Here is a 225,628-nt window from a genome sequence, read left to right on the forward strand (position 1 = left end):
TTTTTTTTCTCATGAACACGGCGCCAACGGCGTTCCCTCTCTATTCGGCGGCGGCGTGAGAGGTGTATAAGAAAGAGACGGGGGTGATGCGGTCGGGGTCGTCGCCGATGACGTCCCGGTTCGCGGCGTACCACCGGGGCCACTCACGGACGATGTCGTCGTCGGTGGCGGAGGGGCCCAGGTGGGCGGCGACGATGTCCCACAGGCAGTCGCCGCGGTGGACGACGACCTCGCCGCCGACGCTCTCCCGCGCCGGCCCCGTGACGAGCCGGGCGTCGGCCGGGCGGCGGACGGACGAGGCCGACGGAACCCAGCCCGGCCGCTCGTTGCGGACCGCGACCTCCGAGAGGGTGGGCACCACGGCCGTCCCCGCCGTCGGTGCGGTCGGCGTGGATGCGGACGAGGAGGGTGCGCGCGTCACGGTGGGCGCGAAGGCGGGGCTCGGGACGTCGTCGTCGACCGCGGCCGCGAGCACGGGTGCGGGCGCGGCCGTCGCGGGCGAGGCGGTGGTGGCGACCCCGGAACCGACGACGCCCACCCCGACCGCGATCGCCGCGAGCCGTCGGACCGCGACCGGCGCGATGCGCCGCGCGAGCGCACCCGACACCCGGCCGGGCAGACCCGGCAGGTGCGCGGCCGCCGACACGGCCAGTGCCAGCAACAGCCACAGGCTCAGGGCCAGGGAGAGCACAGCGGCGCCGAGGACGACGACCTCGTCCACCGACGGCGGGGTCGGGCCGAGCAGCGCTCCGACCCGGGTTCGAGCGAGGCGCGCCGCGGCGACCACGAGCCCGACGAGGCCGATCGTCGTCACCGCCGAGGCCACGGCGGGGCGTGCCACGGCCCCCTGCGTCGTCCGTTCCATCGATCCCCCTTGGGTGCTTTCAGCATCGTTTGATGTCGTTGGCTGCTGTTTGAAGCAAACCATGCCGGTTCGATGCACGCAAGTGGAGGCTGTGCGTACGCTGCCGACATGCGGTGGACCCGGTTGTTCGACGACCTCGAGACCCAGTGGGCGGCGCAGGAGCGCCTCGAGCTCGATGCGGAGGTCGCGGACCGCACCAGGCGTGAGCGGGCGACCATCGCTCTCGACGAGCGACTCGTCGGTCAGGGTGAGGAGGCCGTCACCGTGCACCTGGTCGCCGGGCCGCCGGTGACCGGCCGCGTGGACGACGTCGGCGACGGATGGGTTCTCCTTGCGCCCGCCGAGCGCCTGCGCGTGCTGCTGCCCCTCGTCGCGGTCGTCGGGGTCGTCGGCCTTGCGGCCCGGCCGACCGATGCCGCCCGGGCGCGCCGGTTCGGGCTGGGCTACGCGCTGCGGGGGCTGAGCCGCGATCGAGTGCCGGTGACGATCCTCGACCGCAGCGGGGGCCGGATCGAGGGGACGATCGACGGGGTCGGCGCGGACGCCTGCGACGTGAGCGAGCACGCCCTCGACGAGGCGCGCCGGGCCGGGGCGGTCCGGGCGCGACGGGTCGTGCCCTTCGGAGCGATCGTGTCCGTCGCGGCGCGCGACTGAGGCAGGGCGTTCGAGGACCACGTGCCGTTACCGGCCGGTAGCATCTACGCCACCGTGACCCCGTGGAGTGCCCCGTGAACCTCGACGCCCTGCCCCCCGCCCTGCTCGTGCTGCTTCCCCTTGCGGTCCTCGCCGAGGCGGTCTGGGCCCGTCGCAGCCGGAGGGCTGTCTACACGCCCGCCGAGACCCTCTCGACGATCGGGGTCGCCCTGCTCAACCGCCTCGGCGGTGTCCTCACGCTCGCCCTGAAGTACGCGATCTTCGCCGGGGTGGCCGCACTCGCCCCCTGGTCGCTGCCGGTCAACGCACTGACGATCGTCACGGGCTTCCTGCTCACCGAGATCGCCTACTACTGGTACCACCGGCTCAGCCACGAGTGGGCGCCGCTGTGGGCGATCCACCACGTCCATCACTCCAGCACCGAGTACAACCTGACGACCGCGGCCAGGCTCAACCTCATGGGCGGCGTGGTCGGCGCGGTGTGGTTCGCCCCGCTGGCGCTGCTGGGCCTGGACCCCGCGATCATCGTCGTCTCCCTCGCGGCGGGCCTCTTCTACCAGTTCTTCCTGCACACCCAGGCGGTCCCGGCGCTCGGGCCGGTCGAGGGGTGGATCAACACCCCGTCGGCGCACCGGGTGCACCACGGCAGCAACCCGGTGTACCTCGACCGCAACTACGCCGCATCGCTGCTCGTCCTCGACCGGGTGTTCGGCTCGTACCAGCCCGAGGTCGAGCCGGTCCGCTACGGCGTGACGACCGGCCACTACTCGAACAACCCGCTCACTCTGGTCTTCGGCCCTCTCGCCACCCTGCTTCGCCTCGGCCGGCAGCCCCGACGCACGTAGCGGGGGCGGCCCCATGGCCGGGGTCGGGGACCCTCAGTCGGCCGGTTGCTGGGTGCGCACGAAGTCGCGCGTCTGGGCGTACATCCGGGCGATGTACGCCTCGAGCTCGGTCACTTCGACGCGCCACTGTCCGCGCCCGCCGACCTTGATCGCCGGAAGGTCCCCGCTGCGCACGAGCGCGTACGCCTGCGCCGAGGAGATGTCGAGGATCTCGGAGACCTCGGCGAGCGGGATGAAGCGCTTGGACATGGGGCCTCCTTCCGGTCGGTGCGGCAACGACCTCCAACGATGCCACGTCGGACGGGGCGGAAGGTGTCGTGGTCCACACCTGTGGATTTCGCCGCGCGGCCTCCCGCCGTATCGGGTTCGATGGGTCCGGGCCGCGAGCGGCCCGCACGACCATCGATGACAAGGGGAGTCCCACCGTGCCCGACCAGCAGCTCGTCACCCCGCGTGCCGCGCGCCTGCGCCGCCCCTCGTGGAAGGACACGAGGCTCGTCGTCGGCGTCCTCCTCGTCCTCGGCTCGATCCTCCTCGGCTCCGCCGTCGTCTCCGCGGCCGACGACCGCGTCCCGGTGTACGCCGCGGCCCGCACGCTCGTGCCGGGGGAGAAGGTGACCGAGAAGGACCTCGTGCGCGTCGACGTCCAGCTCGCCGAGGGTGGTCCGGCGTACCTGGCCGCGGACGGGACGGTTCCGGGCGGCATGGTCGCGACCCGGACGGTCGCCAAGGGCGAGCTGCTGCCGCAGTCCGCGGTCGGCTCGGTGCGCGATGCCGACGTCGAGGTCGTCTCCGTCCCGGTCGACGCGGCGAGCGCGACCGGGCTCGCGGCCGGCGATGTCGTCACCGTGTGGGCGAGCCGCGGCGCGGGAGCCGGGTCCCGCCGACCGGGCGGTGCACCGACCCGGCTCGGTGAGATGGTCGTCGACGAGGTCGTCCAGGAGCAGGGCGGCATCGTCGGCGGGGGATCGGCGGTGACACCCGTCCGCCTCGTCGTCACCGGTGACGCCGTGGAGGAGCTCGAGGCCTTCATCCACGACGACGCGACGATCACCCTCACCCTGCCGCGCAACCCCGGCGGGACGCCGTGACGACGCGGGTCCTCACCGCGCTGGACCCGGGGGTGGAGGCGCAGGTCGCGACGGCCGTCGGCGGGGTGCGCGAGGCGACGATCGCCCGGCGGTGCGTCGACCTCGCCGACCTCCTCGCCTCCGCGGAGGCCGGGCTCGGCGACGTCGCGCTCGTCTCGGCCGGCTTGCGGGGCCTTGGCCGGGACGACGTCGCCCGGCTCGCGGCGAGCGGGGCGCGCACGATCGCCCTCGTCACGGGCGAGGAGGACGAGGCCCGCGTCCGTCAGCTCGGCATCGCCGGGGTCGTGCGTGCCGACGCATCCGTCGCCGACCTGGAGGCGGCCCTCACGGCCGGCGGTGCCGAGTGGGCTGCCGAGCTCGGCCTCCTCGACGACGCCGCAGGGGCGGGCGTGCCGACGCCGCACGGCGCGCCCGTCGTCCCGCAGCAGCCACCCGCTCCGGAGCCGGTCGAGGGACGGATCACGGCCGTCTGGGGGCCGACCGGCGCCCCGGGCCGAACGACGATCGCCGTCAACCTCGCCGCGGAGCTCGCGGCGGCGGGCGCCTCGGTGATCCTCGTCGACGCGGACACCTACGGCGCGAGCATCGCCCAGGTCCTCGCGCTCCTCGACGAGGCACCGGGCGTGGCGGCCGCGGCCCGCGCCGGTGACCTCGGCACGCTCGACCTCCCCGCGCTGTCCCGACTGGCGCCCGAGGTGCTCCCGCGGCTGCGGGTCCTCACGGGCATCCCGCGACCGGACCGCTGGCCCGAGATCCGCGCCGCCTCGTTCGAGGAGGTCCTGCGCCTGTCGAAGCTGCTCGCCGAGCACGTGGTCGTCGACTGCGGCTTCTGCCTCGAGGACGACGAGGAGCTGAGCTACGACACGCGGGCGCCCCGGCGCAACGCGACCACCCTCATCACGCTCGAGTCCGCCGAGCAGGTGGTCGTCGTCGGCTCCGGTGACCCCGTCGGTCTGCAACGCCTCGTGCGCGCGAGCCAGGACCTCGGCGGGATCCCGAGCGGGCGTCCTCTCGTCGTCGTCAACCGCGTCCGTGCCAGCGCGGTCGGCGCCGACCCGCAGGCGCGGATCGTCGAGGCGCTCGGCCGCTTCGCCGGGATGGAGGACCTCCACCTCGTGCCGGAGGACCGCGAGACCCTCGACCGACTCCTCCTCCAGGGCCGGGTTCTCGCGGAGGGCGCGCCACGGTCACCCGCACGCGAGGCGATCCGGGCCCTCGCCGCCCGCGTCGCTCCGGAGCGCTTCGGCCAAGCCGAGACGCCGGCTCGTCGGCGGCGTCACCGGTGACCGCCGGGTCGGGCGTGGAACGATGACGGTCGTGAGCAACCGACTGACGCCGCTGGACACGTGGTTCCTCCGGAACGAGACGGCGACCTGCCCGATGCACGTCGGGTCGGTCATGGTGTTCGAGGCCCCGGACGACGAGCACGACCACGCCCGGCTCGTCGAGCACATCAGCGAGCGCATCGCTGGCTTCCCGCGTTACCGGCAGCGGGTCCGTGAGGTGCCCGGCGGCCTCGCCGACCCGGTGTGGATCGACGACCCCGCCTTCGACGTCACCTACCACGTGCGCCGTTCCGCCCTGCCGCAGCCGGGGTCGCTCGAGCAGCTCGAGGAGCTCGTCGCGCGGATCATGCCGCGTCTGCTCGACCGGGACCGCCCGCTGTGGGAGGTCTACCTCGTCGAGGGCCTGGCCGACGGCCGGTTCGCGATCATCACCAAGACCCACCAAGCGCTCGTCGACGGCGAGACCGCGCTCGACATCGCCCACCTCATCGTCGACGACTCGCGCCACGAGCCGCCCGCCGACACCGACCCCGCGCCGGACCCCGGCGCAGCCCGCCTCGTCCTCGACGCCCTCGTGGACACGACGCTGCACCCCTCGCGCGGGGTCGAGCTCGCCCGATCCGCCGTCTCGAGCGCGTTCGCCCCGGGCCTGCGCCTGGCCCGCGCGCTCACCCCGGCCCCGGCCGCGGGGACGCCCTCGCCGCTGCACACCACCGTCGGTCGGGCGCGCCGGTGGGCGGCCGTGCGGACCGACCTCGCCGACCACCGGCGGATCCGCGCCGGCATCGCCCGCGGGCGCGCGGTCGAGGTCGTGACCGTCAACGACGTCGTCCTCGCGGTGCTCGCCGGCGCGCTGCGGACGTGGCTGCTCGCCCGCGGCGGGTCGGTCCGCCCCGACGACCGCATCCGCGCCCTCGTCCCGGTGAGCGTCCGGGCCGACGACGGCACCAGCCCGGACGCGACGGTCCGCACCAGGCTCCAGGCGTGCTTCGTCGACCTGCCGATCGGGGAGCCGAGCCCGGCGATGCGGCTGCACCAGGTCGCCTTCGCCATGCGTCAGCAGCTCGAGGGTGGCGAGGTCGCGGCGTCCTCGCTCACGGGTGTCGCGGGCTTCGCCTCGCCGACCCTGCACTCGCTCGCGGCACGCCTGTCCGGTGCCCTCTCCCGGCGCCCGTTCGGCCTCGTCGTCGCCAACGTCCCCGGTCCGCAGCGGGTGCGGACGGCCGACGGCGCGTCGATGATCGGTACCTGCCCGGTCCTGCCGCTCCCGCCCGAGCACGCGCTCGCCGTCGGGCTCACCTCCTACGACGGGACGATCACGTACGGCCTGCACGCCGACCGGGACGCGGTGCCCGACCTCGACGTCCTCGCGCAGGCCGTGCACGACGCCATCGACGAGCTCGAGCACGCGACGCGCGGCTCGCGGCGGCGGTGACGCCGAGGCGCGGGCTCGTCCTCGGCGGCGGGGGAGTCCTCGGAGCGTCGTGGATGACCGGTGCACTCACGGCGATCGAGCGTGAGCTGCGCACCGATCTGCGCGAGTGGGACGCGGTCCTGGGCACGTCCGCCGGCGCGGTCATCGCTGGCCTGCTCGGCGCGGGCGTGCCGGTGAGCGAGGTCCGCTCGCGCGAGCTCATCGGCGCGGCGACCGGGCCCCGCCGGCTGCCTCGACCGAGCTACCTGCCGCACCTCGACATCTCCGACCACGACATCCCCTTCCTCGACACGCTCAGCCTCGACGTGCCGATCCCCGACGTCGTCGACACGGCGCACAACCCCGTCGACCCGAACGCGCTCTGGCCGCGCGGGGGCGTCGTCTCCTGGGAGCTGCTGCGCCGGGGCCCCCGGCACTGGCGGACCGTCCCGGTGAACTCCGTCGTCACGGCCGCGCTCCCGCCCGGGCGCAACCGGACCGAGCCCGTCGGCGACGTCGTGCGCGGGGACCAGCCGCGCGGCTGGCCGGCGCACCCGGGTCTCGGGCTCGTCGCCGTCGATGCCGGGACCGGCCGGCGGGTCGTCCTCGGCTGGGGGGAACCGGGCAGCCCACCCGTCCCCGACCGGCCGTTCACCGAGCCGGAGCCGCGCACCGGCATGGACCTCGCGGACGCGGTCGAGGCCTCGTGCGCCGTCCCGCTCTACTACCGGCCCAAGGAGATCGACGGGCGCCGCTACCTCGACGGCGGGGTGGCCTCCTCGACGAACCTCGACCTCCTCGCCGCCGCTGGGCTGGACGAGGTGTACGTCCTCGCGGCCCGTGTCGGCGAGGTCGTCGACCCCTCCCCGAAGCTGCCCAACCGGCTCATGCAGCGCCGGCGGACGTCGATGCGCCGCCGCTTCCTCGAGGAGGTCGCGGCGGTCGAGGCGGCGGGCACGCGGGTCGTCGTCATCTCGCCCCGCCCGGCCGACCTCGCGGTCATGGGAGTCAACGTGATGGACCCGACCAGGCGCGCGCAGACCCTGCACGTCGCCGAGCGGACGACCCTGCAGCAGCTGCGCTGAACAGCCCTCGGTGCGGGGGTGTCGTCTCTCACGCCGGGCAGGACTCGCCGCCCGCCCGGCCCGCTGCCAGACTCGGCACATGGCCACCAACGACCCGGCGTCGATCACGGACGCCCTCATCCACCCGTACCTCAACCACGCAGCGTCGATGTACGAGGAGAAGTACGCGACGCGGGAGGACATCGACAACGGCATGCGCTTCGGCTGCGGCCTGCCCGTCGGTCCGCTCGCGCTCGCCGACCGCATCGGCATCGACGTCCTGCGGGACGCGCTCGCCGAGCGCCACGCGCAGACGGGCGACCCGCTGCACGCCCCGAACCCGGTCCTCGAGCGTCTCGTCGCAGAGGGGCGGACGGGTCAGCAGGCCGGCCGCGGCTTCTACACGTACGCGGCCGCCGGCTCGGACGAGGTCGTCCCGGATGACGAGACCCCGACCGACGCGGCCGCGGGGGCGGACGTCCGCACCGTCGAGACGGTCGGCGTCGTCGGCTCGGGGACGATGGCCACGGGCATCGTCGAGGTCTTCGCCAAGGCCGGTTTCCCGGTCGTCGTCATCGCCCGCAGCCAGGAGAAGGTCGACGGCGTCCGCGCGAAGATCGAGAAGAACCTCGGCAAGGCCGTCGCGAAGGGCCGCATGGAGCAGGCCGCCGCCGACGAGACCCTCGCTCGTGTCACCGGCGCCACCGAGCGCGAGGCGCTGGCCGACGTCGACCTCGTCGTCGAGGCCATCGCCGAGCAGCTCGACCTCAAGACCGAGCTCTACCGCGACCTCGACCGGATCTGCAAGGACGGTGCGATCCTCGCGACGACCACCTCCTCGCTGCCGATCAAGGACCTCGCGGCCGTGACGCAGCGCCCGCAGGACGTCATCGGGATGCACTTCTTCAACCCCGCACCGGTGATGAAGCTCGTCGAGGTCATTCACACCGACGAGACCGGCGAGGACGTCAAGGCGACGGTCCACGACCTCTGCCGCCGGACGAAGAAGGTCGCCGTCTCCTGCGCGGACCGCTCGGGCTTCATCGTCAACGCCCTGCTCTTCCCGTACCTCAACGACGCGATCCTCCTCGTCGACTCGGGCGCGGCGACGCAGGACGAGGTCGACGAGGCGATCACCTCGACGTACGGCTACCCGATGGGGCCGTTCGCGCTGCTCGACGTCGTCGGCCTCGACGTCTCGCTCGCGATCCAGGAGGAGCTCAAGACCGAGTTCGAGTACGAGGGCTTCGAGCCCGCGCCGCGGCTGCGCGAGCTGGTCGCCGCCGGTCACCTCGGCCGGAAGACGGGCCAGGGCTTCAAGACCTACTGAGCCGCACCGACCCTCCCGCACGGGGTCCCTCGTCGCCCGCTCCGTCGGGCACGATGGGCCCCGTGCCGCGTTCCAACCGCCGTCGCCGTGACGACCGGCCCCTGCCCGTCGCCGCCCTCGAGGGGCGCATCGACACGAGCGTGACCTGGCGCGGGGCCCGCTGGGGCGTGCGGCGACTCACCGGCGCGAACGCGACCCGGCCCTACCGCTGCCCCGGCTGCGAGCACGAGATCGCCCCCGGCACCCCGCACGTGCTCGTCTGGCCCCTCGACGGGCTCGGCGGGATGGACGACCGCCGCCACTGGCACAGCCGGTGCTGGCAGTCGCGGGAGACGTGGCACCCGCGCGGTTCGCTCCGATGACACCGAAGGGCCCTGCACCACGGGAGGTGGTGCAGGGCCCCTCGGCGTGCTGTCCGGCCGTCGGCCGGGGACCGATCAGACGTTGCGGAAGGCGTTGATCTGCGTCTCGTACTTCGCGCGCTTCTCCTGGTCGGTGATGCCGAGCCCGGCCTCCGGGGCGAGCGTGAGGACGCCGACCTTGCCCTGGTGGAGGTTCTTGTGGACGTCGAGCGCGGCCTGGCCGACCTCGTCGAGCGAGTACGTCTTGCTCAGCGTCGGGTGGATGAGGCCGCGGTTGATGAGCTCGTTGGCCTCCCACGCCTCGCGGTAGTTCGCGAAGTGGCTCGAGAGGATGTCCTTGAGGTTCATCCACAGGTAGCGGTTGTCGTACTCGTGCATGTAGCCCGAGGTCGACGCGCAGGTGACGATCTTGCCGCCCTTGCGCGCGACGTACACCGAGGCGCCGAAGGTCTCGCGGCCCGGGTGCTCGAAGACGATGTCGACGTCGTGGCCGCCGGTGAGCTCACGGATCTTCTTGCCGAGGCGCTGCCACTCCTTCGGGTTCTGCTTGGTGTTGTCCTCGTTCCAGAACTTGTAGTCCTCGGCGCGGCGGTCGATGATCAGCTCGGCGCCCATCTTCCGGCAGATCTCGGCCTTCTCCGGCGAGGAGACGACGCAGATCGGCTCGGCGCCGGCGGCGAGCGCCATCTGCGTGGCGTAGGAGCCCAGGCCACCGCTGGCGCCCCAGATGAGGACGCGGTCACCGAGCTTGAGGGCGGCGCCGTTCTTGCTGATGAGCTGGCGGTAGGCCGTGGAGTTCACGAGACCGGGGCAGGCGGCCTCCTCCCACGAGAGGTGGGCCGGCTTCGGCATGAGCTGGTTCGCCTTGACGATCGCGAGCTCGGCCAGACCGCCGAAGTTCGTCTCGAAACCCCAGATCCGCTGCTGCGGGTCGAGCATCGTGTCGTCGTGGCCCTCGGCGTCCTCGAGCTCGACGGACAGGCAGTGGGCGACGACCTCGGTGCCGGCCTTCCACTTGCTCACGCCCGGGCCGACGCGCAGGACGACGCCGGCGAGGTCGGAGCCGACGACGTGGTACGGCAGGTCGTGACGCTTGGCGAACTCGCTCGTGCGCCCGTAGCGCTCGAGGAAGCCGAAGGTGGACACGGGCTCGAAGATCGACGTCCACACCGTGTTGTAGTTGATCGCCGAGGCCATGACGGCGACGAGCGCCTCGCCCGGCGCGAGCTCGGGCAGGTCGACGTCGTCGATGTGGAGGCTCTTGCGCGGGTCCTTGTCGCGCGAGGCCATCCCCTCGAACATGCCGACCTCGTCCTTGTGGACGGTCGCGCCGCGGTACGTCGTCGGGATCTCCAGGGCCTCGTAGGTCTCCTGGCTGCGGTCGCCGCTCATGATCGCGTCGCGGATCTGGTCCATGGACATCGGTGTCTGGCTCCTCGCCGTAGTGAATGGTCAGGAAGGGTCCGGGCGAGCCTAGGGTGCCCGTCGCGGAGAAACTAGTGACTGCCCACGGGCCGGGACCCGACGTGAGAGGCCGCTCACGGGTGACCTTGCTCACCGCGGCCACAGGCGGCGGCCGGGATCGTGGTGGGCCCCGGCGGCCCCGTCAGTGCGCGGCGCTGGCGGCGGGCTCGACGAGCTCCACGAGGATGCCGCGGGCGTCCTTCGGGTGGATGAAGTTGACACGGCTGTTGCTCGTGCCCCGCTTGGGGGTGTCGTACAGCAGACGCAGGCCGCGCTCGCGCAGCGTCGCACAGACGGCGTCGATGTCCTCGACGCGGTAGGCGAGCTGCTGGATCCCCTGGCCGTTGCGGTCGAGGAACTTGGCGATGGTCGACTCGGGGGACAGCGGCGCGAGCAGCTGGATGCACGAGCCGGAGTCACCGACCGCCATCATCGCCTCGCGCACGCCCTGCTCCTCGTTCGTCTCCTCGTGCAGCAGCGCCATGCCGAGCGTGTCTCGGTAGAACGCGATCGCGTCGTCGAGGTCGGGGACGGCGACACCGACGTGGTCGATGTGGGTGAAGAGGGCGTGGACGTCGTTCGGGGTCTGCGTCATGCGACCACCCTACGAGGGGTCGCCGCCGGGGGAGCGGCACGGCCGTGCGACCTCGCACGCGCATCGGTACCGTGGCGCTGCCGACACGGGACCGTCGGCGGAAACCGATCACCCAGGGGAGCAGAGCATGCCCGACGTCGAGTCCACCGGGAAGAAGGCCTTCCCGACCACGCAGATCATCGTCAACGCGTTCCTCGCCGCCTTCGGGGCGCTCATCATCTCGCTCATCGCGTTCACCGCGCTGACCGACAGGTCGGTCCCGGAGGCGTTGAAGGTCGCGCTGCAGATCGCCGCCGGGACGATCTTCGTCACCATCCTCGTCCAGACGGTGATCCACCTCATGATGGGTCGTGACTGAGGGCCGCTCGCCCCGCGAACGCCCCGGACGGGCCGCGGAGACCGTCGCTAGAGTGACGAGGACGCGTGTCGCCGGTCGTCCCGGGCCCACCGGGCGGGCGGCACCCCACCCATCGAGGTAGCTGGAGGCATCACATGTCCGACCGTCCCGTTTCCGTCATCGTCGCCGGTGCGCGTACGCCGATGGGCCGCATGAGCGGCTCGCTCAAGGGCTTCTCCGGCTCGGACCTCGGTGGCTTCGCCATCAAGGGCGCCCTGGAGAAGGCCGGCGTCAAGGGGGAGGACGTCGACTACGTCATCATGGGCCAGGTCCTCACGGCCGGCGAGGGTCAGATCCCGGCCCGCCAGGCGGCGATCAAGGGCGGCATCCCCATGAACGTCCCGGCCCTCACGGTGAACAAGGTCTGCCTGTCGGGTATCGACGCGATCGCCCTGGCCGACCAGCTCATCCGCGCCGGCGAGTACGACGTCGTCGTCGCCGGTGGCCAGGAGTCGATGACGAACGCCCCGCACCTGCTGCCCAAGAGCCGTGACGGCATCAAGTACGGCGACGCGACGCTGAAGGACTCGATGGCCTACGACGGCCTCCACGACACGATCACCGACCAGGCGATGGGCGCGCTCACCGAGCAGTGCAACGCCGGTGGCGAGCAGTTCAGCCGCGAGGAGCAGGACGCCTTCGCCGCCGGCTCGCACCAGAAGGCCGCGGCCGCGTGGGCCGAGGGCCGCATGGCCGACGAGGTCGTCCCCGTCGAGATCCCGCAGCGCAAGGGCGACCCGATCGTCTTCGCGCAGGACGAGGGCATCCGTGCCGAGACGACTGCCGAGTCGCTCGGCAAGCTCCGTCCCGCGTTCGACAAGAGCGGCACGATCACGGCCGGGTCCGCCTCCCAGATCTCCGACGGCGCCTGCGCCGTCGTCGTCATGAGCAAGGCCAAGGCGGAGGAGCTGGGCCTGACCTGGCTTGCCGAGATCGGTGCGCACGGCGTCGTCGCCGGCCCCGACAGCACCCTCCAGGCCCAGCCGGCCAACGCGATCGAGAAGGCGTGCGAGAAGGAGGGCATCACGCCCGCCGACCTCGACCTGGTCGAGATCAACGAGGCCTTCGCCGCCGTCGGCCTCGCCTCGACCAAGCAGCTCGGCCTGAGCGCGGACAAGGTCAACCCCAACGGTGGCGCGATCGCCATGGGTCACCCGCTCGGCATGTCCGGCGCGCGCGTCACCCTCACGATCGCCCACGAGCTCAAGCGCCGCGGTGGCGGCGTCGGTGCGGCCGCCCTCTGCGGCGGTGGCGGCCAGGGCGACGCGCTCATCATCCGGGTCCCGAAGGCCTGATCCTTTGGCACGTCCCGTCGACGTCCCCGCCCTGGTCGAGTCGGCCACGGCGGGGACGCCGCGTTCCGTCGCCCGTCTCGTCTCGCTCGTCGAGGACGGGAACCCGGCGCTGCCGCAGATCATGGCCGCCCTCGTGCCGCACACCGGGCGCGCCCATGTCGTCGGGCTGACGGGGGCGCCCGGCGTCGGGAAGTCGACGACGACGAACGCGCTCGTCGGTGCCCTTCGGGCGCAGGGGAAGCGGGTCGCCGTCCTCGCGGTCGACCCGAGCTCGCCCTTCTCCGGTGGCGCGCTCCTCGGCGACCGCATCCGGATGCAGGACCACACGACCGACCCGGGCGTCTTCATCCGTTCCGTCGCGAGCCGGGGGCACCTGGGGGGCCTGTCCGCCGCGACGCCCCAGGTCGTCCGCGTCCTCGACGCGGCGGGGTTCGACGTCGTCCTCGTCGAGACAGTCGGCGTCGGGCAGTCCGAGGTGGAGGTCGCTGGCGCCGCCGACACGACCCTCGTCCTCCTCGCACCCGGCATGGGCGACGGCATCCAGGCCGCGAAGGCGGGGATCCTCGAGATCGGCGACGTCTTCGTCGTCAACAAGGCCGACCGGGCCGACGCGGACGCGACCGTCCGGGACCTGCGGCACATGGTCGGGCTCGCCGACCGGCGCGCGCCGAACCTGTGGCGGCCGGTGGTGGTCAAGGCGAGCGCGGCGACCGGGGCGGGCATCGAGGAGGTCCTCGCGGCGATCGCCAAGCACCACGACTGGGCACGCTCGTCCGGCGAGCTGCGCGTCCGGCGGATCCGACGGGCCGCCGCAGAGGTCGAGGCGCTCGCGCTCACCCGGCTGCGCGCCCGCCTCGGCGACCTGCGCGCCGGGTCGGCGCTCGGCGAGGCTGCCGTCGCCGTCGTCGACGGTCGGCAGGACCCGTTCACCGCCGCCGACCGCCTGCTTGCCGCGATCCGCTGACGGACGGACCGCCCGGACGGGGCGGCGCGCGTCGTCGATCCGCGGCGTCAGTACGCCTCGGCGACCTTGATCGTGTCGTACGTCTGGCCCTCGGACAGGTGGCCCGCGCAGTTGAGCTGGCCGGACTCGCCCGGGGCGAGGACGGAGGCGGAGCAGGAGATCTCGTCGGAGAGCTTCGTCGAGCCCTCGTAGAACATGACGTCGATGTAGACCGACTCGGAGCTCGAGCCGTTGTTCGTCACCGTCATGCTCGGGATGCCCTTGCCCAGGTACTCCTCGGCCTTCAGCTGCCATCCGCTGGCGAACGAGAGGTCGCCGATGGTGAACGAGTCGCCCTCCGAGACCGTGAGCGGGTTGTTCACCCCGCCCGGCTTGTTCGCGCTCGCGGAGGACGACGAGGAGTAGGACTCGAGCCCGGAGCTCGCCGCGCTCGACGCGCCCACGATCCCCGCGCTGCAGGCGGCGAAGGTGCCGCCGCAGCACAGGAGCAGCAGGAGGAGGACGCCGAGGAGGATCCACAGCCACGTCTTGCCGCCGCCCTTCGCCGGCGGCGGGCCGCCCGCGTACCCCGTGGCGATCGGCTGCGCGGGGTACGGCTGCGCGGGGTACGGCTGGGCGGGGTATGGCGAGCCGGAGCTACCGGGGCTGGGCGGTGGCGGGTACGACATGTGGTTCCCCCTCGTGGATCGAACGCTGACGGCCCTCGGGCCGTCCGTGAGCCTATCGACCGGGGGTCGTTCCCGCGGCGGATGACGGGGCGGTGGGCCAGCGAGCCCGTGACCGATTTGTGACCATCTGCTCCGTGTGCCACCGTGGACGGCCGACCGCGCTCCGTCCCGAGGGGCGTCCGCTCCCGGAGGATCCCGTGCCCAGCCTGTACACCCGCCTCATCGGCGGACTCCTCGCGCTCACCGGCCTCGTTCTCACCCTGATGTCGTTTCCCCTCGCGGCCCATGTCGGGCCGTCCGGGCGAGCCGAGTTCGTCTCCCGGGTGGAGGGGAAGGGCCCTGTCGTGATCCGCCCCGACGTGCTCAACCGCGTCGACGCCCCCGTCACCATCGAGGCCGTGACCGAGGACGGGGCGCCGGTCTCCGTGCGCGCCGGGCGGCCCTCGCAGGCCGATGCGGTGCTCGGGACCGGGACGCTCCGGACCGTGACGGCCGTCGACCCCTCCGGGTGGTCGCTGCGCACGGGCAGCGACGGGTCGGGGTCACCGGCCACCGCCGGCCGCGCCGAGCTGTGGGACGAGGTCGCGGACGGGCGGGGCCGGGCCTCGGTCGAGCTCTCCCAGGCCGACGCCCCGCAGACGGTCGTCGTCGACCCCGGAGACCGGCCCGTGGAGCTCCGGCTCGCGTGGACGGATCACGGCTGGTGGTGGAAGGCCCTGGCCGGTGTCGTCATCGGTCTCGCCCTGCTCGCCCTCGGCCTGTTCATGATGATTCGCGGTCTGTTCCGCCGCCCGGGCCGCCGTCCCGCCGTGACGCACGACCACCGCGAGCAGCGCGGGGGGCCCGGCGCCCCCGCCGCGCCCGCCGCCCCCCCGGAGGAGCCCCGATGAGCCCCCGCCCCGCCCGCGCCCGTCGCACGCTCGCCGCGCTCGTCCTCGTGGCCACGACGGTGTCCGGCTGCGCGAGCGTCGAACGGTCCGTCGTCGGCATCCACGACGCGCCGACCGAGGAGGCCGAGGGCGCGCCGATGAGCCGGGCCGAGGCGTCCTCGACGGCACGCACGGCACTCGACGCCGCCGCGGCCGCTCCGAGGGGCAGGACGGCGGCGGACGGCCGCGAGCGGAGGGACGTCCTCACCGGCCCGGCCCTGCTCGCTGCCGACGCTGCCGCCGCCGTGCGCGCCGACGGAGCGAAGGTCGCCGCGCCCGAGAAGGTCGAGGACCCCACCGTCCTGGCGGTGTCGAGCGGGGCGCGGTGGCCGCGCGCGATCCTCGCGACGAGCCGCTCCGACCGCCGTCAAAAGCTCCACGTCCTCGTGTCCGACAGCCCGGACGCGCCGTTCCGGCTCCACTCCAGCGTGACGATGGAGCCGGGGGCGAGCGTCCCCTCGCTCGGCGCCTTCGAGGACGGTGCCGAGCTGGTCACCTCGACGGACCGGGGAGACGGATCCCCGTCGGCCGTCGGGGATCGGTTCGCGCGGGCCTGGCGATTCCCGGCGGCGTCGAAGGGTGCGCGCGGGGTGTCGACGGCCGATGCCTTCTCGACTGCGCGGCGGCAGAACGCCGAGCGGATCGCCCGGAAGAACAAGGGCCTGGCGACGTACGAGCAGACCCATCGGTCCCTGCCCGGCACGGCGATCGGCTTCCGCCTCGCCGACGGCGGGGTTCTGGGGATCACCTCCCTCGAGCGCATCGACCGGTTCTCGCTGAATGCCAAGGCACGCGGGTTCGTCCTGCCGTCCGACCTGCGCGCGCTGCTCGAGACGAGCGTCGTCAAGGAGGGGTTCCGGACCCGGACGATCGAGACCATCGCCTTCACGACCCGCGGCACGCCCACGCTCGTCGGGGCGTCGGAGCAGCTGCGCTCGGCGAGCGCGTCCTGACGGGCCGCTGCGCTGCTGCCCGTCGCGGCTGCGCCTGAGAGGATGAGGGCATGAGCGACCAGCCCGCCTCCCGTCCGGCCCTCCGGGGTGCTGTCGACCTCTCCGCCGTGTCGGCGCGGACCGCGCCCGGAGGGGCCACCCCGGCCTCGTCGTCGACGGTGCCCGAGGGCCTCGTCATCGAGGTCACGGACGCGACCTTCCAGCAGGTCGTCAACCGGTCGGTGCAGGTGCCGGTCGTCGTCGTCCTCCACACGGGGCCGACCGACGCGGCCTCGACCCAGCTGGTGGCGACCGTCACCGACGTCGCGGTGCGCCTCGACGGGCGGGTGCTCGTGGCGACCGCGGACGCCAGCGCCAACCCTGCCCTCGGTCAGGCGCTCGGGGCCCAGCAGCTGCCCGTCGCCCTGGGCATCCTCCAGGGCCAGCCGGTGCCGCTCTTCGCCGGTCCGACCCCCGTCGAGCAGGTGCAGGCCTACCTGGACCAGCTCCTGCAGCTCGCCGTCCAGCACGGCATCACCGGGCGGGTCGACCTGGGGCCCGTGCCGGACGCCGGTGCGGACGAGCTGCCCCCGCTGCACCAGGCGGCCTACGAGGCCATCGAGCGCGGCGACCTGCAGGCGGCCCGTGCGGCCTACGAGCAGGCGCTCGCCGAGAACCCGAAGGACGCGGACGCCGAGCTGGGCCTGGCGCAGATCGGGCTGCTCGCCCGGACGGAGGGCATCGACGCGACCGCCGTGCGCCAGGCGGCCGCGGCGGACCCGACCGACGTCGACGCCGCGCTCGCGGTGGCCGACCTCGACGTCCTCGGAGGGCACGTGTCCGACGCCTTCACCCGGCTCGTCGACCTCGTCAGGGCGACCCAGGGTGACGAGCGGGCGCGGGTGCGGGCGCACCTGCTCGAGCTGTTCGCGGTCGTCGGCAACCACGACGAGCGGGTCCGGCGCGGGCGCACCGCCCTCATGAGCGCCCTGTTCTGACCGCCCCCGACGCCCCGCCCGAGATCTCGCCGAGATCTCGGGTCGCGGGCGGCACGTGGTGATGTGATCTTCATCTACCCCGCAGATCCCCGGATTACCGGGGATCGGCGCCGTTCGTCACGGGACAGGACGACCCTGAGCGACCCTTCCTCCCACGTGCGGTTTGCATCCGCGTTACGGATCTGTGACCGTTCCTCCTCGTGCCACGGCCCCGGCGGGTCGATCCGGACGAGGGGCGATCCCTGACCCGGGTGGGCACCGTCCTGTCCCCGTCGAAGGCCACGTCTTGCTCTCCAGCTTCTCGAAGTCCTCCCGTCCCGCCCGCTCCGTCTCCTCCGTTTTCGCCTCGGCGGGCCTCGTCCTCGCCGGGACGAGCGCCCTCGGTACCGCCGAGGTCGCCCAGGCGCCGAAGGCCCACGCGGCCACCGGTGTCGCGCAGTGGCGCGTCGACGGAGCGACCAAGCTCGCCAAGTCCCGTATCGGCCGCACCCCGTACCGCTACGGCGGGACGAGCCTCTACACCGGCGCGGACTGCTCGGGCTTCACCAAGCGCGTCTACAGCAAGAAGGGCGTCTACCTGCCGCGGACGGCCGGGGCGCAGAAGAGCTACGCACGCCCCATCTCCGCGCGGTGGCGCAAGCCCGGCGACCTCGTCTTCTTCCAGTCGGGCGGGTACGTCTACCACCTCGGCATCTACGTCGGGTCCGGCTACATCGTCGACGCGCCGTCGTCCGGGCGCTACGTGAGCAAGCGGAAGATCTGGACGCGCAACGTCTCGTACGGGACCCTCCGCAAGGTCGGCTGACCCGGAACGGTCTCGCCGTGGGTCACGCGCCGAGCGCGGCGTCGACGACCTCCTTGGCCTCGCGCTGCACCTGCGCCAGGTGCTCGGGGCCGTCGAACGACTCGGCGTAGATCTTGTAGACGTCTTCCGTGCCGGACGGACGGGCCGCGAACCAGGCGCGATCGGTCGTCACCTTGAGCCCGCCGATCGGTGCCCCGTTGCCGGGCGCCTCGGTGAGCACGGCCGTGATCGGGTGCCCGGCGAGGTCGGTGGCCGTGACGTCCGCCGCGGTGAGGGCCGCGAGCCGGGCCTTCTGCTCCCGGTCCGCGGGGGCGTCGATCCGTGCGTAGGCGGGCTCGCCGTGGCGCGCGACGAGGTCGGCGTACCGCTCGCTGGGCGTCCGACCCGTCCGGGCCGTGATCTCCGCGGCGAGGAGCGCGAGGACGATGCCGTCCTTGTCGGTGGTCCACACCGTCCCGTCCGTGCGGAGGAACGAGGCGCCGGCGGACTCCTCGCCGCCGAAGCCGAACGAGCCGTCGACGAGCCCGGCCACGAACCACTTGAACCCGACGGGGACCTCGACGAGCTGGCCCCCGACCCCGGCGGCCACCCGGTCGATCATCGAGCTCGACACGAGCGTCTTGCCGATCGCCGCGTCCTTCGGCCACCCCGGCCGGGCCCCGCCGAAGAGGTACTCGATGGCGACGGCGAGGTAGTGGTTGGGGTTCATCAGGCCCGCATCGGGCGTGACGATCCCGTGGCGGTCGGCGTCGGCGTCGTTGCCCGTCGCGATGTCGTAGCGGTCGCGCTGCTCGACGAGCGAGGCCATCGCTGCGGGGGAGGAGCAGTCCATCCGGATCTGCCCGTCCTTGTCGAGCGTCATGAAGCGCCACGTCGGGTCGACCAGCGGGTTGACTACCTCGAGGCCGAGGTCGTACCGCGCCGCGATCTCGGACCAGTACGCGACGCTGGCCCCGCCGAGCGGGTCGGCGCCGATGCGCACCCCCGCGTCGCGGATGGCCTCGAGGTCTACGACGTCCGGCAGGTCGGCGACGTACGCCTCGAGGAAGTCGTACCGCCCTGCCCGGTCGATCGCCTCGTCCGCCCGGACGCGTCGGACGGAGGACAACCCCTCGGCAAGGATCTCGTTCGCGCGGTCGGCGATGGCTCCCGTCGCGTCCGAACCCGCCGGACCGCCGTGGGGCGGGTTGTACTTGAAGCCGCCGTCCCGGGGCGGGTTGTGCGAGGGCGTGACGACGATGCCGTCAGCGAGCCCCTCGCCGTCGGTCCGGCCACCGTTGGCCCGGAGGATCGCGTGGGAGACGGCGGGCGTGGGCGTGTACCCGTCGCGCTCGTCGATCCGGACGTCGACGCCGTTGGCGACCAGCACCTCGAGCGCGCTCGTCCACGCCGGCATCGACAGCGCGTGGGTGTCCCGCCCGAGGAAGAGCGGGCCGTCGATCCTCTGGTTCGCGCGGTACTCGCAGATCGACTGGGTCGTCGCCACGATGTGGTCCTCGGTGAACGCGGTCCGCAGCGAGCTGCCGCGGTGTCCCGAGGTGCCGAAGACGACCCGCTGGTCGGGGTCGCTCGGGTCGGGGTGGCGCGTGTAGTACGCCGTGACGAGCGCGGGCACGTCGACGAGGTCGGACGGCTGGGCAGGGGTTCCGGCTCGGGGATCGCTCATGACCCCATCCTTCCAACCGGGCGCCCGTCCCGCCACGGCTCGACCGGCCCCGGTCGGGCGAGCCACCTGCTCAGACGACGCCGAGGGCGACCATCGCGTCGGCGACCCGGATGTACCCCGCGAGGTTGGCGCCCATGACGTAGTTGCCCGGGTCCCCGTACTCCTCGGCGGTCTCGAGGCACTGCCGGTGGATGTCGACCATGATCTGCCGCAGGCGCTCCTGCGTCTCCTCGAAGCTCCACGAGTCCCGGCTCGCGTTCTGCTGCATCTCGAGGGCGGACGTCGCGACGCCGCCGGCGTTGCTCGCCTTGCCCGGGGCGTACAGCACCCCGGCCTCGCGCAGGATCGTCACGGCCTCGGCGGTGCACGGCATGTTCGCGCCCTCGGCGACGAGCCCGGTCCCGTGGGCGACGAGCGTGCGGGCGTGCTCCGCCTGCAGCTCGTTCTGCGTCGCGCACGGCAGGGCCACGTCGCACGGGACGTCCCACACCGCGCCGTCGGTGACGTGCCGGACGGCGCCGCCCCGGGCGTCGGCGTAGGCGCTCAGCCGCTCGCGCTGCCGCTCCTTGACCTCCTTGAGCAGCGACAGGTCGATCCCGGCCTCGTCGACGACGTAGCCCCCGGAGTCGGAGACGGCGACGACCGTTCCGCCGAGCTCCTGGACCTTCTCGACGGCGTAGATGGCGACGTTGCCCGACCCCGACACGACCACCCGTCGGCCGTCGAAGGACTCCCCGCGCGAGGCGAGCATCTCCTGCGCGAAGAAGACGGTGCCGTAGCCGGTGGCCTCGGTCCGCACCTGCGAGCCGCCCCACGTCAGTCCCTTGCCGGTGAGGACCCCCGACTCGTAGCGGTTGGTGATCCGCTTGAACTGGCCGAAGAGATACCCCAGCTCTCGGCCGCCGACACCGATGTCACCGGCCGGCACGTCGGTGTGCTCGCCGATGTGCCGGTGCAGCTCGGTCATGAACGACTGGCAGAACCGCATGACCTCCTGCTCCGAGCGCCCCTTGGGGTCGAAGTCCGAGCCGCCCTTGCCCCCGCCGATCGGCATGCCGGTGAGCGCGTTCTTGTAGACCTGCTCGAACCCGAGGAACTTGATGATCGACAGGTTGACGGTCGGGTGGAAGCGCAGCCCGCCCTTGAAGGGACCCAGGGTCGAGTTGAACTCGACGCGGTACCCCCGGTTGATCTGCACCTCGCCGGTGTCGGTCACCCACGGCACGCGGAAGATGAGCTGCCGCTCCGGCTCGCACATCCGCTTGAGGATCGACCACTGGGCGTAGTCCGGTCGCTTCCCCGCGATCGGCGCGAGGCTGACCATGAGCTCGTGGACGGCCTGGTGGAACTCGCTCTCGCCGGGGTTGCGTGCGACGACGGCGTCGAACTGCGGCTGGAGCTTCGGGTGGAGCGTCTCGGTCATGGGACTAGCCAACCACCGGTGCGTGCCGACGGAACACCGGGACGTCCGGCCGGGACTCGGCGGCCACGTAGCGGTACCCCGCACCGTCGAAGTCCTGCAGGGCCCGGACGGAGCGCACCCGGTGCTGCACGAGCCAGGCCGCCATCTCCCCGCGCGCCCGCTTGGCATGGAAGGACACGACCTGCCACGCGCCGGACCGGGCGCGATCCTCGAACCGTGGCGTGACGACCCGGGCGCCGAGCGCAACGAGGTCGACCGCGCCGGAGTACTCCGCCGAGGCGAGGTCGACGACGGCCGCAGGACCGGGGGAGTCGGCGAGGTCGGCGGCGACGGCCTGCGTGATCCGGTCGCCCCACCACACGTAGAGGGACCCGCCGCGCGGCGTCGTCAGGCGGGTGCCCATCTCGAGCCGGTAGGGCTGGATGAGGTCCAGCGGCCGGAGCAGCCCGTACAGGCCCGAGAGGATCCGGACCGTCTTCTGCGCCTCGGTGAGGTCGCGGGCGTCGAAGCGCTCACGGGCGGCCATCCCGCGGTAGACGTCGCCGTCGAAGGTCCACAGGGCCGGCCGGGCGTCGGCCGGGGTGAAGGGGGTCGTGAAGGAGGCCCACCGCTGCGCGTTGAGCTCGGCCAGGTCGGGCGAGATGCCCATGAGGTCGCCGATCTCCTCCGGCGCGAGGGTGCGCATGATGGCGGCCAGCTCGGCGGCCTCGTCGAGCATGCGCGGCTGGGTGTGTCGCCGAGAGGGCAGCGGCGAGTCGACGTCGAGGGACTTCGCGGGGGAGAGCAGGACGAGCACGGACCGGACGGTACCCGCCCGGCTACCCTGACCGCCGTGCCGACGCCGGACGATCCCCCACCCCAGCCCCTACGGGTCGCCTCCTTCAACGTCAACGGGATCCGGGCGGCCCAGCGCCGCGGGTTCCAAGAGTGGCTCGCCCGGCGGGACCCCGACGTCGTCACTCTGCAGGAGGTCCGCTGCCCCGTCGACGCCGTGCCCGAGGGCGTCTTCGGTCCCCTGCACGCGACGTACGAGCCGGGGCACCTCGCCGGGCGCAATGGCGTGGCCGTGCTCACCCGGGTGCCACCGACGGCCGTCCGCACGTGGGACGGCGCCGCGTGGCACCTCGCGCCCGGCGGGTGCGCGCCGGAGCCGGTGGAGGCCGCGCCCGGGCCGCTCGCGCGCGGGATCTCCCGCTACGCCACGGAAGGCCGGTACATCGAGGTCGACCTCGCCGACGTCCCGCTCACCGTCGCCTCCCTGTACCTGCCCAAGGGCGGGCTGCCCGCCGAGCTGCAGGTCCCGGGGCGGATGCGCGAGGCGCCCGACGGCGGGGCCCGCTTCGAGCGCAAGATGCACTTCCTCGACGCCTTCGGCCGCCAGCTCGCCCGGTCCCGCAAGGACGCGCTCCGGCGGGGCCGGGAGTTCCTGCTCACCGGGGACCTCAACATCGCCCACCAGCGGTGGGACGTCACCCACTGGCGCCGGGCGCACCGGTCCGAGGGCTTCCTCCCCGCCGAGCGGGAGTGGATCGACGCCCAGATCGGGCCGCGGACCCTCGTCGACGTCGTGCGCCGGCACGTCGGCGACGTCGACGGGCCCTACTCGTGGTGGTCGTGGATGGGGGAGGCCTTCGCGAAGGACGTCGGGTGGCGGATCGACTACCACCTCGCGACCCCGCGCCTGGCCCGCTCGGCCACCGCGGCGGCCGTCGACCGGGAGGCCAGCCGCGAGGCGCGGATCAGTGACCACGCCCCGGTCGTCGTCGACTACGACACGGGGGCCTGGCCGGCCTGACCCGGCTCTCGACGGCCCCGGGTCAGGCCGGGTGCGCCCGGCTCAGTCGATCGGGCGCAGGTAGACCGTGCTCAGGCGCGAGAGGCGGATCTCGGCCGACCACGGCTGCCGGTTCCACGGCACCTCCTGCGCGTCGAGCACCGTCCCGGCCGTGCTCGGGGAGCCCGCGGCGTCGTACCCGGCGGTGTCGAGGACGACCTCCCAGCGGCCCGGTCGCGGCAGCCCGATCCGCAGGCCGGACCGGTCGCCGCCGCCGAAGTTCACCGCGACCGCGAGCACCTCGTCACCCGAGCGGTCCTCGCGCCCGAACCGGACGAAGGTGAAGGTGTTGCCCGTGTTGTCGTCGGCGTCCAGCCACTCGAACCCGGCCGGCGTGCTGTCGAGCGCCCACATCGCGGGAGAGTCCGCGTAGACCCGGTTGAGCTCCTTGACGAGGTTGTGGACCCGGTAGTGCTCGGGGTGGTCCAGCAGCCACCAGTCGAGGGAGCGGCCGTCGGCCCACTCGGCCGTCTGCGCGAACTCGCACCCCATGAAGAGGAGCTGCTTGCCCGGGTGCGCCCACATGTAGGCGTAGTACGCGCGCAGCGTCGCGAGCTGGTCGGCGAACGAGCCGGGGATCTTCCGCGGCATCGAGCCCTTGCCGTGGACGACCTCGTCGTGGCTGATCGGCAGCAGGTAGTTCTCCGCGTAGGCGTACATCAGCGGGAACGTCAGCAGGTTGTGGTGGTACTGCCGGTGGATGGGGTCCTGCGCGATGTACCGCAGGGAGTCGTTCATCCACCCCATGTTCCACTTCATGCCGAAGCCGAGGCCGCCGTCGGACGTCGGGCGGGTGACCCCGGGCCACGCGGTCGACTCCTCGGCGACGATGACGACACCCGGGTGGCGCCGGTACGCCGTCGCGTTGACCTCCTGGAGGAGGGCCACCGCCTCGAGGTTCTCCCGCCCGCCGTGGCGGTTCGGCTCCCACTCGCCGTCCTTGCGCGAGTAGTCGAGGTAGAGCATCGATGCGACACCGTCGATCCGCAGCCCGTCGACGTGGAACTCCTCGAGCCAGTACAGGGCGTTGGCGACGAGGAAGTTGCGCACCTCGTTACGGCCGAAGTCGAAGATGTACGAGCCCCACTCCGGGTGCCAGCCCTTGCGCGGGTCGGGGTGCTCGTAGAGCGCTTGGCCGTCGAGCTGCGCCAGCGCCCACGGGTCCGTGGCGAAGTGCCCGGGGACCCAGTCGAGGATGACCCCGACGCCGGCCTGGTGGAGGCGGTCGACGAGGTAGCGGAAGTCGTCCGGGTCGCCGAAGCGCGCGTTCGGCGCGTAGTAGCTCGTCACGTGGTAGCCCCACGACGGCGGGTACGGGTGGTCCATGACGGGCAGGAGCTCGACGTGGGTGAACCCGAGGTCGCTCACGTAGTTGACGAGGTGCTCGGCGAGGTCGCGGTAGCTCGAGCCCTGGCGCCACGAACCGAGGTGGACCTCGTAGATGCTCGTCGGGCGGTGGTGGGGGTCGGTCGCCGCCCGGGCGGCGAGCCACTCGCCGTCGCCCCAGACGTAGTCGGTGCTCGTGACCCGGCTCGCCGTCGCGGGTGCGACCTCGGCGTGCCGGGCGAGCGGGTCCGCCTTCTCCAGCAGCCGCCCGTCGGGGGTGCGGATCGCGTACTTGTAGCAGGCGCCCGCCCCGACGCCGGGGATGAAGACCTCCCAGACGCCCGACGACCCGAGGGCTCGCATCGGGTGGGCCGTGGCGTCCCAGCCGTTGTGGTCGCCGATGACGTGGACGCTGCGGGCGCGTGGCGCCCAGACGGCGAACGACGTGCCCTCGACCCGTCCGAGCGGTCCCTCGAAGCTGCGCACGCGGGCACCGAGGACGGTCCACAGCTGCTCGTGCCGGCCCTCGTTCACCAGGTGCAGGTCGACCTCGCCGACGGTCGGGGCGAAACGGTAGGGGTCGTCCTGCTCGTGCTCGACGCCGTCACCCCACGTCGTGAGGACGCGGTAGTCCATCGTGCGGTCGATCTCCTCGCGCAGGACCGACCACGCGCCGGCGTGCTCGTGCGTCGCCTCGAGGATCTCCCCGTCCTCGAAGCGGATCCGCACGGCCTGGGCCATCGGGCGGCGGACCCGCACGCGCAGGCCGGCCGGCTCGAGGTGGTTGCCGAGCACGTCGTGCGGCACCGCGCACCAGCCGCCCGCGAGCTCGTCGAGGAGGGTGCGCTGCGCGTCGCTGAGACCGCCGGACGCGGCGACGGGGCCGCTGCCGTCCGGCGCGGGCGTGTCGGTCGGGACGGACGGCTCGGTCGGATGCTGCGTCGTGCGGTCCACGGGGACCTCCTGGGTGAGTCGGTCGAGCGCGGACACCGGGATCGGGACCCACGCCGGACGGTTGCGGGCCTCGTACACGACCTCGTAGAGGGCCTTGTCGAGGACGAGTGCGGCGAGGACGTCGCCGTCGTCGCGCGGGTCGCGCCCGGAGACCGAGGCGTACCCGGCGAGGAAGGCCTCCTCGACGTCGGGGACGGCGGCGCGGGCCCGCGCGGCGAGCGGGTGCCCCTCGTGCTCGAGGGTCGCGGCGACGTAGTCGAAGGAGCGGAGCATCCCGGCCACGTCCCGCAGGGGCGCGTCGGGCAGGACCCGCTCGGGCAGCGGCCGGAGCGGCTCGCCCTCGAAGTCGATGAGGACCCAGCCGCGGCCGGGGACGTCGAGGACCTGGCCGAGGTGGTAGTCGCCGTGCACGCGCTGGAGCGCAGGCCAGCTCGCCCGGCGGGCTGCCGTCAGGCGCTGCTCGAGCGCGTCGGCCCTGTCGGCGAGGGCGGGGACGTGGGTGATCGCCTCGGCGAGGCGCCCCCGGGCGCCGTCGACGAACCGGTCGACGTCCTCGGTCGTGCACGCCCTGGTCGGGGCGAGCCGGGCGAGGGCGGCGTGGACGCGCGCGGTCGCCGCACCGAGGTCACGGGCGCGGGGTCCGAGGGACTCGCCGCGACGGGCGAGCTCGAGGCACACCCGGAAGGCGTCCTGGGCGCCCGCGAGCAGCTCCTGCGCGACGGCGACGTCCCCGACGACGGGGGCGCCGTCCGCCGGCGCGGGCCAGGTCACGCTGACGCTGCCGAGCATCCGTGGGACGTCGGCGACCCCGGCGTCGGAGAGGAGGCCCTGGAGCTCGACGTCCGGGTTGCGGCCCGGGGCGAGGGTGCGGAAGAGCTTGCAGATGATCGGGGTCGCGCCCGGGGTCGTCGGCAGGTGCAGCATCGAGGTGTTGGACTGCTCCCCGACGAGGACCCGGCTCGTCGTCTCCGGCAGCTCCTCGGTCCACCCCGCGTGCCGGTCGCTCGTCACGCCCTCGTCGACCGCGTGGGAGGCGAACGACGAGGCGGCCGCGACGTCGCCGTGGCACAGCCGGAGCAGCTCGCGGGCGAACACCGGGTCGTGGCAGCCGTCGTGGACCCACCGGGCGCCGAGCATCGAGTGCTCCATCGTCCCGACGAGCGCGTGCTCGGCGTCGGGCAGCGCTGCCGACCGGTACGTCAGCGGCACCTGGTAGACGACGCCGTGGCCCGGGACGGGCTCGCCGCGATCGTCCACCGTCTCGTCGACGACGACGAGGATCTCGAGCCCGACCTCGCCGGCCGGGTCGTCCAGCCGCCAGCGGTGCAGCAGCCGCAGGGTCGGGACCTCGCTCAGGCCGACGAACCACCGCTGCCGCCCGATCCACGCGGTGACCATCTCGAGCTTGGAGGGGACGAGCGTCGCCTCCGGGTGCAGCTCAGCCATGGGCGGCCTCCTTCGCGGGGTCGGGAACGGCCTTCAGCCAGAAGAAGTCCCGCGACCCGAACGTGAGCCACACCGTCCCGTCCTCGGCGACCGGCGGGAAGCCCGAGCCGCCGAAGAGGTCCTTCAGGCGCCGCCCGGCGAACTCCGGCGGGAGCTGGATCTTCGCCGCCTGCGGCCGGGAGGCGAGGTTGTTCACGCACAGCACCGTCTCGCGGTCGTCCTCGTCGTCGAGGACCTCCTCGGGCCGGACGCTGCGGAGGTAGGCGAGGATGTGCGGGTTGTCGGCCTCGAGCGCCGTGAAGTCGCCGAGCCCGAAGACGGGGTGGGCCTTGCGGACGCGCAGCATCCCGCGCAGCCACTGCAGCAGCGAGGAGCTGCTCGCCATCTGCGCCTCGACGTTGACGTTGTTGTGGTGGTACACGAGCGAGGTGACGACCGGCAGGTAGAGCTTGCCGGGGTCGGCCGCGGAGAAGCCGGCGTTGCGGTCGGGCGTCCACTGCATCGGGGTGCGGACCGAGTCGCGGTCGTCGAGCCAGATGTTGTCGCCCATCCCGATCTCGTCGCCGTAGTACAGGCACGGCGAACCCGGCAGCGACAGCAGGAGCGCGTGGATCAGCTCGAGCTCGGAGCGGGAGTTGTCGAGCAGCGGCGCCAGGCGACGCCGGATGCCGACGTTGGCGCGCATCCGGGGGTCGGGCGCGTACCAGCCGTACATCGCGGCGCGCTCGTCCGGGCTGACCATCTCGAGCGTCAGCTCGTCGTGGTTGCGCAGGAAGGTGCCCCACTGGGTGCCCGGCGGGATCTCCGGGGTCGCCGCGAGGACGTCGAGGACGGGGGCGGCCGTCTCCTCGCGCAGCGCGTAGTACAGGCGCGGCATGACGGGGAAGTGGAAGCACATCTGGCACTCGGGCGCCTCGGGCGTGCCGAAGTAGTCGACGACCTCGTGCGGCATCTGGTTGGCCTCGGCCAGCAGGATCCGGCCGGGGTACTCCTCGTCGACCATCGCGCGCAGCCTGGACAGGAACTCGTGCGTCCTGGGGTGGTTCTCGCCGTTGTGCCCGTCCTCCTCGTAGAGGTAGGGCACGGCGTCGAGCCGAAAGCCGTCGATGCCCAGGTCCATCCAGAAGCGGACGATGTCGAACATCGCCTCGTGCACGGCCGGGTTCTCGAAGTTGAGGTCGGGCTGGTGGCTGAAGAAGCGGTGCCAGAAGAACTGGCGGCGGATCGGGTCGAAGGTCCAGTTGCTGACCTCGGTGTCGACGAAGATGATCCGCGCGTCCGGGTACTTCTCGTCCGTGTCGGACCACACGTAGTAGTCCCCGTAGGGGCCGTCGGGCTCGGACCGGCTGGCCTGGAACCACGGGTGCTGGTCGCTCGTGTGGTTCATCACGAGGTCGGTGATGATCCGGATGCCGCGCGCGTGCGCCTGGCTGACGAGCTCGGTGAACTCCGGCAGCGTGCCGAACTCCGGCAGGACGGCCGTGTAGTCCGAGATGTCGTACCCGCCGTCGCGCAGCGGCGAGGCGTAGAACGGCGGGAGCCAGATGCAGTCGACGCCGAGCCACTGGAGGTAGTCGAGACGGTTGATGACGCCCGTGAAGTCACCGGCACCCGAGGCGTTCGAGTCGCCGAAGGCCCGGACGAGCACCTCGTAGAAGACCGCCTTGCGGAACCACTGGGGGTCGCGGGTCAGGCCCGGCTGGTTGACGTTCAGACCTTGCACTCAGGTCACCTCCGGACGTGGACGATGTGGACGGGCTCGGTGTCTCGGCCCAGGCGCACGTAGTTCGCCCGACCCCATTCCCACGTCTGCCCGGTGACGAGGTCGTGCGCGGCGAAGGTGTCGTGACCGAGCATCCCCAGGGCACCCATGTCGAGCCGGATGGTCGTCTCCCGCGTCGCATGGGGGTCGAGGTTGACGGCGACGACGATCGTGTCGTCCGTGCCGTCGGGCAGCACCCGCCGCTTGGAGTACACGAGGACGTTCTCGTCGTCCGCCGAGTGGAGCGCGAGGTTGCGCAGCACGTGCAGGGCGGGGTGCTCACGGCGGATGCGGTTGAGCATCGTCAGCCAGCCGGCGAGAGAGCGCCCCTCGTCGATCCCGCCCGGCTCGTAGTTCCACCAGCGGCGGTCCTTGTACTGGTACTTCTCGTTGTCGATCTGCTCCTGAGCACCCGGTCGCGCGACCGACTCCATGAGCTCGTAGCCGGCGTAGATGCCGTACGTCGGGACCGACGTCGCCGCGATCGCGGCGCGCAGCTTCCACGCCGCCTCGCCGCCGAGCTGCATGTACGGCGTGAGGATGTCGTGGGTCGTGGGCCAGAACGACGGGCGCATGTATGCCCCGGCCTCGCCGCAGACCTCGGCGAGGTACTCCTCGAGCTCCCACCGCTCGTTACGCCACGCGTAGTACGTGTAGCTCTGCTGGAAGCCGATCTTGGCCAGGGTGTGCATCATCGCCGGCTTGGTGAACGCCTCGGACAGCCAGATGACGTCGGGGTGGTCGACGGCGACGTCCTGGATGAGCCACTGCCAGAACTCGACGGGCTTGGTGTGCGGGTTGTCGACGCGGAAGATCGTCACGCCGTGGTCGATCCACGTCTGGACGACGGCCCGGACGGCCGCGTAGATGCCCGCGGGATCGTTGTCGAAGTTCAGGGGGTAGATGTCCTGGTACTTCTTCGGCGGGTTCTCCGCGTAGGCGATCGTCCCGTCGGCGCGGGTGGTGAACCACTCGGGGTGCTCGCTGACCCACGGGTGGTCGGGGGAGCACTGGAGCGCGAGGTCCATCGCGACCTCGAGGCCGAGCTCGCCGGCCCGCGCGACGAACGCGTCGAAGTCCTCGAAGGTGCCCAGGTCGGGGTGGATCGCGTCGTGCCCGCCGTCGGGGGAGCCGATGGCGTAGGGACTGCCCGGGTCCTCCGGGCCGGCGTTCAGCGTGTTGTTCGGTCCCTTGCGCGCCGTCGTGCCGATCGGGTGGATCGGGGTGAGGTAGACGACGTCGAAGCCCATCCCGGCGATCGCCGGGAGGCGCTCGGCGGCGGTCCGCAGGGTGCCGCTGCGCCACCGGCCGATCGACTCGTCGTACCAGGCGCCCTCGGACCGAGGGAAGATCTCGTACCACGCGCCGTACAGCGCGCGCCCCCGCTCGACGATCAGGGGCAGGTCGGGGCTCGGGGTGACGAGGTCACGGTGCGGGCGGGCCCTCAGCTCGTCCTGCACGGCGCCGCTCGTCGCCGTGCGCAGGCGGGTCAGCGGGTCGACCGACGTGTCCCGCAGGGTGCGGATCGCGTCGATGAGGACCTGCTCCCCGTCGTGCGGGCGGTCGTGCTCGTCGGCGTCGAGGGCGTGCTCGAGGACACGGGCGCCCTCCTCGAGCATGAGCTCGACGTCGATCCCCGCCTCGACCTTGATCGTCGCGTCGTGCTCCCACGTGCCGTACGGGTCCGACCAGCCCTCGACGCGGTAGTGCCACAGTCCCTGACGGTCGGTGCTGACCATCGCCGACCACGCGCTGAGCCCGGCGTTGTCCAGGTGCATCGGGACGTGGTGCTCGTCGCCCGCGGGGTCGGTGAGGACGACGGTCGCGTTGACCGCGTCGTGCCCCTCGCGGAAGACGGTGGCGGAGACGAGGAACTCCTCCCCGGGCACGGCCTTCGCGGGGCGCGCTCCACCGTCGACCGACGGCTTCACGTCGAGGACGGGGATCCGGCCGAGGGGGATCTGCGGGGGAGCGGAGACGGGGGTGGCGCTCGTCGCGACGTGGTCGGCGTAGTCGCCCGTCGACGTGGCTGCGGCGTCGGGGGAGAGGTCGGTGGTGGCGGGCGGGGTGCGGTGATCGTCCGGCGTCATCACGTTCGCGACGCTACACGCCGGGTGAGACGGTCACGTCCGACGAGCGATCGATGGGACGCCCGCGGCCGGGAGGGTTGTCGGACCTCGGTGACATCGTGAAGGGGTCGGAGCAGGACGACGGAAAGGATGGTCGGCATGGGCGGGACCGAGACGAGGACGCGGCTGTTCGTGGACACGGTCTGCGATGACGACGAGGGGCACGACGAGGTGTGGGCGGTGCCGGTCGACGTCGAGGAGGGTGGCGGGACGTACCGGCTCGTGACCCTTGGCCTCGACGTGCCGCTCGTGCCGGACGACGTCGTCCGCGTGACCGACATCGGTGGCGGGGTCCTGGTGGTCACGGGTGTCGAGGCGCTCGCGGACCGGTGCACGGTCATCTTCCGCTTCGACCCGGAGGGCGACGAGGCGATCCGGGGCGGCGACCACGGCGGACTCCCGGGCGGTGATCTGGAGACCATGACGACGTCGTTCGCGCGAGCGCTGGAGGCGCGGGGCGTCGTCGTCGACGGGATGCCGGGCACCCTCCACACGGCATGGCCGCTCGGCTGGGGACCGCGCGAGGTCGGCGACGCGTCCCGGGCCTGCATGGCCGACCACCCGGGCTGGGAGCCGGTCGCGTGGGGCGACGCCGAGGAACGGGCCGAGGACATCGCTGCCCACCTCGTCGTGCCGAAGACGGGCCGACCTGAGCGTCGCCGCGCTGGAGTTCACGTGCCCGAAACCCGGGCTCGGTAGGGTCGTCCGGGTGAAGGCCATCCGCCGTTTCTCCGTCCGCACCGTCCTTCCCGAGCCCATCGCCGCTCTCGGCGCGCTGGCGAGCAACCTCCGCTGGTCCTGGCACGAGCCGACGCGGCGCCTGTTCTCGGACATCGACCCCGAGCGGTGGCTGAAGGTTCGTCAGGACCCCATCGCCCTGCTGTCGGACCTGACCCCCGACGAGCTCGCCCGCCTCGCCGACGACCACGCCTTCGTCGACCGGGTCCGCGGCGCCAAGGACGACCTCGACCGGTACCTGCGGGAGGACCGGTGGTACCAGGGCTGGGCGCGGGAGCAGCAGGACGGCGCGCCCGCTGCGGTCGCCTACTTCAGCCCCGAGTTCGGCATCACCGAGGTGCTCCCGCAGTACTCCGGCGGGCTGGGCATCCTCGCCGGCGACCACCTCAAGTCCGCCTCCGACCTCGGCGTCCCGATCGTCGGCGTCGGCCTGTTCTACAAGACCGGGTACTTCAAGCAGTCGCTCAACCGGGAGGGCTGGCAGCAGGAGGAGTACCCGGTCCTCGACCCGGACGACCTGCCGCTGGCGCTGCTGCGCGAGGAGGACGGCACCCCGTGCGTCGTCACCCTCGGCCTGCCGCACGGCCGAGAGCTGCGGGCCCACGTCTGGAAGGCGCAGGTCGGCCGCGTCCCGCTCCTCCTGCTCGACTCCGACGTGCCGGGCAACGACGACGGTGCGCGCCAGGTGACCGAGCGCCTCTACGGCGGCGGCGGCGAACAACGGCTCGAGCAGGAGATGCTCCTGGGCATCGGCGGCGTCCGGGCGTTGCGGCTGTGGTCGCGGCTGACCGGGGCCCCGGCGCCGGACGTCTTCCACACGAACGAGGGCCACGCCGGCTTCCTCGGTGTCGAGCGGATCAGCGAGCACGTCGCCGGGTTCGGCCTGAGCTTCGAGGAGGCGCGCGAGGCCGTGCGGTCCTCGACGGTCTTCACGACCCACACGCCCGTCCCGGCGGGCATCGACCGCTTCGCGTCCGACCTCGTCCGCTCCCACTTCGGCGGCCCGCTCGAGCCGGTCGGTGTCCCCCTGGACGAGCTCCTCGCCCTCGGCGCCGAGGACTACGACGGCGGCGACCCGAACGTCTTCAACATGGCCGTCATGGGCCTGCGGATGGCCCAGCGCGCCAACGGCGTCTCCCAGCTCCACGGCCACGTCTCGCGCGACATGTTCAACGGGCTGTGGCCGGGCTTCGACGAGGACGAGGTCCCGATCACGAGCATCACCAACGGCGTCCACAGCACGACGTGGGTCGACCCGTTGGTCTTCGACCTCGCTCGGGAGTTCCTCGGCACCGACGCCGTCGAGGACGACGATGCCTGGCAGCGCATCGGGGACGTGCCGCGCGACCGGGTCTGGGGGACGAAGAACGCCCTGCGCGCCCAGCTCGTCGACGAGGCCCGCCAGCGGGTGCGCCGGTCGTGGCTCAAGCGCGGCGCCTCCGAGGCCGAGCTGGGCTGGACCGAGTCGATCCTTGACCCGGACGTCCTGACGATCGGTTTCGCGCGCCGGGTGCCGACGTACAAGCGACTGACCCTCATGCTGCGCGACCCGGCCCGGCTCAAGCGGATCCTCCTCGACCCGCAGCGCCCCGTGCAGCTCGTCATCGCCGGTAAGTCCCACCCCGCGGACGAGACCGGCAAGCAGCTGATCCAGCAGATGGTCCGGTTCGCCGACGACCCGGAGGTCCGCCACCGGATCGTCTTCCTGCCGAACTACGACATCGCCATGGCGCGCCACCTCTACCCCGGCTGCGACGTGTGGTTGAACAACCCGCTGCGGCCGTTCGAGGCGTGCGGCACGTCGGGCATGAAGGCGGCGCTCAACGGCGGTCTCAACCTCTCGATCCTCGACGGCTGGTGGGACGAGTGGTTCGACGGCGAGAACGGCTGGGCGATCCCGACGGCCGACGGCGTCGAGGACCCGCAGCGTCGCGACGACCTCGAGGCCGCCGCCCTCTACGACCTCATCGAGAAGCAGATCGCCCCGCGGTTCTACGACCGGGGCGAGGACGGGCTGCCGCACAACTGGATCTCGATGATGGTCCACACCCTGGCCACCCTCGGGCCGAAGGTGCTCGCCTCCCGGATGGTGCGCGACTACGTGCAGCAGCTGTACGCCCCCGCGGCCCGCCACGGGTGGTGGGCGGCCCGCGACGGCTTCGCCGGCGCCAAGGACCTCGCGGGGTACCGCGGTCGGGTCCGGGAGGCGTGGGGCGGGGTCCGGGTCGAGCACGTCGAGTCCGCCGGGGTCAGCGACTCCCCGCAGGTCGGGGACGTCCTGCACGTATCGGCGTTCGTCGAGCTCGGCGGCCTGGCTCCGGCCGACGTCGACGCGCAGGTCGTCCACGGCCGGCCCGGCCGGGGGACGGACGAGCTGTCGGACGTCGCCTCGGTGTCGCTGACCCACCACGCGGCCCACGACGACGGCACCCACGAGTACTCCGGGGACATCCGCCTGCAGCGCACGGGGGACTTCGGCTACACCGTCCGTGTCCTGCCGACGCACGACGGGCTGGCCCACCAAGCCAGCCTGGGACTCGTCGCGAACGCCTGACGCCCGACGCGCGACCCGGCCCGGCCACCCGCCCAGGGGTGGCCGGGCCGGGTCGCTTGTCCACCCTGCGCGGATTGTCGCCTGCGGGCAACCGGATGTTGGTGGAGCGTTCACCCCGCTGGCGCCGGCGGCGGTTGCGGCGCGGGGGGGGGGGATTTCGAGAGGTTTGTCCCGAGCCCGACCAGGCTCATCACCTTGGGGAGGAATGCAATGAAGATCGGATCGATGCTTGCCGTTGTCGCTGTGGGAGCGTCGCTGGCCGCAGCGGGTTCGCCGTCCCTCGCGGGGAACCGCACGCTGTGCCCCGGCACGACCAGAGCGTGCGTCTACGTCAACCGGAACTTCCAAGGCCTGATCTCCCGCAAGACCGCTGGCCAGCCGGTGACGAACGTCGTCGCGCCGAACGACATGTCGTCATGGGAGAATCCGACATCACGGAACGGCGCGTGGTACGACGACCGAGACGGGCGGGGTGACTGCTACAACATGCTCGAGGGGCGAGAGGTGGCCTACGTCGGGGACCGCTACAACGACGACATGAAGTCGTGGCGCATGAACGGTGGCTGTTCCTGACCGGCATGGATCCGACGCCGTCGCAGGCTCTTGAGGTCCGCAGCGTCCGCAAGACCTACGGGGAGGGCGAGGCGCAGGTCGTCGCCGTCGACGGGGTGTCGTTGACGGTCGGCGCGGGTGAGTTCGTCGCGCTCATGGGGGCCAGCGGGTGCGGGAAGAGCACGCTGCTGCACGTCGTAGCGGGCCTGCTCGAGGGCGCCGAGGGCGAGGTCGAGGTGTTCGGGCAGCAGATGGTGGGTCGTTCCGAGCGGGAGCGGACCGCACTCCGGCTCAAGGACGTCGGTGTCGTCTTCCAGGACCATCTGCTCGTGCCGGAGCTGACGGCGGTCGAGAACGTCGAGCTGCCGCTGGTCATGGCCGGCACCCCCCGCGCGCAGGCGCGCGAGCAGGCGGTGGCGATGCTCGCCCGGGTCGGGCTCGAAGGGCTCGAGGACCGGGTCCCGGACCGGATGAGCGGGGGGCAGCGGCAGCGGGTCGGGATCGCGCGGGCGATGGTCGGTGGTCGGCGGGTGCTGCTCGCGGACGAGCCGACGGGCAACCTCGACACCGACTCCTCGCGGGCCGTCGTGGGCCTGGTGCGGCAGCTGTGCGCGGACGGGATCGCCGCGCTCGTCGTCACGCACGACCCGCGGGTGGCCGGCGCGGCCGACCGGGTGCTGCACATGGAGGACGGCCGGTTCGTCGAGCAGCCCTCGGCGTGGGGACAGTGGTGATCGGGCCCCTGTCCCGCAGCGGGCCGGTGCTGNCTCGTCGTCACGCACGACCCGCGGGTGGCCGGCGCGGCCGACCGGGTGCTGCACATGGAGGACGGCCGGTTCGTCGAGCAGCCCTCGGCGTGGGGACAGTGGTGATCGGGCCCCTGTCCCGCAGCGGCCCGGTGCTGCGCGCGTTCGCTCGGAGCGCGGCGCTGCGTCGGAGCGTCGGCCTCGTCGGCGTGGTCGTCGCGCTGCTCGCCTTCACATTCACCGCGAGCATGGCCTTCGTCCGCTCTGCGGACCAGCGGATCGCCTGGGACCTGGGTGAGGCGGAGGCGTCGACCCAGTCGTGGCGGGTCGTCCCCATCGGCCAAGGGCCGACAACGACCGAGAACAGGGCGCTGACCGTCAGGCGGGCTACGGGATGGATCGGCCTGCAGGGGATGTTCAACGACTCCTCCGGTCGGATGGTGTCGTACCAGGAGGGGCCGTGGGCGGACCACCCGTTCCCGCAGCGAGACACCCTCGTCGAGGGCCGGTGGCCGACCCGCCCCGGCGAGGTCGCGGTGACCGCGGCGCTTGGCGTGAGTCCGGGATGGCGCTTCGAGCTGGACAACAAGGTCGTCGGATTCGCGGTCGTCGGCGTGGTGCGCTCGGCTGCGGCGCACGACGGTCGGGTGCTGTACGCCGCACCGCGCACGTGGGCCTCCTTCGACCCGGCGATCATCAAGCGCTACCCCTCGATGACGACCGCCCCGGTCGCGTACTGGCACGGCGGTGGTGACCCGCACGACACGGCGGCCCGGATCGTCGCGGACGGGGTGGACGCAGGGGAGGGTATCGACCTCGTCACTCGTGATGCCCTTGTGGCAGGGCACGAGCAGACGCTCCTGACGAAGGAGCTCCTGCTCTACGTCGGGCCTTCCACGACGCTGCTTGTCGGTGCGGGTGCGCTGGTCGCGCTGCTCGCCGGGAGGTGGGTGCGCGCGCACGCGCCGGCGTTCACTGCTGTCGGGGCTCCACGATCGGCCATCGCCTTCGCCACCGTGCTGGCGGACGGAGTCGCAGCGCTTGCCAGTGGGACAATCGGCGCGGCAGTCGGCATCGGCGCTGGCCTCTTGGTGCGCCCGGGCGTACCGGGACTGACCGGCCGCGACCTCCCACCTGTCCACGTTCCGTGGGGCGAGGCGACCCGTCTCGTTCTCGTCCCCGTCCTGGCGGCACTCCTGGTGGGGGCACGGACCACACGCCTGGAGGCCATGGGCAGCCCGGACGTAGGCCGCCGCCAGCAGGGGAGCGGGCGGTTCTCGGCCGCGCTCCGACGGGCAGGGGCCGTGGCCCTGACGTGCGTAGCCATCCTGCTCGTCGGGCCATCAAGCGCGAGCAGCGACGCGCAGTCGGCGTTGGTCCTCACGGTCGCTGTGGCGTGGGCCCTGCTCGTGCCGGACGTCGTGACCCTCGGCGCGGGGCCGTTGGCGCGAACGGGCCCGTCGGCCGACCTGGCGGCCCGGAAGATCCGGCAGCCGGGCGGGATGATCCCGGCCGTCGCGCTCGGCGTCTGCGCGGCTGCCGTGGTCGCGCTCGCCCTTGCCACCTCGATCTACTCAGAGAAGGCGTACTCCGCTTCTCACCTCGTCGGGGACCTCCCGAACGACCGCGTCCTGCTCGAGCCCGTGTCGGAGAACGCGGTGCCGCCCTCGGTCCGCGCCGACTTCGAGGCCGCCTCGGGGTTGCGTGACCCGGTCCTTCTCAAGAGCGTCGGGCGGCGGCGGGAGGACGGGGGCGGGGCCCTTCGAGCAGTCCAATCAGTACGCGAGGCCGAACGCCTGCTCGGGCACCCGCTCGATCGAAAGGCCCGCCGGACGCTCGAGTCGGGTGGGGGGCTCACCCAGGACGATCAACCCACCACATTCACGCTGGATCCCGACGGGCGGACGTGGAAGCCGCCGACCGCCTCTGCCGCGATGGATCCTGGGTGGTCCAACCTGCTGGGTGGGCTGACCCTCGAGAAGAACCTGCCGCGGGGCACGACCGTCTCGATCACCCGCCTGGCCTACCTGGCACCCCGGCGCGAGGATGTCGAACGAGCCGACGCCGCCCCGGCCAAGGGCCGATTCGACCCCGGATACGTGACGACGCCACGCCTTCCCCCGCCGGTTGAGCTGCCCGTCTGGCTCACGGCAGCCTCCTGGTTGTTCGCCCTCGCGGTCGTCGCGGTGTCGTGGGCTGTCGCGCGGCGCATCGCAGGCGACCTGTCGAGGATCGCGGCCGGACTTCGGGCCGCCGGGGTCCCCGCCTCCTACACGCGGAGGGTCGCGGTGGCCTATGTCGGGTACCCCCTGCTCGTGGCCATCGGCTGGGCGGTCATCGGCGCGGTCGTCGCCGTCGGGGTCCCTGCGGTGCTGGTCGACGGAGCACAGCTCACCGTGACCGTTCCCTGGCCGCTCGTGCTCTCCGTGGTCGGGGCCGGTCTGCTGTCCACCCTTGCCTCGGCCGGGCTCGCTGCCCGACCCGAGCCGTCCTGAGAGGCGAGTCGCTGTTGCCGTCTGCCGGTCAGTCGTGGGTCGCGAGCCAGACCTGCAGGCTCGTCGCCGTCACCCGGTGCTCCTCGCCCGGTGCCCGGTGCGCGTGCTCACCGTCGGGGCGCTCCCACGCCGAGTCCCACGCGAGCCGCCAGCGGGCTGCCCCCGGGTGCTCGGGCAGGCGGACGGCGGCGTCGGACGCCGCCCCGTGGAGGACGATCAGCGTCGAGCCCGAGCCGTCGGGCTCGCCGTCGACGAGCATCTGCAGGGACCGGGTGGCCCGGTCGTCCCACGACGCGTCGTCCATCGGCTCGCCGTCGAGGCGCAGCCAGCTGACGTCGGGCGCGCCCGTTGGCGTGGGTTCCCCCGTGAAGAACCGCCGCCGCCGCAGCGCGGGCAGCGCGCGCCGGAGCGTCGTCAGGTGTCGGGTGGTCTCGAGCAGGTCGTCCTGCCACGGCTCGGTCCGGCCCCACGGCAGCCAGGTCAGCGCGTTGTCCTGGCAGTACGGGTTGTTGTTGCCGTCCGTGGAGCGCCCGATCTCGTCGCCCGAGCGGAGCATCGGCACGCCGGCGGACAGCAGCAGGGTGCCGAGCAGGTTGCGCATCGACCGTCGCCGGGCGGTGCGGATCCCCTCGTCGTCGGTCGGGCCCTCGACGCCGTGGTTCCACGACCGGTTGTTCGTCGTCCCGTCGCGGTTGTCCTCGCCGTTGACCTCGTTGTGCTTGACGTCGTAGGCGGTGAGGTCGGCCAGGGTGAAGCCGTCGTGCGCGGTGACGAAGTTGACCGATGCGGCCGGTCCTCGGTCGTACGCCCAGAACAGGTCGTCGCTGCCGGCGAGCCGGGTGACGATGTCGCGGATGCCGTGACCGACCGTGCTGCTGTCCCCGTCGGCGTCGAGCCGGACGTCGGTGAGCCAGAACGAGCGCACGCCGTCCCGGAACCGGTCGTTCCACTCGCTGAACGGCGGCGGGAACTGCCCGGTGCGCCAGCCGGCGTCGCCGAGGTCCCACGGCTCGGCGACGAGCTTGACGTGGGCCAGGACCGGGTCGGTCCGCAGCGCGACGAGGAACGGGTGGTTCGGGTCGTACCCGCCGCCCGCGCCACGACCGAGCGCGACGGCGAGGTCGAACCGGAAGCCGTCGACGCCCATGACGGTCACCCAGTACCGCAGGGAGTCCAGGACCATCCGCACGACGACGGGGTGGGTCAGGTCGAGGGTGTTCCCGCAGCCGGTGACGTCGACGTCCCGGCCGCGCTCGTCGAACCGGTAGTAGGCGCGCCCGTCGAGCCCGCGCCAGGACAGCGTCGGGCCGTCGACCGATTTCTCGGCCGTGTGGTTGTAGACGACGTCGAGGACGACCTCGATGCCCGCCTCGTGCAGGAGCTTGACCATCCCCTTGAACTCGTCGACGACGCCCTGCGGGTCGTCGGCGGCCGCGTAGTCCGCGTGGGGCGCGAAGAACCCGAGGGTGTTGTACCCCCAGTGGTTCGTCCGTCCGGCGAGCGCCAGGTGCGGCTCGTGGGTGAACGCGTGGACGGGCAGCAGCTCGACGGCGGTGACGCGCAGCGACTGCAGATGCTCGATGAAGGCCGGGTGGGCGAGCCCGGCGTAGGTGCCGCGCAGGTGCTCGGGCACGGCCTCGAGCAGGCGGGTCGCCTCCTTGACGTGGACCTCGTAGACGATCGAGTCGGCCGTCGCGGTGCGTGGGCGGCGGGCGTGCCCCCAGTCGAAGTCGTCCGAGACGACGACGCACCGGGGCATGTGGGGGGCGCTGTCGAGGTCCGAGGCGACGGTGTCGTCACCGCGCAGGTCGTCGCCGACCAGGTGCCCGAAGACGGCGGGGACCATGTCCACGTGGCCCTCGATCGCCCGGGCCCACGGGTCGAGGAGGAGCTTGGCGGGGTTGTGCCGCTGGGCTGCGTCCGGGTCCCACGGTCCGGCGACGCGCAGGGCGTACCGCTGGCCGGGCCGGACGTCGTCGACGTGCCCCCACCACCACCCGTGGAGACGCTCGGTGAGCGCGACGCGACGTTCCGCGTCCGGCCCCGTGGCGCCGTGCCCCGGGAACAGGCAGACCTCGACGCGATCGGCATGGCCGGCGTAGACGCAGAACGTCGCGCCGTCGGCGTCGAGGGTGACGCCGGGGGGCGGCGGGCTGCCGACGGAGTGGCCCAGGGGACCGTAGGGCACCGGGCCCGGGAGATCGTGGACGGACACGAGCGACAACCCTACGCAGTCTGTAGGTTGGCACCATGAGCGATCCGACCGCCCTGCCCAACGTCTCCGGTGGCTCGAACGGCGCCGCCCCGAACCAGCCCGGCGCCGTGCCGGTCGTCGACGAGGGCCCGCTGCGCGACCGCGTGGTGGCGGCGCTCGAGGCCCTCGGTTCCCCGACCGAGATCGACAGCGACGGCGATGTCACCTTCGAGTTCCAGGACCAGCGGCTGTTCGTCCGCTGCGGCGAGGACGACTCGCAGGTGCTCCGGGTCTTCGGCCAGTGGCAGCTGCAGGAGCCGGTCCCGGCCGACCACCTCACGCGTCTCGAGGTCTGCAACGACGTCAACGTCGCCTTCAACCTCGTCAAGGCGGCCATCGCCAACGACACCCTCCTCGTCACGAGCGAGCACATGCTCCCGCGCGGCGCGGACGTCCAGGGCCTGCTGTCCATCGCCGTCCCGCTGACCCTCCACGCCGTCCAGCTGTGGCACGAGCGCGCCACGGGCGAGTCGGTCATCGAGCCCGGCGACGCGGACCAGGCTCCGGGCGAGGCTCCCGCGGGCGAGCAGGCATGAGCGACCTCGTCCGCCTGGAGGTGGCCGAAAGCATCGGCACCATCCGGGTCGACCGCCCGCCGATGAACGCCCTGAACCTCGAGGTGCAGGCCGGTCTCAAGGCCGCCGCGCAGGAGGCGACCGAGCGCGCCGACGTCAGCGCCGTGATCGTGTGGGGCGGCGAGAAGGTGTTCGCCGCCGGCGCCGACATCAAGCAGATGCAGGCGATGTCCCACACCGAGATGATCGATGCCTCCTCGGGGCTCATCTCGTCGATCAGCGCGATCGCCGAGATCCCGAAGCCGACGCTCGCCGCGATCACCGGGTACGCCCTCGGCGGCGGGTGCGAGCTCGCGCTCGCCTGCGACTTCCGGTTCGTCGCCCGCAACGCGAAGCTCGGTCAGCCGGAGATCCTCCTCGGAGTCATCCCGGGGATGGGCGGCACGCAGCGGCTCGCCCGGCTCGTCGGCCCGTCGCGGGCCAAGGACCTCGTCTTCACGGGCCGCTTCGTCGCTGCCGACGAGGCTCTCGAGATCGGGCTCGTCGACAAGGTCGTCGAGGCCGACGAGGTCGAGTCCGCGGCACGCGAGTTCATGAGCCAGTTCGTCGGCGGCCCGGCCTACGCGCTTCGCGCGGCGAAGGAGGCCATCGACCGCGGGCTCGAGACCGACCTGCGGACCGGTCTGGAGATCGAGCGGATGCTGTTCGCCCAGCTCTTCGCCACGAAGGACCGCACGAACGGCATGACGAGCTTCCTCGAGAACGGCCCCGGCAAGGCCACCTTCGAGGGCGCGTGAGCGCCGAGCACGAGGGGGGCGTGACCCCCGCCTCCGAGGAGGACGTCCGCCGGGCGTACGAGGACAACAAGCTCGCCCAGGTGCTCTACCACGACTGGGAGTCGGGGACCTACGACGCGAAGTGGGCCATCGACTTCGACGAGCGGTGCGCCACCTACGCCAAGGACCGCTTCCTCGGGGTCGTCGGCGAGCCGCTGCCCGCGGGGGAGGCGCTGCCGTACCGGCGGGCCCTCGAGATCGGTGCGGGGACGGGATTCTTCTCGCTCAACCTGCGCGTCGCCGGGGTCGTCGACGAGGTCCACGTCACCGATCTCTCGCCGGGGATGGTCGAGGTGGCCAGGCGCAACGCTCAGGAGCTCGGGTTCGACGTCGAGGGTCGGGTCGCCGACGCCGAGCACCTGCCCTACGACGACGACACCTTCGACGTCGTCGTCGGGCACGCGGTGATCCACCACATCCCCGACGTCGAGCTCGCCTTCCGCGAGATGCTCCGCGTGCTCAAGCCCGGCGGCCGGTTCGTCATCGCCGGTGAGCCGACGCGGATCGGGCACGCCTACGCGCGCCGCCTGGGCCACGCCACGTGGATCGCGACGAAGGCGATCACCCACCTGCCCCCGCTGCGGGAGCGGTACGCCCGCCCCAAGGAAGAGCTCGACGAGTCCTCCCGGGCCGCAGCGCTCGAGGCGGTCGTCGACCTGCACACCTTCGACCCCGCCGAGCTCGCCGCGACGGCCCGCGCGGCCGGTGCGACCGAGGTCCGTACGCACACCGAGGAGCTGACCGCGGCGCTCCTGGGCTGGCCCGTGCGGACGATCGAGGCGGGGGTCAAGGAGGGCGCGCTCGGGATGCGCTGGGCGATGTTCGCGTTCTCCTCGTGGAAGCGCCTGTCCCTCATCGACGAGAAGGTGCTCTCGCGCGTCGTCCCGCAGAAGTTCTTCTACAACGTCGGCATCACCGGCGTGAAACCCCGCTGAGGACGACGGTGGCCTCGCTGCCCGAGGCGAGCTGGACCCGACCGGTGCAGCCCCGCCGGACCTGCCCGTGGCCGTGGTGGCGCTGGGTCGGGTGGGTCGTCGCCAACCGCGCGCTCACGCGCCACCACCTGCTGTCGTACCTGCGGATGGCGCGCGCCGTGCGGGGGACGCCGGGGCTGGTCTTCGAGGGGCCGTGCTTCGTCGGTCCCGACGTCGAGTTCGAGGTGAGCCCGGGATTCGGTCGCCTGTTCGTCGGCGCGTTCTGCCACTTCGGGCACGGCAGCCGGCTGCGGGCCCACGAGGGCACGCTGCGCATCGGGCGCAAGTCGGTCATCGGCATCCGCAACACCGTCAACTGCTGGATCGACGTCGAGATCGGCGAGGCCGCGCTGTTCGCCGACGACGTCTACGTCTGCGACTTCGACCACAAGTTCGACGACCTCGGGGTGCCGATCAAGGACCAGGGGATCGTCAAGTCGCCCGTGCGGATCGGTGGCGGGACGTGGGTCGGGACGAAGACGATCATCACCCGCGGGACGGACATCGGTCCGGGCTCGGTGGTGGCCGCCGGCGCCGTCGCGCGAGGGAGCTATCCGGCCGGTGCGGTCATCGCCGGGGTCCCCGGGCGGGTCGTGCGGATGCGGGGCGCCGATGAGTGAGCCGCGCGAGCCGCTCGACGTCCTTGTCGTCTACGTCCCCGTCGCGGCGACCGAGGACCTGCTCGAGGCGCTCTTCGCCGCGGGTGCCGGGGCGATCGGGGACTACGACCGGTGCGCCTTCGTCACCCGCGGTCGGGGCCGGTTCCGCCCGCTGTCCGGCGCGGACCCGACGATCGGGTCGGTCGGCGCGGACGAGCACGTCGAGGAGGACCGCGTCGAGGTGACCTTTCCGCGCTCGCTGCGCGTACAGGTCGTCGCCGCGCTGCGCGGTGCGCACCCGTACGAGGAGCCCGCCTTCCACGTCGTCGAGAACGCCGCGAGCTGACGCCAGGCGTCCGAGCGTCAGGCTCGGGTCGCGAGGACGACGAGGTCGAGGCAGTCCTCGAGCCCGTCCAGCGTGAGCACGAAGTCCTCGCACCTCACCGAGGCGACGAGTGCGCGCAGGTGCTCCGGCCAGGTCGCCGGGTCGGCTTGCAGCTGGGCGTCGACGAGGGGTCCGTGCTCCGCCTCCCAGGCGGCCAGGCGCTCCCCGTGCCGCAGCCCGAGGACGGTCACGTCGCTGACGTCCGCCCCGCCCCAGCGCGCCAGCTCCTCGGCGAGCTCCGCGGCGTCGTACTCGCGGCAGTGGAAGGGGTTCGTCGGCCGCTCCCGGCGGCCGAGCCCGGCGGAGAAGGTGATCCGGTTCGGCGTCGACACGACGAGCCGGCCGCCGGGTCGCAGGACCCGCAGCAGCTCGGCGACGTACTCGCCCGGCGTCCAGATGTGCTCGACCACCTGCAGCGACACGGCTGCGTCCACCGCCGCGTCCGGCAGCGGCAGCGCCGTGAGCAGCCCCCGGACGAAGCCCGTCCGTGCTCCGGCGTGCGCCGCCGCGGCGTGCGCGGCGGTGAGCGCGTCGTAGTCGAGCCCGACGACCCGCGCGCCGTCGACGAGCGAGGCCGTGAGGGCGACCCCGTACCCCTCGCCGCACCCGGCATCGAGGATGAGGGAGGTCTGCGGCGGCAGCCACGACGGCAACGCCTCGTAGACGACCTCGTGGCGGCGGAACCAGTAGTTCTCCTCGGGGATCCCGGGGACGGTGCGCTCGCCGGTCAGCGGCAGGGTGGCGGGCACGGGGGTCGTCATGGCCTCATTCTCACCGGCGCGACCCACCGGCCCGCGTCGTGTCGAGACTCACGCCCGACGGGGGTGCGCGCACGTGGGAGGGCAGTGCGAGTATGGGAGTCTCAGCGGCCGTTCGGGCCGCAGTCGATCGACCCCCCAACAGGAAGAGGACGATTCACCGATGAACATCGTCGTCTGCGTCAAGTACGTCCCGGACGCGCAGTCCGATCGGACGTTCAACGAGTCGGACAACACCACGGACCGCGAGGGCGTCGACGGCCTCCTCAGCGAGCTCGACGAGTACGCCGTCGAGGAGGCCCTGAAGATCGTCGAGGCCGGCGAGGGTGAGGTCACCGTCCTCACCGTCGGTCCCGACGCCGCCGCCGAGGCCGTGAAGAAGGCCCTCCAGATGGGCGCCCACAAGGGCGTCCACATCAACGACGAGGCCATCCACGGCTCGGACGCCCCGGCCACCTCGCTCGTCCTCGCCGAGGCCGTGAAGAAGATCGGTTCGCCCGACATCGTCATGACCGGCATGGCCTCGACGGACGGCACGATGAGCGTCATCCCCCCGATGCTCGCCGAGCGCCTGGGCCTCCCGCAGGTCACCTTCGCCTCCGAGCTCACCCTCGACGGCGGTTCGGTCACGATCCGCCGCGACGGCGACACCGCCTCGGAGACGATCGAGGCGTCGCTGCCGGCCCTCATCTCGGTCACCGACCAGATCAACGAGCCGCGCTACCCCTCGTTCAAGGGGATCATGGCCGCGAAGAAGAAGCCGGTCGAGGAGTGGACCCTCGCCGACCTCGGGCTCGACGCCGGTCAGGTCGGCCTCGAGGCCTCGTGGACGAAGGTCGAGTCCTTCACGAAGCGTCCGCCGCGCGAGCAGGGCGAGATCGTCACCGACGAGGGCGACGGCGGCACCAAGCTCGCGGCGTTCCTCTCCGCCCAGAAGTTCGTCTGATCCGGCCGACGCGAAAGAAAGAGGTAGAACCCCATGGCTGAAGTTCTCGTTCTCGTCGACCACGCGAACGGCGAGGTCCGCAAGACGACCGCCGAGCTGCTGACGATCGCCCGCCGCCTCGGTGAGCCGTCCGCCGTCTACATCGGTTCCGGCATCGAGGACGCCCAGGGCGTGCTCGGCCGGTTCGGATCGCACAAGGTCTACGTCGCCGACTCCCCGGAGGTGACCGAGTACCTCGTCGCCCCGCAGGTCGACATCCTCGCCGACCTCATCGAGAAGACGAGCCCCGCCGCCGTGCTCATCCCGAGCAACCCGGCCGGCAAGGAGCTCGCCGCCCGTCTGTCGATCCGCTGCGAGTCGGGTCTGATCACCGACGCGGTCGACGTCCAGGCCGGTCCGACGACGACGCAGTCCGTCTTCGCCGGGTCGTACACGACGACGTCCTCGGTCACCAAGGGCACGCCGATCATCACGGTCAAGCCGAACAGCGCCCCGATCGAGGGCTCGCCGGCGCCCGCCGAGATCGTCAAGGTCGACACGGCCGTCTCCGACGCCGCCAAGGCCGCGAAGATCACGGACTCGAAGCCGAAGGAGCAGTCGGGCCGCCCCGAGCTCACCGAGGCCGCCATCGTCGTCTCCGGCGGTCGTGGCACCGGCGGTGACTTCGCGCCGGTCGAGGAGTTCGCCGACGCGCTCGGCGCCGCCGTCGGTGCCTCGCGTGCCGCCGTCGACGCCGGCTGGTACCCGCACACGAGCCAGGTCGGCCAGACGGGCAAGCAGGTCAGCCCGCAGCTGTACGTCGCCGCCGGCATCTCCGGCGCGATCCAGCACCGTGCCGGTATGCAGACCTCGAAGACGATCGTCGCCATCAACAAGGACGAGGAGGCGCCGATCTTCGAGCTCGTCGACTTCGGTGTCGTCGGCGACCTCTTCCAGGTCCTCCCGCAGGCCACGGAGGCCGTGAAGAGAGGCTGACCCACGGGTCGTCACGACGAGCCCCCGGTGCCTCCTCGGCGCCGGGGGCTCGCCGTTACCCAAACGTGACAAAGGGGGTCTCGTCGGCTACCGTTGCCGTGCCGATGGACCCCTGTCCGGCACTCCAGCCCCTCGATGGAAGGCCACCGCCCCACCATGGGACGCCCCGCGTACAGCCCCCGTCATGCCCCTCGTCACGCCTCCGGCTCGGTCCGCCGTCTGCCGGTCGTGAACCTCAGCACCGGCCTCAAGGGCGTCGTCGGCCTGTCCCTCCTGGCGACGACCGCCACGGGCGTCACGGTCTCGGGCGGCGCCGCCTCCGCCGACGGCGCGGCTCCGAGCCAGAACGCGAGCGCGAAGGCCCGGACGAGCGCTGCGCTCCTCCGGGCGGACCGGCCGGCGTCCCGATCGTCGGTGCGCACGGCCGCCCCTGCAGTGACCGCGCCGACGGGCGCCGGCACCGACGTCAGCGACTTCGCCGAGGTGAACGTCGTCGCCCTGGCCAAGCCCAAGCCGAAGCCGAAGCCGAAGCCGGAGCCGGTCGCCCAGCCGACCGCCGACCAGCCGTCCGACGCCATGCCGGATGCGTCGGCCAGCGGTGCGGCCGCGAGTGGTGCGCCCGCCCCGAGCCAGCCTGCCGCTGGCACGCCGGCGCCCGCGGACACGGGGCAGTACACGGCGGCCGCCGCCGCGCTCGGTCTCTCGGCGAACGCCCAGCGTGTCTACGCCGCCGTCCGGGCGAACTTCCCGCAGATCACGACGATCGGCGGCATGCGTCCCGGGGACCCGGGCGACCACGGCAGCGGCCACGCCGTCGACGTCATGTGCGGTTCGGCCGACGGCGACGCGGTGGCGGCCTACCTCCAGGCGCACGCCGGCGAGCTCGGCATCACCTACATCATCTGGAAGCAGCGCATCTGGTTCCCCGGCAGCGCGGGCTGGCGGATGATGGAGGACCGCGGCAACCCGACCGAGAACCACTTCGACCACGTGCACATCTCGGTGGGCTGACCGCCCCCTAGGGTGGCCCGGTGACCACCCTGAACGAGGTCCTGACGTCGCGGACGACGCTCGACCCGATCGAACGCGAGTGGCTGCTCATGCTCACGGGGGACTGGCAGGTCCTGGCCGACCTGGGCTTCGCCGACCTCGTCGTCTGGGTGCGCACCGGCGACGGATGGCTCGCCGCGGCTCACGTGCGGCCGACGACCGGGCCGATGGTGTTCGTCGAGGACATCGTGGGGCGGAGCCCGTGGGACGGACTCGGGCGGGTCCTCGAGGAGGCGGCCCGGGGGGAACGGGCCGCAGGGGCTCGGCACGAGCGGCCCCATGCCGACGGTGACATCGTCGAGGACGGGGTGCCGATCGTGAGGGATGACGTCGTGCTGGGCGTGCTCACCCGACATGCGCACGACCGGTCCGCCGGTCCGTCCAGCCGGTTGGACGAGGGGTACCGCTCCCTGGGCGACGAGCTGTTCGGGATGGTCGCGACGGGCGACTGGCCCAACCCCGCAGCGCCGACGGCGTCCCGGCGCGGCTCGCCACGGGTGGGGGACGGCGTCGTCCGGCTCGACGCGGACGGGGTCGTGACGTTCGCGAGCCCGAACGCCCAGAGCGCCGTGCACCGGCTCGGGCACCACGGGGAGATCGAGGGCCAGACGCTGGCCGAGGCGATCGCCGTGCTGCTGCGGGACGGGGTCGAGGTCGACGAGTCGCTGCCCCTGGTCACGCTCGGGCGGGCGCCGTGGCGGTCGGACGTCACCGTCGGCGGGGCGACGGTCGCCATGCGCTCGATCCCGCTGACGACCGCCGGGCGTCGGTCCGGGGCGCTGCTGCTCCTGCGGGACGTCTCCGAGCTGCGGCGCTCGGAGCAGGAGGTGCTGAGCAAGGACGCGACCATCCGGGAGATCCACCACCGGGTGAAGAACAACCTCCAGACGGTCGCGGCGCTGCTGCGGCTGCAGGCGCGGCGCCTCGACGAGGGGCCCGGGCGGGTGGCGCTCACCGACGCCGTGCGCCGGGTGGGGACGATCGCCCTCGTCCACGAGACGCTCAGCTCGGGGTTCGACGAGACGGTGAACTTCGACGACATCGCCTGGCGGGGGCTGCGGGCGGTGGTCGAGGTGTCCTCGAGCGACCGGCCGATCGAGCCACGGCTCGTGGGGGCGTTCGGGCGCCTGCGGGCCGAGGACGCGACCCCGGTGGCGATGATCATCTCCGAGCTCGTCCAGAACGCCGCGGAGCACGGGCTGGGCGAGCGGGGCGGGTGCGTGCAGGTGCAGGCCGAGCGGCTCGTCGAGGACGGTCACGACCTGCTGCGGGTGACGATCGAGGACGACGGGCAGGGGCTGCCGGCCGGCTACCGTCCCTCCCGCGCCGGGCTGGGGACGCGGATCGTCACCTCGCTCGTCAGCGACCTGCGGGGGACGATCCGGTGGGAGGACGCGCAGCCGCGGGGCACGCGCGTGCAGTTCACGGTACGGCTGCGCCCGCTGACCCGAGGGGCCAGCGGGCGCGGATGAGGGGGAGGGGTTAGCCGGCGCGGCGGGCCCGGGCGTTGCGGCGCTTGAGGGCGCGACGCTCGTCCTCGGACAGGCCGCCCCAGACGCCGGCGTCCTGACCCGAGTCGAGGGCCCACTTCAAGCACGTGTCGGTGACCTCGCACCGTCGGCAGACGGCCTTGGCCTCCTCGATCTGCCGGATGGCCGGACCCGTGTTCCCGATGGGGAAGAACAGCTCGGGGTCCTCGTCCAGGCAGGCAGCGCGGTCGCGCCAGTCCATACTGATCGTGCTCCTTGTCGTGGCTCAGCTGGCCCGAGGTCGCGGTGGCGCTCGGGCAGGGACGCTCCGTCGCGTCGTCGGGGGGCGGCACCGCGGGTGCGCGGGCCGGTCGTCACGCCGGTAGGGGGTCAGGCAGACGTGCGACGTTCATTCTGACCGTTGGCGACGGCGTTGGGCAATGGTCAGGCGCAGAAAGATGCCGCGGTGTGACGCGATCGGTACACGGGGGCAACGGCCGGGGAGCTCCGACCATTCCCGTTCCGTACCGTGTGGCGGGTGAACGCTGAGCCAGCAGACCACCCCGACAGCGCCCGTCCGACCACCCATCTCGTGGCTGCCGTCGTCTCCCTGCTCGAGGCGCTCGGGCTGGTCGCGGCCGTCGTCTGGTACGTCCTCGAGCTGGTCATGGCTCGGTCGTCCTCGCCGCCGGTCGCGCTCGGTAGCGCCGCGCTGCTGCTCGTCTTCGCCGTCGCGCTGGTCGTCGGGGCGAAGCTGTGGTGGACAGGGTCGAGCAGCCCGAAGGTGCCGACCTTCGTGTGGAACCTCCTGCTGCTGCCCGTGGCCTGGACCTTTCTGCGCACAGGTGAGCCGCTCCTGGGCTCGGTCGTCGGGCTGCTCGCCCTGGCCGGTGCCGCCGCCTCGGCGGTCGCGGCAGCGTCGGAGGACGAGGACGGGGCCTGAACGACGACCGGATCCGCCGGCCGCTCCCGCCGCTTACTCGTAGTGGAATCGGGCCTGCAGGACGACGAGGTCGTCGCCGTCCACGAGGTACACCACGCGGTGCTCCTCTGTGATCCGGCGGGACCATGCGCCTGCGAGCATGTGGCGCAACGGTTCCGGCTTGCCGATCCCGGAGGTCGGATCGCGCAGCGCGTCGTCGATCAGGCGGTTGATGCGTCGAAGCGTCTGTCGGTCGGCGGCGAGCCAGTGGGTGTAGTCGTCCCACCCGTTCGGGGTGAAGACGAGTCTCATCGCTGCAGGTCGTGCTCGGTCCGTTCTCCGGACCGGGCCTGGCGCAGGCTCTCCACCAGGTGCGCGGCGTTGGCGGGAACGCGCAGGAGGTGCGCGGTCTCCTCGAGGGCGTCGTAGTCGGCCTTGGATATGAGGATGGCGTCGCCTGCGCGGGAGGTGATCTCCACCGGGGCGCGATCCTCGTTGACCTGCTCGATCAGGGGAAAAAGACGCTTCCGGGCCTCGCTCGCGGTGATGGCCATTGCTCCCCCCGTCTGGTACTTGATCTTGTACCAGACTAGCAGGGCGCGGCCAGCTGGATCTCGTCGACCTCCCCGTGACGGATGAGGTGCGCCCGGCCGGGGAGGCGGTCGATGGCCGGTAGACGGAGGCCGAAGCCGTCGCCGTCGGAGGGGGCCGTCGCTCCGATGACGACGCCCGTGCGGTGGCGCAGGAGGTCGACGACGAAGCCCCGCAGCGACGTCGTCGCATGGGTCGTCGACACCGCAGCGACGACCAGACCGCCGAACCGATCCGCCTCCGCCGCGTACTGGCGCAGCACCGCCTCGCACGGCCGGTCGACGAGGAGCTCGGCATCGTCGATCACGACCGCGGCGCCCGGGTGGGCCTCGAGCTCGCGGACCAGCCGGTCGCGGTCGTCCGCGCCGATCGGGTCGATGCCCAGCTCGCCTGCAACGGCCACCAACGGTGTCTGCGAGCGGCCGAGGACGATGACCACCCTGCGGCCGGCGGCGGCGAGCGCATGCACGCTCGTGGCAAGGACGGTGGACCGACCCGATCGGGGGGCGCCCTGCACGACCCACCGGCATCCGTCGCGGTCGGGATCGAGGCCGAGAGGGACGACGTCCGGACCGCCGATACCGATCGGGACGAGATCGCGGCAGCCGGTGAGGTCGTCCGGGGAGACCGTGGATGGCATGGGCTCGACCCGGAGCGGCGGTACGACCGCGGCGGGCGGAGCTCGGGTTGATCGCAGAACTAGCCTGACCTGCGCTTTCACCAGCGATCCGATTCATTGATCCCGTGCGGATCGTGTCAAAATCCCGCGAGCCGAGTTAGAAGCAACCCCGCGCACCACTCCAACGGGATGGCACGCTCGCCACAGGCTTGCGGTGCGCCACTCGCCAGCTGCTGCGGCTCACTGGCCGCGGAGCCACGACAGTGTGACCTTGGGGGTCTGTCGGTAGTGCCAGCTATGGTCGGCACAAGCGCGACGAAAGGAAGCTCATGGCGGTCGATCCCCGCAAGGTCTTCGTCATCCACGGCCGGAACGAGGTAGCTCGGCGGGGGATGTTCGACTTCCTTCGCTCCATCGGTCTGCAGCCCATCGAGTGGGAGCACGCCATCGCGATGACGGGCTCTGGATCTCCCTACATCGGTCAGGTGCTCGACGCGGTCTTCAACGAAGCCCAAGCGGTTGTCGTGTTGCAGACCCCCGACGATGTCGGATACCTCCACGACTCGCTGGGGCGTCGCGGCGACCCGGACTGTGAACCCAAGATGCAGGCTCGCCAGAACGTCACGTTCGAGGCTGGGATGGCGATGGGCCGAGACCAAGATCGAACGATCCTGGTGACTCTTGGCGACGTCCGACAGTTCAGCGACGTCCATGGCCGGCACTACGTGAGGATGGACAACAGTCCTCAGCAGAGGCAGTCGCTCGCGAACCGCTTGAACAGTGCCGGGTGCGAAGTGGACTTGACGGGGACGGACTGGCAAACAGCCGGAGATCTGAGCGCCCCGGCGACCCCCGGAGGTGGACTACCTCTCGGCAAGAGGCTCCCCTCAACCCAGGCGTCGGGTGAGCCCCAGTTCAAGGCCGCACTTCACGATCTTGGGGGTAGCAAGATGCGCCCGCTACGGCTCACCAACTTGGGCCCTGGAACTGCCTTCGAGGTAGACGTTCGACCAGTAGGCGAAGACCTAGAGTCTCTAACGCGAGACGGGGCTGACCTGCCGATCCCACGGTTGCCCCGCGGAAGCACCGTAAAGGTCTTGGACCTGTTGCCACTGCGCCTGTCCCAGCGATCCAAGTCCTACTTCGAGATCATCGTCACGGCCACGACGGAAGACGGCACACCATTCGAGCAAACCCTGTTCGTGAGCGGAGACTGACGTGGACGACTTCAAAGAGGTTCAGGTGACGTACGAACTGCCCTTGGACGGTGACGGTTTCCTCCGCCGACAGTGCCCCACCTGCGACCAACAGTTCAAGTGGCACGACGGTCCGGCGAACGAGGAAGCGGAGCAACACGCGGACGCCGACGTCTACTACTGCCCCCTCTGCGGGTCTCCCGCTGAGGCGGACCACTGGTTCACCGATGACCAGGTTGATTTCATCCAGGGCGAAGTGCACAAGGCCGCAATGCCCAAGTTAGACGAGTTGCTCGACGGCGTATTCAAGGGTCTTTCTGGTCCCAACATCAAGGTTAAGCGGACCGGGCACCTAGAGACACCCGTTGGGCCCGACCCTCTGGTTGAAGATGATGACATGGTGATCGTGGCGTCGCCGTGCCATGGCTTCGAGCCCGTCAAGGTTCCTGACGGCTGGTCCCAGACGATCCACTGCCTGGTGTGCGGAGAGCGGTTCGCGGTGTAGGCGATGAGGCGATAAATAGGCGCGACTTCAATCCATCGGCGGGTGCTCGGCCAAGATCCACGGCAACCGCTGATCGAACACCCAGAGCTCGTGCTGAGCGAGATCCAGAGGACGGCCCAGGACCTCGTAGTCGTACGCGATGTTCGACCAGCGCGAGAAGCTCAACCGCACGAACGAGTCGTCCGCCGGCACCCCATAGCAGCGCCGGCGGTGCAGCGCCCACGTGATCGCCTCGGTGGGGCCTGACCCCGGTTCTTGGACACGCTGAATCCAGCACGTGGTGCTGGGGAAGCGAGATGATCCGAGAATCATGGCTAGGAAGAACTATTCCGAGGAGTTCCGTCGTCAGGCCGTCGACTTGTACGAGTCCACCCCGGGTGCCACGGTCCGCGGCATCGCCGAGGACCTCGGCATCGTGCGTGGCACGCTGCGGGGTTGGCTCGAGGTCTACGGGACCGGCAAGAAGACCGCTGCTGACGGGACGTTGACCTCCAGCCCACTGCAGTCCAGGCCGTCGAAGAAGAACTCGGAGCCTGACCCGGTTTCCCGGACAGTTTCGGTGTGTTGATCATGCCGCGGTTAGCGGCACGGTGTGAAGCGCTTGGTATTCGTGAGGGCTGAGGTAGCCGAGCCCGGAGTGGCGACGGCGGGGGTTGTACCAGCCCTCGATCCACTCGAAGATCGCCGAGGCCAGCTCGACGCGGCTGGTCCAGTGCCGGCGGTCGAGCAGCTCGCGTTGCATCGTCGACCAGAACGACTCGATGAGGGCGTTGTCGACACTCGACGCGACGCGACCCATCGAGCCGAGCAGCCCTGCCTCCCGCAGCCGGTGACCGAACACCCACGAGGTGTAGGCGGCAGGTTCAACCAGTCGATGCAACACCGTGTTGTTGAAGGGAGCGTAGTTGCTCTTCGAAGACCTCGGCGGGGGTCTTCCACCCGAGGACCTTGCGGGGCCTGTTGTTCAGTGCGTATGCGACGGCTTCGAGGTCCTCGGCCGACCAGCGGGACAGGTCGGTGCCCTTGGGGAAGTACTGCCGCAGAAGCCCGTTGGTGTTCTCGTTGGTCGGCCGCTGCCAGGGCGAGTGCGGGTCGGCGAAGAACACCTTGGTGCCGGTCGCCAGCGCGAACGTTGCGTGGCCGGAGAGTTCCTTGCCGCGGTCCCAGGTGATGGTCTTGCGCAGCTGCTCGGGCAGCGTGGTCATCGATCTGGTGAGCGCGGCGTTCATCGCTTCGGCTCCGTAGCCACCCAGGGCCGGCCCGTTCTTCACGTGCGGCTTCTCGCCCCAGCCCTCCAGCCGCGGCAGGTATACGAGCAACGCGCTCCGGCTGCTGCGTTCGACGAGGGTGCCGATCGCTGACCTGCCGGTGCCGATGATCAGATCGCCCTCCCAGTGACCGGGTACGGCACGGTCATCGGCCTCGGCCGGACGCTCGGACAGGACGACATCAGCGGTGACGTGCCCTTGCGCCTTGTTGCGCGTACGGGCCCGCGGCCGCCGCAGCGCTCGACCGGTGCGCAGGCAGGCGACCAGCTCGCGCTGGAGCGCGCCACGCCCCTGGATGAACAGCGACTGGTAGATCGCCTCGTGGCTGATGCGCATGGACTCATCATCGGGGAAGTCGACCTTCAGCCGCTGTGAGATCTGCTCCGGGCTCCACGCCGTCGACCACGGACGATCCTGGCGGGGCGGCTTGTTCCGCCCCTTCCACGCAGGCGGTCTCGGACCCTCGACGGGCGTGCCGTCAGGTCCCCGGACGCTGCCCGCGAGCCGTTCTTGGACGTACTGGCGGAACCGTTCGTTCTTGACGAGTGTCGCGGTCTTGCGGCGCTTGGCCGCCTGCTGAGCCTTCCACTGCGCCACCCCCGCCCGGTACTCCAGCTTCCCGCCACGGGTGGCGGCGTTGCGGCGCAGTTCGCGTGAGATCGTCCCCGGGTCACGACCGATCGCGTGGGCGATCTGGCGCACTCCCTGACCTCGGGCGCGCAGGATCGCGATCTCCTCGCGTTCCTCGAAAGACAGGTAACGGCCCATGGGCTCGGCCAGACAGATCGGTGGCATGCCGCCAGCGTGACGAAACCAGCGCGAGCCCACCGGCACGGACACGCCCACCCTCACCGCAGCCTCGGCCGAGGTGATGCCCGTGGCGATCAACCGCCAGAACTGTCGCTGCACCGCCCGCGAGGGCTCGGGCCGTCCAGGCGAACGCATTGGCGGGCGCAACGCCCGATCCGCACGCCACTGCCGACGAAGCCCCTCCGGTACATCGCTGGTCTTCCTACGCCAGTCGCTCGTCGCCATCCCTGAACACCTCCATGATCGAGGTGTTGCGACGACCAGTTGAATCCGCCGGCCGACCCGCGGTCTGAGTGCACGATCGTGCCCGGTGGTGGCCGGCGTTGCCAGCGGGCCATCTGCAGCGCGTCCACGACCAGCTCGGAGCGGATGTGGTCGGCGATGGACCAGCCCACGACCCTGCGGGTGCAGGCGTCGATGACCGCGCAGCAGTACACCCACCCGTCCGCGGCGCGGTGCTGCGTGACGTCGGTGAACCAGACCCGGTCGGGCGCGTCCGCGACGAACCGGCGCTGCACGAGGTCCTCGTGCACGGCCGGCACCGGACGATGCCCACGGCCCTTGCGATGGTGGCACACGCCCACCGACCCCTGCTGACGCATCAACCGGGCCACGCGCTTGCGGCCGACCGCCACGCCCATCCCCAAGCGCAGCTCGGCATGCACCCGTGGCGCACCGTACGTGCCTCTCGAGGCTGCATGGACTGTCGCGATCGTCGCGCTCAGGGCCGCGTCCTGGGCCGCCCGCGCCGAGGGCGCCCGGCCCTGGCTGTCGTAGTACGACGAGCGAGGAATGTTCAGCACCCGGCAGGTCACCGCCACGGGAAACCCCTCGGCGGCCAGCTCACGGACCAGGCCGGTACTCATTTTGGGAGAACGTTCTCCTGCGCGAAGTACGCCGACGCGCGCTTGAGGATCTCGATCTCCATCGCCTGACGACGATTCTCCCGACGCAGCCGCACCAGCTCCTCACGCTCGGCGCTCGACACGCCCTCCCTACCCCCTGAATCGACGTCGTCACGGGCCATCCACCGGCGCAAGCACGACTCGCTGATCCCCAGATCCTTCGCGATCGAAGCCACCGACGCGCCCGGCTCCCGGGTCAACGCCACCGCCCGACGACGGAACTCCAACGGCTTGGCTGCAGGCATCTTCCAGACTCCTCTCCGAGACGATCATCGCCCCAGCTCAGGTGTCCGGGAAAGCGGGTCAGGCTCCCCTGCGCCTCAGGCGAAGTGACGTAGAGCGCATGCTTGTGCTTTACGGCGACCTGGCGGGCGGCGTACTCGCACCGGTAGGACTTGCGCGGCGGCAGCCACGTGGCGGCGTCGCCGTCGCCCTTCTGCTGGTTCGTCGGGCCGCCCACCGCCAGGAGGTTCATCGGGTCGTTGGCGAAGTCCTGCCGCTGCTCGTAGGTGAGCTTCTGAGCGCCGGTCTGCCAGGCGTTGGACAGTGAGACGACGTGGTCGATCTGCACCGCTGACGAGGTGCCCCGGCCACGGATGAAGGGGATCCGCTTGCCGGTGTACGGGTCGACGAGGGTGCCCGAGAGGGCAACGCACCCGTTGGTGCCCGGCTTGACCGCAAGCGCGGTGAGGTCGCGACGTAGGACGTCGTTGCGGGTGTCGCACCCGTTGTGCCCGAACTCCTCCGAGGCGTCGTCAGACCACGCCTGCCCGAACGCCGACCGGGTGTAACCCGTCTTCGGCGCGCGACCCTTCACCGGCAGGCCGGCCAGAGTCGCCAGCACCGGCGATGAGCTGCCGCCGCTCGAAGGCGTCGCCGCGGTCGTCGTCGGCTGAGGGGTGACGGTCTCCGTCACCGTCACCGCGGGCTCCTCCACGACGACGAGGACGTCCTCGGTCGCGGTCACCGTCACCACCTGCGGCTCAGCGGTCGGCGCTGGGCCGCAGGTAGCCAGGGCCGCCACCGCCGCCACCCGCTCGCATGGCGGCCAGGATGCTAGCCACCGGCGACACTCGCGGCCGGCGGGCCCGACCGTGCATGGACGAGCCTCACCTGCGGTCAGCGTCGAGCTCGAAGGAGCGAACCACTCGGCAGTGACCTCCCCGCCGGGTCGCTCGTCGCCGCCCCCCCTCGCCGACGGCGACCGTGCCGTACTCCGACAGGCCGGTTACCCCACGCCTGCCGTACCGGCGGCTTGCGAGGTCGGGCATGTCGGCCTACCGGGCGAAGGAGCCAGGCTGAGTCAGTTTAGAGACTGAGGGCGGCTAGGACGACTCCTCGCGCAGCTCGAGGTGGTACGCCAACATCCCGTTCTCGTCGTAACACGGCTCGTCACACCCCAAAAGATCGGATAGCGACGCCGAGGCAGTGTTCCGTGGGTCCACCATCCAGAGGACTCGGCCGTCAGGTCGTTCCGCAGCCATCGCTCTTATGAGACCTGTAGCGATCCTCAACCCGATCTGCTGACCCTGCCAGTCTGCCTCGACGGCGAGCAGGTAGATGAAGAACCCGCGTTCAGGCTGGTCTTCAACCAGGTCACAGTAGGCCACCACTGCAACCAGCGAGTTCCCCTCGTCGAAGAACAGGCGCAGCCGACTCCCCGAGTGCGTATCGAGCCAATCGTCGAGACCATCCCGCACCATGTTCTGAACCTCGAGGGCTGGTGAGGGCCCGGACGCTGCGCACCGGAAGTGACGTAGGCGAATCTTGTCGTTGCTCGTTGCCCAGCGACCGAACAGAGCCACGGGCTTCGCAGATCCGTAAGTTCTCAGTAGATGCCAGCGATGCCCGCAGGCGGGGTCCAAGGACGAGCGGGCATCTTCAGCATGCGATCAACCAGCTCAGGAGACGGCTCAGGGAGCGGAGTTGGAACGAGGGTGAGCCACATCCCCTCATCTTCGGTCGAAGTTAGCTCGCTCTTCAGAGCGGTCAGACCAGCCATACCGGCACTCCTTCCTCAGTCTCTAACGGACGTTGTCGATCGGTGTGGCCAGCGCCTCTACCAGCAGCGCGGCGCGCTCCACCATCTCATGCAAACCTGTGAGCGTGGTAGCCGGGTCCGACACCGGTTGACGCGTGAAGCTCCTGACGTCGCAGAACATGCTGACGTTCGGAAGGGAACGCATAGCGACGGAGGCGTCATCCCGTTCAGGGGTGTCGAAACCAAGCATGCCGGACACCCCGCCACGGATGCGAGCGTGCAGCTGTCTACGGTCCACGATCCCGTACTCGACTTGGCAGTCCTCACCGTCGACCGCCACATCGGCGAGGCAAGCGGCGTCTCGAAGAGTGAGTCGATCCGACTTCGGCAGGTTCACTACCCCCCGGGTGAACTTGTCGCAGGCGTCCTCGTAACTCTCGGCGTCCAGCTCCTTGGACCACGCGCCCCGGTAGGAAGCCAGCCAGGCCTCGGAGGGCTCCATGTGCTTGAACACCCCTTGGAGTGCTCGACCGAGGCCCTCGAAGGTGGCCTGATGAGAGCTCAGTCGCACAGTGCACCGTTGGCGCTCGATGATGAGACGCTGGGCAGGATCGTCGACGGCGACCCCGATACCGGACGTGTCGTCAAGGACCCGAACTACCTGAACCTCTTCTTCCAGCCAGTCCAGCAGCGCGAGACGACGACGTTCGAAGGTGAGGATCGGTCGCCACTCGATCAGAACATTGGCGTTCCATTGAGTCGGCTGGAGCACGGTAGTCACGCTACACGGAACGACTGGGGTCAGGCATCCGGGCAGCCGGATCGCTCTCAGGTGGCGATCGTGGTCGGCAACAGGTCGCTCTCCGTTGCGGCGCTCTTCCGCTCCATTGGTGCCGGGATCGGCTCTGGCTCCGAGCGCCGGCAGGGCCTACGGGCTCCCTTCAAACCGGGCCTCGGACCACCTTGAGCGCCGGCGGCGGGGAGATCCATGCGTTCGGATCCAGGAACGCATCGACGAACCTCCAGGCGTCCTTCGCGAGATGCCCGTCGTCGAGCACGAGGCCGCCGTAGACGCCGCTGCCGTGGGCGGTGCGGCCCGCGCCGCGAAGTCGACGCGGTAGGTCCCGGTGCGCTGGGCGAACCACCGCAGCCCGTCCGGGGACAGGGTCGCCTCGAGGTGGTCCTCGCAGGCGAGCAGACCGGCGACGGGGTTGCCGCCCGCGGCGGCGATGAGCACCTCCACGGGCGCGGCGAGCAGCGGACTCGTCTGCGACGTCGACTCGATCTCGGCGTGACCCGTGCCGCGGGTCATCGGTCGCTTGACGACGACACGGCCCAGCCGCTCGTGGTCGTACACGGTGAAGAGGAGACAGCCGTGTTCGCACCGGATGGCGGCTCGCGGTGCGCGGCGGTCGCAGTCGGCGGCCAGGCGGTCGGACTGGGCCCGGATCGCCTCGGCCACCTGTCGGCGCTGCTCGTCAGTCGGCTCGGTCATGGTCATGCCTTCCACTGGATGGTGATCTGGTCGGGGGTGAAGCGGACGCCCTTCCCCGCGGCCTCGCAGCGAGCCTCGAGGAGAGCGCGGATGACCCGGCGGCGCTGGGTCAGGGGTGCGGCCCGCCAGGCGGCCTCGACGTCGTCGGCGTCGACGAGACCGGCCAGGGGGGAGGACTGGGAGGCGGCCAGGATGCGGCCCTCGTGCTCCTCGATCTGCCGCGTGAGATCCCGCGCCCTCGCCTTCGCGGCGTCGCGGCCGAGCAGTCCCTCGGCGAGCAGGTCGGCGATGCCGTCGCGGCGCTCCCGCAGCTCAGCGGCCCGGGCGCGCTCGGCCACGAGATCGACGTCGTCGCCGAGCAGGCGAGCGGCGTCCGGCTGCGAGAGGCGGGCCAGGACCACGGCCTCGACCACCTCGTCGACATGCGAAAGTCGGCGGGTGCGCTTGCACGTCTTGCACACGTACGCGAGGTGCTTCCCGGGGCGCCCGGAGTGCATCGGGGTCTCGCACGCCGAGCAGACGAGCAACCCGGACATGAGGTGTCGGACGGTCGTCGAGGCAGCGCGGCGGCGCCCCGGGTCGGTGAGGATGCTCCCCACCCGGTCGAAGGTCTCCTCGTCGAGGATGGCGGGGCCGTGGGCGCCCATGTCCTCCCCGTTGTAGATGACGCGGCCGATCAACCTCGGTTTGGTCATCACCCGGCGCAGGGTGGTCGGCGACCACCGCGCCCCGGTGCTCGTCGGCACACCCTCCGCGTCGAGGCGGCGGATGATCGCGGCGACGGTCTCGCCAGCGATGAGCGCGTCGGCGGTCTCCCGGATGGCCCGCGCCTCGTCCTCGACGACGACGGCGGTGCGCCCGTCCCGGTCGAAGCCGAAGGGGCGACGGGTCCACGCCGCCGCCCCGGCCTGCGCCCGCTGTCGGTTGGCGGCCTTCTGGCGGGCCGCCTTCTGCTCGCCCTCGTAGCGGGACGCCGAGCCGATCATGCTGGCGATCATCCGCCCGGCGGGGGTGGTGAGGTCGATATCTGCGGCCTTCACGGCGGCGATCCGCAGGGCACGCGCCTCGGCGATCTCCACGAGGTCGACGAGGTCGCGCAAGCGACGGTAGAGGCGATCCGGGTGCCAGACGAGGACCACGTCGCAGCGTCCGGCGCGCAGGTCGGCCAGCATCTCCGTGTAGGCGGGCCGCGGGCCCTTCGTGGCGCTGCGGTCGTTGTCGGCGTACACCCGCGCCACGGTCCACCCGTGCTCGGCGGCGAGCTCCCGGCAGGCGGCCTCCTGCCGGTCGACGGCGGCGGCCTCCCCGGTGCGGTCGAGGCTCTGCCGGATTTAGACGGCTGCGGTTGTCCCGGCCATAGGGCAAAGGATATCGGTTGGCGATTGGTGTCCCCGTCGTCTTCCTCGTCCTGCCGATCACCGTCCTGTTCCTCGTCTTCCCGGGGTTCCGGATGTTCTCGTTCCAGCTCTGACCGACCACACCACCACCACGAAGGAAAGAACGATGCAGCGCCTCATCGCCTACCAGATCCGCCTCACCCATGCCGTCCGCAGCCGCATGGAGTCCGACCGGGGGGACGTGCCCGGCTGGGTCCTCATCACCTTGATGACCGCCGGTCTCGTCACGGCGCTGTGGGCCATCGCCGACGACGCGCTGAAGAACGTGTTCCAGAAGGCGATCAGCTCCACCCAGGGACCGTGACGACGCCTGGAGGGCGACGGCCCACCCGCTGGTGGGAGGAGGAGACGGGGGCGGCCGCCGCTGACTTCGCGATGGTCACCCCGATGCTCGTGCTCGTCTTCCTCGCGGTCATGCAGCTCGGGTTCGCCCTGCACGTCCGCAACACCGTCATCTCGTGCGCGGCTGAGGGGGCGCGGTACGGCGCTCGTGCCGGGGCGAGCCCGGCGGACGGGGCCGCCCGCACCCGGGAGCTCGTCGGCCGCTCGATCGATGGCCGGTACGCCCGGAACGTCCGGGCGGGGGAGTCGACGACCGCTGACGGGACCCGCGTCGTCGTCGTGGAGGTCGACGCGCCCTTGCCGGCGGTCGGCCCGCTGTCCGTCGGGACCGTCCATGTGCGGGGGAGGGCCTATGCCGAGGACCAGTGACGCGCGTCGGCGGCTCGCGGACGAGTCCGGCTCGATCATCGTGGAGTACGTGTGGCTCGCGATCCTCATGCTCGTGCCGCTCGTCTACCTCGTCCTGTGCGTCGCCCGGGTGCAGGCCGGGTCGTACGCGGTGAGCCAGGCGGCGCGCGAGTCGAGCCGGGTGTTCATCGCTTCGGATGACGGCGCCACGGCAGGGACCCGCGCGCAGGCGGCCGCGGCGATCGCTTTCGAGGACCAGGGGTTCGGTGGCGCAGGGCGGGTCGACATCGCCTGCAGCGCGCGCCCGTGCCTCACCCCGGAGCAGAGGGTGACCAGCCGCGCGACGGTGTCGGTTCCCCTGCCGTTCGTCCCCGGCTTCGTCCGCGGGGTCGTCCCGCTGTCGGTGCCGGTGAGCGCGGAGCAGGTCGTCGTGGTCCCGCGGTACGGGGGCGGCGGATGAGGCGGGGCACCCGTGCGGCGCCGGCGACACGTCGCCCCCCGCGGGAGCAGCTCACATCCGAGGAGTCAGGGACGATCACCCCGCTCGTGCTCGGCATGACGATCATCGCCATCACGCTCGTCTTCGGCATCGTCGGGGCGACGTCGGCCCACCTGTCCCGGATGCGGCTGCTCGATGCCGCGGACGCGGCGGCCCTCAACGCCTCCGACGAGGTGTCCTCGGCCTCGCTCTACGACACCGGTGTCGGTTCGGCGCTGCCGGTGTCCGACGAGGCGGTCCGGAGCTCGGCCGCGAGCTATCTCGCCCGACGGCAGCTACCCCCGCGGATGCGGCAATGGCGCGTCGCGCCGGGGACGGGCGCCGTGGACGGGACGACCGCGGTGGTGGTCCTCGAGGGCGATGCCGAGCTCCCGCTCATCGGGTCGGCGCTGAAGGGGATCGGTGGGACGGTCCACATCACCGTCGAGTCCCGCGCCCGCTCCGACGTGGGCTGACGACACGCAGGCGTCCCTCGCCGACGACGCCCGCGCCGTCCGACGAGGGACCGGGCACGGGGCCACCCGTCCGGAGGCTGTCGGGGCGCGCCCTGCTTGCATAGGGTGAGCGCGACGCATCCCGGAACTTCTCTGCAGCCACCGCCGCCGACCAGCGACGACGACCGATCGGAACCCACGTGACCGACCCCCGCGACAACGACCGCTCGCCCGAGGCCCGCGACGAGGGTGCCGCGACCGCTGCGGGAGCGACCGCCGTCGAGACCCACGAGGACGCCGAGAGCCCCGGCTCGCTCTACCCGGCGACCGATGACCCCAAGGACGGGGTCATCGCGACGCAGGCGGAGCTCGAGCACGACCTCTCCGACCCCGACCCGCGGCACGTCCACGAGGCGGAGGAGAACCACCGGGTCCTCGCCCGCCTGTCGCCGGCGCTGACGCTGCTGCTCGGGCTGGCCGCGACCGCGATCGCGATCGGGTTCCTCCGGGGGCTGAAGGACATCGTCGCGCCGACGTTCCTCGCGGTGACCCTCATCATCGCGGTCTACCCCCTGTACCGGCGGCTCGACCGGTGGCTGCCCGCATGGCTCGCCGCGACGCTGCTCGTGCTCATGCTCTACGGCATCCTCATCCTCCTCGCCGGCGCGCTCGGCCTCGCGGCGACGCTCGTGGCCCAAGAGCTGGGCAAGCCGGAGTACACCCAGAAGTTCACCGAGCTGGTCGATAAGGGGCAGGTGCTGCTCGCCCGCTACGGGGTCGAGCAGCAGCAGCTCGACAGCGCGATGCAGTCCTTCGACATCAGGCAGCTCGGCGGGCTCGCCAGCCAGGTCGTCTCCACGCTGACCAACACGACGACGACGATGCTCTTCCTCCTCACCGTCATGCTCTTCCTCGCGATGGACTCCGGGGGCGTCGTCCAGCGGCTGCGTGGCCTGCACGCCCTGAAGCCGGACATCGCGGACGCGCTCGTCGACTTCGGGCGCCGGGTGCGCACCTACTGGGTGGTCAGCACCGTCTTCGGTCTCATCGTCGCGGTGCTCGACGGCATCGCCCTGCGGATGCTCGGGGTGCCGCTCGTCCTGGCGATGGTCATCATCGCCTTCGTCACCAACTACATCCCGAACATCGGGTTCGTCATCGGTCTCCTCCCGCCGACCATCCTCGCGCTCGTGGCCAACGGCCCGGTGACGGCGCTGTGGGTCGTCGTCATCTACTCCCTGCTCAACTTCACGATCCAGTCCGTCCTCCAGCCGAAGTTCACCGGGGACGCGGTCGGCATCAACGCGACGACCGCCTTCCTCTCCCTCGTGTTCTGGGGCTGGGTCTTCGGTGGGCTCGGGGCGCTGCTGGCCATCCCGCTGACCCTGTTCGTCAAGTCGCTGCTCATCGACCGCGACCCGACGACGGCGTGGATCAACCAGTTCATCGCCGCGGACCCGCCCAAGAAGCAGGTCGAGGGCGTCGCCGAGGCCGGCGGGGTCGACCTCTCGGGCGAGCGCACCCACGGCGTCAGCGCCAGCGCCTGACCGCCGCTCGCACCGGCAGGGCCCTCGCGCGGGCCCCGCGCCTTTCCGGCGCGAGTAGGCTGCCTCCTCGTGGCTGTCGACTTCACTCAAGAGATCTCCGACCTGCGCACGACGATGAGCTCGGTCCGAGACGTGACCGATCTGCCCGCCCTCGAGGCGCAGATCGCCGACCTCGAGCAGCAGTCGGCCGCCCCCGACCTGTGGGACGACCAGGAGAAGGCCCAGCAGGTGACGTCCGCCCTGTCCCGGGCGAAGGCCGAGCACGACCGGATCGTCGGGATGGACCAGCGGATCGAGGACCTCGAGGTGCTCGTCCAGATGGGCCAGGAGGAGGGGGGCGACGATGGCGCGGACGTCCTCGCCGAGGCCGAGGCCGAGCTGACGAAGCTCCGCAAGGCCGTCGGCGAGCTCGAGGTCCGCACCCTGCTGTCGGGGGAGTACGACGAGCGCGAGGCCGTCGTGACGATCCGTGCCGGCGCCGGTGGCGTCGACGCCGCGGACTTCGCCGAGATGCTCATGCGGATGTACCTGCGCTGGGCCGAGCGGCACGGCTACCCGACGAAGGTCATGGACACCTCGTACGCGGAGGAGGCGGGCCTGAAGTCGGTGACCTTCGAGGTCAACGTCCCCTACGCCTACGGCAACCTGTCCGTCGAGGGCGGCACCCACCGGCTCGTGCGGATCAGCCCGTTCGACAACCAGGGCCGCCGTCAGACGAGCTTCGCGGCCGTCGAGGTCATCCCCCTCATCGAGGGCACGGACTCGATCGAGATCCCCGAGAACGAGATCAAGGTGGACGTCTTCCGCTCCTCCGGACCCGGTGGCCAGAGCGTCAACACGACCGACTCGGCCGTCCGGATGACCCACATCCCGACCGGGATCGTCGTCTCGATGCAGAACGAGAAGTCGCAGATCCAGAACCGCGCCGCCGCGCTGCGCGTCCTGCAGTCCCGCCTCCTGCTCCAGAAGAAGGCCGAGGAGGCCGCCGAGCGCAAGGAGCTCGCGGGGGACATCAAGGCGAGCTGGGGCGACCAGATGCGCTCCTACGTCCTGAACCCGTACCAGATGGTCAAGGACCTGCGGACGAACCACGAGTCGGGCAACCCGACGGCGATCTTCGACGGGGACATCGACGCCTTCATCGAGTCCGGGATCCGCTGGCGGATCGAGCAGGCGCGGGCCGAGGACTGACCCGGCCGGCACGACCCGCGCGTACCGGCGCGTGCCGGGGAGTTCTCCCCATGGATCGCGGCCGCGGCCGCTCCTACGCTCATCACCCGTAGGTGTGACCGACCACGACCGACGGGGAATCGACCGATGGCCAGCACGCTCCAGCAGGGGATGGACCCGGCCCGGGTCCGCGAGGTGGCGACCGCGCTCGCCGATCTCGGCAGGCGGACCCACGCGGTCCGGGACGACGGGACGACGGTCGCGGGCCAGCTGTCGCAGGTCTGGCTCGGCGCCGACCTCGAGGCGTTCTCGAGGGACTGGAACACCCGGGCGCAGCAGGTGACGGACGCCGCCACGGGGCTCGAGCGGATCGCCGACCTGCTCCACCGCCAGGCCGACGCGCAGGAGGAGACCTCGTCGTCGGGTGGGGTCGGTGCCAGCGGTGCGGGCGCGACCGGGGGCGGCGTGCGCGCGACGGCGGCGCCGATGCGGGCGCTCGGGCTCCTCGGGGTCGGCGCGGGAGTCGGTGCCTTCGAGGCGACCCCGATCCTCGCCGCGGCCGCGCAGGCGTCTGGTGGAGCGAAGGACAAGGACAAGGCCAACGGCCCGATGGGGCAGACGATCCCCGAGGACGCGATCCGCGTGACCTCGGGGACGAAGGGCAACTGGACCGAGGAGCTGCTGCACCCGAAGCCGAACAGCACGTACTGGGTCAACGACCGCTACCTGTACGTCACCGACGACAAGGGGCGCGTGGAGAACGCGTACGGCACCCTCGACGCGATCCGTGACGGTGTGCGGAACGAGTCCGCGCAACGACGTGCCGGGTTCGAGGACCGGCAGGTCGGGGACCAGGGCGGTCACATCTTCGGCCGGCAGTTCGGCGGCCCGGGGGAGGACCTCAACATGCTCGCCATGGCCGCGGCGGTCAACGGCGGCAAGCAGTTCGGCGCGCTCGAGACGACGTGGGCCGACCTCATCAAGGAGGGGCACGTCGTCGAGATGCACCTCGAGCCGACGTACCCCGGTGACAGCAAGCGGCCGGAGAGCTTCGTGGTCGAATGGACGAAGGACGGTGAGGCCCAGCCGCCCGTCAAGTTCCGCAACATCGGCACCGGGGAGCTGAAGAACAAGTGAACGAGAACGTGATGGAGCTCCAGCAGGAGGTCGCCCGGCGCGCCGTGGCCGACGCGGGGGAGCGGGAGTGGGACCGCATCACGCTGTCCTACGTCGACATCGACGTCGTCTCGACCCTCGACCTCCAGGTGCACCTCGGTGAGAAGGCCGAGCGGCTGACCCGGTTCACCTGCGACGACCCGTACCACGAGCTGCGCGCCGCGATGGCCACGCCCGAGCACGGCACCTGGTACTCCTCGACGTGCGAGATCACCGAGGACGGCCGGTTCCGATTCCACTTCGAGCAGGAGGAGCGTCCGGTGCTCGGCGGCGGGGTCCCCGTCACCGACGAGTCGCTCATCGCTGACCAGCATCGCTTCCCGCGGCCCGCCGACGAGCTCCCGGCCTGGCACCCCGCCGCGCGATGAGCCTGACCCACGGGCTCGATCCGGCTAGGGTTCGCGAGGTCGCCGCAGCCTTCCGGAGGATCGCCGAGTCCGCCACCGAGGTGCAGGACGGCGTGACGGCGACGGTCCACCAGCTGGCCCAGGTGTGGGTCGGGCCGGACCTCGAGCACTTCGACCGCAGCTGGCAGGTGTATGCACGGCAGCAGCACGCGGAGGTGCGGGCACCCGTCGTCACCGTCGAAGGAGGCCAGGCCGGTGGTTGAGCGGACGTTCGCCGAGCTGAAGGAGGCGCTGCGTCGGGCGGGTCGGGATCACGAGCACATCGGGTGGAACGGCGAGTCGGTGAACGATTCCGATGGAGGTTCGCGCTTCGAGCCGATGCCAGACGGATCAGTGCGAATGACGGGTTCGTACCGGGGCAGGCCGGGCAAGGTCGAATGGTTCGAGTCAGAGGATGCTGCGGTGCGGGCGGTGGCCGAGATGTATCCCGAGGTGTGCGTGCCGTGGGCTGCGGAGGAGGCCCCGCTGCGGGGGACTGCGCCGCAGCGGCCGCGGACGGTGGAGGATCTGCAGCGGGCGCTGGCGGGCACGGGTCCGATCGAGCGGGACGTGGCGTGGTTGGGTGATCGACCGCTCCGTCCGGACAACGTCTCGGATCGCTTCGAGCGGCTGCCGGACGGTCGGGTGGCTCGTCGTACCTTCTCCTCCGGGAAGGAGCTTCAGCCGGTCGTGAGCGAGTCGGAGGATGCCGCGGTCCGCCAGTACGTGTGGTCCGTCGGACGGTACGACGTGCTGGTGCGGTGGGCGACCGAGGACAACACTCCCTGAGGGCGCGCCGAGGTTCGCCCGGACCGCGGTGCGTGGAGGCCGCGCGCCTATCCTCGGGGGTGCCCGGCACGCGGAGGTGCGGGCGCCCACCGAACCCGGCGAACGAGGCCAGCGCGCGCGCATGATCCGTTACCAGAACGTCAGCAAGACCTACGCCCGGTCCCAGCGACCGGCGTTGAACGACGTCGACCTCGAGATCGCCCGCGGCGAGTTCTGCTTCGTCGTCGGACAGTCCGGGTCCGGCAAGTCGACGCTGCTGCGGCTGGCGCTGCGCGAGGAGCAGGCGACGAAGGGCCGCATCCTCATCGGGGGTCACGACCTCGGTCGGCTGCCGAACCGCCGCGTCCCGCAGCTGCGCCGACAGATCGGCACCGTCTTCCAGGACTTCCGCCTGCTGCCGAACAAGACCGTCTACCAGAACGTCGCGTTCGCCCTCCAGGTCATCGGCAAGTCCGGCCGTCAGGTTCGCGCCCTCGTCCCCGAGACCCTGGAGCTCGTCGGCCTCGAGGGGAAGGAGCGGCGCCTGCCGCACGAGCTCTCCGGAGGCGAGCAGCAGCGCGTCGCGATCGCCCGGGCCGTCGTCAACCGCCCGCCGGTCCTCCTGGCCGACGAGCCCACCGGAAACCTCGACCCGGTGACCTCGCTGGAGATCGTCACCCTCCTGGAGCGCATCCACCAGAACGGGACGACGATCCTCATGGCCACCCACGACGACACGATCGTCGACGCGCTGCGCAAGCGGGTCGTCGAGCTCGACGCGGGCGAGATCATCCGCGACGAGGAGGAGGGCACGTACGTCCCTCGGGGGCGGACGATCAAGGACCGGCCCGCGGGCGCGACCGCGCTGGCCGACCCCGGCGAGACCGACTGGGACGACGCCGACTGGGACCCGGCGGACGACGAGGAGGGTGCGCGATGAACGTCGGGCAGCTGTTCGCCGACGCGTGGGACGGCCTGCGTCGCAACATGTCGATGGCCGTCTCCGTCGTCCTGGTGACGATGATCTCCGTCGTCCTGCTGGGCATGGGCATGCTCGCTCAGCGGCAGGCCGACCTCATGCGTGGCTACTGGTACGACAAGGTCCAGGTGTCGATCTACCTGTGCACGGACACCTCGACCTCGCCGAACTGTGCCTCAGGAGGGGTCACCGAGGCCCAGAAGAAGACGATCGAGTCCCAGCTCGACCAGCTCCGCCCCCTCGTCGAGGAGGTGTACTACGAGTCCGAGCAGGAGGCCTACGACCGCTTCCGCCAGCAGTTCCAGAAGTCGAGCTACAGCGAGGACATCAAGGTCGGGGACATCCCGCAGTCCTACCGCGTGCGCCTCTCGGACCCCTCGAAGTACCAGACGATCACGTCCTCCTTCGAGAACGCGCCGGGCGTCTCGAGCGTCCAGGACCAGGACAAGATCTTCGGGCGGATCTTCAAGGTGCTCGACGGGATCACGTGGGCCGCGCTGCTCATGGCGGCGTTCACCCTCGTCTCGGCCGTCCTCCTCATGGCGACGACGATCCGGCAGGCCGCCTTCACCCGCCGCCGCGAGATCGGGATCATGCGACTCGTCGGCGCGTCGAGCTCAGCGATCCGTACGCCCTTCCTCATCGAGGTCGTCGCCGCGGGACTCGTGGGGACGGTCCTGGGCATCGGGATCCTCTGGGGCCTCGTCCGGTACTTCTTCGACGGTGTCCTCTCGCGCAGCTCGAACGCGCTCATCTCCGCCAGCGACGTCCTCATCATCTCGCCGTGGCTGATCCTCGGCGTGATCCTGCTCTCCGTCGTCACCGGGTCGGTCACCCTGTGGCGATCGCTGCGGGTCTGACCGGTTCCCGGACACACCTCCCCGACCTCCCCCCGGCCTCCCGGCCGCGCGCGTACCTTGATGATGACCGTGTCCACGACCCGGAGCCGTCATGCCTGCGATGCCCTCACCCGTACGCGCCCGCCTGCGCGGTGTCGTCTCGGCCTGCGCCGCGCTCGGTCTGCTCGCCGGCGGTTCGGTCGCCCTGGCCGACGACAAGGAGCCGGGCGTGCAGGAGCGCAAGGAGCGCGTCGACGAGAAGATCGACACGCTCGACTCCCAGCTCCACGACACCTCGACCCAGCTGACGGCAACGTACTTCCGCCTGCGGAGCACCCGGAGCAAGATCCCCGGCGCGAAGGACGCGCTCGCCACCTCCGAACGGGCCCGGGACGCCGCCGCCCAGAAGCACGACGAGGCCCGCGAGGAGCTGGCCGTCGCTCGTGAGCGGCTCGACCGATCCCGCCGGGACCTGCGGCGGACCTCCCAGAAGGTCAAGGACGCCCGCGAAGATGTCGCCGGGTACGCGGCACAGATGTACGAGACGCAGGGCGTGGGCGTCGACCTCGACGTCGCTCTCGGTGCGCAGACGCCGCAGCAGGCCGTCGACCAGATGGCGATGGCGGACACGGTCGGTGACGTCCGCAGCGCAACGGTGGGGGAGCTGTCGACGACGAAGGCCGACCTCGTCGCGAAGGAGGACAACCTCTCCGCGCTCGAGGACGAGGTCGCCGACAAGGAGGCCCGGGCGAAGAAGACGCTCGACCGAGCGACGCGGACCCGCGACGAGGCGAAGGCCGCCAAGGACCGGCTCGTCAGCCTCGAAGGGCGTCAGACGAGGCTGGCAGCGGAGCTGCGCCGCCAGCAGCGGAGCGAGCGGCGACGGCTGGACGGGATGCAGCGGTGGTCCGACCACCTCCAGGGCATCCTCGAGGCGCGCGCCGAGCGGGCCCGGATCCGCCGGGAGAAGATCGCCGCGGCGCGTGAGCGCCGGGAGCGGGAGCAGGCGGCAGCGATCGCCCGGGCACGTCGCCGTGCGCCCTCGGCCGGGTCGGCCCCGGCTCCTGCCCCGGCGCCCCCTGCCGGTGGGAGCGGGTTCCTGTCATTGCCGATGAACGCCCCGGTGACGAGCGAGTTCGGCCCGCGGTACCACCCGATCCTTCACTACTGGCGGCTGCACGCCGGGCGCGACTTCGGGGGCGCGTGCGGGGCGCCGGTCCGTGCCGCGGCGAGCGGCACGGTCGTCGCCGCGAACGGCGTCGGCGCGTCCGGCGGGTACGGCAACCAGCTCGTCATCGACCACGGCGTCCAGGACGGCGTGAACCTCGTGACGACGTACAACCACCTGCAGTCCTTCGCCGTCCGGAGCGGTCGGGTCAGCCGGGGGCAGCTCATCGGCTACGAGGGCACGACGGGGGTCTCGACCGGCTGTCACCTACACTTCGAGACCCGCGAGAACGGCACCCCCGTCGATCCGCGCGACTGGTTCTGACCCGGGCGCACCTCCCGCGCCCGTGAGCGAGGAGGAGGTGGACGATGGCGAAGTCCGGCAAGGTTGCGGGGAAGAAGGCGGCGGACGGGACGCAGACGGTCGCGAGCAACCGCAAGGCGCGCCACGACTACCTCATCGAGGACACGTGGGAGGCCGGTCTCGCTCTCATGGGCACGGAGGTCAAGGCGCTGCGGATGGGGCGGGCCTCGCTCGTCGACGGGTACGCCGCCTTCCAGGGTCACGAGCTGTGGCTCGAGGGCGTCCACATCCCCGAGTACGTCCAGGGCACGTGGACCAACCACACCCCGCGACGCCGACGGAAGCTCCTCCTGCACCGGCACGAGCTGGACAAGATCCACTCGAAGATCAACGAGAGCGGCAAGACGGTCGTCCCGTTGCGTCTCTACTTCAAGGACGGGCGGGCCAAGGTCGAGATCGCGCTGGCGACCGGCAAGAAGCACCACGACAAGCGCCAGGCGTTGCGGGAGAAGCAGGACCGGCGGGAGGCCGAGCGGGAGATGGGCGTCAAGCGCCGCTGAACCCGTTGCCCTCGGGCCGGACGCGCGAGGGCCCGGCAGCACGCGGCTGCCGGGCCCTCGAGGTCGATCGAAGGGTCAGCTGAGGGCGTCCTTGATCTTCTCGCCGGCCTGCTTGAGGTCGCCCTTCGACTCCTGGAGCTGGCCCTCGGCCTGCTGCTGGTCGTCGCCGCGCATCTCACCGACGGACTCCTTGGCCGAGCCGACGGCCTGGTCCTTGAGGTTCTCGAGCTTGTCGTCCATACCCATGGGGCTCTCCTTGCGTCGCGGACTGGTCCATCGATACAACCCCACCTGATGGAGGGTTGTCCACCCTTCGGCCCCGTCGACGGAATGACGTTGTCGGACCGGGGTGTTGTCATGGATACTGAACAACTCGGAGGCCGCGGCGTCCGAGCACGGTTGAGAACTCCACAGCGTGATGGGTGCCCCCACGGGGGTGATCGGTTTCGACATTGGCCGGTCCAGCAGGGGAAGCGGGTCGAGGATGCAGAGTCATCTCGCGAACGCTCTCTGCACACCAATAGGTGCCGATTCCAAGCGCACCGACTTCGCCCTCGCCGCCTGAGCGAGCCTCGAAGTCCGTCAGCCTGAGCTAGTTCCCGTCTCAGAGCCTGGCGTCAGCTAGGGAACTTGCTGCGCGGTCGTGCCACGAGGCCGCGCGGGACTCCTTCGTGGCTGGGCCTGTCAGGGAACGTGTGCGTGCGAGCCCTGGGGCCGAGAAAATCCACAGCGCACTGCACCCGGAGAAGTCCTGCTCGTCCGTCAGTGGACGCGGGTTCGATTCCCGCCACCTCCACCACCGTCAGCACCCATCACGCTGTGGCCCGTACCGCTGGTACGATTGTCCCTTCATCCGGAGCGCGCTGGCCGCGCCGCGGCGATCCCGCCGCCCTGACCCCCGACCCCTCCGGATCTGCCGGTCGACGCCCCGTCCCTTCCGGCCCGCAGCGCCCCCGAGCGCGTGAGACCCGTCGCACCACCCTTCGCCAGGTGATCCGCAGACGCGTCTGCCAGATCAGCGAAGGAAGCATCGCCATGCCCGCAGAGAAGAAGACCGGCAAGAAGGCCCGCTGGAGTGCCTCGAAGAAGGCCGCCGCGAAGAAGAAGCCCCGTCCGGCGCGCCGTACGGGCCGCGACGAGTACCGCCCCGCGCGCGACGAGCGCCCGGAACGTCAGGACCGACGTGGCCGGGACGAGCGACCCTCCCGCGACGGCCGCCCGAGCCACGGTTCCCGCGGTGACCGTGACCGTGACCGTGACCGGCGCCCGGCCAAGGTCGACCGCGACGGCCGGCCCGCACGTGAGCCGCGCCGGTGGGAGCGGGACGATCGCGACGAGCGACGCGGCCCGCGCCGGGAGGACCGGGACGGCGCCCGCCGACCGGCGTGGGAGGACCGACGAGGCGACCGCGACGAGCGGGCCCCGCGTCGGCCGCACCGCGACCACCCCGGCCACCGCCGGTTCGACGGCTCCCGCGCCGGGGGCCCGGGCCGGTTCGAGCAGCGGGACCGGTTCGACCGACGCGACCGTCCCGAGCGCACCGACCGCGTCGAGCAAGGGATCGACCCGGAGGCCGAGCGTCTCGAGGCCGACACCTGGACCAAGGCGACCCGAGCCGGGACGACCGGCCCCGTCGACGTCGCCGCCGACAACGGCTTCGCCGCGCTCGGCCTGCCCGAGCGGATCGTCGAACGACTCGCCCGCGACGGCATCACCACCCCGTTCCCGATCCAGGAGGCGGCCATCCCGGACGCGCTCGCCGGGCGGGACGTCCTCGGTCGAGGGCAGACCGGCTCGGGCAAGACGCTCGCGTTCGGCCTGCCGCTCCTCGCGCGCCTCGCGGACGGGGACCGGGCCCGCGCGAAGCGCCCCCACGCGGTCGTCCTCGTCCCCACCCGCGAGCTCGCGATGCAGGTGAGCGACGCCCTCGAGCCGCTCGTCCACGTCCTCGGGCTGCGGCACCGGCTCGTCGCCGGTGGTCTGTCGTACACGAACCAGATCAGCTCGCTCGAGCGGGGCGTCGACGTGCTCGTCGCGACCCCGGGACGTCTCGCCGACCTCATGGAGCGCGGCGCCGCCGACCTCTCGGCGGTGCGCGTGGCGGTCCTCGACGAGGCCGACCACATGGCCGACATGGGGTTCCTCCCCGAGGTCACGGCGATCCTCGACGCGATGCCGGAGGACGCCCAGCGGCTGCTGTTCTCGGCCACCCTCGACCGCGGCGTCGACGGGCTCGTCGAGCGCTACCTCACCGACCCGGTGACGCACTCGACGAACGACGCGACGGCGAGCGTCTCGACGATGGACCACCACGTCCTGCTCATCGACCCCCAGCACAAGAAGCAGATCACCGCCCTCGTCGCCAACCGCGAGGGCCGCACGGTCGTCTTCGCGCGGACGAAGCTGGGCGCGGACCGGATCGCCCGCCAGCTGCGGGAGTCGGGGGTCGTCGCCGCGGCGCTCCACGGCGGGCTCGCCCAGGGCGCGCGCAACAAGGTGCTCGGGGCGTTCCGCGAGGGCCGCGTCCCGGTCCTCGTCGCGACGGACGTCGCGGCGCGTGGCATCCACGTCGACGAGGTCTCCCTCGTCCTCCAGCAGGACCCGCCGGCCGACCACAAGGACTACCTCCACCGCGCCGGCCGGACGGCCCGCGCCGGCGAGCGGGGAGCCGTCGTCACCCTTGCGCTGCCCCACCAGCGCAAGGGCGTCGAGCGCATGCTCGAGGCCGCCGGTGTCGACGCGGCCCCCGTCCGGACGGCCCCGGGGTCGGAGCTGCTCGAGTCGATCGGAGCGCGTGAGCCGAGCGGCGAGGCGCTCTCCGAGACCGACTTCGCCGAGCTGCTCCGCCCCGCGGATGCGGGGCGCGGTCGCGGCGGTCGCGGCGGAGAGCGTGGCCGCGCCCCGCATCCTGTCCCTTATACCCATCTCCGAGCCCCCGAGACGGACTCCCATCTCGTATTCCGGCTTCTGCTTGAAAAAAAAAAAAACACAAAAACCTGCCCGCACATACGACTCATGGACAGTATTCTCAACACAGATCACAACATCACAATGTAGCCAGANCGGGCGGCCACGGGGGGAGGGGCCGACGTGGCGGACGGCATGATGGGGGGCATGGACAGCGCTGACATCCTGCGGGACCCCGTGCCGGACGGCTCGACCCTCACCGGTCAGCTGCTCGTCGCGACTCCCGAGATCAGCGCCGGGGTCTTCCACCGCGCGGTCGTCCTCGTCCTGCACCATGACGAGGACGGCGCGCAGGGGGTCGTCCTCAACAAGTACGTGGACGCGGACCTCGACGAGGTCCTGCCCGGCTGGGACGAGCACACCAGCTGCCCGGGCGGCATCTTCCAGGGCGGCCCGGTCAAGCTCGACTCCGCGGTCGGCCTCGTCGCGCTCCCGGGGGACGACGACCCCGTGCTCGGCACGAAGCGGCTCTTCGGCGGAGTGGGCCTCGTCGACCTCGACGCGCCGCCGGTCCTCATCAGCCCCGAGGTCGCGGGCCTGCGGGTCTTCGTCGGCTACGCGGGCTGGGGCGCCGGCCAGCTCGAGTCGGAGATCGACGAGGGAGGGTGGTTCGTCGTCCCCGCCCGGGTCGGCGACGCCTTCACCGCGGACCCGCCCACCCTGTGGACCCGCGTCCTGCGGCGTCAGCCGCCCCCGCTGTGCCTCGCCGCGACGCTGCCCGACGACCCGACGATGAACTGACCGGCCGACCGGTCGCCACGCCGAACGGCTCTCTACACTCGCGGGCATGAGCCTCAGCCCCGACGACCCGTTCGGCGCCCCCGGGGCCCCGGCCGGCCCGGAGTCCTCGCCCGGCACCTCCACCGCGACCCTCGAACGGACCGAGACCGTCCCGCAGCTGCAGGAGCCCGGCGACCACGAGCGGTTCTCGCACTACGTGCGCAAGGAGAAGATCCTCGAGTCGGCGCTCTCCGGCGAGCCGGTGACCGCCCTGTGCGGGAAGATCTGGGTGCCGGGCCGCGACCCGAAGAAGTTCCCGGTCTGCCCGATCTGCCAGGAGATCTACGACGGCCTCCGGCCTCCGGAGGACGGCGGCGACGAGTGACCGCGGGCGGGTCCTGCCCGGTCCGCCGGCGTTGACGAGGCTGTCACCGGCGGTCGTTATCGTGGGCCACCCATGAGCACCTCGGCCGCATCCCACCTCTCACCCGCCTTCCCGGAGCGGGCGGCGTGGGGAACCGCCGGGAAGCTCCGGGCGTGGCAGGCCGAGGCGCTCGAGCAGTACCTCGGGTCCGACGCGACGGACTTCCTCGCCGTCGCGACGCCGGGCGCGGGCAAGACGACCTTCGCGCTGCGGGTCGCCGCCGAGCTGCTGCACGCGGGGACGGTGCAGGCGGTCACCGTGGTCGCCCCGACCGAGCACCTGAAGACCCAGTGGGCGGACGCCGCCGGGCGGGTCGGCATCCACCTCGACCCGCGGTTCAGCAACACGGTCGGCGAGACCTCGAGCGACTACGACGGCGTCGCGGTCACCTACGCGCAGGTCGCGGCGCGTCCGTCGGTCCACCGCGACCGGACGACGGCCGTGCCCACCCTCGTCATCCTCGACGAGATCCACCACGGTGGTGATGCGAAGTCGTGGGGCGACGCGATGCGGGAGGCCTTCGAGCCGGCGGCCCGCCGCCTGGCCCTCACCGGGACCCCGTTCCGCTCGGACACCAACCCCATCCCGTTCGTCCGGTACGAGCTCGGGGAGGACGGCATCCTCCGGTCGTCCTCGGACTACGCCTACGGCTACGAGCGCGCCCTGGCCGACCACGTCGTCCGACCCGTGATGTTCCTCGCGTACGGCGGGGCGATGCGCTGGCGGACGAAGGCCGGCGACGAGATCGCCGCACGCCTCGGGGAGCCGATGACGAAGGACGTCACCGCGCAGGCGTGGCGCACGGCGCTCGACCCGAAGGGCGAGTGGATCCCGTCCGTGCTCGCCGCCGCGGACCGCCGGCTCACGGAGGTGCGGCGCCACGTGCCCGATGCGGGCGGCCTCGTCATCGCCTCCAACCAGACCGCAGCCCGGGCCTACGCCCGGATCCTCGCGCAGGTGACGGGGGAGAAGCCCACCCTCGTCGTCTCGGACGATGCCGGCGCCTCGTCCAGGATCGAGGAGTTCGCGGCGTCCGACGCACGGTGGATGGTCGCCGTGCGCATGGTGTCCGAGGGCGTCGACGTGCCCCGGCTGTGCGTCGGGGTGTACGCGACGTCGACGTCGACCCCGCTGTACTTCGCCCAGGCCGTCGGCCGGTTCGTGCGCGCCCGGCGTCGCGGCGAGGTGGCCTCGGTGTTCCTGCCGACGGTCACCCCCGTCCTCGCGCTGGCCGCGGCGCTCGAGGTCGAGCGGGACCACGCGCTCGACCGGCCGGAGCGGGCCGACGGCGAGGCACCGCTGTGGGCGGAGGAGGAGGGCCTGCTCGCCGAGGCGAACCGCTCGGAGTCGGTGTCGGACGACCTCAACGGGTCGTTCGAGGCGCTGGAGTCGGACGCCCACTTCGACCACGTTCTCTTCGACGCCCAGCAGTTCGGTCTTCACGCCGAGGTCGGCAGCGAGGACGAGCAGGACTACCTCGGCCTGCCGGGCCTCCTCGAGCCCGACCAGGTGAGCGACCTGCTGCGCGAGCGCCAGGCGAAGCAGTCGTCGCGGCGGCCGCCGAAGGCGTCCACCGGCCCGGCGCCGGTCTCGGCGCACCGGGCGCTCGCGGCGCAGCGCAAGGAGCTGAACACGCTCGTGGCCGCCTACGCGAAGAAGACGGGCACCCCCCACGCGAACATCCACATGGAGCTGCGGCGGGCGTGCGGTGGGCCGGAGCTCGCCACGGCGACGAGCGAGCAGGTCGCCGCACGGATCGAGAAGATCCGCAACTGGTTCGTCGGCCGACGCTGACCGGGGACGGGCGGCCGGGTCTCAGGCCGGGCCGAGCACGGCCGCGCTCGTCGTGTCGAAGACTTCGAGCGCGTGCTGCCACGGTGCCGTCATCGCATCGAGCCCGAGCAGCTGCGGGAGCAGGTCGTGGCTGAACGTCGCGCTCGCCTCCGCGGGGAGGAGGGAGGGCAGGTTGTCGATCGCCACGACCTGGACGGTGCGCTCCCCGTCCCGGAGCGTGCGTACCGGCTCCTCCCACGACGTTGTCGAGGTGTTCACCGGCAGCAGGTTGAGGTCGCTCGTGACGTCGCAGGTGACGTCCGTGAGGACCGCCAGGCGCGATCCCGGCGCATCGAGGTCGGCGGCCGTGACGAAGGGCTCGCGCGGGGTGCTCACCGCGACGCAGTTGACGAGCAGCGTGTGCGCGCGCAGCCGGTCCCGGTCGATCGGGTCGGTCTCCGCGCGGTCCCACGTGGTCGCCGTGATACCGCCGACGGCGAGCGCGTCCACCGCGCCTCGGCCGCTGCGCCCCCAGGCGCCGACGACGAGGGCCGCCTCGTCGGCCGCCGGGGTGCTCGAGCGCAGGCGGTCGTCGAGCGCGTCCTTCGACATCGGTGAGAGCGGGGCCTCGATCGCACCGCGAGCCGCGAGCAGCCCGAGCGAGGCCCCGGCGTACCCGGCCCAGTAACCGAAGGCGACCAGGCGTCGGCCGTCCGCGCCGGTGAGGTACTCGACGTCGAGGAGACGGCCACCGCCGCGGCGGAACCGTGCGAGCAGGTCCGCGGCCTCGTGCTGGCCCTTGAACGCGTGGCCGAAGAACACGTGGGTGTGGCGCAGGGCCTCGGGCTGCTCCGGCAGCTCCTTGAGCCCGACGACGACGGCCTCGGCCGGGGCGTCGACCCATGACCCGGGCTCGGCGAGCGCGCAGCCCGCCGCGGCGTACGCCTCGTCGGGGACGCACCGACGGCCCGACCGCTCGACCGTGACGGTGTGCCCGGCCTCGACGAGCGCGGCGGCGTCCTCGGCGACCACCGGCGTGCGGCGCTCGGTCGGACGGTGCTCGGCGCGGATCCAGAAGTGGGCCATGCCGCGATTCAAGCACCCCGGCCCGCGTGGCTCCGGTCTGCCGTGGCGTCACCGGTCGTTCACCGCCTCGTCGGACGACCGTGGGAGGGTGGCCGGATGGACAACTCGGCAACTCCCGGCTGGTACGACGATCCCGACGACGTGACGAGGCTGCGGTACTTCGACGGCCTCGTGTGGACCGAGCGCACGATGGCCAAGACGGTGCGCACCGGGGTCGACTCGCTCGTCCCGCCGAGCGCCCCCGCCCAGACGGCTCCGGGTCACGCCCTCGGGGCCGGTGAGGGCGTCGCGCCGGGGCCGTACCCGGCGCAGACCTACGGCCAACCGGCCTACCCGCAGCAGCCGGACACGCAGCAGGCGTGGACCGGCCCGGTCGCTCGCACGGCCGACGGCGACGAGTACGCGAGCTACCTCCAGCGCGTCGGGGCGTACCTGCTCGACGGGCTCCTCAACGGCCTCATCGTCGCCGTCGTCGCGGGCTACCCGATGTGGCGCGCGATGCAGCCGTACGTCGACTTCATCGAGAGGACGCTCGATGGCGAGACGGTGGACCAGCCGAACCCGCTGCTCGGCGTGTGGGGCATGGTCGACCCGGTCTGGTACGCCGTCGCCTTCGCCCTCTCCCTCATCATCGGCACGCTGTACCACGTCCTCTTCATCGGGCTGCGTGGCCAGACCCCGGGGAAGATGGCCCTGGGGATCAGCGTGCGACGGGCCGACCGGCCCGGCGCGCCGGGGGTCGCGACGGCGATCAAGCGCTACCTCCTCGTCATCGTCACCGGCGTCCTCGGGCTCATCCCCGTGGTCGGCAGCCTCGGCGGCCTCGTGACGATCATCGACCTGCTGTTCCCGCTGTGGGACCAGAAGCGGCAGGCGCTCCACGACAAGATCGGTGGCACCGTCGTCGTCAAGGGCGCGCCGCGTCGCTGACACCGAGCGGCTGACACCAAGCCGCTCACACCCGGCCTCAGCCGGTGACGACCTCGCCGGTCGTCGTCGCCCCGGCCGCCCGCATCGCGTCGATCGCGGTGGCGGTTGTGCCCGGGGCGACGCCGGCGGTGAGGTCGAGCAGGACGGTCGTGGCGAACCCGGTGCGCACCGCGTCGAGGACGGTCGCGCGCACGCAGTGGTCCGTGGCGATGCCGCAGACGTCGACCGCGTCGATCCCGCGGTCGCGCAGCCATGCCGCGAGGCCGACGCCGCCATCGGTGACGCCCTCGAACCCGCTGAACGCGGCGGCGTGCTGCCCCTTCCGGAAGATCTCGTCCACGTGGGGGACGGCCGGGGCGAACGCGGGGTGGAAGGCCGCGCCGGCGCTCCCCGCCCGGCAGTGCACGGGCCAGGTCTCGCCGAAGTCTGGCTCCTGGCCCTCGGGTGCCCAGTGGTGACCGGGGTCGAGGTGCCAGTCCGCGGTCGCGACGACGGCGGTGTAGTCCCCACGGCGGGTGCGGACGAGCTCGGCCACCCGGCGTGCCACCTCGGCGCCACCGGTCACGGCGAGCGAACCGCCCTCGCAGAAGTCGTTCTGGACGTCGACGACGATGAGTGCGCGGGTCATGGACCCGAGCATGTCACGGCGTCTCGGTGAGGAAGATCGTCTCGACCGCGGGCGTGCCCCGGGAGAGCTGGTGCGCGGACCGGGGGAGCTGAGCGACCGACCTCTCGTGGTGGGCGCGCGCCGCCTCCGCGGTGCAGCGGTCACGCCCGACGATCTCGCCGTCCCGCACGAGCTCGACGAGCAGCTCGCGGTCGTTGCCGTCGTTGTGCGGCAGCTCGCCGATCCCGAGCAGCTCCTGCTCGGCGACCCCGTTGGCGTTCATCCGACGCAGCGCGTACTTGCGGCCACCGATCGACTGCTTGTCCTTGCTCTTCTTCGCGACGCCGATCATCCGGCCCTCGTCGTCGGCGCGCGCGACGAGCTTGTAGACCATGCCGGCCGTCGGCGCCCCCGACCCGGTGACGACCCGCGTCCCGACTCCGTACCCGTCGACCGGAGCGGCCGCCAGCGCGGCGATCGCGTACTCGTCCAGGTCCGAGGTGACGACGATCTTCGTGTCCGTCGCGCCGAGCGAGTCCAGCTGCTCGCGGACCTCCCCGGCGAGGACGACGAGGTCGCCGGAGTCGATCCGCACGCCGCCGAGCTGCGGGCCCGCGACCTCGACGGCGGTCCGGACCCCCTGCTCGACGTCGTAGGTGTCGACCAGGAGCGTCGTGCCCGGACCGAAGGCGGCGACCTGTGCCTCGAAGGCCTCGCGCTCGTCGTCGTGCAGGAGCGTGAACGCGTGCGCGGCGGTGCCCTGCGTGGGGATGCCGTACCGGCGACCGGCCTCGAGGTTGCTCGTCGAGGCGAAGCCGGCGATGTACGCCGCCCGGGCGGAGGCGACGGCGGCCTCGTCGTGGGTGCGGCGCGAGCCCATCTCGATGCACGGTCGCGTGCCGGCCGCCCCCGTCATGCGGCTCGCGGCGCTGGCGACGGCGCTGTCGTGGTTGAGGATCGAGAGGATGACCGTCTCGAGGATGACGCCGTGCGCGAAGTCGGCCTCGACGACGAGGACGGGGGAGTAGGGGAAGTAGCACTCGCCCTCGGCGTAGCCCCACACGTCCCCGTCGAACCGGTAGTCGGCGAGGAAGTCCAGCGTCGCGTCGTCGACGACCTTCCGCTCGCGCAGGTAGGAGAGCTCGGCGTCGGTGAAGCGGAACGCCTCGATCGCGTCGAGGACCCGGCCCGTCCCGGCGACGACGCCGTACCGTCGCCCGTCGGGCAGACGACGGGCGAACGTCTCGAAGACGCAGCGCCGCCGGGCGGCACCCGAGGCGAGCGCGCCCTGGAGCATCGTCAGCTCGTAGTGGTCGGTGAGCAGCGCCGTGGACGGGCGCGTCGGGTCGAGGTGCGTCGTGGCCACCGGCTCACCCTACGCGCGGCGTTCTAGGGTGGGGCGCGTGTCCATCGCCCCCGTCGAAGCCCCGGTCAGCGACGCCGACTCCCGCCTCGAGCCGGACGCACCGTGGGTGACCCTCGTCTGGAACGACCCGGTCAACCTCATGTCGTACGTCACCTACGTGTTCCAGACCTACTTCGGCTACGACCGGGCGACCGCGGAGCGGCTCATGATGGACGTCCACGAGAAGGGGCGCGCCGTCGTGTCCACGGGCCCGCGCGAGCGCATGGAGGTCGACACCGAGGCCATGCAGGGGTACGGCCTGTGGGCGACGTTCCGGCAGGACACCTGATGGCGTACGGCTTCGTCGAGAGCGAGGGCGAGATCCTCGGCCTGCTCGACGCGGACGAGCGGGCCATCGTCGTCGACGGGCTGCGGCAGGTCGACGCGCTGCTGGCGACCGCCGACGGTGACGGGGACGACGGCCTCGAGTCGATGCTTGCGCAGCTCGAGGCCCACGTGACCGGCGAGGCCGGGCGGTCCGGGGTGGACGACGCCGATCTCGAGGAGCGCGACCCGGCCCTGCGTCGGCTCCTGCCCGCCGGCCACCGCGACGACGAGGAGGCTGCCCGCGAGTACCGCCGGATGACCGAGGCGGGGCTCGTGCGCGGCAAGCGGGCGACGATTGCCCGGGCGCTCGACGCGCTGACGGCCGCACCGGAGATCGACCCCGGGCGGGTGCACCGCGCCTACCCCGACCTCGACGTCGACCTCGACGACGTCCGCCCCCTGGTGCTCGACGCCACCCAGGGCTCGGCGCTGCTCGTGGCCCTGACGGACCTGCGCCTGGTCCTCGCCGAGCGCCTCGGGCTGCGCACGGACGACGACGCCGCCCGGCTCGTCGACGAGATGCGCGACGCCGACCCCGACGACCCGCGCACCTTCCTCGTGGCCGTGTACGACTTCCTCGGCTGGTTCCAGGAGTCGCTCGTCCAGACCCTCACCGAGGTCGGCTGAGTGGACGCACCCATCGGGATCTTCGACTCCGGGTACGGGGGGCTCACCGTGGCCCGCGCCGTGCTCGACCAGCTCCCGCACGAGTCCGTGGCCTACCTGGGTGACACGGCACGCGCCCCCTACGGCCCGCGCCCGATCGCGCAGACCCGGACCTTCGCGCTCGAGTGCCTGGACCGGCTCGTCGACCACGGCGTGAAGATCCTCGTCATCGCGTGCAACACCGCGAGCGCCGCGGTCCTCCACGACGCCCGCGAGCGGTACTCCGTGCCGGTCGTCGAGGTCATCCGCCCGGCCGTCCGGCGCGCGGCGGCGGCCACCCGCAACGGGCGCGTCGGGGTCATCTCGACGACGGGCACGCACCAGTCGGGGGCTTATGTCGACGCCTTCGCCGCTGCCCCGGCGATCGATGTCACGAGCCGACCGTGCCCGCGGTTCGTCGAGTTCGTGGAGGCGGGAGTCACCGGAGGGGAGGAGCTGCTGTCGGTCGCGCGGGAGTACCTCGCGCCGTTGCAGGAGCGGGACGTCGACACGCTCATCCTCGGCTGCACGCACTACCCGCTGCTGACGGGGGTCATCTCGTACGTCATGGGCGAGGGCGTGACGCTCGTGTCCTCCGCCGACGAGACGGCCAAGGACATCTACCGCACGCTCGCGGACAGCGGGACGCTTCGCGCCGACTCCCTGGGTGATCCCTCGCACGGCTTCACGACGACCGGCGACCCCGACACCTTCCGTAGGCTGGCGCGCAGGTTCCTCGGTCCCGAGGTCGACCACGTCTTCGGAAACATGGGAGGTGCCGCGTGAGGCTGACCGTGATCGGCTGCTCCGGGTCCTTCCCAGGGCCGGACTCGCCCGCGTCCTGCTACCTGATCCAGGCGCCGTACGAGGGCCGCACCTTCTCGATCGTCCTCGACCTGGGGCCCGGGGCGCTCGGCGCGCTGCAGCGGGTGATCGACCCGCGCGAGCTCGACGCCGTCATGCTCACCCACCTCCACCCCGACCACTGCCTCGACTGCACGGGCCTGTTCGTCACCCGCCGGTACGACCCGCGCGGCCTGCCCTCCGGGCGGCTGCCGGTCTACGGGCCGGCGGGCACGGCCGACCGGCTCGCGGCCGCGTACGAGGGCATCGACGAGCACGGCATGACCCGCGAGTTCGACTTCCGGCGGCTGATGGACGGGGTGCCGATCCACATCGGCCCGTTCACCGTGACGCCCCGGCTCGTCAACCACCCGGTGGAGGCCTACGGCTTCCGGGTCGAGCACGAGGGGAAGGTCCTCGCGTACAGCGGCGACACCGACGCCTGCGACGCACTGAGGTCGCTGTGCGCCGACGCGGACCTCGTCCTCGCGGACTCGGCCTTCGTGGAGGGCCGGGACACCGCCAGGGGGATCCACATGACCGGCCGGCAGTGCGCCCAGGCGGCGCTCGACGCGGGTGCCCGTCGCCTGCTGCTCACCCACATTCCGGCGTGGAACGACCCGGAGGTGTGCCGGGCGGACGCCGCCGCCGTGTGGCCGGGCGAGGTCGAGCTGGCCCAGCCCTTGGCCGTCCTCGACCTCTGACCGCCCGCCGAGCATGCAGAAGGGCCGCTGGGGCCCTCCTCGCACTCAGGTGTTCCGCTTCTGCATGTCGGGCGGGAGGCCGGAGCGCATGGCCACGGCCTCGGCGATGGTCTCCCGCACCCACCCGGGATGGCGCATGAGGTGCTCCCACGCGTACCGCTGCACGTGCCAACCGGCGAGCGCGAACTCCGTGTACCGCCAGCAGTCCGCGGTCAGGGCGTCGCGATGACCGTGGTGGGCGAAGCTGTCGCACTCCAGCGCGATCCGCAGCCCGGGGTGGCCGACGTCCGGGTGGCGGCGAGCGCCGTCCCGCAGGAGGAGGTCAGGCTGCGCGACGAAACCGGGCGCGGCGTCCAGGGCATCGGCGCGCAGGGCTGACTCCGGGGGATTGGCTGCCAGCGGCGTCGCTGACCGGGCGACCCTGCGGATGCCGGGCGCACCCGGTCCGCGCAGGCTCGCCGCGGCGGCGACGAGGTCGGTGCGGGTGATCCCGCCCAGCCGCACGGCTGCGTCGGCGACGGCAAGCGCCTCGCGGAACGGCAGCAACCGCGCGCAGTCGAGGACGGTACGAACCGGGCTGGTGAGACCGTCCGAGTGCTCGTCGGCCGCGAGATCTGCCCAGAGGATGCGGACGCTTGGCGGCACCCGGCGCAGCCCGCGGTTGCGGGGGACGAGCACGGTCACCTCGCGCGGTTGCCGCAGGAGGGGCCAGCCGTGCCGAACCGCGGCGCTCGGGCCCGCCACGACACCGCCCGCCGTGCTGGCCGCGATGACGTCGTCGCCCGACCCGTCGAGCACGTAGGTCCCACGCCGGGTGCGGACGAGCCGCCCGGCTGCGACGGCGGTCCGCAGCCGGTGGCGACCGGCCAGCGCCACGATCTCCGACGCCGTGGCGGCCCCGCCGTGCTGAGCGACGGCCATCACGGCGAGATCGGTCACGCCGGGATCGTCGCGAAGTCCGCGGTGCGGGTCGTCGAGTTCTCCACAGGCGGGCCCGGCGCCTCCCGAACATGCAGAAGGGGGGCAAGGGCGTCGTCCGGGCCCGTTCTGGTCGCTTCTGCATGTCGGGTGGGCGGACGGGAGTGGGTGACCCGCGGCGATAGCGTGGCCGCATGACCGACACCCGCCACGACGGCCGCGCTCCCGAGGACCTCCGCGAGGTCCGCATCACCCGCAACTGGCTCGACCACGCTGAGGGCAGCGTCCTCGTCGAGTTCGGCCGGACGAGGGTGCTGTGCGCGGCGACCTTCCAGGAGGGTGTCCCCCGCTGGCTCAAGGGCAAGGGCACCGGGTGGGTCACCGCGGAGTACGAGATGCTGCCGCGCTCGACGAACACCCGCTCCGACCGTGAGTCCCGCAAGGGCAAGGTCGGCGGGCGCACCCACGAGATCTCGCGGCTCGTGGGGCGGAGCCTGCGCGCCATCATCGACACCGCGCAGCTCGGCGAGAACACGATCGTCCTCGACTGCGACGTCCTCCAGGCCGACGGCGGCACCCGCACCGCGGCCATCACCGGTGCGTACGTGGCGCTCGCCGACGCGATCGACGACGCCCGCGCTCGCGGCCTCCTCGGGCCGAAGGCCATGCCGCTCACGGGGTCGGTCGCCGCGGTGAGCGTGGGCATCGTCGACGGCCGACCGGTGTGCGACCTCGACTACCCCGAGGACGTCGCCGCCGGGACCGACATGAACGTCGTCATGACCGGCACGGGGGAGTTCGTCGAGGTGCAGGGGACGGCCGAGGGCGCCCCGTTCGACCGGGACCTTCTGGGCCAGCTGCTCGACCTCGCGACCGCTGGCTGCGCGCGCCTGACCGAGATCCAGACCGAGGCACGGGCCGGCACGCCGCGGGAGCGGGTGCGCTGATGGCCACCCGCGTCGTCCTCGCCACGCGCAACGCGGGCAAGGTCCACGAGCTGCGGCAGATCCTCGCCGAGCACGCGGCCGACCTCGACCTCGAGATCGTCTCCGTCGCCGACCTCAACGGCGTCCCCGAGGTGGCGGAGACCGCCGTGACCTTCGAGGGCAACAGCTGGCTGAAGGCCGAGGCGGTGGCGTCGGCGACCGGGCTCCCCGCGCTCGCGGACGACTCCGGTCTGTGCGTCGACGTCCTGGGCGGTAGCCCGGGGATCTTCTCCGCGCGCTGGGCGGGCACCGACCTCGACGGGACCGAGCGGGACCGCGCCAACGTCCGACTGCTGCTCGCCCAGCTCGGGGACGTCCCCGACGAGCACCGAGCGGCCCGCTTCCGCTGCGCCGCCGTCCTGGCGCTGCCCGACGGGCGCAGCGCCGTCGCCGAGGGACACGTCACGGGGACGGTCGTCCGCGAGCCCGCCGGCGACAACGGGTTCGGCTACGACCCGATCTTTCGCCCGGACGGTGACCAGCGCACCCTCGCCCAGCACTCGGACGAGGAGAAGAACGCCATCAGCCACCGCGGGGCGGCCTTCCGGGCGATGGTGCCGCACCTGCGGGAGCTGCTGGGCTGAGGAGTGCCGAAGGCGGGACTCGAACCCGCACACCCGAAGGCACCAGAACCTAAATCTGGCGTGTCTGCCAGTTCCACCACTTCGGCGTCCGGGGTGGGAGTCTAGGGCCGTGACGACCCACCGGTACTCGACGGCGCTGCGGTGGTCGGGCTCGACGGCGGTCGGGTACGAGGGGTACTCCCGCCAGCACCACCTCGTCGTCGGCCCGGAGGCGCTCGCGGCCTCGGCCGACCACGCCTTCCTCGGCGACCCCGCGCGGGTCAACCCCGAGCAGCTCCTCCTCGCGGCGGCGAGCTCGTGCCAGCTCCTCAGCTTCCTCGCCGTCGCCGCCCGGGCGCGGGTGGACGTCGTCGACTACACCGACGACGCGAGCGCCGTCATGCCCGAGGACGAGCCGCCCCTGCGGGTCACGGCGATCACCCTTCGCCCACGGATCACGGTCACGGGGGCTCCGCCGCGGGCGAAGGTCGAGCGGCTCGTCGAGGTCGCGCACCGCGAGTGCTTCATCGCGCGGTCGCTCACGTCGCAGATCACGCTCGAGCCGACGATCCTCGGCTGCGCGGACTGACCGACCGGGGGTCGAAGCCGTAGGGCAGCTCGAGCCGGTGGGCCCGCATGAGCGCGGCGTCGGCGAGGACCTCGGCGGTCGGCCCGTCGGCGACGACGACGCCGCCGTCGAGGACGGCGGAGCGCTCGCACAGCTCGAGGGCGTACGGCAGGTCGTGGGTGACCATGAGGATCGTCGTGTCGAGCCCGTCGAGGACGTCGGCGAGCTCCCGCCGGGCCGCGGGGTCGAGGTTGCTCGTCGGCTCGTCGAGCACGAGGAGGTCGGGCTCCATCGCGAGCACCGTCGCCACCGCCACCCGCCGCTTCTGGCCGAACGACAGGTGGTTCGGGGCGCGGTCGCGCGCGTCGAGCATGCCGACGAGCTCGAGCGCCCGGCGGACGCGCGCGTCGAGCTCGGCGCCGCGGAGCCCGAGGTTACGGGGGCCGAAGGCGACGTCCTCGCGCACGGTCGGCATGAAGAGCTGGTCGTCCGGGTCCTGGAAGACGACCCCGACGCGTCGGCGGACCTCGCGCGCCGTGCGTCGGGAGACGGTCGTCCCCGAGACGACGACCTCACCCGCGCCCGCCTCGAGGATCCCGTTGAGGTGCAGGACGAGGGTCGTCTTCCCTGCGCCGTTCGGCCCCAGGAGCGCCACCCGTTCCCCGCGCTCGATCCGCAGGTCGACCCCGAAGAGGCTCTGGTGGCCGTCGGGGTAGGCGTGCGCGAGCCGACGCACCTCCAGGACGGGGGTGCTCATGCGGCGACCCGCGCGGTGAGGCTCGCGAGCACGACCACCGCAGGCAGGGCAAGCGCCGCGGCCCACCCGCGAGTGGTGGCGCCGTCGGGGTCGGCCGGGAGGCGCTCACCGCCGCCTCGGGAGAGCATCGCGAGGTGGACGCGCTCGCCGCGCTCGTAGGACCGGACGAACAGACCCCCGGCGCTCGTCGCCAGGACCGGCCACGAGCGGACGTCACGGGCGTCGAAGCCGCGGGCCGCGCGCGCGACGGCCATCCGACGCCACTGACCGGTGACCACGTCGAGGTAGCGCACCATGAACGAGAGGATGTCGACGAGCGCGCCCGGCAGCCGCAGCAGCCGCAGCCCGCCGACGAGGTGGGCGGGGGAGGTCGTGCTCGCCAGGACGACGGCGGCGAGGGTGCCGAGCGTCGCTCGAGCGAGGAAGGTCGCGGCGGCGGAGAGGCCGTGGGTGGACACGGTGACGTCGGGAAGCCCGGGCACGGCCACCCGCGGGCCGGTCGCGACGAACGGCAGGGCGAGCGCGAAGACGACGAACGGGATCTCGATCGCCAGCCCTCGGACGACGGCCGCGACGTCCAGACGGGCGAGCAGGACGGCGAGGGCGAGGGCCGTGGCAGCGACCCCGTAGACCCACCACGCGCCGGGGGGTGCGGCCACCACCGCGACGACGAAGACGACGAGGGCGACGAGCTTCGTGCGAGCCGGGAGGCGGTGGACGGGCGAGTCCGCGGCGCGGCGCCCGCCCCTGCCGTGGGGGCCGCTCACCCCCGTCGGGCGAGCGCCCGCGCGAGCACCGTCATGAGGACGCCCACGACGACGATGCCGACGAGCCCGGCGATGCTCGTGCCGAGCGGTCCGTCGAGCCCCCTGAGCCCGTAGTCGGCCAGCGGCGAGCCCGCGGTCGGCGAACCGGTCGCGGTGCCGCCGAAGCCGGTGCGCTCGGCAACGTACTCGAGCCCGTCGGGGTGGCTCGAGGCCCACAGGGAGAGCACCCCGGCGACGAGGGCCGAGAGGGCGAACCCCACGAGGACGAAGGTCCGGGTCGACACTCGCCGGCCGGTCATGCCGGGGCTCCCGCGGTGGAGCGGTCACGGATCTCGAGGGTGCGCTCGGGGAGGTAGGAGCGGGCGGCGTGGACGAGGTCCGGTCGGGTCGCGAGCACGGCGGAGACGACGAGCGCCGTGATCGCGCCCTCGCCGATCCCGATGACGGCGTGCCAGCCGACCATCGCCGCGAGGACGGCGGCCGGGTCGACCGGCGCGGTCCCGCCGACCGCGAAGAGGGCGGTGAAGACGACCGACGTGGTGACGACCGACGCCCAGGCAGCGACGCCGGCGACGACGGGCAGGACACCGATCCGACGGGGGAGCGCCGCGGCGAGGACGTGGAGGACGGCCCAGCCGGCCCACACCGCCGCGACACCCATGAGAGTGACGTTCGTGCCCAGGGCGGTGATCCCGCCGTCGGCGAAGAGCAGCGCCTGGACGAGGAGGACCGCGGTGAGGCACAGGGTCGCCGTCCACGGGCCGACGAGAACCATCGCGAGGACCCCGCCGAGCAGGTGGCCGGAGGTCCCGGCGCCGACGGGGAAGTTGATCATCTGCGCGGCGAAGACGAACACGGCGACGAGGCCGGCCAGCGGCGCGGTCTTCTCGTCCAGCTCACGTCGGGCGCCCCGCAGGGACAGGGCGACGGCCCCCGCAGCGACGACCGCCGTCGCGGCCGAGGCTGGCGCGTCGAGGAATCCATCGGGCACGTGCACGGTGGCCCCAGCTCCTTGGTCCGTTAGGTTGGCGCAGCGGCCGGGTCTCCGGCCCGTCATCGATGCTAGACCCTCAGTTGCACATCGGTTGCATCTGGGTCCGGACCGAGGAGGACTCCGTGGCAGACCGGCTCGCCCCCGGCGACACCGCCCCCGACTTCACGCTCCAGGACGACACGGGCGACGAGGTCACCCTCTCGGACCTGCGCGGGCGCAAGGTGATCGTCTACGTCTACCCGGCGGCCCTGACGCCGGGTTGCACCACGCAGGCGTGCGACTTCACCGACAACCTCGACGACCTGGCGGGCCACGGTTACGAGGTCCTCGGCATCTCGCCGGACGCCCCGGCGAAGCTCGCCCGGTTCCGCGAGAAGGAGTCGCTGACGGTGCGCCTGCTGTCCGACCCCGACAAGGCGGTGCTGCGGCGCTGGGGGGCCTTCGGGGAGAAGAAGCTGTACGGCAAGACCGTCGAGGGTGTCATCCGCTCCACCTTCGTCATCGACGAGGAGGGGACGGTCACCCACGCCTGGTACAACGTGCGCGCCAGCGGGCACGTGGCAAAGTTGCGCCGAGACCTCGGACTGGACTGAAGGAGACGACCATGGGGAACAACTCCTCGCTCAACGACATCGAAGCGGACATCGCAGCGAGCCGCGACCGCCTGGCCCGCACGATCGACGAGCTGTCGGAGCGGGCGACGCCGAAGGCGATCGTCGCGCGGCAGAAGGCCGACGCGAAGGCGCGCTTCGCCTCCGCCACCACGGACGAGGCGGGCCAGGTCCGGGACGAGATCATCGGCGCGGTCGCCGCTCTGGGCATCGCGCTGGTCGTCATCGGGCTCGTTCGCCGCGCCCGATCCTGACCGAGGGGGGAGGGGCCGGCTCGATTTGGTCCGCCGACCGGGCCCGTGTACCTTCTTCCTTCGCGCGCCATTAGCTCAATTGGCAGAGCAGCTGACTCTTAATCAGCGGGTTCGGGGTTCGAGTCCCTGATGGCGCACCACCGACGACGAAGGGCCCCGGCATCATGCCGGGGCCCGTCGTCGTGCGCTCAGCCGCGCCTGTAGTACCGCGGGTCGTACCCGTCGCCACCGTCCGCCCGGCCGCCGCGGGACAGGTCGATCTCGGCGTCGCGATCCCGGCGGCGCATGATCCAGAACAGCGCGCCGGCGAGGAGGAGGGCGAGCACCCCGAGCGCCGGCAGCAGCCAGTTCCTCAGGCCGTCGTTCCCGTCGTCGTCGGTCGATGCCGGGACGACCTGGTCGGTCGAGGTGCTGGACGAGCTCGGCGTGTCCGAGGAAGCGGTCGGCGTGGACTCGGTCGTGGTCGGCGTGGTCTCGCTCGTCGTCGGCTCGCTCGTCGTCGACGTGCTCCCGGCCGAGGTCGGGCTGCTCGTGGTCGCCGGCGGGGTGCTCGTGGTCGAGGTCGGGGCGGGGGTGGAGGTCGTCGTCGGAGGCTTCGTCGCGTGGGTCTTCGAGGCGGACGGCTCCACCCCGTCACCCTTGCCGTCGCCGACCTGGAAGGAGAAGGAGCCGCTCACCGGGTGCCCGTCCTTGCTCGTCACCTTGTAGGCGACGCTGTACCGGCCCTCGTCGAGCGGGCTCCTCACCGGCTGGTAGACGGCGGACCCCTCGGCCTCCGCCGCACCCTTGGTCACGTCCTCCCCGCCGTCGGAGGTCACCCGGATCGTCACGAACTTCGGGTCGATCGGCTCGTTGAAGACGAGCGCCACCTCCGGCGGGGAGGCCGACAACGTGGCGCCGTCCGACGGGCTCGTGCGGACGAGCTTCGCGTGGGCCTGCGCGGGCAGGACCCCGGCCAGGAGCATCGGGAGCATGGCGCACAGCACGAGGAGGACGCGGATCGGCGTGGAGCGGACGGGGGACACGGGCGTCGTGGTCACCCGTCCATCGTGCCCCATGGGCACCACGTGTCACACCGGCGCGCCGTGGGAGGTATGATCGTCGCTGCGCTCGCGACCGGCACGCCCAGCACCGCTGGAATGCCGGTCGTCGTTCGTGGTGGGTGTAGCTCAGCTGGTAGAGCACCGCGTTGTGGTCGCGGGTGTCGCGGGTTCAAGTCCCGTCACTCACCCCAGATGCCGAAGGCCCCCGAGATCCTCGGGGGCCTTCGGGCTGCCTGCGGCTCAGGCGTCCCGGCCGTGGTCGACGACGTGGCGGGCGGCGATCTCCTTGAGGGCGTCGCTCTCGTGCCCCGGCGGGGCGACGAAGACCGCCTCGCGGTAGTACCGCAGCTCGGCGATCGACTCGCGGATATCCGCCAGCGCGCGGTGGCCGCCGGACTTCTGCGGCGCCTGGAAGTACGCCCGGGGGTACCACCGGCGCGCCAGCTCCTTGATCGTCGAGACGTCGATGATCCGGTAGTGCAGGTGGGACTCGAGCGCAGGCATGTCGCGCGCGAGGAAGCCCCGGTCGGTCGCGACGCTGTTCCCGCCGAGGGGGGCCTTGCCCGCCTCCGGGGCCCAGCGGCGGACCTCTGCGAGCACGGCCTCCTGCGCCTCGGCGAGGGTGCACCCCTCGGCGAGCTCGTCGAGCAGCCCCGAGGCCGTGTGCATCTCCCGGACGAAGTCCCCCATCTGGGCGAGCGCGGCCTCCGGCGGTCGGATGACGAGGTCGACCCCGTCGCCGAGCTGGTTGAGGTCGTAGTCGGTGACGAGCGCCGCGACCTCGACAAGGGCGTCGTCGGTCAGGGAGAGTCCGGTCATCTCGCAGTCGATCCAGACGATCCGGTCGGTGTGCGCGCGGTCGGTGGGGGAGGAGGACACGGTGATCACGGTACTGCGGCGCGTCCGCACGGCCGCTCGGCTACTGTGCGCGCCATGAGCTGGCAGCCGTATCCAGGGGGGCCCGGGCAGCCGCAGACCGGGGGTCCCGCCCGCCCGCACCACCCGCCCCAGGGCTACTCGCAGGGACCCCCGCCGCCGCACCAGCCGCAGCCCGGTCCGCCGCGCCAGCCGCAGCAGGGGCCGCCGGGCCAGCCGCAGCAACCGCCACGTCCGCAGGACGACCCCGACCGGACCGTCCGTCGCCGCGCGCCGGGCGCCGCGAGCGCCGCGAACGGCCCGCTGCACCCGAACCACCCGCACACCCCGACCCCGTTCCGCGCCGAGACGCTTCAGCGGCTCGCCGAGGAAGGACGCGCGGCGCAGGCGGGCTTCCCGGCCCAGGCCCAGGCGGGGCAGCTGCCGAGCTACGCCCCGAACCCGACGCAGCGACCCGTCCTGCGGTGGGTCCTCATCGGGTCCATCGTCACCGTGTTCGCCCTCATCGCTGTGCTGTGGGCGCTGTACTTCCTCATCGGCTTCGGCGTGCCGGTGACCGCGATCGCGCTCATCGGCGCGCTCATCCCCCTCTTCATCGTCATCCCGACGTTCCTGTGGCTCGACAGCTATGCCTCCGAGCCCGTCCGGTACCTCGCCTTCGCCTTCTTCTGGGGCGCGCTCGTCTCGACGCTGGTGTCGCTGATCTTCAACACCGTCGGCGGGGTGCTCGTCATCGGCGCGACGGGGGCGACGGACGAGGGCACGGCCTCGGCGCTCACGGCCGTGCTGGTCGCGCCGCCGGTCGAGGAGACCTTCAAGGGCGTCCTGCTCCTGCTCTTCCTCGTCTTCCGCAGGCACACCTTCGACGGGATCACCGACGGGATGGTGTATGCCGGGCTCGTCGCCGCGGGCTTCGCCTTCACCGAGAACATCATGTACCTGGGGATGAGCACGACCGAGGCAGGACCGGCGGGGTTCATCATCACCGTCATCATGCGGTGCATCGCCAGTCCGTTCGCCCACCCGATGTTCACCTGCCTCACGGGCATCGGCGTCGGCATCGCGGCGCTGTCCTCGAACATCGGGGTGCGGATCTTCGCTCCGTTCGCCGGGTGGGTCTGCGCCGTCCTCGCGCACGCCGGGTGGAACGCGCTCGCGACGATGGTGCCCAATGCCGGGTACCAGATCTTGGCCCACCTGGTGATCCTGCTGCCGATCTTCCTCGCGTGGCTGGGGATGATCGTCTGGGCGCGCCAACGGGAGGGGAAGCTCGTCGCCGAGCACCTCGGGCCGTACGTCGAGTACGGCTGGTTGGACCGGAGCGAGCTGCAGATGCTCTCCTCTCTCAGCGCGCGTCGCGCGGCCCGACGCTGGGCCAAGCAGAACCGCGGGCCGATGGGTCTGCGGTCGATGCGGGCCTTCCAGGACACCGCGGTGGACCTGTCGTGCATCCGACGCCGGATGTATCACGGCAGCGCTCCGGTAGACGCGCAGCTCAAGGAGGGCCGCATGCTCGAGGCGCTCGGTCGGGAGCGGGCGGTCTTCGCCGGCCACCAGTGGTGACCGACGCCGGTCTCAGCGCAGGACGTCGCCGAGCCGCGTGAGGGTCACGTCGTCGTCGGACAGGACGGCGACCGCGGCGCGGTGCCGGGCGTCCGCGAGCGGGACGTCGAGAAGACGCACGGCGGCGGGAGCGGTCTCGGCCGCGCGCCAGTCGACGAGGGCCGGCTCGGCGTCGGGAGCGGTGACGACGATGGACGACGGGTCGACGACGAGCCCGTGGCCGGTCGCCTTGAGGATGGCCTCCTTGCGTGCCCAGACGACCGCGCGGGCGGCCAGCTGCTCCTGACCGTCCAGGCCGGTGAGGGCGGGCCGCTCGTCCTCGGCGAGGGTCAGCTCGTCGAAGGCCGGGAAGCCCGCATCGTCGAGATGCTCGACATCGATGCCGACCTCCGGGGCCCGGGCCAGGGCGAGGACGGCCATCGAGTGTGTGTAGGAGAGGGAGAAGCTCCACTCCGGGTGCCCGCCGATCCGAGGCTTGCCGTGCCGGGTGCTCCCGCACGTGGTGCACCGGCGCTCGAAGACGAGGTCGCTCGGCTCGACCCCGAGGACCTGGCCGATCGTCGTGCGCTGCAACGCGCGGGCGGTGAGAAAGGCGCCGGAGTCCTCGCGTCGGCTCGCCCGCTCGAGCTCCTCCGGTGCCAGACGACGGACGAAGGAGGGGTCGTCCCCGACGACCGCCTCGCTCACCGCCACCTCGATGGTCACCGTTCGATCATTACAGGTGACCCGGTCCCTAGACTCGGGGCTGGCCGATGTCGTCTCGACACGCGGCCCAGCCTCCGTAGCTCAGCTGGAAGAGCATGGGCCTTCTAATCCCACGGTCGCAGGTTCGAGTCCTGCCGGGGGCGCCCCTCCCTTTCCCCCATCTCACGACTCCCTGAGATGGGCCCGCGCCACGGCACGGCTCAAGCTCCGGCTACTTCGGTACAGGCATCTCCTGGACTCCTCCCCGAGAGGATCATCGCCTCAGCTCAGGTGTCCGGGAGAGCGGGTCAGGCTCCACCCGAGTGACCTCGTCGCTTTCCAGATCGCCGGGTCCCTCAGCGACCCCGGTGACGGCCTAAGAGCCCAGCTCGCGGGCGATCCTCTCGCCCGTGCCGTCGCCACGAAGAACCTCGACGCCGAACCGAGGTACCCCCCGGGTGCGGGCCGAGGTCATCGCACAACTCGATGTCAGACGTGGCCAGCGCGTCTTCCTCATCAGCGCGGAACACGTTCACCACCTCGGCGGAGGCCGGAGTGGTCGCGGTGACCGGGGCGGGTCGAACGCCGCTGCTCGGGGAACGGACCGAGAACGCCGACGGGCGGGCAGGGGCGTTGACCCGGGAACCGACCGGATGGACCCGAACCGCGTGTGACTTCACTCGCCGGCGCCTGCGGAAGTGGAGACCGGGCGTATCGCACTTACTGCGTACTGCGGCTCGTCGGGGTGGCAGGACGGCACCCAGTCGCGGTAGGGGAGTCGAACCCCATTCTCGACGGGAACGGCACTGCCACCGTCAATCTCTACCTGGCCGCCTTCTGTCGCGACGACGACGCCGGTCTCGTCAAGAACCTCACGCGAGCCTTCGGCGTTGACCCTCCCGGTGTACCCAGCCGGGAAGTTGAGATAGACGTGCGTCTTGCCGTCCTGCGGGGCGGCGAGGTACGGACACCCATCGGCATCTGTGAACCGGAGTGACCCGACAATTTGGGCCTCGAGACCCATTAGCTCGTCCGGGACCATCGGCAGCTTGAACTCGCTCCCTGAGGCCGCCGCATGCTGAGGCTCGGGCGAATGCCACTGGGCTGCAACGCCCCATCCGGCCAGCGACGCCCCGACGGCGCAGGCCGTCGCCGCGATCGCGCCGGTTCGCATTGCTCGGCGGCGCCGCATCCGGGCCTGACGGCGAAGATCCTCCAGGTCGGGCATCCTTGCCCCCGAGGAACGGGCGAGGTCGGTGACGAAATCCCTGATCAGGCCGTCTTCGTCGGCGTGGGTGGCGTCAATGCGCATGGTGGCCTTCCTGGTCGAGTTGGGTGCGTAGCGCAGCGCGCGCGCGAGACAGACGGGACTTGACAGTGCCTTCAGCAATGTTCAACTCGTGTGCGATCTGTCGGACGCTGAGGTCGTCCGCGGCCTTAAGGAGAAGGATCTCGCGATACGCGGGATCGAGGTCTGCGAGTGCTCGGGCGATAGGACTCGTCGATGGGTAGGAGTCGTGGCGAACGGGCGGCGGCCCGCTCGCACGCAGGACTTCGGTGAGGTGCCGTCGTCGTTTCGCTCGTCGCGACTCATCGATGGGCCCTACCCCCGGATCTTGGACACGGGTGTGATTACGCAGCAGGTCGCAGCGTAGCGGTGTAGCCGGTCTCGAAGGCGACCGGCGAGGTGTAGCGACACCACGAGTGGCGTCGCTTGGTGTTGTAGCGGACGAGCCATCTGAAGACCTGCCGACGACAGGTCAGCTCCTCACTCCAGCAGGCGGCGTCTTGGAGGACTTCACGCTTCATCGTGGCGTTGAACGATTCTGCGAGGGCGTTGTCCGCGCTGGATCCGACGGCGCCCATGGACTGGGTCACGCCGAGCTTGCGGCAGAGCTTGGCGTAGGCCTTCGAGCAGTAGACCGACCCGTGGTCGCTGTGGAACACAACGCCCTTGAGGCTGCCCCGGGTCGCGGCGGCGGCCTTGAGGGCGTCCTCGACGAGTTCGGTGCGCATGTGATCGGCGATGGCCCACCCGGCCAGCCGACGGGAGTAGCAGTCGATCACGGTCGCCAAGTACAGGTTCGTCCCGTCGGCCAGCGGCAGGTACGTGATGTCGCCGACATAGCGCCGGTTGGGGCGCTCGGCGGTGAAGTCACGCTTGAGCAGGTCGGGGTACTTCTGCCCCGACGGCTCGGGAATCGTGGTGCGGACCCGCCGCTTCTTCACATAGCCGCGGATGCCCTCGAGCCGCATCACCCTCGCGACACGCTTGTGGTTGACCCGCTCACCGGCAGCCGCGCTGTCACCGAGTTGAGCGTTGAGCTCGGCGGTGATCCGCGGCGCGCCCTGAGTGTTGTCCTCGGCATGGACCGCTCTGATCCGCTCAGCCAGCGCCGCGTCGTCAGCTGCTCTGGCTTCGCGGGCCGGCGCGGCGTTGAGCCAGGCGTAGTAGGACGAGCGCTCGATCTCGACGAGCTCGCACAGTCGCTTCACCTCGAAGGTGGCGGAGTTGTCGGCGACGAACTGGAAGCGACTCACCAGCGCGTCTCCCCGGCGAAATACTTGGCCGCCCGCTGCAGGATCTCCCGCTCAGTCGTGAGCTTGGTCGTCTCCGCTCGCAACGCCGCGTTCTCGGCCTCGAGCCGGGCGATCCTCTGCTCCGGCGTCTCGTCCGTCGGTGCCGACGAGCTCGCGGCGGACGTCTTGGCTTGCAGCGGGCTGGAGGTCAACGTCCCATCAGCGGCGGTCTTCTTGCCGGTCCCGTAGACCTCGAGCCAGTGCCGCAGCGTGCCGCGGACGATGCCGAGGTCCTCGGCGATGCCGCGCACCGTGGCGCCCGGGGTGGACTCGTACAAGTCGACGGCCTGACGACGGAACTCTTCGGAGTAGTTCTTCCTGGCCATGGTCCTTCGATCATCTCGCTTCCCCAGCACCAGGTGCTGGATTCAGCGTGTCCAAGAACCGGGGTCAGGCCCCGACGACCCGGTTCAGGGCCACCCGCCGCAACCAGGCGCGGGGGGACTCGGGACGCCGAACCGTCGACCACCTCGGGATGAGCTGGACGAACGCCTCCTGGACCGCTTCCTCGGCCATGGTCACCGAACCAGCAAACGCGGCGACCTGTCCGACTAGCTGGCTGTAACTGGAGCGGTACAGCGCATCGAGGTCCTCTTCCTCTTCGTGCATGCCTACAAGACGTCTGAGGCTGTCGATCGGTTCCAAGCCCCGGCGATTCGATTTAGGCGGTACTGTCAGTGGGGCCCGAGGGGTTCGGGCTCAATCCACAGGGGGAGGCGTCATGAGAGCCAGGTCACTAACCGCGGGGCTAGGGGCAGCGGTCGTTGTCACTTCACTTACTTTCTGATCGGGCATCGCATCGGCTGACGTGGCGGAGGCGCGCGCCCCGCACGGGATTCGGAAGGTGCTCTCCCACCGGGCCCACGAGCCGCGCAGGCCGCAGCTGGATGCACTCGTCAGAGGCGCATCCTCTGAGAAGTCGAAGCGTGATCGAATCCGCACGTGGGTCGAGCAGCGCGAAGGGAAAGCGAATGTCCTGCGGGCTGGTGCGGCGCCGCTGGACAACGTCGAAGCGCCGCTAGTGCAGGACGCGCTTCGGATTGCAGAGCAGGTCGATCGTCCGGTAGAGGACGTGGTCGACACCGTGGACGAGCAGCAGGACCTGATCGAACTGGATGCGCGGTTAGCGACGTCGTATCCGGACTCTTATGCCGGAATGGTCATGTCTACGACTGACGAACCGGCGCAGGTCGTTTTCGATGACTCCGTACCCGCGCAGGCTCTTGATGAGGTCGCTTCGGCGTCGGCTGACGTTGACGTCTCCGCGGGTGACGCTCTGCCCCAGGAGGACGTCCAAGGATGGCTGGACCGGATCCAAGGCTCGCTCCGGCCGGTTGTGGGCCTCGCCCAGGTCTCGTTCGAGAGCGAGACCCAGAAGTTCAGAATCGTAGTCCGGGAGGACGCGGCTGCGTCTGATGCGGAGATGGAGGTCGCTATTGGCACGTTGCCGGAGGGTGCCTCCCTGGCTCCTATCGAACGCACGCTAACTGACCATGAGGACGACGCGTACGAGGACCACACGATCCGAGGAGGCGGGACTCTCGTCGCGAGCGGGTGCACTGCCGGCTTTGTCGTGCGTCACCGAGTTACCGGTGAGAAGTTCCTGTCGACGGCTGGTCACTGCCCGGTCCTTAGCGGGGCGTCTCAAGACGTCTACCAGGCGCGCGGCGTCGACGACTGGACCCGCACCACGGGGATGTACTACGGAAACCGAGTCTATTTCGGATTGATCACGCCCGATTTTTCCTACCTGAGCATTCCGGAAACGAGAGATCCGTACCCCTCGACGTACATCACGTACACCGACAAGCGTGAAGTGGGCGCCTACTATCGGCACCGTCTGCCCAAGGGCACTTGGGTGTGTCATTTCGGCAGGACGACCGAACACTCCTGTTCGACCATTGACGAGCCTTCGATCAACCTTGGCCATTACGGGGGGTCTGGGCTGGTCGCGGTTAGTACCAATGTCTCGGCGCCTGGTGACAGTGGAGGTCCGTGGTGGCGAAGCGCTTCCGCGGTTGGCGTGCACTCGGGGAAGGTATCGAACCGAGACAACCGCTCGGTCTACTCGCCGGTGCACATGATGGGGGCCTGACCCCGGTTCTTGGACACGCTGAATCCAGCATCTGCTGCTGGGGAAGCGAGATGATCCGAGAATCATGGCCAGGAAGAACTACTCCGAGGAGTTCCGCCGTCAGGCCGTCGACTTGTACGAGTCCACCCCTGGGGCCACGGTCCGCGGCATTGCCGAGGACCTCGGCATCGTGCGCGGCACGCTGCGCCACTGGCTCGAGGTCTACGGGACCGGCAAGAAGACCGCCGCCGACGGAACGCTGACCTCCAACCCGTTGCGGTCCAAGACCCCATTGGCGAGCCCGTCAGAACCCGCGGATGAGACGCCGGAGCAGAAGATCGCCCGGCTCGAAGCCCGGGTCGACGAGCTCGAGGTCGAGACGACGAAGTTGACCACCGAGCGGGAGATCCTGCAGCGGGCGGCCAAGTATTTCGCCGGGGAGACGCGCTGGTGAGTCGCTTCCAGTTCGTCGCCCACAACTCCGCCACCTTCGAGGTGAAGCGACTGTGCGAGCTCGTCGAGATCGAGCGCTCCTCCTACTACGCCTGGCTCAAGGCAGCCCCGGCACGCGAAGAGCGAGCTCGGGCCGATGCCGAGCTCGCGGAGCGGATCAGGGCCGTCCACGCCGAGGACAACACTTGCGGTGCGCCGCGGATCACCGCCGAGCTCAACGACAACACCCCTGCCGGTGAGCGGGTCAACCACAAGCGCGTCGCGCGGGTGATGCGGGCCGAGGGCATCCGTGGCTATGTGAAGAGGCGGCGGGTGCGGACCACGATCCCCGAGCCGTCGGGGCAGAAGTACCCCGACCTGCTCCAGCGCGACTTCACCGCCGAGCGCCCCAACCGGCGCTACGTCGGCGACATCACCTACCTCCCGCTCGCGGACGGGACGAACCTGTACCTGGCGACCGTGATCGACTGCTACTCCCGACGGCTCGCCGGCTGGGCGATCGCCGACCACATGCGCACCGAACTCGTCGAGGAAGCGTTGAACGTCGCGTCCGCGACCCGAGACAGCCTCAAGGGCGCGATCTTCCACAGCGACCACGGGTCGGTCGGCGGATTCAACTGGTCGTCGCAACACCTCGATCATGGAGGTGTTCAGGGATGGCGACGAGCGACTGGCGTAGGAAGACCAGCGATGTACCGGAGGGGCTTCGTCGGCAGTGGCGTGCGGATCGGGCGTTGCGCCCGCCAATGCGTTCGCCTGGACGGCCCGAGCCCTCGCGGGCGGTGCAGCGACAGTTCTGGCGGTTGATCGCCACGGGCATCACCTCGGCCGAGGCTGCGGTGAGGGTGGGCGTGTCCGTGCCGGTGGGCTCGCGCTGGTTTCGTCACGCTGGCGGCATGCCACCGATCTGTCTGGCCGAGCCCACGGGCCGTTACCTGTCTTTCGAGGAACGCGAGGAGATCGCGATCCTGCGCGCCCGAGGTCAGGGAGTGCGCCAGATCGCCCACGCGATCGGTCGTGACCCGGGGACGATCTCACGCGAACTGCGCCGCAACGCCGCCACCCGTGGCGGGAAGCTGGAGTACCGGGCGGGGGTGGCGCAGTGGAAGGCTCAGCAGGCGGCCAAGCGCCCCAAGACCGCGAAACTCGTCAAGAACGAACGGTTGCGGCAGTACGTCCAAGAACGGCTCGCGGGCAGCGTCCGGGGACCTGACGGCACGCCCGTCGAGGGTCCGAGACCGCCTGCGTGGAAGGGGCTGAACAAGCCGCACCGCCAGGATCGTCCGTGGTCGACGGCGTGGAGCCCGGAGCAGATCTCACAGCGGCTGAAGGTCGACTTCCCCGATGATGAGTCCATGCGCATCAGCCACGAGGCGATCTACCAGTCGCTGTTCATCCAGGGGCGTGGCGCGCTCCAGCGCGAGCTGGTCGCCTGCCTGCGCACCGGTCGAGCGCTGCGGCGGCCGCGGGCCCGTACGCGCAACAAGGCGCAAGGGCACGTCACCGCTGATGTCGTCCTGTCCGAGCGTCCGGCCGAGGCCGATGACCGTGCCGTACCCGGTCACTGGGAGGGCGATCTGATCATCGGCACCGGCAGGTCAGCGATCGGCACCCTCGTCGAACGCAGCAGCCGGAGCGCGTTGCTCGTATACCTGCCGCGGCTGGAGGGCTGGGGCGAGAAGCCGCACGTGAAGAACGGGCCGGCCCTGGGTGGCTACGGAGCCGAAGCGATGAACGCCGCGCTCACCAGATCGATGACCACGCTGCCCGAGCAGCTGCGCAAGACCATCACCTGGGACCGCGGCAAGGAACTCTCCGGCCACGCAACGTTCGCGCTGTCGACCGGCACCAAGGTGTTCTTCGCCGACCCGCACTCGCCCTGGCAGCGGCCGACCAACGAGAACACCAACGGGCTTCTGCGGCAGTACTTCCCCAAGGGCACCGACCTGTCCCGCTGGTCGGCCGAGGACCTCGAAGCCGTCGCATACGCACTGAACAACAGGCCCCGCAAGGTCCTCGGGTGGAAGACCCCCGCCGAGGTCTTCGAAGAGCAACTACGCTCCCTTCAACAACACGGTGTTGCATCGACTGGTTGAACCTGCCGTCTACTGCTCCAAGGCCTACGCCCAGCTCTGCAAGAAGTTCGGCGTCACCCAGTCGATGGGCGCCGTCGGCTCGTCGGCCGACAACGCACTCGCGGAGTCGTTCAACGCCACGATGAAGCGCGAGGTCCTCCAAGACACCGCCTGCTGGCCCGACGAGCTGACCTGCCGCCGGCAGGTCTTCAGATGGCTCGTCCGCTACAACACCCGCCGCCGTCACAGCTGGTGCGGCTACCTCTCCCCGTCCACCTACGAGGCCCGCCGGGCCGCTACGCTGCCAACCGCCGCGTAATCACACCCCGTGTCCAAGATCCGGGGGTAAGGCTCATGGCCGAATTCGGGAATTTCCAGCCGTGGACAACTAACTGACCACATCGATCAGGTCCCCGTCCGTTAGGAGGCCCGGGGGGTGGGCAATGGCCACCCCCCGCGCCTCCTCGCACGGCAGCCGAGCGCTCGCCCCATTGTGGAGGGCCAGCCCGATAGTGAGCCCGGCGGACGCCTTCAGCCTGGCGCGTGCGACCCCACTTCAGCGAGGTAGGTGCCCACGGCCCGACGGTCGCCAGATGAGAGGTGCGGCGGGGTGTGAGAGGGGTAGCGGGACGCGACGGTCGTGGACTGGACTGCGCCGACGGACGGGTGCCTCTGTAGTTGCCCGGCATCGGGTCATCATCGAGGGAGATCCAGCCAGCCCCACAGCGATCTACTACTGGGATCACAGTAGCCGTCCCGTTAAGATCTGGCCGTGATGCACTTCGATGATGCCCACCTCTGGTCGATCTACATCGGCGTGGCCGGTGAGCGGATGAAGGAGTGTGCGGACTGGGGTCGATCAAGAGGCATGAGGGTCTTCCAACTTAAATTCGACGGTATCAAGACTCAGGAGCGTCTCGAGCATTATTTGATGGACCAGTTCGAGTACCCGTACCCGGCGAAGGGGCTCGATGCAGCGGCTGACCTGATGTCTGATCTTGAATGGATCGGCAGTGATGCTGGCTATCTATTCATCGCCACCGGCGTGCACGGCGGAATTTTGGCGGTTCGCCTGTACGTGTCTCTCCTTCCGCAGATCGCGGACCGATTTCGTAGCGGTGGCGTGCCGTTCCTGGCAACGGTGGATGGTAATGACGAGAGCGTTGTGTCCACCCCTCAGGAGTGCTATCGCGAGTTTTTGGCCTATGAGGCTCGGGGGTTCTCCCGCGACACCCACCCCGTCGAGTTCTTCGACTTAGGTCGCATACCTGGCGGCATCGGAGGCGCTGGTGGGGCCGTCTGATCGGTCCGGCCCGGAGGTAATGGTTGTGCCGTGCGATGCCGGTGCGCGGTGGACGACGACGTATCGAAGTGCGCTCGTGGGCGTGACGGGCCGCCCGGCCGAAGGCGCAAACCGCGGCGGGGCTCCTTACTGATCAGCTGGCTTGGGCCACTGTCGTGGGGGTCACGCAGGCGGTCGCGACGTGGTGGGCAACGGCCCGGTAGTCGCCGGTCAGCGGGGTGGTGGGGTGGGATTGTCGCGCGTCAGACTTTGTAGCAGGGCCGTTATGTAGGTCTTGAAGGAGAGTCTGAACATGGGTAGACCCCCTGCGATCCCGGCCGAGCCGAAGACTCGGATCGTGCTGAGTGTGCTTGCCGGTGAGCTGTCGATCGCTGAGGCTGCTCGGCGGGAAAGGGTCAGCGAGCAGTCGATCGGCCGGTGGAAGGCTGACTTCCTTGAAGCGGGGAAAGCGGCGTTGGCGGCGGGTCGGTCCGGCCCGTCGACGCGGGAGGAGCAGCTGGAGGCGCAGGTCGAGGATCTGACGCAGGCGCTGGGTGAGGCTGCGGTCGAGATCCGGGTGTGGAAGAAGAGCGCGGAGGGCCGGTTGGGCCCTTCGAGGACCTTGAGGTGATTCGTGTCGAGTCGGGGATGTCGACCGCGAGGTGGTGCAGAAAGTTCGCCATCCCCGAACGGACCTGGCGGCGGTGGCAGGCCAAGGCTCGTGCTGGCCGACGGGCGAAGGGTCCGTGGCCGCAGCCGGCCCGCGATGCTGCGGCCGAGCTGATCGACAAGCACGCCCGGGAGCATCCGCTCTGGGGCCACCGCAAGATCTGGGCGATGGTTCGCTACGACGGGCACGCGGTGTCGGAGGCGACGGTTCTGCGGCGGTTGCGAGACCACGGCTTGATCCTGCCGGATCAATACCAGCGCGAACGGCGCAAGCTCGCCGAGCGTCGCAAGGCTGCGTTCGCCAAGGAGCCGACCGGGCCCAACCAGGTCTGGCGCCTCGACTTCAGCGAGTTCGAGACCACCACGGGCGGGACGTGGCGGATCGCGGGGTGCCGGGACTACTGGTCCAAGTACGAGTACCCGTTCCATGTGTCGCCGACGGCCAACCAGCACGACGCGATCGATGCGGTCGAGCTCGCGCTGGCTGACTACGCAGAGCTCTTCGGGCATCCGATGGTCGATGACTGCCCGGTCGATGAGCAGACCGGGCAGGTGCTGCCGGTGGTCACGATCGTCACCGACAACGGTGACCCGTTCCGCTCGTTCCGGTTCGAGGCGTTCATCGAGCTCCATCCCGAGCTGGCGCACGTCCGCACCCGCGTGAAGTCGCCGGGGCAGAACGGATCACGCGAGCGAGGGTTCGGGACGCTGAAGTACGAACGCCTGTTCATCGACGAGATCGACGACGCCGTCATGCTGGCCGAACGGGCCGAGGACTACCGCATCGAGTACAACCAGGTCCGCCCGCACGAGGCCATCGCCTGGAACCGGCCCAAGGAGGTGCACCTGGGCATGGCCGACCCGAACATCCCCAACTTTCAGAACCAGGAAATCCTGCCAACTACTTGACGCGGGACACGATGAGGGTGTTGGCGTGGATGTAGATGCGGTTGCCGGCGGGCCGCGTCCGGTCGATCTGGCGCGGCGCGAGAGCGGTCTGGGCAGTGCCGTGGTCGGGCATGCGCTCGACGTCAGTGTGGGCTTGCTCGACCGCCCGCAGTGGGTGCGGTGCCTGGATTGCAGGCGCAGCGGATGCACGCCGACGGGGGAGAGCCTGTCGAAGATCGGTCAGCGCCACGCCACCGTCCTACAGGTGCAGGTCCGAGTCCGGCCGGGGTCGCAGCGTCGCCGCAGGTGACGGCGCGCCGTGACGATCGGTGGGTGCGAATCGGTCGGGCCATAGAATCCCCCTCATGACCGCTGCCGCTCCCGATACCAGTCGCCTCCTCGCGAGCGTCCAGACGCTTCGCGACGAGGTCGATCGGACGCAGCTGCCGCTGGACCTGCCGAGCACCGCCGAGGCGAAGGCGAACCGCGCGGAGCTCCTTCGTCAGCTCGACGACTACGTCATCCCCCGCCTGGAGTCGATCGACGCGCCGCTGCTGGCCGTGATCGGTGGTTCGACGGGCGCGGGCAAGTCGACCCTCGTCAACAGCATCCTTCGCCGCGAGGTCAGCCGCGCTGGCGTCCTCCGGCCGACGACGACGAGCCCCGTCCTCATCCACCACCCCGAGGACCTGCGGTGGTTCCGCAACGAACGGATCCTCCCCGAGCTCGGCCGGGTCACCGGGCAGGAGACCGAGGAGGGCCAGCCGAACACCGTCCGCCTCGTCGAGTCCAGCGAGCTGCCCGCGGGCATGGCCCTGCTCGACGCGCCGGACATCGACTCCGTCGTCGCCGCCAACCGTGGTCTCGCCCGCCAGCTGCTCAGCGCCGCCGACCTGTGGCTGTTCGTCACGACCGCGGCGCGGTACGCCGACGCCGTCCCGTGGGACCTGCTGCGGCAGGCTGCCGACCGCGGAACGGCCGTGGCGATCGTCCTCGACCGGGTTCCCCGCGAGGCGATGGGCGACATCCGCGAGCACCTCACCGACATGCTGCGCGAGCAGGGGCTGGGCACCTCGCCCGTCTTCACCGTCCCCGAGACCGAGCTTGAGGAGAACGGCCTCCTGCCCGACGAGGCGATCGCGCGGCTGCGCGGCTGGCTGAGCGCGCTCGCCAGCGACACCCGGGCCCGCTCGATCGTCATCCGGCAGACCCTCAGCGGCGCGCTCAGCTCGCTCGACGTCCGTGTCGACGAGCTCGTCGCCGCCGCGCGCCTCCAGCAGACCGAGGCCGAGACGCTGCGGAGCACCGCCGACACGGCGTACGCCGCCGCGGAGGAGGGGGTCCGCAAGGGCGTCGCCGACGGTCAGCTGCTGCGTGGAGAGGTGCTCGCCCGCTGGCAGGAGTACGTCGGCACGGGGGAGTTCCTCAAGAAGATCGAGTCCGGCGTGGCCAAGCTGCGTGACCGGCTGACGTCGGCGGTCAAGGGCCAGCCCGCCGCGCAGCAGAACCTCGACGAGGCGCTCCACTCGGGGGTCGCCGAGCTGATCCTCGCCCACGCGGACGACGCGGCCGCCACGACGACCCGCACGTGGCGGGGCTCGGAGGCCGGCGAGGCGATCGTCGCTCGGCACCCGGACCTCACCCGTTCCTCGACCGAGCTCCCCCCGCGCGTCGACCGGATCATCCGCGAGTGGCAGGGCGAGCTGCTCGACCTCATCCGAGCCGAGGGCGGCAACCGCCGGACGAACGCCCGGATCGCCGCGTACGGCGTCAACGGGATCGGGCTGTTCCTCATGCTCATCGTCTTCTCCCACACCGCCGGCCTCACCGGCGCGGAGATCGGCATCGCCGGGGGCACGACCGTCCTCGCGCAGAAGGTCCTCGAGGCCGTCTTCGGCGACCAGGCCGTCCGCGAGATGGCCGCCAAGGGTCGCCGGCTGCTCCTGGAGCACGTCGCCGACCTCTACGACGGCGAGCAGGCCCGGTACGGCAAGGCGATCGACGAGGTCGCCGTCAACGACCGTCAGGTCCGCAAGCTCGAGAACGCCGTCGCCGCGGTCAAGGAGGCCTCGTGACCCCCCGGACCACCACCGACACCACCCTCGACCCGAGCCGGCTCGAGGCGCGCTCCCGCGCCCTGGCGGACGCGATCGAGCTGGGCAACGGCCAGCTCGACGCGGCTGCGGTGGAGGACGCCGAGCGCATCGTCCGCAAGGTCGACGAGCGGACGGCCATCGTCGGCAGCCACACCGTCGTCGCCCTCGCCGGGGCGACGGGCAGCGGCAAGTCGAGCCTGTTCAACGCCGTCGTCGGGGCGGAGGTCGCCCAGCCGGGCGTCCGCCGGCCGACGACCTCGACCCCGACCGCGGCGGTGTGGGGCATGGAGCCGGCCGGGGAGCTGCTCACGTGGCTCGGGGTGGGCAAGCGCCACATGGTCCCCAAGAGCCAGGACCACGGTGAGCGTGACCTCGACGGTCTCGTCCTGCTCGACCTGCCCGACTTCGACTCGCGCGAGACCCGCAACCGCGAGGAGGCCGAGCGGGTCATCAAGCTCTCGGACGTCTTCGTCTGGGTGACCGACCCGCAGAAGTACGCGGACGCGCGGCTGCACGACGACTACGTCAAGGCGTTGCGCGACTACGGCGCCGTGATGGTCGTCGTCCTCAACCAGGCCGACCGGCTCACCCCCGAGCAGCGCGAGCAGTGCATCGCCGACCTCCAGCGGTTGCTCGAGGCCGACGGCGTGCCGGATGCGCGGATCGTCGCGACGTCGGCGACGACCGGCCTGGGTGTCGAGGAGCTGAAGGACCGGCTGGCGAACGCCGTCTCCGGGGCCCAGGCCGCTCGGGTGCGCCTGTCGACGGACGTCGCCACGGCGGCGACGCGTCTGCGCACCGGGGTTGCGGACGGCGAACGTTCCGCCGAGGACCTGCCGCGGCGAGAGCTCGTCGACGCGCTGGCCCGCTCCGCGGGGATCCCGACGGTCGTCGACGCCGTCGCCCGCGACTTCCGCATGGAGGCATGGGGTCACACGGGCTGGCCGTTCACCCGGTGGGTCCGCGCGTTCAAGCCTCAGCCCCTGAAGCGCCTGCGGCTGGACCGTACGGCGGAGGGTGCCCCGGACATCACGGATGCCGACGTCCGTTCCGTCCTGGGTCGCAGCTCGATCCCGCCGCCCACGCCCGCGGCGCGCTCGGCCGTCGAGCTCGCGACCCGGCGCCTGGGCCACGCGGCCGGGGAGGGTCTGCCGCAGCGCTGGGCCGACGCCGTCGGTGACGCGGCCGCCCCGCCGAGCGCCGACGTCGCCGATGCGCTCGACCAGGCCGTGCTGCGGACCCCGCTGCGGGGTCGGAAGCCGATGTGGTGGTCGGTCTTCGGCGCGCTGCAGGTCCTGCTCGCGGTGATCGCGGTCGCGGGCTTCCTGTGGCTCGTCGCCGTGGCCGGCGCAGCGTGGCTCCAGCTGCCCGCGATCCCGACGTTCGAGGTCCTCGGAGTGTTCGCGACGCCGGCGATCATGCTCGTCGGCGGGCTGCTGGGCGGGCTGCTGCTCGCGGCCATCGGGCGGTGGCTCGCAGCCACCGGTGCACGTCGACGGGCGAAGGCCGTCGACCGCCGGTTGCGCTCGGCCGTCTCCGGGGTCAGCGACGAGCGGATCGTGGAGCCCGTCACGCTGGTCCTCGAGCGGCACGCCCTGACCCGGGAGCGGCTCGACGTCGCCGCCGGCCGCCGCTGACCGATCCGGCCGTCCACAGCGGGCGCGTGCCCGCTCCTTCCGTCCACAGCCGCCGCACCACCCGGTGCGGCGGCTGCGGCGTCTCCGGTTCCCTCGTCCTGACGGCGACCACCGGGGTCGCCACGACGGACGGAGCAGACCGTGTTCGAGACGCACGTGACCATCCTCGGCAACCTCGTCGCCGAGCCGCAGTCCCGCCAGACCAAGGGCGGCATCCCCTTCACCGCCTTCCGCATCGCCTCCACGCCGCGGTTCCGCAACCGCGAGGGGCTCTACGAGGACGGCCAGACGAGCTACTACAGCGTCACCGCCTTCCGCAGCCTCGCCACGAACCTGGCCGCGTCGCTGCGCAAGGGCGACCCGGTCATCGTCCAGGGCCGCCAGCGGGTGAGCACCTGGCAGCGCGAGGACCAGTCGTGGGGGACCTCGGTCGAGATCGAGGCGACCGCCGTCGGGCACGACCTGTGCCGGGGCACGAGCGAGTTCACCAAGTCCTCTCGGGCGAGCACCGTTCCCGAGGGCGACCGGATGGGGGACGCTGCGGTGCGCGAGGTGCACGAGGCGCTCGACGAGACCTCGAAGGCGCTGATGAAGGAGGGGTACGAGCTCGTCGACGAGAACGGGGAGCTCCACGGCGGACCGGACGTCGACGAGGCCGCGACGGAGACGATCGCGGACGAGGCGCTGGAGCCCGACCGCGGCCCGCTCGTGCCGGTCGCCTGACGCCGCAGCCGGTTCGGGGCCGGCCGTGCTTCTCGGTAGCCTGCCGCCATGCCTGAGTTCATCTACTCCATGGTCAAGGCGCGCAAGGCGCACAACGAGAAGGTCATCCTCGATGACGTGACGATGTCCTTCTTCCCGGGCGCGAAGATCGGCATGGTCGGCCCCAACGGCGCCGGGAAGTCGACGATCCTCAAGATCATGGCCGGGATCGACCAGCCCAGCAACGGCGAGGCGTGGCTGGCCCCGGGGGCGACCGTCGGCATCCTCCTGCAGGAGCCGCCGCTCAACGAGGAGAAGGACGTCCTGGGCAACGTCCAGGAGGGCGCGGGCGAGATCAAGCAGAAGCTCGACCGGTACAACGAGATCTCCGAGCAGATGTCCGACCCCGACGCGGACTTCGACGCGCTCATGGAGGAGATGGGCAAGCTCCAGGAGGAGATCGACCACGCCGACGCGTGGGACCTCGACAACCAGCTCGAGCAGGCGATGGACGCGCTGCGCTGCCCGCCGCCGGACGCGGACGTCACCGTCCTGTCCGGTGGTGAGCGGCGCCGCGTCGCGCTGTGCAAGCTCCTGCTGCAGAAGCCGGACCTGCTCCTGCTCGACGAGCCGACCAACCACCTCGACGCCGAGTCGGTCCTGTGGCTCGAGCAGCACCTGGCCAGCTACCCGGGCGCCGTCGTCGCGGTCACCCACGACCGGTACTTCATGGACAACGTCGCGCAGTGGATCGCCGAGGTCGACCGCGGCCGGCTCTACCCGTACGAGGGCAACTACTCGACCTACCTGGAGAAGAAGCAGGAGCGACTGCAGATCCAGGGCAAGAAGGACGCCAAGCTCGCCAAGCGACTGCAGTCCGAGCTCGAGTGGGTCCGCTCGAACGCCAAGGCCCGACAGACGAAGAGCAAGGCGCGTCTGGCGCGGTACGAGGAGATGGCGGCCGAGGCCGAGCGGACGCGCAAGCTCGACTTCGAGGAGATCCAGATCCCGCCGGGCCCGCGCCTGGGGTCGAAGGTCATCGAGGTGAAGGACCTCCGCAAGGGGTTCGGGGACCGGGTCCTCATCGACGACCTCTCGTTCACGCTGCCGCGCAACGGGATCGTCGGTGTCATCGGCCCGAACGGTGTCGGCAAGACGACGCTGTTCAAGACGATCGTCGGGCTCGAGGAGCCGGACGCCGGCACCGTCGACATCGGCGAGACCGTCTCGATCTCCTACGTCGACCAGTCCCGTGGTGGCATCGATCCGGAGAAGACGCTGTGGGAGGTCGTCTCCGGCGGGCACGACCACATCCAGGTCGGCAACGTCGAGATCCCGTCCCGGGCGTACGTCAGCCAGTTCGGGTTCAAGGGACCGGACCAGCAGAAGAAGGCCGGGGTCCTCTCCGGCGGTGAGCGCAACCGCCTCAACCTCGCGCTCACGCTCAAGCAGGGCGGCAACCTGCTCCTGCTCGACGAGCCGACGAACGACCTCGACGTCGAGACGCTCGGCAGCCTGGAGAACGCGCTGCTCGACTTCCCCGGCTGCGCCGTGGTCATCTCCCACGACCGGTGGTTCCTCGACCGTGTCGCGACGCACATCCTCGCCTACGAGGGCGACGAGGAGAACCCGGCGAAGTGGTACTGGTTCGAGGGCAACTTCGAGGCGTACGAGGCGAACAAGGTCGAGCGGCTCGGCGAGGACGCCGCGCGCCCGCACCGGGTCACCCACCGCAAGCTGACCCGCGACTGACGCCCGCGCAGCGGAGGGTGGGGGCGACGACCCTCGGCGCTCGCGCCTCGTGAATCTGCTCGTGGTCACCGGATCCGGTGACCACGAGCAGATTCGGTGTGCGGGAGGGGTGTCGACGAGGGCGAGCCGGGGACGACGCCCACCGCCTTGACGACCTGTTCGAACGAGTGTTCGAATGATGTCGTGGATCGGGCAGATGTGACGGCGGCGCTGCGGGCGCGGGTGCAGGCCATGGAGGGCACCCGCCCGGCCCGGTCCGCGCTGCCCACGGACCCCGTCGTCCGGGCGCTCCTGCCCGCCGGGCTCCTGGCGGGGTCGACCTACCTCGTCGTCGGCTCGGGGACGCTCGCCGCCGCACTGCTCGGCGGTGTCGGCCGGGACGGCGGCTGGTGCGCCGTCGCCGGGATGCCGACCTTCGGGGTCGAGGCCGCGGCCGCGCTCGGCGTCGACCCGGGGCGGACGGTGTGGGTGCCCGACCTCGGCGGGCAGGGGTGGCCCGAGGTCGTCGCGACCCTCGTCGAGTCGGTGCAGATCCTCCTCCTGGCACCGCCCGCCGTGCCCGCACCGGCGGCGATCGCCCGGATCGACGCCCGCCTGCGCACCTCCGGCGCCGCGCTCGTCATCAGCTCCCCGACACCGCTCCGGTGGCCCGGCCTCGAAGCGACCCTCACGGCGTCGACGACCCGCTGGCACGGCATCGACACCGGTCGCGGGCGCCTGTCCTCGCGCACCCTCGACGTCCACGTCACCCCCCGATCGGCGCGGCCGGTGCGGGTGGAGATCGCGCAGGGCCCGACGGGTGGGCTCCTCCTGCCCCGGGAGCAGGAGGTGACGGGTGCGCTCGCCAGCTGAACCGTCCCGGCTCACGGCGGCGGTCGCCCACGCCCGGCGCCGGCTCGTCGTGTGGTGCCCCGACTGGCCGGTCCGGGCGGTCGCCTCCTCCGGGATCCCGGTGGGGGAGTCGACCCCGGTGGCGCTCGTCGCCGCGGGGGTCGTCCACGCGTGCTCGACCGCGGCCCGCGCCCAGGGAGTCCGCCGGGGGCTGCGCGTCCGGGAGGCGCAGTCCCGCTGCCCGGACCTGCTCACCCTCGCCCACGACCCCGAGCTCGACGCCCGGGTCTTCGGGCCGCTCGTCGACCTCGTCGCCGACGTCGTCCCGCACGTCCACGTCCCCCGTCCGGGCACGGCGACCGTCGGGGTCGACGGCGCGGTCCGGGTCCACGGGAGCGAGGCTGCGGTCGGGGCGATCCTCGCCGAGCGAGTCGTTGGGCACGGGGTCGACGACGTGCGCGTCGGGGTCGCGGACACGGTCTTCGCCGCGGAGCAGGCCGCCCGCCGCGCCCCCGCGCAGGACACTCTCGTCGTCCCGTCGGAGACGACCGCGCAGTTCCTCGCACCGCTGCCCATCGACGTCCTTGACGAGCCCGAGCTTGCCCACCTCCTGCGCCGGCTCGGGCTGTGGACCCTCGGCGACCTCGCGCTCCTGCCCGAGCCGGCCGTCCGCGAACGCTTCGGTGCGCTCGGCGTCGCCTGCCACCGCCGCGCGCGGGGCATCGAGGATCGTGCCTTCACCCCGCGGGCCGAGCCCGTGCCGCACGAGGTCTCCACCTTTTTCGACACCCCGCTGCGCCGGGCCGAGCAGGTCGTCGCCTCGTGCGAGGAGGCCGCCGAGCGGTTCGTCGCCGACCTGGCGCACCTGGAGCAGGTCTGCACCGCGATGTGGATCGAGGTCGCCGTCGAGGACGGGCCGCCGGTCGAGCAGCGCTGGGCCCACCCCCGCTTCTTCGAGCCTCGGGACGTCCTCGACCGGCTCGCCTGGCAGCTCGAGGAGCAGCCTCCGGGTGCTCCCGTCGTCGGTGTCCGGTTCGTGCCCGACGAGGTCGTGGCGACGAGCGACGTCGCCGACGGGCTGTGGGGGGACCGGGACGACCACCACGTCCGCCGGGCCGCCGCCCGGATCCAAGGGATGCTCGGCCACGACGCCATCGGCCTGCCGGTCCTGGGCGGCGGACGGACGCCCTCGGAGCGCCAGCGACTCCTGCCGTGGGGAGATGCGCTGCCGACGGCCGAGCGGCCCGGTCCGTGGCCCGGTCGCATCCCGCCACCGGCGCCCGCGACCGTGTTCACCGACCCGGTCCCGGCGCGCGTGCTCGACCGCGGCGGCCGGCTTGTCACCGTCACCGACCGGGGCGCCCTGTCGGCCTCGCCGGTGTCGTGGGAGGTGGACCCCCACCCGCTCCGGCCGCTGCAGTCGTGGGCCGGGCCGTGGGAGGTCGACGAACGCTGGTGGGCCCCCGGCGAGGCGCGGCGGGCCGCCCGGCTCCAGGTCGTCGGCGTCGACGGGGACGCGTGGCTGCTCGTCCATGACGGCGGCCGGTGGTGGGGCGAGGCACGCTATGACTGACCTGGTCATCTGATGGGGTTCTCCAACCCGCCGAAGCGGTGGGCGGATCTCGAGCGGGTCCTGTCCGACGCCTCGCCGACACGCCCGACGAGAGACGCCGCGGACGGTACCTCGGGGCACGCCTCGGTGGTCGGGCGACTGGCCACCGCGCGCGGCGACGGCGGTGACAGTCCCGCGTGGTCACGCAAGCGGGACGCCTACCGACCCCCCTCGCTCTCCCGGCACATCCCGGGACACCCCTACGCCGAGCTGCACGCCCACTCCTCGTTCTCCTTCCTCGACGGCGCGAGCAGCCCGGAGGAGCTCGTCGAGGAGGCCGTCGCCCTCGGTCTGCACGCGTTGGCGATCACCGATCACGACGGCTTCCAGGGGGCAGTCCGCTTCGCCGAGGCCGCGGCCGCCCACGACCTGCCGACCGTCTTCGGCTCCGAGCTCTCCCTCGACCTGCCCGCCCCGCAGAACGGGGAGGCCGATCCCGTCGGGGAGCACCTGCTCCTCCTGGCCCGTGGCGCCGAGGGCTACCACCGGTTGTCCTCCGCGATCACCACCGCACAGCTCGCGGGGGAGAAGGGCTGCCCCCGCTACGACCGCGACGCGCTGGTCGACACCCTCGCCGGGCACGTCGTCGTCCTCACCGGGTGCCGCAAGGGTGCGGTGCGACGGGCGCTCGGGGACGGTCTGCACGGCACCCTCGACCTCGATGCCGGGGCCCGGGCGCTCCACGAGCTCGTCGACCGCTGGGGTCGCGAGCACGTCCTCGTCGAGCTGACCCACCACGGGATGCCGCTCGACGACGCCCGCAACGACGCCCTCGTGGTGATCGCCGACCGGGTCGGGGTGCCCGTCGTCGCGACGACGGCCGCGCACGCCGCCCGCCCGGACCGGACGCGGCTGGCCCAGGTCGTCGCCGCCGTCCGGGCCCGCCGCAGCCTCGACGAGCTCGACGGCTGGATCGCCGGCCTCGGCGCGGCTCACCTGCGCTCGGGGGAGGAGATGCACGCCCGTTTCGGGCACGTGCCCGGTGCGCTCGCGCGCAGCGTCGAGGTGGCCCAGGAGTGCGCCTTCGCCCTGCGCAAGGTCTCCCCGCGGCTGCCGCGCCACCACGTCCCCCCGGGGTGGACCCCGATGGACTGGCTGCGGGAGCTCGTCCGGCGCGGCATGCCGGTCCGCTACCCGCACGCGACGCCCGAGCACCATGCCCGGATCGAACGGGAGCTGGCCGTCATCGAGGAGAAGGACTTCCCCGGCTACTTCATCATCGTCCACGACATCGCGGCGTTCGCCCGCTCGCGCGGCATCCTCCACCAGGGCCGGGGATCGGCCGCCAACTCGGCCGTCTGCTACGCCCTGGGCATCACCGCCGTCGATTCGATCTACTACGACCTGCCCTTCGAGCGCTTCCTCGCGACGACCCGGGAGGAGGAGCCGGACATCGACATCGACATCGACTCCGACCGCCGCGAGGAGGTCATCCAGTGGGTGTACGGGCGCTACGGCCGGCTCAATGCCGCGCAGGTCGCGAACGTCATCACCTACCGGCCCCGCTCGGCGGTGCGGGACGTGGCCAAGGCGCTCGGCCACTCCACGGGCCAGCAGGACGCGTGGAGCAAGACCATCGACGCGTGGACCGGGGTCGTCGCGGGCGAGGTCGAGATCCCCGCGCCCGTCGTCGACCTCGCCGAGCAGCTCCTCGGCGCCCCGCGTCACCTGGGGATCCACTCCGGCGGGATGGTCCTCACCGACCGTCCCGTGAGCGAGGTCTGCCCCATCGAGCCGGCGCGGATGGAGGACCGGACGATCCTGCAGTGGGACAAGGACGACTGCGCCTGGATGGGCCTGGTGAAGTTCGACCTGCTCGGGCTGGGGATGCTCGGGTGCATCCAGCACACCTTCGACCACCTCGCGCGGCACCTGGGCGAGGCGTGGACCCTCCAGCGGATCCCGAAGGAGGAGGCCGGGGTCTACGACATGCTGTGCCGGGCCGACTCGATCGGCGTCTTCCAGGTCGAGAGCCGGGCCCAGATCGGCACCCTGACCCGGTTGCTGCCGAGGTGCTTCTACGACCTCGTCGTCGAGATCGCGCTCATCCGTCCCGGCCCGATCCAGGGCGGGGCGATCCACCCGTACATCCGCCGCCGGACGGGGGAGGAGCCGATCACCTACCTCCACCCCTCGCTCGTGCCGGTCCTCGAGCGGACCCTGGGGGTGCCGCTGTTCCAGGAGCAGCTCATGCAGATGGCGATCGCCGTCGGCAACTGCTCGGCCGACGACGCCGACCTGCTGCGCCGTGCGATGGGGTCCAAGCGCGGGATCGAGAAGATCGCGACCCTGCGCGAGCAGCTGTTCGCCGGCATGGCCGAGAACGGGATCACCGGGGAGCTCGCCGACGAGCTGTACGCCAAGATCGAGGCGTTCGCGAACTTCGGGTTCGCCGAGAGCCACGCCCTCAGCTTCGGCCTGCTCGTCTACGCGAGCAGCTGGCTCAAGCTCCACGTGCCCGCCGCGTTCCTCGCCGGCCTGCTGCGCAGCCAGCCGATGGGGTTCTACTCGCCCCAGACGCTCGTCGCCGACGCCCGCCGCCACGGGGTCGAGGTCCGGTCCCCGTGCATCAACCGCTCCGGCGTCCACGCCGACCTCGAACCGCTGGACGGCGCCCCGCGGTGGGCGGGCGAGCCGGAGGTCGACATCGAGGCCGGCGCGGGGGCATGGGGCTTCGTCGCTCCGACGGGGGAGCCGACGTGCACGCTGGAGCAGCAGCCCCCGGTCCCCGCGTTCGACCGGGCGGGGCCTGCCGGGAGGCCGCCGGACCTGGCGCGGCACCGACGGGACGGGAACCTCGCCGTGCGGCTCGGGCTGGCGTCGGTGACCTCCCTCGACGTCGCGACCGCCGAGCGGATCGTCGCCGCGCGTGAGGAGGGCGGGGACTTCACGAGCCTGGTCGACCTCACGCGGCGGGTGGCGCTGAGCGCGCCGCAGGTCGAGGCGCTCGCCACCGCGGGCGCGTTCGACGTCTTCGGTCTCGGCCGGCGGGAGGCCCTGTGGGGGGCCGGGCGCGCGGCGCTCGAGCGGCCCGGGCAGCTCGAGCTCGACCTGCCCGACCTCCTCGCCCCGCCCCTGCCGGCGATGTCACCGGCCGAGGAGACGGTCGCAGACCTGTGGTCGACCGGCGTCGCGACGGGGGAGCACCCGGTCGCCCACGTCCGGGCCGAGCTCGACGCGCGCGGGGTCGTCCGGGCGGTCGACCTGCCCGGGGTCGAGAGCGGACGGCGGATCTGCGTCGCCGGGGTCGTCACCCACCGGCAGCGCCCGGCGACCGCCGGTGGCGTGACCTTCGTCAACCTCGAGGACGAGACGGGGATGATCAACGTCATCTGCTCGGTCGGGGTCTACGACCGGCACCGTCCGGTCTCGCGCACGGCTGCGGCCATGGTCGTGCGGGGGATCCTCGAGCAGCGGGACGGGGCGGTCAACCTCCTCGCCGACCGGATCGATGAGCTCCGGCTGCGGGCGCCGACCCGGTCGAGGAACTTCCGGTGAGGGGACGGCTCCGGTGGTCAGCGCCGACCGACGAGCCGCAGCGCGAGGGCGGCGTACGTCGTCCCGATCTCCTCGGGTGTGTGCGCCGCGCCGGGGTGGTACCAGCGGGCGACGTCGACCGCCATCGACAGGACCGCCCGGGCCGTGACCGCCGGGTCGGCACCCGCGCCGAGGTCGAACTCCCCCGCGGCCACGCCGTCCCGAACGACCCCGGCGACGACCGCGTCGATCCGGCGCCGGAGGTCGACGACCTCCCGGCGGTGCTCGGGGGAGAGGTGGGTGAACTCGTACTGGACGATCCGGGCGACGCGGTACTGCTCGGCGTGCCAGCGGGCGAAGACCTCGACGACCTCCGCCAGCGCCTCCGACGGGCTGCTCGCCCGCTCGACCGCACCCTCGAGGTGGTCGAGCACGGCGGTGTGCCCCTCGAGGCTCAGCTGGAAGAGGAGGTCCTCCTTGCTCGTGAAGTGGACGTACACCCCGGCCGGGGACAGACCGGCGCGCGAGGCGATGTCACGGGTGGTCGTCGCGTGGAAGCCCTTGTCGGCGAAGGCGGACGCCGCGGCCTCGAAGAGGCGCGAGACGGTGGGGGCGACGGGAGACCGGGACACGGTTGACAGCATGCAACCGTCGCCGGACACTAAGCAAGCGCTTACCCGTTCCCCGCCTGGAGGATGCTCACATGCCCCGCAACGTCTACACGGAGGACCACGAGGCCTTCCGTTCGTCCGTCCGCGAGTTCATCGACCGTCACATGCGCCCCCGTGCGGAGGTGATGATCCGCGACAAGACGATCCCGCGGGAGATCTGGAAGGCCGCGGGCGACATGGGCCTGTTCGGCCTCGACATCCCCGAGGAGTTCGGCGGCGCCGGCGCCGAGGACTACCGCTTCAACGCCATCGCGGCCGAGGAGTACGCGAAGTTCACCGCCGCGACGGCCACCTGCTTCGGCATCCACGCCGACGTCTGCCCCCCGTACCTCGTCGACCTCGGCACGCAGGAGCAGAAGGAGAAGTGGCTGCCCGGCATCGCCTCCGGCGAGCTCATCTGCGCCATCGCGATGACCGAGCCGTCGGGCGGGTCGGACCTCGCCGCGCTGAAGACGACCGCCGTCAAGGACGGTGACCACTACATCGTCAACGGCAGCAAGACGTTCATCACGAACGGCTACCAGTGCGACCTCGCGATCGTCGCCGTCCGCACCGACCCGAGCAAGGGCGCCAAGGGCATCAGCCTGCTCATGCTCGAGGACGGCATGGAGGGCTTCAGCAAGGGCCAGAAGCTGGACAAGGTCGGCCAGGAGGAGTCGGACACCTCCGAGCTCTTCTTCGACAACGTCAAGGTCCCGGTCGAGAACCTCATCGGGGAGGAGGGCATGGGCTTCATCGCGATGATGCAGCGCCTGGCCCAGGAGCGCATCGGCTGTGCGGTCGCGAACGTCGCGCACGCCAAGCAGATCCTCGCCGAGACGATCGACTACACGAAGGAGCGCAAGGCCTTCGGTCAGCCGATCGGCAGCTTCCAGCACAACAAGTTCAAGATCGCCGAGCTCGTGACGAAGATCGAGGTCGCCGAGGCGTACATCGACGACTGCGTCGAGGCGCACGCCAACGGCAAGCTCACGCCGATCGACGCCGCGAAGGCCAAGTGGTACAGCTCGGACACGCAGGGCGAGATCCTCGACCACTGCGTCCAGCTCTACGGCGGCTACGGCTTCATGAACGAGTACCGGGTCGCCCGCGCCTGGCGCGACGCCCGCGTCACCCGTATCTGGGCCGGCTCGAACGAGATCATGAAGGAGCTCATCGGCCGCGACCTCGGCCTCTGACGAACGACGCAGCGGAGGTTGGCGGCGAGGTACGAGCCGCCGGCTGTAGCGCAGAAGGGCCCCGCTCCGGAAGGAGCCGGGCCCTTCTGCGTGGGTGGGCGGGTCAGTCGAGCGGACCACCAGCGACGTAGATGACCTGGCCGGAGACGAAGCCGGCCTCCTCGGAGCAGAGGAAGGAGATCGTCGCGGCGATGTCCGCCGGTTGGCCGACGCGCTGCACCGGGATCGCCTTGGCGCTCGCCTCGATGAAGTCCTCGAAGGACATGCCGATCCGCTCGGCGGTGGCGGCCGTCATGTCGGTCTGGATGAAGCCGGGGGCGACGGCGTTCGCGGTGATCCCGAACTTGCCGAGCTCGAGCGCGAGCGTCTTCGTGAAGCCCTGCATGCCCGCCTTGGCCGCGGAGTAGTTCGCCTGGCCGCGGTTGCCCTGGGCCGAGGACGAGGAGAGGTTGACGATGCGGCCGTACTTCTCCTTCGTCTGGAACGCCTGGACGGCCTTCGTCATGAGGAAGGCGCCCTTGAGGTGGACGTTCATCACGGCGTCCCAGTCGTCCTCGGTCATCTTGAACAGGAGGTTGTCGCGGATGATCCCGGCGTTGTTGACGAGGATCGTGGGCGCGCCGAGCTCCTCGGCGACGCGGGCGACGGCCTGCTCGACCTGCTCCGCGTCCGCGACGTCGCACCCGACGGCGATCGCCCGGCCGCCGGCGGCGGTGATGGTCTCGACGGCGCCCGCGCAGGCGCTCTCGTCGAGGTCGAGAACGGCGACGGCGTGACCGTCGGCGGCCAGACGCTGGGCCGTGGCCGCGCCGATGCCGCGGGCCGCTCCGGTGACGATCGCCACACGCTGGGTGCTCATCCTGGGTGTCCTCTCGGTGGTCCTGCGCCGCCCGCCGCGCGGCGGGGCGCTCGATCCACGATCCTAGGGGTTGTCGGTTTGCCTGCCCCGGCTGCCTGTCGCGAGGATGGACCCTCCCGCACAAGGAGGACCACCCACGTGGAGATCTGGCCCGGCAACCCCTACCCCCTCGGGGCGACCTACGACGGCACCGGGGTGAACTTCGCGCTGTTCACCGAGGTTGCCGAGCGCGTCGAGCTGTGCCTCGTGGGGCGCCGCGGCGACGAGACGCGGGTGACGCTGCCCGAGGTCGACGGCTTCGTCCACCACGGCTACATCCCGGGCATCCTCCCGGGCCAGCGGTACGGCTTCCGTGTCCACGGTCCGTTCGACCCCGGCGCCGGCCACCGCTGCGACCCCAGCAAGCTCCTGCTGGACCCGTACGCGAAGGCGATCGACGGGGAGATGCCGTACCACCCGTCGCTCTTCTCCTACGACCCCGACGCACCAGGGGAGGCGGCCGGTCTGTCGCTGGCCGAGACCCCGCGCGACAGCCTGGGGCACACCCTCATGTCGGTCGTCACCAACCCGTTCTTCGACTGGGGCCAGGACCGCCACCCCCGGCACGAGTACCACAACAGCGTCATCTACGAGGCGCACGTGCGCGCGATGACGATGAACCACCCCGACGTGCCGCCGGACCTGCGGGGGACGTACGCCGGCATCGCCCACCCGGCGATCATCGACCACCTCACGGCGCTCGGTGTCACGGCGATCGAGCTCATGCCCGTCCACCAGTTCGTCAACGACTTCACGCTCCAGGACAAGGGCCTGAGCAACTACTGGGGCTACAACACGATCGGCTTCTTCGCCCCGCACAACGGCTACGCCGCCTTCGGCACCCGCGGCGAGCAGGTCCTCGAGTTCAAGGGCATGGTCAAGGCCCTGCACGAGGCCGGCATCGAGGTCATCCTCGACGTCGTCTACAACCACACGGCCGAGGGCAACCACCTGGGGCCGACGCTGTGCTTCCGGGGCATCGACAACGCCGCCTACTACCGCCTCACCGACGACAAGACGCACTACTACGACACGACGGGGACGGGCAACAGCCTCCTCATGCGCCACCCGCACGTCCTGCAGCTCATCATGGACTCGCTGCGGTACTGGGTGACCGAGATGCACGTCGACGGCTTCCGCTTCGACCTCGCGGCGACGCTCGCCCGCCAGTTCCACGAGGTCGACCGTCTGTCGGCCTTCTTCGACCTCGTCCAGCAGGACCCGATCGTCAGCCAGGTCAAGCTCATCGCCGAGCCGTGGGACGTCGGCGAGGGCGGCTACCAGGTCGGCAACTTCCCGCCCCTGTGGACCGAGTGGAACGGGAAGTACCGCGACACGGTCCGCGACTTCTGGCGCGGGGAGGGCGCCACCCTCGGTGAGTTCGCCAGCCGCCTCACGGGCTCGAGCGACCTCTACGAGCACAACGGCCGCAAGCCGATCGCCTCGATCAACTTCGTCACCGCTCACGACGGCTTCACCCTCCGGGACCTCGTGTCGTACAACGAGAAGCACAACGAGGCCAACGGCGAGGACAACAACGACGGGGAGTCCCACAACCGCTCGTGGAACTGCGGCGCGGAGGGGGAGACCGGCGACCCGGAAGTCCGCGCGCTCCGGCTGCGTCAGCAGCGGAACATTCTCGCGACCCTGTTCTTCTCCCAGGGCGTCCCGATGCTCCTGCACGGCGACGAGGTCGGCCGCACCCAGGGCGGGAACAACAACGTCTACTGCCAGGACAACGAGATCTCGTGGATGGACTGGGAGCTGGACGAGGAGCAGACCGAGCTGCTCGCGTTCACCCGCCGGGTCCTCGAGCTGCGCCGCGACCACCCCGTCTTCCGCCGACGCCGCTTCTTCGCCGGGGCCGCGGACCACGGCGGGGAGAGCGAGGTCCGAGACATCGAGTGGTTCACCCCCTCGTGCGAGCACATGACGGACGACGACTGGTCGAACGGCTACGCCCGCGCTCTCATGGTCTTCCTCTACGGCGAGGCGATCCCCGAGCCGGACCCGCGCGGCAACGCCATCCGGGACGACAGCTTCCTGCTCGTCTTCAACGCCGGCCACGAGGCGACGACGTTCACGCTGCCCAGCGACGGATACGGCGCGCGGTGGGTCGTCGAGATCGACACCGCGGCCGACGTCGTCGCCGGCGACGAGCTCGCGCCCGGGGAGGAGATCGTCGCCCAGCCTCGGTCGTTCGTCCTCCTGCGCGCACCGCGCGAGGACGACGTCCGACCGCCGGCCGGGGCTGCCCAGCACGCTGCGGAGCACACGGCGCCATGAGCCGCCCCGCGCCCGGCCAGCCCTGCCCGGTCAGCACCTACCGGTTGCAGATGGGGCCGCAGCTCACGTTCGACGAGGCGGCTGCCGTGGCGCCCCGGCTCGCGGCTCTCGGCGTGAGCCACGTCTACCTCTCGCCGATCCTCGCCTCGGCGCCGGGCTCGACGCACGGGTACGACGTCGTCGACCCGACGCGGATCGACGAGGAGATGGGCGGGCGCGAGGGGTTCGAGAGGTTCGTCGCGGCCTGCCGGGGTGCGGGGCTCGGCATCGTCCTCGACATCGTCCCCAACCACGTCGCGACGCCCGTGCCGGCACACCTCAACCCGTCGTGGTGGGGGCTGCTGTCGGACGGGGAGGAGTCGGAGTACGCGTCGTGGTTCGACGTCGACCACGACGCGCACGACGGCCGGGTCCTCGTACCGATCCTCGGCGGGACCCCGCAGGAGGCCATCGACAACGGCGAGCTCGTCATCGACCGCGAGGGCGGTCCCGGGGGGACGCCCGTCCTGCGCTACCACGAGCACGTGCTCCCCGTGCGGCCCGAGACGCTCGACCTGCCCCTGCCGGAGCTCGTCGAGGCGCAGCCCTACCGCCTGGCGTTCTGGCGCACCGGCGACGCGGACCTCAACGTCCGCCGGTTCTTCAACGTCACCGATCTCGTCGGCGTGCGCGTCGAGGACCCGGAGGTCTTCGACGCCACCCACGCGCTCGTCGTCGAGCTCGTGCGCTCGGGCGCCGTCGACGGTCTGCGGATCGACCACCCGGACGGGCTCGCGGACCCGCAGGCCTACCTCGACCGGCTCGCCGAGGCGACCGGCGGCGTGTGGGTCGTCGTGGAGAAGATCCTCGAGGGTGAGGAGGAGCTGCCGCAGGCCTGGGCCTGCGAGGGCACCACGGGCTACGACACGATGACCCGCCTCGGGCAGCTGTTCTGCGACCCGGCGGCCGAGCCCGACCTCAGCGACCTGTGGCGCGCCATCGCCGGCGACGTGCGGCCGATCGACGCGTGGGTGGACGAGGCCAAGCGCGAGGTCGTCGACGGCGTCCTCCTGGCTGAGCGTCGTCGTCTCTCCCGGCGGCTCGCCGAGGTACTGCCCGAGCACGACCCTGACGCCCTGGAGCGGGTTGTCGTCGAGCTCCTCGTCAACGTCCACCGGTACCGGGCCTATGTCACCGCCGACGGGTCGATGACGGCGGACGCGCGGGGCGAGCTCGAGGCCGCCGCGCAACGGGCGACCGACCGCCTCCAGCCCTCGGACCACCCGGCCGACGCCGATCTCGTCGCCGCCGTCGTCGAGGTCCTGTCCGGGTCGGCCTCGGGTGCCGACGTGGACGCCGCAGCCGACTGCGTCATCCGCTTCCAGCAGACCTGCGGCCCCGTCATGGCCAAGGGCGTCGAGGACACGACGTTCTACCGCTACCTGCGGGCCACCGGGCTCAACGAGGTCGGGGGCGACCCGGGGACGATCGGGATGGCCCCGCCGCGGTTCGCCGCGTACCTCGACCGGATCGCCGCGCGCTGGCCGAGGACGATGACGGCGCTGACGACCCACGACACCAAGCGCAGCGAGGACGTCCGGGCACGCCTGGTCTCCATGACCGAGGATCCCGCCGGCTGGGCCGAGTGGGTGGCGCGCGCCCGGGACCTCGGTGCGGCGTACCGCGGGAAGCGGCTCGACGCGTCGACGGAGTACCTCGTCTGGCAGACGCTCGTGGGGGCATGGCCGATCGACGCCCCGCGGATGCACGACTACCTCCGCAAGGCCGTGCGCGAGTCCGGGCGGCACTCGACGTGGATCGACGTCGACGAGGAGTACGAGTCGCAGGTCGCGGCATTCGTCGACGGGCTGCTCGACGACGACGCCGTGCGAGACCACGTCCGGTCGTGGGTCGACGCCCACGCCGAGGGCACGCGGGCGGTGATCCTGGGGCAGAAGCTCCTCCAGCTCATCGGCCCGGGTGTGCCGGACGTCTACCAGGGCACCGAGATCGTCTCCCTCACGCTCGTGGACCCGGACAACCGTCGGGACGTCGACCACGACGCGATCGCGGAGCGGCTGGAGCGGCTCGATCGCGGGGCCTTACCGGCCGATCTCGACGACGAGAAGCTCCGGCTCGCCGCGGCGGCGCTGCGCCTGCGCCGGGCCCACCCCGACTGGTTCGTCGGGCCGGACGCGATCACCGTGCACCCGACGTGCGACGGCGGGCACGCGGTCGCCCTCGCCCGCGGTGCGCACGACCGCGTCGAGGTGGTCGCCCTCGTGCGACGCCTCACGACGGCGCTCGCCGCCGACGGAGGGTCCGCCGACGCCGCGGTGGAGCTGCCCGAGGGTGGCTGGACCGACGTGCTCCGCCCGGGGGTCACGCACGCCGGGGGGCGGGTCCCGCTCGCGCGGGTGCTCGCCGACGGGCCCGTCGCGCTCCTGGTTCGGGAGGCCGCGCCGTGACGCTGCGCGTGTGGGCTCCCGACAGCTCGACCGTCGAGGCCCTCCTCGGTCCGCACGGCGAGCTGCGCCTGCCGATGGAGCGCGAGACGGGCGGGTGGTGGGCGCTCGAGATCCCGCCCGAGGCGCCGCGGTCCGACGGCGAGGTCGACTATGCGTTCTCCCTCGACGGTGGCGAGGCCCTGGCCGACCCGCGCAGCGCCTGGCAGCCCGCCGGGGTCGCCGGGCCGAGCCGGACGTTCGACGTCGCCCGCCACGCGTGGCAGGACAGCGGGTGGGCCGGTCCGCGGGACGGCCGCGGCATCCCCGGGGGCGTGATCTACGAGCTCCACGTCGGGACCTTCACCCCCGAGGGGACGCTGGACGCGGCGATCGGGCGGCTCGACCACCTCGTCGCCCTCGGCGTGGACGCGGTGGAGCTCATGCCGGTGGCCGGCGTCCCCGGTCGGTGGAACTGGGGCTACGACGGGGTCGCGCTCTGGGCCGTGCACGCCCAGTACGGCGGGCCCGCGGCGCTGCAGCGGTTCGTCGACGCCTGTCACGCCAGGGGTCTGGGCGTCATCCTCGACGTCGTCCACAACCACCTCGGCCCGAGCGGCAACCGGCTCGGGGAGTTCGGGCCGTACTTCACCGACGCGCACGTCACGCCGTGGGGCCCGGCGGTCAACCTCGACCAGCCCGGCTCTGCGGAGGTGCGGGCGTTCGTCATCGGCAGCGTCCTGCGCTGGTTCCGCGACTTCCACGTCGACGGGTTGCGGCTCGATGCCGTCCACGAGCTGCGGGACGACTCGGAGCGGCACGTCCTCGCCGAGATGGCCGACGCCGTCGCGGAGCTCTCGGAGGAGCTGGGCCGTCCGCTCGACCTCATCGCCGAGTCGGACGTGAACGACCCGCGCACCGTGATGCCCACGACCTTCGGCGGGCTCGGGATGTCGGCGCAGTGGGCCGACGACGTCCACCACGCCCTCCACGTCGTCGCGACGGGGGAGACGCAGGGCTACTACGGTGACTTCGCCGGTCGGAACGACACGTGGCCCGAGGGGGGGTCGCTGTCGGTCCTGGCGAAGGTGCTGACCGAGGTCTTCCTCCACGACGACCGGTGGTCGTCTTTCCGCGGCGCCCGGTGGGGGCATCCGGTCGATCGCAGCGCGACGTCGGGCCACCGCTTCGTCGCGTACGCCCAGACCCACGACCAGGTCGGCAACCGGGCGACGGGGGACCGCATCGGGCACCACGGAGACACCGGGCGCCTGGCGGCGGTGACGGCGCTCTACGTCCTCTCGCCGTTCACCCCGATGGTCTTCATGGGCGAGGAGTGGGGCGCGAGCACACCGTTCCAGTTCTTCACCGACTTCGACGACCCGGAGCTCGCCGAGGCGGTCCGCACCGGGCGCCGGGCCGAGTTCGCCTCGCACGGGTGGGCCGCCGAGGACGTGCCGGACCCCCAGGACCCGGTCACCCGCGACGCCTCGACCCTGCGGTGGGAGGAGATCGAGCAGGAGCCGCACCGTTCGCTGCTGGCCTGGCACCGCGTGCTCATCGCCCTGCGCCGCTCGCACCCCGACGCGGCCGACGGGGATCTCGCGGCGACGAGCTGCGTGTTCGACGAGGACGCCGGCTGGTTCGTCATGCGGCGCGGGTCGGTCCACGTCGTCTGCGGGTTCGGTGAGGGACGGCAGGAGGTGGACGTCGCCGGGGTGCGCCACGAGCTCACCGGCTGGGGTGAGCGCTCGGTCGACGCCGCGACCGGCCGGGTGCTCATCGACGGCGCGGGCGTCGCCGTCGTCGAGGTCGGGTGAGCCCGCTCGATCAGCTGCGCGCCGGACGACTGCCACGCCGGCTCACCCAGCTGTTCATCGGCCTCTGGCTCTACGGCACGGCCATGGGGATGCTCGTCCGCTCGCACACCGGGCTCGACCCGTGGGACGTGCTCCACGAGGGCGTCGCCCACCGGGTTCCGCTCTCGTTCGGGACGGTCGTCATCCTCACCGGTGCCGTCGTGCTCCTCCTGTGGTGGCCGCTGCGCCAGTGGCCGGGCGCCGGGACGATCGCCAACGTCCTCGTCATCGGGATCGCGACGGATGCCACGCTCGCGGCCCTGCCCGACGCGACCGGGCTCCTCGACCGCGTCGCGCTGCTCGTCGGGGGGATCGTCCTCAACGGGTTCGCCGGGGCCGTGTACATCGGCACCCAGCTCGGTCCGGGACCACGGGACGGGTTGATGACCGGGCTCGCCGCACGGACGGGCGCGAGCCTCCGCCTCGTGCGGACGGGGCTGGAGCTGACGGTGCTGGCCATCGGTGCGGCGCTCGGCGGGACGGTCGGGATCGGGACGCTGCTGTACGCCGTGACGATCGGTCCGGTCATCCAGGCGTTCCTGCCGTGGACGACGGTGCAGCTTCCCGTGCGTCCCGGATCAGCCGACGACCCCCAGGGCGAGGGGTAGCACGGCGTCGGCACCGGCGCGTCGCAGCGCCCGGCCCGCGACGGTGATGCTCCATCGCGAGTCGACGAGGTCGTCGACGAGGAGGACCGGACCGTTGCCGGCCACCGCGGACGCCAGCTCCGGTCCCACGGCGAACCGGTCCCAGACCCCGGCAAGGCGGTAGGCGCTGTTGCCGCCCCGCTCACCGACGGGACCGCCGTCGACGAGATCGAGGGCCCCGTGGAACGGCAGCCGACCGATCTCGGCGATCGACCGCGCGAGGTGGTCGACGAGGACGGGGTGCCGGCGCGAGGGCATCGCGACGACCCCCGTCGGTCGCTCCGTCCAGCCCCAGGTCGCCAGCACCTCCACGCACGCGCGCACGAGACGGTCGGGAACCGGGCCGTCGTCGCCCTGGACGAGCTCGCGCACGGGCCCGCCCCAGCCGATGTCGGAGGTCCGGGCGAGCACCCGCCCCGGCTCGCACCGTTCCGCCGGGGCGATCGACCCCTTCACGGGGACGCCGAGCCGGTCCATGCCGGTGGGCCAGGTCGTTCGCGGGTCGATCTCCACCCCGGGCCGGTCGATCCGCGCCCGCACCCCCTCGAGGGCCGCTGCGTCGACGTCCGTGGGGAACCACGTCCCCGCGCACACGTCGCACCGGCCGCAGTCCCGCGGGTCGGGGTCGTCGAGGCATTCCTGGAGGAAGGCCATCCGGCAGCGGCCACCCCGCTCGTAGGCGAGCATCGCCTCGGCCTCGTCCGTGCGCGCCCGGGCGACCCGTGCGTACCGCCCCGCGTCGTACGTCCAGGGACGGCCCGTGGCGGTCCACCCGCCCTGGACCCTCGTCACGGCACCGTCCACGTCGAGCACCTTGAGCAGGAGCTCGAGGCGGGTGCGACGGATGTCGACGACGGTCTCGAGCCGCGGCACTGACAGCGCTCCGGAGGCGGAGGCCAGGGCGGTGAGGACCGCGTCGGCCTGCTCCTGCCGGGGCATCGAGGCGGAGGCGAAGTGCGCCCAGATGCGCTCCTCGTCGGTCGTCGGCAGGAGAACGACGTCAGCCCGGTCCGTGGCCCGTCCGGCGCGGCCGACCTGCTGGTAGTAGGCGACCGCCGACGACGGTGCGCCGAGATGGACGACGAACCCGAGGTCGGGCTTGTCGAAGCCCATCCCGAGCGCGCTCGTGGCGACGAGCGCCTTGACCCGGTTCTCCCGCAGGTCGTCCTCGAGCCGCTCCCGGTCCTCCGGCGCGGTCCGCCCCGTGTACGCGAAGACGGGCAGGCCCGTCTCGGCGAGCGCGGCGGCCGTGTCGTCCGCGGCCTGCACGGTGAGGGTGTAGACGATCCCGCTCCCGGGCAGGTCCGCCAGGTGGGTGCGCAACCAGGCGATGTGTTCCTCGGCACCCGCGCGACGGGCCACGCCGAGCCGGAGGCTGTCGCGCGCGAGGGATCCCCGGATCGTCCGCACGCGCTCGCCGCCCGCGCCGAGCTGCTCCTCGACGTCCGCCACGACGCGGGCGTTCGCCGTCGCCGTCGTCGCCAGCACCGGGGTCCCCTCGGGCAGCCGCGTCAGGAGGTCCCGGATGCGGCGGTAGTCCGGCCGGAAGTCGTGCCCCCAGTCGCTGATGCAGTGCGCCTCGTCGACGACGACGAGCCCGCACCGCTCGACGAGCGCGGGCAGCTGCTCGTCCCGGAACGCCGGGTTGTTGAGCCGTTCGGGGCTGACGAGGAGGACGTCGACCTCGTCCCGGTCGAGCGCGGTGCGGATCTCGCCCCATGCCTGCCCGTTCGCCGAGCTGATCGAGACCGCCCGCACGCCGGCCCGCTCCGCCGCCGCGACCTGGTCGCGCATGAGGGCGAGCAGCGGAGAGACGATGAGCGCCGGCCCGGCCCCCGCCTGGCGGCGCAGCCGGGCGGCCACGAAGTACACCGCCGACTTGCCCCATCCCGTCCGCTGGACGACGAGCACGCGGGAGCGGTCGTCGACGAGGGCCGTGATCGCGTCGAGCTGGCCGTCGCGGAAGGTCGCGTCCCCCCGGCCGACGAGGCGACGCAGGACGGCCGTCGCGCGCTCGGCGGTGGGCAGGGTCTCGGTCTCGGTCACGACCGCCAACCTACGGAGCCCCACCGACATCGCCCCCACCCGACAGGGGAGACTGGGCACCATGACCGACGATGCGACCCCCACCGGTGCCGTGACGAGCGTCGACATCTCGCTCCGCTGGAGCGACATGGACGCCTACGGCCACGTGAACAACGTCCAGTACCTCCGGTTCCTCGAGGACACCCGCATCGAGGCCATCGGCCGCTGGTTCGGGGAGAGCAGCTCGACGTCCATCCTCGACACGGGGATCCTCGTCGCCCGGCAGGAGATCGAGTACCGCGAGCCGGTCGTGCTGCGGCGGGAGCCGGTCGTCGTCGACGTGTGGGTCACGCGCGTGGGTGGCAGCAGCGTCGACCTCGGGTACGTCCTCCACGACAACGGTGCGACGACCGGTGGCGAGCGAGCCGTGCACGCCCTCGCCGCGACGACGATGGTGCAGGTGGACCTGCGGACGAGCCGGCCGAAGGCGTTCGACGAGGGGCAGCGCGAGGTCCTCGAGCGTCACCTCGGTCCCGAGGTCCCGTTCCGGAAGCGCGGCTGACGGAGGTGGCGGTCGAGCTCGCGGATGCCGAGGCGGCGGCCGACCTGCGCACCTACCTCGAGCGTGCCCGCCGGTTCGACCCCGAGGGCGCGGCACGGCTCCAGAGCACCCCGACGGCGCTCGCGGTGTGGACCTGCGCCCGGCCGGGCTCCGGCCTGCTCGGCGAGGGCGTCGTCCTCGGGCTTCGGGTCCTCCCGCTCGCGGCCGCCCCCGCGGCCCCGGTCGACGAGTGCCACCCGATCGGCGCGCTCCTCGACCGGCTCGCCCGCCCCGAGAACGGCACCCGGCTGCCGATGCCGCCCGCGCCCGTGTCGCCGCCGTGGGCAGCGATCACCCCGCCGCGCGGCGGATGGACGCTCGAGGGCGCCGCACGGCTCGGGGCGCTGGGGGACGACATCGCGGGCGCCGTGCGCGCCCTGGGGTTCGCCGCTGCCGACGACGAGGTCGTCCTCGCCTCGGCGGGGGTCTGGCACCGCGTCTCGACCCGCACCGGCCACGTCCTCACCCGCTGATCCGTACCCTCGAGCCGTGGCCGACGACCCGACCCGCAGCGCCCCGGACCTCGTGGGGCTCGACGACGCCGCGCTCGCCGCGGCGCTCGTCGGCCAGGCTGCGGCGCGTGCCGCCCGGATGCGCGCCGAGGGGGTCTCCGCGCGCACGAAGGAGAACCTCGCGGACCTCGTCACCGAGGCGGACGTGGCCGCCGAGCGGCTCGTCGTCGACGCCCTCACCCGGCTGCGGCCCGAGGACGGGGTCGTCGGCGAAGAAGGGACCACGCGTCCGTCCCGCAGCGGACGGACGTGGGTGATCGACCCGGTCGACGGAACCTACAACTTCGCCACCGGCACCCTCTACTGGTGCAGCGCGCTCGCCCTGCGGGACGCCGACGGGGTGCTCGTCGGGGCGGTGGAGCACCGCGGTGCAGGGGAGTCCTGGCTCGCCGTCCGGGGCGCGGGGACCTTCGAGAGGGGCGTCGCGGTGCCCCCGCTCGAGGACGCACCCCTGTCCGCAGTGTGCCTCGCGACCTACCTCCATCCGGCACGGATCGCCGACCCGTCGATCCGGGAGCCGTGGCTCGCAGCGACCCGCGGAGCGGCGACGATGCGGATGCTCGGCTCGGGGTCGTGCGAGCTCGCCGCCGTCGCGGCCGGGCGGATCGGTGCCTGGGCGCAGCCGGACGTGCTCGAGTGGGACTGGCTGCCCGGCAAGGCGCTCGTCGAGGGTGCCGGGGGATCGACCGACGTCGTCGACGTCGCAGGTCATCCGTGGCACCTGGCGGGCACCCCCAGCGCCGTCGCCGACCTCCGGCGCGCCCTCGAGGCCGGCTGATCCTCAGCGCAACGGTGCGCCGCGCTCGGCGAGCACGTCCGCGAGGACCTCGATCCGGTCGCTGACGATCCCGTCGACACCGAGGTCCAGCAGGCGGTGCATCTCGTCGCGGTCGTCGATGGTCCACACGTGGACGTGCCGCCCCGCCGCGTGGGCCCGGCGCACGAGGCGGTCCGTCACCAGCTCGATCGTCAGCGGCCGCCCGCCGCGCAGCGGGATCCGCTGGTGGGTCGGGATCTGCAGGGCGAGCGCGGGGGAGCGCAGCCACCGGTCGAGCAGCCGGGGCGTCAGCCGCGTGACGCCGACCCCGATCGGCCCGGCCGAGGTCGCGACCCGCGGCCCGAGGGCGGCGCGCACCCGCCGCAGCCGGCGGTCGGAGAACGAGGCGACGCACACCCGGTCGAGCGCGTCGTGACGCCGGAGGCAGTCCACGAGCGGGTCGACGGCGCGGTCGTCCTTGACATCGACGTTGAAGCGGGCGTCGGGGAGCTCCTCGAGCACGGCGTCCATGGTCGGCACGGGTTCGCCGCCGACGGATGCCTCGCGCACCCGCGACCACGGCAGGTCCGCGATCGCGCCGGCGCGATCGGTGACCCGGTCGAGGACGGTGTCGTGGAAGGCGACGAGCGTCCCGTCGGCCGTCGCATGGACGTCCGTCTCGAGGTACCGGTAGCCGAGGTCGACCGCCGTCCGGAAGGCCGCGAGGGTGTTCTCCCGTCCGGCGTTGGCCGGATGGAGCGCGCCCCCGCGGTGCGCCAGCCCGATCGGACCGGCGGTCTCGAACCACGGGTGGTCCTCCGCCCGCCGGGGGTACGACGTCGCCGGTCGGCTCATTCCCGCCGGACCCAGACCGTGACGTCGGTGCCGACGTGCGCCGGGCCCTGGGCCGTCCCGGTGTCCGAGCGCAGGAGCACCTCGCCGTCGGGCAGGTCCACGGGTTCGGCGCCCAGGTTCGTCACGCCGAGGACGACCCCGTCCGGGCAGGCGTGCTCGTAGGCGACGACGTCCGGGCCGAGATCGAGCGGCGTGATCGCCGCCGAGCCGAGCCCGGTCTCCCGCCGGATCCGCAGCGCGGCCCGGTACATCTCGTACGTCGTCCCAGCGACCCCGCGCTGCCGGTCGACGGCGAGGTCGCGGTACTCGTGCGGCTGGGGCAGCCACGACGCCCCGCTCGGGCTGAACCCCAGAGCCGGCGCGTCCGCCTCCCAGGCCATGGGGACCCGGCAGCCGTCCCGACCGGCGTCCGTCCCTCCGCTGCGCTCGAAGATCGGGTCCTGCCGGACCTCGGGGGGCAGGTCCATCGCCTCGGGGAGACCGAGCTCCTCGCCCTGGTAGAGGTAGGCCGCCCCGGGCAGGGACAGGACGAGCAGGGTCGCCGCGCGTGCCCGGGCGAGCCCCGCGACCGGGTCGGGCCTCGGATCGCCAGGACCGATCCCCTGCGGCCGGGGCGTGCCCGGGGGCAGGCCGAGCCGCGAGGCGTGCCGGACCACGTCGTGGTTGCTCAGCACCCACGTCGCCGACGCCCCCACCGACGACGTGGCTGCGAGCGAGTCGGCGATCGTCGTCCGCAGGTGCTCCGCCCGCCACGGGCACTCGAGGATGTCGAAGTTGAAGGCCTGGTGGAACTCGTCCGGGCGGATGTACCGGGCGGCCCGCTCGGCGGGCGTCACCCACGCCTCGGCGCACATGATCCTGGCCGGCTCGCCACGGGCGTCCAGGAGCGCCCGCCACCGACGGTAGATCTCGTGGACCCCGTCCTGGTCGAAGTACGGAGCCTGCTCGACCGAGCCCGCGACGACGGCCGGGGCGTCGGGGAAGTCGGGCAGGCCCTCGGCCTTGACGAGCGAGTGCGCGACGTCGACCCGGAAGCCGGCGACGCCGCGGTCGAGCCAGAAGTCGATGATCGACTCGAACTCCGCCCGGACCTGCGGATGCTCCCAGTTGAGGTCGGGCTGCGTCGTGTCGAAGAGGTGGAGGTACCACTGCTCCGGCGCGCCGTCGGGACCCGTGAGTCGGGTCCACGCCTGCCCGCCGAAGACCGAGCGCCAGTCGTTCGGTGGCTGGGCCCCGTCGGGGCCCTTCCCGTCGCGGAAGACGTATCGCTCGCGCGCCGGGCTGCCGGGCGGGCTGGCGAGCGCCTCGCGGAACCACGGGTGCTCGGAGGAGGTGTGGTTCGGGACGAGGTCGACGATGACCTTGATCCCCAGCTCCGCGGCCTCGCGCAGCACGGCGTCGACGTCCGCCAGCGTGCCGAAGACCGGGTCGACGTCGCGGTAGTCGGCGACGTCGTACCCCGCGTCGTGCTGCGGCGAGCGGTAGAACGGCGAGAACCACACGGCGTCGACGCCCAGCTCGACGAGGTGGGGCAGCCGGGCCGCGATGCCTCGCAGGTCGCCTATCCCGTCCCCGTCGGCGTCCGCCCAGGACCGCGGGTACACCTGATAGATGACCGCGTCCCGCCACCAGTCGCTCACAGCTGCACCCCCTCGGGCAGGCCCGGCGCCGGCCCGTCGTCGGTCGTGTTGACGAGCATCGTCGCCGCCCGGTCGAAGTACTCGGCCATGAGCGCCTTGTCCTCGGCGCCGATGTCGAGCCGGTCGAGCGAGGCGAGCATGTGCGCCATCCACCGGCGTCGCATGTCGGGGGACACGGCGAACGGCATGTGCCGCAGGCGCAGCCGCGGGTGGCCCCGTCGCTCGGAGTAGGTCCGCGGTCCGCCGAAGTACTGCTCGAGGAAGAGCAGCAGCCGCTCCTGCGCGGGGGCGAGGTCCTCCTCGGGGTACAGCGCCCGGAGCGGCTCGTCCGTGGCGACGCCCTCGTAGAACCCGCGGACGAGGGCGACGAAGGTCTCGTGGCCGCCGACACGGTCGTAGAGCTCCCGAGGGTCGGGTGCCTGGCTCATGCGGGTCCTCCGGTGGACGTGGACGTGGTCGGTGGGGCGAAGGCCGGGGGCCCGGCGATGCCGGCGGCGTCGAGAGCCTCCTTGCACCGTCGGCGGATCGCGCGCTGGACGCCCCAGTGCTTGTCGGGGAGGCACTTGGCCAGCACCCGGATCGTCACCGTGCCGCCGCCGACGGCCTCGACCCCGAGCACCTCGGGCTCCTCGATGAGCAGCTCCCCCCAGGTACCGTCGGTGGCCAGGTCGTGGACCACGGCGCCGACGACGTCGATCGCCTCGTCGATGTCGGCCTGGTACGACACGGGGACGTCGACGAGGGCGGTGGACCACCCCTGGCTGCGGTTGGCGATCCGGACGATCTCGCCGTTGCGGACGTACCAGATGACCCCGTTGGCGTCCCGCAGTCGCGTCACCCGCAGCGACACCTCCTCGACGGTGCCGATCGCCTCGCCGGTGTCGATGACGTCGCCGACCCCGTACTGGTCCTCGAGCATCATGAACACCCCGGCGAGGAAGTCCTTGACGAGGGACTGGGCGCCGAATCCGAGAGCCACGCCCGCCACGCCCGCGGAGGCGAGCAGGGGGCGCAGCGGCACCCCGAGCAGGTCGAGGATCGTGAGGATCGCGATCGATCCGATGACGAACGTGACGATGCTCCGCAGGAGGGAGCCCATCGTCAGGGTCCGCTGACGGGCTCGCTCCGAGACCTCGAGGCCCAGCGTGCCGCGTCCGCCCCCGTCGCTCCGGTGCTCGGTGCTCCGGCGCACGGCCTGGTCGACGACCCGGCGGATGGCACCGACGGCGAAGGCCCGGGCGACGAGGGCGACGACGGCCACGACGACGATCCGCGCAGGCGTCGATCCGCCCCACCGCTGGAGCTCCTCCAGGGTGGCGCCGAGGCTGACGGCCCCGATCACGTCGTCGCGTCCCGCTCCTGCGCGCGCAGGGCTCGGGTCACCGCGTCACGCTTCTCCGCGACGAGCCGTCGCAGGCCGGCGGGCGCATCGGGGTGCGTGTCGAGCCACGCCTGCGTGTCGTCGAGCAGGCGGGCGTCGGCGAGGGCCATCGGGTAGAAGTACTCGACGACCGCCTCCGCGATGGCGTGCGTGCGCGAGCCCCACACCCCGGAGATCTCGTCGAGGTAGCGCTCGGCGAACGGCCGCAGGAGGGCCTCGTCACGGGTACGGGTGAGCCCGAGGCCGGTCTGCATGACGACGGAGTTGGACACGGACGCGCCAGCAGCGGCGACCGACTCCCACGCCGTGGTCTTCGCCTCGGCGGTCGGCCGGGCCGCGCGGCACAGCGCCGCCCACTCCTGACCCGTCGCGGTCCGGTCGCCGTCGGCCTCCTGCGCGATCCGGTCCTCGTCCGCAGCGCCCGCGGCGGCGAGGGCGGCGAGCAGACGCCAGCGCATGTCGGTGTCGACCACGAGCCCGGGCAGCTGCGCCGAGCCGTCGAGCAGGCCCGCGGCCAGTGCGGTCTCGTCACCCGGCTCGAGGAGGCCGGCCCAGGCGCCGACGAGCTGGAGCTGCGCGTCGTTGCCCGGCTCGGCGGTGCGGGCGAGGGCCTCGAGCGCGTCGCGGACGCGGGCCCGCAGGTCGTCCCGGGACGCGGGGTCGGAGTACGTGAGGACCGTCGTCGACAGCTGCTGCAGGAGGGTGCGCAGCAGGGTGCTGTCGGTCACGGTCGGCAGCGCGCCGAGGACGAGGTCGACGAACTGGCGGCCGGGGAGCTCGGCGTCGCGCGTCATGTCCCACGCGCTGGCGAGGACGAGCGAGGCCGGGAGCGACTCGGTGAACGCCGCGACGTGCTCGGTGGCCGTCGTCAGGGAGCGCGCGTCCAGGCGGACCTTGGCGTAGGACAGGTCGTCGTCGTTGACGAGGAGCAGGTCGGGCTGCTCGACCCCGACGAGCCCGGGCACCTCCGTCCGCTCGCCGACGACGTCGATCTCGACCCGCTCCGTCCGCTCGAGACGGCCGTCGCGCAGGCGGTAGGCGCCGACGGCGATCCGGTGCGGTCGCAGCGTGGGGAGGTCGGGCGCGTGCGTCTGCTCGACGACGACGGAGGAGTACCGACCCTGCTCGTCGACCTCGACGACCGGGCGGAGCGTGTTGACCCCGGCGGTCTCGAGCCACGCTGCGCTCCACGCCCGCAGGTCGCGGTCGGAGAACTTCTCGATCTCGTCGAGGAGGTCGTCGAGGGTCGTGTTGCGCCACGCGTGGGCGCGGAAGTACGAGCGCAGACCCTCGACGAAGGCCTCGCGGCCCACCCATGCGACGAGCTGCTTGAGCGCGGACGCGCCCTTGGCGTACGTGATGCCGTCGAAGTTGACAAGGACGTCCTGCAGATCACGGATGGGCGCGACGACCGGGTGGGTCGAGCTCAGCTGGTCCTGCCGGTAGGCCCAGGCCTTCTCGCTCGTGGCGAAGGTCGTCCACGCGTCGCTCCAGCGGGTGGCCTCGGCCTGTGCCGTCGTCGACGCCCACTCGGCGAAGGACTCGTTGAGCCACAGGTCGTTCCACCAGCGCATCGTCACGAGGTTGCCGAACCACATGTGGGCCAGCTCGTGGAGGATCGTCAGCGCCCGGCGCTCGACGATCGCCTCGGGCACCCGCGAGCGGAAGACGTAGATCTCGTTGTACGTGACGCAGCCGGCGTTCTCCATCGCCCCCGCGTTGTACTCCGGCGTGAAGACCTGGTCGTACTTGGAGAACGGGTAGGGGTGGTCGAACTCGCGCTCGAAGAACGCGAAGCCTCGCTTGGTGACGTCGATGATCTCGTCGGCGTCGAGGTACCGGGTGAGCGACCTGCGGCAGAAGACGCCGAGCGGGATCGTCCGACCGCCGGAGACGAGCTCGTCGCGCACGACGTCGTAGGGGCCGGCGACGAGCGCGGTGATGTAGCAGGAGATGCGCTCCGTGGGCTCGAACGCCCACGTCGCGCGGGAGTCGTCGATGCGCTGCGGCTCGGGCGTCGCCGTGTTCGACAGGACCTGCCAGTGCGCGGGTGCGGTGACCGTGAAGGCGAAGGTCGCCTTGAGGTCGGGCTGCTCGAAGACGGCGAACATCCGGCGGCAGTCGGCGACCTCGAACTGCGTGTAGAGGTACACCTCGCCGTCCGCTGGGTCGACGAAGCGGTGCAGCCCCTCACCGGTGTTCATGTACGTGCCGGTCGCCTCGACCCGCAGGGTGTTCTCGGGCCCGAGGTCGGCCAGGCGGATGCGGGTCCCGGTGAAGGCCTCGGCCGGGTCGATCGAACGGTCGTTGAGCGTGATCGCCTCGACGGACTCGCCGATGAAGTCGATGAAGGTGTCCGCCCCCGGCTCCCGGCAGGTGAAGGTCACGGTCGAGACGGTCCGGAAGGTCGTCTCCGAGGTCGTGAGGTCGAGCTCGACCGCGTACGACGTGACGTCGAGCAGCGCGGCGCGCGCTCCTGCCTCGTCCCGAGTGATGTTGGGGTCGGTCACCGATGCTCCTTCGCGTCTGCCTCGTGGGACGCATCACATCCTTTCACGCGGTGTCTGAGAGGATCGGTGCCATGTCGCAGCGCAGCAGTGCAGAGTTCTTCTTCGACCCGGTCTGCCCGTGGGCGTGGATGGCGTCCCGCTGGATGCGCCACGTGGAGCAGGTGCGGGAGGTCGACGTCACGTGGACCCAGATGTCCCTGGCGGCCCTCAACGAGGACCAGGACCTCCCCGCCGACCACGGCGAGCTCATGCAGACCGCCCGCCGGTACGGACGCGTCGTGGCCGCGGCGATCCGCGAGGGCGGGGACGGCGTCGCGCTCCCGCTCTACGAGGCGCTCGGACGCCGCATCCACGTCGAGGAGCGTCGGGACGACGTCGAGGCCGTCTGCCGCGAGGCGCTCACCGAGGCGGGCCTGCCGGAGTCCCTGGCCGACGCGGCGCAGGACGAGTCGCTCGACGCCGTCCTGCGCGAGCGCCGGGACCGCGTCGTCGACCTCGTCGGGGCGGACGTCGGCACCCCCACGATCTCGGTCGACGGAGACGCCTTCTTCGGCCCGGTCGTCACGCCGGCGCCCGAGGGCGAGGCGGCCGGCCGCCTGTGGGACGGGTGCGTCCTCCTTGCCGGGACGGACGGCTTCTACGAGCTGAAGCGCACCCGCGACCGCGGCCCGATCATCACCGCCTGACCCGAGGAGAACCACACCCATGCGCGTCCACATCGGTGGAGACCACGCCGCCTTCGACCTCCACCAGGCCCTCGTCGAGCACCTGCGGGCCGCTGGGCACGAGGTCGTCGACCACGGGCCGCACACCCTCGACCCGCTCGACGACTACCCCGTGTTCGTCCTGCGCGCCGCCGAGGCCCTCCGGGACGACCTCGCCGCCGGGACCGAGGCCCGTGGCATCGTCCTCGGCGGCTCCGGCAACGGAGAGCAGATGGCGGCCAACAAGGTCGCCGGTATCCGGGCCGCCCTCTGCTACGACACCGAGCTCGCCCGGCTCGCGCGGGAGCACAACGACGCGCAGGTGATCTCCATCGGCGGCCGGATGCAGTCGGTCGAGGTCGCGATCGAGATGGTCGGTGTCTTCCTCACGACGGAGTTCACGGGCGAGGAGCGCCACCAGCGCCGGATCGACATGGTCGGCGCCTACGAGGCCGACGGGACCCTGCCGCCGCTGCCGCAGTGACGCACCCACCCGGCGTCCCGGGGCGTGGCCGGATCGGCCTTGCGGGACGGCGGTCGGGACGCCCCGACCTGGTCCGGCAGGACCTCGCAGCGGCGGGTGCCGCCCTCGCGACCGTCCCCGTCGTCGTGGTCACGATCGCCTTCCCCGCCGCGATGGCTGTCGCCCTGCTCACGCCGATCGTCGTCCTCGCCGGCCTCTTCCTGTCCGGCGGGCGCCTCGTCCTCGTCGACGCCGTCGTCCTCGCGGCCGTGGGCTGGGTCGTCCTCGACCACGGTGGTGCCCACCCGCACCTGCTGCTGGGGTCGATCGGCGTCCTGGGCGTCCTGGCGATCATGGCCCCGGTGTCCGCGGCGCGCGTCGAGCTGGGGCTCGGCGGCGTGCGGAGCGAGCACCTCCTCGTCGACCTGCGCGATCGCCTGCGTCGGCGTGGCCAGCTGCCGCAGCTCCCGCCCGGGTGGGTGGGTGGTCACGCCGCGCGCTCGGCGTACGGGCACGGGTTCAGCGGTGACCTCGTCGTCACCCACCTCGACAGGGGCGGGTCGCGGCTGCAGGTCCTCGTCGTCGACGTGTCGGGCAAGGGCGTCGACGCCACAGCCCGAGCCCTGCAGCTGCAGGCGGCCCTCGGTGGCCTGCTCGGCGCGGTGGCTCCCGACGCCATCCTCCCGGCGGCGAACGACTATCTCCTCGCCGAGGAGTGGCAGGACGGGTTCGCCACGGCCATCCACCTCGAGCTCCACCTGCGCACCGGGAGCGGGGCCGTCCGACGCGCCGGACACCCGCCGGCGGTGCTGCAGACCGGGGTGGGCGGCCCCCCCGAGGTGCTGGCGGGCCCGGGCGGACCGCTGCTCGGGGTGATCCCCGGCGCCGGCTTTCCCCGGATCGACATCGACCTCCCGCCCGGCGCGACGGTCGTGCTGCACACGGACGGCCTCGTCGAGATGCCCGGCGGGGGCATCGAGGCGGGGACGGCCTGGCTCTGCGCGCAGATCGAGGCGTCGCGTGACTTCGCCGGGCTCGCGGATCAGCTCGTGCGGACCGCGCCCACGGGGGAGGCCGATGACCGCGCCGCCGTCGTCCTCCACCGGTCTACCCTTCCGCGGTGAGCGAGCGCCCCTCCCTGCCCCCCGCCGAGCGTCCACGGTCGACCGTCCGGACGTTCACCCCGCGGTTCCGCCTGTCCCCGTTGACGCAGGAACGCATGGACACGCTCATGCCCCGGTACGAGGTGCCGGCGGGCCCGATCGACCCGGTGGCCGTGTTCGGGCGCAGCGCCCCGCTGGTCGTCGAGATCGGGTGCGGCCACGGGGCAGCCGCCATCGGGTACGCGCTCGCTCATCCCGAGCACGACATCGTCGCGATCGACGTCCACGTCCCGGGCATCGCCAGGATGATGGCGGCCGCGCAGGAGCGGGGCGTGCCGGGCAACCTCCGCGTCCGACGCGGTGATGGCATCGAGGTCCTCGAGGACGACGTCGCGCCGTCCTCCCTCGCCGCGATCCACCTGTTCTTCCCCGATCCCTGGCCGAAGAAGCGTCACGCCAAGCGGCGCTTCGTCCAGCAGCGAACGCTCGACCTCGTCGCCAGCCGGCTGGGCGAGCAGGGTGTGCTGCGGATCGCGACCGACCACGCCGTGTACGCAGAGCACGCGCGGGAGCAGCTCGCCGCGCACGGCGGCTTCGACGTGATCGAAGGGGTCCGCCCGGACTGGCGACCGACGGACGGTTTCGAGCAGAAGGGGATCGACGCCGGGCGGACGATCGTCGACCTCGAGGCCCGCGTGCGCCGGGACCGGCGCCTGGCACATCGGTCGGGCTGACAGGATTTGAACCTGCGACATCCTGCTCCCAAAGCAGGCGCGCTACCAAGCTGCGCCACAGCCCGCAGCCCCGTCCGCCGCGAGCGGCAGGGGGCAGCGAGTACAGTACCCGCGTGCCTCGCCGGGTCATCCGGCAGCGCGCGGGTGTAGCTCAATGGTAGAGCCCCAGTCTTCCAAACTGGCTACGCGGGTTCGATTCCCGTCACCCGCTCCACCGACGTGCTCCGGCCGCCACGGTGTCGTACAGGTCCTCGAGGGCGGCCGTTCGGCGGGCGATGTCGAAGGACCGTTCGACACGGACCCGTCCTGCCTCGCCCATCCGGGTCCGGAGCTCGCCATCGCCCAGCAGCCGGACGACGTGGCGGGCGGCCTCCTCCTCGTGCCCCTCGGCCGCGAGCAACCCCGTCACCCCGTGCTGCACGGCCTCACCGACCCCGCCGCTGTCGTACGCGACGACCGGCCGAGCCTGGGCCGCCGCCTCGAGGAACGTCATCCCGAACCCTTCGCGAGCACCCTCCTCGTCCACGCGGGACAACCCGACGAAGACCCGGCCGCTCGCCATGAGCCCGGGGACGTCCTGCGGCGGCACCAGCCCCGTCAGGTCGAGGGGCACGTCGAGCTCGGCCGCCGTGCGTTCGATGGCTGCTCGTTCCGGCCCGTCGCCGATCACCCGGACCGTCACCGGCCGGCCGAGCGCCTGGGCGGCGGCCGCGGCGCACCGGACGAGGTGGACCCCGCCCTTGAGCGGGATGAGCCGACCGACGAAGATGAGGTCGACGTCGGGCTCCCGCGCGACCCGCTCCGGCACGGGGATCCCGATCGGCAGGACCCGGATCGACTCGCTCGGCGCTCCCGCAGCGGCGGCCCGCCCGGCGAGGAAGTGGGACGGCGCGACCACGGCGTCGGCGGACCGCAGCACCTGAGGGACCCCCGTCCGGGCGCGATCGCCTCGGGTGCCGGGCCAGCGCAGCGCCCGGGTGACGTCCATGCCGTGCACCGTGACAACGAGGGGCATGCCCAGCTGACGGACGACCGGCAGCACGTCGATCGCCTCCGTCGCCCAGTGCACGTGGACCAGGTCGGGCGGGGTGGCAGACCACCGGTCCCGCAGGTCCTCGGGGCCCTCGAGGATGACGTCGCTCTCCCGCGCCAGCGCCGACTCGACCCGCCGGAACCCCGTGCACTCGACCTCCCACCGGGTGCACGCGTCCGTCTGGTTCCGCCTGAAGGTCTCCGACGGGGGGAGCCAGTCGCGCTTGTGGACGGCGACGCGTCGGCCCGGCGGTGGATTCACGACCCCGTTTCTACCCGCGGGCCCGGCGGGTCGCACCTTCGCCCTGCCCTAGACTCGATCGGAACCGTGCCGTCCCACCGAACCGAATCCTGGAGCGCCCGAACGTGAAGAGCAGCGTCGAGAAGATCAGCCCGACCCGGGTCACGATGACCGTCGAGGTCCCCGAGGAGGAGCTGAAGCCGTACGTCGACGACGCCCTGAAGTCCATCGGCCAGCAGATCCAGGTCCCGGGCTTCCGTGCGGGCAAGGTGCCCAGCCGGCTGATCGAGCAGCGCGTCGGCAAGGGCGCCGTCATGCAGGAGGCCGTGAACGCCGCGCTCCCCGAGTTCTGGGCGCAGGCTGCGGCGGAGAACGAGCTCCAGCCGATCGGCCAGCCCGAGGTCGACGTCACGGAGGTCCCGCTCGAGGACTCCACGCAGCTGACGTTCACCGTCGCGGTCGACGTCCGCCCCGAGATCACCCTGCCCGCCTACGCGTCGATGACGATCGAGGTCGACCCGGTGACCGTCTCGGACGAGGACGTCGAGGCCCGGATGACCGACCTGCGCGAGCGCTTCGGCTCCCTCACCGGCGTCGACCGCGCCGTCGAGGACGGCGACTTCGTCTCCATCGACCTCACGGCCTCCATCGACGGTGAGGAGATCGACTCCGTCGAGGGCATCTCGTACGAGGTCGGCAGCAAGACGATGCTCGAGGGCCTCGACGAGGCGCTCGTCGGCCTCGCCAAGGGCGAGTCCAAGGACTTCACGGCGCCCCTCGCTGGCGGCGAGCACGCTGGCAAGGACGCCGACTGCACCGTCGCCGTCCAGTCGGTCAAGGTCCGTGAGCTGCCCGAGGTCGACGACGACTTCGCGTCGATGGCCTCCGAGTTCGACACCGTCGAGGAGCTGCGTGCCGACCTGACCGCGCAGGCCGAGCAGCAGAAGAAGTTCGAGCAGGGTCTCCAGGCCCGGGACCGTCTCCTCGACGCGCTCCTCGAGCAGACGGAGATCGCGGTCCCCGAGTCGATCGTCGAGGACGAGGTGAAGAACCACCTCGAGGGCGAGGGTCGTGCGGACGACGCAGAGCACCGCGCCGAGGTCGAGGAGAACACCCGCAAGGCCATCCGGACCCAGTTCCTCCTCGACGAGATCGTCCGCGTCGAGGAGATCGAGGTCGGCCAGCAGGAGCTCGTCGAGTACCTGCTCATGCAGGCCCAGCAGTACGGGATGGACCCCAACCAGTTCGCCCAGCTCATCGACCAGCAGGACCAGATCCCCGCGATGATGGGCGAGGTGGCGCGCCGCAAGGGCCTGGCCGCCGTGCTCGACGGCGTCTCGGTCGTCGACACCGAGGGGACGCCGATCGACCTCGACGACCTCGTCCCGGACGCAGACCAGGACGATGAGACCGCGGACGCCGGCACCGAGCAGGTGTCTGAGGTCGAGCAGCCGTCCGACGGCGAGGGTGACGCGCAGCCCGGCGCAGGTGCCGAGCAGGAGTGACCCACCCCCGGACGCGATCGTCCGTGGTCACTGAGACGGCCCACCGAACAACCGCTCGAGCGGCGCCGGCCAGTCCGGCCAGCGCCTGAGAAATGCCGCCTTGGTCAGCGGCAGCTGATCCGATGCAGACGCCTGGCACTCACACCCGGTCACAGAGCACGCGAAGAGCGCGGTTTCAGGGGCGGGTGAGCGGTGCAGTGCTCCAGGGTGATCGCAGAGCTGACAGATGGTTCCGTAAGGCCGTCGAATCGTCATCGCGGCGCCCCCCCTATTGCTCACCGATACACCCCGGCGACGAGGAGAAGGATGCCGGTGACCCCGAGGGCAATCATCGCCTCCACCGCGTGCTTAGCGCCGCGGTACGAGAGCCGGTCGCGATTTCCGCCCGCCTCGTCACGGATCATGCTCCACACGGCGAGCGTGAGAGCAGCGGCGAGGGCCTGCAGACCGAGCGCAATCATCGCGTCTCCTTCTCAGTGGCTCCGACGTACGCAAAAGTGGCAGACGGGCGAGAGCGCCTAAGTCATACGCCCACCGCGCCACTCGCCGCGATCTGGCCGCAGCACATTGACATGCAAGTGATCGCTTGCCTATCTTGCGGTGTGAGCGACGTGTACAAGGCTCTGGCCGATTCCACTCGGCGGACCATCCTCGACGAACTCCTTGAGCGGGATCGGCAGACACTGTTCGAGCTCTGCGGCCGCTTGGCCTCGAGACACGGCCTCACTTCTTCACGCCAAGCCGTCTCACAGCACCTGGAGGTGTTGCAGGCGGCCGGGCTGGTGAAAGCGACCAAGGAGGGGCGGTACAAGTTTCACTCCATCGACACTGCCCCGCTGCGCACGATCACCGACCGATGGCCACCCCGCGAGAAAGCAGAAGGAACGCCCATGACCGAAGCACTGACGCACGGAACTCTCGAGAGCATCGACGGGCGGCCGTCGCTGCGGTTCGAACTATCGCTCAGCCACCCCATCGAACGCGTGTGGCAGGCGGTCAGCACGCCCTCTGAACTGGGCCGCGTCTTTCCCGGCGCTGCAGACTGGACACCCGCCGAGGGCGAAGTAGTTGACCTTGGCGGGATGTCTGTCGAGGTGACGCAGGTCGAAGCGCCGCACATATTGACCTGGGTCTTCGCTGACCAGCCACAGAGTTTCGAACTGACGAGAGAGGGTGACAGGACCCGCCTGGTTTTTACTCACGTCATCGACGACCTCCCATCGGCGCAGACGGCAGCCGGTTGGGAGATCTACCTCTCCCGGCTCGAGCCGCATCTCGATGGTGAGTACGTCTCCGATGAGCAGGCCCACAGGCGTTGGACCGAGATCCATGAGCGTTACGCCGAGCGCTTCGGGGTCGACCCGACGCCGGGGCGAGAGTGGGCAGCACAGAACCTCCCCGTCAGCGGGGGGTGACGCGTGAGGATCGCCATCACCAGCGTGTTTGTCGATGACCAAGCCGCTGCGGTGACCTTCTACACCGAGATTCTTGGCTTCGTGAAGAAGGTCGACGAACCCGCGGGTGAACACCGTTGGATCACCGTCGTCTCCCGTGACAACCCACAGGGTGTCGAACTTTTGCTCGAGCCCGTAGCGCACCCAGCGGTACCGCCCTACCGGGAAGCACTGGTGGCAGACGGGATCCCGGCTGCCCAGTTTCTCGTGCGCGACGTCCAGGCTGAGTACGAGCGGCTGCGCAACCGCGACGTGCTCTTTACTCAGCCACCGACCAAGATGGGCGCGACGACGACTGCCGTGTTCGACGACACGTGCGGAAACCTCATCCAGATTGCAGGCTCTCGATCCGGCGAACTCTAGCCCGGCTCGGGTGGGTGTGAATGCACGCGGAGCACAGACCGGGAGGTGCACGTCTATCTGACGCGCCCGCAGGTTCGACACCTTTCGCACAGGCGTATCCGAGTGAGCGAGCGGGCCCAGCGATGAGTTCTCGCGTGGCTCTGCGTCCAATGGGCGGTGGCCGCTGACTGCGGCCCGTCATTAACGCGAGGAGGATCCATGAAGGGCGCCACCGGGCTCTTCATCCCCAGCTGCACGCTCTTGCGAAAGCTCGTCGTAGAACCGCGGCGCCACCAGCGCGCTTCGCTCCTCATCTGTGGTCACTGCAACGCGTCATCGTCCTTGGCAACGTCGAGACCAGCCGGTGGACCGACAAGGACACCGGACAGGCCCGTACGGCGGAGCCTGACCCGCTTTCCCGGACACCTGAGCTGGGGCGATGATCGTCTCGGAGAGGAGTCTTGAAGATGCCTGCAGCCAAGCCGTTGGAGTTCCGTCGTCGGGCGGTGGCGTTGACCCGGGAGCCGGGCGCGTCGGTGGCTTCGATCGCGAAGGATCTGGGGATCAGCGAGTCGTGCCTGCGCCGGTGGATGGCCCGTGACGACGTCGATTCAGGGCGTAGGGAGGGCGTGTCGAGCGCCGAGCGGGAGGAGCTGGTGCGGCTGCGTCGGGAGAATCGTCGTCAGGCGATGGAGATCGAGATCCTCAAGCGCGCGTCGGCGTACTTCGCGCAGGAGAACGTTCTCCCAAAATGAGTACCGGCCTGGTCCGTGAGCTGGCCGCCGAGGGGTTTCCCGTGGCGGTGACCTGCCGGGTGCTGAACATTCCTCGCTCGTCGTACTACGACAGCCAGGGCCGGGCGCCCTCGGCGCGGGCGGCCCAGGACGCGGCCCTGAGCGCGACGATCGCGACAGTCCATGCAGCCTCGAGAGGCACGTACGGTGCGCCACGGGTGCATGCCGAGCTGCGCTTGGGGATGGGCGTGGCGGTCGGCCGCAAGCGCGTGGCCCGGTTGATGCGTCAGCAGGGGTTGGTGGGCGTGTGCCACCAGCGCAAGCGCACGGGCTGCCGGCCGACTCCGGCCACGCACGAGGACCTCGTGCAGCGCCGGTTCGTCGCGGACGCGCCCGACCGGGTCTGGTTCACCGACGTGACGCAGCACCGGGCCGCGGACGGGTGGGTGTACTGCTGCGCGGTCATCGACGCCTGCACCCGCAGGGTCGTGGGCTGGTCCATCGCCGACCACATCCGCTCCGAGCTGGTCGTGGACGCGCTGCAGATGGCCCGCTGGCAACGCCGGCCACCACCGGGCACGATCGTGCACTCGGACCGCGGGTCGGCCTACACCTCGTGGGTGTTCGGCCACCGGCTGCGGGAGGCAGGGCTGCTCGGCTCGATGGGTCGCGTCGCGTCGAGTGTCGACAACGCCCTTATCGAGTCGTTCTGGTCGACGATGCAACGCGAGCTGCTCGACCGCCGGCACTGGACCAGCCGCGTCGAGCTGGCCTCGGCGATCTTCGAGTGGATCGAGGGCTGGTACAACCCCCGCCGTCGCCACTCCGGGCTCGGCTACCTCAGCCCTCACGAATACGAAGCGCTTCACACCGTGCCGCTAACCGCGGCATGATCAACACACCGAAACTGTCCGGGAAACCGGGTCAGGCTCCGCCTGCTGTGGCGCACCAGCGGCCACAGCACGAGGACGACGGCAGTGCCAGCAAAAAACCACCTCGCCGCAGCAGTCGGGGCGAAGAGAGCCCCGGCAATCGCGAACACCAAGGAGATGCCCGTGGCGATCGCCTCGATCAATCTGTCCTCGCGGCCTGTGGTCACTGAGCCCCCTCCCGCTTGCTCCGCTCGTTCGCGACGTCGACGAGGCGAGAGACCCAGCGGTTCAGCTCCGCATCGCGCAGCTCGGCATCCGTCCGCGGGCGCCACTGTCGACCCGCCGGCTTCTGCCCCTCGTACTTCACGAAGAGGTTGCCGATGTGGCTCCTCAGGCCGCTCTCGTGGCTCTCCAGCGCGGCCGTCGAGGCCCCTGCCAGGTCACCGGACCACGCGGGCGCGCCGGGGTGCCGGCCTTCGGCATCTCGCTCGTTGTCGTCGGTCATTGGGACCCCTCCTCCTGCGCCTTGGCGCGCTTGATCGTGCGGTACACGGTTGCCCGAGAGACGTTGTAGTCCTCGGCGAGTTGGCCCACGGTCGCGGTGCCGGCCTCGTAGTCCTGGAGCAGCTTCTTCGTGCGGCGCTCGTTGAGCTTCGGCGGCTTCCCGTTAAGCCGGCCCTGCTCGCGCGCGATCGCCAAACCTTCCAGCGTGCGCTGCCGGTTCAAGTCGGCCTCGAACTCGGCGACCATCGCCAGCGCGTTGAACAGGAACTTCCCGACCGGGTCCTCCGGGTCGTGCAGCGACGGGCCCAACTGGAGCGCCGCGCCCTTCTCGTAGACCTGACCGACGAGGTCGCGTGCGTCAGGCACCGACCGCGCTAGGCGGTCAAGCTTGGTCACCACGAGCACGTCTCCCGGACGAAGGGCGGCGATCGCCTGAGTGAGCCCCGGCCGGTTCTTCATCGACCTGCCGGTGCGCTTGTCGGTGTAGATCCGATCGGCGTCGACGCCCAGATCGGCCAGACCCTTCAACTGGGCAGCAAGGTCCTGCCGCTCAGTTGAGACGCGTGCGTAGCCGATGAGCATCGACCCCTCCTCTTGTCGCGTTTAATGGGCGTTACTGCGAGACTAACGCGGGCGGGCAAATGCGACGTCTTCGCGTTGAGCCGTGCTGTGGAGTTGATCGGTGGATGGCGTGCTTCTGGTGGGGGTGAGTGGCGTTAGCTGGTGATGAGGGTGCTGGCGGCTGCTTCGATGACGTCGTCGGTGATGGTGTCGAGTTGGTTGATCTTCAGGACGCGTCCGATTTGGGGGAAGAGGCGCTCGAGGAGGCGGAAGTTGCCTCGGGTGATGCGTTCGATCGCGGCGATGGCCTGGGCGTCGGTGAAGTCTTCGGGGTCGAGGGTGCGGCCGAGGCGCTTCCAGTGGCAGGTCAGGACGAACAGCAGTTCCTCGCGCGCGAGGGCGCGGTAGCGGTGGGAGAACCCGAGGCGGCTGTAGAGCTGGGGGTAGTGGCGGAACCGCTGGTCGATGCCGGGCATCCCGATGAACATGAGGGCGACGTGGTGGCGGTCGTGGAGGTCTCGGAGTAGCTCGAGTGAGGTCGGCGTGAGACGTTCGGCCTCGTCGATGATGATCAGCTCGGTGAAGTCGATGGTGCGGGGAACTTCGGTGGTCGTGATCTTCCCGATCGCGCAGAGATGCTCGTAGATCAGCACTCCGACCTTGCCGCGGTAGAACTCGATGTCGCGCATGAGATCGCGGTGCTTGGCGAGGACCTCTGGGGTGTAGAACACGGTGCGGGAGCGGTGGGCGGCGGCGTAGTGTTTCAGGTCGGCCTCGCTGCGTGGCCCCCAGGCTTGGATGAAGGGTTCGAGGGTGTCCCAGTGGGCGTACCGGCGGGCGGACTGCGTCTTACCAACCCCGGCCTCGCCGTGGCAGATGCCGATGGTGACGTCCTTGCGGATGGCGCCGGCGAACTCGGTGAAGCGGCGGTGTTCCTTGGTGACGATGAAGTCGCGGTTCATCTACTCGTCCTCTTCGTAGGTCTTCAGGCGCTTCCTGGGCCGTCGCGCGGGAGCGGGCGGGTCGTCAGGGGGTCGTGGAGTCGTGGGGATGCGGTCGTTGATGTCTTTGCGCAGTTGCCGGCGGCGGGCTCGTCGGGCGGTTTCGATGTCGTGGAGGCTGTAGCGCTGGTTGGGGTGGGCTTCGTCAATCGCTGTGCATACGAAGGAGTCGTGGTCGTAGACCCGGATCTCGGACAGGTCCCGGGGGTCGTAGCGGATGGTGACCGTGCGCCCGACGAACGAGGCGAGCGTGGGCGAGAGGTAGCGCTGGCCTTGGAAGTGGATCCCGTCGCGCTGGACGGTGCGATGCTTGGAGACCCGCAGAAGTAGCCCGTCGAGCTCTTCGAGACTCTCGGGGAGTCGCGCCAGCCATCCCTCAGCGATCCAGGCCACCTTCGGGCTCGTGCGGATCGCGGTGTGCGTGCGCTGGTTGTACTGGCCGACGAACTCCCCGACGGCTCGGTCGAGACCAGGAAGGTCCAGCACCGGCACGGGGTGTGGGTGTCCAGGGGTGAGGCGCCCGGGCAGGGTCGCGAGCAGTTCGGTGTTGACGGTGTGGAAGAACCGCTCGATCTTTCCTCTGCCCTGGGGGCGGGCGACGGCGGAGTGGATGATGCGGATCTTCAACGCGATCGCGGTGTACTCGAGATGATGGCTGGTGAAGTCGCTGCCATGGTCGACGTAGAGCACGTCCGGGATGCCGCACATCGGCCAGGCGGGGTCGCTCTTGGGCCAGATCGCTTGGCGCAGCGCCAATGCGGTGTTCATCGCCGAGGGCGCACCCTCGAAGACCATGTACCCGCAGATCGCCCGCGAGAAGTCGTCCATGACCGTGGTCAACCAGGGCCTGGATGGTCTCCCGCTGGGGTCCTTGATGAGGATGTCGAGCTCGGTGTGGTCGACCTGCCACAGGGCATTGGGCTGCTCTGCACGATGGCGGAAGACGAGCTCGTGGCGATCCCGGTAGGACGCTGGCCCCTCAAGCGCGAGCGTCACCATCGCTGGATCCAATGCCTGCACGACCGACCGCACCGTCGCGTAGCTCGGCGTGCTCACGCCTCGTTGTGCAGCCTCGGCTACGGCCAGGCGGTGCAGCGTCGCGATGGTCGGGCGAGGCTTGGTCAGAGCCAGGTGCTCCACGAACGCCAGCAGCTCAGGCGCGGTCCGACGCACGCCGGCATCGGCGCGCTGCGCCCGCTCAAGAGCCGAGATGCCACCTGTCCGGTAGAGGCTGTGCCAACGCGAGAGCGTTCGCTCTCCCACTCCGGTCTCCCGAGCGAGGCTCGCCAGTGGGATGCCGTCTTCGACGTGGAGCCGCAGGATCTTCCACTTCTGCGGCCCGTCCATGTCACGCCTGCGCGATGCTCTCGCGAGCGGCGGCGTCCCGCTGGTGGCGGTAGAGCGTCGCCCGTGACCATCCCACCAGGCGCGCCGCCTCCTCAGCGGTGCGCCCCTTCGCTCTCTCTTCGGCAGCGATCGCGAGCTTGCGATCCACGACCTCCGGGTTCACGGGCGGCCGGCCGAATTTCGTGCCCTGGGCCCGGGCTGCTGCGATTCCCGCGTTGACGCGCTCGGTGATCAGCTCGCGTTCGTACTCCGCCAGTGTTGCCAGCATCCCGAGCATTAGCCGGCCCGACGACGTCTCGGGATCGATCCCGTCGGAGACCGACTGGATCTTCACGCCGCTGTCCCGCAGCAGGTTCACGGTGTTGAGCACGTCGATCAGCGACCGGCCCAGTCGGTCGATCCGCCAGACCACCACCGTGTCCCCAGGCTCCGCGTAGGCCAGGAGCTTCTTCATGCCCGGACGCTCCGCTGCGCTTTTCGCCCCGGATGTCACGTCCGAGAACACGTCCCGCTTTTGCACGCCGGCGGCAAGGAGAGCGTCGAGCTGCAGTGCCGGGTCCTGCCCCGCCGTCGACACTCGCGTGTACCCCAGAAGCCTCATTGCCACATGATGCCCCATAAAATCGCTCCGTCGGAAGATCTGAGACGAAGAACGGTGCGACGACTTCTCGAGACACTCCGGCCAACTGTCGGCCCAGCTCGAGACGATCCGCCCGCCACCCGAGCGGATGTCTCACAAAACTGTACCTTCACGAGATGCTTGGTCATCCGGCCGGATATGCAAGAACCATCGAGCGGAGAATCAACCTCTTGATACTCTTGCGGCATGAGGATCATCGTGTGTGGGGGCAGGTATGGGTGGTCTCGCGCTGGCACACGGACTCTCGGGGAAGGCTGAGGTCGTAGTTGTAGAGCAGGATGTCGCTGCCGCGGACGTCGATAGCGCCCACCCGTCGATGGCGAGCGCGGCGATCCATTCCTCGTCGCTCAAGGCGTCGCTCTCGGGCCGGGTGATCGGCGAGAGCTTCTGGGCCGCCAGCGCCGCCCCGCTGGAGATGGTGAACCCGGTGAGCAGGACCGAGCGCAGCAACGCCGCACTGCGCCGGTCGTCGCTGTACAACTCGAGCATCGACCGCACTCCCTCAATGGACGGTTCGAGGTGCAGCGGTGCCAGGTCGTCGAACCCGTCGCTGGCAACCCGGTCAAGGATGACGACGAGCAGCTCGTCAACCGTGCCATACATGCTGACGAGCCAGTCGAGGTCGCGTCCGGAGACCTTCGCGACCCGCGCGAGGGTCACGGACTGGATCCCGCCGTGCTGGATGAGGGTGAAGACGGCATCGAGCAGGGGCTGCTCGTCGCGCAGAGGGAACTGCTCCCATCGTGGCGAGGACGATCCGAGGCGTCGGCGAGGTGCCGGCAGACCGCAGTACCGCGCGATCGTGCCCAGCGTGCGGTCCCACCACCGCTCGGTGTCGGGGTACACCTGGGCGTACCAGCCCAGTGCGCAGCCCTCGAGTGCGAGGTAGGCGACACCGGCGCGCGGGTCTCGGGCAGTCGCCGGCGCCACGGTGTCGACCGCCCGCTGCAGGCGGCGCTGCAGCGCTGATCTGACCTGCTGGTGGACGCGTCGAGTCGGGTGGGTCTCGTGGGCCTGGGTCATCGGTGCTCACCTCCTGCGGGCTCTGCGTGCTCGCACGAGCGCGCCGAGCAGGGTGAAGTAGGCGGTGCGGTCGGTCTCGCGAAGCCGTGCGAGCCGCTGAACGAGCGACGGCGTGCGGCGGACCCCCACGTCTCGCTCCCGACGGTTCTCGGTCATGTCGTGCACCGGTCGTGTCGGAGGGCCGTCTGACTGACGGTCATCGTCACCTCCCTCAGTGCTCACGGTCGGCGGTGGACTGCGTCGGGCGGATGAGCTTCCACCCCAGGACGCCGGCGACCACCATGAGCCCGGCGCCGGTGAACAACGTGACCTGCATGCCCGAGACGAACGCCTCGCGCACGGATTCCACGAGGTACGGGTCGGTGACGACGGCGAGCGCGCCCGCCAGGGAGTCCTCGACCTGCGCGAGAACGTCGGCCGGCAGGTCGAGGTCGCGCACGTTGGCGGTGTATGCGGCGGCCTGGATCGAGCCCATGACGGCGATGCCCACGGCGATGCCGAACTCGTAGGCGGTCTCGCTGACCGCCGAGGCGGATCCCGCTCGGGAGGCGGGTACGGCGCCGACGACGGCGTCGGTGGTCAAGGTGTACGCGAGGCCGGCGCCCAGACCGATGACGGCGAGCCCGACAGCGATCCAGGTGTAGCTGCCGGAGCTCTCGGCGAACGCGATCGTGACGAGCCCGGCGGCGCCGAGCACCAGGCCGATCCCGACCGACCGGTTGACGCCCAGGCGGCGCGCGGCGACGCCGGCGAACAGCGGCACGAACAGCATCGCCAGGGCCAGCGGGAGCTCGCGCAGACCCGCGGCGAGCGGGCTGTGCCCCTCCACGAGCTGCAGGTACTGGGAGAAGAAGAACAGCAGGCCGCTCATCGCGAACACTGCCACGAACGTCCCGACGATGGCGCCGGTGAACGATCGGGACCGGAACAGCGAGACGTCGATCAGCGGGAACGCCAAGGTCCGCTGGCGGCGCACGAACACCCACAGCGCCACGGCGCCGAGGACGAAGGACAGCGCGAACGGCACGGTGAGCCCGTCCTTCGCGACGGTCTTGACCGCGAAGACCAGCGCGACCGCGCCGGCGATGGACAGTCCCGCGCTGGGCAGGTCGAACGGTCCGGGTGCGGGATGCCGGGACTCGGGCAGCAGCGGGATACCGACCGCGAGCAGGATCAGCATGACGGGGATGTTGATCAGGAAAACCGAGCCCCACCAGAACTGCTCGAGCAGCGCGCCACCGACGAGCGGGCCGAGTGCCGCGCCGCCGCTGGCGCCGGCGGCCCACAGCGCGATCGCGCGGGTGCGCTGCTGGCGGTGGGTGAACATCGAGCGGATCAACGACAGCGTCGAGGGCATGATCGTGGCGCCGGCGATGCCCAGTGCGGCTCGTGCCGCGATGAGGACCCCGGCGGTGGGGGCAAACGCGCCGACCGCCGAGGCGATCCCGAACACGGTGGCGCCGATCAGCAGCACCTTCTTCCGCCCGAACCGGTCCGCGACGTTGCCCATCGTGATGAGCAGCCCGGCCAGCACGAGCGAGTAGACGTCCCCCACCCACAGCAGCTCGGTGGAGGTGGCCCCCAGGTCGGCGGCCAGGGACGGGATCGCCAGTGCGAGCACGGTGCCGTCGATCGCGAGCAGCGTGACGGCCAGGACGAGGACGCCGAGCCCGAGCCAGGCGCGCAACGGCGCCCGCTGCTCCGACGGCCCGACGGTCGCGGCAAGGTCGCGGACGTGGTCGTTGGTGGTCATGCGTCCTCGTTCCGGATGCCCAGCAGGGCGGTCAGGGCGCTGGTCAGCGCCGAGCGGTCCAGGGGGGTGCCGGTCAGCAAGGCGTGCAAGCTCGCGCCGTCGACAAAGACGGCGATGTTGCGGGCGGTCACCGGGTCGGTCCACTGCGAGACCATCTCGACGAACCCGTCGAACCAGCGCAGGGCTAGGCGCCGTAGCGCGGGATCGTGCGCGGCGTTGCTGTACAGGGCGGCGTCCGCGCGGACCTGGTCGGCGTCGCTGAGGTAGTCGTGCAGCAAGCCGGCCAGCACGGCGGGATCCCCGTCTGCCGCGGCGAGCTCCTGCTGCATCTGCGCAAGCTCGGTTACGAGCTCGTTGGCCAGGTGCTCCAGTGCCGCCGCGCGCAGCTCATCGAGGGAGGCGAAGTAGTAGGTGGTCGACCCCAGAGGGATCTGAGCGCGTGCCGCCACCAGTCGATGGGTGAGGTCGCCGGACTCGACGAGGAGGTCCGCCGCGGCCTGGACGATCGCGCCTCGGCGCGCTTCGGGGTCACGTGGGCTCTTCTGCGTGCTGGCCCGCTCCTCCGGATTACTCATCGGGGTCTCCTCCGTACGGCCTTCGCCACCCTGGGTCTGTACCTGTACTAATGTACATGTACAGCGTACAGGTTCACAGAGTCCTCCCGCGCTCGTCGGCGGGAGCATCACGGACGGAGCGAGGATGGCGCGACGGCCCAGGAAGCGCCTGAAGACCTACGAAGAGGACGAGTAGATGAACCGCGACTTCATCGTCACCAAGGAACACCGCCGCTTCACCGAGTTCGCCGGCGCCATCCGCAAGGACGTCACCATCGGCATCTGCCACGGCGAGGCCGGGGTTGGTAAGACGCAGTCCGCCCGCCGGTACGCCCACTGGGACACCCTCGAACCCTTCATCCAAGCCTGGGGGCCACGCAGCGAGGCCGACCTGAAACACTACGCCGCCGCCCACCGCTCCCGCACCGTGTTCTACACCCCAGAGGTCCTCGCCAAGCACCGCGATCTCATGCGCGACATCGAGTTCTACCGCGGCAAGGTCGGAGTGCTGATCTACGAGCATCTCTGCGCGATCGGGAAGATCACGACCACCGAAGTTCCCCGCACCATCGACTTCACCGAGCTGATCATCATCGACGAGGCCGAACGTCTCACGCCGACCTCACTCGAGCTACTCCGAGACCTCCACGACCGCCACCACGTCGCCCTCATGTTCATCGGGATGCCCGGCATCGACCAGCGGTTCCGCCACTACCCCCAGCTCTACAGCCGCCTCGGGTTCTCCCACCGCTACCGCGCCCTCGCGCGCGAGGAACTGCTGTTCGTCCTGACCTGCCACTGGAAGCGCCTCGGCCGCACCCTCGACCCCGAAGACTTCACCGACGCCCAGGCCATCGCCGCGATCGAACGCATCACCCGAGGCAACTTCCGCCTCCTCGAGCGCCTCTTCCCCCAAATCGGACGCGTCCTGAAGATCAACCAACTCGACACCATCACCGACGACGTCATCGAAGCAGCCGCCAGCACCCTCATCACCAGCTAACGCCACTCACCCCCACCAGAAGCACGCCATCCACCGATCAACTCCACACCNATCGGACGCGTCCTGAAGATCAACCAACTCGACACCATCACCGACGACGTCATCGAAGCAGCCGCCAGCACCCTCATCACCAGCTAACGCCACTCACCCCCACCAGAAGCACGCCATCCACCGATCAACTCCACACCGTGCGACGAACGGTCGAGGCGTCGGAGATGTCGCATTTGACGATCGTCAACGCGCAATGCCGCGGCCGACGGGCAGGTTGGGCCCGCTGGTCGGGCAAGGTTCTACGATCGGGTGGTGCTCCCACAGCAGTCGACCTCGCCGGCACCGTTGTCGGCTTCCGCGATTCGAGAAGCGATGGCAGGTCGTTTCCGGGCGCGAGGTGCTGCTGCGGCGCGATATCTCCTGGCTGTCCGCCGAGGCACGAGCTGGGAAGGTCTTCATCGCCGCACCTGCGGCCATCGATTGACCAACCCCCAGATGTGGGCGGCCCGTCCATTCGTCTAGGCTACTCTAAGATAATGCCGATAATTCCCCTCATGTCAGGTGCAGGTGGTTGGGTCCTGGCACTCCCTGGCCCACCAGCAGGCGCGGTGCGGCTGCTGGAAGTTGCCGAGGGAACTACTTGGGGTCATCGAGGACTTGACCTCGGGGACGCCACCGAACTGCGACCGCGCGCGATTGCTCGCCGGTGCGTCCGTCACCGGCAACGCCGTCGAGTGGGTCGCCACGAGCATCGGAAGCGGCATGCGTTGGGGCTCACGCTGGGATCTGCTCGTCAAGGTGTCCAGTTCGCCCGCCGGTTGCGGCGGGCGAGTGAGCGACGGGCGCAGCAATCATGGTGGTGTCCTTCAGCCCCTTTCCCCTCCCCGCGAACTGGGCCGGCTACCCCACTACGTCCACACGTGATGGAACCTTTAGGCGGCGACAGCGTCATATCGGCATGAAGCTCAACAACCGCGAGGGCCTGGCGGAGATCCATGCCGCCTTCTACCCCCGTCTGGTGGGTGAGCTGACCGTGGTGGCCGGCTCACGCGCCTCAGCCGAAGACTGCGCGAACGAAGCGTTCACCCGGCTGGTCCTGCACTGGAACAAGGTGTCGAAGTACGACAGCCCTGTCGCCTGGCTGCGCACCGTCGGATACCGCCTCGCAGTCGACGAGCAGCGAAGATCCCGCCGTCAACTGGCGACATCAGATCCCGAACCGGCCCCCTCGCACATCGACGACCACCCGTATCAGCACGAAATATGGCAGGCGATCCGCGACCTACCCGCTAGCCAGCGCGAGGTCGTGGTGCGCCGAGCCGTCCACGACCTCACTGACGCCGAGATCGCCGAAGAACTCGCTGTGCCCATCGGAACCGTCAAGTCGCGCCTTTCCAGGGCGCGCACCACCCTTCGTTCTCGTCTAGGAGAACCATCATGAGCAACCCCGACCTCGACGCCGTCCGCACTCTCATCAGTGACGAAACCGACCGCGCACGCCAGGCCGTTCCCCCACTGGACTCATTCATCGAAGCTGCTAGTAACCGCCAGCGCCGCAACCACCGCGCCGCGCTCGGGGCAGTATTGGGGGCCGCGATTGTCGCCGGCGGGGTGAGCGTGACCGTCCAAGGAAGCGACCAGTCCCCCGCCGTCGACATCGCCTCGAGCCCGACGACGTCCTCCTCCCCGACGCGTCCTGGCGGCCAGGTGGGGACCGGAAGCCGCCCCTTTGCCGTGAACACCCTGCAGGAGCTCATCGCGCGATCTGACGAGGTGGTCGTCGGTCGGGTCGACAAAGCTGCCACCTCAGAGCCAGCCGATGACGAAGCCAAGAGCGGCCTCACGCTATCCACCTTCCCGCTCACCGTCGGCGAGACCCTCAAGGGCCATACCCGCGCGGGCGACACCATCGACGTCAGTGTCCTGCCGGTCCGTGGGATGGAGCGCGAGATCGCCATGCTCGAACCCGGGAAGACCTACGTCGTGTTTTCAGAGAAGACCAGCCTGCACGGCGAAGCGCGCTTCGTCCCCATCGGCGGGATGGGGGTGTACGAGGTGCATGCTGACGGGTCTCTGCACCGCGTCGAAGACGCGCCCGACAAGCTTCCCAGGAAGATCACCTCGCTCGACGAGCTACGACAGATCAGCGACTAGGCAGCATCTCCGACCGCAACATGGAGGAGTGGGCCGGTCTCACTAGCGCCGACCTGCGTCCGTGGCGGTTGCACGATTGGTCTGGTCGCAGCTCAACCAACCCCCGCGCCTAGCGGGCCCCCTGTTCGGAACGGCCGTCAGGTTCGCACGCATCGCTGCGAACCTGACGGCCGTCACGGCAGCGACGAAGCGGCCCAGCGTTGAGGCCGCATCGACCAGGTCTAAGAACCAGGCGAATTCGAGTAAGTCAGCCCCCGACCTTCCGGCCGGGCCAGCCTGGTCCTCTTCGCTGCGCGGCGGTCCTATACCAGAGATGGCCGAGACTGTCTCGCACATCGAAACACTCTACATCTCAAGCATCGTTATCCAGCAGCGAAGCCAGGCAGATGCCGAACCAACGATGAACTCGAGGGTTGACCTGGGGCCCTTCGGTGGGTTCTAGGTTTCAAGCGGTTTAGTGCTCGGCGGGGTGTTGCCGTCTGTCGAGGGGAGGGGTTACCGCGAAGGGCAGTCCGAGGGGGAGGGTGATGGTGAAGATGGCGCCGTGGCCTGGTCCCGGGGTTTCGGCGCGGATGGTGCCGTGGTGGGCATCGATGATGGCCTTGCTGATGGTCAGGCCGATGCCAGAGCCGGATTGCCAGCGGGCACGGGCTGTGTCGGCGCGGTAGAACCTCTCGAAAAGGTGGGGCAGGTGCTGGGAGCTGATGCCGTCCCCGTTGTCCTTGACGGTGATGTCGACCTCGTCGCCGTGGCGCTCCGCGGACACGGTGACGGTTCCGCCGCTGGGGGTGTGTCGAAGCGCGTTGGTCAGCAGGTTGGTCATGACTTGCCCGATGCGCTGTTGGTCGGCCATGACGTTGAGGCCGGCGGCGCCGTCGGGTTGGACCACAAGGTTGACACCTTTGTCGCGGTAGCGCTCTCGTATGCCTTCGGCCGCGTTCCACAGCACGTCGGTGACAGGCATGTGGTCTATTGCCAGGCTCAGGCGTCCTTCTTCGGCGGTGGAGACCTCGTCGATGTCCTCGGCGAGGCGGGCAAGGCGGTCCGTCTGCTCGGCCAGGGCGATCTGGGAGTGCGGGCCGAGGTGGGTGATCCCGTCGTGGAGCCCGTCGTGGTACGCAGCCAGGGTGGTGATGGGGGTCCGCAACTCGTGGGCCAGGTCGGCGAGCATGCGTCGGCGGGTGTCTTCGATGCCTTCGAGCTGGGCGGCCATGTGGTTGAACGCGGCTGCCAGGGTCTCCAGCTCGGTGCCGGAGTCGATGTCTGGCACGCGGGTGGCGTAGTGGCCGCGGGAGAGCTCGCGGGCTGCGTGGGTGAGGTCTGCCAGCGGTCGCCGTAGGCGTCGGGTGAAGAACCAGGTGACGGCGGCTGCGGCGGTCACGGAGATGAGCAGTCCGAGTCCGAGCGCCAGGAACGATGCGTCGCGGTAGGCCATCTCGATGTGGAGGACCTCGGGGGAGTTCTCGCTGTGCCCGGCCTCGAGGAGGTGGCGGTGGAAGATCGGTGGGCCGAGGAGGGTCGCGACCAGGGTGACTGTCACGGCGCCGGCGAGGAGCACGATGCTCTGGCCGAGCAGGAGGCGGGTGGCTAGCCCGTGCGGGCGGGCGGGTCGGCTGTGTAAGAGGTTCATCCCTTGCCCATTCGGTAGCCGACGCCGCGCACGGTGGTGATGTAGCGGGCGGTGCCGGGGTCGTCGTCGAGCTTCCTACGCAGATGGGCGATGTGGACGTCGACGAGGTGCTCGTCGCCGATCCACCCGGTGCCCCACACCTCGTCGATGAGCTGGCGCCGGCTGAAGGCCATCGCCGGGCGGGTGGCGAGGGTGATCAGCAGGTCGCGTTCGGTGGGGGTCAGGGCCACGGGCTGGCCGTGGAGGTGGACCTGGTGGCCTAGCGGGTCGATGAGCAGCGCCCCGAAAGCCCGGGCACCCCTTGCAGTACCGCGGGGCTGGTCGTCGACCCGTGGTCGGCGCAGCAAGGTCTGGACGCGGGCGACGAGCTCGCGCACGCCGAAGGGCTTGGTCAGGTAGTCGTCTGCGCCGACGGACAGCCCGATGAGGGTGTCGACCTCCTCGTTGCGGGCGGTGGTGATGATGATGTAGCAGTCGGAGAAGGTGCGGATCTGTCGGCACACCTCGATGCCGTCCATCCCCGGCAGGCCGAGGTCGAGCACGACGACGTCGGGTGGGTCGGCTCGCACAGCCGCGACGGCGTCGTCGCCGCGGTGGGCGAGCTCGGCGGTGAACCCAGCCTGAGACAGGTAGGCCGCGACCATCCCCGCCAGGGTGCGTTCGTCCTCGACGACGAGGACCCGGCGCGGGGTGTCGGTGCTGAGCTGGTCGTTCACGCCGTCAGTGTGATCCAGCGCGGCCGCGTGGGCAGAGCCTTGCGCGCTGTTGGTGGAGATCTTCGTCAAACCTCAACCCGGGTCGGTGCATGTCTGGCGCCCTCGCCTGCCGGGACCTCGAAGAGCTGAAGCTGTAGCGAGATGTCGCCCGGTCTTGAGGAAATCTCAACACGACCACAAGATGGTGAACACCTTGGTGACGCATCGTCGAAGGACCGCAATATGCGCGGACCTCGCGCTGATCGAAGGAGCAGACGATGCACCTGACCACCCGCCGTGCCGCTGTCGTGGGCGTGAGCGCCCTGGCCGCGGTCGCTCTGTCCGCTTGTTCCAGCGACTCCGACGGGTCGATGCCGGGCATGAACCACGGCTCGGAGTCGATGTCCTCGAGCACCAGTAGGTCTGCGTCCTCGGGGCAGGAGGGCGACGTGATGTTCGCGCAGATGATGATCCCTCACCACCAGCAGGCGGTCGAGATGGCTGACCTTGCCCTGGACGACAGCTCGGGCGCGTCGGCAAAGGTGCAGGCCTTAGCCAAGGACATCAAGGCCGCTCAAGGCCCGGAGATCAAGACCATGCAGGGCTGGCTGGAGCAGTGGGGGGCCGAGCCGGCTAGCGAAGGCATGGGGCACGGTGGGATGGACCATGGCGACGGGATGATGAGCAAGTCCGAGATGACCGATCTCGAGTCCTCCTCGGGCGAAGAGTTCGACCAGATGTGGCTGACGATGATGATCAAGCACCATCAGGGCGCGGTGAAGATGGCCAAGGACGTGCAGTCCACGACCTCCAACAGCGAGGTCAAGACCATGGCTGCGGACATCATCAAGGCCCAGAACAGCGAGATCACCACGATGAAGGACCTGCTCTGAGCGGGCAGCCCTGATCTGCCACTCTGCCTTCCCCACCACCCTCGCGTGCGACATCGGAGGTCTTCGTGAGCACTGAGAACGACCGACCTGACCTCGCTGACTCGACCCCGCTTGCCACGGACCCGGTGTGCGGCATGCAGGTCAGGCAGGACACGGCCCTGCGCACGGAGCACGACGGGCAGAAGTACTTCTTCTGCTCCGCGAGCTGCAAGGAGCGCTTCCTGGCAGACCCGCAGGGCTTCGAGGTGGGAGCGGTGGACCGCTCTTCGGCAGCGCCCGACCTGGCAGCACCGGTCTCGGCCAGCGAGTGGACCTGCCCGATGCACCCCGAGGTTCGTCAGGCCGGTCCTGGGGCGTGCCCGATCTGCGGGATGGCCCTGGAACCGGTGACCATCTCAGCCGACAGCGGCCCGAGCCGGGAGCTGGCGGACATGACCCGGCGCTTCTGGGCCGCGGTTGTGCTCAGCCTGCCCATCACCGTCCTGGAGATGGGCAGGCACCTGGTGCCATGGATCCACGAGGCCGTCCCGGCGCGGGTCTCGGTGTGGCTGCAGCTGGTGCTGGCCACGCCGGTCGTGCTGTGGGCGGGGGGGCCCTTCTTCGTGCGCGGATGGGCCTCGCTGCGAAGCCGCAACCTCAACATGTTCACCCTCATCGCGATGGGCACCGGGGTCGCCTGGCTGTTCAGCCTCGTGGCCACGACCATGCCCGGGGTCTTCCCCGACTCCTTCCGCAACGACGACGGCACCGTCGACGTCTACTTCGAGGCAGCCGCTGTCATCACCACCTTGGTCCTGCTCGGTCAGGTCCTCGAGCTGCGAGCACGCGAGCAGACCTCCGGTGCGATCAAGGCCCTGCTGAACCTCAGCCCCAAGACCGCCCGACGCATCATCGACGGCGTCGACGAGGAGATCCCCCTAGAGCAGGTGCAGGTCGCAGACCTGCTGCGGGTCCGCCCCGGGGAGGCGATACCGGTCGACGGCACCGTCACCGACGGCCGCTCCTCCGTTGATGAGTCGCTCGTGACCGGCGAGTCGATGCCCGTGACCAAGAGCGGCGGCGACGCGCTCATCGGCGGAACCATCAACGGCAGCGGCGGGCTGGTCATGCGCGCCGAGCGGGTGGGCACCGAGACGATGCTGGCCAGGATCGTGACCATGGTCGCCGACGCCCAACGCTCCCGCGCCCCGATCCAGCGCACCGCGGACAAGGTCTCGGCCATCTTCGTCCCCGTCGTCATCGCGATCGCCGTCATCGCCTTCGTCGCATGGGGCCTCGCCGGGCCCGACCCCAAGCTGGCCCACGCCCTCATCGTCTCTGTCGCGGTCCTGATCATCGCCTGCCCCTGCGCCCTGGGCCTGGCCACACCGATGTCGATCATGGTCGGAGTGGGTCGCGGAGCCAGGCTGGGGGTGCTGATCAAGAACGCCGAAGCGCTCGAACGCATGGAGAAGGTCGACACCCTCGTGGTCGACAAGACCGGCACCCTGACCGAGGGACGACCCACCGTCACCCATATCGAGGCGGTCAACGGCGACGACCCCGACGACCTGCTGCGCACCGCCGCCGCTGTCGAACGGTCATCGGAGCACCCCCTGGCCCAGGCCATCGTCGAAGCCGCAACCGCCCAGCACCTGACCCTGCCCGACGTGTCCGACTTCGACTCACCGGTCGGGCGAGGTGTCACGGGCCTGGTCGAGCAACGACACGTCACCCTCGGCAACGCCGATTTCCTGGCCTCCCACCACATCGACACCGCCGCCTGGCGCGAACACGCAGACCAGCTGCGCGTCGACGGGGCGACCGTGATCTACATGGGCATCGACACCCAGCTCGCCGCCCTGTTCGCCATCGCCGACCCGGTGAAGGAGAGCACCCCGGCCGCGCTGGAAGCGTTGCGCGCCGACGGCATCGACGTCGTCATGCTCACCGGCGACAACCAGGTCACCGCGAACGCCGTCGCACGATCCCTGGGCATTGAGCGCGTCGAGGCCGAGGTCCTCCCCGACCACAAGAGCGACGTCGTAAAGAACCTGCGCGAAGCAGGCCGGGTGGTCGCCATGGCCGGAGACGGCGTCAACGACGCACCCGCCCTGGCCGCCGCGGACGTCGGCATCGCCATGGGATCGGGCACCGACGTAGCCATGGAGAGCGCAGGGATCACCCTGCTTCGAGGAGACCTCACCGGGATCACCAAGGCACGTCACCTCTCCGAGATGACGATGAGCAACATCCGCCAGAACCTCGTGTTCGCCTTCATCTACAACGCCGCAGGCATCCCCATCGCCGCCGGCGTGCTTTACCCCGTGCTCGGGCTGCTCCTCTCTCCCGTCCTCGCCGCCGCCGCCATGGCCCTGTCCAGTGTCAGCGTCATCGCCAACGCACTACGCCTGCGCGCCCGCACCGTCGATTAGCGCGGATGCCTCCCCCCACCACTGGCAGACGACTTGATGGACCCCTGCTATATCTCAACAACCACATCGGCCACCTCAGCCCTCCTCGGCCCCCCTTAATCTGGGTTAGATGATTGCCAGGCGGGGGCCCGGTGACCCGTGAGTGACCGGGTCTCAGGTTCCTGGTCGGAACTTCGGAAGGGGAGTGGCTGCCGAGTGGTCCGGGCTGACCGAGACGAGGACTATGAATCGCCCCGGGTCTGGTGGAGGCTCTCAATCCATGGTCCCGGTCGTCCTCGTCTTCGCACTCAACGGCGCGGGGTCCGCGGCGTGGTCGTCGCGGATCCCGGCCGGGCCGGCGCGCCTGGATCGATACGGACGGGTGGCGACCCTGCGCGCGCTCTTCCTGCTCGCCGGCCTCGGCTCGATCCTCGTCGTCCTGGGCTCCGCGCCCGTGGCGTTCCTCGGTGCCCTGCTGTGGGGCCTCGGGGCGAGCCTGGGCTTCCCCGTCGGCATGTCGGCCGCGTCCGACAACCCCGTCCGCGCAGCAGCCCGCGTGAGCGTAGTCTCGACGATCGGGTACGTCGCCTTCCTCGCCGGTCCGCCGGTGATCGGATGGCTGGGTGACCACGTCGGGGTCCTCCGCTCGCTCCTGGTCGTCGGCGTCCTGGCCCTGATCGTCCTCCCCCTCGTCGGCGCCACACGCGCCGTCCGACCCCCGTCAGGAGACCCTGCATGACCGCCGGCACCTTCTCCGTGCCCCTGCCCGAGAACGCGGACGAGCTTCGTGTCCAGGAGGAGGCCTACGCCGACCTCGCCGATGCGATCCGACCCCTCATCGACGCGTGCGTCCGCACGCGGGTCGCGCCGGAGAAGGCGCACGAGGTGGCCTCCAGGGCCCGCGAGCTCACGGCCGAGCTGATGAGCACCGCCCAGGACGGTCCGCTCGGGCTCGAGGTGACCTCGGACGGTCGCATCCGGGACCACGGCAACCCAGCGGTCGGGATGCGCAACCCCATCGCCCTCCCGCTGGTCTTCGAGCGGGCGGAGGACCGGCGGTCGCTGCGCGCGGACCTCGAGCTCGGCGCCGCGTACGAGGGTCCTCCCGGCCACGCGCACGGCGGGGTCATCGCCCTCCTGCTCGACCAGGCTCTCGGCACCTTGCCGGCGATGATCGGTCTGCCCGCACTGACCGCCTACCTCAACCTGACGTACAAGGCACCGTCCCCGCTCGGGCGGTTCGTCCTCGAGGCCGAGGTCGCCGACGTCAGCGGGTGGAAGATCCTGTGCCGCGGGCGCCTGCGTGACCGCGAGGGCACGGTGACCGCCGAGGCGGAGGGGCTCTTCATCGTCCCGCGCTGGGCCCGCGACCGGGTGGGCACCCCGACGGGAGACGCGGGGGACTTCGACACCAAGCCCCACGGCTGACGTCCCCCTGTCCGCCCACGGCGAACAGCGCACCGAACGCGGGACTTCCCTGTCGGCGCCGGGCGTTAGGGTCCACGGAAGGAACGACCTCGCAGCGACAGGAGCATCGAGCGTGAGCACGAGCACCCCCGTCGTCGCCGCCGGCCCGCAGGGCGGGATGGGCCTCGACGACCACATCTACCAGCGGCTCCTCAAGGAGCGGATCATATTCCTCGGCTCGGACGTGCGTGACGACAACGCGAACGCGATCTGCGCGCAGATGCTCCTCCTCGCGGCCGAGGACCCGGACAAGGACATCTGGCTCTACATCAACAGCCCGGGTGGTTCGGTCTCGGCGGGCATGGCGATCTACGACACGATGAAGTGGATCCCGAACGACGTCGCCACCGTGGCGATGGGCTTGGCGGCCTCGATGGGCCAGTTCCTGCTGTCGGCCGGCACCCGCGGCAAGCGGTACGCCACGCCTCACGCCCGCGTGATGATGCACCAGCCCTCGGGCGGCATCGGTGGCACGGCGAGCGACATCAAGATCCAGGCCGAGCAGATGCTCTACACCAAGAACAAGATGGCCGAGCTCATCGCCGAGCACACGGGCCAGACCGTCGAGCAGATCACGACGGACTCCGACCGCGACCGCTGGTTCAGCGCCGAGGAGGCCAAGGAGTACGGCTTCGTCGACCACGTCTTCGAGCGGGCCGCCCAGACCAGCCAGCCCGGTGGCGGCGACCACGACAACCCGGTCACCGAGGCCTGAGGGAGACACCATGACGACGAACTTCCAGGCGACCTCCCGGCTCCACGTCCCCGGCCCGAGCAACCGGTACGTCCTGCCGAACTTCGAGGAGCGCACCTCGTACGGCATGAAGCGGATGGACCCGTACACCAAGCTCTTCGAGGACCGGATTATCTTCCTCGGCGTCCAGGTCGACGACGCGAGCGCGGACGACATCATCGCCCAGCTCATCGTGCTCGAGTCGATGGATCCCGACCGGGACATCACGATGTACATCAACAGCCCGGGCGGCTCGTTCACCGCGATGACGGCGATCTACGACACGATGCAGTACATCCGCTGCGACGTGCAGACCTTCGTCGTCGGCCAGGCGGCCTCCGCGGCGGCCGTCCTGCTCGCCGCCGGCGCGAAGGGCAAGCGGTTCGCGCTGCCGAACGCTCGGATCCTCATCCACCAGCCGGCGCTCGCCGGGGGCGACTACGGCCAGGCCTCGGACATCGAGATCCAGGCCAACGAGGTGCTCCGCATGCGGACCTGGTTGGAGGAGACCTGGGCGAAGCACTCGGGGAAGTCGCCCGAGGAGCTCCGCAAGGACATCGAGCGTGACAAGATCCTCGGCGCGCCGGAGGCCAAGGAGTACGGCCTCATCGACGAGGTGCTCACCTCGCGCAAGGCGTCCCTCGATGACTGACGGGTCGGCCTCCGGCCCGCGCCCGGAGGGGCGGACCTGCATCGCGGGTCCGCCCCTCCGTCTTTCCTTCTGCACCGCCCGGACTGTTTCGCTGTGAGCGGACAGCCGTTCGCCCTCGGCGAATCGCGGCGTTGAATGGCGGGAGTCCTCCGACCCGACGGGTAGCGTCGAGCTCAGCCCGGCCGTCAACACCTGTCGGGACCACATTCGTGAAGGGAACGCTGCAGTGGCACGCATGGGTGATGGTGGGGACCTGCTCAAGTGCTCTTTCTGCGGGAAGAGCCAGAAGCAGGTGAAGAAGCTCATCGCGGGCCCCGGCGTGTACATCTGCGACGAGTGCATCGACCTGTGCAACGAGATCATCGAGGAGGAGCTGTCCGGGGGCTCCGACCTCGGGTTCGACGAGCTCCCCAAGCCGCGGGAGATCTTCGACTTCCTCGAGACCTTCATCATCGGCCAGGAGCCGGCCAAGAAGGCGCTCGCCGTGGCCGTCTACAACCACTACAAGCGGATCCAGGCCGGTGAGGCTGCGGGCGCTCGACGCGACGAGGACCACGTCGACATCGCGAAGTCGAACATCCTCCTCATCGGTCCGACCGGCTGCGGGAAGACCTACCTCGCCCAGACCCTGGCCCGGATGCTCAACGTCCCCTTCGCCATCGCCGATGCGACGGCGCTGACCGAGGCCGGGTACGTCGGTGAGGACGTGGAGAACATCCTCCTGAAGCTCATCCAGGCCGCGGACTACGACGTGAAGAAGGCCGAGACGGGCATCATCTACATCGACGAGGTCGACAAGGTCGCCCGCAAGAGCGAGAACCCGTCGATCACGCGCGACGTCTCCGGCGAGGGGGTGCAGCAGGCCCTGCTCAAGATCCTCGAGGGCACGACTGCCTCGGTGCCGCCGCAGGGTGGCCGCAAGCACCCGCACCAGGAGTTCATCCAGATCGACACGACGAACGTCCTGTTCATCGTCGGCGGTGCCTTCGCCGGCCTCGAGAAGCTCGTCGAGTCCCGCAACGGCAAGCAGGGGCTCGGTTTCGGCTCCGAGCTGCACACGCCGAAGGACCTCGCCGAGTCGATCGTCGATGTCATGCCCGAGGACCTCATGAAGTTCGGGCTCATCCCCGAGTTCATCGGGCGCCTGCCGGTCATCACCACAGTCGCCCCGCTCGACCGCGACGCGCTCGTGCGCATCCTCACCGAGCCGCGCAACGCCCTGGTCAAGCAGTACACGAAGATGTTCGCCCTCGACGACGTCGAGCTGGAGTTCGACGCCCCGGCGCTCGAGGCGATCGCCGACCAGGCCCTCAAGCGGGGTACGGGCGCGCGCGGGCTGCGGGCGATCATGGAGGAGGTCCTCCTACCGGTGATGTTCGACGTGCCCAGCGACGAGGGCATCGCCAAGGTCGTCGTCAGCAGGGAGACGGTGCTCGAGAACGTCCTGCCGACGATCGTCCGGCGCGAGGACGTCACCCCGAAGCGGCGCCAGAAGCGTTCCGCCTGAGACGAACGGCAGCGGCCGGCCCGAGCGTTCATCGCCCGGGCCGGCCGCTGCGCGTGCGGATCAGGACGTCGCGGGCTTGACGAACGGGATGAGCTCGACGTCGCGGAGGGCGACCTCGTCGCCGTCGGTGTAGCCCAGCTCGCCCGTGATGCGGCCCGTGGCCCGCAGGTCGTCCTCAGCGGTGCGGACCAGCTCGAGCAGGTGAGAGGGGCCGACGAGGGTGGCCGCGGTGATCTCGCTGCGCATGCCGACCTTGGCGTCGGACTTCGCCTTGCGGACCTGAGACAGGGCCGCGCCGACCGCCTCGAGGAGCCCGGCGCGACCACCGTCGATGCGCAGCTCGTCCGCCGTGGGCCAGGTCGCGCGGTGGACCGAACCGGTCTTCCACCACGACCAGACCTCCTCGGTCGCGTACGGCAGGAACGGAGCGAGCAGCCGCAGCAGCGCGTCGAGCGCGATCCGCAGCGCAGCTCTCGCGCTCGCCGCCGCGGACTCGCCGCGCGAGCCGTACGCTCGGTCCTTGACCAGCTCGAGGTAGTCGTCGCAGAACGTCCAGAAGAAGGTCTCCGTGACCTCCAGCGAGCGGGTGTAGTCCCAGCGCTCGAAGCCCGCGGTCGCGGCGTCGACGACCTCAGCGAGCCCGGCGAGCATCGACGCGTCGAGCGGATCGGTGACGGCCGCCCGCAGGTCGCCCTCGACCTCCCCGAAGGAGAGCGCGAACTTGCTCGCGTTGAGCAGCTTGATGGCCAGGCGGCGGCCGACCTTCATCTGGCCCGTGTCGTACGCGGCGTCCGTCCCGAGCCGGCCGCTGGCCGCCCAGTACCGCACCGCGTCGGCGGAGTGCTCCTTGACGACGTCCTCGGGCGTGACGACGTTGCCCTTGGACTTGCTCATCTTCTTGCGGTCCGGGTCGAGGATCCAGCCCGAGATGGCGGCGTTCGTCCACGGCACGGTGCCGTGCTCGAAGTGGCTGCGGACGACGGTCGCGAACAGCCAGGTCCGGATGATGTCGTGGGCCTGCGGGCGGATGTCCATGGGGAAGACGACGTCGAAGAGGCTGCTCGTGCCCGCCTCGCGGCCGCGCCAGTCGCCCGCGATCTGCGGGGTCAGGGAGCTCGTCGCCCACGTGTCCATGACGTCCGGGTCCCCGGTGAAGCCTCCCGGCTGGTCGCGCTGGGACTCGTCGTAGCCGTCGGGCGCCTGCGCGGCCGGGTCGACGGGCAGCTGGTCCTCCGACGGGACGATCGGTGCGTCGTAGCGGGGCTCGCCGTCCTCGTCGAGGGGGTACCAGACGGGGATCGGGACGCCGAAGAACCGCTGCCGGGAGATCAGCCAGTCGCCGTTGAGGCCCGCGACCCAGTTCGCGTACCGGGCGCGCATGAAGTCGGGCTGGAACCCGATCTCGTCACCGCGGTTGACGAGGGCGGCGTTGAGCTCGGCGTCGCGCCCGCCGTTGCGGATGTACCACTGGCGGCTGGTGACGATCTCGAGCGGCTTCTCGCCCCGCTCGTAGAAGTTGGCCTTGCGCTGGGTCTTCTGGGGCTCGCCGTCGAGGTCGCCGGTCTCGCGCAGCGCGTCGACGACGACCTCGCGGGCGCCGTGGACCGTCTTGCCGGACATGCGGGCGAACAGATCGCGACCGTCGGGGTCGGTGATCCACTCAGGCGCATCGGCGACGATCCGGCCCGCGCGGGTGATGACGGGGCGGGTGGGAAGCTGCAGCTCGCGCCACCACTGGACGTCGGTGAGGTCACCGAAGGTGCAGCACATCGCGATGCCCGCACCCTTGTCCGGCTCGGCGGCCTCGTGCGCGACGACCGGGACCTCGACGCCGAAGAGGGGGCTGCGGACGGTCGACCCGAACAGCGGCTGGTAGCGCTCGTCGTCCGGGTGGGCGATGAGCGCGACGCACGCCGGGAGGAGCTCCGGTCGCGTCGTCTCGATGTGCACGGGGTCCGCGCCGGCGCGGTGGAAGGCGACCCGGTGGTAGGCGCCGGGGTAGTCCCGGGCCTCGAGCTCGGCCTGGGCGACGGCCGTCTGGAAGGTCACGTCCCACAGACCGGGCGCCTGCGCGGTGTACGCCTCACCGCGGGCGAGGTTGCGCAGGAACGCCTGCTGGGCCGTGGCCCGCGAGTGGTCGTCGATCGTCCGGTACTGGATGGACCAGTCGAGCGAGAAGCCGAGCCGGCGGAAGAGGGACTCGAAGGCTTCCTCGTCCTTGACGGTCAGCTCGTCGCACAGCTCGATGAAGTTCTGCCGGCTCACCGGCTTCTGGTCGGCTGCCTTGATGCTCTTGGTGTCACCGCGGAAGGGCGGCTCGAAGACCGGGTCGTAGGGGAGCGAGGCGTCGCCGCGCACCCCGTAGTAGTTCTGCACCCGCTTCTCGGTCGGCAGGCCGTTGTCGTCCCAGCCGATGGGGTAGAAGACCTCGAACCCGGCCATCCGCTTGTACCGGGCCATGCAGTCGGTGTGCGTGTAGCTGAAGACGTGGCCCATGTGGAGCGAGCCGGACGCGGTCGGCGGCGGCGTGTCGATGGAGAAGACCTTCGATCGGTCGCCGATCTCGCGGTCGAAGGTGTACGTCCCGTCTTCCTGCCATACCGCTCCCCACTTGTCCTCGAGGCCGTCGAGCGACGGCTTGTCGGGGATCGAGGCAGGCGTGGCGGGGGAGGTCGTCATGGCACCGGATCATCCCATCCGACGAGGTGTTCATTCGCACCGGATTCGCCGTAGGCTCCCGGTCATGAAGCCCGAACCCACGTACCGGACGGTCATCGCCCTCGGTCGTACTGCGTTCTTCCTCACCGGGTACAAGTTCACCTTCCGCGGCCGGCACCACGTCCCGCGCAAGGGCGGTGCCGTGCTGGCGGTTAACCACACGGGGTACGGCGACTTCCTCTTCGCGGGGATGGCCTGCCGGCGCCAGGGGCGGCTCGTCCGGTTCATGGCGAAGAAGTCGATCTGGGAGCACCGGTTCACCGGGCCGGTCATGCGCGGGTGCAAGCACATCCCCGTCGACCGGCACGCGGGCGCGGAGTCCTACCAGATGGCCGTTGCGGCGTTGCGCGCCGGCGAGGTCGTCGGTGTCTACCCCGAGGCGACGATGTCCCGCTCCTTCGAGATCAAGGAGCTGAAGACCGGTGCGGCCCGGATGGCGCAGGAGACCGGTTGCCCGATCCTCCCGACGATCGTCTGGGGTGCGCACCGCATCTGGACCAAGGACCTGCCGAAACAGATCGGGCGGACGAAGACGCCGATCCACGTGACGGTCGGCGCGCCGATCCACGTCGGGCCCGAGGACGACGTCATGGAGGTGACGCAGCGGCTGCGCGCGGAGATGCAGCGGCTGCTCGACGAGACGATCGCCCGCTACCCGACGCTCGAGGGTGAGGACCTGCGCTACCTGCCGGCGCGACTCGGGGGCACCGCGCCGACGGTCGAGGAGGCCCACGAGAAGGACCTCGCCGACATGCGGCGCAAGACCGACCCCTTCAACCGCAAGGGCTGATCGCCGCGGGTCCTCCGCGGGTCAGACGGGGAAGCCCAGGTGGGCGAGCGCCTGGCGGAGGATGACGCCGTGCCCGTCGACCATCTCCGCGGCGACGTCGGTGCCGGACGCCTCGTCCGGGGTGAGCCAGGCGAGCTCGAGGGCGTCCTGCTGGGGGGCGCAGTCGCCGCTCACGGGCACGACGTAGACGAGCGCGACGGCGTGCTGGCGGGGGTCGTGGAAGGGCGTGACCCCGGGGGTGGGGAAGAACTCCGCGACCGTGATCGGTTGCGGCGTCGCCGGCACCCGGGGGAGCGCGACCGGCCCGAGATCCTTCTCGAGGTGGCGGACGAGCGCGTCGCGAATCCGCTCGTGGTACATCACGCGGCCCCCGACGAGCTCTCGCTCCATCCGGCCCGTGTCGGAGGCCCGCAGCAGGAGGCCGACCGAGGTCGCCGTCCCCGACTCGTCGACCCGGACGGGCACGGCGACGACGTAGAGCATCGGCACCCGCCCGCGGGTCACCTCGAGCTCCTCCTGGCTGAGCCAGGACCCCTGCGTGTCCGTCTCGATCGGCATGACCCGATTGTGACAGGCGGTACCCTGCTGCCCACAGGCGTTCGAGCCGTCATCAGCGGCGAGCCTCCGGAAGAACGGGTCGGCCGCGCGGTCGCGCCCCAGTAGACCCGGACGGGTGGGCCCGTCACAGCCTCCGACGAGCGGTCGTCACCGGGGACGGGGACGGCAAGCGAGGTGGTACCGCGGTGCCGCCACCGGCCACGAGCCGGCGGCGACGTCGTCCTCGTGGCCCAGCCCGACCGACCACCGCCGGAGTACCCCCATGACCTACCCGAAGGTCTCGACGACCACCGCCGACGGCGAGCCGACCCCCACCGGGGTGCCCGCCAGCCCGAGCTTCCCGCGCGTCGAGGAGGCCGTCCTGCGGTACTGGGAGCAGGACGGGACGTTCCGCGCCTCGGTCGACCGCCGCGACCCCGGCCCGGACGGCGCGAACGAGTTCGTCTTCTACGACGGCCCGCCGTTCGCCAACGGGCTGCCGCACTACGGGCACCTGCTCACCGGCTACGTCAAGGACCTCGTGCCGCGGTACCAGACGATGCGCGGGCGACGGGTCGAGCGCCGCTTCGGCTGGGACACCCACGGCCTGCCCGCCGAGCTCGAGGCGATGAGCCAGCTCGGCATCAAGACGACCGACGAGATCCACGACCTGGGGATCGAGGCGTTCAACGACGAGTGCCGGGCCGCGGTCATGCGGTACACCGACGAGTGGCGCGACTACGTCACCCGGCAGGCCCGGTGGGTCGACTTCGACAACGACTACAAGACGCTCAACCCGAGCTTCATGGAGTCGGTCATCTGGGCGTTCCGGTCCCTGCACGACAAGGGCCTGGTGTACGAGGACTTCCGGGTCCTGCCGTACTGCTGGAACGACGAGACGCCGCTGAGCAACCACGAGCTGCGCATGGACGACGACGTCTACCAGGACCGTCAGGACCCGGCCGTCACCGTCGGCCTGCGGCTCGAGACCGGCGAGCTGGCCCTCGTGTGGACGACGACCCCGTGGACCCTGCCGAGCAACCTCGCGATCATGGTCGGCCCGGACCTCGACTACGTCGTCGTCGAGTCCGACGTGCCCACCGGCCGCCCGGAGCGGTACGTCATCGGCGCGGAGCGGGCCAGGGCCTACGCCCGCGAGCTCACGGGCGACCCCAAGGGCGACGTCGACGCGCTCGTCGTCGAGCGGCTCACCGGTGCCGACCTCGTCGGCCGGACGTACACCCCGCCGTTCTCGTACTACCTCGGGCACGAGAACGCCTTCCGCGTCGTACCCGCCGAGTTCGTCACGACGACGGACGGCACGGGCCTCGTCCACACCGCCGGTGCCTTCGGCGAGGACGACAAGGTCGTCACCGACCGCGAGGGCATCAAGGCCGTCATGCCCGTGGGCAAGGACGGGCGTTTCACGGCCCCCGTCGCCGAGTACGAGGGCATGCAGGTCTTCGACGCCAACGGCCCGATCCTCGACGCGCTCAAGGCCGCGACCCGGGCGGTGACCGAGGAGGAGCGGTCCGCGGCCGGCTCGGTGACGGCCGGCACGGTCCTCCTGCGCCGCGAGTCCTACACCCACTCCTACCCGCACTGCTGGCGCTGCCGCCAGCCGCTCATCTACAAGGGCGTCTCGTCGTGGTTCGTCGAGGTGACGGCGTTCAAGGACCGGATGGTCGAGCTCAACCAGGAGATCACCTGGGTCCCCGAGCACATCAAGGACGGGCAGTTCGGCAAGTGGCTCAGCAACGCGCGCGACTGGTCGATCACCCGTAACCGCTTCTGGGCCACCCCGGTCCCGGTGTGGAAGTCCGACGACCCGGCGTACCCGCGGATCGACGTCTACGGCTCGTTCGAGGAGATCGAGCGCGACTTCGGTCGGCTCCCGCGCAACCGCGCGGGGGAGCCGGACCTCCACCGGCCGTGGGTCGACGAGCTGACCCGGCCGAACCCGGACGACCCGACCGGCCGCAGCACCATGCGCCGGGTCGAGGACGTCCTGGACGTGTGGTTCGACTCGGGCTCGATGAGCTACGCCCAGGCGCACTACCCGTTCGAGAACACCGACTGGTTCGAGCACCACTTCCCGGGCGACTTCATCGTCGAGTACATCGGGCAGACGCGCGGCTGGTTCTACACCCTCCACGTCCTCGCGACCGCGCTCTTCGACCGGCCCGCCTTCGGCACGTGCGTCAGCCACGGCATCGTCCTCGGCTCCGACGGCCAGAAGATGAGCAAGTCGCTGCGCAACTACCCGGACGTGCGAGAGGTCTTCGACCGGGACGGCGCCGACGCGATGCGCTGGTTCCTCATGAGCAGCCCGATCCTGCGGGGCGGCAACCTCGTCGTCACCGAGCAGGGCATCCGGGACGGCGTGCGACAGGTCGTCCTCCCGCTGTGGAACGCGTGGTCGTTCTTCGCCCTGTACGCCAACGCCCGCGGCGAGGGCGGCTACGAGGCCCGGTGGCGCACCGACTCCACCGACGTCCTCGACCGGTACCTCCTGGCGAAGACGCGCCGTCTCGTCGAGGACGTCACCGCCCACCTCGACGTCTACGACATCGCCACCGCGTGCGAGGCCGTCCGGCAGTTCGTCGACGTCCTGACGAACTGGTACGTCCGGCGCAGCCGCGAGCGGTTCTGGGGCACCGGCGCCGGCGCCGAGGCCGCCCGCTCGTCCGACGACGCCTTCGACACGCTCCACACCGTCCTCGAGGTGCTGTGCCGGGTCTGCGCGCCGCTGCTGCCGCTGGCGACCGAGGAGATCTGGCGCGGGCTCACCGGTGAGCGGTCGGTCCACCTCACCGACTGGCCGGCCCCGGACGAGTTGCCCGCCGACGACGCCCTCGTCGCCGCGATGGACACCGCCCGGCAGGTCTGCTCGAGCGCGTCGGCGCTGCGGAAGGCGAACGGCCTGCGGGTGCGGCTGCCGCTGTCGGAGCTCACCGTCGTCACGCCGCACGCGGCCGACCTCGAGCCGTTCGTCGGGATCGTCGCCGACGAGGTCAACGTCAAGACGGTGACCCTCCGGGACGCGACGGAGGCCGACGCGAGCGCCTTCGGGGTGAGTCAGCGGCTCACCGTCCACGCGCGGGCCGCCGGTCCCCGCCTGGGCAAGCAGGTCCAGCAGGCGATCGCCGGGAGCAAGAAGGGCGACTGGTCGGTCGACGACGCCGGGGTCGTCACCTCCGGCGGGGTCGAGCTCGTCGAGGGCGAGTACACCCTCGAGACCGTCGTGGAGGAGGGCGCCGCCGGTGGCTCGCACGTGTCGGCGATGCTCCCCGGGTCCGGGTCGGGCTTCCTCGTCCTGGACACGGAGGTCACCCCTGACCTGGCCCGCGAGGGCCTCGCGCGAGACCTCGTCCGGGCGGTGCAGCAGGCCCGCAAGGACGCTGGGCTCGCGGTCGGCGACCGGATCGCGCTGACGATCACCGGCGGGGAGGCCGTCTTCGACGCGACGATCGCCCACCGGGACCTGCTCGTCGCCGAGACGCTGGCGAGCCAGTTCGGCTCGGCGCCGGACCTGGACGCGCTCCCGGTCGGCGACGGGGTCGTCGAGGCGGAGGTCGGCGAGGGTCAGTCGGCACGGATCCGTGTCGAGCCCGCCCGCACGGCCTGACGCGATGGCGCCCGCGGCCCGGGTCCCGGAGGATCTCCTCGTGCACCTCCGGGCCGCGCGCGACCACCTCGACCGGCACTACGCGAGCGACCTCGACCTCGACACCCTCGCGCTGACCGCCGGGCTGAGCCGGTATCACTTCCTCCGCAGCTTTGCGCGGGTCTACGGCATCACCCCGTTCGCCTACCTCACCGAGCGCCGCGTCGAACGAGCGCAGGATCTTCTCCGGACGTCGAATCTCACGGTGACCGAGGTCTGCCACGCCGTCGGGTACAGCAGCCTCGGATCGTTCAGCAGCCGGTTCCGGGGCGTCGTCGGCGAGGGGCCGGCCGCCTACCGCGCCCGCTGGGCCGCCGACGGCGCCCCGCGCATCCCCGGCTGCTATGTGTTCATGGCGGGCCTGGTCGAGCGGCGACCGCCGGACGGAGCAACGCAGGAGAAGCCGGGCAGGTCGGGTGCCCCCTAGCGTGGGTCCCATGATCACCAACGTCTCGCTCGTGTCCGTCTGGGTCCACGACCTCGACGAGGCCCTCGCCTTCTACACCGACGTCCTCGGCTTCCAGCCCGGCGACGACGTCTCCCTCGGGGACGACTTCCGCTGGCTCACCGTGACGCACCCCTCGCAGCCCGAGCTCCACCTGCACCTGACGACCCCCGGCCGGCCGCTGTCCGACGATCTGGTCGACGCGATCCGGCGTGCCCAGGCCGCGGGCGGGATGCCCGGCGTCGGTCTCAACGTCGACGACTGCCGGGCGACCGCCGCCGAGCTCAAGGCCAAGGGCGTCGAGCTCCTCCAGGAGCCGACCGACCGGCCCTACGGGGTCGAGGCGCTCATCCGGGACTGCTCCGGCAACTGGATCGTCCTCGTCGAGCCCACGGAGTTCTCACCCGAGGAGATGACCCGCGCCGACGTCGAGTGACTCTGCCCGGGTCGTTCAGCGGACGGTGAACGGTCCGCCGGTGAGGTCCTCGCACAGCGTCCACAGGCCGCGGGCCTTCTCGCGGTCGTGGGAGGCCGCGCTGGACCCGACAGGCCGGGGGTATCCGCTCGCCTCGAACGGCCCGTCCGGCCCGATGTAGATACCACCCGGCAGGTCCGGGACGGTCGCGGCGTACAGCACGGGCAGCGCGCCCTGCTCGGCCGGCTGCGCCACGAACGGCAGCCGGTTGAGCAGCTGTAGCACCGGGCGCTGCCAGCCCTGCTCGGGTCGGTCCTGGAGGTTCGTCGCCGAGTACCCCGGATGGGCGGCGACGGACCGGACGAGGGAACCGGCCGCGGTGAGCCGGCGCTGGAGCTCGTAGGCGAGCATCAGGTCCGCGAGCTTGGTCTGCCCGTAGGCCTGCCACCGCTCGTACCGCCGGCGCTCCCAGTTCGGGTCGCTCAGGCTGATCCGCCCGAAGCGGTGGGCCATGGACGCGAGCCACACGACGCGGTCGGTGACCCGCGGCAGGAGGAGGTTCGTCAGGAGGAAGTGCCCGAGGACGTTCGTCGCGAGCTGGAGCTCCCAGCCCGCGGGCGTGCGCGATTCCGCGGGCGCCATGACGCCGGCGTTGTTCACGAGCACGTCGATGCGCTCGTGGGGGAGGTCGGCGGCGAAGGCGCGGACCGACGCGAGGTCGGACAGGTCGAGGGCGCGCACCTCGGTGCTGCCGCGCATGGAGTCCGCGGCGGCCTGCGCCTTCTCGAGGCTCCGGCACGCGAGGACGACGTGCGCGCCCTTCGCGGCGAGCTCGGCCGCGGTGACCTTCCCCAGCCCCGAGCTGGCGCCGGTGACGATGATCGTCCGGCCGGTCTGGTCGGGGATGTCGGCGGTGGTCCAGCGGCGGGAGGTGGCCATGCGGCGATCCTCCCACCGATCCGTTCCGGACGCGTGCGGGAGGATGGGCGCCATGCCCGCTCCCGACGCCGCCCAGCGCGAGGCCGCCCACCAGCTCGACCTGCGCACCCGGATGCGCCACGCGCAGGAGGCGATCCTCGCCCGCGCGCCCGAGCACGACCTCGAGCCGAGCCTCGACCGGATCGCCGCGGTCATGGACCTGCTGGGGTCCCCGCAGCTGGCCTACCCCGTCATCCACGTCACCGGCACGAACGGCAAGACCTCGACGGCGCGGATCATCGAGCGGATCCTCACCGAGTCCGGGCTCACGGTCGGGCGCTTCACCTCGCCCCACCTGCACGACGTCCGCGAGCGGATCACCATCGGCGGCGCCGCGATCGACCGCGAGCGCTTCCTGTCCGCCTACGCCGACGTCATCCCCTACGTCGAGATGGTCGATGCACGCAGCCTCGCCGACGGCGGGCCCCGGATGACCTTCTTCGAGGTGCTCGTCGCGGTCGGCTACGCGGCCTTCGCGGACGCGCCCGTCGACGTCGCGGTCGTCGAGGTCGGCATGGGTGGCGGCTGGGACGCGACGAACGTCTGCGAGGCGGGGGTCGCCGTCGTCACCCCGATCGGGCTCGATCACGCCCACTTCCTCGGGGACACGATCGAGGAGATCGCGACGGAGAAGGCCGGGATCGTCAAGGACGGCGCGATCGCGGTCGTCGCACCCCAGGAGGACGAGGCGATGGCCGCCCTCGCGGGCCGGGCGGAGGAGGTCGGTGCGGACCTGAGGGCCGAGGGCGCCGACTTCGGGCTGCTGTCGCGGGAGGTCGCCGTCGGCGGCCAGCTGCTGTCGGTGCGCGGCCTGGCCGGGGACCACACGGACCTCTTCGTCCCGCTCCACGGCGCCCACCAGGCGCACAACGTCGCCCTGGCCGTCGCGGCCGTCGAGGCCTTCCTCGGAGGCGGGGAGCAGTCCCTGTCCGACGACGTCCTGCGCGCGGCGCTCACGGACGTCAGCTCCCCGGGCCGGCTCGAGATCGTGCGCCGCAGCCCGACCGTCCTCGTCGACGCCGCGCACAACCCGCACGGCGCCGCCGCGCTCGCCACGGCCCTGACCGAGGAGTTCACCTTCTCCCGGGTGGTCGGGGTCGTTGCGATGTTCGAGGACAAGGACGTCGCGGGCATGCTCGAGGCGCTCCAGCCCGCCCTCGACCACATCGTGTGCACGCGAAGCACGTCGCCGCGGTGCCTCGACCCGGAGCGTCTCGGCCGGATCGCCGAGGAGGTCTTCGGCGACCACCGTGTCACGGTCGTCCGCGACCTGCCCGACGCCCTCGACCGCGCGGCAGAGCTGGCCGACGAGGGCGGTGTCAGCGGCGGGGTCGTCGTCACCGGGTCGGTGACGACGGCAGCCGACGCCCGCGTCCTCCTCGGGGCCGAGGGGGTCGACGGCGACCGCGACTGACCGGCCGCGCGTGGGTCAGGCGGCGAGCTCCTTCGCGGCGAGCCGCTCGTCGCCGGCCGCTTCCCAGACCTCCCAGGCGGCGTGCAGGCCCAGGGCGATGACGAGCACGCCGAGGACGAGGTCGGGCCACCCGGACCGGGTCCACGCGGTGAGCAGGCCCATGACGATGATCGCCAGATCGACGAGGACGTCGTTGCGCGCCGAGAGGAACGCGGCGCGGGACAGGCTGCCCGCGCCGGTGCGATGCCGGGCGAGCAGCCACGCGCACGCCCCGTTGACGAGGGCGGCCCCGCCGGCCGTGGCGATGAGCGGGAGGACGGCGGGCGGCTGCGGGTCGGGGAAGGCCCGGAACGCGCTCCACGCGGCGGCCGCCGCCGGGACGAGCAGCACCCCCGCCAGGACCCGCCCGAGCGTCGCCCGGCGGGCGAGCGGCCACGACAGCGCCACGGCGATGAGGACGTTGATCGCCGCGTCCTCGCCGAAGTCGGCGCTGTCGGCCAGCAGACTGACCGACCCGATGGCCACCGCCACGGCGGCTGCGAGGACCCCGTAGGCGGCGTTGAGCCCGGCGACCGTGAGGACGGCGCGTCTGACTCCGGGCGCGGCGAGCGGATCAGGCTGCGGGGCAGCGGGGATCGCGGCGTCGGTCACCCCCGCACCGTAGCTCATCTACGCTGCTCGCCATGACCGGGACCTTCACGTGGCGGATGCTGGCGACCGTCCTCGGCGGGGAGTCGCTCGTCATCTTCTTCGGCGCTCTGCTCGCGCGGGGCATGCCCGGCGGGGACGGCGTCTCAAGCTCGGCCGACCGGTGGTTCGTCCCGATGGGCGTCCTCGCGGCCGTCACCCTCGTCACCGCCGGCCTCGTCCGCCGGCGCTGGGGGGCCGTTCTCGGCCTCGTCCTCCAGGTCCTCGTGCTCGCCTCGGCGCTCGTCGTCCCGCACATGGCCCTCGTCGGGGCCGTCTTCGGCGGGCTGTACCTCGTCTGCCTCTACAAGGGTCGTGAGGTCGACGCGTCGATGGCAGCCCGCTCGGCCGACGCCGGGGACGCGACGACCCGTGGATAGGCTGGGCGCGTGACCGAGCAGCTCGAGCGTTCCCTCGTCCTCGTCAAGCCCGACGGCTTCGCCCGCGGCCTCACCGGGGAGGTGCTCCGTCGGATCGAGGCGAAGGGGTACCGCCTCGTGGCGCTGCGCGTTCTCGTCCCGGGGGTCGAGGAGCTGCACCGGCACTACGCCGAGCACGAGGGCAAGCCGTTCTTCGAACCGCTCGTCGAGTTCATGATGTCCGGCCCCGTCACGGCCGCCGTCATCGAGGGCCAGGGCTGCATCCCCGGCTTCCGCTCGCTCGCGGGGACGACGAACCCCACGGAGGCCGCGCCCGGGACGATCCGCGGCGACCTCGGTCGCGACTGGGGCACCACGGTCCAGCAGAACATCGTCCACGGCTCCGACTCGCCCGAGTCCGCCGCCCGCGAGATCGCGATCTGGTTCCCCGGGCTCTGACCGGGTGATCCCCGTCACGGGGGTGCTGGCGCGGTCGTTAGGCTGGCCGCATGGCTGACTTCGATCTCGTTGTCCTCGGTGCCGGTCCCGGCGGTTACGTCGCCGCCATCCGCGCCTCCCAGCTCGGCCTCAAGGTCGCGGTCGTGGAGAAGAAGTACTGGGGCGGGGTCTGCCTCAACGTCGGGTGCATCCCGAGCAAGGCGCTCATCAAGAACGCCGAGCTCGCCCACACGCTGACGCACGACAAGAAGAAGTTCGGCATCGAGGGCGACGCGACGATGTCGTACGGCCCGACGCACGCCCGCTCCCGACAGGTGAGCGCTGGCATCGTCAAGGGCGTCCACTTCCTCATGAAGAAGAACAAGATCACCGAGATCGACGGCTGGGGCACGCTCACGTCCGCCACGTCGATGTCGGTCGCCACGGACGACGGCTCCACCCGCGAGGTGACCTTCGACAAGCTCATCATCGCCGCGGGTGCGACGACGCGGATGCTGCCCGGCATGGAGGTGAGCGAGAACGTCGTCACGTACGAGGAGCAGATCCTCGACGAGAACCTGCCCTCCTCCATCGTCATCGCCGGCTCCGGCGCGATCGGCGTCGAGTTCGCCTACGTCATGAAGAACTTCGGCGTCGACGTGACGATCGTCGAGTTCCTCGACCGGATGGTCCCGACCGAGGACGCAGACATCTCCAAGGAGCTGTTCAAGCACTACAAGAAGCTCGGCGTGAAGGTCATGCTCTCGACGAAGGTCGAGTCCGTCGAGGACACGGGCGACGGTGTCCGTGTGACCGTCTCCCCGGCGCAGGGTGGCGACAGCCAGGTCCTCGAGGCCGACAAGTTCCTCTCGGCGATCGGGTTCGCCCCGCGCACCGAGGGTTACGGTCTGGAGACCACCGGCGTGCAGCTCACCGACCGGGGCGCGATCGCCATCGACGAGTACTGCCGCACGAACGTCGAGAACGTCTACGCGATCGGCGACTGCACCGCCAAGCTCATGCTCGCCCACGTCGCCGAGGCCCAGGGCATCGTCGCCGCCGAGCACATGACAGGCACCGAGACGATGCCCGTCGACTACACCTTCGTGCCGCGCGCCACCTACTGCCACCCGCAGATCGGCTCGTTCGGGCTGACGGAGCAGCAGGCGAAGGACGCCGGCCACGAGGTGAAGACCGCGAGCTTCCCGTTCACGGCCAACGGCAAGGCGATGGGCCTGGGGGACGCGGTCGGCTTCGTCAAGGTCGTCGCCGACGCGACGTACAACGAGATCCTCGGCGCCCACATGATCGGCCCGGACGTCACCGAGCTCCTCCCGGTCCTCACGCTCGCGCAGAAGTGGGACCTCACGGCGGACGAGGTCGCCCGGAACGTCTTCGCCCACCCGACCCTGTCCGAGGCGGTCAAGGAGGCCGTCGAGGGCATCGCGGGACACATGATCAACCTCTGAGCGCGGCACGACGAGGGGCCCCGGACCGCGTGGTCCGGGGCCCTTCGGTGTACCTCGGGGCGGAGATGTGACCGGCCAGACACCGCTTGTTCTACGCCGTAGACCTACACTGGAGTCATGGTCTACGACGTAGAAGATCAAGCCACGACCCGGCCGACCTCACCCGCGCCCGCGGCGCGGAGCTCCGTCCCCCATCTCGATCCGCTCGTCGCCCGGTACGACCGGCCGCTGCTGTTCTTCGGGCTCGCGACCGGGGTGCCGTGGGTGACGTGGATGATCGCCGGGCTGCTCAGCCGGCGACCCGACCCGCCGATGCCCCTCGTCGCGGCGCTCGGCATGACGGGTCTGCTCGCCCCGATCGTCGTCGCCCTCGGGCTCGCCGCGCGTGACCGCGTCGTCTGGCACGACCTGCTCCACCGGATCGTCAACGCGCGCGACGTGCCGCGCCTGTTCTGGCTCGTCGCAATGCTCCTGCTGCCCGGTGCCCTGATGCTGGGGACGGGGGTCTCCGTCCTCCTCGGCTACTCGCCGGACCAGTTCCACCTGCGCGGCGGGATGTCCTTCACCTCGGGCATGCTCCCGGCCTGGTTCATCGTGGGGTTCGCCCCCGTCGTCGAGGAGCTCGCCTGGCACGGCTACGGCACGGACTCCCTCAGCTCACGGTGGAGCGTGTGGCGTACCTCGCTGTTCTTCACGAGGCCGGTCGTGGAGGATGGCGCGGCATGACCCCTGCGCCGTCGAAGGTCACCCGCGACCAGATCGTCGAGGCCGCGATCGAGGTCCTCGACGAGCACGGCAGCGACGGGTTCTCCATGCGGCGGCTCGGTGACGCCCTCGGTGTCGACCCCATGGCGGTGTACCACCACGTCGCGACGAAGGCCGTGCTCCTCGACCTCGTCGTCGACGAGGTGTGGGCCCGGGTGGCGCCCCTCGTCGACGAAACCGGGTCGGACGATGACTGGCGGGTGGTCGCGGCCAGGCCGGTGCGGGCGCTCCGACGGGTGCTCCTCGACCACCCGAAAATCGTCCCCGTGGTCGCCACGCGACCCGCGACCACGCCGCGGATGCTCGCGATGCTCGATCACCACCTCGGCCGTCTCGCGGCCGCGGGCCTGTCGCCCGCCCACGCGATGCCGCTCCTGGACTGCCTCGTCGCGTTCACCGTGGGCACGGTCCGGGCGGAGGTGCGCGAGCCGGTCGGCGGTCCAGGGGTGCCGCCCGAGGAGGTGTGGGCCGCGCTCACCCCGCAGAGCCACCCGAACCTGGCCGCCGCGCTCGGCGGCGGTTACGACTGGGCACCCGAGGCCCAGTTCGAGACCGGGCTCGCCGCGTTGCTCGGTGGATGGCCCGACCCGGCCGACCCCGGAGACGGGCGCGTCGGCTGACGGCCCGTCGCCGGCGACGGTCGTCGATCGGTAGCGGCGCAGAAACGCGGGGGAAACACGAGCGTCCTACCATCCGCCCATGACGACGCACGCTGTCCGCCGCCTCGGCGTCGAGGAAGAGTTCCAGCTCATCGACCTGGGGACGCGCCGGCTCACCCCGCGCGCCCCGGAGCTCCTGGCGATGCTGCCCGGCCACTACGTGGAGGAGCTGCAGCGCTGCGTGGTCGAGACCAACAGCGGGGTGACCGGCGCGCTCGACGAGCTGCAGGCGGACCTCGCGGACCGACGGCGGGTGCTCGTCGACACGGCCGAGTCCATCGGCGTCGGGGTCGTCGCAGCAGGCTCGGTCCCGCTCGTCCTGCCGTCGGAGATCTCGGTGTCCTCGACCCCGCGCTACCGGCAGATGCTGCAGGACTACCAGCTCCTCGCCCGGGAGCAGCTCATCTGCGGCACGCAGTTCCACGTCGACGTGCGCGACCGGGACGAGGCGATCGCCATCGGCAACCAGCTCACCGGCCACCTGCCGACCCTGCTGGCCATCTCCGCCAGCTCCCCGTTCTGGGCCACGGGCGAGGACACCGGCTACGCCAGCGCGCGCACGCTCGTGTGGAGCCGGTGGCCGACGACCGGGCTGTCCGCCCCGGTCGAGACCGCCGCGGAGTACGACGAGCTGCTCGCCGACCTCGTCGCCGCCGGGGTGATCGTCGACGAGTCGATGGTCTACTACGACCTGCGCGCGTCGCGACACATCTCGACGCTGGAGCTCCGGATCTGCGACTCCATCCCCTCTCTCGAGGCCGTCACCCTCGTCGCCGGGCTCTTCCGGGGGCTCGTGGCCCACGCCGCCGAGGAGCTCGCGTCCGACTCCGCGCGCCCGCGCCCGAACCAGACGGTCCTGCGTGCCGCGAGGTGGCGGGCGGCCAGGTCCGGGCTCGAGGGGGATCTCGTGGACCTCACGGGCGACCGGCCGATGGCCCGTCCCGCGGGGGAGGTGGTCCGGGCGCTCGTCGATCTCGTCACGCCGCAGCTGGAGAAGACGGGCGACCTCGAGCTCGTCACGCATCTCGTGGAGACGGTCCTGCAGGAGGGCAGCTCGGCCTTCCGCCAGCGCCAGACGCTCACCCGCACCGGATCCCTCGAGGAGGTCGTCGACGAGCTCATGGCCGCGACGGCCGGTCGGCGGACGCGGGTCGAGACTGTGACGCCGGGGGCGGTCGGGTACACGCCGCACCCGGGCGCCCCGTGCGACGAGGTGGTGGCCCCCGGCGGGGTCGTCGCCGGGCCCTACCGGCCGGTCGTCGACGCGCTCACCGCCCTCGGGTCTGCCGAGCTGCGGACCCGTCAGTTCCGTGCCGAGCGTGCCGCGATCTTCGAGGGGCTCGTCTTCGGCACCCGGGAGAACAACGTCACCCAGGCCTTCCGCACCGACATCGTGCCGCGGATCATCGAGGCAGACGCGTGGGCCGAGCTCGCCCGGGGGCTGCGGCAGCGTGCGCTGGCGATCAACGCCTTCGTCGACGACGCGTACGGCGCCCGCGAGATCATTCGCGACGGGGTCGTCCCGGCCACGGTCATCGACCAGGCACCCGGGTTCCGGCAGACGGGGGTGGCCCAGGCGCCCGGCGCCGTGCGCACGCATGTCATCGGCTTCGACGTCGTGGCGACGTCCCCCGGGCAGTTCCTCGTCCTCGAGGACAACATCCGGGTCCCTTCCGGGATCGGTTACGCGCTCGCGGCCCGCAAGATGCTCGACACCTTCTTCGAGGACGTCCCCCGCCCGGAGGGCCTGCGCGGGACGGAGGACGTCCTGCCGATGCTGCGCGACACGATGCGCGCCGCCGCACCCGCCCGGTGCGACGGGGAGCCGTCGCTCGCACTCGTCTCCGACGGCCCGAGCGACGGGGCATGGTTCGAGCACCACCGGATCGGGGTGGCCGCCGGCATGGCACTGGTGTCGGTCATCGACCTGGCCGTCGAGGACGGGGTGCTGTACCGGTACGACGAGACCGGCCGGCACCGGGTCGACGTCCTGTATGCCCGCGTCGGTGAGGACACGCTCCTGTCCGGCGTCGGCCACGACGGGGCGGTGCTGCGTACCGGGATCCTCGGGGCGGTCCGGGCCGGCAACCTCACGGTGGCCAACAGCCTCGGGAACGGGGTGGGGGACGACAAGGCCGTGTACGCCTTCGTCCCGTCGATGATCGACTACTACCTCGGCGAGCGGCCCCTGACGCCGCAGATCCCGACGTACCTGTGCTCCGACCCGGAGCAGTGCGCCGAGGTCCTGTCGCGGCTGGACGAGCTTGTCGTCAAGCCCACCGACGGCTACGGCGGTGCCGGGGTGACGATCGGGGGAGAGACGAGCGAGGTCGAGCTCCAGGCGCGCCGCGAGGAGCTGATCCGTCGCCCCGGGGACTTCATCGCGCAGGAGATCGTCCGGCTCTCCACCCACCCCACCTTCGACGGGACGCGGTTCAAGCCGCACCACGTCGACCTGCGCGCGTTCGTCCACCTGCGGAACGGGCCGAGCGGCATCACCGCGCTCGACGTACCCTGCGCCCTGACGCGTGTCGCCGCCGAAGGAACCCTCATCGTCAACTCCTCCCGCGGTGGTGGCGGGAAGGACACATGGATTCTGGGCTGACCCTCGGATCGCAGGACGACGCACCACCCACGCTGGACCGGAGCACCGAGCAGGCCTCGCTCGCCCCCGACGGGCGGTCGGTGGCGCACATCGTCGTCGATGACGGGTACCCGCGGGCGGTGCAGCGTTTCGTCCGGGACGGGCACGCCCTGCACAGCCGCTGGGTCACCCTGCCGGTCGCCGGGCCGGTGACCGCGGTCCGGCACTCCCCGGACAGCCGCTGGCTCGCGTGCCAGGTGGCGCCGGACGCGGGGGTACGGGACGAGGTGTGGCTCGTGACGAACGATCCGGAGGACCCCCGCAGCTGGCCGCTGCGCGTCGCGGAGGAGGCGAGCGTCGAGCTCGTCGGATGGGACGGCTCTCGGGTCGTGCTCGCCGGCGTCCTGCCCGACGGGACGTGCCGCGCCCGGCTCGTCGACCCCGAGACCGGATGCTCGACGATCCTCCACGAGGGTCGCCTCAGCCACGTTCTCGACTCCTGGCGCGGGGACTGTCTCGTCCGGATTGGACCGCGGAGCTACCGGGAGACCCAGCTCGTGCGCGCCGACGGGTCCACCGTCCGCCTCCTGCCGGCGGACCACGGGTCGGTGACGGACCAGGGCGTCATCGTCGACCCTGCGCGGGCATTCCGCCCCGACGCCGGCACCGAGACCCCGGGCTCGCCGGTCGGGACCAGGGTCTTCCTGCGCAGCAACGTCCACGCCGGCACCCACCGTCTCGTCGAGGTTCTCGTCGACGACGCGGGACGCACGACCTGGCGTTCGCTCGTCGAGCGCGCCGGCGCGACGCTCGACGAGTTCGTCGTCAGCGCCGACGGGGAGGTCGCCGCACTCCTGTGGAACCGCAAGGGCCTCTCCGAGCTCGAGCTCGCCCACCTGGGGCGTGGGTCGATCGTCGAGGTGAGACTCGAAGGCGGGACCGCCCGCGACCTGACGATCTCCGGCGACGGCTCGCTCATCGGCGTGACCATCGAGGGCCCCGGCGTGCCCCGTCACGTCGAGCTCATCGGCGGTGACGCGACCGTGTGGGGGCCCGTCGAGCCGGTGCGGGCCAGCACCGGCACCGTCTTCCCCGAGCGTCACGAGTTCACTGCGAGCGACGGCCTACGCCTCAACGGGTGGCTCCACCGCGCGCCCGGGGTCCGTGGCGGCGAGCCGGGGCGGCCCCGCCCGCTGGTGCTCTACTTCCACGGCGGACCCGAGTGGGAGGAACGCCCGAGCGCCAACCCGTACCTGCCCGCGCTGGTGTCCGAGGGGTACTCGGTGTTCGCCGTCAACGTCCGCGGGTCCACCGGTGCCGGACGTGCCTATGAGCACGCCGACGAGGTCCACCGCCGTCCGGACGGGATCCGGGACGTCGCAGACACCGTCGCGTATCTCGTGGAGGCAGGGATCGCCGACCCCGACCGGGTCGTGTGCACCGGGCGCAGCTACGGCGGCTACCTCACGATGGCCGCGCTCGCGTTCTATCCCGACCTGTTCCGGGCGGGCGTCGCCGTGTGCGGGATGAGCGACCTGCGCACCTTCTACGAGCACACCGAGCCGTGGATCGCCGAGGCGGCCCACACCAAGTACGGCGACCCCGTGCGCGACGCTGATCTGCTCGAGCAGCTCTCACCCCTGACGCACGTCGACGCCGTCCGAGCCCCGCTGCTCACCATCCACGGCGAGCACGACACCAACGTCCCGGTGTCGGAGTCGACCCAGATGGTGCAGGCGCTGCGCGAGCGCGGCCGGGTCGCGGAGTCGCTCGTCCTGCCGGGGGAGGGGCACGCCATCGTCATGCACGAGAGCAAGACCCGACTCTGCGCGGCGATGATCGACTGGTTCGACACCCACCTCGCGGACGAGGACACCCCAGCCGAGCACGGCTGAGGACGCGGGTCGCCGGCGGGGCTTCGCCGACGACCGCATCGCCAGCCCGCCTCGGGTCGGCTCAGCCGACGACGGGCCAGAGGCGCTCCGACTGGGCGGTGAGCACGACGACGGGGCACATCGCGGACTGGACGAGCGCGCGCGTCGTCGAGCCGAGGAGGAACCCGGGCACGCCCCGGTGTCCTTGGCTGGCCACGACGAGCAGACCCGCCTCCTGCGACTGCGCCGTGAGCGCCTCGGCGGCGTCCCCCTCGACGGTGACGAGCTCGACCTCGGCCCCGGGGTGGGCGGTGCACAGCTCGGCGACCACGTCTTCCAGCGGCTCGGCCGGCGAGGTGCCGCCGACGTCGGCCTGGACCAGACGCACGGCCCGGCCCTCGGTGGCCGCGGCGCTCACGGCGAGGGCGGCCGCCGATCGGGAGGCGTCCGAGCCGTCGAGACCGACGACGACCCGGCCGTGCGGGTCGAACGACGCGGAGGCCCGGGTCGGGACGACCACGGTGGGTGCGTGCGCGCTCGCGGCGACGTTCCCCGAGACGCTCCCGACCAGGGTGCCCCGCCAGCCGCCGGTGCCCCGCGTGCCCACGACGACGGCCCGGGCCTCCTTGCTCGCCGCGACGAGTGCGGTGACGGGGTGGTGGATCTCGACCCGACCGTCGATCTCGACGTCGGGGAACGCCGCGGAGATCCGCTCCAGCTCGTGCGCCAGGACCGCCCGAGCCTTCTCGCCCAGACCGTCGGCGTCCGGCTTGCGGCCCGGCGGCACCGGCTCGGCGACGACGACGCTCACCGGCGCGTCGACCTCGCGGGCCCAGGTCAGTGCCCAGTCGACGGCGCGCTGCGCGTCGGGCGAGCCGTCAGATCCGACGACGATGGGGCCTTCGCTCATGGGTCGTGCCTCTCCCTACGTTCCTGCCCGCCGACCGGTCCCCGACGGGTCACCCCGAGCCTAGGCGGGCGGTCCGACGATCGGGGGGGTCGTGTCCGATTCGCCTCCGCGATTAGGCCGGGGCGGTTCCGGCCGGTATCGTGGACCACTGCCGTTCGATCGGCCGCGGACACAGAGAGCCCCGGTGAACCAGCCCGGGAGCGCCGCGCAACGAGATCCAGAAGAGGAGCAGTGACCCCAGCATGCCGCTGACCACTGACGTCAAGAAGCAGATCATGGCCGAGTACGGCACGGGCGAGGGCGACACCGGCTCCCCGGAGGTGCAGATCGCGCTCCTGACCCAGCGCATCAAGGACCTCACCGAGCACGCCCGCGAGCACAAGCACGACCACCACAGCCGCCGGGGTCTGCTCCTGCTCGTCGGTCGCCGTCGCCGCCTCCTGCGCTACCTCGAGACGACCGACATCGAACGCTACCGCTCGCTGATCAAGCGACTCGGCCTGCGCCGCTGAACCAGTACGCCGACGGGGCGGTTCCCTCCATGGGAGCCGCCCCGCCGGCGTACCGGGGCACGCCGTGCCCCGCGGGTCCACGACCCGCACCCGGATCACCTGACAGGGTGGTCCTGCACCACCGAAGGAGACCGGCGCACAACGACGATGCGTCCGGTTCGTAGAGAAGACAGAAGGAGGGCCCATGGAGGGTCCAGAGATCATCAGCGCCGAGGCCGTCATCGACAACGGTCAGCACGGCACCCGCACCGTCCGATTCGAGACGGGACGCCTGGCCAAGCAGGCCGGCGGCGCCGTGAGCGCCTACCTCGACGGCGAGACCATGCTGCTGTCGACCACCACCGCGGGGAAGAACCCCAAGGACCAGTTCGACTTCTTCCCCCTGACCGTCGACGTCGAGGAGCGGATGTACGCCGCGGGTCGCATCCCGGGCAGCTTCTTCCGGCGCGAGGGCCGACCCGGCACGGACGCGATCCTCACCTGCCGCCTCATCGACCGGCCGCTGCGGCCGTCGTTCGTCAAGGGCCTGCGCAACGAGGTCCAGGTCGTCATCACCGTCCTGGCGATCCACCCCGACCACCAGTACGACGTCCTCGCGATCAACGCCGCGAGCGCCTCGACCCAGATCTCCGGCCTGCCCTTCTCCGGCCCGATCGGCGGCGTGCGGGTCTCGCTCATCGACGGCCAGTGGGTCGCGTTCCCCAACTTCAGCGACATCGAGAAGTCGACCTTCGACATGGTCGTCGCCGGTCGCATCGTCGGCGACGACGTCGCGATCATGATGGTCGAGGCCGAGTCGACCGAGGCCACCTGGGACCTGGTGAAGAACCAGGGCAAGCAGGCGCCGACCGAGGAGGTCGTCGCCGAGGGCCTCGAGGCCGCCAAGCCGTTCATCCGCGCGCTGTGCGAGGCGCAGGCCGAGCTCGCGAGCAAGGCCGCCAAGCCCGTCGAGGAGTTCCCGCTCTTCCTCGACTACGAGGAGGACGCGTTCGCGGCCGTCGAGGCGAAGGCCAGCGAGCCGCTCGCCGCTGCGCTGCAGATCGCCGGCAAGCAGGAGCGCGAGGACCGCCTCGACGAGATCAAGGACTCGCTCAAGGCCGAGCTGTGCGCCGAGGGTGGCCAGCTCGAGGGCCGCGAGAAGGAGGTCTCGGCCGCCTTCCGGTCCGTCCAGAAGAAGCTGGTGCGCCAGCGGATCCTGCGCGACCAGGTGCGCATCGACGGCCGCGGTCTCGCGGACATCCGTGCGCTCGGTGCCGAGGTCGACGTCCTCCCGCGCGTCCACGGCTCGGCGCTGTTCGAGCGCGGCGAGACCCAGATCATGGGTGTCACGACGCTGAACATGCTCAAGATGGAGCAGCAGATCGACTCGCTGTCGCCCGTCACGCGCAAGCGCTACATGCACAACTACAACTTCCCGCCGTTCTCCACGGGTGAGACCGGGCGCGTCGGCTCGCCGAAGCGTCGCGAGATCGGCCACGGCGCGCTCGCCGAGCGGGCCCTCATGCCCGTGCTCCCGCCGCGCGAGGAGTTCCCCTACGCGATCCGTCAGGTCTCCGAGGCGCTCGGTTCCAACGGCTCGACGTCGATGGGCTCGGTCTGCGCGAGCACCCTGTCGCTGCTCAACGCCGGTGTCCCGCTGCGGGCGCCGGTCGCCGGCATCGCGATGGGTCTGGTCTCCGACGAGGTCGACGGCGAGGCCCGATATGCGGCGCTCACCGACATCCTCGGCGCCGAGGACGCGTTCGGCGACATGGACTTCAAGGTCGCCGGGACGCGCGAGTTCGTCACGGCCATCCAGCTCGACACGAAGCTCGACGGGATCCCCGCGTCGGTCCTCGCCGGCGCGCTCACCCAGGCGCGTGACGCGCGGCTGCACATCCTCGACGTGATGAACGAGGCGATCGACGCCCCGGACGAGATGGCGGACACCGCGCCGCGGATCATCACCGTCCAGGTCCCGGTCGACAAGATCGGTGAGGTCATCGGCCCGAAGGGCAAGATGATCAACCAGATCCAGGACGACACGGGCGCCGACATCTCCATCGAGGACGACGGCACCGTGTTCATCGGCGCGACCGACGGTCCCTCCGCCGAGGCCGCGCGGGCAGCGATCAACGCGATCGCCAACCCGCAGATGCCGGAGGTCGGGGAGCGCTTCCTCGGCACCGTCGTCAAGACGACGACGTTCGGGGCCTTCGTCTCGCTCATGCCGGGCAAGGACGGCCTGCTGCACATCTCGGAGGTGCGCAAGCTCGTCGGCGGCAAGCGGATCGACGCCGTCGAGGACGTCCTCGGCGTCGGCCAGAAGGTCCAGGTCGAGCTCAAGGAGATCGACCCGCGCGGCAAGCTCAGCCTCGCGGCCGTCCTCACCGAGGAGCAGCAGGCGGCGGCCGCGGGTTCGGCCGACGCAGGGTCGGCGGACTCCGGCTCGGACCACGCGGACGACGAGCGCCGCTCCGACGAGGGCCGCGAGGAGCGGTCCGGCGGTCGCAACCGTCGCCGCCGTCGCGGTGGCCGCGGTGGCGAGGGCGCCCAGGGCGGCAGCGACGCCGAGGCCCTCGTCGAGGCGCACGAGGACGGCGCGGCCGCGTCCTCCGAGGACGCCCAGGCCTGACCCTCGGGTCGGCACGACGAGCGCCCCGGACCCCCGCGGTCCGGGGCGCTCGCCCGTTCCCGGGGGATCCTCGACCGTGGTGGGTCAGGCGGGGTGGACGTCGACGAGGACGACGCGGTTCCCGGCGCGGTCCACCCCCTCGGCGAGGGCGTAGACGCGCCCGTCGACAGGCCCGCCGTCCCAGCCCCGCACGCCCCTGAGTCCCTCGTCCTTGAGGCGACGGACGTCGATCGCGTCGTCGTCGCCCTCGTACCCGTCCGGATGCGTCGAGTACGTCTCCTCCGCGTCGGACCCGAGCACGGGCGAGGCGCTCCCGCGGGGGAGCAGGAGACGGGCGGTGAAACCCTCGTCCGCCCCGCGTGGAGCGGCGTAGGCCTGCACCGTCGTGCCGGGCGGCAGGGTGAGCCGGGCGCCCGACGCGACGGTCGAGACGAGCTCGGGCGGGCAGTCGTTCGCGCAGATCGTGCCCGACGGCGCGCTGGGGTCGCCCGCGAGGTAGTCCTCCCACAGACGCAGCGCGCCCGCGCCGAGGACGAGTCCCGCGGTGAGCGTCCCGAGGGTGATCACGACTGCGAGGACCGTCCGGGCCGAGGAACGGCGCGGCGGGCGGGCGGGAGAGGCCGGGGACACGGGTCGCAGGCTAGCGGCACCTCGTTACGCTGACGGGATGACGACAGCAGTGGCGGTGATCGGCGCCTCGGGGCGCATGGGGTCGCAGGCGTGCCAGGCGGTGGAGGCCGCGGACGGCCTCGAGCTGGTCGGGCGGTTCGACGACGGCGACGACCTCGGTGATCTCGGTGGCGCGGACGTCGCCGTCGAGCTGACGGTCCCGTCCGCGTCGCCGGCCAACGTCCGGCACTGCGTCGAGCAGGGCGTGCACGCCGTCGTCGGTACCACGGGGTGGACGCCGGAGCGGCTCGCCGAGCTCGAGACGGTGCTCGCGGGCCACGAGGGCGTCGGGGTGCTCATCGCCCCCAACTTCTCCGTCGGCGCGATCCTCCTCATGCGGTTCGCCCGGGAGGCCGCGCGGTTCTACGAGTCCGTCGAGATCGTCGAGCTGCACCACCCGGACAAGGTCGACGCGCCGAGCGGGACCGCGGTCCGGACCGCGGAGGGGATCGCCCTCGCGCGCGCCGAGGCGGGCCTCGGAGAGATGCCCGACGCGACGACCCACGACCCGCACGGCGCCCGGGGTGCCCGGATCGAGGGTATCCCGGTCCATGCCGTGCGGCTGCGCGGCCTCGTCGCCCACCAGGAGGTCCTCCTCGGCGCCGAGGGCGAGGCGCTGACGATCCGCCACGACTCCTTCGACCGCGCGTCGTTCATGCCGGGGGTGCTCGCGGGCGTCCGCGCTGTCGCGTCCCGTCCGGGCCTCACGGTCGGCCTGGAGCACGTCCTCGACCTCTGAGTCAGGCGACCCCGGCGAGACGCAGCAGGGCGGTGACGGCCGCGGCCCCGACGACGACGGGGACGAACCCCGCCCCGCGCCACAGCAGGACGACCGCGGTCATCAGACCGGCGACCCGGGCGTCGAGCACGACCGCGCCGCCCGGCCCGACGAGCATCTGGGTCGCGACGAGCGCGGAGAGCAGCGCCACCGGGAGCAGCCCGGAGACGGCTCGGGTCCCCCGGCCGGCCACCCAGCGCTCGGGCACGACGTGGCCCAGGAGCTTGACGACGAAGGACGCCACGCTCGCCACGAGGACGGTGGCCCACGTCGTCATGCCGGCGCCCCCGGCCCGCTGCGCTGCTCGACGGGCGTGTCGTCGGGGTCGTCCGGCCGGACGAGGCCGACGACGAGCGCGGCCACGACGGACAGGAGCACCGGCACCCCGGCGGGGACGACCGGCGAGAACGCGAGGGCGAGGACGACGGCGGCGACCGCGGTGACGAGGGCGCGGGCGTGGTGCAGGCGCGACCACAGCAGCGCGAGGAAGGCGGCTCCCGCGGCGGCGTCGAGGCCCCACCGGGTCGGGTCGCCCATCCGTTCGCCGACGAGCGCGCCCACGACCGTCGTGAGGTTCCACAGCACGAAGACCGACGCCCCGGTCCACCAGAACCCGGCGCGCATCGCGGTCGGCGTCGGCTGTCCGAGCCCGACGGCCGTCGACTCGTCGATCGTCAGGTGAGCGCCGAGCAGCCGGCGCGCACCCGAGGCGCGCAGGAACCGGGCCACCTCGATGCCGTACAGCCCGTTGCGTACGCCGAGCATCGTCGACGTCGCGACCGCTGCGGCCCCCGAGCCGCCGGCGCCGAGGACGTTGACGACGGCGAACTGCGACCCACCCGAGAACAGCAGGAGGGACAGCGCCATCGCCTGCGGGACCGACAGGCCGGCCGTGACGGCGAGGGCGCCGAAGGAGAGGCCGTACGACCCGGTCGCCAGGCCGACCGAGAGGGCCTGGCCGCGGATCGCGCGCAGCCCGGTCGCCGTGGCGCCGGGGTCGCTCACCGACCCTCGATCGCGACGACCAGGCGGACCTCGCGCGCGGTCGTCCCGTCCGGCGAGACCACCCGCTCGCGGTGGGCGCCGTCCGGCGCGAAGCCGGCGGCCTGGAGGAAGGCGCGCAGCTCGTCCTGGGTCGTGAGGACCCAGGCGGCCAAGGACGTCGCCCCGGCCTCGCCGAGCACGTCGACCGCGGCGTTGAGCAGGCGCGAACCGTGACCCATCCGACGCGCCTGCGGGTGGACGGCGAGCAGGTGGAGCTCGGCGGCGAGCGGGTCGGCGTCGGGGTCCTGGCTCGGGCCGACCGAGGCGGTGCCGGCGACCTGGGTGCCGGCGGTCGCGACGAGCAGGGTCCACACCCCCGCGGGCGGGGACTCGAGCGACCGACGCCACGTCGCGGCGAAGGCCTGCGGCTCGAAGGTGGCGACGACCTCGGCCGGCAGGACGTCGGCGTAGGCGTCCCGGAACACCTCGGCCTGGACGAGGCCGACGGCGGGTGCGTCGCTCGGGCGGGCCCGACGGACCCCGCCGTCGACGGGCAGGGGCTTGGTCATCGCCCGCGGAACTCCGGCGCGCGGCGCTCGGTGAAGGCCCGACGCCCCTCGACGAGGTCCTCGCTGGCCCAGGCCCGCGCGAAGGCCTCCTCGTACCGGGCGACCTCCGGGGAGCCTGCCGGGGTGTCGAAGCCGATCTTGGACCCGGCCTGGCTCAGCGGGGCGAGCGGGACGGCCCGGTCGGCGAGCGCGAGCGCGTCGTCGAGCCCGCCGCGGACCTGGGCGAATCCGAGCCGCCACGCGTCGTCGGCGTCGAGGACCGCGGCGGTGAGGGCCATGTGGCGTGCCGCGCCCTCGCCGAAGAAGCGCGCGACCCGATCGATCGTCCAGTGGTCGACCATGAGGCCGAGCTTCGCCACGGGCACCGCGAACCGCGCGCCGTCCTCCACGACCCGCAGGTCGCACGCGACGGCCAGCTGCATGCCCAGGCCCATGCACGACCCGGAGATCGCCGCGATCGTCGTCAACGGGACGGTCGAGAGGCTCGCGAGGACCTCGGCCAGGCGGCGGGTGAACGCGACGTCCTCGAGCTCCTTGAGGTCCGCTCCGGCGCAGAAGTGACCGCCGGCGCCGGTGAAGACGAGAGCGCGGGCGCCGCCGTCGACGGCCTCGGCGACCGCGGCGTCCAGCTCCTCGAGCGAGGTGTGGTCGATGGCGTTGCGCCGCTCCTGGCGGTCGATCGTCACGAGTGCGACGCGGGGGTGGTCGGGCAGGTCGGTCTCGAGCGTGATGGCCACGACCGCACCCTACGGGGATGGCGCCGGCCGGTCATGGCAGCGTGGTGGTGTGCCCCTCCTCGCCCCGACCCCGCGCCGGCCGCGCTGGCACCGACTCGTCGTCTCTGGGGTCGAGTCCGCAGGCCCGGATCTCGTCATCGTCACCTTGGACGTCCCCGAGGAGGCCCGGGATGCCTTCATCCGGTACGACGCCGGGCAGTACCTCACGGTCCGTGTCGACACCCCGGGCGGGCCGGCCTCGCGGTCCTACTCGATCGCGACGGCGCCGTCCGCGGCGCGAGCCACCGGGCGCATCCGGATCGGCGTGACGGTCGTCCCCGGCGGGCAGGTCTCCCCGCTCGTCGCCCGGTGGGCTCCCGGCACCGACGTCGACGTGCTCCCGCCCCTGGGCGACCTCGTCCTGACGCCACGGGCGCGGGGCCCGGTGCTCGCCATCGGGGGCGGCAGCGGGATCACCCCCGTCGTCGCGATCGCGGGGGAGTGGGTGGAGACCGGCCGCGACGGGCGGCTCACGGTCGTGCACGTCGCCCGGGACGACGAGCGCGCGATGTTCGCCGGAGAGCTGGCCGCCCTCGCGGAGGCCCACGCGGGCAGCGTCGAGCTCCTGCCGGTCCGCACGGCGGTGCACGGGTGGCCGACGGAGCAGTCGCTGCGGCGGCTCCTCGGGGACCGCCTCCGTGGTGGTCCGGTGCTCGTCGCCGGGCCCGAGGGCCTCGTCCGTGTCGTCGAGGCGGCCGCCGACGGCCCGGTGCTCTCAGAGGTCTTCCACGGCGGCCACCCCGACTGACCGGGCGTGTCAGCGTCGGACGTAGCTGACGTAGGCGAACCCCTCGTGCTCCTCGCGGCGGGTCTCCTCCCACTCGCCCCGGTCCCACGGGGGGAAGAACGCGTCCGCCTCGGGGGCGTCGTCGACCTGGGTCAGCTCCATCCGGTCGGCCCACTCCAGGCCCTGGGCGTAGATCTCGCCGCCGCCGAAGAGGAAGACCGTCCCCGCGCCGGCGATCCCGAGCGCGTCCGGCAGGGAGTGCGCGACCTCGACGCCGGGGTGGGACCAGCCGGGCGAGCGGGTGACGACGACCGAGCGCCGGTCGGGCAGCGGCCGACCGATGGAGTCGAACGTCTTCCGTCCCATGACGAGCGTGTGGCCGGTCGTCAGTTGCTTGACCCGGGGCAGATCACCCGGCAGGTGCCAGATGAGCCCGCCGTCCCGGCCGATCGCCCCGTTCCGTCCGACGGCGGCGAGGACGACGAGCTCCTGGCCGGGCACGGCTCCCACGGCGGCCCCCTCAGACCGCGATCGGGGCGCGGATGGTCGGGTCGGCCTCGTACCCGACGAGCTCGAAGTGCTCGAGCTCGTAGGCGTCGATCGAGTCCTGCCGGGTGATCCGCATCGTCGGCAGCGGCTTCGGCTCGCGGGTCAGCTGGAGCCGTGCCTGGTCGAGGTGGTTGCGGTAGAGGTGCGCGTCGCCGAGGGTGTGGACGAGCTCGCCGGGCTCGAGGTCGGTCTGCTGGGCGATCATCATCGTCAGCAGCGCGTAGCTGGCGATGTTGAAGGGCACGCCGAGGAAGACGTCCGCGCTGCGCTGGTACAGCTGGCAGGACAAGCGCCCCTGCGCGACGTAGAACTGGAAGAGCGCGTGGCACGGCGGCAGGGCCATGTCGTCGACGTCCGCGACGTTCCACGCCGAGACGACGTGGCGCCGGCTGTCGGGGTTCGTCCGGATCGAGTCGACGACCTTCGCGATCTGGTCGACGGAGCGCCCGTCAGGGGTCGGCCAGGACCGCCACTGGTGCCCGTAGACGGGGCCGAGATCCCCGTTCTCGTCGGCCCACTCGTCCCAGATCGTGATGCCCCGCTCGTGCAGCCACGCGACGTTCGTGTCGCCCCGCAGGAACCACAGGAGCTCGCCGATGATCGAGCGCAGGTGCAGCCGCTTCGTCGTGAGGACCGGGAACCCGTCGGCGAGGTCGAACCGCATCTGGTGGCCGAAGACGCTGCGGGTCCCGGTGCCGGTCCGGTCGTCCTTGTCGACGCCGTGGGTGAGGACGTGGTCGAGCAGGTCGAGGTAGGCGCGCACCCCCCGCACGCTATCCGAGCGCCTCCGCGGAGCGCCGGACCGCCCGGGATAGCCTGTCGGCCATGTCCCAGCCCTCCGCAGCCCCCGCACAACCGCCGTTCGGGCGCGTGCTCACGGCCATGGTCACCCCGATGCTCCCGGGCGGCGAGGTGGACCTCGACGGCGTCGACGCGGTCGTCGAGCACCTCGTGGCGACCGGCCACGACGGCATCGTCGTCAACGGGACGACGGGGGAGTCGGCCACCCTCAGCAGCGACGAGAGCATCGCCGTCGTCGAGCGCGTCGTCGCGACGGCCGCCGGTCGGGCGAAGGTCGTCGCGGGCGTGGGCTCGAACAACACGGCGCACGCGGTCTCGATGGCCGGCCGGGCGGCGGCGGTCGGCGCCGACGCGCTGCTGCTCGTCTCGCCGTACTACAACAAGCCGACGCAGCGCGGGCTGCTCGCCCACTGCCGCGCGGTCGCCGACACGACGGCGCTGCCGGTCATGCTCTACGACATCCCCGGCCGGACGGGCATCCCGTTCGCGACGGAGACCCTCGTCGCGCTCGCCGAGCACCCCCGGATCGTCGCGGTCAAGGACGCCAAGGGCGATCTCATGGCGGCGACCGAGGTGATGAACCGCACGGACCTCCTCTTCTACTCCGGTGCCGACGAGCTCAACCTGCCCTACCTCGCGATCGGCGCCGTCGGCGTCGTCAGCGTCGTCGGGCACGTCGCGGGCCGGGAGTACCGCGAGATGCTCGAGGCCACCGACCGCGGCGACCTTGCGGCCGCGCGGGCGATCCACCGCCGGCTCGCGCCCCTCGTCGACGCGATCATGACGACCTCGCAGGGCGCGATCACCGCGAAGGCTGCGCTCGTCGAGCTCGGCGTCATCGACCACGCGGCGGTCCGCCTCCCGCTCGTCGAGTCCGAGGAAGCCGAGCTCGCGCGGGTCCGGGCCGGCCTCGCGGTGGTGGGTCTCGCGTGAGCCACCCGCACCCCGAGCTGCCCCTGCCGCCCGCCCTGCCCGCCGGCGGGCTGCGCGTCATCCCGCTCGGCGGTCTGGGGGAGGTCGGGCGCAACATGGCGGTCGTCGAGCACGACGGGCAGCTGCTCGTCATCGACTGCGGCGTCCTCTTCCCCGACGACAGCCAGCCCGGTGTCGACCTCATCCTCCCCGACTTCTCCGCGATCGAGGACCGGCTCGAGGACATCCAGGCGATCGTCCTCACCCACGGTCACGAGGACCACATCGGTGCGGTGCCCTACCTCCTGCGCCTCAAGCCCGACATCCCGCTCGTCGGGTCGCAGCTGACCCTCGCGCTCGTCGAGGCGAAGCTCAAGGAGCACCGGATCACGCCGTACACCCTCGCGGTCCGTGAGGGCGACCGGGAGCGGCTGGGTGTCTTCGACTGCGAGTTCATCGCCGTCAACCACTCGATCCCCGATGCGCTCGCCGTCTTCGTCCGCACCCCGGCCGGCACGCTGCTGCACACCGGCGACTTCAAGATGGACCAGCTGCCGCTCGACGGTCGGATCACCGACCTGCGGGCCTTCGCGCGGGTCGGTGAGGAGGGGGTCGACCTCTTCCTCACGGACTCGACGAACGCGGAGGTGCCGGGGTTCACCGCGCCGGAGAAGGACATCCAGGCGGCGATCGACGCGGTCTTCCGCGCCGCCGAGCGGCGAATCATCGTCGCCTGCTTCTCCAGCCACGTCCACCGGGTCCAGCAGGTCCTGGACGCCGCCGAGCGCAGCGGGCGCAAGGTCGCGATGGTCGGTCGGTCGATGGTCCGCAACATGGGGATCGCCGCCGACCTGGGGTACCTGCGGGTGCCGGACCGTGTGCTCGTCGACGTGAAGAAGCTCGACACCCTGCCCGACGACGAGGTCGTCCTCATCTGCACCGGCAGCCAGGGCGAGCCGATGGCCGCGCTGTCCCGGATGGCCAACCGCGACCACCGGATCGACGTCGGCCAGGGGGACACCGTCCTGCTCGCGAGCTCGCTCATCCCCGGCAACGAGCACGCCGTGTACCGCGTCATCAACGGGCTCATGCGACTCGGTGCCGAGGTCGTCCACAAGGGCAACGCCAAGGTGCACGTCTCGGGCCACGCCAGCGCCGGCGAGCTCCTCTACTGCTACAACATCGTCCGGCCGCGCAACGTCATGCCGGTGCACGGCGAGTGGCGGCACCTCGTCGCCAACGCCGATCTCGCGATCGCCACCGGCGTCCCCGCGGACCGGGTCGTCCTCGCCGAGGACGGGGTCGTCGTCGACCTCGTCGACGGGGTGGCGCGGGTCGCGGGCGCGGTGCCGTGCGGGTACGTCTACGTCGACGGCTCGAACGTCGGGGAGGCGGACGAGGACCTGCTCAAGGACCGCCGCATCCTGCGCGACGAGGGCTTCGTCTCCGTCATCGTCGTCGTCGACTCCTCGACCGGCTCGATCGTCGCAGGCCCGCACATCACGGCGCGCGGCGTCGCCGAGGGCGAGGAGATCTTCGAGCAGGTCCGCCCGCGGATCCTCGAGGCGCTCGCCGAGGCCGCCGCGAAGGGTGTCGGCGACCAGCACCAGCTCCAGCAGGCCGTACGGCGGGCGGTGGGAGGCTGGATGGGCGGGAAGATCCGGCGCCGCCCGATGATCATCCCGGTCGTCATCGAGGCCTGATCCCCCTGTATCGCTACGACTGGCGCGCGTGAGATACGGTGTTGCCGCCTAGCCAGAACGGCTCGGCGTGCGAGAGCGGCGAGGAGTCCGCTGGTCGGGAGGGCCGAGAGTTGACTGCGTCCACGGGTGTGTCGCGACGATCTATCGCCAAGGGCGCGGCGTGGGCGACCCCGACGATACTCGCGGTAGGGATGGCGCCCGCTTACGCGACGTCGCCCCGCTGCTTCGTCACCACGACGATCGACTGGGGCACTCCTCAATACACGCGAACGAGCGCCACCGGTGGGACCTACACGACGGCGGATCCGGATGGTTCTTCTGGCTCGCTGCAGCCCCTGACCTTGACTGTCCAGAACACATTCCTCGGCAGTAACACGCAACTCGGCAGCCAAAACTTCAATGGAAGGTCGAAGCCGAATAGCTGCAACTGCAACCGCAATCTCGATGTCACCACCGGTACGGTCGGGGGGACGACCTCCCGGGGCCTGAGCCTGCACCAGTCGCCGAAGGTCGACAGTTCAAAGACCTCCACCCGCACGAACGCCAACAAGTCGATCACGACCTTCACCTTCAGCGAGTCGGTGCAGAACCTCTCCTTCACCATCACGGACATCGACTCGGCGACCCGCGACTTCGTCGACGCCGTGGCCATCAGCGGGGCGTCCTACTCCGGTGTGCTCGCCGACTCGACCTACCTCCAGGGCGACGGGTCGGTCGGCAACCCTTGGCGGGGGAAGGTCGTCCAAGCCCTAGACGACGCTACCTCCAATTGGGGAAACGTCACTGTGACCTTCCCGGAGGTCACGTCCTTCCAGCTGCACTACTGGAACCAGCAAGATTCGTCGAGCCCTGATATCGACGGTGACCAGGGCATCTACCTCACCAATTTCAGGGTGACGTACAACGCCTGCCCCTGAGCTTGCGGCCCCCCGAGAGCCTGACCTTCAGCCAGTCTGTGACTGCGACCGGGCGACCCAGAACCGGTCGCAGACCTCGGGGACGGGCCCGTACCACCGGACCGTCCCCATGGTTTCCGGCACGACGGACCCGTCCCTCATCGACGTCACGTCCGGCTCGCGAGCTCCCGCACCGCAGCGACGAGTTGACCGCGCGAGCAGGGCGTCGACAAAGATGTGCGCGCAGAACTTCCCATCCCGCACCCCGATGCCGTAGTCCTCGGAGAGCACCCGCGAGACGCCCTCGGCCTGCCACCCGTCGACGGTGAAGGACACGACCGGGGCGCGCTCGTGCGTCGGCCCGAAGATCGACAGCCGCCGAGCCGCCGGCGCACCTGGCCCTGCGCCCACGGCAGGAAGGTCGGGTGATGGTCCGAGTCGTAGACGAAGACCGGTGCGCGTGTGGTCCGAGTGAACGGTGTGACGATCACCTAGGCTCGCGCCATGGCCAGCCGTTCGTCGAGCACCGCGCGCCCGAAGCAAGGTGCCCGCGCGTCCGCCCGTGGTTCCGGTGCGAGCGCGCGTCGCTCGACCGGCGCCTCCACCCGTCCCGCCACCCGCAAGAAGCCGGTGAGCGCCGCCAACCGGAAGAAGCCTTCCGGCGGCGGCGCCGCTCCGCTGCCGGTTCGGGCGATCCAGGGAGCGTGGCTCGGCGTCGCCCACGCGACCGGCTCCGGCATCCGCAGGATCGGCAACGACGCCCACGACCTGCCGCCCGAGCATCGCCGGGACGGGGCCGGTCTCTTCCTCGTCGCACTGGCACTCGTTGTCGCCATGCGCGAGTGGTGGGGCCTGCCCGGGTTCTTCGGGGACCTCGTCCACGTCGTCGCCGCCGGGACCTTCGGGCGCGTCGCCTACGCCCTCCCGATCGCCCTCCTCGCCTTCGGGCTGCACCTCTTGCGGTCGCCCGACGAGACCGAGCAGGGGTCTCGCCTGCGCATCGGCGCCGCGATCCTCGCGTTCGCGGTCTGCGGCCTGACGCACGTCGCCAAGGGGATCCCTCAGCCGCCGGACGGCTCGGGCCCGATGCGCGACGCCGGCGGGATCATCGGCTTCCTCGCCGCCGATCCGCTGGCCACGGCGCTCGGTTCCGGTGGGGCCGTCGCGCTCCTGATCCTGCTGCTCCTCTTCGGCGCCCTCGTCCTGTCCGGGACGCCGTTGCACCGGGTCCCCGCGCTCGTCGCCTCCGCGGCGGGTCACCGGGCCAGCCGCCCGGGCGCCGGGGAGGACGAGCCGCAGGAGGCGCCGTCCGCGGCGGTCACGGCGGCCCGGCGCCGCGCGCGGCGGGCCGCCGAGATGTCCGAGCAGGCCGAGCAGGACCGGACCGGCGACGTCGCCTACGACCAGGCGGCCGAGGTCGACCGCGACGCGGTCGGGGAGACCCCCGTCCCGCCGGGCGCGACGGCGGCGGGCACGCGGAAGAAGGGCCCGCGCCCGGGGGAGAAGCGGCCGACCGCACCGGGCGTGCTCGCCCCGGGCGCCACCGCGGCGACGAAGCGCGAGTCGGTAGCCGACGACACGACCGTCCTGGAACCCCCGCCCACCACCCAGCTGCCCCAGCGCGTCGAGCAGCTCGCCCTCGCCGGCGACGTGACGTACACGCTCCCGGACAGCTCCGCGCTCAAGCCGGGCGCCCCGCACAAGGAGCGCTCCGAGGCCAACGACCGCGTCGTCGAGGCCCTCACGGGGGTGCTCGACGAGTTCGGCATCGACGCGCACGTCACCGGGTTCCAACGCGGCCCGACGGTGACCCGGTACGTCGTCGAGCTCGGGCCCGGCGTCAAGGTCGAGCGGGTCACGGCGCTGAGCAAGAACATCGCGTACGCCGTCGCATCGGCCGACGTGCGGATCCTCAGCCCGATCCCCGGCAAGTCTGCCATCGGCATCGAGATCCCCAACGCGGACAAGGAGATGGTCTGCCTCGGGGACGTCCTGCGCAGCGCCGTCGCGCGGAACAACGAGCACCCCATGGTCATGGGCGTCGGCAAGGACGTCGAGGGCGGCTACGTCATCGCCAACCTCGCGAAGATGCCGCACCTGCTCGTCGCCGGGGCGACGGGCTCGGGCAAGTCGAGCTTCGTCAACTCGATGATCACCTCGATCCTCATGCGCTCGACCCCCGACGAGGTGCGCATGATCCTCGTCGACCCCAAGCGCGTCGAGCTCACGGCCTACGAGGGCATCCCGCACCTCATCACGCCGATCATCACCAGCCCGAAGAAGGCCGCCGAGGCCCTGCAGTGGGTCGTGCGCGAGATGGACACGCGCTACGACGACCTGGCCCAGTTCGGCTACCGCCACGTCGACGACTTCAACAAGGCCGTGCGGGCGGGCAAGGTCGAGCCGCTGCCGGGGTCGGAGCGGACGATCCAGCCCTACCCCTACCTGCTGGTCATCGTCGACGAGCTCGCCGACCTCATGATGGTCGCGCCCCGGGACGTCGAGGAGTCGATCGTCCGCATCACCCAGCTCGCCCGGGCCGCCGGCATCCACCTCGTGCTTGCGACGCAGCGGCCCTCGGTCGACGTCGTCACCGGCCTCATCAAGGCCAACGTCCCGAGCCGGATGGCGTTCGCGACGTCCTCGCTCGCGGACAGCCGCGTCGTCCTCGACCAGCCGGGGGCCGAGAAGCTCCTCGGCCAGGGCGACGCCCTGTTCCTGCCGATGGGGGCGAGCAAGCCCATGCGCGTCCAGGGCGCGTGGGTCACCGAGTCGGAGGTCCACGAGGTCGTCACCCACGTGACCGCCCAGCTGAAGCCGACCTATCGCGAGGACGTCGCCGTCGAGGCCCCGAAGAAGGAGATCGACGAGGACATCGGCGACGACCTCGACCTGCTGCTCCAGGCGACGGAGCTCATCGTCACCAGCCAGTTCGGGTCGACCTCGATGCTCCAGCGCAAGCTGCGGGTCGGCTTCGCCAAGGCGGGGCGGCTCATGGACCTGCTCGAGTCCCGCGGCGTCGTCGGTCCGTCCGAGGGCTCCAAGGCGCGCGACGTGCTCGTCCGCCCCGACGACCTACCCACCACCCTCGCCCTCCTGCGCGGCGAGGACGTCCCGACCCCGGCGGAGCCGGACGGTGCAGCGGCGGCGGACGAGGCTGATGGGGATGGCGACGGGGACACCCGCGAGGTCCCGACCGGCGGTCGGTACGCCGTCGACCCGATCGGGACCGACATCCCCGTCGACGACGACGACGAGTCCGAGGACGCCTGGGCCCTCACGGGCCGGGACTGACCGCCTCGACGATGTCGGCGACGAACTCCTCGACCTCGCTCAGCCCGACGACGGGGCCGCCCGCGAGAAGTCCGTCGGCCCCGAGCAGGACCGCGCCCGGCGCGGCGATGCGGAAGCCAGCGGTGACCTGCCCCTGAGGGTCGCGAAGGGTCCGCCCGGCGAGCTCGGGATGGCGCTCGACCGCGTCCGCAACGGGTGTCGTGACGACGATCTTGAGCTCGACGGGCCCGAGCTGCTCGACCCAGGTCGGCACCCGGGTGGCAACCTGCCCGCACGGACCGCACCCGGGGTTGACCATGACGAGCAGCTGCGCGGCAGCAAGCGGCAGCTGACGCAGGGCGACGAACGTCCCGTCCTCGTCGACGAGCACGCCGTGAGGGATCGGTTCCCGCACGTAGTCGAGATCGTCCTCGTCGACCCGGGGCGGGGCCACCGCGGACCGGGCCGGTTCGATCGGCCGGCTCGGGGCGGCGCCGGGTGCGTCGAGGACCAGACGGGTGAGCAGAGCGACGGCCGCGGCGCCCACGACCCACCACGCGCTGCTCCAGCCACCGTCGAGCACCCGCTGAAGCGGGCTGGAGCCGGCGACGGACAGCCAGAGGGCCAGACCCGCGACGACGACGAGCGCCGCGTTGCGCCACGCGGTGCGGCGGGTCACCGTCCCCATCCCGAGCTGGCCGAAGCACCCGCACGTCACCGGGTGGTCGAAGCCGAGGGCTCGGACGATGACCGCGAGGTAGACGAGCATGAGGACGAACACTGCCGCGGCTGCGGCCACCCCCGCCCACCCCGGCAGGAGCAGCAGCGCGAGCGCGAGGACGAGCTCGCCCCACGGCAGGATCCGAGGCGCGCCGATCCGCTCGAGCCAGCGCGGCAACCGCAGCTGGGAGAAGGCCGATCGGGTGGCGGCCGGGGCGCGGAGCTTGGCGACGGCGCTGACGAGCAGGACGCCAGCGATGGCCAGCGGAGCAAGGACGAGAGCCGGGGTCATGAGGGTGAGGATCGCAGAGTCGTCACGTGAGGAGGATCGCTGACCACGCGCCGACGAGGAGGAACGGGCCGAAGGGGATCGGGTCCTTGCGGCCCACCCGACGGGTGGCCACGAGGACGATCGCGACGAGGCCGCCGAGGAGGAACGCGTAGAGCGTGCCGCGCAGGACATGACCCCACGAGAGCCAGCCGAGCGCGAGTCCGAGGGAGGGAGCGAGCTTCGCGTCGCCCATGCCGATCCCGGCGCCGCCGAGGACGAACGCGGGTACCCCGTAGGCAAGGAGCAGGACGAGGCCGGCGAGGACCGCCCTCAGGAGCCGGTCGGAGCCCCCGCCGAGGGCGGCCGCGGTCGCGAGGAGGACGAGCATCGCGGGGAGCAGGCGATAGGTGATCGCGTTCGGCAGGCGGTGCTCGCGAAGGTCGATCGCGACGAGTGGGACGGTCGCCACGGCGAGGACGAGGTAGCCCGCGGTCGCGAGCAGCCCCCACACCGAGGGGTGGAGGAGCGCGTCGAGGACCGGCACGCCCGGGAGTCTAGGTCTGGCCCGCCTACGCTGGGGCCCATGTCGACCAGCCCCTCGCCGACCCCGGTGACGACCCACGCGCCACCGACGGGCGCGGCACGACCGACCGTCGCGATCGTCACCCTCGGCTGCACCCGCAACGAGGTCGACTCCGAGGAGCTCGCCGGGCGCCTGGCCGACGGGGGGTGGGACCTCGTGGCGGACGCACAGGAGGCCGACGTCGCGGTCGTCAACACGTGCGGGTTCATCGAGCAGGCGAAGAAGGACTCGATCGACACCCTCCTCGAGGCCGCGCAGCTCAAGGACGGGGGCCGGACGAAGGCGGTCGTCGCGACCGGCTGCATGGCCGAGCGGTACGGCTCCGAGCTCGCCGACGCGTTGCCGGAGGCGGACGCGATCGTCGGCTTCGACGGGTACGCGGACATGGCGACGACGCTCCGCTCGGTCCTGCAGGGCCACCGTCCGGCGGCGCACGTCCCGGCCGACCGGCGCACGCTGCTCCCGCTCACCCCGGCTGCCCGCCCCGAGGCCGCGGGGGAGGTGTCCGTGCCGGGCCACGCCGCGCCCCGCCGACGCCTCGACGACCGCCCGTGGGCCCCGCTGAAGATCGCCTCGGGCTGCGACCGGCGGTGCGCCTTCTGCGCCATCCCCGCCTTTCGCGGCTCGTTCGTCTCCCGCCGGCCGACGGACGTCGTCGCCGAGGCGCGGTGGCTGGCGGACGAGGGGGTCAAGGAGCTCTTCCTCGTGAGCGAGAACTCCACGAGCTATGGCAAGGACCTCGGCGACCTCGGTCTGCTCGAGAAGCTCCTGCCCGAGCTCGCCGCGATCGACGGGATCGAGCGGGTGCGGGTCTCCTACCTCCAGCCCGCGGAGATCCGCCCCGGCCTGCTCGAGGCCATCGCGACGACGCCCGGTGTCGTCCCGTGGTTCGACATCTCGTTCCAGCACGCGGCGGGCCCGCTGCTGCGCCGCATGCGCCGCTTCGGGGACACCGAGTCCTTCCTCGATCTCATCGAGCGGGTCCGTGCCCTGCGCCCGGAGGCGGGCATCCGCAGCAACGTCATTCTCGGCTTCCCGGGGGAGAGCGAGGCCGACGTCGACGAGCTCGCCGGCTTCCTCGAGGCGGCGCGTCTCGACGTCGTCGGCGTCTTCGGGTACTCCGACGAGGACGGCACCGAGGGCATGGTGCTCGACGGGAAGGTCGATCAGGTCGTCATCGACGAGCGCGTCGCGCGGATCACCGACCTCGTGGAGGAGCTCACCGCCCAGCGGGCCGCGGACCGGATCGGTGACCAGGTGCGAGTCCTCGTCGAGGAGGTCGACGAGGAAGAGGTCGTCGGTCGCACGGCGGAGCAGGGACCCGAGATCGACGGCGTGACCCTGCTCGAGCTGCCCGCCGGGGCGCCCCCACCCTCGCGCGGGGACCTCGTCGACGCCCGCGTCGTCGGGTCCGAGGGAGTCGACCTCGTGGCGGTGCCGCGGTGAGCAGCCCCCGGGTGACCGATCCGGAGATCCCCACGCCGGAGGGGCCGGCCCACGGGGAGCCGAGCCCGTGGAACCTGCCCAACGCCCTCACCCTCCTGCGGATCGTCGCCGTGCCCTTCTACGGGTGGCTCCTGCTCACCCATGGCGGGGAGAGCACCACGCACCGCTGGGGCGCCTTCGTGCTCTTCGCGGCCGCGATGGTCACCGACAAGATCGACGGTGACCTCGCCCGCAGCCGCGGGCTGGTGACGAACGTCGGCAAGATCGCCGATCCGATCGCCGACAAGGCCCTCTCGGGCATGGGGTTCATCGGGCTGTCGGTTCTCGGGGTCATCCCGTGGTGGGCGACGATCATCGTGCTCGTCCGTGAGTGGGGGATCACCCTCATGCGGTTCTGGGTCATCCGCCACGGAGTGATGCCGGCCGGTCGCGGCGGCAAGCTGAAGACGGTGCTCCAGGCGCTCTCGCTCGGGCTGCTCACCGCGCCCCTGTCGACCCTGCCGGGTGGGGGCGTCGTCCTCGCCGTCGCGTACGTCGTGCTCGGGGCAGCGGTCGTGCTCACCGTCCTCACGGGGATCGAGTACGTCCGGGACGCGCTCGCGCTCCGCCGCACCAGTGCCCGCACGGCGGCCGAGCGCGCCCGACGTGCCGAGGCCCGGCGATGACCCTCCCCGGGGAGAGCGAGGCGCGCTCGGCGATCGCGGCGCTGCAGCCGACGGGGCTGACCGTGGCGGTCGCCGAGTCGCTGACCGGTGGCCTCGTCGTCGGTGCGCTCACCACCGTCCCCGGTGCGTCGGCCGTCGTCCGCGGCGGGGTCGTCGCCTACGCGACGGACCTCAAGGCCTCGGTGCTCGGGGTCGATGCGGACCTGCTCGCAGAGCGCGGCCCGGTCGACGCCGAGGTCGCGCGGCAGATGGCCGCCGGGGTCGCGCACGCCCTGGGCGCCGACGTCGGGCTCGCCACGACCGGGGTCGCCGGCCCCGATCCGCAGGGAGCGGCGCCGGTCGGGAGGGTGCACATCGCGCTGGCCGGTGCCGGCGGCGGGCGGTCGCTCGTCCTCGACCTCGACGGCTCCCGGGAGGAGATCCGCGCCGAGACGGTGCGGCGCGTGCTCGTCCTGCTCGCCCAGGCGGCCCGCGCCGCGGCGCCGTCAGGGCCAAGGGGTACCGTTGAGGGGTCACGTCGACCGGAAGGAGGGCACCCATGACCGTTCTGCTGCGGACCGAGATCGGTGAGTCCCTCCGCGCCCACCGGCAAGAGCAGGGGCGGACCCTGCGTGACGTCTCCGCCGCGGCCCGGGTCTCGCTCGGGTACCTCAGCGAGATCGAGCGCGGCGAGAAGGAGGCGTCCTCGGAGCTGCTCGCCTCCGTCTGCCGAGCGCTCGACGTGCCGCTTCCGACGCTCCTGATCGACGTGGCGGGTCGGATCCGTCGCGCCGAGCTCGCGGCAGCACCCGTCCCGCTCCCGGTGGACCGGAAGAACGTCCGCACCGCCGCCTGACCTCCGCCTCCCCCGCAATTGCGCGCGCGACTGACATCTGCGCGCCGAATATCGCGCGCACCTGCACCAGATCACGCGCAGATGTCGGCCAGGGGTGACACCGCGATCAGGAGAAGTGGGCCGATCGCGCACGATCGGTAGCGGGCGGTCAGTAGCGACGGGCCCCGCTGCTCGGACCGCTGCCGAGCGGCCGCTGCGGTCGCCCGTCGTCCGTCGGGGCCAGGCCGCCCTGGCACGCCGGGCAGGAGAAGATCGTCCGCTCGCGCGGGGCGGTGCCGACCATCGCGACCCGCACCGTCGTGCCGCACCGACGGCAGGGCCTCCCCGACCGCGCATGCACGTAGGCGTTCTGGCCGAGGCGGCGGATTCCCGTGCTGCTCTGGATCGCATGACCGACGGCGACGGTCATGAGCCGGTGGATGCGCTCGAGCACCCGGGCGAGGTCCTCCGCCGGCACGTCGTTGGCCGGGCGCCAGGGGAAGAGCCGCTCGACGAACAGCCCCTCGCTCGCCCAGAACGTGCCGATCCCGGCCACCACCCGCTGGTCGAGGAGAGCCTCCGCCACGGGGCGGGTGTCCCAGCGCAGCGTCGCGGCGATCCCGACGGCGTCGAAGGCGGGATCGAGCACGTCCGGACCCAGATGCCCGACGACGGTGTCCTCGTCCGCGGTCCGCAGCAGCTCGGCAACCCCGAGCCGAAGGCCGAGCGCGGTCCACGCCTCCGTGGCCACGAGCGCCCGGACGTCCCGCGATCGACCGGCGGACTCGGGCGACCCGGGGGCAGCGATCCGCCACTGCCCCTCCATCCGAAGGTGGGTGTGGAGGGTCCAGCCGGTATCCGTGCGGTGCAGCAGGTGCTTGCCCCGGCTCACGACCTCGGTGGTGGTCGATCCGAGCATCGGTGAGGCGTCCCGCTCGCCCCACCGCAGCTCGGCACGCTCGACGCGCGCACCGGCGAGCGCGGCGTGGAGCCGGTTCGCGGTGCGGCGGACGGTGTCACCCTCGGGCACGGGTCACCTCCGCAGGCGCAGACCACGCGGGGTCATGTGGAAACCGGCGTCCTGGAGCGCGGTGACGAGCGGGTGGTTCGAACCGAGCAACCGATCCCCGTCCGCCTTCTCCACCGTGAGGCGTCCGAGCGCGCCGCGCTGGACGGCGGCGGCCAGGCCCTTGGCAGCGGACGAGAGCACGTCGCCGTCCTCGGACCACGAGAGGAAGGTCCGTCCGCCGCGCTCGACGTAGAGGACGAGCGCGCCGTCGACGAGGACGACGAGCGCGCCGGCCTTCCTGCCGGGCTGGTGCCCCTTCGTCCCCTCCGACGTCTCCGCGCGCGCGGGCCACGGCAGCGCCGCGCCGAAGGGGTTGGCGGGGTCGGTCGCGGCGAGGACGAGCGCCTCCGGGGTGGTCGGTCCGGTCGCAGCCGGTGTGCTCGACCACGGATCGGGCTCGGGGGCCGGTGCCGCGCGGCCGGCAGCCCGGAGCCGGTCGACCGCCCCGGTCGTCGCGAACTGGGAGGCCCCGAGGGACTCGACGAAGTACCCACGCCGGACGTGCCCGGCCTCCTCGGCCGCCGCGAGCACCCGGTAGACGGCCGAGAATCCGCCGCTGACCTCCTCGGCGACCACGGCGGGGCGGGTGACGACACCGTGCCGGTCGAGCAGGCCCTCGGCGAGCGCGTGCGCCCGCACGGTCGGGTCCGGCTCGAGATCGGGCAGCCGCAGCCAACGACCGGCGACCCGGGGCGGCCCGGCCGTCGGGATCGGCGCGGTGCCGAGCACGGGTCGGCGGGCACCGAGCGAGGCGCGGCCGCCGTACCGCGTCCGCGCGGTGGGCTTCCTCGTGCTCCTGTGCGCGGTGCGACCGGTCGACGTGAGGGCGCGCAGGCCGACGAGCGAGTCCCCGGTGACGGCGCCGCGCCACACGAGGCCCCAGAGCACGTCGGCCACGGCGTCGTCCGTGGCGCTCTCGTGGTCGGCTCGGACGAGCTCGAGCAGCCGCCGGAACGGGAAGGCACCCCCGTTGTCCAGGGCGCCGAGCAGGAGCGTGCCGGTCTCGTCGAGGTCGTCGAGGTCGGGACTGGCGAGGGTCAGGGGAGCGGTGTCGGCGAGGTGCAGGCTGATCCAGCCGTCGTCACCGGGGAGCGATCCGGCGCCCGCCCACAGCACCTCGCCGGTCGCCATGGCCTCGTCGAGGAGCGCAGGGGCGTAGTCGCGCAGCCGCGTGGGCAGGACGAGGGTCTCGAGCGCGCTCGCGGGCAGGCGGGCGCCGGCCAGCTGCTCGACCACCCGGAGCAGGCCGTCGTGCCCGCGCAGGGGTGCCGGGGTCGAGGGGGCGACGACCCCCTGCCACGCGGGCAGGAAGCGGGCGAGCTCGCGCTGCGGGACAGGCTCGACCTCGTGGCGCAGGGCGGCGAGGGAGCGGCGACGCAGCGTACGCAGGACCTCGGCGTCGCAGAACTCCCCGCCGTGGCCCCCGCACGCGGCGGGAAGGAGGTCCCCCTCGACGATCCGCCCGGACTGCTCCAGCCGGCGCAGGGCGTCCCGGGCGACCGCCTCGCCGACGCCCCACCAACGGGCGAGGTCGGCGACGGCGAACGGGACGTGCGTTCGGGCGAACCGCGCGACGAGGTCACCCAGGGGGTCCTCGACGGGCTCGAGAAAGACGTCGGGCAGGCCGGGTGGGAGCGAGACACCCAGGGCGTCGCGCAGTCGGGCGGCGTCCTCGACGACGGCCCACCGGCGCTCCCCGCCGATCCCCACCTCGATCACCCGGCGCTGCTCGGCGAGCCCCGCCAGCAGCTCGGCCGCGGCCGACTCGTCGATCCCCTCGACGCTCCGCGCGGCGACGCCACCCACGGGCAACGGTCCGAGCACCCGCAGCAGGTCGACGACGTCCTCGGAATCCCGGGCCGCACGCTCCGGGACGAGGCGCTGCAGCTCGGCCGCAGTCCTCTCGACCGCCTCGACGTCGAGGAGATCGGCGAGCGACAGCTGCCCGCCCCGGCCCAGAAGGTCGGCCAGCAAGCCGGGGTCGAGCGACAGCGCGGCCGCGCGCCGCTCGGCCAGGGGGGTGTCGCCCTCGTAGAGGAACTGGGCGACGTACCCGAACATGAGCGACCGCGCGAAGGGGGAGGGCTGTGCGGACTCGACGTCGACGAGCTGCACCTCCCGCGACGCGATCCGTTCCATGAGGGCGACGAGTGCCGGCACGTCGAAGACGTCCTGCATCACCTCGCGGACGGTCTCGAGGATGATCGGGAACGAGGCGAACCGGCTGGCCACCTCGAGCAGCTGCGTGGCCCGCTGCCGCTGCTGCCACAGCGGCTGGCGGCGGTCCGGCCGACGGCGGGGGAGCAGCAGCGCCCGCGCGGCGCACTCGCGGAACCGGCTGGCGAAGAGGGCCGACCCGCCGACCTGGTCGGTGACGAGGTCGTGGACCTCGGCGGGGTCGAGCCGGACGACCTCGAGGACCTCGGCCCCGACCGCTCCCGCGCGGTCCTCGTCCCACTCCATGTCGGGCAGCCGCAGGACGATCCCATCGTCCCCGTGCATCGCCTGGACGTCGATGCCGAAGCGCTCCCGCATCCGCGCCGAGATCGCCAGCGCCCACGGGGCGTGGACCTGCCCGCCGAACGGGGAGTGGATCGCGACGCGCCAGTCGCCGATCTCGTCGCGGAAGCGCTCGACGACGATCGTCCGGTCGTCCGGGACGTGCCGCGTGGCCTCCTTCTGCTCGCCGAGGTAGGACAGGAGGTTGTCGGTGGCCCACTCGTCCAGGCCCGCGGCGCGCACCCGGTCCCGGGCACGGGCCTGCGGTGCGGCGGCGACCTCGCGGACGAACGCGCCGAGCGCCGCGCCGAGCTCCGCGCGGCGGCCGAGCTGGTCGCCGTGCCAGAACGGGAGCTTGCCGGGCTGCCCCGGTGCGGGCGAGACGAGGACGCGGTCGTGGGTGATGTCCTCGATCCGCCACGAGCTCGTGCCGAGGGTGAAGACGTCCCCGACGCGCGACTCGTAGACCATCTCCTCGTCGAGCTCGCCGACCCGCCGCCCGGTGCCCTCACCGGCGAGGAAGACGCCGTAGAGGCCGCGGTCGGGGATCGTGCCGCCGCTGGTCACGGCGAGGCGCTGGGCCCCCCGGCGCCCGCTGAGGGTGCCGGTGACGCGGTCCCAGACGATGCGCGGGCGCAGCTCGGCGAACTCGTCCGAGGGGTACCGGCCTGCGAGCATGTCGAGCGTCGCGTGGAGCAGCGGGGTCGGCAGGGACGCCCACGGAGCGGCGCGCCGGACGAGTCCCTCGAGGTCGTCGAGCCCCCAGTCGTCCATCGCGCACATCGCGACGACGTGCTGGGCCAGGACGTCGAGGGGGTTGGTCGGGACCGCGATCGACTCGATGTCGCCGCTGCGCATCCGCTCGACGACGACGGCCGACTGGACGAGGTCGCCGCGGAACTTCGGCATGACGACGCCGCGGCTCACCGCCCCGACCTGGTGGCCCGCGCGGCCGACGCGCTGCAGCCCTGAGGCCACCGACGGCGGCGACTCGATCTGGATGACGAGGTCGATCGCGCCCATGTCGATCCCGAGCTCGAGGCTGCTCGTCGCGACGACGCACGGCAGCCGCCCCGACTTCAGGGCCTCCTCGATCTCGGCGCGCTGGTCCTTGCTCACCGACCCGTGGTGCGCGCGGGCGAGGACCGCGGCCACCGGGTCGCGGGCGTCGGTCTCGGCCTCGGGGTCCGGCGCCGTCCGCTCGGCCCAGATCTCGTTGAGCCGGGTCGTGAGGCGCTCGGCGAGCCGGCGGGAGTTGACGAAGACGAGGGTCGAGCGCTGCTGCGCGACGAGGTCGACGATCCGTTCCTCGACGTGCGGCCAGATCGACGCGCGCGGCAGCTCGCCCGCGGCGGCGCCGGACAGGTCGCCCGTGGTGTCCCCGAGGTCCGCGAGGTCGGGCACGGGCACGACGACGTCGAGATCCCACTCCTTCGTCGACGGCGGCCGGATCGTCTCCACCGGCCGGCCTCCGGCGAGGTAGCGGGCGACCTCCTCGATGGGGCGGACCGTCGCGGACAGGCCGATCCGCTGCGTCGGTCGCTCGAGCATCGCGTCGAGCCGCTCGAGGGACAGCGCGAGGTGGGCGCCGCGCTTGGTCCCGGCGAGGGCGTGGATCTCGTCGACGATCACCGTCTCGACGCCACGCAGGGACTCGCGCGCCTGCGAGGTGAGCAGGAGGAACAGGCTCTCGGGGGTGGTGATGAGGACGTCGCTCGGCGCCTTGGCGAAGGCGCGTCGGTCGGCGGCCGGCGTGTCTCCCGAGCGGATGGACACGGTGACGTCCGGTGCCGGCAGACCGAGACGGTCGGCGGCGTGACCGATGCCGACGAGCGGGGAGCGGAGGTTGCGCTCGACGTCGACCGCGAGGGCCTTGAGCGGCGAGACGTAGAGGACCCGGCACCGGGCGAGCGGATCTTCCGGGGCCGACGCGCTCGCGAGCCGGTCGAGGGCCCAGAGGAAGGCCGAGAGGGTCTTGCCCGACCCGGTGGGCGCGACCACGAGCGCGTGGCTGCCGGAGCTGATGGCGCGCCACGCGCCCTCCTGCGCCGGGGTGGGTGCGGCGAAGCTGCTCTCGAACCACGCCCGGGTGGCGGGGGAGAAGCGGTCGAGGACCTCGTTCGCTGCGGGCATGGTCGGACTAGGGTGCCACCTCCGCCCGTCAACCTGGCGCGGTGCAGGTCAGCGGCGCTCGTCCGGGGCGATCCGCAGGACGTCGAGGGTGGTCGCGAGCGAGTCGTACTGGCCGACGAGCATGACGAGCTCCAGCGACTCCCGCTCGCTCGTCACCCCGCGCAGCCTGGCCCAGGTCGGGTCCGCGAGGTCCCTCGTCCGGACGAGCTCGAGGGCGCACTCGCGCAGCACCGCCTCGCGGTGCGTCAGCGACGACGGGGCGTCGCCCCCGACGAGGAGGTCGATCTCGTCCGCGGTCAGGCCGGCCCGGCGGCCGAGGACGCGGTGGTGGGCCGTCTCGTAGGCGTTGCCGCGTTCCGTCGCGACGGTGAGGATGACGAGCTCGGACTCACGCCGGGCGAGCGCGCCGTACGGCATGAGCCGGGCCGAGAAGTGCAGCCAGCCCCAGAACAGACCGCGACCACGGCCGAGGGTGGTGAAGATCGCCGGCGGCCCGGTCTGGGTGACACGACCGGCGACCCGGGCGAAGGCCCACGCCAGCGGGCCGGTCTCCCGCATCCCGCCCGGCGCGATCCGCGCGCTCACGACGGGTCGCCCGGACGGTGGGTCGGTTGCGGGGTCGTGTAGTCGACGACCTCCTCACGTGCCCGGGCGAGCGCGTCGGGGAGCGCGGGGAACCGCTTGAGCTCGACGACCCGCTGGGCGAGCGCGCGCAGCGGGACCAGCGGGCCCACCCATCCCGGCGCGGTCACCGTGCGCGACCGCCGGGCGATCCCGCGGATGACGGCGTCGACGCCCTTCTGCAGGGGGGCGACCCCGGTCGGGTGCCTGCCTTCCGTGAGCAGGTGCCCGGCCTCGGTACCGAACCCGCGGCTCGTCATGTCCGTGTCGAGCTCGGCGAAGTAGGCGACGCCGACACCGACCCCGTCGGGACGCAGCTCCTGCCGCAGGCTGTTGCCGATGGCCTCGACGCCCGCCTTGCTCGCGGAGTACGCGGCCATGAGCGGCAGGTGGATGGCCGCACCGAGCGAGGAGACGAGCAGGACGTACCCACCGGGCCGGGTGAGATGCGGATCGGCGGCCCGGACGGTGTACGCCGCGCCGAGGGTGTTGACGCGCAGGTGCGTCTCGAGGATCCCGTCGGGTCCGCCCAGGACCGGCATCTGGCGGGCGATCCCGGCATTGGCGACGACGACGTCGAGCCCGCCGAGCTCGGCGACGAGCTCGTCGACGGCCTGCCGGACGGCCGCGGCGTCGGAGACGTCGCACTCGCGCCACGGGCCACCGACGCGCTCTGCCGTCGCCGCGAGGAGCTCGGGCTCGAGGCCGAGGACGGCGACGCGCGCGCCGTGAGCGGCGAGCCGTTCGGCGACGGCGGCTCCGATCCCGCGCGCCGCGCCGGTGACGAGGACCCGCTGTCCGGCGAGGGAGGCGAGGTCGCGGTCCCGAGGAGCACGACGGGGACGGAGGACGGCACGCGGGTTCATGGGGCGGACGTTACTCACGGGTCACCAAGAGCGCAGCCCCGTTCGAGTTCAGGTCGCCGGTTGCTGCTGGGTGATGCAGTGGATGCCGCCGCCGCGCGCGTACAGCGGACGGGCGTCGACCCCGACGACCTCTCGGTCGGGGTAGGCCTCGCGCAGGACCGCGAGCGCCCGCTCGTCGTTCGGGTCGTCGAACGTGCACGCGACGACCCCGCCGTTGCACACGAGGTGGTTGACGTACGACCAGTCGACCGGGCCCTCGTCGTCGTGGGTGGCGTGGGGTGCGGGGAGCCGCACGATCTCGAACGGGTTTCCGTCCGCGTCGGCGGCATCCGTGAGCACGGCCTCGATCTCCCGGCAGACGGCGTGGTCGGGGTGCGACTCGTCCTCCTGCCAGTGCAGGAGGACCCGGCCGGTCGGGGTGAAGCACGCGACGATGTCGACGTGCCCGCGGGTGCCGAGCTCGCCGTAGTCCCGGGTCAGGCCGCGGGGGAGCCACACGCACGTCCGCACGCCGATCGTCCGGGCGAGCTCCTCCTCGACCCCGGCCTCGTCCATCTGCGGGTTGCGGCCGGGGTCGAGCTGGACGGTCCGGGTGACGAGCGCCGTGCCGCGCCCGTCCACGTGGAAGCCGCCGCCCTCGTTGACCATGGGGGAGCCGACGATCCGCGCAGCTGCTGCCGCGGCGACCGTCTCGGCGATCGCCGCGTCCTTGGCCCACGTCGCCCACGACTGTGCGCCCCACCCGTTGAACACCCAGTCGACCGCGCCGAGGCTGCCGTCGTCCCCGACGACGAACGACGGACCGATGTCCCGCATCCACGCATCGTCCAGGGGCGCCTCGAGGAGCGAGACCGGGTGTGCCGTCGCCCCGTCGAGGCCGTCGGCGAGCCACGTACGGGCGACATCCGTCGCACCCGGATCCACGACCACCGTCACCGGCTCGAAGCGAGCCACCGCGAGGGCGACCTGCGACCACGTCCGACGGGCCTCGTCGGCCTCGTTCTCGGTGTCGCCGAGGGTGTAGCCCGCCGAGGGCCACGCCAGCCACGTGCGCTCGTGCCGGTCCCACTCGGCCGGCATCCGCCAGGTCGTCATGCCGAGACGTCCGTCGAGTCGGTCACCTCGTCGCCGCCGACGACGATCCGATGCTCGTCCCGAACCGGCTCGACCAGGACGCCGTAGCTGTCCGGACGGCGGGTGCCGAGGAAGGGGAAGAGCGTGAGCCAGTCCTCGCGCTGGGGCAGGTCGAGGTCGGCCACGAGGACCGCCTCCTCGTCCCGCGGCGCCTCGACGAGGACGCGCCCGTACGGGTCGGAGATGAAGGAGCTGCCGTAGAAGGTGTTGATGCCCTCGTCACCCGTGCGGTTCGGGACGATCATGAACAGGCCGTTGGCGATGCCGTTGCCGACGATGACCTGGCGCCACAGGGGCATCGTGTCGAAGTCGGGGTGGTCCGGCTCGGAGCCGATCGCCGTCGGGTAACAGAGGACCTGGGCCCCGCCGAGCGAGTAGGCCCGGGCGACCTCCGGGAACCACTCGTCCCAGCACGTCGGCAGGCCCAGGCGCAGGGGCGCTCCCTCGAGGTCGACCTCGTGGACCGGGTACGCGTCGGTCGCGGGGCCGGCGCGGAAGTAATGGTCCTCGTAGTACCCGGCGGTGATCGGGATGTGCGTCTTGCGGGTCCGGGCGACCACGTCGCCGTCGGGCGCGACGACGACCGCGGTGTTGTAGCCGAGGCCGTCGGCCACTGCGTCGGGGACGCCCTCGGCGACGTCGGCCCGCTCGTAGAGGCTGACGTGGACGTGCACGTCGTGCTTGGCCGCGGCCCGGCGGGCGAAGGCGACCGAGCGACCGGTCTCGGGGTCCTCGGCCAGGTCGGCGGCGCGACCGTCGGGGCGGACGTCGGCCGGGTAGCGCAGGAAGGTGATCTCCGGGAGGAAGACGATCCGCGCACCCGCGGCGGCGGCCGCACCGATGGCGTCGAGGAGCACCCGTTCGAGCTCGTCGGGATCGGGCCGCCAGCGGTGCTGGACGAGCGCGACCCGCACCGGGGCCGCCCCGGTGTCGTGGACGCGGGCATACGACTGCGGGACGCCATCGGCAGTGATGAGGTTCACAGCGCGCAGTGTGCCAGAGGCCCCGTGGTTCACTGCCGTGGTGCGGATCAGCGAGTTCCAGACCCTCGTCGAGGACGAGTTCGGAGCGAGCTACGCCTCGACGCTCGTCCGCGACCACGTCCTGTCGGCCCTCGGCGACCGGACGGCGGGCGAGGCGCTGGTCGCCGGCGTCGCACCGCGCACCGTGTGGCTCGCCCTGTGCGACGACCTCGACGTCCCGCCCGAGCGGCGGCTCGGCATCGACCGCGCCCCGCTGCCACCCGGCCCGGACTGATCCGCAAAGTTCCTGGCGCGCCGACGCCGGGCGGTGGCGGGTGCCACCACCCGGCGTCGGGCGCGCGGTAAGGGGTCAGGCGCTCTCGCGGACCTGCTCCCGGGCGTCACGGGCCTTGGCCCGCTCGAGGGCGCGACGCCGCTCGTCCTCCGAGCGCCGCGCGATCTGCGCGGCCCGGTCCTCGTCCCGCGTGAGGCACTCCCCGGTCTCGGGGTCGAAGACGTGCATGAGCGACGGGTCGAAGACCAGGTGGGCCTCCTCGCCCTCGGACACGAGCGAGCGCGAGTCGAGGTTGACGACGAGCTGTGGTCGCACGCCCTCGCCGTCGAGCTCCTTGTCGAGCTCGTCGAGCGTGCGCTGCACCGACGGGTCCATCTCGTAGGGGATGTATGCGTACAGGTCGTTGCCGAGCCACTCGGTCTGGTCGACGACCGCCCGGAACTCCATGCCGTTGTCGATCTCCTCGCCCAGCTCGGCGTCCTTGAAGTACTCCGGGCGGATGCCGGCGATGACGGTCTGCCGCTGACGGATGGCGTCGGCCTTGGGGCCGTGGATCTCGACCTCCCCGAACGGCAGGTGGAGGCGGTCGCCCGTGACGGTCGCGGGCAGGAAGTTCATGGGCGGGGACCCGATGAACCCGGCGACGAACAGGTTGACCGGCTGCTCGTACAGCTCGCGCGGGCTCGCGCACTGCTGCAGGACCCCCTTCTTGAGCACCGCGACGCGGTCGCCGAGCGTCATCGCCTCGGTCTGGTCGTGCGTAACGTACACCGTCGTGATGCCGAGCCGCCGCTGCATCTTCGAGATCTCCGTGCGCATCTGGCCCCGCAGCTTCGCGTCGAGGTTCGACAGCGGCTCGTCGAAGAGGAAGGCGTCGGCGTCGCGGACGATCGCCCGGCCCATCGCGACGCGCTGGCGCTGACCGCCGGAGAGGTTCGCCGGCTTGCGCTCGAGGTGCTCGCGCAGCTCGAGCATGTCGGCGGCCTGATTGACCTTCGTCTTGATCTCGGCGTCGCTCATCCGTCCCTTGGCCAGGCGCAGCGGGAACGCGATGTTCTCGAAGACGGACAGGTGGGGGTAGAGCGCGTAGTTCTGGAAGACCATCGCGAGGTTGCGCTCGCGCGGGGCGAGCTGGTTGACCTTCTTGCCGTCGATGAGCAGGTCGCCCGAGGTGATGTCCTCGAGGCCGACGATCATCCGCAGCAGGGTGGACTTCCCGCAGCCCGACGGGCCGACGAGGATCATGAACTCCCCGTCGGCGATGTCGAGGCTGACGTCGTTCACGGCCGGGTACCCGTCGCCGTACTTCTTGACGATGTTCTTCAGCTGGATCGTGGACATCGGTTCTCTCCTGGGTGGCTGGGGTCGGGGGTGCAGGGCCTCAGCCCTTGACGGCACCCGAGGTGAGGCCGGCGACGATCCGGCGCTGGAAGAGCAGGACGAGGATGACGACGGGGATCGTCACGACGACCGCGGCTGCCGAGATCGCCCCCGTCGGCTTGACGAACTGGCTCGCGCCCGTGAAGAACGACAGCGCCGCGGGGACGGTCCGGGCGTTCTCCGACGTGAGGGTGATCGCGAAGACGAAGTCGTTCCAGGCCGTGAAGAAGGCGATGATCGCGGTCGTGAACACCCCGGGGGCGGCGAGCGGTGCGACGACCTTGCGGAAGGCCTGCCAGCTCGTCGCTCCGTCGACCTGGGCGGCCTGCTCCATCTCCCACGGGATCTGCTGGAAGAACGCGGTGAGCGTCCAGATCGACAGCGGGAGCGTGAGGGCGAGGTAGGGGATGATGAGGCCGGGGATCGTGTCGAAGAGCCCGATCTGGCGCCACAGGTTGAACAGCGGGGTCACCATCGCGATGACGGGGAAGAACGAGACCGCGAGCGCGGTCGTGAGGATGATCCGCTTGCCGGGGAAGTCCAGCCGGGCCAGGGCGTAGGCGCAGAAGGTCGCGAGGACGACGGAGATGACCGTCGAGATCAGGCACACGACGATCGAGTTGACGAGTGCCGGCACGAAGAGATCCTTCGCCGAACCGGAGAAGATCAGCTCGTAGTTCTTCAGCGTCGGGTCCTCGGGCCAGAAGTTGCCCCATCGGTTGTAGCCCGGGTCGCTCAGGGCGCTGTCCCGCTTGAGGGAGAGGGCGAAGATCCACACCAGCGGCAGCAGCGTCCAGATCATCACGGGGATCGAGATGGCAGCGAAGCCCCACTTCCCCTTGTTCGTGGTCGTCTCCACGGCTTACTTCCTTCCACCGGCGAGGTCCACGCGGAACCCCTTGACGAACAGGGCGGCGATCCCCAGGACGATCGTGAAGAGGATGACCGCGAGCGCGGACCCCATGCCGATCTCGACCCGGTTGATCGTCTGGTTGTTCACGAGCATCGACAGCGTCTGCGTCTGGTTGGCCCCGCCCGTCATGACGTACGGGTTGTCGAAGATCCGGAACGCGTCGAGGGTGCGGAACAGGAGGGCGACCATGATCGCCGGCTTCATGTTCGGGAGGATGACTCGCGTCAGGCGCTGCCACCACGAGGCCCCGTCGACCTTGGCCGCCTCGAGCATCGCGCCGTCGATCTGCGCCAGGCCGGCGAGCAGGAGCAGCGACATGAACGGCGTCGTCTTCCAGATCTCCGACATGCAGATCGCGAACAGCGCGGGGGTCTGCTCGCCGAACCAGTCGAACTCCCGGTCCCAGCGGCCGAGCGTGAGGTTGTGCAGCCAGTGGTTGACGAAGCCGGTGTCGACCGCGAACGCGTACCGCCAGGCGAACGCCGAGACGACGGTGATGATCGCGTAGGGGAGCAGGACGACGGTCCGCAGCGTCCGGCGGGGGATGACGACGGCGTTCATGATCCACGCCAGGGCGAAGCCCAGGACGAGCTCGACGACGACGGTGACGAGCGTGATGAGCGCGGTGACCTTGAGCGCCTCCCAGAAGACGGGGTCGCTCAGCGCCGTGACGTAGTTGTCGATCCCGACGAACTCCTTGCTGCCGGGGTCGGTGAGGCGGTAGCGGAACAGCGAGAGCCACAGGGCGTTGACGATGGGCCACATCGTCACCAGCAGCATGATGACGAACGCCGGTCCGGCCAGCTTCCAGCCGAGGTTGCGCTCGGCGCGCGCCCGGTCGGAGAGGACCGGCCGTGCCCGGCGCCGGCTGGTGGGGGCGGTGTCGGTGATCGCGGTGCTCACAGCAGCGCCTCTCCCTTCATGACGTCCTTGATGAACGTCTGCGTCTGCGCGGGGGTGTCGGCCGTGACCTTGTCCGGAGGGCTGAACCGCTGCTGGATCGCAGTCGAGACGTCGCCGTAGTACTGGGTCTGCGGGCGGGGTGCGGCGGCGTCGAGAGAGGTGCGGATGAGGCCCGCCATCGGGAAGCCCGCCTTCACCTTCGGGTCGTCGTAGACCTTCTTGCGCGAGGCCGGGTTGCCCGTCTTGAGCATGTAGAGCGTCTGGTGCTCCTGGTTGGTGATGCACCCGGCCGCCTCGTAGGCGAGGTCGGGGTGGGCGCTGTTCGCGCCGACGCCGAGCTGGATCCCGCCGAACGGCGGCGCCGACTCCTTGCCCTGGACCGTCTGCGGGTAACGGGCCCACCCGAGGTTCTTCACGAGCTTCTTGTCGCCCGCGACGGCCGCGAAGGTGTAGGGCCAGTTGACGAGGAAGCCACCGCTCCTGCCCTGGAAGAGTGCGAGCGACTCGGTCTCCTGGGAGGAGCCCATCGCCGGGCCGCCGACGCCGGTGTCGGACACCTTGCGGATGATCGCTGCGGCCTTGCGGCCCTCATCGCTGTCCAGGCCGAGCTGCACGGTGTCGGCATCGGCCCCGGGGTTCTCGACGATCTTGCCGCCCGCGCCGGAGACGAGAGCGTTGATCCACACGACGTAGCCCTCGTAGAGGCTTGCCTGGACGCCGACCGTCGTCCCCGTCTTCTGGGCGGCCTCGATCACCTCGTCCCAGGTCACCGGCGTCGTCATGTCGAGGCCGGCCCTCTTCGCGACGTCCTTGCGGTACCAGAGGACCTGCGTGTTCGCCCAGAACGGGACGGTGACCATCTCGTCCTTCCACCGGCTGGACTCGATGGCGGAGTCGACGCGGTCCTGCGTGAACTCCTTCTGCTTGTCCTCCGGCACGGGCGCGAGATATCCGGCCTCGGCGAACTCGGGGACGAACACCGGGTCGATGCTCATGAGATCGACGCCCGAGTCACCCGCAGCGAGGCGCCGCAGCAGCTGGATGCGCTGGTCGCTCGCGCTGTTCGGCAGCTGCTGGACCTCGATGTCGTACCGGTCGGTGCTGCACTCGACCGCGATCTGCGCCTGCCCGCCGCCGTTCTTGCGGCCACCGCCGCCGTCGGGGTTGATGAACCAGGTCAGGGTAGGCCTGCCGCCGTCCTGGTCGCCCCCGCCGCCGGCACCGCAGCCGGCGAGGGCGCCGGTCGCGGTGAGGGCGGCGGCAAGGACCGCTGCGGCCACGCGGGCCCGGGGTGCTCTCGTCACGAGGTCTCCTCACGTCTCGTCCTCGACGGCGGAGGAGGGACCCGTGCAGGCGCCGCACCGCGCCGTCAGGGTGACACCCTGCCACCGCCGGGAACCCCGCGCGACGAGGGGCCGGGTCTCGTTTCCGTTGCAACTCAGCGGAGGCAGCCGCGCGACACGCGTGCCGCGCTCACGCGAATCGAACATCTGTACGGGTATCGTCGTCCACAGGTCGACCCCGATGGCACGTCTCGTCCACAGCCTCACGGCGGCGTGGGCCGTTGTCGGAGGGCCGACCTAGCGTCCGACCCGACATCACGACGAGCCCGACCGTGACCCGGGTTGCCGGTGGGCGCGACCGACACGACACATGAAGGCAGGTGCGGCAATGGCGGGTGTGACCCCCATCGACGGCAAGCTCCAGGAGCAGAAGCTCAAGTCCCTCGACAACGTCCTCGGACAGATCGAGAAGTCCCACGGCAAGGGCGCGGTGATGCGCCTGGGCGACGACGTCCGCCCGCCGATCGAGGTCATCCCCACCGGGGCCATCGCCCTCGACGTCGCCCTGGGCATCGGTGGTCTGCCGCGCGGCCGGATCGTCGAGGTCTACGGCCCGGAGTCGAGCGGAAAGACGACGGTCGCCCTCCACGCGGTGGCCAACGCCCAGCGCGCGGGCGGCATCGCCGCGTTCATCGACGCCGAGCACGCGCTCGACCCCGAGTACGCGAAGAAGCTCGGCGTCGACACCGACGCCCTGCTCGTCTCCCAGCCGGACACGGGGGAGCAGGCGCTGGAGATCGCCGACATGCTCATCCGCTCCGGGGCGCTCGACATCATCGTCATCGACTCCGTCGCCGCCCTCGTGCCGCGCGCCGAGATCGAGGGCGAGATGGGTGACAGCCACGTCGGACTCCAGGCCCGCCTGATGTCCCAGGCGCTCCGGAAGATCACCGGCGCGCTCAACTCCTCCGGCACGACGGCGATCTTCATCAACCAGCTGCGCGAGAAGATCGGTGTGATGTTCGGCTCGCCCGAGACGACGACGGGTGGGAAGGCGCTGAAGTTCTACTCCTCGGTCCGGCTCGACGTCCGACGGATCGAGACGCTCAAGGACGGGACCGAGCCCGTCGGCAACCGCACCCGCGTCAAGGTCGTGAAGAACAAGGTCTCCCCGCCGTTCAAGCAGGCCGAGTTCGACATCCTCTACGGGCAGGGCATCTCCCGCGAGGGGGGCCTCATCGACATGGGGGTCGAGCACGGCTTCGTCCGCAAGTCCGGGGCCTGGTACACCTACGACGGCGACCAGCTGGGCCAGGGCAAGGAGAACGCGCGCAACTTCCTCAAGGACAACCCCGACCTCGCGGACGAGCTCGAGCGGAAGATCAAGGAGAAGCTCGGCGTCGGCCCGGTCGCGGACCAGCCGGCCGAGGCCGTCGAGGTCCCGGTCGACTTCTGATCGTGTCGCAGGACCACGAGCAGGACGCGGAGGCCGATCCGCGGGCCGTCGCCCGCGCGATCGTCCTGCGTCAGCTGACGATGGGCCCTCGCAGCCGCGCCCAGCTGCTGGAGAAGCTCGAGCGGCGCGGGTGCCCGGAGGATGTCGCCCGCGAGGTGCTCGACCGCATGGAGGAGGTCGGGCTCGTCGACGACACCGCCTTCGCCGCAGAGCTCGTCCGCTCCCAGCAGGCGGGTCGGGGCCTGGCGCGACGGGCGCTCGGTCACGAGCTACGGCGCAAGGGGGTCGACGACGAGACGGCGGCCGCGGCCCTCGCGGGGGTCGACGCCGACGAGGAGCGTGCACGGGCGGTCGAGCTCGTCGAGCGACGGGTGCGGACGATGCGCGGCCTCGACCGGCTCGTCCAGACGCGGCGGCTGGCGGGGATGCTCGCCCGGAAGGGCTACGACGCGGAGACCGCGCGGGCCGTCGTCACGGACGTGCTCGACGGTTTGCCGGAGCACGCCCGGGACTGACGGCTCGTCCCGGTCGGCACGGCGGGCCGGGACGAGCCGCAGCGCTCAGGATCGGGGCAGGTCGACGACGTCGTAGGACCACAGCTCGGCCGACATCCCGACCGGGCCGCGGCGCCCGCCCTCGGGTGCGTCCTGCCCGGAGGACCCGTGCGCCCGCTGGAAGGCGGCGCCGTCGGCCCAGGCCGAGAACGCCGCCTCGTCGCGCCACCGGGTCACGACGAGCCAGACGGCGCGGTCGTCGGTCGGGCGGAGCAGCTCGAAGCCCTCGAAGCCGTCCTGGCCGTCGACGGCGCCGGCCCGCGCTGCGAACCGCGTCGCGAGCTCGTCGCCGCTGTCGGCCGGGACGGTGATGGCGTTGATCTTGACGATGCTCATGCCGCCATCGTCGCAGCACGGCCTCACCGGCCCGCCGTACCCTTGGAGACGCGATGACCTCACCGAAGACCTACGACGTCCGCACCCACGGGTGCCAGATGAACGTCCACGACTCCGAACGCCTCGCCGGCCTCCTCGAGACGGCGGGCTACGTCGACCTCGCGAGCCTGCCCGGCGACGAGCGCCCGCAGACGGCCGACGTCGTCGTGTTCAACACGTGTGCGGTGCGCGAGAACGCCGACAACAAGCTCTACGGCAACCTCGGACAGCTCACGGCCGCCAAGCGCGCCAACCCGGACATGCAGATCGCCGTCGGGGGCTGCATGGCCCAGAAGGACCGGGACACCATCGTCCGGCGGGCGCCCTGGGTCGACGTCGTCTTCGGCACCCACAACATCGGCTCGCTCCCGGCCCTGCTCGAACGGGCACGGCACAACCGCGAGGCCCAGGTCGAGATCCTCGAGTCGCTCGAGACCTTCCCATCGACGCTGCCGACCCGCCGAGACTCCGCCTACAGCGGGTGGGTCTCGATCTCCGTCGGGTGCAACAACACGTGCACCTTCTGCATCGTCCCGAGCCTGCGGGGCAAGGAGAAGGACCGCCGCCCCGGGGACGTCCTCGCCGAGGTCGAGGCACTCGTCGCCCAGGGCGTCGTCGAGGTCACCCTTCTCGGGCAGAACGTCAACTCCTACGGCGTCGAGTTCGGCGACCGGCTGGCGTTCGGCAAGCTCCTGCGGGCGTGCGGGCAGATCGAGGGCCTCGAGCGCGTCCGGTTCACCAGCCCGCACCCGGCGGCCTTCACCGACGACGTCATCGAGGCCATGGCGGAGACGCCGAACGTCATGCCGAGCCTGCACATGCCCCTGCAGTCCGGCTCGGACCGCGTGCTGCGCGCGATGCGCCGCTCCTACCGCGCCGACCGCTTCCTCGGGATCATCGAGCGCGTCCGGGCGGCGATCCCCGACGCCGCGATCACGACCGACATCATCGTCGGCTTCCCGGGTGAGACCGAGGCCGACTTCGAGGAGACGTTGCGGGTCGTCCGGGAGTCCCGGTTCTCCTCGGCCTTCTCCTTCCAGTACTCGATCCGCCCCGGCACCCCCGCCGCGACGATGGACGAGCAGATCCCCAAGGCCGTCGTGCAGGACCGGTTCGACCGGCTCATCGCCCTCCAGGAGGAGATCTCCTGGGCGGAGAACCGGGCCCAGGAGGGCCGCACCCTCGAGGTCCTCGTCGCGACCGGCGAGGGGCGCAAGGACACCGAGACCGCGCGGATCTCCGGTCGGGCGCGCGACAACCGGCTCGTCCACCTCGCGCTGCCGCCCGGGCTCGCCGACGCCGACCGTCCCCGTCCCGGAGACATGGTCGAGGTCGACATCACCTATGGAGCGCCGCACCACCTCGTCGCCGATGGTGCGCTCTCGGGCGGGAGCTTCCGGGTGCGCCGGACCGCCGGGGGCGATGCCTGGCAGCGCAGCCAGGGGGCGCCGGCCGGCGGGCCGCCGGTCTCCCTCGGCCTGCCGTCCGTCGGCGCGCCGCCGGCGCGTCCGGCAGCCGCACCCGCGTGCGGGGGCCCGCCGGCATGAGCCAGGAGCCGCTGCAGCCGGGTCGGGGGGTGGCGAACCCCGTGTACCTCCCGCGACCGACCCTCGGGCAGCGGCTGGCCTCGCTCTTCTCCGTCGCGGTCGTCGGCGCGGTCGGGTTCACCCTCGTCCTGGGGTACACGCTGTGGCGTGGCAGCCCGGACCGGAAGGGCGAGCTCGTGTGCGATGCGGCCGCCGGGACGTGCACCGGCTGGGTCGGTGTGGACGCCGGGCGACAGCTCGAGCTCGGCGGTCAGACCCTCACCCCGCTGTCCTACGAGCGGGCGTACGGCAGGGACTTCGCCCAGGTCTTCGTCGACTACCGGTCCGTCCGGTGCCAGAAGGGCCAGCCGATGCGCGTGCGCACCGTCGAGCTGACCTGCACGACGATCGAGCCCGAGCGGCTCGAGGTCTCGATCCGCCGCGTCGCCTGACCCGGGCGTCGGTCAGCCCGTCCGCACGCCGACGGGCTCGGGTGGGAGACTTCCCCCCATGACCGTCCGACCGATCGTCATCTCCGGCGACCCCGTCCTCCACCGCCGCGCCGAGCCCGTGAGCGAGGTCGACGACGGGATCCGCAGCCTCGTCGAGGACATGTACGAGACCCAGACCGCCGCCCGCGGCGTCGGCCTGGCCGCCCCCCAGATCGGCGTCGGCCTGCGGATCTTCACGTGGGACATGCGCAACTCGGACGGCGTCCCCACCGTCGGCCACGTCATCAACCCCTTCGTCCGCTTCTCGAAGCCGCCCGCCGGTGCCCCCGACCGGCACGAGGAGTCAGAGGGCTGCCTGTCCGTCCCCGGCTACTCCTTCCCACTCCGCCGGGGAGAGCGCGCGGAGGTCACCGGGACGGACGTCGACGGCAACGAGGTCTCCTTCACCGCCACCGGCTGGTTCGCGCGGTGCATGCAGCACGAGTACGACCACCTCAACGGCTTCCTCTACGTCGACCGTCTCGACGAGCGGTGGGGTCGCAAGGCCCGCAAGGCCGTCAAGGCCGAGGGCTGGGGCGTCCCCGGGCACTCGTGGATGCCCGGCGTCGACCGC

Annotated in this window: 222 protein-coding genes, 6 tRNA genes, 1 other RNA gene and 3 pseudogenes (1 of these 232 running past the window's edge); 139 read left to right on the top strand and 93 right to left on the bottom strand. The window is 71.6% G+C overall.

The window, feature by feature from the left end; translation table 11 throughout:
* Positions 1-40: 40 nt before the first annotated feature.
* Positions 41-865, bottom strand: coding sequence for a LysM peptidoglycan-binding domain-containing protein (locus DAA34_RS06470; protein ID WP_106818116.1), 825 nt, complete (start codon positions 863-865; stop codon positions 41-43).
* Between the two features lie 108 nt (positions 866-973).
* Between DAA34_RS06470 and DAA34_RS06475 the strand changes: the two genes are divergently transcribed.
* Together DAA34_RS06475 and DAA34_RS06480 are read left to right on the top strand one after the other, a co-directional pair.
* Complete coding sequence (locus DAA34_RS06475; protein ID WP_106818117.1) at positions 974-1,519, top strand: hypothetical protein; 546 nt, start codon at positions 974-976, stop codon at positions 1,517-1,519.
* A gap of 74 nt (positions 1,520-1,593) precedes the next feature.
* On the top strand, positions 1,594-2,364 hold the full coding sequence (locus DAA34_RS06480; protein ID WP_158707648.1) for a sterol desaturase family protein: 771 nt from the start codon (positions 1,594-1,596) through the stop codon (positions 2,362-2,364).
* Positions 2,365-2,397: 33 nt separating this feature from the next.
* Here DAA34_RS06480 and DAA34_RS06485 read toward each other — a convergent pair whose 3' ends face one another.
* Complete coding sequence (locus tag DAA34_RS06485) at positions 2,398-2,613, bottom strand: helix-turn-helix domain-containing protein (RefSeq protein ID WP_106818119.1); 216 nt, start codon at positions 2,611-2,613, stop codon at positions 2,398-2,400.
* Between the two features lie 176 nt (positions 2,614-2,789).
* Here DAA34_RS06485 and DAA34_RS06490 point away from each other — a divergent pair, with 176 nt between their 5' ends.
* The 6 genes from DAA34_RS06490 to DAA34_RS06515 all read left to right on the top strand — a co-directional run bounded on the left by DAA34_RS06490 (position 2,790) and on the right by DAA34_RS06515 (position 8,911).
* Positions 2,790-3,455 carry an SAF domain-containing protein gene (locus tag DAA34_RS06490; protein WP_158707649.1) on the top strand — a complete coding sequence of 222 codons (666 nt, stop codon included), beginning with the start codon at positions 2,790-2,792 and terminating at the stop codon, positions 3,453-3,455.
* Complete coding sequence (locus DAA34_RS06495; RefSeq protein WP_106818121.1) at positions 3,452-4,741, top strand: AAA family ATPase; 1,290 nt, start codon at positions 3,452-3,454, stop codon at positions 4,739-4,741. The genes DAA34_RS06490 and DAA34_RS06495 overlap by 4 nt, the downstream gene beginning before the upstream one ends.
* 31 nt (positions 4,742-4,772) lie before the next feature.
* Entirely contained in the window at positions 4,773-6,176 is a 1,404-nt protein-coding gene (locus DAA34_RS06500; protein WP_106818122.1) for a wax ester/triacylglycerol synthase family O-acyltransferase, read from the top strand.
* The gene (locus DAA34_RS06505; RefSeq protein ID WP_106818123.1) at positions 6,173-7,240 is read left to right on the top strand and encodes a patatin-like phospholipase family protein; all 1,068 of its coding nucleotides are present in this window, start codon (positions 6,173-6,175) and stop codon (positions 7,238-7,240) included. Before DAA34_RS06500 ends, DAA34_RS06505 begins: the two co-directional genes overlap by 4 nt.
* A 79-nt stretch (positions 7,241-7,319) precedes the next feature.
* The gene (locus tag DAA34_RS06510; protein WP_106818124.1) at positions 7,320-8,549 is read left to right on the top strand and encodes a 3-hydroxyacyl-CoA dehydrogenase NAD-binding domain-containing protein; all 1,230 of its coding nucleotides are present in this window, start codon (positions 7,320-7,322) and stop codon (positions 8,547-8,549) included.
* 53 nt (positions 8,550-8,602) lie between these two features.
* A complete protein-coding gene (locus DAA34_RS06515) occupies positions 8,603-8,911 on the top strand; it encodes a hypothetical protein (protein ID WP_234354142.1) in 309 nt (102 codons plus the stop codon).
* A 75-nt stretch (positions 8,912-8,986) separates the two neighbouring features.
* Here the strand turns inward: DAA34_RS06515 and ccrA are convergent, their stop codons facing one another.
* Together ccrA and mce are read right to left on the bottom strand one after the other, a co-directional pair.
* On the bottom strand, positions 8,987-10,327 hold the full coding sequence (ccrA, locus tag DAA34_RS06520) for a crotonyl-CoA carboxylase/reductase (protein WP_199847482.1): 1,341 nt from the start codon (positions 10,325-10,327) through the stop codon (positions 8,987-8,989).
* Between the two features lie 190 nt (positions 10,328-10,517).
* Positions 10,518-10,970: a methylmalonyl-CoA epimerase gene (gene mce / locus DAA34_RS06525; RefSeq protein WP_106818127.1), complete on the bottom strand. Its 453-nt coding sequence runs from the start codon at positions 10,968-10,970 to the stop codon at positions 10,518-10,520.
* A gap of 127 nt (positions 10,971-11,097) precedes the next feature.
* Between mce and DAA34_RS06530 the strand changes: the two genes are divergently transcribed.
* The 3 genes from DAA34_RS06530 to meaB all read left to right on the top strand — a co-directional run bounded on the left by DAA34_RS06530 (position 11,098) and on the right by meaB (position 13,626).
* Entirely contained in the window at positions 11,098-11,328 is a 231-nt protein-coding gene (locus DAA34_RS06530; protein ID WP_106818128.1) for a hypothetical protein, read from the top strand.
* 134 nt (positions 11,329-11,462) lie between these two features.
* Positions 11,463-12,662: an acetyl-CoA C-acetyltransferase gene (locus tag DAA34_RS06535; RefSeq protein WP_106818129.1), complete on the top strand. Its 1,200-nt coding sequence runs from the start codon at positions 11,463-11,465 to the stop codon at positions 12,660-12,662.
* 4 nt (positions 12,663-12,666) lie between these two features.
* Complete coding sequence (meaB, locus tag DAA34_RS06540) at positions 12,667-13,626, top strand: methylmalonyl Co-A mutase-associated GTPase MeaB (RefSeq protein ID WP_106818130.1); 960 nt, start codon at positions 12,667-12,669, stop codon at positions 13,624-13,626.
* Positions 13,627-13,673: 47 nt separating this feature from the next.
* Here meaB and DAA34_RS06545 read toward each other — a convergent pair whose 3' ends face one another.
* Positions 13,674-14,294, bottom strand: a complete 621-nt coding sequence (locus tag DAA34_RS06545) for a hypothetical protein (RefSeq protein ID WP_106818131.1) — start codon at positions 14,292-14,294, stop codon at positions 13,674-13,676.
* A gap of 197 nt (positions 14,295-14,491) precedes the next feature.
* On the opposite strand from DAA34_RS06545, the gene DAA34_RS06550 reads away from it, so the two are divergent.
* The 4 genes from DAA34_RS06550 (at position 14,492) to DAA34_RS06565 (ending at position 17,958) form a co-directional block, all read left to right on the top strand.
* Positions 14,492-15,184 carry a hypothetical protein gene (locus DAA34_RS06550; protein ID WP_106818132.1) on the top strand — a complete coding sequence of 231 codons (693 nt, stop codon included), beginning with the start codon at positions 14,492-14,494 and terminating at the stop codon, positions 15,182-15,184.
* A complete protein-coding gene (locus DAA34_RS06555) occupies positions 15,181-16,176 on the top strand; it encodes a hypothetical protein (RefSeq protein WP_106818133.1) in 996 nt (331 codons plus the stop codon). Before DAA34_RS06550 ends, DAA34_RS06555 begins: the two co-directional genes overlap by 4 nt.
* Positions 16,177-16,226: 50 nt before the next feature.
* A complete protein-coding gene (locus DAA34_RS06560) occupies positions 16,227-17,153 on the top strand; it encodes a tetratricopeptide repeat protein (RefSeq protein WP_106818134.1) in 927 nt (308 codons plus the stop codon).
* A gap of 286 nt (positions 17,154-17,439) precedes the next feature.
* Entirely contained in the window at positions 17,440-17,958 is a 519-nt protein-coding gene (locus DAA34_RS06565) for a C40 family peptidase (RefSeq protein ID WP_106818135.1), read from the top strand.
* A 22-nt stretch (positions 17,959-17,980) separates the two neighbouring features.
* On the opposite strand, the gene pgm is transcribed toward DAA34_RS06565, so the two are convergent.
* The 3 genes from pgm to yaaA all read right to left on the bottom strand — a co-directional run bounded on the left by pgm (position 17,981) and on the right by yaaA (position 21,843).
* Complete coding sequence (pgm, locus tag DAA34_RS06570) at positions 17,981-19,624, bottom strand: phosphoglucomutase (alpha-D-glucose-1,6-bisphosphate-dependent) (RefSeq protein ID WP_106818136.1); 1,644 nt, start codon at positions 19,622-19,624, stop codon at positions 17,981-17,983.
* Between the two features lie 70 nt (positions 19,625-19,694).
* Positions 19,695-21,047 carry an NADP-specific glutamate dehydrogenase gene (gdhA, locus tag DAA34_RS06575; protein WP_106818137.1) on the bottom strand — a complete coding sequence of 451 codons (1,353 nt, stop codon included), beginning with the start codon at positions 21,045-21,047 and terminating at the stop codon, positions 19,695-19,697.
* Positions 21,048-21,051: 4 nt separating this feature from the next.
* Positions 21,052-21,843, bottom strand: a complete 792-nt coding sequence (yaaA, locus tag DAA34_RS06580) for a peroxide stress protein YaaA (protein ID WP_106818138.1) — start codon at positions 21,841-21,843, stop codon at positions 21,052-21,054.
* A 36-nt stretch (positions 21,844-21,879) separates the two neighbouring features.
* On the opposite strand from yaaA, the gene DAA34_RS06585 reads away from it, so the two are divergent.
* Positions 21,880-22,842: an exodeoxyribonuclease III gene (locus tag DAA34_RS06585; protein WP_106818139.1), complete on the top strand. Its 963-nt coding sequence runs from the start codon at positions 21,880-21,882 to the stop codon at positions 22,840-22,842.
* A 42-nt stretch (positions 22,843-22,884) separates the two neighbouring features.
* On the opposite strand, the gene glgB is transcribed toward DAA34_RS06585, so the two are convergent.
* From glgB to DAA34_RS06600, 3 genes are read right to left on the bottom strand one after another with little or no spacing between them, the layout of a single operon-like run.
* Positions 22,885-26,607, bottom strand: a complete 3,723-nt coding sequence (glgB, locus tag DAA34_RS06590) for a 1,4-alpha-glucan branching protein GlgB (protein ID WP_106818140.1) — start codon at positions 26,605-26,607, stop codon at positions 22,885-22,887.
* Positions 26,600-28,330 carry a maltose alpha-D-glucosyltransferase gene (gene treS, locus DAA34_RS06595; protein ID WP_106818141.1) on the bottom strand — a complete coding sequence of 577 codons (1,731 nt, stop codon included), beginning with the start codon at positions 28,328-28,330 and terminating at the stop codon, positions 26,600-26,602. Before treS ends, glgB begins: the two co-directional genes overlap by 8 nt.
* Positions 28,331-28,335: 5 nt before the next feature.
* Positions 28,336-30,459 (bottom strand): alpha-1,4-glucan--maltose-1-phosphate maltosyltransferase, encoded by a 2,124-nt coding sequence (locus DAA34_RS06600; protein ID WP_106819908.1) that lies wholly within the window; start codon positions 30,457-30,459, stop codon positions 28,336-28,338.
* Positions 30,460-30,597: 138 nt separating this feature from the next.
* On the opposite strand from DAA34_RS06600, the gene DAA34_RS06605 reads away from it, so the two are divergent.
* The 5 genes from DAA34_RS06605 (at position 30,598) to DAA34_RS06630 (ending at position 37,583) form a co-directional block, all read left to right on the top strand.
* A complete protein-coding gene (locus DAA34_RS06605) occupies positions 30,598-31,197 on the top strand; it encodes a hypothetical protein (RefSeq protein WP_106818142.1) in 600 nt (199 codons plus the stop codon).
* Between the two features lie 10 nt (positions 31,198-31,207).
* Entirely contained in the window at positions 31,208-33,790 is a 2,583-nt protein-coding gene (glgP, locus tag DAA34_RS06610; RefSeq protein WP_106818143.1) for an alpha-glucan family phosphorylase, read from the top strand.
* Positions 33,791-34,000: 210 nt separating this feature from the next.
* Positions 34,001-34,363, top strand: coding sequence for a peptidase inhibitor family I36 protein (locus DAA34_RS06615; RefSeq protein WP_106818144.1), 363 nt, complete (start codon positions 34,001-34,003; stop codon positions 34,361-34,363).
* 5 nt (positions 34,364-34,368) lie between these two features.
* Positions 34,369-35,076, top strand: a complete 708-nt coding sequence (locus tag DAA34_RS06620; protein ID WP_106818145.1) for an ABC transporter ATP-binding protein — start codon at positions 34,369-34,371, stop codon at positions 35,074-35,076.
* Positions 35,077-35,210: 134 nt separating this feature from the next.
* On the top strand, positions 35,211-37,583 hold the full coding sequence (locus DAA34_RS06630; RefSeq protein WP_106818146.1) for a hypothetical protein: 2,373 nt from the start codon (positions 35,211-35,213) through the stop codon (positions 37,581-37,583).
* Between the two features lie 28 nt (positions 37,584-37,611).
* Here DAA34_RS06630 and glgX (DAA34_RS06635) read toward each other — a convergent pair whose 3' ends face one another.
* On the bottom strand, positions 37,612-39,798 hold the full coding sequence (gene glgX, locus DAA34_RS06635) for a glycogen debranching protein GlgX (protein ID WP_234354143.1): 2,187 nt from the start codon (positions 39,796-39,798) through the stop codon (positions 37,612-37,614).
* Between the two features lie 35 nt (positions 39,799-39,833).
* Between glgX (DAA34_RS06635) and DAA34_RS06640 the strand changes: the two genes are divergently transcribed.
* From DAA34_RS06640 to DAA34_RS06660, 5 genes are read left to right on the top strand one after another with little or no spacing between them, the layout of a single operon-like run.
* On the top strand, positions 39,834-40,373 hold the full coding sequence (locus DAA34_RS06640; protein ID WP_106818147.1) for a YbjN domain-containing protein: 540 nt from the start codon (positions 39,834-39,836) through the stop codon (positions 40,371-40,373).
* The gene (locus DAA34_RS06645) at positions 40,370-41,149 is read left to right on the top strand and encodes an enoyl-CoA hydratase/isomerase family protein (RefSeq protein ID WP_106818148.1); all 780 of its coding nucleotides are present in this window, start codon (positions 40,370-40,372) and stop codon (positions 41,147-41,149) included. The genes DAA34_RS06640 and DAA34_RS06645 overlap by 4 nt, the downstream gene beginning before the upstream one ends.
* A gap of 20 nt (positions 41,150-41,169) precedes the next feature.
* Complete coding sequence (locus DAA34_RS06650; protein ID WP_199847434.1) at positions 41,170-42,123, top strand: class I SAM-dependent methyltransferase; 954 nt, start codon at positions 41,170-41,172, stop codon at positions 42,121-42,123.
* A gap of 8 nt (positions 42,124-42,131) precedes the next feature.
* On the top strand, positions 42,132-42,782 hold the full coding sequence (locus DAA34_RS06655) for an acyltransferase (protein WP_106818150.1): 651 nt from the start codon (positions 42,132-42,134) through the stop codon (positions 42,780-42,782).
* Entirely contained in the window at positions 42,775-43,107 is a 333-nt protein-coding gene (locus DAA34_RS06660; RefSeq protein WP_106818151.1) for a hypothetical protein, read from the top strand. The genes DAA34_RS06655 and DAA34_RS06660 overlap by 8 nt, the downstream gene beginning before the upstream one ends.
* Before the next feature lie 17 nt (positions 43,108-43,124).
* Here the strand turns inward: DAA34_RS06660 and DAA34_RS06665 are convergent, their stop codons facing one another.
* Positions 43,125-43,907, bottom strand: a complete 783-nt coding sequence (locus tag DAA34_RS06665; protein ID WP_106818152.1) for a class I SAM-dependent methyltransferase — start codon at positions 43,905-43,907, stop codon at positions 43,125-43,127.
* Between the two features lie 160 nt (positions 43,908-44,067).
* Between DAA34_RS06665 and DAA34_RS06670 the strand changes: the two genes are divergently transcribed.
* The 4 genes from DAA34_RS06670 (at position 44,068) to DAA34_RS06685 (ending at position 48,347) form a co-directional block, all read left to right on the top strand.
* Positions 44,068-44,850, top strand: coding sequence for an electron transfer flavoprotein subunit beta/FixA family protein (locus DAA34_RS06670; RefSeq protein WP_106818153.1), 783 nt, complete (start codon positions 44,068-44,070; stop codon positions 44,848-44,850).
* A 33-nt stretch (positions 44,851-44,883) separates the two neighbouring features.
* A complete protein-coding gene (locus tag DAA34_RS06675) occupies positions 44,884-45,825 on the top strand; it encodes an electron transfer flavoprotein subunit alpha/FixB family protein (protein ID WP_106818154.1) in 942 nt (313 codons plus the stop codon).
* A gap of 228 nt (positions 45,826-46,053) precedes the next feature.
* Positions 46,054-46,836 carry a hypothetical protein gene (locus DAA34_RS12465; protein ID WP_106818155.1) on the top strand — a complete coding sequence of 261 codons (783 nt, stop codon included), beginning with the start codon at positions 46,054-46,056 and terminating at the stop codon, positions 46,834-46,836.
* Between the two features lie 20 nt (positions 46,837-46,856).
* Entirely contained in the window at positions 46,857-48,347 is a 1,491-nt protein-coding gene (locus DAA34_RS06685; protein ID WP_106818156.1) for a sensor histidine kinase, read from the top strand.
* A 10-nt stretch (positions 48,348-48,357) separates the two neighbouring features.
* Here the strand turns inward: DAA34_RS06685 and DAA34_RS06690 are convergent, their stop codons facing one another.
* On the bottom strand, positions 48,358-48,606 hold the full coding sequence (locus tag DAA34_RS06690; protein ID WP_106818157.1) for a WhiB family transcriptional regulator: 249 nt from the start codon (positions 48,604-48,606) through the stop codon (positions 48,358-48,360).
* Positions 48,607-48,882: 276 nt separating this feature from the next.
* On the opposite strand from DAA34_RS06690, the gene DAA34_RS06695 reads away from it, so the two are divergent.
* Positions 48,883-49,287, top strand: a complete 405-nt coding sequence (locus tag DAA34_RS06695; protein ID WP_158707651.1) for a hypothetical protein — start codon at positions 48,883-48,885, stop codon at positions 49,285-49,287.
* Between the two features lie 33 nt (positions 49,288-49,320).
* On the opposite strand, the gene DAA34_RS06700 is transcribed toward DAA34_RS06695, so the two are convergent.
* From DAA34_RS06700 to DAA34_RS06710, 3 genes are read right to left on the bottom strand one after another with little or no spacing between them, the layout of a single operon-like run.
* Entirely contained in the window at positions 49,321-49,578 is a 258-nt protein-coding gene (locus DAA34_RS06700; protein WP_106818159.1) for a Txe/YoeB family addiction module toxin, read from the bottom strand.
* Complete coding sequence (locus DAA34_RS06705) at positions 49,575-49,820, bottom strand: type II toxin-antitoxin system Phd/YefM family antitoxin (RefSeq protein ID WP_106818160.1); 246 nt, start codon at positions 49,818-49,820, stop codon at positions 49,575-49,577. Before DAA34_RS06705 ends, DAA34_RS06700 begins: the two co-directional genes overlap by 4 nt.
* 35 nt (positions 49,821-49,855) lie before the next feature.
* Complete coding sequence (locus DAA34_RS06710; protein WP_158707652.1) at positions 49,856-50,497, bottom strand: P-loop NTPase family protein; 642 nt, start codon at positions 50,495-50,497, stop codon at positions 49,856-49,858.
* Between the two features lie 308 nt (positions 50,498-50,805).
* Here DAA34_RS06710 and DAA34_RS06720 point away from each other — a divergent pair, with 308 nt between their 5' ends.
* Both DAA34_RS06720 and DAA34_RS06725 read left to right on the top strand, forming a co-directional pair.
* Positions 50,806-51,693 carry a TIR domain-containing protein gene (locus DAA34_RS06720; RefSeq protein ID WP_106818163.1) on the top strand — a complete coding sequence of 296 codons (888 nt, stop codon included), beginning with the start codon at positions 50,806-50,808 and terminating at the stop codon, positions 51,691-51,693.
* Position 51,694: 1 nt separating this feature from the next.
* Positions 51,695-52,177: a hypothetical protein gene (locus tag DAA34_RS06725; protein ID WP_199847435.1), complete on the top strand. Its 483-nt coding sequence runs from the start codon at positions 51,695-51,697 to the stop codon at positions 52,175-52,177.
* A 27-nt stretch (positions 52,178-52,204) separates the two neighbouring features.
* On the opposite strand, the gene DAA34_RS12120 is transcribed toward DAA34_RS06725, so the two are convergent.
* Entirely contained in the window at positions 52,205-52,348 is a 144-nt protein-coding gene (locus DAA34_RS12120) for a hypothetical protein (RefSeq protein WP_158707653.1), read from the bottom strand.
* 139 nt (positions 52,349-52,487) lie between these two features.
* Here DAA34_RS12120 and DAA34_RS06735 point away from each other — a divergent pair.
* Positions 52,488-52,706, top strand: a pseudogene (locus DAA34_RS06735) (transposase); the annotation flags it as partial.
* 39 nt (positions 52,707-52,745) lie between these two features.
* Here DAA34_RS06735 and DAA34_RS06740 read toward each other — a convergent pair.
* The 9 genes from DAA34_RS06740 to DAA34_RS06780 form a co-directional block, all read right to left on the bottom strand.
* A complete protein-coding gene (locus DAA34_RS06740; protein ID WP_158707654.1) occupies positions 52,746-53,060 on the bottom strand; it encodes an integrase core domain-containing protein in 315 nt (104 codons plus the stop codon).
* Positions 53,041-54,390 carry an IS30 family transposase gene (locus DAA34_RS06745; RefSeq protein ID WP_456077579.1) on the bottom strand — a complete coding sequence of 450 codons (1,350 nt, stop codon included), beginning with the start codon at positions 54,388-54,390 and terminating at the stop codon, positions 53,041-53,043. Before DAA34_RS06745 ends, DAA34_RS06740 begins: the two co-directional genes overlap by 20 nt.
* Positions 54,330-55,121, bottom strand: a complete 792-nt coding sequence (locus tag DAA34_RS06750) for an IS3 family transposase (RefSeq protein WP_106818167.1) — start codon at positions 55,119-55,121, stop codon at positions 54,330-54,332. Before DAA34_RS06750 ends, DAA34_RS06745 begins: the two co-directional genes overlap by 61 nt.
* Complete coding sequence (locus tag DAA34_RS06755) at positions 55,118-55,405, bottom strand: transposase (RefSeq protein WP_106818168.1); 288 nt, start codon at positions 55,403-55,405, stop codon at positions 55,118-55,120. The genes DAA34_RS06750 and DAA34_RS06755 overlap by 4 nt, the downstream gene beginning before the upstream one ends.
* Entirely contained in the window at positions 55,357-56,127 is a 771-nt protein-coding gene (locus tag DAA34_RS06760) for an HNH endonuclease family protein (protein WP_234354144.1), read from the bottom strand. Before DAA34_RS06760 ends, DAA34_RS06755 begins: the two co-directional genes overlap by 49 nt.
* A gap of 358 nt (positions 56,128-56,485) precedes the next feature.
* A complete protein-coding gene (locus DAA34_RS06765) occupies positions 56,486-56,863 on the bottom strand; it encodes a GNAT family N-acetyltransferase (protein WP_106818170.1) in 378 nt (125 codons plus the stop codon).
* A 321-nt stretch (positions 56,864-57,184) separates the two neighbouring features.
* Positions 57,185-57,913: a hypothetical protein gene (locus DAA34_RS06770; protein WP_106818171.1), complete on the bottom strand. Its 729-nt coding sequence runs from the start codon at positions 57,911-57,913 to the stop codon at positions 57,185-57,187.
* A gap of 156 nt (positions 57,914-58,069) precedes the next feature.
* Complete coding sequence (locus DAA34_RS06775) at positions 58,070-58,636, bottom strand: hypothetical protein (protein WP_106818172.1); 567 nt, start codon at positions 58,634-58,636, stop codon at positions 58,070-58,072.
* Between the two features lie 2 nt (positions 58,637-58,638).
* Entirely contained in the window at positions 58,639-59,967 is a 1,329-nt protein-coding gene (locus DAA34_RS06780; protein WP_234354263.1) for a recombinase family protein, read from the bottom strand.
* Between the two features lie 172 nt (positions 59,968-60,139).
* Between DAA34_RS06780 and DAA34_RS06785 the strand changes: the two genes are divergently transcribed.
* The 14 genes from DAA34_RS06785 to smpB all read left to right on the top strand — a co-directional run bounded on the left by DAA34_RS06785 (position 60,140) and on the right by smpB (position 70,552).
* A complete protein-coding gene (locus DAA34_RS06785) occupies positions 60,140-60,337 on the top strand; it encodes a hypothetical protein (protein WP_106818174.1) in 198 nt (65 codons plus the stop codon).
* Positions 60,334-60,744, top strand: a complete 411-nt coding sequence (locus DAA34_RS06790) for a TadE family protein (RefSeq protein ID WP_234354145.1) — start codon at positions 60,334-60,336, stop codon at positions 60,742-60,744. The genes DAA34_RS06785 and DAA34_RS06790 overlap by 4 nt, the downstream gene beginning before the upstream one ends.
* A complete protein-coding gene (locus DAA34_RS06795) occupies positions 60,728-61,183 on the top strand; it encodes a pilus assembly protein TadE (protein WP_106818176.1) in 456 nt (151 codons plus the stop codon). The genes DAA34_RS06790 and DAA34_RS06795 overlap by 17 nt, the downstream gene beginning before the upstream one ends.
* Positions 61,180-61,677, top strand: a complete 498-nt coding sequence (locus tag DAA34_RS06800; RefSeq protein WP_106818177.1) for a pilus assembly protein TadG-related protein — start codon at positions 61,180-61,182, stop codon at positions 61,675-61,677. The genes DAA34_RS06795 and DAA34_RS06800 overlap by 4 nt, the downstream gene beginning before the upstream one ends.
* 179 nt (positions 61,678-61,856) lie before the next feature.
* Positions 61,857-63,203, top strand: coding sequence for an AI-2E family transporter (locus tag DAA34_RS06805; RefSeq protein ID WP_158707657.1), 1,347 nt, complete (start codon positions 61,857-61,859; stop codon positions 63,201-63,203).
* A gap of 69 nt (positions 63,204-63,272) precedes the next feature.
* Positions 63,273-64,394 carry a peptide chain release factor 2 gene (gene prfB, locus DAA34_RS06810; protein WP_106818179.1) on the top strand — a complete coding sequence of 374 codons (1,122 nt, stop codon included), beginning with the start codon at positions 63,273-63,275 and terminating at the stop codon, positions 64,392-64,394.
* A 126-nt stretch (positions 64,395-64,520) separates the two neighbouring features.
* Entirely contained in the window at positions 64,521-65,510 is a 990-nt protein-coding gene (locus DAA34_RS06815; protein WP_106818180.1) for a DNA/RNA non-specific endonuclease, read from the top strand.
* A complete protein-coding gene (locus tag DAA34_RS06820) occupies positions 65,507-65,917 on the top strand; it encodes a hypothetical protein (RefSeq protein WP_234354146.1) in 411 nt (136 codons plus the stop codon). Before DAA34_RS06815 ends, DAA34_RS06820 begins: the two co-directional genes overlap by 4 nt.
* Entirely contained in the window at positions 65,914-66,159 is a 246-nt protein-coding gene (locus DAA34_RS06825; RefSeq protein ID WP_106818182.1) for a hypothetical protein, read from the top strand. The genes DAA34_RS06820 and DAA34_RS06825 overlap by 4 nt, the downstream gene beginning before the upstream one ends.
* A 199-nt stretch (positions 66,160-66,358) precedes the next feature.
* Positions 66,359-66,724 carry a hypothetical protein gene (locus tag DAA34_RS06830; RefSeq protein WP_106818183.1) on the top strand — a complete coding sequence of 122 codons (366 nt, stop codon included), beginning with the start codon at positions 66,359-66,361 and terminating at the stop codon, positions 66,722-66,724.
* Between the two features lie 121 nt (positions 66,725-66,845).
* On the top strand, positions 66,846-67,643 hold the full coding sequence (ftsE, locus tag DAA34_RS06835) for a cell division ATP-binding protein FtsE (protein ID WP_106818184.1): 798 nt from the start codon (positions 66,846-66,848) through the stop codon (positions 67,641-67,643).
* Positions 67,640-68,542, top strand: a complete 903-nt coding sequence (ftsX, locus tag DAA34_RS06840; protein WP_106818185.1) for a permease-like cell division protein FtsX — start codon at positions 67,640-67,642, stop codon at positions 68,540-68,542. Before ftsE ends, ftsX begins: the two co-directional genes overlap by 4 nt.
* A gap of 91 nt (positions 68,543-68,633) precedes the next feature.
* Positions 68,634-70,013 carry a M23 family metallopeptidase gene (locus DAA34_RS06845; protein WP_106818186.1) on the top strand — a complete coding sequence of 460 codons (1,380 nt, stop codon included), beginning with the start codon at positions 68,634-68,636 and terminating at the stop codon, positions 70,011-70,013.
* A 44-nt stretch (positions 70,014-70,057) separates the two neighbouring features.
* Positions 70,058-70,552, top strand: a complete 495-nt coding sequence (smpB, locus tag DAA34_RS06850; protein WP_106818187.1) for an SsrA-binding protein SmpB — start codon at positions 70,058-70,060, stop codon at positions 70,550-70,552.
* Positions 70,553-70,627: 75 nt separating this feature from the next.
* Here the strand turns inward: smpB and DAA34_RS06855 are convergent, their stop codons facing one another.
* Positions 70,628-70,798: a CsbD family protein gene (locus DAA34_RS06855; protein ID WP_106818188.1), complete on the bottom strand. Its 171-nt coding sequence runs from the start codon at positions 70,796-70,798 to the stop codon at positions 70,628-70,630.
* Positions 70,799-70,984: 186 nt separating this feature from the next.
* Between DAA34_RS06855 and ssrA the strand changes: the two genes are divergently transcribed.
* The 5 genes from ssrA (at position 70,985) to DAA34_RS06880 (ending at position 76,457) form a co-directional block, all read left to right on the top strand.
* Positions 70,985-71,351: a transfer-messenger RNA gene (gene ssrA, locus DAA34_RS06860) on the top strand.
* Positions 71,352-71,542: 191 nt separating this feature from the next.
* Positions 71,543-73,609 (top strand): DEAD/DEAH box helicase, encoded by a 2,067-nt coding sequence (locus DAA34_RS06865; protein ID WP_325027423.1) that lies wholly within the window; start codon positions 71,543-71,545, stop codon positions 73,607-73,609.
* 57 nt (positions 73,610-73,666) lie between these two features.
* Positions 73,667-74,260 (top strand): YqgE/AlgH family protein, encoded by a 594-nt coding sequence (locus DAA34_RS06870; protein WP_234354147.1) that lies wholly within the window; start codon positions 73,667-73,669, stop codon positions 74,258-74,260.
* Between the two features lie 46 nt (positions 74,261-74,306).
* Entirely contained in the window at positions 74,307-74,624 is a 318-nt protein-coding gene (locus DAA34_RS06875) for a DUF3039 domain-containing protein (RefSeq protein ID WP_106818190.1), read from the top strand.
* A gap of 72 nt (positions 74,625-74,696) precedes the next feature.
* Positions 74,697-76,457 (top strand): DEAD/DEAH box helicase, encoded by a 1,761-nt coding sequence (locus DAA34_RS06880; RefSeq protein WP_106818191.1) that lies wholly within the window; start codon positions 74,697-74,699, stop codon positions 76,455-76,457.
* A 21-nt stretch (positions 76,458-76,478) separates the two neighbouring features.
* Here the strand turns inward: DAA34_RS06880 and DAA34_RS06885 are convergent, their stop codons facing one another.
* Positions 76,479-77,522: a Rossmann-fold NAD(P)-binding domain-containing protein gene (locus DAA34_RS06885; protein ID WP_106818192.1), complete on the bottom strand. Its 1,044-nt coding sequence runs from the start codon at positions 77,520-77,522 to the stop codon at positions 76,479-76,481.
* 96 nt (positions 77,523-77,618) lie between these two features.
* On the opposite strand from DAA34_RS06885, the gene DAA34_RS06890 reads away from it, so the two are divergent.
* The gene (locus DAA34_RS06890) at positions 77,619-78,452 is read left to right on the top strand and encodes an RDD family protein (RefSeq protein WP_106819916.1); all 834 of its coding nucleotides are present in this window, start codon (positions 77,619-77,621) and stop codon (positions 78,450-78,452) included.
* 37 nt (positions 78,453-78,489) lie between these two features.
* Here DAA34_RS06890 and DAA34_RS06895 read toward each other — a convergent pair whose 3' ends face one another.
* Together DAA34_RS06895 and DAA34_RS06900 are read right to left on the bottom strand one after the other, a co-directional pair.
* Complete coding sequence (locus tag DAA34_RS06895; RefSeq protein ID WP_106819920.1) at positions 78,490-79,080, bottom strand: isochorismatase family protein; 591 nt, start codon at positions 79,078-79,080, stop codon at positions 78,490-78,492.
* 13 nt (positions 79,081-79,093) lie between these two features.
* Positions 79,094-80,425, bottom strand: coding sequence for a nicotinate phosphoribosyltransferase (locus DAA34_RS06900; RefSeq protein WP_267894608.1), 1,332 nt, complete (start codon positions 80,423-80,425; stop codon positions 79,094-79,096).
* A gap of 37 nt (positions 80,426-80,462) precedes the next feature.
* Here DAA34_RS06900 and clpS point away from each other — a divergent pair, with 37 nt between their 5' ends.
* From clpS to DAA34_RS06920, 4 genes are read left to right on the top strand one after another with little or no spacing between them, the layout of a single operon-like run.
* Positions 80,463-80,753 (top strand): ATP-dependent Clp protease adapter ClpS, encoded by a 291-nt coding sequence (clpS, locus tag DAA34_RS06905; RefSeq protein ID WP_106818193.1) that lies wholly within the window; start codon positions 80,463-80,465, stop codon positions 80,751-80,753.
* Entirely contained in the window at positions 80,753-81,418 is a 666-nt protein-coding gene (locus tag DAA34_RS06910) for a DUF2017 family protein (protein WP_106818194.1), read from the top strand. Before clpS ends, DAA34_RS06910 begins: the two co-directional genes overlap by 1 nt.
* A complete protein-coding gene (murI, locus tag DAA34_RS06915) occupies positions 81,419-82,222 on the top strand; it encodes a glutamate racemase (protein ID WP_106818195.1) in 804 nt (267 codons plus the stop codon). It abuts the gene before it with no gap.
* Positions 82,219-82,983 (top strand): MBL fold metallo-hydrolase, encoded by a 765-nt coding sequence (locus tag DAA34_RS06920; RefSeq protein ID WP_106818196.1) that lies wholly within the window; start codon positions 82,219-82,221, stop codon positions 82,981-82,983. Before murI ends, DAA34_RS06920 begins: the two co-directional genes overlap by 4 nt.
* 45 nt (positions 82,984-83,028) lie before the next feature.
* Here the strand turns inward: DAA34_RS06920 and DAA34_RS06925 are convergent, their stop codons facing one another.
* Positions 83,029-83,922, bottom strand: coding sequence for a type IV toxin-antitoxin system AbiEi family antitoxin domain-containing protein (locus DAA34_RS06925; protein WP_106818197.1), 894 nt, complete (start codon positions 83,920-83,922; stop codon positions 83,029-83,031).
* A gap of 173 nt (positions 83,923-84,095) precedes the next feature.
* On the opposite strand from DAA34_RS06925, the gene rph reads away from it, so the two are divergent.
* Together rph and rdgB are read left to right on the top strand one after the other, a co-directional pair.
* On the top strand, positions 84,096-84,848 hold the full coding sequence (gene rph, locus DAA34_RS06930) for a ribonuclease PH (protein WP_106818198.1): 753 nt from the start codon (positions 84,096-84,098) through the stop codon (positions 84,846-84,848).
* Entirely contained in the window at positions 84,848-85,471 is a 624-nt protein-coding gene (rdgB, locus tag DAA34_RS06935; protein ID WP_106818199.1) for an RdgB/HAM1 family non-canonical purine NTP pyrophosphatase, read from the top strand. Before rph ends, rdgB begins: the two co-directional genes overlap by 1 nt.
* Positions 85,472-85,475: 4 nt before the next feature.
* Here the strand turns inward: rdgB and DAA34_RS06940 are convergent.
* A tRNA-Leu gene (locus DAA34_RS06940) sits at positions 85,476-85,557 on the bottom strand.
* A gap of 23 nt (positions 85,558-85,580) precedes the next feature.
* On the opposite strand from DAA34_RS06940, the gene DAA34_RS06945 reads away from it, so the two are divergent.
* Positions 85,581-86,039: an OsmC family protein gene (locus tag DAA34_RS06945; protein WP_106818200.1), complete on the top strand. Its 459-nt coding sequence runs from the start codon at positions 85,581-85,583 to the stop codon at positions 86,037-86,039.
* Here the strand turns inward: DAA34_RS06945 and DAA34_RS06950 are convergent.
* From DAA34_RS06950 to DAA34_RS06965, 4 genes are read right to left on the bottom strand one after another with little or no spacing between them, the layout of a single operon-like run.
* Positions 86,002-86,775, bottom strand: coding sequence for an energy-coupling factor ABC transporter ATP-binding protein (locus DAA34_RS06950; RefSeq protein WP_106818201.1), 774 nt, complete (start codon positions 86,773-86,775; stop codon positions 86,002-86,004). The genes DAA34_RS06945 and DAA34_RS06950 overlap by 38 nt on opposite strands.
* The gene (cbiQ, locus tag DAA34_RS06955) at positions 86,772-87,542 is read right to left on the bottom strand and encodes a cobalt ECF transporter T component CbiQ (RefSeq protein WP_106818202.1); all 771 of its coding nucleotides are present in this window, start codon (positions 87,540-87,542) and stop codon (positions 86,772-86,774) included. The genes DAA34_RS06950 and cbiQ overlap by 4 nt, the downstream gene beginning before the upstream one ends.
* Positions 87,539-87,841 (bottom strand): PDGLE domain-containing protein, encoded by a 303-nt coding sequence (locus DAA34_RS06960; protein ID WP_106818203.1) that lies wholly within the window; start codon positions 87,839-87,841, stop codon positions 87,539-87,541. Before DAA34_RS06960 ends, cbiQ begins: the two co-directional genes overlap by 4 nt.
* On the bottom strand, positions 87,838-88,539 hold the full coding sequence (locus DAA34_RS06965) for an energy-coupling factor ABC transporter permease (protein WP_106818204.1): 702 nt from the start codon (positions 88,537-88,539) through the stop codon (positions 87,838-87,840). Before DAA34_RS06965 ends, DAA34_RS06960 begins: the two co-directional genes overlap by 4 nt.
* Before the next feature lie 119 nt (positions 88,540-88,658).
* Here DAA34_RS06965 and bcp point away from each other — a divergent pair, with 119 nt between their 5' ends.
* The 3 genes from bcp (at position 88,659) to DAA34_RS06980 (ending at position 89,541) form a co-directional block, all read left to right on the top strand.
* On the top strand, positions 88,659-89,129 hold the full coding sequence (gene bcp / locus DAA34_RS06970; RefSeq protein ID WP_106818205.1) for a thioredoxin-dependent thiol peroxidase: 471 nt from the start codon (positions 88,659-88,661) through the stop codon (positions 89,127-89,129).
* A gap of 11 nt (positions 89,130-89,140) precedes the next feature.
* Positions 89,141-89,401, top strand: a complete 261-nt coding sequence (locus DAA34_RS06975; protein WP_106818206.1) for a DUF3618 domain-containing protein — start codon at positions 89,141-89,143, stop codon at positions 89,399-89,401.
* Positions 89,402-89,465: 64 nt separating this feature from the next.
* Positions 89,466-89,541: transfer RNA gene (locus DAA34_RS06980), tRNA-Lys, on the top strand.
* Between the two features lie 48 nt (positions 89,542-89,589).
* Here the strand turns inward: DAA34_RS06980 and DAA34_RS06985 are convergent.
* Positions 89,590-90,441 carry a copper resistance CopC family protein gene (locus DAA34_RS06985; protein WP_158707658.1) on the bottom strand — a complete coding sequence of 284 codons (852 nt, stop codon included), beginning with the start codon at positions 90,439-90,441 and terminating at the stop codon, positions 89,590-89,592.
* Between the two features lie 118 nt (positions 90,442-90,559).
* Here DAA34_RS06985 and DAA34_RS06990 point away from each other — a divergent pair.
* Positions 90,560-90,635 (top strand) — tRNA-His (locus tag DAA34_RS06990).
* Positions 90,636-90,684: 49 nt separating this feature from the next.
* Here DAA34_RS06990 and orn read toward each other — a convergent pair.
* A complete protein-coding gene (orn, locus tag DAA34_RS06995; protein ID WP_106818208.1) occupies positions 90,685-91,332 on the bottom strand; it encodes an oligoribonuclease in 648 nt (215 codons plus the stop codon).
* A 45-nt stretch (positions 91,333-91,377) separates the two neighbouring features.
* Here orn and DAA34_RS07000 point away from each other — a divergent pair, with 45 nt between their 5' ends.
* Positions 91,378-92,883, top strand: coding sequence for a PrsW family intramembrane metalloprotease (locus DAA34_RS07000; RefSeq protein ID WP_158707659.1), 1,506 nt, complete (start codon positions 91,378-91,380; stop codon positions 92,881-92,883).
* Between the two features lie 12 nt (positions 92,884-92,895).
* On the opposite strand, the gene DAA34_RS07005 is transcribed toward DAA34_RS07000, so the two are convergent.
* Positions 92,896-93,588, bottom strand: a complete 693-nt coding sequence (locus tag DAA34_RS07005; protein ID WP_106818210.1) for a 4'-phosphopantetheinyl transferase family protein — start codon at positions 93,586-93,588, stop codon at positions 92,896-92,898.
* A gap of 70 nt (positions 93,589-93,658) precedes the next feature.
* Between DAA34_RS07005 and DAA34_RS07010 the strand changes: the two genes are divergently transcribed.
* A tRNA-Arg gene (locus DAA34_RS07010) sits at positions 93,659-93,731 on the top strand.
* A gap of 512 nt (positions 93,732-94,243) precedes the next feature.
* Here the strand turns inward: DAA34_RS07010 and DAA34_RS07015 are convergent.
* From DAA34_RS07015 to DAA34_RS12605, 4 genes are all read right to left on the bottom strand, one after another.
* Complete coding sequence (locus DAA34_RS07015) at positions 94,244-94,879, bottom strand: hypothetical protein (protein WP_106818211.1); 636 nt, start codon at positions 94,877-94,879, stop codon at positions 94,244-94,246.
* Complete coding sequence (locus DAA34_RS12675) at positions 94,869-95,210, bottom strand: RNA polymerase sigma factor (RefSeq protein WP_106818212.1); 342 nt, start codon at positions 95,208-95,210, stop codon at positions 94,869-94,871. The genes DAA34_RS07015 and DAA34_RS12675 overlap by 11 nt, the downstream gene beginning before the upstream one ends.
* Positions 95,200-96,473 (bottom strand): IS3 family transposase gene (locus tag DAA34_RS07025; protein ID WP_407657011.1). Its coding sequence is split into 2 segments (ribosomal slippage): positions 95,200-96,125 and positions 96,125-96,473, totalling 1,275 coding nucleotides; the frame shifts between segments, so codons are not numbered across the junction. Before DAA34_RS07025 ends, DAA34_RS12675 begins: the two co-directional genes overlap by 11 nt.
* 64 nt (positions 96,474-96,537) lie before the next feature.
* Positions 96,538-96,756 carry a sigma factor gene (locus tag DAA34_RS12605; protein ID WP_106818214.1) on the bottom strand — a complete coding sequence of 73 codons (219 nt, stop codon included), beginning with the start codon at positions 96,754-96,756 and terminating at the stop codon, positions 96,538-96,540.
* Between the two features lie 199 nt (positions 96,757-96,955).
* Here DAA34_RS12605 and DAA34_RS07035 point away from each other — a divergent pair, with 199 nt between their 5' ends.
* The 7 genes and pseudogenes from DAA34_RS07035 (at position 96,956) to DAA34_RS07065 (ending at position 103,609) form a co-directional block, all read left to right on the top strand.
* Positions 96,956-98,242, top strand: a complete 1,287-nt coding sequence (locus DAA34_RS07035) for a S1 family peptidase (RefSeq protein WP_158707661.1) — start codon at positions 96,956-96,958, stop codon at positions 98,240-98,242.
* A gap of 64 nt (positions 98,243-98,306) precedes the next feature.
* Positions 98,307-99,280 (top strand): annotated as a pseudogene (locus DAA34_RS07040) (IS3 family transposase); the annotation flags it as partial.
* A 50-nt stretch (positions 99,281-99,330) separates the two neighbouring features.
* Positions 99,331-100,770 carry an IS30 family transposase gene (locus DAA34_RS07045; protein ID WP_456077580.1) on the top strand — a complete coding sequence of 480 codons (1,440 nt, stop codon included), beginning with the start codon at positions 99,331-99,333 and terminating at the stop codon, positions 100,768-100,770.
* A gap of 4 nt (positions 100,771-100,774) precedes the next feature.
* Positions 100,775-101,068, top strand: a pseudogene (locus tag DAA34_RS07050) (transposase); the annotation flags it as partial.
* Between the two features lie 453 nt (positions 101,069-101,521).
* Positions 101,522-102,052 (top strand): hypothetical protein, encoded by a 531-nt coding sequence (locus DAA34_RS07055; protein ID WP_106818217.1) that lies wholly within the window; start codon positions 101,522-101,524, stop codon positions 102,050-102,052.
* 292 nt (positions 102,053-102,344) lie between these two features.
* Complete coding sequence (locus DAA34_RS07060; RefSeq protein WP_106818218.1) at positions 102,345-102,662, top strand: helix-turn-helix domain-containing protein; 318 nt, start codon at positions 102,345-102,347, stop codon at positions 102,660-102,662.
* Complete coding sequence (locus DAA34_RS07065) at positions 102,611-103,609, top strand: integrase core domain-containing protein (RefSeq protein ID WP_234354150.1); 999 nt, start codon at positions 102,611-102,613, stop codon at positions 103,607-103,609. The genes DAA34_RS07060 and DAA34_RS07065 overlap by 52 nt, the downstream gene beginning before the upstream one ends.
* On the opposite strand, the gene DAA34_RS12125 is transcribed toward DAA34_RS07065, so the two are convergent.
* Positions 103,602-103,838, bottom strand: coding sequence for a hypothetical protein (locus DAA34_RS12125; protein WP_158707662.1), 237 nt, complete (start codon positions 103,836-103,838; stop codon positions 103,602-103,604). The two genes, DAA34_RS07065 and DAA34_RS12125, sit on opposite strands and share 8 nt — an antisense overlap.
* A gap of 115 nt (positions 103,839-103,953) precedes the next feature.
* Between DAA34_RS12125 and DAA34_RS07075 the strand changes: the two genes are divergently transcribed.
* The 7 genes from DAA34_RS07075 (at position 103,954) to DAA34_RS07105 (ending at position 115,716) form a co-directional block, all read left to right on the top strand.
* Positions 103,954-105,663 (top strand): dynamin family protein, encoded by a 1,710-nt coding sequence (locus DAA34_RS07075; protein WP_106818221.1) that lies wholly within the window; start codon positions 103,954-103,956, stop codon positions 105,661-105,663.
* The gene (locus DAA34_RS07080; protein WP_106818222.1) at positions 105,660-107,321 is read left to right on the top strand and encodes a GTPase; all 1,662 of its coding nucleotides are present in this window, start codon (positions 105,660-105,662) and stop codon (positions 107,319-107,321) included. The genes DAA34_RS07075 and DAA34_RS07080 overlap by 4 nt, the downstream gene beginning before the upstream one ends.
* 141 nt (positions 107,322-107,462) lie before the next feature.
* Positions 107,463-108,044: a single-stranded DNA-binding protein gene (locus DAA34_RS07085; protein WP_106818223.1), complete on the top strand. Its 582-nt coding sequence runs from the start codon at positions 107,463-107,465 to the stop codon at positions 108,042-108,044.
* 48 nt (positions 108,045-108,092) lie between these two features.
* The gene (gene ettA / locus DAA34_RS07090) at positions 108,093-109,775 is read left to right on the top strand and encodes an energy-dependent translational throttle protein EttA (protein WP_106818224.1); all 1,683 of its coding nucleotides are present in this window, start codon (positions 108,093-108,095) and stop codon (positions 109,773-109,775) included.
* Positions 109,776-109,958: 183 nt separating this feature from the next.
* Positions 109,959-110,627 carry a hypothetical protein gene (locus DAA34_RS07095; protein WP_158707663.1) on the top strand — a complete coding sequence of 223 codons (669 nt, stop codon included), beginning with the start codon at positions 109,959-109,961 and terminating at the stop codon, positions 110,625-110,627.
* On the top strand, positions 110,611-112,179 hold the full coding sequence (locus DAA34_RS07100; RefSeq protein ID WP_106818226.1) for a DNA polymerase Y family protein: 1,569 nt from the start codon (positions 110,611-110,613) through the stop codon (positions 112,177-112,179). Before DAA34_RS07095 ends, DAA34_RS07100 begins: the two co-directional genes overlap by 17 nt.
* Positions 112,180-112,191: 12 nt before the next feature.
* The gene (locus tag DAA34_RS07105; protein WP_106818227.1) at positions 112,192-115,716 is read left to right on the top strand and encodes an error-prone DNA polymerase; all 3,525 of its coding nucleotides are present in this window, start codon (positions 112,192-112,194) and stop codon (positions 115,714-115,716) included.
* A gap of 17 nt (positions 115,717-115,733) precedes the next feature.
* Here DAA34_RS07105 and DAA34_RS07110 read toward each other — a convergent pair whose 3' ends face one another.
* Positions 115,734-116,327 carry a TetR/AcrR family transcriptional regulator gene (locus tag DAA34_RS07110; RefSeq protein ID WP_234354151.1) on the bottom strand — a complete coding sequence of 198 codons (594 nt, stop codon included), beginning with the start codon at positions 116,325-116,327 and terminating at the stop codon, positions 115,734-115,736.
* A gap of 71 nt (positions 116,328-116,398) precedes the next feature.
* Here DAA34_RS07110 and DAA34_RS07115 point away from each other — a divergent pair, with 71 nt between their 5' ends.
* Positions 116,399-117,544 (top strand): acyl-CoA dehydrogenase family protein, encoded by a 1,146-nt coding sequence (locus DAA34_RS07115; protein WP_106818229.1) that lies wholly within the window; start codon positions 116,399-116,401, stop codon positions 117,542-117,544.
* Positions 117,545-117,647: 103 nt separating this feature from the next.
* On the opposite strand, the gene fabG is transcribed toward DAA34_RS07115, so the two are convergent.
* Positions 117,648-118,403, bottom strand: coding sequence for a 3-oxoacyl-ACP reductase FabG (fabG, locus tag DAA34_RS07120; protein WP_106818230.1), 756 nt, complete (start codon positions 118,401-118,403; stop codon positions 117,648-117,650).
* A gap of 138 nt (positions 118,404-118,541) precedes the next feature.
* On the opposite strand from fabG, the gene glgX (DAA34_RS07125) reads away from it, so the two are divergent.
* Genes glgX (DAA34_RS07125) through yczE form a run of 4 tightly spaced genes read left to right on the top strand, consistent with a single transcriptional unit; the run spans position 118,542 to position 125,618 of the window.
* On the top strand, positions 118,542-120,728 hold the full coding sequence (glgX, locus tag DAA34_RS07125) for a glycogen debranching protein GlgX (RefSeq protein WP_106818231.1): 2,187 nt from the start codon (positions 118,542-118,544) through the stop codon (positions 120,726-120,728).
* Entirely contained in the window at positions 120,725-123,175 is a 2,451-nt protein-coding gene (treY, locus tag DAA34_RS12480) for a malto-oligosyltrehalose synthase (protein ID WP_106818232.1), read from the top strand. Before glgX (DAA34_RS07125) ends, treY begins: the two co-directional genes overlap by 4 nt.
* Positions 123,172-124,971, top strand: coding sequence for a malto-oligosyltrehalose trehalohydrolase (treZ, locus tag DAA34_RS07135; protein WP_234354152.1), 1,800 nt, complete (start codon positions 123,172-123,174; stop codon positions 124,969-124,971). Before treY ends, treZ begins: the two co-directional genes overlap by 4 nt.
* A complete protein-coding gene (gene yczE / locus DAA34_RS12130; protein WP_158707664.1) occupies positions 124,968-125,618 on the top strand; it encodes a membrane protein YczE in 651 nt (216 codons plus the stop codon). Before treZ ends, yczE begins: the two co-directional genes overlap by 4 nt.
* On the opposite strand, the gene DAA34_RS07150 is transcribed toward yczE, so the two are convergent.
* Positions 125,589-127,733 (bottom strand): RecQ family ATP-dependent DNA helicase, encoded by a 2,145-nt coding sequence (locus DAA34_RS07150; RefSeq protein ID WP_106819924.1) that lies wholly within the window; start codon positions 127,731-127,733, stop codon positions 125,589-125,591. The two genes, yczE and DAA34_RS07150, sit on opposite strands and share 30 nt — an antisense overlap.
* A gap of 31 nt (positions 127,734-127,764) precedes the next feature.
* Here DAA34_RS07150 and DAA34_RS07155 point away from each other — a divergent pair, with 31 nt between their 5' ends.
* From DAA34_RS07155 to DAA34_RS12285, 3 genes are read left to right on the top strand one after another with little or no spacing between them, the layout of a single operon-like run.
* Positions 127,765-128,244, top strand: coding sequence for an acyl-CoA thioesterase (locus DAA34_RS07155; protein ID WP_106818234.1), 480 nt, complete (start codon positions 127,765-127,767; stop codon positions 128,242-128,244).
* A 5-nt stretch (positions 128,245-128,249) separates the two neighbouring features.
* Complete coding sequence (locus DAA34_RS12280; RefSeq protein WP_234354154.1) at positions 128,250-128,756, top strand: hypothetical protein; 507 nt, start codon at positions 128,250-128,252, stop codon at positions 128,754-128,756.
* Between the two features lie 16 nt (positions 128,757-128,772).
* Complete coding sequence (locus DAA34_RS12285) at positions 128,773-129,573, top strand: inositol monophosphatase family protein (protein ID WP_234354155.1); 801 nt, start codon at positions 128,773-128,775, stop codon at positions 129,571-129,573.
* Between the two features lie 3 nt (positions 129,574-129,576).
* Here the strand turns inward: DAA34_RS12285 and DAA34_RS07165 are convergent, their stop codons facing one another.
* Genes DAA34_RS07165 through pepN form a run of 5 tightly spaced genes read right to left on the bottom strand, consistent with a single transcriptional unit; the run spans position 129,577 to position 135,938 of the window.
* Positions 129,577-130,407, bottom strand: a complete 831-nt coding sequence (locus DAA34_RS07165) for a glycerophosphodiester phosphodiesterase (RefSeq protein WP_106818236.1) — start codon at positions 130,405-130,407, stop codon at positions 129,577-129,579.
* Positions 130,404-132,047, bottom strand: coding sequence for a glycoside hydrolase family 13 protein (locus DAA34_RS07170; protein ID WP_106818237.1), 1,644 nt, complete (start codon positions 132,045-132,047; stop codon positions 130,404-130,406). Before DAA34_RS07170 ends, DAA34_RS07165 begins: the two co-directional genes overlap by 4 nt.
* Positions 132,044-132,475: a globin gene (locus tag DAA34_RS07175; RefSeq protein ID WP_106818238.1), complete on the bottom strand. Its 432-nt coding sequence runs from the start codon at positions 132,473-132,475 to the stop codon at positions 132,044-132,046. Before DAA34_RS07175 ends, DAA34_RS07170 begins: the two co-directional genes overlap by 4 nt.
* Positions 132,472-133,389 carry a mechanosensitive ion channel family protein gene (locus DAA34_RS07180; RefSeq protein WP_106818239.1) on the bottom strand — a complete coding sequence of 306 codons (918 nt, stop codon included), beginning with the start codon at positions 133,387-133,389 and terminating at the stop codon, positions 132,472-132,474. Before DAA34_RS07180 ends, DAA34_RS07175 begins: the two co-directional genes overlap by 4 nt.
* Complete coding sequence (gene pepN / locus DAA34_RS07185) at positions 133,386-135,938, bottom strand: aminopeptidase N (protein WP_106818240.1); 2,553 nt, start codon at positions 135,936-135,938, stop codon at positions 133,386-133,388. The genes DAA34_RS07180 and pepN overlap by 4 nt, the downstream gene beginning before the upstream one ends.
* Before the next feature lie 71 nt (positions 135,939-136,009).
* Here pepN and DAA34_RS07190 point away from each other — a divergent pair, with 71 nt between their 5' ends.
* From DAA34_RS07190 to trmB, 4 genes are read left to right on the top strand one after another with little or no spacing between them, the layout of a single operon-like run.
* The gene (locus DAA34_RS07190; RefSeq protein ID WP_106818241.1) at positions 136,010-136,624 is read left to right on the top strand and encodes a mycothiol-dependent nitroreductase Rv2466c family protein; all 615 of its coding nucleotides are present in this window, start codon (positions 136,010-136,012) and stop codon (positions 136,622-136,624) included.
* A gap of 19 nt (positions 136,625-136,643) precedes the next feature.
* Positions 136,644-137,126 carry a ribose-5-phosphate isomerase gene (locus DAA34_RS07195; RefSeq protein WP_106818242.1) on the top strand — a complete coding sequence of 161 codons (483 nt, stop codon included), beginning with the start codon at positions 136,644-136,646 and terminating at the stop codon, positions 137,124-137,126.
* A complete protein-coding gene (locus DAA34_RS07200; protein WP_106818243.1) occupies positions 137,123-138,229 on the top strand; it encodes a PP2C family protein-serine/threonine phosphatase in 1,107 nt (368 codons plus the stop codon). The genes DAA34_RS07195 and DAA34_RS07200 overlap by 4 nt, the downstream gene beginning before the upstream one ends.
* Positions 138,226-138,942, top strand: coding sequence for a tRNA (guanosine(46)-N7)-methyltransferase TrmB (trmB, locus tag DAA34_RS07205; protein ID WP_234354156.1), 717 nt, complete (start codon positions 138,226-138,228; stop codon positions 138,940-138,942). Before DAA34_RS07200 ends, trmB begins: the two co-directional genes overlap by 4 nt.
* On the opposite strand, the gene DAA34_RS07210 is transcribed toward trmB, so the two are convergent.
* Positions 138,934-139,007 (bottom strand) — tRNA-Pro (locus DAA34_RS07210). The genes trmB and DAA34_RS07210 overlap by 9 nt on opposite strands.
* A gap of 75 nt (positions 139,008-139,082) precedes the next feature.
* Between DAA34_RS07210 and DAA34_RS07215 the strand changes: the two genes are divergently transcribed.
* Positions 139,083-139,156: transfer RNA gene (locus DAA34_RS07215), tRNA-Gly, on the top strand.
* Here DAA34_RS07215 and DAA34_RS07220 read toward each other — a convergent pair.
* On the bottom strand, positions 139,145-140,236 hold the full coding sequence (locus DAA34_RS07220) for a glycosyltransferase (RefSeq protein ID WP_158707665.1): 1,092 nt from the start codon (positions 140,234-140,236) through the stop codon (positions 139,145-139,147). The genes DAA34_RS07215 and DAA34_RS07220 overlap by 12 nt on opposite strands.
* Before the next feature lie 104 nt (positions 140,237-140,340).
* Here DAA34_RS07220 and tig point away from each other — a divergent pair, with 104 nt between their 5' ends.
* On the top strand, positions 140,341-141,720 hold the full coding sequence (gene tig / locus DAA34_RS07225; protein ID WP_106818245.1) for a trigger factor: 1,380 nt from the start codon (positions 140,341-140,343) through the stop codon (positions 141,718-141,720).
* A 275-nt stretch (positions 141,721-141,995) separates the two neighbouring features.
* On the opposite strand, the gene DAA34_RS07230 is transcribed toward tig, so the two are convergent.
* Positions 141,996-142,181 (bottom strand): hypothetical protein, encoded by a 186-nt coding sequence (locus DAA34_RS07230; protein WP_106818246.1) that lies wholly within the window; start codon positions 142,179-142,181, stop codon positions 141,996-141,998.
* A 141-nt stretch (positions 142,182-142,322) separates the two neighbouring features.
* On the opposite strand from DAA34_RS07230, the gene DAA34_RS12290 reads away from it, so the two are divergent.
* The 4 genes from DAA34_RS12290 to DAA34_RS07255 all read left to right on the top strand — a co-directional run bounded on the left by DAA34_RS12290 (position 142,323) and on the right by DAA34_RS07255 (position 145,143).
* Positions 142,323-143,135: an ArsR/SmtB family transcription factor gene (locus DAA34_RS12290; RefSeq protein ID WP_199847437.1), complete on the top strand. Its 813-nt coding sequence runs from the start codon at positions 142,323-142,325 to the stop codon at positions 143,133-143,135.
* A gap of 3 nt (positions 143,136-143,138) precedes the next feature.
* Positions 143,139-143,537 (top strand): VOC family protein, encoded by a 399-nt coding sequence (locus DAA34_RS07245; protein ID WP_106818247.1) that lies wholly within the window; start codon positions 143,139-143,141, stop codon positions 143,535-143,537.
* Between the two features lie 446 nt (positions 143,538-143,983).
* Positions 143,984-144,271: a transposase gene (locus tag DAA34_RS07250; protein ID WP_106818248.1), complete on the top strand. Its 288-nt coding sequence runs from the start codon at positions 143,984-143,986 to the stop codon at positions 144,269-144,271.
* Complete coding sequence (locus DAA34_RS07255; protein ID WP_106818249.1) at positions 144,268-145,143, top strand: IS3 family transposase; 876 nt, start codon at positions 144,268-144,270, stop codon at positions 145,141-145,143. The genes DAA34_RS07250 and DAA34_RS07255 overlap by 4 nt, the downstream gene beginning before the upstream one ends.
* A gap of 202 nt (positions 145,144-145,345) precedes the next feature.
* Here DAA34_RS07255 and DAA34_RS07265 read toward each other — a convergent pair whose 3' ends face one another.
* From DAA34_RS07265 to DAA34_RS07300, 8 genes are all read right to left on the bottom strand, one after another.
* A complete protein-coding gene (locus DAA34_RS07265) occupies positions 145,346-145,627 on the bottom strand; it encodes a hypothetical protein (RefSeq protein ID WP_106818251.1) in 282 nt (93 codons plus the stop codon).
* Entirely contained in the window at positions 145,624-146,208 is a 585-nt protein-coding gene (locus DAA34_RS07270; protein WP_106818252.1) for a recombinase family protein, read from the bottom strand. The genes DAA34_RS07265 and DAA34_RS07270 overlap by 4 nt, the downstream gene beginning before the upstream one ends.
* Positions 146,209-146,342: 134 nt before the next feature.
* Entirely contained in the window at positions 146,343-147,149 is an 807-nt protein-coding gene (locus DAA34_RS07275) for an AAA family ATPase (RefSeq protein ID WP_106818253.1), read from the bottom strand.
* Complete coding sequence (locus DAA34_RS07280) at positions 147,150-148,535, bottom strand: Mu transposase C-terminal domain-containing protein (RefSeq protein ID WP_106818254.1); 1,386 nt, start codon at positions 148,533-148,535, stop codon at positions 147,150-147,152.
* Between the two features lies 1 nt (position 148,536).
* Positions 148,537-149,136, bottom strand: coding sequence for a recombinase family protein (locus DAA34_RS07285; RefSeq protein ID WP_106818255.1), 600 nt, complete (start codon positions 149,134-149,136; stop codon positions 148,537-148,539).
* 201 nt (positions 149,137-149,337) lie between these two features.
* Positions 149,338-150,198, bottom strand: coding sequence for a hypothetical protein (locus tag DAA34_RS07290; protein ID WP_106818256.1), 861 nt, complete (start codon positions 150,196-150,198; stop codon positions 149,338-149,340).
* Positions 150,199-150,409: 211 nt separating this feature from the next.
* Positions 150,410-151,951, bottom strand: coding sequence for an MFS transporter (locus tag DAA34_RS07295; RefSeq protein WP_106818257.1), 1,542 nt, complete (start codon positions 151,949-151,951; stop codon positions 150,410-150,412).
* Complete coding sequence (locus tag DAA34_RS07300) at positions 151,948-152,526, bottom strand: TetR/AcrR family transcriptional regulator (RefSeq protein ID WP_106818258.1); 579 nt, start codon at positions 152,524-152,526, stop codon at positions 151,948-151,950. Before DAA34_RS07300 ends, DAA34_RS07295 begins: the two co-directional genes overlap by 4 nt.
* 175 nt (positions 152,527-152,701) lie before the next feature.
* Here DAA34_RS07300 and DAA34_RS07305 point away from each other — a divergent pair, with 175 nt between their 5' ends.
* A complete protein-coding gene (locus DAA34_RS07305; RefSeq protein ID WP_106818253.1) occupies positions 152,702-153,508 on the top strand; it encodes an AAA family ATPase in 807 nt (268 codons plus the stop codon).
* Positions 153,509-154,056: 548 nt separating this feature from the next.
* Here the strand turns inward: DAA34_RS07305 and DAA34_RS07315 are convergent.
* Complete coding sequence (locus DAA34_RS07315) at positions 154,057-154,263, bottom strand: hypothetical protein (protein ID WP_106818259.1); 207 nt, start codon at positions 154,261-154,263, stop codon at positions 154,057-154,059.
* A 194-nt stretch (positions 154,264-154,457) separates the two neighbouring features.
* On the opposite strand from DAA34_RS07315, the gene DAA34_RS07320 reads away from it, so the two are divergent.
* Positions 154,458-154,940 carry an RNA polymerase sigma factor gene (locus DAA34_RS07320; protein ID WP_158707666.1) on the top strand — a complete coding sequence of 161 codons (483 nt, stop codon included), beginning with the start codon at positions 154,458-154,460 and terminating at the stop codon, positions 154,938-154,940.
* On the top strand, positions 154,937-155,653 hold the full coding sequence (locus DAA34_RS07325) for a hypothetical protein (RefSeq protein ID WP_106818261.1): 717 nt from the start codon (positions 154,937-154,939) through the stop codon (positions 155,651-155,653). Before DAA34_RS07320 ends, DAA34_RS07325 begins: the two co-directional genes overlap by 4 nt.
* A 454-nt stretch (positions 155,654-156,107) precedes the next feature.
* Here the strand turns inward: DAA34_RS07325 and DAA34_RS07330 are convergent, their stop codons facing one another.
* Together DAA34_RS07330 and DAA34_RS07335 are read right to left on the bottom strand one after the other, a co-directional pair.
* A complete protein-coding gene (locus tag DAA34_RS07330) occupies positions 156,108-157,283 on the bottom strand; it encodes a sensor histidine kinase (RefSeq protein WP_106818262.1) in 1,176 nt (391 codons plus the stop codon).
* The gene (locus tag DAA34_RS07335; protein WP_267894609.1) at positions 157,280-157,999 is read right to left on the bottom strand and encodes a response regulator transcription factor; all 720 of its coding nucleotides are present in this window, start codon (positions 157,997-157,999) and stop codon (positions 157,280-157,282) included. Before DAA34_RS07335 ends, DAA34_RS07330 begins: the two co-directional genes overlap by 4 nt.
* A 257-nt stretch (positions 158,000-158,256) precedes the next feature.
* Here DAA34_RS07335 and DAA34_RS07340 point away from each other — a divergent pair, with 257 nt between their 5' ends.
* The 7 genes from DAA34_RS07340 (at position 158,257) to clpX (ending at position 165,623) form a co-directional block, all read left to right on the top strand.
* A complete protein-coding gene (locus DAA34_RS07340; protein WP_106818263.1) occupies positions 158,257-158,871 on the top strand; it encodes a DUF305 domain-containing protein in 615 nt (204 codons plus the stop codon).
* 65 nt (positions 158,872-158,936) lie between these two features.
* Positions 158,937-161,285 (top strand): heavy metal translocating P-type ATPase, encoded by a 2,349-nt coding sequence (locus DAA34_RS07345; RefSeq protein ID WP_325027424.1) that lies wholly within the window; start codon positions 158,937-158,939, stop codon positions 161,283-161,285.
* A gap of 259 nt (positions 161,286-161,544) precedes the next feature.
* Positions 161,545-162,003: an MFS transporter gene (locus DAA34_RS07350; protein WP_325027425.1), complete on the top strand. Its 459-nt coding sequence runs from the start codon at positions 161,545-161,547 to the stop codon at positions 162,001-162,003.
* Entirely contained in the window at positions 162,000-162,692 is a 693-nt protein-coding gene (locus DAA34_RS07355; RefSeq protein ID WP_106818266.1) for a PaaI family thioesterase, read from the top strand. Before DAA34_RS07350 ends, DAA34_RS07355 begins: the two co-directional genes overlap by 4 nt.
* A gap of 112 nt (positions 162,693-162,804) precedes the next feature.
* A complete protein-coding gene (locus tag DAA34_RS07360) occupies positions 162,805-163,446 on the top strand; it encodes an ATP-dependent Clp protease proteolytic subunit (RefSeq protein ID WP_267894610.1) in 642 nt (213 codons plus the stop codon).
* A 10-nt stretch (positions 163,447-163,456) separates the two neighbouring features.
* The gene (locus DAA34_RS07365; RefSeq protein WP_106818268.1) at positions 163,457-164,116 is read left to right on the top strand and encodes an ATP-dependent Clp protease proteolytic subunit; all 660 of its coding nucleotides are present in this window, start codon (positions 163,457-163,459) and stop codon (positions 164,114-164,116) included.
* 226 nt (positions 164,117-164,342) lie between these two features.
* Positions 164,343-165,623, top strand: coding sequence for an ATP-dependent Clp protease ATP-binding subunit ClpX (gene clpX, locus DAA34_RS07370; protein ID WP_106818269.1), 1,281 nt, complete (start codon positions 164,343-164,345; stop codon positions 165,621-165,623).
* A 60-nt stretch (positions 165,624-165,683) separates the two neighbouring features.
* Here clpX and valS read toward each other — a convergent pair whose 3' ends face one another.
* Positions 165,684-168,302 (bottom strand): valine--tRNA ligase, encoded by a 2,619-nt coding sequence (valS, locus tag DAA34_RS07375; RefSeq protein WP_106818270.1) that lies wholly within the window; start codon positions 168,300-168,302, stop codon positions 165,684-165,686.
* A 64-nt stretch (positions 168,303-168,366) separates the two neighbouring features.
* On the opposite strand from valS, the gene DAA34_RS07380 reads away from it, so the two are divergent.
* Positions 168,367-169,131, top strand: a complete 765-nt coding sequence (locus tag DAA34_RS07380; protein WP_106818271.1) for a lysophospholipid acyltransferase family protein — start codon at positions 168,367-168,369, stop codon at positions 169,129-169,131.
* Between the two features lie 21 nt (positions 169,132-169,152).
* Here DAA34_RS07380 and DAA34_RS07385 read toward each other — a convergent pair whose 3' ends face one another.
* The gene (locus DAA34_RS07385) at positions 169,153-169,689 is read right to left on the bottom strand and encodes an NUDIX hydrolase family protein (RefSeq protein WP_106818272.1); all 537 of its coding nucleotides are present in this window, start codon (positions 169,687-169,689) and stop codon (positions 169,153-169,155) included.
* A gap of 262 nt (positions 169,690-169,951) precedes the next feature.
* Between DAA34_RS07385 and ileS the strand changes: the two genes are divergently transcribed.
* From ileS to DAA34_RS07400, 3 genes are read left to right on the top strand one after another with little or no spacing between them, the layout of a single operon-like run.
* On the top strand, positions 169,952-173,296 hold the full coding sequence (gene ileS / locus DAA34_RS07390; RefSeq protein WP_106818273.1) for an isoleucine--tRNA ligase: 3,345 nt from the start codon (positions 169,952-169,954) through the stop codon (positions 173,294-173,296).
* Positions 173,297-173,336: 40 nt separating this feature from the next.
* Positions 173,337-173,762 carry a helix-turn-helix domain-containing protein gene (locus tag DAA34_RS07395; RefSeq protein WP_234354157.1) on the top strand — a complete coding sequence of 142 codons (426 nt, stop codon included), beginning with the start codon at positions 173,337-173,339 and terminating at the stop codon, positions 173,760-173,762.
* 10 nt (positions 173,763-173,772) lie between these two features.
* The gene (locus tag DAA34_RS07400) at positions 173,773-174,216 is read left to right on the top strand and encodes a VOC family protein (protein ID WP_106818274.1); all 444 of its coding nucleotides are present in this window, start codon (positions 173,773-173,775) and stop codon (positions 174,214-174,216) included.
* Between the two features lie 15 nt (positions 174,217-174,231).
* On the opposite strand, the gene DAA34_RS07405 is transcribed toward DAA34_RS07400, so the two are convergent.
* On the bottom strand, positions 174,232-175,134 hold the full coding sequence (locus tag DAA34_RS07405; RefSeq protein ID WP_106818275.1) for an oxidoreductase: 903 nt from the start codon (positions 175,132-175,134) through the stop codon (positions 174,232-174,234).
* Between the two features lie 43 nt (positions 175,135-175,177).
* On the opposite strand from DAA34_RS07405, the gene DAA34_RS07410 reads away from it, so the two are divergent.
* Positions 175,178-176,587 (top strand): bifunctional folylpolyglutamate synthase/dihydrofolate synthase, encoded by a 1,410-nt coding sequence (locus DAA34_RS07410; protein ID WP_106819934.1) that lies wholly within the window; start codon positions 175,178-175,180, stop codon positions 176,585-176,587.
* Between the two features lie 15 nt (positions 176,588-176,602).
* On the opposite strand, the gene DAA34_RS07415 is transcribed toward DAA34_RS07410, so the two are convergent.
* Positions 176,603-177,238 (bottom strand): cation diffusion facilitator family transporter, encoded by a 636-nt coding sequence (locus tag DAA34_RS07415; protein WP_234354159.1) that lies wholly within the window; start codon positions 177,236-177,238, stop codon positions 176,603-176,605.
* A 32-nt stretch (positions 177,239-177,270) separates the two neighbouring features.
* Here DAA34_RS07415 and DAA34_RS07420 point away from each other — a divergent pair, with 32 nt between their 5' ends.
* The 7 genes from DAA34_RS07420 to DAA34_RS07450 all read left to right on the top strand — a co-directional run bounded on the left by DAA34_RS07420 (position 177,271) and on the right by DAA34_RS07450 (position 185,443).
* Entirely contained in the window at positions 177,271-177,654 is a 384-nt protein-coding gene (locus tag DAA34_RS07420) for a DUF4233 domain-containing protein (RefSeq protein WP_106818276.1), read from the top strand.
* Between the two features lie 9 nt (positions 177,655-177,663).
* Positions 177,664-178,092 (top strand): nucleoside-diphosphate kinase, encoded by a 429-nt coding sequence (gene ndk / locus DAA34_RS07425; protein ID WP_106818277.1) that lies wholly within the window; start codon positions 177,664-177,666, stop codon positions 178,090-178,092.
* 50 nt (positions 178,093-178,142) lie between these two features.
* On the top strand, positions 178,143-179,540 hold the full coding sequence (gene lpdA / locus DAA34_RS07430; protein WP_106818278.1) for a dihydrolipoyl dehydrogenase: 1,398 nt from the start codon (positions 178,143-178,145) through the stop codon (positions 179,538-179,540).
* A gap of 117 nt (positions 179,541-179,657) precedes the next feature.
* Positions 179,658-180,266, top strand: coding sequence for a hypothetical protein (locus tag DAA34_RS07435; RefSeq protein ID WP_106818279.1), 609 nt, complete (start codon positions 179,658-179,660; stop codon positions 180,264-180,266).
* Positions 180,263-180,925 (top strand): TetR/AcrR family transcriptional regulator, encoded by a 663-nt coding sequence (locus tag DAA34_RS07440; RefSeq protein WP_106818280.1) that lies wholly within the window; start codon positions 180,263-180,265, stop codon positions 180,923-180,925. The genes DAA34_RS07435 and DAA34_RS07440 overlap by 4 nt, the downstream gene beginning before the upstream one ends.
* A 79-nt stretch (positions 180,926-181,004) precedes the next feature.
* Positions 181,005-183,569 carry a carboxylate--amine ligase/circularly permuted type 2 ATP-grasp protein gene (locus tag DAA34_RS07445; protein ID WP_106818281.1) on the top strand — a complete coding sequence of 855 codons (2,565 nt, stop codon included), beginning with the start codon at positions 181,005-181,007 and terminating at the stop codon, positions 183,567-183,569.
* A complete protein-coding gene (locus DAA34_RS07450) occupies positions 183,554-185,443 on the top strand; it encodes a S9 family peptidase (RefSeq protein WP_106818282.1) in 1,890 nt (629 codons plus the stop codon). Before DAA34_RS07445 ends, DAA34_RS07450 begins: the two co-directional genes overlap by 16 nt.
* A gap of 61 nt (positions 185,444-185,504) precedes the next feature.
* On the opposite strand, the gene DAA34_RS07455 is transcribed toward DAA34_RS07450, so the two are convergent.
* A complete protein-coding gene (locus tag DAA34_RS07455; RefSeq protein ID WP_106818283.1) occupies positions 185,505-186,332 on the bottom strand; it encodes a universal stress protein in 828 nt (275 codons plus the stop codon).
* A 242-nt stretch (positions 186,333-186,574) separates the two neighbouring features.
* On the opposite strand from DAA34_RS07455, the gene rpsO reads away from it, so the two are divergent.
* The gene (gene rpsO / locus DAA34_RS07460) at positions 186,575-186,844 is read left to right on the top strand and encodes a 30S ribosomal protein S15 (RefSeq protein WP_106818284.1); all 270 of its coding nucleotides are present in this window, start codon (positions 186,575-186,577) and stop codon (positions 186,842-186,844) included.
* A gap of 184 nt (positions 186,845-187,028) precedes the next feature.
* A complete protein-coding gene (locus DAA34_RS07465) occupies positions 187,029-189,458 on the top strand; it encodes a polyribonucleotide nucleotidyltransferase (RefSeq protein ID WP_106818285.1) in 2,430 nt (809 codons plus the stop codon).
* 84 nt (positions 189,459-189,542) lie between these two features.
* Here the strand turns inward: DAA34_RS07465 and DAA34_RS07470 are convergent, their stop codons facing one another.
* Entirely contained in the window at positions 189,543-190,088 is a 546-nt protein-coding gene (locus DAA34_RS07470) for a hypothetical protein (protein ID WP_158707667.1), read from the bottom strand.
* 37 nt (positions 190,089-190,125) lie between these two features.
* Between DAA34_RS07470 and dapB the strand changes: the two genes are divergently transcribed.
* Positions 190,126-190,866, top strand: coding sequence for a 4-hydroxy-tetrahydrodipicolinate reductase (dapB, locus tag DAA34_RS07475; protein WP_106818287.1), 741 nt, complete (start codon positions 190,126-190,128; stop codon positions 190,864-190,866).
* Between the two features lies 1 nt (position 190,867).
* Here dapB and DAA34_RS07480 read toward each other — a convergent pair whose 3' ends face one another.
* Genes DAA34_RS07480 through DAA34_RS07495 form a run of 4 tightly spaced genes read right to left on the bottom strand, consistent with a single transcriptional unit; the run spans position 190,868 to position 193,195 of the window.
* Complete coding sequence (locus DAA34_RS07480) at positions 190,868-191,182, bottom strand: AzlD domain-containing protein (RefSeq protein WP_106818288.1); 315 nt, start codon at positions 191,180-191,182, stop codon at positions 190,868-190,870.
* A complete protein-coding gene (locus DAA34_RS07485) occupies positions 191,179-191,910 on the bottom strand; it encodes an AzlC family ABC transporter permease (RefSeq protein ID WP_106818289.1) in 732 nt (243 codons plus the stop codon). The genes DAA34_RS07480 and DAA34_RS07485 overlap by 4 nt, the downstream gene beginning before the upstream one ends.
* Complete coding sequence (locus DAA34_RS07490) at positions 191,907-192,458, bottom strand: GNAT family N-acetyltransferase (protein ID WP_106818290.1); 552 nt, start codon at positions 192,456-192,458, stop codon at positions 191,907-191,909. The genes DAA34_RS07485 and DAA34_RS07490 overlap by 4 nt, the downstream gene beginning before the upstream one ends.
* Entirely contained in the window at positions 192,455-193,195 is a 741-nt protein-coding gene (locus tag DAA34_RS07495; RefSeq protein WP_234354160.1) for an enoyl-CoA hydratase-related protein, read from the bottom strand. The genes DAA34_RS07490 and DAA34_RS07495 overlap by 4 nt, the downstream gene beginning before the upstream one ends.
* A 49-nt stretch (positions 193,196-193,244) precedes the next feature.
* Between DAA34_RS07495 and DAA34_RS07500 the strand changes: the two genes are divergently transcribed.
* Complete coding sequence (locus DAA34_RS07500; protein ID WP_158707668.1) at positions 193,245-193,982, top strand: ferredoxin--NADP reductase; 738 nt, start codon at positions 193,245-193,247, stop codon at positions 193,980-193,982.
* Between the two features lie 9 nt (positions 193,983-193,991).
* Here the strand turns inward: DAA34_RS07500 and DAA34_RS07505 are convergent, their stop codons facing one another.
* Together DAA34_RS07505 and DAA34_RS07510 are read right to left on the bottom strand one after the other, a co-directional pair.
* Positions 193,992-194,471, bottom strand: a complete 480-nt coding sequence (locus DAA34_RS07505; protein ID WP_199847438.1) for a dihydrofolate reductase — start codon at positions 194,469-194,471, stop codon at positions 193,992-193,994.
* Between the two features lie 10 nt (positions 194,472-194,481).
* Complete coding sequence (locus DAA34_RS07510; RefSeq protein WP_106818292.1) at positions 194,482-195,273, bottom strand: thymidylate synthase; 792 nt, start codon at positions 195,271-195,273, stop codon at positions 194,482-194,484.
* A gap of 62 nt (positions 195,274-195,335) precedes the next feature.
* Here DAA34_RS07510 and dapA point away from each other — a divergent pair, with 62 nt between their 5' ends.
* From dapA to DAA34_RS12135, 3 genes are all read left to right on the top strand, one after another.
* A complete protein-coding gene (gene dapA / locus DAA34_RS07515; protein WP_106818293.1) occupies positions 195,336-196,244 on the top strand; it encodes a 4-hydroxy-tetrahydrodipicolinate synthase in 909 nt (302 codons plus the stop codon).
* Complete coding sequence (locus DAA34_RS07520) at positions 196,241-197,926, top strand: ribonuclease J (RefSeq protein WP_106818294.1); 1,686 nt, start codon at positions 196,241-196,243, stop codon at positions 197,924-197,926. The genes dapA and DAA34_RS07520 overlap by 4 nt, the downstream gene beginning before the upstream one ends.
* Before the next feature lie 191 nt (positions 197,927-198,117).
* Positions 198,118-198,843 carry a hypothetical protein gene (locus tag DAA34_RS12135; protein ID WP_158707669.1) on the top strand — a complete coding sequence of 242 codons (726 nt, stop codon included), beginning with the start codon at positions 198,118-198,120 and terminating at the stop codon, positions 198,841-198,843.
* Between the two features lie 27 nt (positions 198,844-198,870).
* On the opposite strand, the gene DAA34_RS07535 is transcribed toward DAA34_RS12135, so the two are convergent.
* Positions 198,871-199,233, bottom strand: a complete 363-nt coding sequence (locus DAA34_RS07535; RefSeq protein WP_158707670.1) for an aminotransferase class V-fold PLP-dependent enzyme — start codon at positions 199,231-199,233, stop codon at positions 198,871-198,873.
* Between the two features lie 93 nt (positions 199,234-199,326).
* On the opposite strand from DAA34_RS07535, the gene DAA34_RS07540 reads away from it, so the two are divergent.
* Positions 199,327-202,116 carry an FtsK/SpoIIIE family DNA translocase gene (locus DAA34_RS07540; protein ID WP_106818298.1) on the top strand — a complete coding sequence of 930 codons (2,790 nt, stop codon included), beginning with the start codon at positions 199,327-199,329 and terminating at the stop codon, positions 202,114-202,116.
* Here the strand turns inward: DAA34_RS07540 and DAA34_RS07545 are convergent.
* Positions 202,100-203,107 (bottom strand): MauE/DoxX family redox-associated membrane protein, encoded by a 1,008-nt coding sequence (locus DAA34_RS07545; RefSeq protein ID WP_158707671.1) that lies wholly within the window; start codon positions 203,105-203,107, stop codon positions 202,100-202,102. The two genes, DAA34_RS07540 and DAA34_RS07545, sit on opposite strands and share 17 nt — an antisense overlap.
* Positions 203,108-203,129: 22 nt before the next feature.
* A complete protein-coding gene (locus tag DAA34_RS07550; RefSeq protein WP_158707672.1) occupies positions 203,130-203,630 on the bottom strand; it encodes a prepilin peptidase in 501 nt (166 codons plus the stop codon).
* 39 nt (positions 203,631-203,669) lie between these two features.
* Between DAA34_RS07550 and rimO the strand changes: the two genes are divergently transcribed.
* The 4 genes from rimO to DAA34_RS07570 are packed head-to-tail and all read left to right on the top strand — an operon-like array spanning position 203,670 to position 206,615.
* Entirely contained in the window at positions 203,670-205,115 is a 1,446-nt protein-coding gene (gene rimO / locus DAA34_RS07555) for a 30S ribosomal protein S12 methylthiotransferase RimO (RefSeq protein WP_106818301.1), read from the top strand.
* 11 nt (positions 205,116-205,126) lie between these two features.
* The gene (pgsA, locus tag DAA34_RS07560) at positions 205,127-205,780 is read left to right on the top strand and encodes a CDP-diacylglycerol--glycerol-3-phosphate 3-phosphatidyltransferase (RefSeq protein WP_106818302.1); all 654 of its coding nucleotides are present in this window, start codon (positions 205,127-205,129) and stop codon (positions 205,778-205,780) included.
* A complete protein-coding gene (locus DAA34_RS07565) occupies positions 205,777-206,322 on the top strand; it encodes a CinA family protein (protein ID WP_106818303.1) in 546 nt (181 codons plus the stop codon). Before pgsA ends, DAA34_RS07565 begins: the two co-directional genes overlap by 4 nt.
* The gene (locus tag DAA34_RS07570; RefSeq protein WP_106818304.1) at positions 206,319-206,615 is read left to right on the top strand and encodes a helix-turn-helix domain-containing protein; all 297 of its coding nucleotides are present in this window, start codon (positions 206,319-206,321) and stop codon (positions 206,613-206,615) included. The genes DAA34_RS07565 and DAA34_RS07570 overlap by 4 nt, the downstream gene beginning before the upstream one ends.
* 148 nt (positions 206,616-206,763) lie before the next feature.
* On the opposite strand, the gene DAA34_RS07575 is transcribed toward DAA34_RS07570, so the two are convergent.
* Genes DAA34_RS07575 through DAA34_RS07600 form a run of 6 tightly spaced genes read right to left on the bottom strand, consistent with a single transcriptional unit; the run spans position 206,764 to position 215,899 of the window.
* Positions 206,764-207,624: a DNA-formamidopyrimidine glycosylase family protein gene (locus DAA34_RS07575; RefSeq protein ID WP_106818305.1), complete on the bottom strand. Its 861-nt coding sequence runs from the start codon at positions 207,622-207,624 to the stop codon at positions 206,764-206,766.
* A 3-nt stretch (positions 207,625-207,627) separates the two neighbouring features.
* The gene (locus tag DAA34_RS07580; RefSeq protein ID WP_106818306.1) at positions 207,628-212,295 is read right to left on the bottom strand and encodes an ATP-dependent helicase; all 4,668 of its coding nucleotides are present in this window, start codon (positions 212,293-212,295) and stop codon (positions 207,628-207,630) included.
* 48 nt (positions 212,296-212,343) lie between these two features.
* Complete coding sequence (locus DAA34_RS07585) at positions 212,344-212,880, bottom strand: carboxymuconolactone decarboxylase family protein (protein WP_199847439.1); 537 nt, start codon at positions 212,878-212,880, stop codon at positions 212,344-212,346.
* Positions 212,877-213,782, bottom strand: a complete 906-nt coding sequence (locus tag DAA34_RS07590; RefSeq protein ID WP_106818307.1) for an SDR family NAD(P)-dependent oxidoreductase — start codon at positions 213,780-213,782, stop codon at positions 212,877-212,879. Before DAA34_RS07590 ends, DAA34_RS07585 begins: the two co-directional genes overlap by 4 nt.
* A gap of 48 nt (positions 213,783-213,830) precedes the next feature.
* Positions 213,831-214,877, bottom strand: a complete 1,047-nt coding sequence (locus DAA34_RS07595) for an agmatine deiminase family protein (protein WP_106818308.1) — start codon at positions 214,875-214,877, stop codon at positions 213,831-213,833.
* Positions 214,874-215,899: a nitrilase-related carbon-nitrogen hydrolase gene (locus DAA34_RS07600; protein WP_106818309.1), complete on the bottom strand. Its 1,026-nt coding sequence runs from the start codon at positions 215,897-215,899 to the stop codon at positions 214,874-214,876. Before DAA34_RS07600 ends, DAA34_RS07595 begins: the two co-directional genes overlap by 4 nt.
* Positions 215,900-215,939: 40 nt before the next feature.
* Between DAA34_RS07600 and DAA34_RS07605 the strand changes: the two genes are divergently transcribed.
* Positions 215,940-216,173: a DUF3046 domain-containing protein gene (locus DAA34_RS07605; protein ID WP_199847440.1), complete on the top strand. Its 234-nt coding sequence runs from the start codon at positions 215,940-215,942 to the stop codon at positions 216,171-216,173.
* Between the two features lie 75 nt (positions 216,174-216,248).
* Here DAA34_RS07605 and DAA34_RS07610 read toward each other — a convergent pair whose 3' ends face one another.
* Genes DAA34_RS07610 through DAA34_RS07625 form a run of 4 tightly spaced genes read right to left on the bottom strand, consistent with a single transcriptional unit; the run spans position 216,249 to position 220,673 of the window.
* A complete protein-coding gene (locus tag DAA34_RS07610) occupies positions 216,249-217,514 on the bottom strand; it encodes an ABC transporter ATP-binding protein (protein ID WP_106818311.1) in 1,266 nt (421 codons plus the stop codon).
* A gap of 40 nt (positions 217,515-217,554) precedes the next feature.
* Positions 217,555-218,355, bottom strand: a complete 801-nt coding sequence (locus DAA34_RS07615) for a carbohydrate ABC transporter permease (protein ID WP_106819944.1) — start codon at positions 218,353-218,355, stop codon at positions 217,555-217,557.
* Positions 218,356-218,415: 60 nt separating this feature from the next.
* Complete coding sequence (locus DAA34_RS07620; RefSeq protein ID WP_325027426.1) at positions 218,416-219,369, bottom strand: carbohydrate ABC transporter permease; 954 nt, start codon at positions 219,367-219,369, stop codon at positions 218,416-218,418.
* Positions 219,366-220,673: an extracellular solute-binding protein gene (locus DAA34_RS07625; RefSeq protein WP_234354161.1), complete on the bottom strand. Its 1,308-nt coding sequence runs from the start codon at positions 220,671-220,673 to the stop codon at positions 219,366-219,368. The genes DAA34_RS07620 and DAA34_RS07625 overlap by 4 nt, the downstream gene beginning before the upstream one ends.
* A gap of 385 nt (positions 220,674-221,058) precedes the next feature.
* Between DAA34_RS07625 and recA the strand changes: the two genes are divergently transcribed.
* Both recA and DAA34_RS07635 read left to right on the top strand, forming a co-directional pair.
* The gene (gene recA / locus DAA34_RS07630) at positions 221,059-222,108 is read left to right on the top strand and encodes a recombinase RecA (protein WP_234354269.1); all 1,050 of its coding nucleotides are present in this window, start codon (positions 221,059-221,061) and stop codon (positions 222,106-222,108) included.
* Between the two features lie 2 nt (positions 222,109-222,110).
* Positions 222,111-222,623 (top strand): regulatory protein RecX, encoded by a 513-nt coding sequence (locus tag DAA34_RS07635; RefSeq protein ID WP_234354162.1) that lies wholly within the window; start codon positions 222,111-222,113, stop codon positions 222,621-222,623.
* A gap of 45 nt (positions 222,624-222,668) precedes the next feature.
* Here the strand turns inward: DAA34_RS07635 and DAA34_RS07640 are convergent, their stop codons facing one another.
* The gene (locus tag DAA34_RS07640; protein ID WP_106818314.1) at positions 222,669-222,998 is read right to left on the bottom strand and encodes an antibiotic biosynthesis monooxygenase family protein; all 330 of its coding nucleotides are present in this window, start codon (positions 222,996-222,998) and stop codon (positions 222,669-222,671) included.
* A gap of 53 nt (positions 222,999-223,051) precedes the next feature.
* On the opposite strand from DAA34_RS07640, the gene miaB reads away from it, so the two are divergent.
* The 3 genes in view from miaB to def are tightly spaced (at most 58 nt apart) and all read left to right on the top strand, a layout consistent with a single transcriptional unit that may run on beyond the window.
* Positions 223,052-224,584, top strand: a complete 1,533-nt coding sequence (gene miaB, locus DAA34_RS07645) for a tRNA (N6-isopentenyl adenosine(37)-C2)-methylthiotransferase MiaB (protein ID WP_106818315.1) — start codon at positions 223,052-223,054, stop codon at positions 224,582-224,584.
* Positions 224,581-225,015, top strand: coding sequence for a hypothetical protein (locus DAA34_RS07650; RefSeq protein ID WP_158707673.1), 435 nt, complete (start codon positions 224,581-224,583; stop codon positions 225,013-225,015). The genes miaB and DAA34_RS07650 overlap by 4 nt, the downstream gene beginning before the upstream one ends.
* 58 nt (positions 225,016-225,073) lie before the next feature.
* Positions 225,074-225,628, top strand: the 5' portion of a protein-coding gene (def, locus tag DAA34_RS07655) for a peptide deformylase (RefSeq protein WP_106818317.1). Its footprint extends 117 nt past the window's final position; the window shows 555 of its 672 coding nt (coding positions 1-555); the start codon lies at positions 225,074-225,076; its stop codon lies off the right edge, out of view.

It is taken from the genome of Janibacter massiliensis (assembly GCF_900289115.1).
Classification (GTDB): Bacteria; Actinomycetota; Actinomycetes; order Actinomycetales; family Dermatophilaceae; genus Janibacter_A; species Janibacter_A massiliensis.

Excerpts from the sequence above, each read along its gene's own strand:
- DAA34_RS06470 (WP_106818116.1), bottom strand. The coding sequence starts at position 865 with ATGGAACGGACGACGCAGGGGGCCGTGGCACGCCCCGCCGTGGCCTCG.
- DAA34_RS06475 (WP_106818117.1), top strand. The coding sequence starts at position 974 with ATGCGGTGGACCCGGTTGTTCGACGACCTCGAGACCCAGTGGGCGGCG.
- DAA34_RS06485 (WP_106818119.1), bottom strand. The coding sequence starts at position 2,613 with ATGTCCAAGCGCTTCATCCCGCTCGCCGAGGTCTCCGAGATCCTCGAC.
- DAA34_RS06510 (WP_106818124.1), top strand. The coding sequence starts at position 7,320 with ATGGCCACCAACGACCCGGCGTCGATCACGGACGCCCTCATCCACCCG.
- DAA34_RS06515 (WP_234354142.1), top strand. The coding sequence starts at position 8,603 with ATGGGCCCCGTGCCGCGTTCCAACCGCCGTCGCCGTGACGACCGGCCC.
- ccrA (WP_199847482.1), bottom strand. The coding sequence starts at position 10,327 with ATGGACCAGATCCGCGACGCGATCATGAGCGGCGACCGCAGCCAGGAG.
- mce (WP_106818127.1), bottom strand. The coding sequence starts at position 10,970 with ATGACGCAGACCCCGAACGACGTCCACGCCCTCTTCACCCACATCGAC.
- DAA34_RS06530 (WP_106818128.1), top strand. The coding sequence starts at position 11,098 with ATGCCCGACGTCGAGTCCACCGGGAAGAAGGCCTTCCCGACCACGCAG.
- DAA34_RS06535 (WP_106818129.1), top strand. The coding sequence starts at position 11,463 with ATGTCCGACCGTCCCGTTTCCGTCATCGTCGCCGGTGCGCGTACGCCG.
- DAA34_RS06545 (WP_106818131.1), bottom strand. The coding sequence starts at position 14,294 with ATGTCGTACCCGCCACCGCCCAGCCCCGGTAGCTCCGGCTCGCCATAC.
- DAA34_RS06555 (WP_106818133.1), top strand. The coding sequence starts at position 15,181 with ATGAGCCCCCGCCCCGCCCGCGCCCGTCGCACGCTCGCCGCGCTCGTC.
- DAA34_RS06560 (WP_106818134.1), top strand. The coding sequence starts at position 16,227 with ATGAGCGACCAGCCCGCCTCCCGTCCGGCCCTCCGGGGTGCTGTCGAC.
- pgm (WP_106818136.1), bottom strand. The coding sequence starts at position 19,624 with ATGAGCGATCCCCGAGCCGGAACCCCTGCCCAGCCGTCCGACCTCGTC.
- gdhA (WP_106818137.1), bottom strand. The coding sequence starts at position 21,047 with ATGACCGAGACGCTCCACCCGAAGCTCCAGCCGCAGTTCGACGCCGTC.
- glgB (WP_106818140.1), bottom strand. The coding sequence starts at position 26,607 with ATGGCTGAGCTGCACCCGGAGGCGACGCTCGTCCCCTCCAAGCTCGAG.
- DAA34_RS06600 (WP_106819908.1), bottom strand. The coding sequence starts at position 30,459 with ATGACGCCGGACGATCACCGCACCCCGCCCGCCACCACCGACCTCTCC.
- DAA34_RS06605 (WP_106818142.1), top strand. The coding sequence starts at position 30,598 with ATGGGCGGGACCGAGACGAGGACGCGGCTGTTCGTGGACACGGTCTGC.
- DAA34_RS06615 (WP_106818144.1), top strand. The coding sequence starts at position 34,001 with ATGAAGATCGGATCGATGCTTGCCGTTGTCGCTGTGGGAGCGTCGCTG.
- DAA34_RS06620 (WP_106818145.1), top strand. The coding sequence starts at position 34,369 with ATGGATCCGACGCCGTCGCAGGCTCTTGAGGTCCGCAGCGTCCGCAAG.
- DAA34_RS06640 (WP_106818147.1), top strand. The coding sequence starts at position 39,834 with ATGAGCGATCCGACCGCCCTGCCCAACGTCTCCGGTGGCTCGAACGGC.
- DAA34_RS06645 (WP_106818148.1), top strand. The coding sequence starts at position 40,370 with ATGAGCGACCTCGTCCGCCTGGAGGTGGCCGAAAGCATCGGCACCATC.
- DAA34_RS06660 (WP_106818151.1), top strand. The coding sequence starts at position 42,775 with ATGAGTGAGCCGCGCGAGCCGCTCGACGTCCTTGTCGTCTACGTCCCC.
- DAA34_RS06665 (WP_106818152.1), bottom strand. The coding sequence starts at position 43,907 with ATGACGACCCCCGTGCCCGCCACCCTGCCGCTGACCGGCGAGCGCACC.
- DAA34_RS06670 (WP_106818153.1), top strand. The coding sequence starts at position 44,068 with ATGAACATCGTCGTCTGCGTCAAGTACGTCCCGGACGCGCAGTCCGAT.
- DAA34_RS06675 (WP_106818154.1), top strand. The coding sequence starts at position 44,884 with ATGGCTGAAGTTCTCGTTCTCGTCGACCACGCGAACGGCGAGGTCCGC.
- DAA34_RS06690 (WP_106818157.1), bottom strand. The coding sequence starts at position 48,606 with ATGGACTGGCGCGACCGCGCTGCCTGCCTGGACGAGGACCCCGAGCTG.
- DAA34_RS06700 (WP_106818159.1), bottom strand. The coding sequence starts at position 49,578 with ATGAGACTCGTCTTCACCCCGAACGGGTGGGACGACTACACCCACTGG.
- DAA34_RS06705 (WP_106818160.1), bottom strand. The coding sequence starts at position 49,820 with ATGGCCATCACCGCGAGCGAGGCCCGGAAGCGTCTTTTTCCCCTGATC.
- DAA34_RS06710 (WP_158707652.1), bottom strand. The coding sequence starts at position 50,497 with ATGCCATCCACGGTCTCCCCGGACGACCTCACCGGCTGCCGCGATCTC.
- DAA34_RS06720 (WP_106818163.1), top strand. The coding sequence starts at position 50,806 with ATGGCGGTCGATCCCCGCAAGGTCTTCGTCATCCACGGCCGGAACGAG.
- DAA34_RS06745 (WP_456077579.1), bottom strand. The coding sequence starts at position 54,390 with ATGCGTTCGCCTGGACGGCCCGAGCCCTCGCGGGCGGTGCAGCGACAG.
- DAA34_RS06750 (WP_106818167.1), bottom strand. The coding sequence starts at position 55,121 with ATGAGTACCGGCCTGGTCCGTGAGCTGGCCGCCGAGGGGTTTCCCGTG.
- DAA34_RS06755 (WP_106818168.1), bottom strand. The coding sequence starts at position 55,405 with ATGCCTGCAGCCAAGCCGTTGGAGTTCCGTCGTCGGGCGGTGGCGTTG.
- DAA34_RS06765 (WP_106818170.1), bottom strand. The coding sequence starts at position 56,863 with ATGGTGCGGGATGGTCTCGACGATTGGCTCGATACGCACTCGGGGAGT.
- DAA34_RS06775 (WP_106818172.1), bottom strand. The coding sequence starts at position 58,636 with ATGACCGAGCCGACTGACGAGCAGCGCCGACAGGTGGCCGAGGCGATC.
- DAA34_RS06785 (WP_106818174.1), top strand. The coding sequence starts at position 60,140 with ATGCAGCGCCTCATCGCCTACCAGATCCGCCTCACCCATGCCGTCCGC.
- DAA34_RS06795 (WP_106818176.1), top strand. The coding sequence starts at position 60,728 with ATGCCGAGGACCAGTGACGCGCGTCGGCGGCTCGCGGACGAGTCCGGC.
- DAA34_RS06800 (WP_106818177.1), top strand. The coding sequence starts at position 61,180 with ATGAGGCGGGGCACCCGTGCGGCGCCGGCGACACGTCGCCCCCCGCGG.
- DAA34_RS06815 (WP_106818180.1), top strand. The coding sequence starts at position 64,521 with ATGGCCAGCACGCTCCAGCAGGGGATGGACCCGGCCCGGGTCCGCGAG.
- DAA34_RS06825 (WP_106818182.1), top strand. The coding sequence starts at position 65,914 with ATGAGCCTGACCCACGGGCTCGATCCGGCTAGGGTTCGCGAGGTCGCC.
- ftsE (WP_106818184.1), top strand. The coding sequence starts at position 66,846 with ATGATCCGTTACCAGAACGTCAGCAAGACCTACGCCCGGTCCCAGCGA.
- ftsX (WP_106818185.1), top strand. The coding sequence starts at position 67,640 with ATGAACGTCGGGCAGCTGTTCGCCGACGCGTGGGACGGCCTGCGTCGC.
- DAA34_RS06845 (WP_106818186.1), top strand. The coding sequence starts at position 68,634 with ATGCCTGCGATGCCCTCACCCGTACGCGCCCGCCTGCGCGGTGTCGTC.
- smpB (WP_106818187.1), top strand. The coding sequence starts at position 70,058 with ATGGCGAAGTCCGGCAAGGTTGCGGGGAAGAAGGCGGCGGACGGGACG.
- DAA34_RS06855 (WP_106818188.1), bottom strand. The coding sequence starts at position 70,798 with ATGGGTATGGACGACAAGCTCGAGAACCTCAAGGACCAGGCCGTCGGC.
- DAA34_RS06870 (WP_234354147.1), top strand. The coding sequence starts at position 73,667 with ATGGACAGCGCTGACATCCTGCGGGACCCCGTGCCGGACGGCTCGACC.
- DAA34_RS06875 (WP_106818190.1), top strand. The coding sequence starts at position 74,307 with ATGAGCCTCAGCCCCGACGACCCGTTCGGCGCCCCCGGGGCCCCGGCC.
- DAA34_RS06880 (WP_106818191.1), top strand. The coding sequence starts at position 74,697 with ATGAGCACCTCGGCCGCATCCCACCTCTCACCCGCCTTCCCGGAGCGG.
- DAA34_RS06885 (WP_106818192.1), bottom strand. The coding sequence starts at position 77,522 with ATGGCCCACTTCTGGATCCGCGCCGAGCACCGTCCGACCGAGCGCCGC.
- DAA34_RS06890 (WP_106819916.1), top strand. The coding sequence starts at position 77,619 with ATGGACAACTCGGCAACTCCCGGCTGGTACGACGATCCCGACGACGTG.
- DAA34_RS06895 (WP_106819920.1), bottom strand. The coding sequence starts at position 79,080 with ATGACCCGCGCACTCATCGTCGTCGACGTCCAGAACGACTTCTGCGAG.
- DAA34_RS06910 (WP_106818194.1), top strand. The coding sequence starts at position 80,753 with ATGGCGTACGGCTTCGTCGAGAGCGAGGGCGAGATCCTCGGCCTGCTC.
- rph (WP_106818198.1), top strand. The coding sequence starts at position 84,096 with ATGACCGACACCCGCCACGACGGCCGCGCTCCCGAGGACCTCCGCGAG.
- rdgB (WP_106818199.1), top strand. The coding sequence starts at position 84,848 with ATGGCCACCCGCGTCGTCCTCGCCACGCGCAACGCGGGCAAGGTCCAC.
- DAA34_RS06950 (WP_106818201.1), bottom strand. The coding sequence starts at position 86,775 with ATGAGCACCCCCGTCCTGGAGGTGCGTCGGCTCGCGCACGCCTACCCC.
- DAA34_RS06960 (WP_106818203.1), bottom strand. The coding sequence starts at position 87,841 with ATGACCGGCCGGCGAGTGTCGACCCGGACCTTCGTCCTCGTGGGGTTC.
- DAA34_RS06975 (WP_106818206.1), top strand. The coding sequence starts at position 89,141 with ATGGGGAACAACTCCTCGCTCAACGACATCGAAGCGGACATCGCAGCG.
- DAA34_RS07000 (WP_158707659.1), top strand. The coding sequence starts at position 91,378 with ATGAGCTGGCAGCCGTATCCAGGGGGGCCCGGGCAGCCGCAGACCGGG.
- DAA34_RS07015 (WP_106818211.1), bottom strand. The coding sequence starts at position 94,879 with ATGCGCATTGACGCCACCCACGCCGACGAAGACGGCCTGATCAGGGAT.
- DAA34_RS12605 (WP_106818214.1), bottom strand. The coding sequence starts at position 96,756 with ATGCACGAAGAGGAAGAGGACCTCGATGCGCTGTACCGCTCCAGTTAC.
- DAA34_RS07045 (WP_456077580.1), top strand. The coding sequence starts at position 99,331 with ATGGCGACGAGCGACTGGCGTAGGAAGACCAGCGATGTACCGGAGGGG.
- DAA34_RS07060 (WP_106818218.1), top strand. The coding sequence starts at position 102,345 with ATGGGTAGACCCCCTGCGATCCCGGCCGAGCCGAAGACTCGGATCGTG.
- DAA34_RS07075 (WP_106818221.1), top strand. The coding sequence starts at position 103,954 with ATGACCGCTGCCGCTCCCGATACCAGTCGCCTCCTCGCGAGCGTCCAG.
- ettA (WP_106818224.1), top strand. The coding sequence starts at position 108,093 with ATGCCTGAGTTCATCTACTCCATGGTCAAGGCGCGCAAGGCGCACAAC.
- DAA34_RS07105 (WP_106818227.1), top strand. The coding sequence starts at position 112,192 with ATGGGGTTCTCCAACCCGCCGAAGCGGTGGGCGGATCTCGAGCGGGTC.
- DAA34_RS07115 (WP_106818229.1), top strand. The coding sequence starts at position 116,399 with ATGCCCCGCAACGTCTACACGGAGGACCACGAGGCCTTCCGTTCGTCC.
- fabG (WP_106818230.1), bottom strand. The coding sequence starts at position 118,403 with ATGAGCACCCAGCGTGTGGCGATCGTCACCGGAGCGGCCCGCGGCATC.
- treY (WP_106818232.1), top strand. The coding sequence starts at position 120,725 with ATGAGCCGCCCCGCGCCCGGCCAGCCCTGCCCGGTCAGCACCTACCGG.
- DAA34_RS07150 (WP_106819924.1), bottom strand. The coding sequence starts at position 127,733 with ATGTCGGTGGGGCTCCGTAGGTTGGCGGTCGTGACCGAGACCGAGACC.
- DAA34_RS07155 (WP_106818234.1), top strand. The coding sequence starts at position 127,765 with ATGACCGACGATGCGACCCCCACCGGTGCCGTGACGAGCGTCGACATC.
- DAA34_RS07165 (WP_106818236.1), bottom strand. The coding sequence starts at position 130,407 with ATGAGCCGACCGGCGACGTCGTACCCCCGGCGGGCGGAGGACCACCCG.
- DAA34_RS07175 (WP_106818238.1), bottom strand. The coding sequence starts at position 132,475 with ATGAGCCAGGCACCCGACCCTCGGGAGCTCTACGACCGTGTCGGCGGC.
- DAA34_RS07190 (WP_106818241.1), top strand. The coding sequence starts at position 136,010 with ATGTCGCAGCGCAGCAGTGCAGAGTTCTTCTTCGACCCGGTCTGCCCG.
- DAA34_RS07195 (WP_106818242.1), top strand. The coding sequence starts at position 136,644 with ATGCGCGTCCACATCGGTGGAGACCACGCCGCCTTCGACCTCCACCAG.
- DAA34_RS07230 (WP_106818246.1), bottom strand. The coding sequence starts at position 142,181 with ATGATTGCGCTCGGTCTGCAGGCCCTCGCCGCTGCTCTCACGCTCGCC.
- DAA34_RS07250 (WP_106818248.1), top strand. The coding sequence starts at position 143,984 with ATGCCTGCAGCCAAGCCGTTGGAGTTCCGTCGTCGGGCGGTGGCGTTG.
- DAA34_RS07255 (WP_106818249.1), top strand. The coding sequence starts at position 144,268 with ATGAGTACCGGCCTGGTCCGTGAGCTGGCCGCCGAGGGGTTTCCCGTG.
- DAA34_RS07265 (WP_106818251.1), bottom strand. The coding sequence starts at position 145,627 with ATGACCGACGACAACGAGCGAGATGCCGAAGGCCGGCACCCCGGCGCG.
- DAA34_RS07270 (WP_106818252.1), bottom strand. The coding sequence starts at position 146,208 with ATGCTCATCGGCTACGCACGCGTCTCAACTGAGCGGCAGGACCTTGCT.
- DAA34_RS07275 (WP_106818253.1), bottom strand. The coding sequence starts at position 147,149 with ATGAACCGCGACTTCATCGTCACCAAGGAACACCGCCGCTTCACCGAG.
- DAA34_RS07280 (WP_106818254.1), bottom strand. The coding sequence starts at position 148,535 with ATGGACGGGCCGCAGAAGTGGAAGATCCTGCGGCTCCACGTCGAAGAC.
- DAA34_RS07285 (WP_106818255.1), bottom strand. The coding sequence starts at position 149,136 with ATGAGGCTTCTGGGGTACACGCGAGTGTCGACGGCGGGGCAGGACCCG.
- DAA34_RS07290 (WP_106818256.1), bottom strand. The coding sequence starts at position 150,198 with ATGACCCAGGCCCACGAGACCCACCCGACTCGACGCGTCCACCAGCAG.
- DAA34_RS07295 (WP_106818257.1), bottom strand. The coding sequence starts at position 151,951 with ATGACCACCAACGACCACGTCCGCGACCTTGCCGCGACCGTCGGGCCG.
- DAA34_RS07300 (WP_106818258.1), bottom strand. The coding sequence starts at position 152,526 with ATGAGTAATCCGGAGGAGCGGGCCAGCACGCAGAAGAGCCCACGTGAC.
- DAA34_RS07305 (WP_106818253.1), top strand. The coding sequence starts at position 152,702 with ATGAACCGCGACTTCATCGTCACCAAGGAACACCGCCGCTTCACCGAG.
- DAA34_RS07315 (WP_106818259.1), bottom strand. The coding sequence starts at position 154,263 with ATGCCGCTTCCGATGCTCGTGGCGACCCACTCGACGGCGTTGCCGGTG.
- DAA34_RS07320 (WP_158707666.1), top strand. The coding sequence starts at position 154,458 with ATGAAGCTCAACAACCGCGAGGGCCTGGCGGAGATCCATGCCGCCTTC.
- DAA34_RS07325 (WP_106818261.1), top strand. The coding sequence starts at position 154,937 with ATGAGCAACCCCGACCTCGACGCCGTCCGCACTCTCATCAGTGACGAA.
- DAA34_RS07330 (WP_106818262.1), bottom strand. The coding sequence starts at position 157,283 with ATGAACCTCTTACACAGCCGACCCGCCCGCCCGCACGGGCTAGCCACC.
- DAA34_RS07340 (WP_106818263.1), top strand. The coding sequence starts at position 158,257 with ATGCACCTGACCACCCGCCGTGCCGCTGTCGTGGGCGTGAGCGCCCTG.
- DAA34_RS07350 (WP_325027425.1), top strand. The coding sequence starts at position 161,545 with ATGGTCCCGGTCGTCCTCGTCTTCGCACTCAACGGCGCGGGGTCCGCG.
- DAA34_RS07355 (WP_106818266.1), top strand. The coding sequence starts at position 162,000 with ATGACCGCCGGCACCTTCTCCGTGCCCCTGCCCGAGAACGCGGACGAG.
- DAA34_RS07365 (WP_106818268.1), top strand. The coding sequence starts at position 163,457 with ATGACGACGAACTTCCAGGCGACCTCCCGGCTCCACGTCCCCGGCCCG.
- valS (WP_106818270.1), bottom strand. The coding sequence starts at position 168,302 with ATGACGACCTCCCCCGCCACGCCTGCCTCGATCCCCGACAAGCCGTCG.
- DAA34_RS07380 (WP_106818271.1), top strand. The coding sequence starts at position 168,367 with ATGAAGCCCGAACCCACGTACCGGACGGTCATCGCCCTCGGTCGTACT.
- DAA34_RS07385 (WP_106818272.1), bottom strand. The coding sequence starts at position 169,689 with ATGCCGATCGAGACGGACACGCAGGGGTCCTGGCTCAGCCAGGAGGAG.
- ileS (WP_106818273.1), top strand. The coding sequence starts at position 169,952 with ATGACCTACCCGAAGGTCTCGACGACCACCGCCGACGGCGAGCCGACC.
- DAA34_RS07400 (WP_106818274.1), top strand. The coding sequence starts at position 173,773 with ATGATCACCAACGTCTCGCTCGTGTCCGTCTGGGTCCACGACCTCGAC.
- DAA34_RS07405 (WP_106818275.1), bottom strand. The coding sequence starts at position 175,134 with ATGGCCACCTCCCGCCGCTGGACCACCGCCGACATCCCCGACCAGACC.
- DAA34_RS07410 (WP_106819934.1), top strand. The coding sequence starts at position 175,178 with ATGGGCGCCATGCCCGCTCCCGACGCCGCCCAGCGCGAGGCCGCCCAC.
- DAA34_RS07420 (WP_106818276.1), top strand. The coding sequence starts at position 177,271 with ATGACCGGGACCTTCACGTGGCGGATGCTGGCGACCGTCCTCGGCGGG.
- lpdA (WP_106818278.1), top strand. The coding sequence starts at position 178,143 with ATGGCTGACTTCGATCTCGTTGTCCTCGGTGCCGGTCCCGGCGGTTAC.
- DAA34_RS07435 (WP_106818279.1), top strand. The coding sequence starts at position 179,658 with ATGGTCTACGACGTAGAAGATCAAGCCACGACCCGGCCGACCTCACCC.
- DAA34_RS07440 (WP_106818280.1), top strand. The coding sequence starts at position 180,263 with ATGACCCCTGCGCCGTCGAAGGTCACCCGCGACCAGATCGTCGAGGCC.
- DAA34_RS07445 (WP_106818281.1), top strand. The coding sequence starts at position 181,005 with ATGACGACGCACGCTGTCCGCCGCCTCGGCGTCGAGGAAGAGTTCCAG.
- DAA34_RS07450 (WP_106818282.1), top strand. The coding sequence starts at position 183,554 with ATGGATTCTGGGCTGACCCTCGGATCGCAGGACGACGCACCACCCACG.
- DAA34_RS07455 (WP_106818283.1), bottom strand. The coding sequence starts at position 186,332 with ATGAGCGAAGGCCCCATCGTCGTCGGATCTGACGGCTCGCCCGACGCG.
- rpsO (WP_106818284.1), top strand. The coding sequence starts at position 186,575 with ATGCCGCTGACCACTGACGTCAAGAAGCAGATCATGGCCGAGTACGGC.
- DAA34_RS07465 (WP_106818285.1), top strand. The coding sequence starts at position 187,029 with ATGGAGGGTCCAGAGATCATCAGCGCCGAGGCCGTCATCGACAACGGT.
- dapB (WP_106818287.1), top strand. The coding sequence starts at position 190,126 with ATGACGACAGCAGTGGCGGTGATCGGCGCCTCGGGGCGCATGGGGTCG.
- DAA34_RS07480 (WP_106818288.1), bottom strand. The coding sequence starts at position 191,182 with ATGACGACGTGGGCCACCGTCCTCGTGGCGAGCGTGGCGTCCTTCGTC.
- DAA34_RS07490 (WP_106818290.1), bottom strand. The coding sequence starts at position 192,458 with ATGACCAAGCCCCTGCCCGTCGACGGCGGGGTCCGTCGGGCCCGCCCG.
- dapA (WP_106818293.1), top strand. The coding sequence starts at position 195,336 with ATGTCCCAGCCCTCCGCAGCCCCCGCACAACCGCCGTTCGGGCGCGTG.
- DAA34_RS12135 (WP_158707669.1), top strand. The coding sequence starts at position 198,118 with ATGGCGCCCGCTTACGCGACGTCGCCCCGCTGCTTCGTCACCACGACG.
- DAA34_RS07540 (WP_106818298.1), top strand. The coding sequence starts at position 199,327 with ATGGCCAGCCGTTCGTCGAGCACCGCGCGCCCGAAGCAAGGTGCCCGC.
- DAA34_RS07545 (WP_158707671.1), bottom strand. The coding sequence starts at position 203,107 with ATGACCCCGGCTCTCGTCCTTGCTCCGCTGGCCATCGCTGGCGTCCTG.
- rimO (WP_106818301.1), top strand. The coding sequence starts at position 203,670 with ATGTCGACCAGCCCCTCGCCGACCCCGGTGACGACCCACGCGCCACCG.
- DAA34_RS07565 (WP_106818303.1), top strand. The coding sequence starts at position 205,777 with ATGACCCTCCCCGGGGAGAGCGAGGCGCGCTCGGCGATCGCGGCGCTG.
- DAA34_RS07570 (WP_106818304.1), top strand. The coding sequence starts at position 206,319 with ATGACCGTTCTGCTGCGGACCGAGATCGGTGAGTCCCTCCGCGCCCAC.
- DAA34_RS07580 (WP_106818306.1), bottom strand. The coding sequence starts at position 212,295 with ATGCCCGCAGCGAACGAGGTCCTCGACCGCTTCTCCCCCGCCACCCGG.
- DAA34_RS07590 (WP_106818307.1), bottom strand. The coding sequence starts at position 213,782 with ATGAACCCGCGTGCCGTCCTCCGTCCCCGTCGTGCTCCTCGGGACCGC.
- DAA34_RS07595 (WP_106818308.1), bottom strand. The coding sequence starts at position 214,877 with ATGACGACCTGGCGGATGCCGGCCGAGTGGGACCGGCACGAGCGCACG.
- DAA34_RS07610 (WP_106818311.1), bottom strand. The coding sequence starts at position 217,514 with ATGTCCACGATCCAGCTGAAGAACATCGTCAAGAAGTACGGCGACGGG.
- DAA34_RS07615 (WP_106819944.1), bottom strand. The coding sequence starts at position 218,355 with ATGATCTGGACGCTGCTGCCGCTGGTGTGGATCTTCGCCCTCTCCCTC.
- DAA34_RS07640 (WP_106818314.1), bottom strand. The coding sequence starts at position 222,998 with ATGAGCATCGTCAAGATCAACGCCATCACCGTCCCGGCCGACAGCGGC.
- miaB (WP_106818315.1), top strand. The coding sequence starts at position 223,052 with ATGACCTCACCGAAGACCTACGACGTCCGCACCCACGGGTGCCAGATG.
- DAA34_RS07650 (WP_158707673.1), top strand. The coding sequence starts at position 224,581 with ATGAGCCAGGAGCCGCTGCAGCCGGGTCGGGGGGTGGCGAACCCCGTG.